The sequence below is a fragment of the Sphingobium sp. TomTYG72 genome, from assembly GCF_055394715.1.
Genome location: NZ_AP027336.1, coordinates 891,105 through 1,114,553, shown reverse-complemented (window position 1 = coordinate 1,114,553; position 223,449 = coordinate 891,105). Strand labels below are relative to the sequence as shown.

Sequence of the window (223,449 nt, the reverse complement as noted above, 5' to 3'; positions counted from 1 at the left end):
CGAACCAGATCGTCGTCGCCATCACCGGCAGGATGATGAGTAGCATGAGCAGCGTCGAAATGATGATCAGATCGCGCTGTTGCACCGCGACATCACCCGCAGGGGACATGACCACCCAGTTGCATGCGCCGAGCGGCAACAGCAGCAAGGGCGCGATTCGGCGCAGAAAAGCTCGGGAAAAGGGGCGAGGGCGTGCGGTCATGAAGCCCGCATAAGGGGGTGGCGTGGCGATCGACATTGGACCTTTTGTCCTATCCCCTCGCAGGCGCAAAATAGGGCAATGGCCTTTCGACCACCGGGACGATTCGCTATGCTGCAACGATGTTGGGCATGGATCGTTCCCGCAGCATGAAGGCTTGGCCGAACAGATGAACGCCGCGACCACTACGCCATCCTCGACGCCGCTGGAGCGCGATGCACGCCTTGTCACTGCGCGTGACCATCGGGTTGCGCCGGGTGAGATCGCGATCGGCGTGATCATTGGGCGGACGTCGGAGTTTTTCGACTTCTTCGTCTATGCGATTGCTTCGTGCATCGTTTTTCCGTCGCACGTCTTTCCCTTTCTGAGCCCGCTGGCGGGGACGCTCTGGTCCTTCGCGATCTTTGCGCTGGCGTTCGTAACGCGGCCGATAGGGTCGTTCATCTTCATGGCGGTGGACCGGGCCTATGGGCGAGGCGTGAAGCTCACTATCGCGCTGTTCCTGCTGGGCGGATCGACGGCGTTTATCGCGTTTCTGCCGGGTTATGAGACGGTTGGCATCTGGTCGGCGGTGCTGCTGGCGGTGTTGCGGGCGGGGCAGGGGATTGCGCTGGGCGGGACGTGGGACGGGCTGGCGTCGCTGCTGTCGCTTAATGCGCCGCAGAACAAGCGCGGCTGGTATGCGATGATGCCGCAGCTGGGCGCGCCGTTGGCGCTGGTTGTGGCGAGTGGGTTGTTTGCTTTCTTCCTGTCGAACCTGTCGCGGGCCGATTTCCTTGATTGGGGCTGGCGCTATCCCTTCTTCGTGGCGTTTGCGATCAATGTGGTGGCGCTGTTCGCGCGGCTGCGGATCGTGGTGACGCATGAGTTTGAGCGGCTGTTCGAGGCGCGGGAGTTGCAGCCTTCGCCGGTCATCGAGACGGTGCGGACGGAGGGGCGGAACATCGTTATCGGCGCCTTTGCCCCGCTGGCGAGCTTCGCGCTGTTTCACATGGTATCGGTGTTTCCGCTGTCTTGGATCGCGCTTTATACGAAACAGCCGCTGGAGCGCTTCCTGGTGATCGAGGCGATTGGGGCGAGCGTGGGCGTGTTGGCGATCGTCGTGTCGGGATTTGTCGCGGACATGGTGGGGCGGCGTAAGCTGCTGGCTTGGTCGGCGCTGGGGATCGGGATATTCAGCATTGCTGCGCCGCTGCTGCTCAATGGTGGCGAGCTGGCTGAAATCGCGTTCATGATCCTGGGGTTCATGCTGCTGGGATTGAGCTTTGGGCAGTCTTCGGGCGTGGTGGCGTCCAACTTCTCGACGGCGACGCGCTATACCGGGTCTGCGTTGACGTCGGACCTTGCCTGGCTGGTGGGGGCGGGGTTTGCACCGCTGGTGGCGCTGTCGCTGTCGGTCACATTTGGGCTGGCGGCTTCGGGCGCTTATCTTTTTTCCGGCGCGGTCGTGACGGGGCTGGCTCTGTTCATCAACAAGGAGTTGGCGGGCAAGGACCGCTAAGCGGCTGCTTGCCGCATTCGCTCCAGTGCTTTCCGGTCGAAAAACCCGGTGGGGCCGGAGCGAGGCGCTAAGCGGGGGAGCCATGCGGCGTAGAGGCTGCGCAGTTCGCGCGGCAGGCCGTCGGGTCCTTGCCTACCCATGATGTCGGACACGATGCGGTTCTGGAAGAAGCGCAGCGAATAATTGGTCATCCGCCGATATTGCATGCGCCAGCTTGCGGGGCTGGTGAGGCGGACGGGTTCGCAGAGGAAGCCAGCTTCTTCGCAAGCGATGACACGCTGACGCAGCCATGCGGCATCGGTTTGCAGGTCGGTATGAGCCCATGCCGCGACGAGGCCATCGTCTCCGATCAGATCATCGGGAAGGCGCAACCGGCGCGCGCGGACGCGGTTCACGAAATGGCCGGACAGTGCGTAAAGATCGCCAAAGAGGCCGCCGTCTGTTGACAGCAGGTGGCGGTAATGCGCGGCCATTCGCCCGTTGAGTGGCATGCCCGCCGCTGCATTGATTCCGTTGCATCCTACCGCTGCCACCAGCGCGTCGAGGGAGCCGGGTGCGATCTGGGCGTCGCCATCGAGGAGGATGACGGCTTCGTCGGTTCCGTCCAGCAGATCATGGATCAGATGGTTCCACGTTCGCGACTTGCCGCCTTGGGCGATGTCATGCACGCGGACATTGGCTCGCCCGGCTGTGATGTCGTGGGCGCGGGCTGCGGTGGCGTCGGTCGAGCCGTTGACGAGGACATGATAGACGGTGTCCGCCCGATCCAGCGGGAGCGAGGCGAGGCAGGTGCCAATCCGCCGCTCCTCCTGATGGGCGAAGATGCCGACGGCGATGCCCATGATGTTAGCGGAAGTCCCAGCCTTGTTGGCCATGGTCGACCTGATCAAGGCCCTCTGCGGCTTCCTCTGCCGTTAGACGCATGGGCAGTACGACCGATAGCAGCAGCGCGACGATGGAGGTTCCCGCCATGGACCAGAGGGCGACGGCGATGACACCGGCCAATTGGCTCAGCATGGCTGCCGCGAGGCTGATGTCGCCTTCGAAACCGACGCCGCCGAGGAGCGGTTGAACAAATAGCGGCAACAGCAGGGCGCCGATCAGGCCGCCTACCCCATGCAGCAGGAAGACCGACGCCGGATCATCGACGCCGCGCCCGAATGTTGCCTTTGCGATGCGGCAGAGAAGCGCGGCGCCAAGGCCGATCAGCATGGCGCCTCCGGGACCCGAAAGGGCGGCCGAGGCAGATATGGCGGCGAGACCAGCGACAGCGCCCGACATGATGCCGGTGGCGCTTATGCGACCGGTCGCGGCGCGATCCGACAGCGCCCATGCGAGGGCGCCCGCGCAGGCCGCGAAATGCGTGTTGAGGATCGCCGTGGCGGCATTGTCTGTGGCGCCAAGAGCCCAGCCGCCGGAAATGCCCGCCCAGCCTATCCAGATCAATGCGCCACCCGCGAGACTAAGCACAGGTGCGTGGCTCGCGGTGGCTTGCCGGGGGCGGCGGCCGAGGATCAGGGAAAGTGCGAGGGCTGAAAAGCCTGCGCTCATGTGCATGACGAGGCCGCCGGAAAAGTCGATGACGCCGAGCGCTGCAAGCCAGCCGCCGCCCCAGATGCCATGAACCAGCGGGGCATAGACGATCAGCAGCCAGAGCGGGGCAAGGGCCGCCATCCAGCCGAAGCGCGCGCGTCCCGCCGTGGCGCCAGGGAGGAGGCAGACGGCAAAGAGTGCCAAGGCCATCTGGAACAGGACGAATGCTGATTCGGGAACGGTCAGCCCGGCCTTCAGGGAGCCGAGGTTGGCGAGTAGGAGGTTCGCTCCGCCACCCAGCCATGCACTGCCCGGTGCGAAGCTGAGGCTGTATCCGGCGACGGCCCAGGCGAGCGATGCCCCCGCCGCGACGACGAGAAGCTGGGTGCTTGCCGAAAGCGCGCTTCGTACATTGACGAGGCCCGCGTGGCGCAGAAGCAGGCCAGGAAGTCCGGCGAGCAGTACCAGGAGGGCGCAGAGGATCATCCAGGCCGTGTCTCCGCTGTCCGCGACGGCCACCGCACCCTGCGCTTCTGCCGTTTGAGGGGAGGCCATGAAGAGGAAGAGGAGGAGGGCACGAGCGAACATGGGACGATCCGGCAATGGCTGGTGCCCTATGGTCTATGGGGTCGCGGTAAACACTTTGATAAGGTTAGTGGGGGGGTGGGTTTGTGGGGGGTGACAGGTCTAGCGTTCTGCGTTGCTGGAATCACTCAGTCCCGTTCGGGCTGTCCGAAAGAGTCACTCGCCTCATTCGAATGTCGAAGCCCTCTCCTTTCTAAAAGGAAGTAGAGCCCTTCGACAGGCTCAGGGCGAACGGTGAGAGATGCAGTGCGGTAGAAGGTTCGGCGCGCTAATAGGCTTCGCCGCCGCAGGAGACGCGGCCGGTGCCGCGATTTTCGACCTGGCAGGCGGCCTTGCCGACGATGGTGACGTCACCCGAGCCTGATGCTGATATCTTGGCGGTCACGTCGGCGGTCAGGGCGACATTGCCGGGGCCGTCATTGCTGACCGTCGCCTGGCGGACGCGCAGGCCATCGGCAGCTACCGCGCCCGGGCCGTTCACGCGCACTGTCGCGATTGCGGCTCGCCCCGCCAATGTTGCGCGGCCTGCGCCTGCGACGCCGAGGCTAAGCTGGTCGAGGTCAACCGCCGCGACGCTGACATCGCCATTGCCGCCAAGCACAATCTCTCCCCGCAAACCCTTCATCCGGCTGACCGAGATGGAGCCGCCGCCCGTCAGCACCAGCCTTTCGAGCGTACCAGTCGAAAGGCGGACGGTGGCACGGCCGCCGCTTTTCTCGCCGGATTGGGCGCGGTCCATCCTGATCGTCAGCAGACGCCCGGATACATCGATGTGCAGTCGTTCGATTAGCGATTGATCGCCATCGACTTTGGCGGAAGCGCCAGCACCGGTGGTGATGATCACCTCCACAGGTGCGTCGACCCGGATCGCGTCGAAACTGGTGATGGTATAGCCCCGCGTTGCCGATGCGGCGGGCATCGGCAGCAGCGCGGTGCCTGCGATCAGGGGCCAGAGGAGCTGTCGCAATCGACCTGTCATGGCCCTACCTTCCGTCACAAAGCGCGTTGCTTCAAGGTGATAGCAACGCTTTGCGCGGGGGCAAGTACCGATCGCGGGGGCTCAGGCCAGGCCGACTTCCTTTAGCGGGACCGAAGAATCGGCCAGCTGCGCTTGGTCGAGAAGGGCACCCGACAGGACGTGGGCGCGGCCCTGCACATAGTCCTTCACTGCATTGACGCAGTCGAGCGCGATGAGCTTTCCGGCCTTCAGATACAGGACCGAAAAGCTGCGGGTCGCCGGATCGCCGCGCAGGATGGTGTGGTCATGGCCGATCGAAAGGCCCACGGTCTGGAGCTTCAGATCATATTGGTTGGACCAGAACCAGGGCACGGCGTCATAGGCTTCTTCCTTGCCCATGATGTGCGCGACGGCCGTTTTTGCCTGATCATTGGCATTCTGCACCGACTCAAGGCGAAGCTGGGCGCCGCGCGCGAAGCGGTTGGCGTGGGATGCGCAGTCGCCGACGGCGTAGATGTTGGGCAGGCTGGTGCGGCAATATTCATCGACATCGACGCCATTGCCGCCAGTAGCGCCCGCAGCGATCAGCGGGCCGGTTTCGGGGATGATGCCGATACCGACGATCACCATGTCGGTTTCGATCCGTTCGCCATCCTGCATCAGCACGGCGGTCGCCTTGCCATCCTGCACCTCGATGCAGTCCATCTTGGCACCCGTGCGCAGATCGACGCCATGGGCGCGATGTTCAGCTTCATAGAAGCGGGAGAGTTCTTCACCGGCGACGCGGGCGAGGACGCGGTCGAGCGCTTCGAGCAGCACGACCTTCTTGCCGAACTTCGTCAGCACGGCGGCTGCTTCCAGCCCGATATAGCCGCCACCGATCACGACGACATGATTGATCTGGTCCATCTTCGCCATCATGGCGTCGACATCGTCGCGGCGGCGGACGGCATGGACGTTGGGCGCGTCGGCGCCGTCGCAGGTCAGCATGCGCGGGCTGCCGCCCGTGCACCAGATGAGCTTGCCGTAGGAAATCTGCTCATTTCCGATGGTGACGGTCTGGTTTTCCGGATCGACGGCCTTCACCCGGTGGCCGAGCAGCATGTCGATCTTGCGCTCTTCCCAGAAGGCGGCGGGGCGGATGAGGATGCGGTCGAAGACCTTGTCGCCCGCGAAATATTCCTTCGACAGCGGCGGGCGTTCATAGGGCGGGTATTTTTCGTCACCGATCATGGCGACAGACCCTTCAAAGCCGAGTTGACGAAGCGAAATGGCCGCCTGCGCGCCTGCATGGCCCGCGCCTACGATCAGAACGTCATAATGGCTCATCGGCCAGCATCCCCTCAGTCCAAGTTGCTGCCGTCCTTGGCGCGCTTTCCCCGGACTGACAAGGGGTAGGTGGGACTTTTGGAGTTGGCGGGTCGAAATATAAAATAGCGGATGGCCGCCTGTCCCCATGGCGCTGCCATCCCGGATTGTGGCATAGCCGCTCGCTAAAGTTGGGGGTTTTCTGCCTTATGGCTGACAAGGACTTGCCGGTTAGCGGGGGGCATGCGGCGCATGGTCCGCTTCACGGACTCGCACTCGGCGCGTTGGGGGTGGTGTTTGGGGACATCGGAACCTCTCCACTCTATGCGCTGAAGGAAAGCTTTGTCGGTCACCATCCGCTCGCGGTCGATCCGGTCCATATTTATGGCGTGCTGTCGCTGATCTTCTGGACGATGACCATGGTCGTCACGGTCAAATATGTGTTCATCATCCTGCGAGCCGACAATAATGGCGAGGGCGGCAGCATGGCGCTGCTGGCGCTGATCGGGCGGCGGATGGGCGAGACGCGCTGGACGCCCACGATCGCGGCGCTGGGCGTGCTTGCCACCGCGCTCTTTTACGGGGATGCGATCATCACTCCGGCGGTCTCTGTCCTCTCGGCGGTAGAGGGGCTGACGGTGGTGCAGGCGGGGCTGACGCCGCTGGTGCTGCCGATCGCGATCGTCATCCTGATCGCCCTGTTCGTTATCCAGAGCATCGGCACGGCCCGAGTCGGTGCGCTGTTCGGGCCGATCATGGTGGTCTATTTCCTGGTGCTCGCGATCCTGGGTATCGCCAACATAGTGCGGCACCCGGAGATCTTCGCCATCGTCAATCCTTGGTGGGCGCTGCACTTCTTCCTGATCGATCCGAAACTGGCATTTCTGGCTTTGGGATCGGTGGTCCTCGCGGTGACGGGGGCGGAGGCGCTCTATGCCGATATGGGGCATTTCGGGCGCAAGGCGATTAGCATCGCTTGGCTTTACGCGGCGCTGCCGTGCCTGATGCTCAACTATCTGGGGCAGGGAGCGTTGCTGCTGGATGAGCCTGCGGCGGCGAAGAATCCGTTCTTCCTGCTGGCTCCCGAATGGGCGAGGCTGCCGCTGGTGATCCTGGCGACATTGGCGACGGTGATCGCGAGCCAGGCGGTCATATCCGGCGCCTTTTCCGTGACGCGGCAGGCGGTGCAGCTGGGTTTCCTGCCGCGCCTGCGCATCCTGCATACCAGCGCGTCGGCGGCGGGGCAGATATATGTGCCGCTGATCAACTGGACGCTTCTGGTGCTGGTTATCATGCTGGTGCTGGGCTTTGGCAGTTCGAGCAATTTGGCGGCGGCCTATGGCATCGCGGTCACGGGGACGATGGTTATCACCACCTGCCTGATGGGGGCGTTGATGTTCAGCGTCTGGCGCTGGAACCCGTTCGTCGCGGGCATGGTGACGGGCCTGTTCCTGATCATCGATGGCGCATATTTCCTGTCGAACGCGACCAAGATTCCGGATGGCGGATGGTTCCCGCTGCTGGTGGCGGCCATATCCTTCCTGGTGCTGACGACCTGGGCTTCGGGGCGGCGGATCATGCGCAATCGTCTGCGCGAAGATGCGATGGACCTGGACGTGTTCATCAAGTCAGCTGGAGCGTCATTGAAACGGGTGCCGGGCACGGCGATCTTCCTATCCTCAACGACGGAGGGTGTTCCGCCGGCCCTGCTCCACAACGTCAAGCACAACCGCATCCTGCATGAGCGCAACATCATCCTGACCGTGCGGGCGGAGGAAGTGCCGCATTTGCCCTATTACGGCCGTACCAGCGTCGAAGATCATGGCGCGGGTTTCTATCGCCTGATGCTGCGCCACGGCTTCATGGAAAATGTCGATGTGCCCGCCGCGATGAAGGCGGTGCGCGACTGCGGCGGACCGATCGGCGTTGCCGACACCAGCTATTTCCTCAGCCGCGAGACGCTGGTGCCGTCATCCCGCCCCGGCATGGCCATATGGCGCGAGCGGCTTTTCGCGTGGATGGTGCGGAATGCGGAAAGTCCGATGGCGTTTTTCAAGCTGCCGACCAATCGGGTAGTGGAACTGGGATCGCAGCTGGAAATCTGATCCAGCGATCAGGCCGGTTGCCGATGGCGGGTAGGCCATCGGCTGGCGGGCATGAGTCAGCCGATGTCTTTCTGACGCGCGATTAGCACACTAATCGGCGAATTGCGGACGATCGCGGCGGCGTTGGAGCCCAGCACGCGGGATGAGAGCGACGGTTGGTGCGAGCCGATGATGATGAGGTCGGCGCCCACGCGCTGCGCTTCATCCAGAACTTCATCGCGAACCCGACCGCGATGGGACGCGAAAGTGGCATGGGTCAGGCCGAACTCGGCTTTCCATTCGTCGACTTGTCGATGAGCCTCTGTGATCTCCTGCGTGTCGAAATCGACGGTGATCGCGCCCTCATAGTTCACCGGAAGGAAATATCGCACATAAAGAATATGTACTTTCGCACCGCCCGTGGAAAGCGCCGCCGCCGCCTCCAGTGCGGACTTTGCATGATCATGATCATGGATGTCGATAGCGACCAATATAGATGAAAAAGCCATGGTCTCTCCTCTCTTGATCAGAAGTGTCTATCAGGAGGGCCGGGCCGATAGGTGTAGCATCTGTAACAAAGCGTTTCAGCCGGGATGGCAGCGCGCAGACGTCCCGGCGTCAGACGCGAAAGAGCGTCAGGATGACCCCGACTGCTGATTTTCATGTGGATTATAGGTGGTAGCGGAGGAGGGACTTGAACCCCCGACACGCGGATTATGATTCCGCTGCTCTAACCAGCTGAGCTACTCCGCCCCATGGGCTGCGCCGGGCAGTCGCCCTGCGGTGCGCGCGCTATAGGCAGAGCGACTTGTGGGGTCAACGGGGTTTGGTGCCGCCTATGTAAATTCTCTGAGCCAGGGAATGCGAGCCGCGAAATATAGCCTTGCGACTTTTTGCGCTTGCAATCGTTCGGGCACGTTGCACTAATGTTGCAATGCACAACCGGGCTATGCCCGAGGGAGGATCGACGCTTTGCCCTTCCACGAAATGTTTGAGCCGGATGGTTCGATACGGCCTTGCTATGCCGAGGTGCAGAATTGGGTGGAACGGACGGGCATCGCCGGGCTCAACCGCAGGTTGGATGAGGCGGAAGCGATCTTCAGGCGGATCGGCATTACCTTTGCGGTCTATGGCGAGGGCGGAGACCCGGAACGGCTGATCCCGTTCGACCTATTGCCGCGTATCTTCACCGCGCAGGAATGGCGGGTGCTGGACCGGGGCATCAGGCAGCGGGCGCGGGCGCTCAATGCGTTCCTGCACGACGTCTATCATCGGGGAGAGATTGTGAAGGCGGGGATCATGCCTGCTGACATCATCTACCAGAACAGCGCCTATCTTGCCGAGATGGCGGATTTTACCCCGCCGGGGAAGGTGTACAGCCATATCGTCGGGATCGACATTGTCCGCACCGGGCCAGCGCGGTTCGAGGTGCTGGAGGATAATTGCCGTACGCCGTCGGGCGTGTCCTACATGCTGGAAAATCGCGAGATCATGACGCGCATGTTCCCGGAGCTGTTCGCGCAGGGGCTGGTGGCGCCGGTCGATGATTATCCCGCTGAACTGCTCAAGAGCCTGAAGGAAGTCGCGCCGCCCGCGTGCAAGGGTGATCCCGTGGTCGTGCTGCTGACGCCGGGATCGCTCAACAGCGCCTATTATGAACATAGCTTCCTGGCCGATCTGATGGGCGTGGAACTGGTGGAGCCCGCAGACCTGTTCGTCGATGAGGATCGGGTGTGGATGAAGACGACGCTTGGCCCCAGGCAGGTCGATGTCATCTATCGCCGGATCGATGACGAATATCTCGATCCGCTGGTGTTTCGGCCCGATAGCATGCTGGGCATTCCCGGCATCTTCAACGTGTATCGCAATGGCGGGGTGACGCTGGCGTCGGCGCCGGGGGCGGGGATCGCGGATGACAAGGCGGTCTATATCTACGTCCCGGAGATGATCCGGTTTTACCTGGGCGAGCAGCCGATCCTGGACAATATCCAGACATGGCAGTGCGGGAAGCCGGATGAATGCGCCTATGTGCTGGAGCATCTGCACGAATTGGTGGCGAAGGAGGTTCATGGGTCGGGCGGCTATGGGATGTTGATCGGCCCCAAGTCGACCAGCGCGGAGATCGCCGCCTATGCGGAGCGGATCAGGGCCAATCCGGGCGAGTTCATCGCGCAGCCGACGCTGGACCTTTCGACCGTGCCTACCCTTGGCCCGGCTTCGGTGGTCGGGCGGCACGCGGATTTCCGGCCCTATTGTCTGGTCGGCAAGCAGATCAGGCTGGTGCCCGGCGGGCTGACGCGCGTTGCGTTGACGGAAGGGTCGCTAGTGGTGAACTCCAGTCAGGGGGGTGGGGTGAAGGATACATGGGTGTTGCAGGATTGATGGTGGGTGTCAGCACCTCTCGCAGTCATCGTCATCCCAGCGGAGGCTGGGATCTCGTGAGGTTATGTCGTGCCGTTTGGCCTGAGATCCCAGCTTTCGCTGGGATGACGGAACGAGGCGGGATGACGGGCGGAAAGGCGGGCTTGGGATGCTGAGCCGGACTGCCGAAAATCTCTATTGGATGGCACGTTATATGGAGCGGGCGGAGGCTACGGCTCGTCTGCTTACCATGGGACAGCGCATGGCGATCCTGCCGGGGGCACATCATCGCGATGAGTGGCGGTCGGTTGTGCGGGCGACCGGGGTCGATGGCCCATTTCCCGAAGGCATACAGGTGGCCGAAAGGGACGCCATATCCTATCTGATGCTGGACCTGGATAACCCCAGTTCCATCCGGTCCTGCCTGCTGAAGGCGCGGGCCAATGCCAAGTCGGCGCGCACGATGCTGACCCAGGATATGTGGGAGGCGCTGAACGAAGGGTGGCGTAAGCTGGACAGCTATGATGTGGGGGAAGCGCGGCAGCAGCTTCCCGCGCTGATCGATTGGGTCAAGACGCGGGTCATGACGTTTCGGGGTGCGGCGCATTCCGGGCAGTTGCGCAATGAAGGGCATGATTTCCTGCGTGCCGGGTCCGCGCTGGAGCGGGCGCAGATGACGTTGCGGCTGCTGGACGTCAAATATTATGTGCTGTTGCCAGAGACGGAGGTGATCGGGGGCAATCGCGATCATTATCAATGGACCTCGGTGCTCTACGCTTTGTCGGGCGCGCGGGCCTATCACCATGTCTATGGCGGCACCTATACGCCCTGGCAGATCACCGATTTCCTGATGCTGAACCGTCTTTTCCCGCGCAGTGTTGCCTATTGCTATGAACAGCTTGCCTATCGGCTCAACCGGCTGGCGGGTTGGCACAATGGGCGGGGCACGTGCCACGAGACAGTGCGGCAGATGGTGAACGATCTGGAGGAGTTGGACAGCGGAGAGATTTTTCGCGTCGGTCTGCATGAAACCGTACTGGGCGGATTGAAGATGACCAATCAATTGGGCGCGGAGATCGCCCAAACCTATCATTTCGGATGAAGGAGCGTCGTACGCCTTGAAACTGCTGGTCCGCCATCAGACGACTTATCGTTATGCCGCGACGGCAGGCCGGGTGGCGATGCGCCTGAAGCTGATGCCGATCGATACGGCGTCGCAAAGGGTGCTGGAATGGCAGGTCAGCGTGAATGGCGAGCCGGTCGAAGGGTTCCGGCGCAACAGCTTTGGCGAAATGGAGGCTGTCTGGATACGACATGACCGGCTGGACAATGCGGTGATCGTTGCCGAGGGGTTGGCGGAGACGAGCGAGACGAGCGGCGTTCTGGGACATGGAAACGGCCGGGTGCCTTCGGTCTATTTTCTGCGCGAAACGCAGCTGACCCGAGCTTCCAACGCCATTCGGGACATGGCGCTTTCCTTGCCGGATGGTGAGGGGACGCTGGCGCGGCTGCATGCCTTGTCGGCGGCGGTCAGCGATGCTGTGGCCTATCGGGGTGGCGTTACGTCGTCGGATACCACGGCGGCAGAGGCCTTCGCGCTGGGGGCGGGAGTTTGTCAGGACCATGCGCAGATATTCATCGCGGGGGCACGCGCCCTTGGCATCCCGGCGCGATATGTGACGGGCTATCTGCTGGCGGAGGGCGGGGTTGCCCTGCATGAAACCCACGCCTGGGTTGAGGCGTGTGTACCGGATCTGGGCTGGGTCGGGTTCGATCCGTCGAACCGGGTTTGTGTGACGGAACGTTACCTGCGACTGGCGTCGGGGCTGGATGCCAATGCGGCGGCGCCCATCCGGGGGTCAGTGACGGCGACGGGCGATATCTGGATTGACGCCGACGTCCGGATCGCGCAGGCGGAGGACGGGGTGGAAGAAAGGCAGCTGCAACGCCAGCAGCAACAAAGCCTTCAGACAGCCATCCCGCAGGGTTGAACGAATATAGGAGCCCGATGGGCAATGACCTATTGTGTGGCGGTACGCGTGGACCAGGGATTGGTCATGCTGTCGGACACCCGCACCAATGCGGGGATGGACAATATCGCCCGCTTTCGGAAAAGCTTTACCTATAGCGTGCCGGGCGAGCGTGCGCTGGTGCTCCTATGCTCCGGCAACCTGTCCATCACGCAGGGCGTCAAGACGATGCTGGGCCGTGCGATCAAGGATTCGCAGGTCGATCCGGACGTTGAAAGCATCCTGAACTGCGCCACGATGCACCGCGCGGCGCAACTGGTGGGGGATGCGATGTGCGAGATGCAGCAGCATTATCGCAGCACGATCGAAATGCAGGGATCGGGCGCCGATGCCTCCATCCTGCTCGCGGGGGAACGGCGGGGGGGCAAGCCGCGCCTCTATCTTATCTATTCAGCGGGCAACTTCATCGAAGCGACGGAGGACACGCCCTTCTTCCAGATTGGTGAGCATAAATATGGCAAGCCGATCCTGGACCGGATCATCAAGCGCGAGACGAGCCTAGAGGATGCAACCAAGGCGGTGCTGGTGTCGATGGATTCGACGTTGCGGTCGAACCTGTCGGTCGGCATGCCGCTTGACCTGACGGTGATCGAGCGCGGCCAGTTTGATTTCCGCGTCCGCACCCGGATCGAGGCCGATAACGAGGAATTTCAGCTGCTTTCGCTCAGCTGGTCGGCAGCGCTGCGCAAGGGGTTTGAGGACCTGCCTAACGTCATTGACTGACGGTTGGAGTGGCAGGGGGAGGCGGAGCTTGCCCGCGCCCAAGCAATTCCATGCGATAGTCAGGCTTGCGCGCCCGGCGCTGCTGCCTATTTCATCCCGACAAACGAATCCAAAGAGCTGGGGAATTTGATGACCGCTACCCATTCCACTCGCATGCTGATCCTCGGTTCGGGGCCGGCCGGGCTTTCGGCCGCCATTTATGGGGCGCGCGCGGGGCTGGCTCCGATCGTGGTGCAGGGCATGCAGCCGGGCGGGCAGCTGACCATCACGACCGACGTCGAGAATTATCCTGGCTTTCGCGACGTGATCCAGGGGCCGTGGTTGATGGAGCAGATGCAGGCGCAGGCCGAGCATGTCGGCGCGCAGATGATGTATGATCAGATCGTCGATGTCGATTTGTCGGAGCGGCCTTTTCGCCTGACGGGCGATAGCGGGACGCGCTATTTTGCCGACTCTCTGGTGATCGCGACGGGCGCGCAGGCGAAATGGCTGGGTACGGAAGGCGAGCAGCTGTTGCAGGGCAAGGGCGTTTCCGCCTGTGCAACCTGCGATGGCTTTTTCTATCGTGGCAAGAAGGTGGTGGTGATCGGTGGCGGGAATACCGCTGTCGAGGAGGCGCTGTACCTCACCAACCATAGCCATGACGTCACGCTGATCCATCGCCGCGATTCGCTGCGGGCGGAGAAGATCTTGCAGCAGCGGCTGTTTGCGCATCCGAACATCAAGGTGCTGTGGAACCAGAAGATCGAGCGGTTTGTGGGCGGCGGCAATCCCGAAGGGCTGGTTGGCGTCGATCTGGTCGATACGGTGACGGGCAAGGCTTCGCATATCGAGACTGATGGGGCGTTCGTGGCAATCGGGCATCAGCCCGCGACCGAGCTGTTCGCGGGCAAGCTGCCGATGGATGAGGGCTATTTGATCGTGGAACCGGGTACGACGCGGACCTCTATTCCGGGCGTGTTCGCGGCGGGTGACGTCAGCGACAAGATTTATCGGCAGGCGGTGACGGCGGCGGGTATGGGCTGCATGGCGGCGCTGGACGTGGAGAAGTTCTTGGCCGAGGCGGACTTCGAGGCGATGGCGGCTGAGTGAGAAAGCGTGGAGCGGGGTGCGCGTTGCGTGCCTCGCTTTGCTGGGTGAGCGGGGAGTTTCGCTACCCTCCGTTCGCCCTGAGCTTGTCGAGCCGAAGGCCGGCTTTTCTTTCTTTTAAGTAAAGTGAAGGGCTTCGACAGGCTCAGCCTGAACGGGGATTAGGTGGTTGATGGACTGAGGAGCGTTCAGGCCTCTAGCTTCGTCCGCACGAAGGCGACCAGCGTGCCAAAGGTCTCGAAGGTTTCGCCGTCAATGTCGTCATCCTCGATCAGGATGTCGAGGCGGTCCTCCATTTCCGTCAGCAGCGTGGCGACGGCCATGGAGTCCAGTTCAGGCAGAGCGCCGAACAGGGGCGTGTCGGCGTCGAACGCATCGACGCGTTCCTGCGACAGGGCCAGCACATCGCGAAGCAGATCGCGCATTGCGTTTGACATGTCGCTTGTCCGGTCGACCGGCATAGAGGTTTTCGCCCGCATGATGGGGGGCTTACCTAATCGTTCCGCCTTCAGCCCACAAGGGCGGAAATCGCGGTTCGCGCGGCGGGAATCCATGTCGAGGCAAATCGCGGATTGAAGAAGTCGAGACGGTAGAGCGTCTGGCGCTGTTCCATCCATTCCGCCTTGTAGGGATTGTCGCCGGTGCCATAGTCGATCACGCTGACCCTGTCGGTATCTATGGCGTGGGCGAACATCGCGTGGCTGAGCAATGTGCCTGGAGAAGCGCCGTCGAAAGCGCGATCATGTGCGAGCTTGTGGATGAGGGCGACGTCATTTTCGACGGTCCAAAACTGGGTCGCCACTGGCTGGCCGTTGAGGCGCGCGAAGCCGAGCCGTAGGGTTCCGGCGGCACCCTCACGTTCGGCCAGGGCGCGCAGGAAGGAGAGGCCGGGCTCGGGCTGCTTCCAACTGCTCGCATGTACCGTCACATAGTCGTGCCACAGCGCGTCATCGACCTGATCGCGAATCTCGATGGTGAAACGGCTGGATCGGGCCTTGCGCTGCACCTGATTGCGCAGGCGGCTTGGCCGATCCGCCCAATAAGCGGCGAAGTCACGGCCGTGCAGGGCGAGCATATGGCGTCCACCCATGGGCCGGCGTACGCCGAACCAGCCGCTACGCCGGAAGGCATCGAGGAGCATTTCCGCCGTATCGCCGACCGGATAAAAGTCGATGTGGCGGCCGGTCTTGAACAGTTCGGCGGCGAGTATCTCTGCCAGACGGCGGCGCATTGGTTCATCAGGATCGCCGAGATATATCGGCGACCAGGCGAAGCTGTACCAGTTGGCAAGCGCGCTCTGCCGCTCGGGAGAGGGCGATAGCAGGAATAGCCATGCCTCGACCTGTCCCTCGATCGCCTGAAGGACGCGGATGGGCTGATGCGCGAAGCAATGTTCGTGCAGCGATTCGAACCAGTCGATGCGGTCGAACAAGCAAGCCGTCGCGGCGCGATCCATCCGTCCGCCCAGCGCCTGCCGGGCATCTGCGATCGTGCTGTATTCCCTTGTGACCAGCAAACCATTATCTCCCCGGCACTGTCCCAATGCCTTAGGTGAAAAGTCTGGAAATGGAGTTAAGCAGCGCCGCCCTGATCGATGGCGAGGAAATTCGCCCGATCGACCACCTGTTGTTGCGGGGTGAGGCGGCGCGTCCGGCGCTGGATGGCCGTTCGGGATTGCAGGATTATGCCGAACTGGAGACGACGCTTGGTCGGTTGGCGGGGTGGCTGGCGGGATTCGGGCTGGAAAAGGGCGCGCGGGTTGCAAGTTGGATTGCCAAGGGGCCGGTCGCGGCGCTGATGCCATTGGCGGCCCCGCGCGCGGGACTGGTGCATGTGCCGGTCAATCCGCTGCTGAAGCATGCGCAGGTCGCGCATATCCTCGCCGATAGTGGCGCGCTGTTGCTGATCGGTACTGCGGCGCGGCTCGATACATTGAAGTCCGATGATGTGCCGGGCGACTGCCGTTTGTTGCGGGAGGAGGATGCTGCGGCGGCCATGAGCGGTGGGGATGGAATGCCGCCCTCCGAGGCCGGGCCGCATGATCTGGCGGCGATCCTCTATACCAGCGGTTCGACCGGGCGGCCCAAGGGGGTGATGCTCAGCCACGCCAATCTATGGCTTGGTGCGGCGAGTGTGGCTCGTTATCTTGGCTTGAGTGCCGAGGACAGGACCTTGTGCGTGCTGCCCTTCAGTTTCGATTATGGGCAGAATCAGTTGTTTTCGACATGGTATGCGGGCGGGTGCGTCTATCCGCTCGACTATCTGACGGCGCGTGACGTCATGAAGTCGGTGGACAAGCGTGACATCACGACATTGGCCGGGGTGCCGCCGCTTTGGGTGCAGTTGACCGAGCTTGAGTGGAAGCCGGAAGTGGCGGGGAAGCTGAAGCGCCTGACGAATAGCGGTGGCGCGCTCACCCGGCCGTTGGTGGCGAAATTGCGCGGTCTTTTCCCCAAGGCTGACCTTTATCCCATGTATGGCCTGACCGAGGCTTTTCGATCGACCTATCTGCCGCCTGCCTTGGTGGACAGCTATCCAGACTCGATGGGGTCGGCGATACCGCATGCGGAGATATTGGTTGTGCGGCCCGACGGCAGCCTGACGGACGATGATGAAGCGGGTGAGCTGGTTCATTGCGGGCCGCTTGTAGCGCAAGGCTATTGGCGGGATGAGGTACGTACGGCAGAGCGGTTCAAGCCTGCGCCGTCATCCTCTCGCTATGGCGGCATGGCGGTCTGGTCGGGGGATAGCGTCAGGCGGGATGCGCGAGGGCTGCTCTATTTCGTTGGGCGCGATGACGCGATGATCAAATCCTCGGGCAATCGCATCAGTCCGACAGAGATTGAGGAAGCAGCGGTAGCGGTGCCTGGGGTGGCGGAGGCCGTCGCGCTGGGTATCAAGGATGAACGGTTGGGGCAGGCGGTGCTGCTGCTTATCCGATCTGGCGACGTTGATGCCGAGGCGACGGTCGAGGCGAGGTTGAAGACCGAATTGCCGAACTTCATGCAGCCCCGGACGATCATCAGGCTGGTGGATTTTCCCCGGACGCCTAATGGCAAGATCGACCGAGTGGCACTGGCCAAGGAATATGACAGATGAAGCCGATGGGACCTGTTCCGCCTTTTTTCGAGGGCGAGGAAGGCATGTTGCTGGTCGGCGGATGCGGTGCGGCGAGTCTGGTTGACGAAGCGGGCGACACGCCGCTGTTTGTTTACGACATGGGGATCGTCGAGCGGCAGGTGCGCGATTTTCGGGAGGCTATGCCGCCGCAATTGTCGATCCATTATGCGGTGAAGGCTAACCCCTATCCGGCGCTGCTGGAACGCATGGCGCGGCTGGTTGACGGCTTCGATGTGGCTTCGGGCGGGGAAATGGCGCGAGCGCTGGAAGCCGGGATGGACGCCGCGCATGTGAGCTTTGCCGGGCCGGGCAAGCGTGACGATGAGATAGCGGCTGCGATCGACGCTGGGGTTACGTTGAACCTTGAGTCGGAAGGGGAAGCGCGGCGAGCGCTTGCCATTGCCGAGAAGCGGGGGCGGACCCCACGGCTCGCCGTGCGGGTCAATCCCGACTTTGACCTCAAAGGGTCGGGTATGCGCATGGGCGGCGGGGCTAAGCCCTTTGGCGTCGATGCGGATCGGGCGGCGGGGCTTGCCCGATCGTTGATCGATGCGGGAGCTGACTGGCGGGGCTGGCATATCTTTGCCGGATCGCAGGCGCTGGATGCAGACGCGCTGATCGACACGCAGGCGGCAACAGTGGGTTTGGCGGCGCGGCTTTCGGATGCGGTGGGTGCTGCGCCGCCGCTCGTCAATCTGGGTGGAGGATTCGGCATTCCCTATTTCCCGGGCGATCAGCGGTTGGACATTGCGCCGATCGGTGAGGCGCTGGGCCAGACGCTGAACGCCCGCCCGGACATATTGGCGGAGAGCGAGTTCGCGATGGAGCTTGGCCGCTGGCTGGTCGGTGAGGCTGGCGTCTATCTGACCCGTGTGGTCGATGTGAAGCAGAGCCAGGGCGAGACGTTCGTCGTGGTAGATGGTGGATTGCACCATCAACTGGCGGCGAGCGGCAATTTCGGAACGGTGGTGCGGCGCAACTATCCGATGGCGGTGGCGAACCGTTATGGCGCGCCGCCTGCGGAGGAGGCCGTCACGGTCGTAGGGTGTCTTTGCACGCCGATCGACAAGCTGGGCGACAAGGTTGCTTTGCCGCCGGTGGTGGAAGGGGACCTGATCGCAATTTTTGCGGCGGGGGCCTATGGCGCTTCGGCTAGTCCCGCCGCCTTTTTGGGGCACCCGCCCGCGCTCGAACTATTACTTGGCTGATATACCAATAGTTTGACGCCTAACCGTATCTTTACCCTTTAGCGGCAAGAAGAGGCCCAAAGCCCATCGCTTTGCGGCCGCTTCACTTGCTTGGCGGCTGTGCTGGCGTGCGGCCCTGTCATGAGGTGAAGATATGCGTTTCCTGTCGGTTTCCCGGGCTCTGATCGGCGCATCGTTGCCTGCTTTGGTGCTGTCGGGCTGCGCTTCGGGAGGCGGTGGTCCCCAGTTGCCCTCTGCGTCCTTTGTGGCGCAGCAGGAAGGGCCGGGCGAGGAATATGTGATCGGGCCGCTTGATGACCTGACCGTCTTCGTGTGGCGCAATCCGGAACTGGGTGCGAAGGTTCAGGTGCGGCCCGATGGGCGAATCACGACGCCGCTGATCGCCGACATGCCAGCCGTGGGCAAGACGCCCAAGCAGTTGGCCGACGACATGAAGGTCGCGCTCACCAAATATATCGAAAATCCGCTGGTTTCGGTGATCGTCAATAATTTCTCCGGCACGTTCAGCCAGCAGGTGCGGATCGTCGGCGCGACGGAAAAGCCTGCTTCCATTCCCTATCGTGCGAACATGACGCTGCTTGACGCTATGATTTCTGTCGGGGGCCTCAGCGAATATGCGGCGGGTAACCGGGCGCGGCTGGTTCGCTTCAACAAGGAACAGGGCAAGCAGCAGGAATTCAACGTTCGTATCGGCGACCTGCTGAAGCGCGGCGACAGCAAGGCAAATGTCATGCTGGCGCCGGGCGACGTCATCATCATTCCGGAAAGCATGTTCTGATATGGCCGGTCTTTACGACGAATTGCTGATCGCCCTTCACGGCATCTGGACCCGGCGCTGGCTGGCGCTGGGCGTGGCGTGGGGCGTGTGCATGCTGGGGTGGCTGGGCGTGGCCCTGGTGCCCAACAGCTATGAGAGCAAGGCGCGCGTTTATGTGAACACGCAGTCGCTGTTGCAGGACAAGGTCGGCATCACGCAGGTCCAGTCGCAGCAGGATCTTGATCGCGTGCGCCAGACGCTCGCGAGCACCGCCAATCTGGAGCGGGTGGTCAAGGAGACCGACCTTAACCAGACGGTGAGCGGCCCGCACGACATGGCGGCCAAGATCACGGCGCTGCGCGAAGGCATCACCGTGATGGCGCAGGCTGATCCGAGCATGATCGACATTAGCGCCAAGTCGGCCGACTCCAGCCTGTCGGACGGCGCCAATGCGCGGATCGCCCAGCAGGCGGTGCAGAAGCTGATCGAGATTTTCCAGGAAACCAATCTGTCGTCCGACCGGGTCGAGACCAAGCAGAGCCTTGCCTTCCTTGACCAGCAGATCGCGGCGCGCGGTCGTCAATTGGCCGCCGCCGAACAGCGTCGTGTCGAGTTCGAGCAGCGCTATGCCGGGATGCTGCCGGGCGCGGGGTCCATCGGCCAGCGCATGGATGCGGCGCGGATGGAGATCAACAATATCGAATCGCAGCTGGTGCAGGCTTCGAGCGCGCTCAGTGCCATGAACGGCCAGCTTGCCGGTACGCCGCAGACGTTGCCGGGGGTTGGCGCGTCGGGCGGTCCTTCTGCATTGGCGCAGGCGCAGGCGGACCTTGCCGGAATGCGCGCGCGGGGCTGGACAGCCGACCATCCGGACGTGATCGCGGCCCAGCGGCAGGTCGATGCGCTGCGCCGTCAGGGTGGTGGCGGTGGCGGGGCGGCTGGTTCGCCCAACCCTGCTTATCTGTCGATTAAGTCGATGCAGGCCGAGCGCGCGGCGACGGTTCAGGCACTGCAAACGCGTAAGGCGCAGCTTCAGGCTGACCTTAACGCCATGTCCTCGCGCCAGACAGATGAGCCGGGCCTCGCCGCCGAGCAGGAAAAGCTCGATCGGGATTATGAGGTGCTGAAGACCCAATATGACAAGCTGCTGGCCGACCGTGAGGATGTGCGCCTGCGCGGCGATGTGAAGACCGAGACGGGCTCCGTCCAGTTCCGGGTGATCAATCCGCCGAGTGCGCCCACCGCGCCGTCTGCGCCCAACCGGCCGTTGTTGCTGCTGGGTGTGCTGATCGTAGGGATGGGCGCGGGTGTTGGTAGCGCCTTTGCCATGGGGCAGCTCAAGGGCAGCTTCCCGACGGCGGCACGGCTGGAGCGGGCGGTTGGCCTGCCGGTCATTGGTTCCATTACGCAGACGGTCAGCGCCGCGCAGAGGGTGGTCGAAAAGCAACGGCTGAAATGGTTTGCCGGTGCGAGCGGGGGGCTGGCGGCGCTGTGCGTGCTGCTGATCCTCGTAGAATTCATCCAGCGTGGCATGGCCTGAGGAGCGGCAAGATGAACAAGCATAGCTCCCTTTCCAAAGGTTCGCTGATCGAGCGGGCGACGGAAATCTACGATTTCAGCGCGGCCTTGCAGGGGCGTGCCGCTCCTGCGGTCGAGGTGCCTGCCGATGAGCCCTTGCCGCCAGTGGTGGAGATCGCTCGGCCGGTGGCAGTGGAGTCGGGATATCGCGCGCCTGACTGGCGTGGGCCGGTGCAGAGCATCGATCGGATCGCTCTGGCCGAGAATAGCTGGCTGTCGCCCGATAGTCCTGCGACGGCGATCAGCGAGGAGTTTCGGCTGCTGAAGCGCGATTTGCTGGCGCAGCTTGGCGATGATCCGCGCGGCAATCGTGTGCTGGTATGCTCGGCGCATAGCGGGGAGGGGAAGAGCTTCTGCGCGATCAACCTCGCGCTAAGCCTCGCGGCGGAGAAGGATCGGGAGATCCTGCTGGTCGATGCCGACTTCGGCAAGCCGGGCATTCCGGAGGCGCTGGGGCTGACCAGCGGGCCGGGGCTGATGGACGCCATTGCCGATCCGTCAGTCGCGATAGAGGATTGCGTGATCCGGACGGACATTCCGTCTTTTGCCGTGCTGCCTGCGGGCCAGCGCAGCAACAATGATACTGAATATCTGGCTTCGGCGCGGACAGAAACGCTGTTGCGCCGCCTGACCGAGGGGCGGCCTGACCGCGTCATCCTGTTCGATTCCCCGCCTTTGCTCGCTGCTTCGGCGGGTGCCGTGCTGGCGAGCCATGCGGCCATCGCATTGCTTGTGGTGCGTGCCGACCAGACCAGCGAAAGCGCTTTGCGCGATGCGGCGGGTATGTTGAAGGCGGCGGGGCAGGTGCAGTTGCTGCTGAACGGCGTCACCTTCTCCACCAGTGGCCGACGCTTTGGCAGCTATTATGGCGAGGGGAGCGACGACGCATGATGCTGCGTACTTCCCTGGGGTTGCTGGGCGCGCTGGCACTCGCCGCTTCGCCCGCCGTGGCGCAGGAGCGGAAGGTCGAAGTTACGCCCTATCTGGGCGTTGATCAGACTGTACTCGTGCCGCTGAAAGGCGGTGGCGATGTCCTGACCTATACCAATGTGACGGCGGGACTGACGGCGCAGTTGCAGACGCGCCGCGTTGAGGCCGTTGCCGACGTTCAATATAATCACAGCTTCGGCTGGGGGCGCGAAGCGACCGATCAGGATGTGATCAGCGGTATCGTGTCGGGCCAGTATCTGGTGTCGCATGGGCTGACGCTCAACGCCGGGGCGCTTGCGACGCGTATACGTACGGATGGGTTGTCGGGCGCGGCGACGCTGAACGATAGCCAGACGAGCCAGGTTTATGCCGGTTATGTGGGGCCGTCCTACGCCTCGTCATTCGGCGACATCGACGTCACCGCTTCCTATCGCCTTGGCTATGCTCGGGTTGAGGAGGATGTGGACGCCGACTTTGCTGGAGCGCCCAATGTCGGCTCCTTCGCTGACTCCGTTTCGCATAGCCTGGCCGGGTCGGTCGGCGTCGCGCCGGGTGTCTGGCTGCCGCTCGGCATCGTGGCTAGCGCGGGGTATGACCGGGAAGACGCGAGCGAGCTTGATCAGCGGTTCGAGGATGCATGGGGCCGCGTGGACGCGACGCTGCCGGTGTCGCCGACCGTCGCCCTTGCCGGGGGCGTAGGCTATGAACGGATCAAGATCAGCCAGCGCTCGCCGGAACTTGACGGGAACGGCGTGCCGGTCGTTCGCAACGGCCGTTATGTTACTGACGATAGTTCGCCGCGGGCGCTGATTTATGATTTCGATGACATCATCTGGGACGTAGGCGTGCTCTGGCGTCCCAACCGCCGCACCTCACTGGAGGCGCGGGTCGGGGAACGCTATGGCGGCATGAGCTATACCGGTAGCTTCGTGTGGCAGGGGCGGGGCCAGTCCTTCGCGCTGATGGTGTTCGACGGCATCGACAGCTTCGGGCGGATCATCACGTCCAATGTCGCGGCGGTTTCGGGCAGCAGCCTGAATGTCGTGCGCAATCCGTTCACGGGCGATTTCACCGGCTGCGCCTTCTCGCAAAGCGGCGGGGGGCAGTGCTTCAACGACGCGCTTACCGGAGTCACTGACGCAAACTTCCGCTATCGGGGCGTTGCCGCCCAATATGCGGCGCAGCGGGGTCCGTGGGGCCTTGGCATCGGCCTTGGCTATTCGCAGCGCAAGTTCGTGACGCCTTCGGGCCAGACGGTGTTCGTGCGCGGGACTCGGGACCAGAATTGGTATGGCACCGCCTCGCTAAGCTATGTGATCGACAGCCGGTCCAGCCTGGATAGCGCCGTTTATGCCAATTATTTCGATGCGAGCGGCGCGCGGCTCGACGTGCTGAACCTGGGCGCGTTCACCAGCTATAACCGCCTCATCAACCGCAATCTTCAGGCATCCGCTTCGCTTGGGCTCGACAGTGCCAAGGCGGACGATCTGGATGCCGTCATCAACGCCATGGGCCAGGTCGGCCTGCGGTACAGCTTCTAATCGCGTCCGGAGACGAGAGATGTACGACCAGTTCTACGGATTTGAGGGCCGCCCTTTCCAGCTGACCCCCGATCCGCATTTCTACTTCGAAAGCGCGACGCACAGGAAGGCGCTGTCCTATCTGGGCTATGGGCTGGCGCAGGGCGAGGGCTTCATCGTCATCACCGGCGACATCGGCGCGGGCAAGACGACGCTGGTCGGGCATTTGATGGCGACGATCGATCCGGCGCGGCTGACCGCCGTCAAGATCGTGTCAACGCAGGTCGGCGGCGACGACATGCTGCGGCTGACCGCGCAAAGCTTTGGCCTGCCGACCGACGACATGCCCAAGGCACAGATTTTGCGGCAGATCGAAGCGTTCCTGCACGGCCAGGCGCGGGCGGGGCGGCGGTCGTTGCTGATTGTGGATGAAGCGCAGAACCTATCTGTTTCGGCGATTGAAGAGCTGCGCATGCTTTCCAACTTCCAGCTAGGCGGGCAGTCGCTGTTGCAGATATTCCTGCTGGGCCAGCCGGAGTTTCGCGATCTGCTGAAATCGGCGCAGTTGGAGCAGTTGCGGCAGCGCGTGATCGCGACCCATCATCTCGATCCAATGCAGCCCGAAGAAATCGAACCCTATATCCTGCATCGCCTGTCGATCGTCGGGTGGAATGGTGATCCGCAATTCACGCCGGATGCCTTCGACGCCATCTACGCCGCGACGGGGGGCGTGCCGCGCCGGGTCAATGTGCTGGCCAGCCGCGTGCTGCTGCTGGGTGCGCTGGATCAGCTGTCGGAGATCGACGCGGCTGCGGTGCAGGCCGTGATCGAGGATATGGGCGCGGACAGCGATGTTGCCGTGCAGCCGATGCAGTCATCCGTGCTGGATCGCGCGGAGGAAGCGCCTGTTGCGGCTCCGGTTGCGGCGCAGGCGGAACCTGCGCGCGAGACGTTGCGCGCTGAACTCAATGCGCTGCGCTCGCGCCAGCCCGAGCCATCGCCCGCGCTGATGGACGAGATTGCCACACTGCGCGCGGAGGTCGATTCGCTGCGGATCGAACAGGTCGCCATGCAGGCGGTGGACCCGGAGGCGTTGAAGGACTGTTTCACTCTAATCGAGGAGCGGCTCTCCTCGCTCGAGTTTCGCGTGGGCGAACAGGACACGGCGCTGCGTCGGGTGCTGACGTTGCTGGTGGACTGGGTGGAGCGTGAACAGCGGATGGGCGCCGCGCCGCACAGCGCCGCCGCCTGAACCCGATCATGGTGCTGAATGCCCTGTCGGTCGATGTGGAGGACTGGTTTCATGTCGGCGCCTTTGAGCGCACGATCAGCCGGTCTTCGTGGGACGAGCTGACGCATCGGGTGGAGCGCAATACGGATGCCGTGCTGGCCCTGTTTGCCGACGCGGGGGTCAGCGCGACATTCTTTACGCTGGGGTGGGTTGCGGAGCGTTACCCTGCGCTCATGCGGCGGATTGTTGAGGCCGGGCATGAGGTGGCAAGCCATGGCTATGATCATGCACGCGTCTTTACGCTGAGTCCGGAGGCGTTTCGTGCAGATCTGCGCCGGTCGCGCGCCTTGCTGGAGGATGCCAGCGGGCGATGCGTCATTGGTTATCGCGCGCCGAGCTTTTCTATCGATCACCGCACGCCTTGGGCTCATGCCATATTGGCGGAAGAGGGCTATCGCTATTCCAGCAGCGTCGCGCCGATCCGCCATGATCATTATGGCTGGCCTGAATCGCCGCGCTTTGCCTGGCAGCCGGTCGGTGGGAGTGATTTGCTGGAGCTGCCGGTGACCACGGCGGAATTTGGCGGGCGCAGGCTGGCGGCTGGGGGTGGGGGATTTTTCCGGTTGCTGCCCTACGGCTTTTCCCGCTGGGCTATTCGGCAAGTGAATGGGCGGGAGAGGCAGCCCGCCATCATCTATTTCCATCCCTGGGAGATCGATCCGGATCAGCCACGGGTGGCGGGAGCGCCGCTTCGATCGCGCCTGCGCCATTACAGCAATCTGTCGGTCATGGCGGACAAGCTGCGGCGGCTGACCGCTGATTTTTCCTGGACGCGGGTGGATGCGCTGGTCGCTCGCGAGGCGGAGTTGGCGGCATGAGGCCGGACGGCGGAGCGGGTGTCGGCGTGGTCACGCTTGATTTGGATGATCCCGCGCAGGTGGCTGCGGCAGATGCCTACATTCAGGGCAAGGAAGAAGGCACGCCTTTTCACCGGCCCGCGTGGATCAAGGCGATTGAGCGGGGCACTGGCAACCGCGCATATATGTTGGCGGCAGTGGCTTCGTCGGGCCAGATCGCGGGTATTCTCCCGCTGACGCACATGAAAAGTCGCCTGTTTGGTGAAGCGTTCGTGTCTTCGGGCTTTGCCGTCGATGGCGGCATATTGGCGAGCGATCCCGCCACCCATTGCGCACTCGCCTGCGCGGCTGAAGGATTTGCGCGTGATCGTGGTGTAGCTTCGGTCGAACTGCGCGGCGGGCCGTCGCCTCGCGAAGGCTGGACCGTCCATGAGGACAGCCATCTTGGCTTTGTCCGGCCGATTGCGGCGGATGATGAGGCGGAGTTGCTCGCTGTCCCGCGTAAGCATCGGGCTGAACTGCGTAAGGCGCTTGCCAATCCCGCGCTGCGGGTGGAGGTTGGGCGGGACGAACGGTTCCTGCGCGCGCATTATGATGTTTATGCGCAGAGCGTGCGTAACCTCGGGACGCCGGTTTTTCCGAGGCGCCTGTTTCGCGAAGTGCTGGCGGCGTTCGGTGAGGATGCTGACATATTGATCGTCTATGAAGGTGACCGGCCGGTTTCGGGGGTGCTGACGCTCTACCATCAGGGGCGGGTCATGCCTTTTTGGGGCGGGGGTGTCGCCGATGCGCGGCGGCTGCGTTCCAACGAACTCATGTATTACCGGCTGATGGGCCATGGGCGGACGCGGGGCATGCGGCTGTTCGACTTTGGCCGATCCAAGACGGGAAGCGGGCAGGCGGCGTGGAAGAAGAGCTTTGGCTTTGATCCAGTGCCGCTGGCCTATCATAGCTGGTCGGCGACGGGCGAGCGGCGCGACATCAATCCAAACAGCGCGCAATATCAGCGCCGCGTGGAGATGTGGAAGAAGCTGCCGCTGCCGATCGCCAACCTGATCGGCCCGCTGATTTCGCGGGGGCTGGGATGAAGGGCGAGATAGTTTTCCTCTGCCACCGCATCCCTTTTCCACCGGATCGCGGGGACAAGATCCGGTCCTACCACATATTGAAGCGGCTGGCGGAGATCGCGCCGGTGCATGTCGGCTGCTTCGCCGATGATGATCGCGATCTGAGCTTCGCCCCGGCCATGGGAGAGTTGACGGCGAGCCAGTGCGTGCTGAAGCGCAACCGTTCGCATGTGGCGGCGGGTCTCGCTGGGCTTGCGAAGCGGCAGCCGATGCTGGTGTCCCTCTTTGATGATCCGCGCATGCATCAATGGGTGCGGAAGATTTTGGCGGAGCGTCCGATCGCGGCGGTGATGGGCTATTCGGTGCAGATGGCGCATTTCGTGCCGGTGCTTCCCGATGGCGTTCGCTTCGTGATGGATTTCGTTGATTTCGATTCGGCCAAATATGCGAGCTATGGTGCGGCAGGCGGCGGCCCTATGGGATGGATTAATCGGCGCGAAGGGCGGGTTCTGCTCGATTTTGAGCGTGCCACTGCCGAGCGCGCCGACGTCAGCGCTTTCGTTAGTGAGGCCGAGGCCGCGCTGTTCCGGAAGGCGGCGGGGCTGGACGCGAAGCGGGTCGTCGGCATGGATAATGGTGTGGCGCTGGATTATTTCGATCCGGGGGCCGAATTTGATGGGGTTGCGCGACCGGCGGGGCCGCTCATCGTGTTCACCGGGCAGATGGACTATCGGCCTAATGTCGAGGCGGTGGAAAGCTTCGCGCGCGATAGCTTGCCAGCGCTGCGGGTCCGGCATCCCGAGGCTTGCTTTGCCATTGTCGGGCGCAATCCTTCGCCGCAGGTTAGTGCGCTGTCGCAGTTGCCCGGCGTCGTTGTGACTGGCGCGGTGCCTGATGTTCGCGGCTGGCTGGCGGCGGCGGATATTGTGGTTGCGCCGCTTCGGATCGCCCGCGGAATACAGAATAAGGTGCTGGAGGCGATGGCCATGGCGCGGCCGATCGTTGCATCGCCGCAAGCGGCCGAGGGCATCGATGCGCAGGATGGAGTGCATTTCCTCATCGCGGCTGATCCTGCCGAAGAGGTCGAGAAGATATGCGCGCTGCTGGCCGATCCTGATCGGGCGCGGCGTCTGGGGGAGGCTGGCCGCTCGCGGGTGGAGCAACGTTATCGCTGGTCGGAAACGCTTAAGGACTTGCCGGAAATGCTGTTCGGTCCTGTGCCCGCTTTAGGCAGTCGGGCCGCATGACTGACAGGACGCTGCCTTTGTCTCGAGCGCGCAGCGTTGGCGTGGAAGGCTGGCGCGGGCATCTCGCCGCGCTTGGCGTTCTGGCGTTCCTGATCCTCACGCTGTTCCATCGCGATGCAGCGGGGATGGTATCGATATGGTGGAACGCGTCCACCTTTGGTCATTGCCTCTTCATCCCGTTCCTGATCGCCTGGCTGGTGCAGCAGAGACTTCCCGGTTTGCGCCAGCTTGAGCCCGTAGCCTGGGCTCCCGGATTGATTTGGATGGCCCTGGGTGCTTTCGCCTGGCTCCTTGGAGCGGCGGCGGGTGTCGCGGTGTTCCGCCATGCTGCGATCATCTTGATGTTGCAGGGTAGCGTCGTCACGCTGCTCGGGCCTGTTGTGGCGAGGGCGCTGCTGTTCCCGCTCTTTTACGCCTTCTTCATGGTGCCGGTGGGGGAGGAACTGGTCGCGCCGTTGCAGTTGATCACGGCGCGGCTGTGCATGGTCTTTCTCGATATTGTGGGGGTTCCTGCGCATCTCGACGGCATCTTCATAACGACGCCGACCGGCTATTTTCGCGTGGCGGAGGCGTGTTCGGGCGCGAAGTTCGTGATTGCGATGACGGCCTATGGCGCGCTGGTCTGCAATGTCTGCTTTGCAAGCTGGCTGCGCCGCATCCTCTTCATGGTGGGCGCGCTGCTATTGGCGGTGCTGGCCAATGGCTTGCGCGCATTCGGGACCATATGGATCGCGCATCTGACCAATATCGAGGCCGCTGTCGGCTTTGACCATGTCATGTATGGCTGGGTCTTTTTCGCTATCATCATGACGGTGGTGATGGCGGCGGCGTGGCCCTTTTTCGACCGTCGGCCGGGTGATCCATGGTTCGATCCCGCCAAGATTGGAAGTCTCGTTCGTGGTCGCCTCCCGCTTGTCGTCGCAGTTGGTGCAGCGAGCGTGTTGGTGCTGGCCGCGCCCGTCTGGTTGATCGTGAGCGCGGCGGCTAGCAAGCCGCTGCCCGGTGCGCCGATCCTCCCTGCGGTCAAGGGCTGGGCACTGACTTCGGCGCCACCCCGCTATCCATGGAGGCCGCGATTCGACGGCGCGGATTATCTTGTCCTTGGGCGCTACCGGAATGGGACGGGAGATGTGGTTGACCTCGCCATCGCCAGCTTTGATCGGCAGGATGAGGGGCGTGAGCTTGTGGGTTTTGCTCAGGGTGCCGCCAATCCTTACCAGCGCTGGTCATGGTCATCCCCTGCGCCCGCTCCTGCGGACGGGCTAGGCGAGCAGATTACCGCCCCCGGTCCGGTGGTTCGCCATGCCGCCAGCTTCTACAAGGTCGGAGACGGCCCCGTTACCGGCAGCGCGCCGCGTGTGAAGATCGACACGATGCTCGCTCGGTTGCTCGGCCGCGACCAGCGCGCCGGTGCGATCATCGTCTCGGCCGAAGAGAGGCAGGGCAAGCCCGCCGATGCCGCCATCGCCCTGTTCCTGCAAGATATTGGCGATGTGAAGGATTTGGCTGACCGCAGCCTCGGCATCCGCTAAAGCCCGTTCGCATGTGCGGAATAGCGGGCATCTTCCATCTTGAAACGGCCAAGCCGGTCGATCCGGGGCGGGTTCGCGCGATGCTGGACGTGATGCCGCATCGCGGACCCGATGGCAGCGGCGTATGGACGGCGCCGGGTGTTGGCCTTGGCCATGTGCGCCTTTCCATCATCGACCTTGGCGGCGGGGCGCAGCCCATGCTGACCGAGGATGAGAGCCTGGCCGTCACCTTCAATGGCGAAATCTATAATTTCGCCGAAGTTCGCGCGGAGTTGGAGGCCAAGGGCCATGTGTTTCGCACGGACAGCGATACGGAGGTCATTCTTCACGGCTACCGCCAGTGGGGCGAGGCCTGTGTGGAGCGGTTTCATGGCATGTTCGCCTTTGCCCTGTTCGACGCGCGGGCGCAGTCGCTGTGGCTGGTGCGTGACCGGCTGGGGGTGAAGCCACTATATTATGCGCAGCTTTCGGATGGCAGTTTGATCTTTGGGTCCGAACTGAAGAGCCTGCTTGCTCACCCGCTGTTGCGCCGCGCGCCTGATCTGGCGGCGGTCGAAGATTTCATGGCCTATGGCTATGTGCCTGATGACGCCTGCATCGTTGCGGGCGTGCGCAAGCTCAAGGCGGGGCACACGCTGCGGCTGGTGCGTGGGCGGCCCGTGCCTCAGCCGCAACGCTATTGGGATGTTAGCTTCGCTGAACGCAGCAAGGCAAAGCCGGAGGCGCTGGAAGAGGAATTGGTCGCCCTGATGCGGCAGGCGGTTCGGTCACGCATGGTTTCCGATGTGCCGCTGGGCGCGTTTCTGTCCGGCGGGGTGGATAGTAGCAGCGTCGTTGCCCTGATGGCGGAGGCGTCCAATCAGGCGGTCAAAACTTGCACCATCGGCTTCGATGTCGCGAGTCTGGACGAGAGTGCCTATGCCGACCGGATCGCGCGACGCTTTGCGACTGACCACCGTATGCGGATCGTGTCGCCCGATGACTATGGGCTGATCGATACGCTCGCCTATCATTTTGACGAGCCATTCGCCGATGCCTCCGCGCTGCCCACCTATCGGGTGTGCGAACTGGCGCGGGAGAAGGTGACGGTCGCCTTGTCGGGCGACGGCGCCGACGAAGCCTTTGCCGGCTATCGTCGCCATCGTTTCCAGATGCAGGGGGAGCGGGTGCGCAGCCTCATCCCGGCGTCGGTTCGCGAGCCGCTTTTCGGCACATTGGGCCGCTGGTATCCCAAGGCCGACTGGGCGCCCCGGCCGCTGCGGGCAAAGTCGACCTTTCTCGAACTGGCGGGCGAGGGAAGCGAGGCTTATGCGGCGTCCGTCAGCGTGACACCTCATGCCCTGCGCCAAAGGCTGTTCAGTCAGGACATGCGCAGTCGGCTGGGCGCCTATCGGGCCGAGGACCGCTATATCCGTACCATGGCGGAAGCGCCCGCGCGCGATCCGTTGGACCGAGCGCAATATGCCGATATTCATATCTGGTTGCCCGGCGACATCCTGACCAAGACCGACCGGATGAGCATGGCTGTGGGTCTGGAGGCGCGCGAGCCGTTGCTCGATCATCGGCTGGTGGAGTTTGCCGCCCGTTTGCCCGTTGCGCAACGTATCCGGGGGAATAGCGGCAAATATCTGATGAAGAAGGCGATGGAGCCATATCTGCCCCACGACATCCTCTATCGTCAGAAAATGGGCTTCGTGACGCCGATCAGTAGCTGGTTTCGCGGGCCGCTGGCAGGGGAGGCGAGCGCCATTGCGGGTGGGTCGGCGCTTGCCAGGACTGGCTGGTTCGATGCCAAGGCGCTGGGGCGCATCGCGGCCGATCACAAGTCCGGTATGGCCGATCATGGCCGCTTGCTCTGGCAACTGCTGATGCTGGACAAGTCGCTGACCCGCTTGTTCGGCCTTTGATCGGCTGGCAGAGAAGCTCTTTCACGCAAAGCCTTGCATGGCAGTCCCGCCGGTGCCAACGGAGCGGGCGGGTTAAGGACAAGCAGGACGCAAGTGACAGTTTCGAAGGAAATAGTTCGAGCGCGACTATATCTGCTGTGCCTCCTAGGGGACCTGGCGGGGCTGTTCCTGTCATTTCTGCTGGCGAACTGGTTCGTGCTGGGCGCGCTGCTGGGCGAGCCGGGGAAGCCGCATGGCCTCGTCATGTTCGCCATGGTCGCGCCGCTTTATATCTTGCTGGCGGTGCAGGGCGGGGCTTACGGCATCCACATGCTGGACGACATCCGGCGGGGCATCTTCCGCGGGCTGCTGGCGCTGGCGCAGGCGGCGTTGCTGATGCTGCTGGTGGTCTATTTGGGCAAGATTGCCGAGCAACTGTCCCGCTTGACCTTTGTCGTTGGCCTTGGCTTTTCGGCGGTCAGCGTCGCGCTGGTACGGCTGGCGATAGCCCGGCTGGGCGCTCGCTTGCTGGGCGAGGTGCCGCACCTTACCGCCGTCATCATGGATGGCGTGGAGATAGAGACTGGCGCGCATATGGAAGTGATCGATGCGGCCGCCGCGAACTTGCGGCCTGCCAGCCACGATGCGGACATGGCGGCGCGGCTGGCGGCGGCGGTGGGAATGGCCGAGCGTGTGATCGTCGCATGCCCGATGGAGCGGATGAGCGACTGGTCGGTGGCGCTTAAGTCATTGTCCGCGCGCGGTGAGATCGTTGTGCCCGAATTGCTGCGTTTCGCGCCTGCTCGCGTCGATGAGTTCGATGGGCAACCGACCATCATCGTGGCGGGCGGGCCGTTTCAGTTCCGGGACCGGATCATCAAGCGGATTTTCGACATCATCGTAGCGACCGCTGCGACCATTGCCATTTCGCCAGTACTGATAGCCGCCGCGCTGGCGGTGAAGCTGACCAGCCCCGGACCCGTCATCTTCAAGCAGCCCCGGATCGGGCGCGATGCGCGGCCCTTCAATATCTACAAGTTCCGGTCGATGCGGATCGAGGCGGCCGACCACAAGGCGGACAAGCTGACGGCGCGTGACGATGATCGGGTGACGCCTGTCGGACGCTTCCTGCGCCGCACCAGCATCGATGAACTGCCGCAGCTTTTCAACGTGCTGCGCGGCGACATGAGCATTGTCGGCCCGCGTCCCCATGCCGCAGCGGCCAAGGCGGGCGACAGCCTCTATTGGGAAGTCGATGAGCGCTATTGGGAGCGGCATTGCATCAAGCCCGGCATGACCGGCCTTGCGCAGGTCCGTGGTCATCGCGGATCGACCGACCATCATCAGGATTTGATCGACCGGCTCCAGTCGGACCTTGAATATGTGACGAAATGGTCGATCTGGCGTGACCTGCGCATCATTATGGCGACCATCGGGGTGCTGGTGCATCATAAGGCCTATTGATGCGCGGCGTGGACCTTATCCTTTTGCTTGTCCTTGTTGGATCGGTCGTGGCGTTGCTCTGGCCGTTCCTCTTCTACCCGCTGATCCTGCGCGCCCTTCCGACGAAGCCCGAAGCGCCGCGCGGGGGTGAGGTGCCCTCGGCTTCGCTGCTCTTCTGCGCTTATAACGAGGCGGCGGCGATGCCGGAGAAGCTGGCCAATCTGGCGATGTTGAAGCGCCGCCATCCCGCCCTTGAGATTCTGGCCTTCGATGATGGGTCGTCCGATGAGACTGCGTCGCTGATAGCCGCACAGAGCGATCTGGTGACCTTGATCAGGGGTCCGGGTCGCAGCGGCAAGGCGCATGGCATGAAGCAGCTTGCGGCGCGCGCGCGTGGCGATGTGCTGATCTTCACCGACGCCAATGTGATGCTGGATGAAGACGCGATCGGCAATCTTCTCGCCCGCTATGCTGATCCTGATGTGGGCGGCGTCCTCGGCTCCCTGCATTATGTGGGTGAAGGGGAAAGCGCGACGGCGTCGGTCGGTTCGCTCTACTGGCGGATGGAGGAGCGATTGAAGGACGAGGAATCGCGCACTGGCAATGTGTTGGGGGCGGACGGTTCGATCTTTTCCATCCGTCGCGCGCTCTATCCTGTCTTTCCTGACAGTGTGCTTGACGACCTGACGGTGTCGATGGCGGTGGTGTTCGCGGGATCGCGGCTGGTCAAGGCGAAGGATGTCATCGCCAGGGAAAGACTGGTTGCGGGCAGGGGCGATGAATATCGGCGGAAGGTTCGAATCGCCGCTCGCGCATGGCACACGCATCTGCACCTTCGGCCTCAGCTTCGGCGTATGAAGGCGCTCGACCGTTTCAAATATGCGTCTCGCAAGATCATCAGGTGGTTTGGGGGAGTCTTTATCCTGACCGGTGGGATTGCGGCCCTGTTGCTGGCTGTTCGCATCTCGCCTCTGGTGGCTCTGGGTGCGACGGCGCTCGCGCTACTTCTGCTGACGATGGGCTTGCGGGCGAAGTCGGGGCCTTTGGCGGCGGTGACCGACATCCTCATCGCCTATGTCGCGACGCTTCAGGGGGTCATGAGAGCGATGTCGGGCCGCACGGTCACTGTCTGGAATCCCGCAAAGTCACGTTGATCCCTCTCGCCAAAGGCGGGGCATCATGTATAGGCCCTCCCCAATGCTGATCGGAGCCAAGGCGTGATTACTTTCCAGCGGGTGGCGAAAGCTGTCGGCAAGCACCTGACCCGGACCATGCTTGTCCTGCGCAAGGCGATGGGCGCGCGCGCAAACCGGGCGTGCCCGGCATGTGGGCAGTCAGTCGTCGGCTTCTTCCGCTATGGCGACAATGCGGAATGGGGTTGCCCCAATTGCGGAGCCTCGCCGCGCGAACGGCTGATGAACCATTTGATCGCGGAAAAGACGCTGACGATTCCGGAAAATGGGGCCATCCTGCACATGGCGCCGAATGAAGGTAGCCTTGTCCGCCGCTTTTCTTCCGCCGCCGATTATGTACCCGCCGATCTTGATCCGGCGCGCTATTCGGTTCCCGGCATGCGCCGCGTCGACCTGATGGCGTTGGAGGAGGCTGAACAATATGACCTCTTCTACGCCAGCCATGTCATGGAGCATGTGCCGGACGACCATGCCGTCCTGCGCAATATCTATCGCGCCCTCAAGCCTGGCGGCGAAGCGTGGCTGATCGTGCCGCTGTGGGACAAGCCGACCGAGGATGGCAGCTTCGACATTCCGCCCCGCGAACGGGAACGGCGATTTGGCCAGTGGGACCATGTGCGCCAATATGGTCTGGATTTCGCCGATCGCATTCGGGCGGCTGGCTTCATATTGGAGGAGATCGACGCGAGCGGCATTGATGCCGATACGCGCCATTTCTTTGCGCTGGATGATCGTTTGTTCCGCGCCCGCAAGCCTGTAGGAAGCGCCGCCCGGTGAGCGCGCTGGTCGGCAGGACCATCGCCAGGATGGAGGGGTCTGCCCGGTTCATCGCCCTCATCAAGCTCGCCAATGTCGGGCTGACGTTGATCTGGGGCTTTGCGGTTACTTATGTGTTCGTGCGCGTCCTGCCGCTGCGCGAGTTTCAGGCGTTCCTGCTGCTCGTCGCGTTCGGTAACTTCACCATTTCGGCCGAGTTCGGCCTGACCAGCATTATCTATGCCCGGCTGCGACGTCATTGGCTTGGCCATGGCGGAGACAGCGGCGACGGCTTCCGTCTGGAGGAAATGGGCGTCCTTTTCCTGTTCCTGGGCATGCTGATCCTTGGCGGTGTGGTAATCCTGCTCGTCGCGCTGGTGGCGGGCGGGATCGGCACGACGATGCCGTTTCTCTTCATTCTTTTCTTCCTGTCCGCCTGCATTAACCTTCCGGCGCTGCTCGCGAAACGGGCGCTGGCGGCGGTCGATGGGAATTTCGTCTGGGAAATGCTGGATTGCTTGCGGCGGATGATGACCATCGCGCTGCTGCTCCTGATCCTCAAAGGATTGGACGCGCGTCTTTCAGTGGCGCTGCAACTGGTCATCAGCATGGCCGTAATCGGATATGCCATCAAGTTGGTGCATGGTCGGTTGGGGATGACGACGCGGCACTGGCTGGCTTTTCGCCGGGGCGGCGCATATGTGCGCACCCATTATTTGCGGGATATAAGTGCGTCGGCACTGTTCACCGTGTCTGAGATCGTCGCCTATAATGCGCCCTATTTCACCATAGCGATCGCCACGCAGGACGCGCGGCCGATGCTGCTCTTCGATTTCCTGTTCAAGATGTCGCGAGCGCTTTCCATGGCCATCCGCGCGATGGTGGAGGCCGCGCTTCCTCGCATCACCCGCGCTTTTCACGGTGGAGACCGGACCCGCCTGCGCCAGTTGCTGACCCGTGCACTTGCGGCCGGGTTTATCTTTGCCCTTGCCGCGTCGGCTGCGTTGCTGATGCTTGGCCAGTGGGTCTTCGCAAAGCTGTTCGCCGGACGAGCCGCCATTGGCTTGACCGACCTGCTGCTGATTGACGGCGCTTTGCTGGCGCTGACGCTGATTTGCGTGTCGGTCTATGTTCAGGCGGCGCTTGGGCGCTTTTCTCATTTGCTCAAGCGATCGCTCCCGTTCCTTGCCGGATCGCTGCTCAGCGTGCCGCTCGCCATGATGCTGGGTGACGGGTTCGATCGAGGCTTCCTCGCAATTTATGCGCTGACGATGATCATGGTTGGGGCGCTCCATGCCCTGTCGTTGCGCCGACTGCTGCAAGGTTCGGCCGCGCAATGAAGATTGTAATGGTCGATCCGTCGCTTTTCACCGGGCGATATGATGACAGCCTGTGCAGCGGTCTTGCCGCACAGGGCGCGGATGTGACTTTGTTCGGCCGCCCGATGCGATCGACCGACGCCATCGCGCCGGAGAATTATCGGTACGAACCGCGCTTCTTCCGTCGGAGCGAAGCGCTGCGAGCGCGATTGGGGGAGGGCAAGGCCTTTCGTCTGATCAAGGCCGCCGAGTATGGCGCCGCCTGTGCCCTCGGCCGGGTCAGTGCGCTGACAGCGGCGGATGTTGCGCATTTCCAATGGTTGCCCCTCGCGCCCGCCGACCGGATGCTGTTGCGCCGATTGAAGGGGCGGGTGCCGATGATCCATACCGTTCATAACGCCGATGCCTATCATGCCGATGCAGGCGTGCAGGGCAGGGGATATCGCGCTTTGCTCGACCTGTTCGATGCGCTGATCGTGCATGGCGATACGACCCGTCAGGCGTTGGCGGCGCAGGGGATCGCATCGGCCCGCATTCATGTGACGCCCCACCCCCCAATGCGTCTGGCACCGGCAACAACGGCTGATCTGGCCGCTATTCCCGATCCCTCGGTTCCGCGCCTGCTCTTCTTCGGCACGATCAGGCCTTATAAGGGCGTCGATATATTGATCGAGGCTTGCAAGTTTCTCTGGCGGGCGGGGCATGCTTTTGAACTGGTGGTGGCGGGCAAGCCCTTTATGGACGTAGCGCCATTGCTGGAAGGAGTCCGGGCTGAGGGCTTTGCCGACCGGCTGATTGCCGACCTTGGCTTCCTCACGGAAGGGCGGCTCGACGCGCATATGGCGAAGGCCGACGCCATCATCTTCCCCTATCGCCATATCGATTCAAGCGGCGCATTCCTGTCTGCCCTGCACCATGGCAAGGCGATGGTAACATCGGACGTGGGTATGTTCGCCGCCTTGCCGGAGGGAGCGGCGATCCGCACGGCCGCCGGAAATCCGGACGATCTTGCTCAAGCCCTCTTGCGGCTCATCCAAAGCCCCGCCATCAGGCAGACGGCTGGCGCGGCGGCACGCGCCTATGGTGAGACTATGGGCAGTTGGAAGGACATGGCCTTGGCAACGATCGGCATTTACCGCTCTGTTATGGCCCTGCGCGCATGAGCCGATATGTCCGCGAACTGGCCGACCGCGCGCTGGCGATCCGCCTCGCTATCGCCGGGCGGGTGCATCAATATCCAGAGATCCAGGCGCTTCGTCGGTTCCTCTCTGCCTTTGCAGTCGATTGCGTGTTCGATGTCGGGGCTAATCGCGGGCAATATGCGGTCATGTTGCGAAAAGACGTCGGCTTTTCCGGCACGATCCTGTCCTTTGAACCCAATCCCGATATCTTTGCGGAGCTATCCCGCCGGGCGGCATCCGATGCCAAATGGCATGTGTTCAACCTCGCCTTGTCGGACTTTGAGGGAACCGCCAGTTTCAACATCATGGCGGCCGATCAGTTCAGCTCGCTCAAAAAGCCGTCCGATCGGCAGGATGCGATCTTCGCAGAGCGCAACAAGGTCACCCGGACGGTCGAGATGCAATGCAGGCGGATCGATACGCTTCTGCCGGAACTTCGGGCGGAGCATGGATTTTCCCGCCCATTCCTGAAGATGGACACGCAGGGTCATGACCTTTCCGTCTGCGAAGGCGCGGGGAACGCAATCGCGGCCATGGCAGGCGTTCAGACCGAACTTGGCGTGCGCCCCATATACGAAAATGGCGCCGGCTATCAGGCGATGATCGATTGGCTGGGGCAGCGGGATTTCATCCCTTCGGCTTTCTTCGCCAACAACAAGGGGCATTTTCCGCTGCTCGTCGAAATGGATGGCATTTTCGTCAACCGGGCGCTGCTGCCGCAGGAAAGCTGAATGTACGTTCCGCCCGCCCGGCCTATCAATGCCCGCCGCCTTTTCCTGGCGGGTGCCATCGGCCTGACCCTTTGGCTGGGCGCCACCTTCCTGTGGCATGTGACGTACCGGCAGGGTGTCAGCCTGGCCGTCATCCTGTTTCTGGATCAGGATTTTCCCGCGCTGCTGGGCGGGCTGTTACTGCTGACATTGGCGGTGCTTTTTGCCGAGGGGATGGGGTTCCGCCTGCCCAAGCCCCGCGCGCGGATGATCGTACCGCTGATCGTCTTCTTCGGCCTCGTCGCCTGGGCGGGCCATTACTGGCTGTTCCAGAACTATGCGATTTCGCGGGATGAGGAAGTCGCGCGCTTTGCCGCCGCCTATATGCGCGAAGGATTGTTCGCCCGGCCAATCCCCGCCGAATGGGAAGCCTATCGGCGCGCGATCATGCCGGAATTCTTCTCCCCCTTCGGCGCCGCCGATTATTGGACTGCCGCTTATCTGCCGGTGAACAGCGCGATCCAGGCCCTGTTCTGGCAATTGGGGGACCCGAACCTGGCTGGTCCCGCACTGCTGATTGCCGGGCTTTTTGCCCTGTGGCGCGTGGCGCTCCATCTCTTTCCGACGCGGGACGATGCTGTTTGGGTGACGATGCTGCTTGGGTTGTCGTCCACGCAGCTATGGGTCACGGCGATGACCCCCTATGCGATGACGGGTCATTTCGCGCTCAACATGATCTGGCTCGCACTTGTCCTGCGGGGTGGCGTGATCGGCCATGTCAGCGCTGGTGCGGTGGCGCTGGTGGCGGCTGGCCTCCATCAATGGCATTTCCCGCCCATCTTCATCGCGCCCTTCATATTGTGGATGCTCCTGTCGCGCCGCTGGGCCGTGGCCGCATTTCACGTCCTGATCCTGATCGTCATCGTTGTGGTGTGGGCAAAGCTTTGGCCCGGTTTTCTCGTCCAGTCGTTGGGACCTGCCGCCGATGTCCGGCCTTCCGCAGGGGTGGCGGACAAGGTCGGCAGCCTGTTCGAACGTCTGGGGGACCGCTGGCAACCGCTGGTCAACCTCAGCCGCTTTGCCGCATGGAACAACATATTGATGGTGCCGCTGGCGGCGCTGGGCGTAATGGCGATGCAATGGCGCAAGGCGTTGCGGGGGCAGGAAATCGCGTTGCCGCTGGCGCTTGGCTGCTTTGCCGGTTGCGCGCTGGCGCTGGCGCAGGGCTATGGCTGGGGCTTTCGCTATGCCCACGGTTTCATCGGGCCGTTCTGCCTTTTGGCGGGACTCGGCTGGGCGCGTTTCCGTCCGGCGGCGATGCGGCCGATCTATCTGGCCGTCGCTATTACGGTGGCAATGAGCGCCTTTCTGGTCTGGCGCACGCATGTTTTCGTCGCGCCCTATGCCGCAAGCCATCGCATGATCGATGCGTCGAAGGCCGATGTCGTGCTGGTCGATCCGCGCGGCGGATTATATGTGACCGATCTCGTGCGGGGCCGCGACGGGGTGCCGGGGCGACCGATGGTGATGAACCTTGGGATGTTGACGCTGGAGCAGGTGGACGAGCTTTGCCAGCATTATGTCGTCGAACTGTTCGACCGCGCCGAGTTCCGCCCGTTGGGCATACCGCTTGCTCGCTGGAATCTCGGGCGCATGGACGCGCTCCGCGCGCATATGAAGGCTGCTGGATGCGACAAGCCGGTGTTGCCGCCGCTGCCTGAAACCATCGATGATGCGATGAACGCGTCGGGCGACGTGCTGTAATCTAGGGCTTGGCGCTCTTCATGAAGACCCGCTTGCCGCCGATCCATGTTTCCAGAACCTGCGTCGCCCGTATGTCCACGGGCCGAGCGATCGAGATGTCCCGGTCGATGAGGATGAAATCCGCTCGCTGGCCGGGGATTAGGCTACCGAAGCGTTTTTCCGCGAAACCCGCGAAGGCCGCCTGCCGTGTGTAGCCGTCAATCGCTGCCTCAAAGCTCACCCGCTGCTCCGGCATCCATCCGCCTGCCGGTTCGCCGGTTGAATCCTCGCGGCTCATGGCGATGGCCATGCAGATAAAGGGGTTTGGACTTGTCACGGGTGCGCCGGAGCCGAACGCCAATGGCGCGCGATTGTCGAGCATCGCTTTCCACGCATAGCCGCCCTTCAACCGGTTCTCGCCCATGCGCGCGATCGCCATGCGCCAGTTTGCGGCCTGAAGCGCGGGCTGCATCGACGCTATGACGCCATTTTGCCCAAAGCGGGGCAGGTCCACAGGATCAACGACGTCTGCTCCTTCGATCCGCCAACGCCTGTCGCCCTTATAGGTCTGGCCCAGTTCCGTGATCGCATCCAGCAGTTCGCTGTTGGCCGCGTCTCCGGTCGCATCCACCGCGATCTGGAAATTATCCATCGCCGCGCGGCTCATCATGTTGCGCAGCTGCGTGGATGGGATCAGCGAATATCCGCGCTGTCCCGGTGCGTCTGCATAATCGGCCTTGAGCCATGCCCCGCGTGACGAGAGCGATCCGTCCAACGCCAGTTTCAGCCCACCCATGCGCAGCCGGTCATCATAGAGCCACGGCGTCGGTTCAGGTCCTGCAATCAGCACCATATTGTCGAGGCCCTGCGAATAGGAGATGATCCGCACACGCAGCGCGCCCCGATCGGCCGAACGGCGGTATGCCTGCCAATCCTCGATCGTGGTGCCCATATCGGCTATGCCGGTGACGCCGTTCGCCAGCAATAGCTGCTGAGCCTTTTCCAGCGCGATGTCCCTGTCCTTTGGGGCGGGAGGAGGGACGGCCCGCTGGATCATGTCCATCGCCTTGCCAACGAACACGCCGGATGGCCTGCCCCCGGTCATTTCGATTCGGCCACCGGCAGGCGCCTTGCTGGTGGCGCCGATGTTGGCGGCTTTCATTGCCGCTGAATTGGCCCAGCCCGCTTGGCCGTCCGCGCTTTCCAGCCATATTGGGACATCGGCGGAGGCGGCGTCGAGATCGGCAGCGGTGGGCGCCCGATTAAGGCCCCAAAGCTGGGCATTCCATCCCCGGCCGATGATCCATTTCCGTCCGGGATTGGCGGCGACATATTCCCGTACCTTGCCCTGCGCGTCAGCCAGTGAGCGCGTGCCGGACAGGTCGAGCGTGATCTGCGTCAGGCCCAACGCCATGACATGGCCATGCGCGTCGATCAGGCCGGGAATCAATGTCTTGCCCCCGCCGTCCAGTTGGAAGTCCAGACCCTTCGGCCAGCTCTCGCCTTTTTTCAGCTTCTTCTTGCGGGGCGGCGCTTCATAGCGTCCAGGCAGCAGCTTTTCGACCTTGCCCTCGTCGTCGATCAGCAGAGCGCGAAAGCGCACGGTGCGGCCATTGGCGTCGACCGCGATGCCGTTCACATTGTCGATGACCCCAGACGCCAGAGCGGGAAAGGGCAGGGCGAGCGCGGTGATAGCCGCCATAAGGGCGCGCTTCATGCCTTCGTGATCCGCCTCACCAGCGCGCTCGTATCCTGTCGGCTTCCGCCCATCGCCTGCACATCGGCGTAGAATTGATCGACCAGCGCTGTGACGGGAAGCGTCGCACCATTGGCGCGGGCCTCCTCAAGGGCGAGGCCAAGATCCTTGCGCATCCAATCAACTGCGAAGCCGAAATCGAAACTGTCCTGTGCCATAGTCTTCCAGCGGTTATCCATCTGCCAGCTTTGCGCGGCGCCGCCGGACACAGCCTCGAACACCTTGTCCAGATCCAGCTCGGCCGCTTGCGCAAAGCGTAGCGCTTCGGAAAGCCCCTGAAGAACGCCCGCGATGCAAATCTGGTTCACCATCTTGGTCGTCTGCCCGGCCCCCGCGCCGCCGACATGTACGATCCGCGCGGCATAGCTTTGCATGACGATCCGCGCGGCCTCGACCGCCGGTCCCGTGCCGCCGCACATGATGGACAGGCGGCCGTTTTCCGCGCCTGCCTGACCGCCCGATACGGGGGCATCGACGCAATGAAGTCCCCGGCTTTCTCCTTCGACGAACAGTTGCCGCGCGATCCGGGCCGATACCGTCGTATGGTCGATGAACAGGCTGCCCGGCCTCATCGTCCGGAACGCGCCTTCCTTGCCAACGGTTACCTGCGAAAGATCATCGTCGGTGCCAACGCAGCTGATGACGATTTCGGCATCTTCCGCCGCCTTGGCCGGGGTGACCGCCACGGCGCCGCCATAGGCCTCGGCCCACTTCTTCGCCTTTCCGATGGATCGGTTATAGACGGTCAGTTCGTGTCCGGCCTTCGCCAGATGCCCGGCGATCGGGCCGCCCATGACGCCCAGACCGATAAACGCGATATTAGCCATATGCCTCGTACAGTTAGCCGCGTGGCCTTTTGCCATAGGACGAGATTTCGCCAAGGGCCAGTTCCTTCCGAGGTAAATTTCCGCTAGGGGCGAGCGCATGAACACGTTGAGCAAGATCGAAAGCGCAATGCCGCTGCCCGTTACCGTCGATGACATATTGGCGGCGCGCGTGCGGATTTCGGGCGCGGTCGTGCATACGCCGACGCTGATCAGCCAGACTTTGTCCGACATGCTCGGCTGTAAGGTCTATCTGAAGTTCGAAAATCTCCAGTTTACCGCTGCCTACAAGGAACGCGGCGCGCTCAATCGCCTGCTTCAGCTGGACGCGGCGTCAAAGGAAAAGGGCGTGATCGCCGCTTCCGCTGGCAATCACGCGCAGGGGCTTGCCTATCACGGCCGCCGTTTGGGCGTGCCCGTGACCATCGTCATGCCCGTGACCACGCCGACGGTTAAGGTGACGCAGACGCAAGGGCATGGCGCGACGGTCGTACTGCATGGCGAGAAGTTCGACGACGCCAGCACCTATGCACGCCAACTGGCCAAGGAAAATGGCCTGACCTTCGTCCACCCGTTCGATGAACCCGACATCATGGCCGGGCAGGGTACTGTCGCGCTGGAAATGCTGGAGGACGCGCCGGAGATCGACACGCTGGTCATCCCGATCGGCGGTGGCGGCTTGTTTTCCGGCATGGCCACTGCGGCCAAGGCGATGAAGCCCGACATCCGCATCTATGGCGTGCAGGCGGAGCTTTATCCGTCGATGTACAGCCATATCAAGCAGGCGAACCTGGCCTGCGATGGCGATACGCTGGCGGAAGGCATCGCGGTGAAGGAGCCGGGGGAACTGACCCGCCGCTTTGTCGAGCGCCTGGCCGATGACATCCTGCTGGTCGATGAACGGCATCTGGAGGAGGCGTTGAGCCTGCTGCTCCAGATCGAAAAGACGGTGGTCGAGGGCGCGGGCGCAGCCGGGCTTGCCGCGCTGTTGATGCACAAGGACATGTTCGCGGGCCGCAATGTCGGGCTCGTCCTGACGGGCGGCAATATCGACACGCGCCTGCTGGCGAACGTGTTGCTGCGCGACCTAGCGCGGTCGGGTCGTCTGGCGCGCCTGCGCATCATCTTGCAAGATCGCCCCGGCGCGCTGTTCCATGTCGCCCGTATCTTCGATCAGGAAGCGGTCAACATTCTGGAGTTGTCGCATCAGCGCATCTTCACCAATCTTCCCGCCAAGGGCCTTAGCCTCGACGTCGAATGCGAAACCCGCGACGGGGAGCATCTTGATCGCTTGATCACAGCCCTGCGCGCCGCCGGATATGAGGTCGCGCCGATCGAGGTTGCCTGATCGGCCTCCCGGCGTAGGGAGCACGCATTTTTTTCGTGGTAAATGACCTTTTCACGGAAGGCTGCGGGCGTCATAGTCTGTCCATGACTCAAGTTTCTCGCAGCGTTTTGACGGAGACCGTGGGGTGAGCGCACCATTTCGTTTTCCGCGCTTCTTTGTGACGAACCCCAGCCCGTGCCCCTATATCCCGGGCCGGAGCGAGCGGAAGGTCTTTACCGAACTTAACGGCGACAATGCGTCGGAACTTAACGATGCGCTTGGCCGCATCGGCTTTCGCCGCAGCCAGAATGTCGCGTACCGGCCAAGTTGCGCCGACTGCTCCGCCTGCGTATCGGTTCGTGTGGTGGCAGGAGAGTTCACGGCCAACGCCACGCAACGCAAGCTCATTCGCCGCAACAGCGACTTGATCGTCACGGCATGTAAGCCATGGTCGACGGAGGAGCAATTCGAACTGCTCCAGCGCTATCTCAAGGCGCGTCATCCGGGCGGCGGCATGACCGAGATGGACGAGATGGATTTCGCCGACATGGTCGAGCAGACCCCGGTCGAAAGCCACGTCGTCGAATATCGCGAGCCCGGCAAGAATGGCCGCCCCGGCAAGTTGATCGGTGCATGCCTGACCGACCGGCAGGGCGATGGCCTGTCGATGATCTACAGCTTCTTCGACACGGAGTTGGAGCACCGCAAGGGCCTGGGCAATTTCATCATCATGGATCACATCCTGCGCGCCGCGAAGGCGGGCCTGCCCTATGTGTATCTCGGCTATTGGGTCGAAGGGTCGCAGCGGATGCAGTATAAGGTCCGCTACCGCCCGTTGGAAAAGCTGAGCCGCAGCGGTTGGGTTCGTTTCGACCCGCAGGAGCAGGCGCAGGCCATCCGGGGCGTAGTTCCTCGCGACGAACCGCCGTTGCCGATCGAACTGGCGGGCATCTTCCGGAAATAGCCTCCTCGGCCTCGACCGCCACAAGGCTGCATGCGTCTATCTCGCGGCAAAGGTCACAGCCTCGATCTTGTTTCCATCCGGATCGCGCACGAACGCCCCGTAATAATGGGCGTCGTAATTGGGGCGAACGCCCGGCGTGCCCTCGTCCGTTCCGCCAAGTTCCAGCGCCAGTCGATAGAACTCGCGGACGGCTTCGCGATCGGCCGCTTCGAAACAGATATGAATGCCGTTGCCGGGCGACGCTCGATCCCCATTCACGGGCGTTTCGACGCTGAACGCCACGTCCGTCACGCCATAATCCAGTGAATGCGGATAATCGCGTATGTTGCGATAGCCGAGCAGCGTCATCAGCGGGTTGTAAAACGCCCGCGCGCGTTCGACGTCATTTGTCCCAACCGACACATGATGGATCATGCCGTCTCTCCTGTCCTTGCCCACTGGGTCTTCAGACAGGCTAAACCCCTGATCCTATTTGCAGTTGCACCTGCGTTTGACGCCATGGCGACGCGTCGTCGTTTCGGTCACATAGCTGGTGGTAGTGACCGTCGGCGTGATGACCACTGTCGTTGTCGTGGCACCCGGATAATAATAGCCGCCCGCGATGTAGCCGGGGGCCTGCGTCGTCGTCACCACCGGGGCGCCGGGGCCATCATGCCGAACGATCGGCGGTGGTGCGCCATAGGGCGGAGCGTCATAATCCACTCCATAGTTACTGCGCGCCTCGCCTTCGAAACGGCCTTCATATTCGCCGCTCACCGTGCGGCCGTTTTCGTCACGCCAGGTGCCGGTCCAGCGCCCTTCATATTCATGGGGTGGGGGCGGAGGCCCGTCATGCGCGGTCACATCATCATCATAGGGGACGCCGGGCCGGTCCGGTTCATGATCGGGCGCATCCCAATCGACGTCGCTGCGATGATCCCGGACGCGGCCGTGCCGATCGACCATCACGGCGTCGTCATAATAGCGGGACCAACCATAGCCATCGGCGGGCGCGGGCAGGCCATAGCGTCCATAATTGCCGATCCGGTAGGTGGGGCTCACCCAATAGGATGGCAGGACATAGCCCATGACCGGCCGCCGGTAAGCGCCCCAACCGCCCGGCGCATACCAGCCCGCGAACCAGCGACCCTGAACGCGCGGTCCCCAGCGGTGGACCATCGTTCCGCGGTGCATTCCGGCATGGACCGGCCGCATGCCGGAAAAGCTTTTGCCCAAAACGGGGAGCATCGCGCCAGTCCCGGCGGCATCACCTGCTAAAGCCGGTGTTGCGAGGCCGAGGGCAAGGCTCGTGCCCACCAGCATGATGCTCCAGATCCGCATGCAAAACTCCCCGTTGTTCATGGCTGCCTTGGGCATGGCCGTGACGTTAACGTCTGGTTTAGCATGATGATCCGCCTCGATCCACGCGAGGGGAACGCCCCGCCTGTCCCGAAACGGAGCAGCGCGGTTAAGCGAGCCGAGGGCCAATCCGTTCGATCAGCATCTCAAGCCCATTCTGGTCGGCGATATCGAAACGCGCCGGGGCAGGGCTATCGAGGTCAAGCACAGCAACGACGCGGCCATCGACCGTCACGGGCACGACGATCTCCGACGCGCTGGCCGCATCACAGGCGATGTGGCCGGGGAAAGCGTGGACATCCTCGACCAGCTGCGTCTCTCCCTTAGCCGCTGCCACGCCGCAGACGCCCCGGCCTAGAGGTATGCGGATGCAGGCTGGCTTCCCCTGAAACGGGCCAAGCACCAGTTCACCTTCTACCATGCGATAGAAGCCTGCCCAGTTAAGGTCCGGAAGAAATTGCCAAATTAGCGCCGCGGCATTGGCCATGTTGGCGACAGCATCCGGCTCGCCGTCCGTCACTGCATCGACGGCCGACAGGAGGTCCGCATAGAGCGTGGACTTGTCGCCATCAGTTGGTGTCTTGAAATCAAACATCGGCAGTCCTCAATCCATCCGCACCTTGCCACGCCCCTGCTTCACTGAACTGCGCGCCATCTTGGCGTCCACGCGGCGTGCCTTTGCCGCCTTGCCCGGCTTCGTGGCGATGCGCCGGGGATCGCGTTTGTAAGCCTCGGCTATCATCTCGGCCAGCCGGTCGCGGGCATCCTGGCGATTGGCCTCCTGCGTGCGGAAGCGGGACGCCTGAATTACGATCTCCCCGCCAGAGGTCAGGCGTGATCCCGCCAGTTCCTTTATTTTTCGGAAGGCATGAACTGGCAATCCCAGGCGATAGAGGGCCACCCTTAGCTGAACGGCAGTGGCGACCTTGTTGACATTTTGCCCGCCGGGGCCACCGGCGGTTATGAAGCGCTCCTCCAGCGCATCTTCCGGAATGTCAAAGTCCGGCATCGTCCAGATACTCTGGCCCGAAGCCCGCTGCCGTAAAGGTGGCGGGCAGGGGAGCTGTCGCCTCTGCTGGAGACTTGCTCCCGCGCGGGACGCTGAGGAAACGGCTGTGCAGCAGCATCGGCCCTTCGCCTGCGCCATAGACGGGGTCGCCAGCGATGCCGAAGCCCAGCCCATATAATGTATGCGCGCGAATCTGATGGGTTCGTCCGGTGCGCGGTGTGAAGACCATCAGCGAGCGGCCGTCCTTTACAGCCAGCTTTCGCCATTCGGTCACGGCGGACTTCCCCTCTTTGGCCGCGATAATGCGCCAGCCCTTGGCCGCGCTGCTGACTTTCTTCAGCGACAGTTCGATGACGCCGCTTTCCGCGTCCGGCACGCCGTCCACGACCGCGACATAGCGCTTGCTGACCGTTCCTGCCTCAAACTCGGCGGCATAGCGCTTGTGCGCCTTGGGATTGCGCGCCAGTAGCAGGCAACCGCTGGTGTCCCGATCCAGCCGATGCACCGGCAGGGGCCAGCGTTGAAAACCGAAGGTCAGGGACGAAAGGTGGTTCTCCAGGCTCAGCGAACCGTCGCGCGGCGCATCGACCGGCAAGCCGGCGGGCTTGTCGAGAATGATGGCTTCACCATCGATGAAGAGAACTCGGTCATGCAATAGGGTCAAGGAGTGGTTCCGGGAGCAGTTGGAAATATTGACGGGCGCGCGCTGTCCTATAGGGCGTGGAAGCCATGGAGAACAGGGGGAACGAGGTCCAGCACAAGTCGGCGCCATCGGAACGGGTGCAGGGTGGCGGGCGGCTGGAATGGATCGACGTGGCGCGCGGCATTGGTATCATCGCTGTGGTGGCCGGACATGTGTGGAGGAGCGGCCCCGTCCGAGATGCGCTCTACAGCTTCCACATGCCGTTGTTCTTCCTGCTGTCGGGCCTGCTTTCGCGTCCTCAGCCGCCCAAAGGATTCGCCCTGCGGCAATTGGCGTCGCAGATGCGTCCCTATGCGGCCTTCCTGGCATTACTGATCATTGCGGATCAGATTATTGAGCCGATGAAGGGGCAGCGGCCTATCTTCAACCAATGGCCGGACGACATATTGCCGAGCCTTCTTGGCGGATCATGGCTGCGCGGTCCCTATACCATATTCTGGTTCGTGCCCTGCCTGATGGCCGCGCGCATCCTGTTCAATGCGCTGCTGTCCCGTTGGCCCGATCCTCTCGACCGGCGCTGGCTTATCGCGATCATAGCTGTCTTAGTTGTAGCCTATGGAGCAGGGGAGGTTACCCAGACGTCCGTGCTGGGGTTGCTGACCGTGCCCATGGCCATTGTGCTGCTCTGGATCGGAGCCGTGTGGCAGCAGGTGCCGTGGAGGCATTGGATGTGGCTCCCATTGGGCGCGCTGGCTCTGGCGGGACTATCCGGTCTGCTTTCCACGCTCAACATGAAGGCCGCGGATTATGGGTTGCCGATCCTGTCGGTGGGTTCAGCAGTCGCGACGTCGTTGCTGATCTTCCGCATTTCAATCCATGTCGCGCCTTTTGGCGGATGGCTGGCGACAGTGGGCAGGGCCTCACTTGTCATCATGTATTTGCACGTCGCGGTCATCCACTACCTTTCGCCCTATTTGGACAAGCCCTGGTTGCTGCTCCATGCGCTGCTGTTGCCCATCGCGGTCTATTATCTTTTGCGCGCCAGCCCGGTCGGCGGTCGCCTGTTCCTTTGAAAAAAAGAGGCCGGTGCATCCATCCTATGCACCGGCCCCTATCGTTGTGCCTTGCGACCCAAGGCTCAACCGCTGCACCGAGAGGGGAAGAGTGCAGCCAAATTTCTACCCGTGCAGCTTGATCGCGGTCTCCGCGATCCGCCGCCCCTGATACCGGGCGCCTTCCAGTTCATCCTCGTCAGGCTGACGGCTGCCATCGCTATGCGCGATAGTCGTGGCGCCATAAGGGGCCCCGCCCCGCACCTTGTCGACGCCCATCTGCCCGGTGTGACCATAATCAAGTCCCACGATCACCATGCCGAAATGCAGCAGATTGGTGATGATCGAGAATAAGGTCGTTTCCTGGCCGCCATGCTGGCTGGCAGTAGACGTGAAGGCGCCACCCACTTTTCCGTTAAGCGCACCACGCGCCCAAAGGCCGCCTGCCTGATCAAGGAAAGCCGCCATCTGGCTGGACATACGGCCGAAGCGGGTGCCGGTGCCGATGATGATTGCATCATAGTCGGCAAGGTCCGACACGGTCGCGATCGGCGCATCCTGCTCCAGCTTGAAACCCGCATTGCGGGCAACCTCCAAGGGCGCGGTTTCGGGCACTCGCTTGATATCAACCTGAGCGCCAGCGCCGATCGCGCCTTCCGCAACAGCCTTCGCCATCGTTTCGATGTGTCCGTAGGACGAATAATAGAGAACGAGCACCTTAGCCATGAAGTGTCTCCAGTCTTGGTAATGCATTGATCGGAAAAAGGTTTCTTGAATAATGCGACCGCTCGCCCCCTCAGGGGGGCAAGGCGAGCGAGCGGCCGATAGGCCTTGCGGGCCTATTCGCTATCGACCAACACGATTTCGCTATCCTCGATCGCGGTGATCGTGATGGGCTGTCCGCCCAGGATCGCGGCCCCGTCGCGCGCTTCAAAGGTCAGACCATCAATCTCGATCCGCCCTGTCGCGGGCACGAAATACAGGTGCCGTCCCTCGGCGCTTTCATAGGTCACGCTGGTGCCAGCCTTTATGGTGCCGCCCAGCAAGCGGGCATCGGCGCGGATACGCAGCGCATCTTGATCCTCCGCATAGCCGCTGGCGAGTACCACCAGCTTCCCGGCACGATCGCCTTTCGGAAAGGGCTTGGCGCCCCAGCTTGGCGCGCCGCCCTGCGCCTTGGGTATGATCCAGATCTGAAACAGCGTGCTTGTTTCATCCTCCAGATTATATTCGGAGTGACGGATGCCCGTCCCTGCGCTCATCACCTGAACGTCGCCTGCCCCAGTCCGGCCCTTGTTGCCCAGACTGTCCTGATGCGTGATCGCGCCTTTGCGAACATAGGTGACGATTTCCATGTCGCGGTGCGGATGCGGAGGGAAGCCGGTGTTCGCGGCGATTTCATCGTCATTCCACACGCGGATCGCGCCCCAGCCCATGCGATCGGGGTCGTGATAGTCGGCGAAGGAGAAATGATGGCGGGCGTTGAGCCAACCATGGTCGGCATGACCCAGCGTCTCGAAGGGACGACGCTCGATGCGGTTTCCTGCGGCGGTGATCATATTTGTGCCTTTCCTTGCGGCGAGAAAAAGTATTCCCGCTTGCTTCCGACTGATTTAGCGATCAGGATCGTTTCTTAAACCAGCAGCATTGAAACGGATTGTTTCCCATATGCGTCTTCCCGATCTTGAAGCATGGGCCATGTTCGCCGCCGTCGTGGAGCATCGCAGCTTCACCGATGCCGCCAAGGCGCTCAGTGTATCGAAAGCGACGGTCTCAAAGGCCGTCACACGCCTTGAGCAGCATCTTGAGACCAGCCTGTTCAACCGCACCAGTCGGCGCCTTGCCCTCACGGAAAGCGGCAAGCGTCTCGCCAGTCATGCAGCCCGGATCTTCGAGGAAGGGCAGGCGGCGGAGGAAGCCGCTCGCCAGGATACGGACGAGTTGTCCGGAACCATCCGGCTGGGCGCGCCGATGACATTCGGATTGCTCCGCGTCGCGCCGCTGGTCGCGCAGTTCGCCAAGATTCATCCTGCCATCGACATCAATCTTCACCTGTCTGACGCGCGGATAGACATGATCGAGATGGGGCTTGATGCCACCCTCCGCATCGCCGACATGCCGGACAGTTCGCTGCGGGCCAGGCGGCTGGGTGACGTCAAGCTGCACGTCATTGCTTCTCCGGCCTATCTGGCGGAGCGAGGACGTCCCGCGCACCCGTCCGACCTCGGCACCCATGACTGTCTTTGCTATTCAAACGCCCCCACGCCCGATGTTTGGCGTTTCGCTGGCCCAGGTCAGCAGAATGTCGTGATACAGGTGAGGGCGCGTCTCACCGTCAACAGCGGCGACGCCATGCTGCCCGCGCTCCGGGCGGGCATAGGTGTCGCCCGGCTCCCCGATTTTATTGTGGGTGAAGCGCTCGCTTCAGGTGAGTTGGAAGAGGTTCTGCTGGATTGGAGGCCGCCGCCACTCGGCCTGCATCTGGTCACGCCGCCCTCCCGCTTGCGGCCTGCGCGGGTCGAAGCCTTGCTCGACTTCATCGCTCGCAACCACGGCTGCTAAAGCTTCGTTGCGTAGGTGAATCTATCTTGACTCAAAATGAATCACTTCGACAGAAAATCCTTGCAAACAGATTCAAATTCCCGCGACTCGCGCATTTCTGCGGGTTAGCGAAAAATTAACCTTTGTCCTTCAGAAGTTTTTTGGTTAATGAATTGGAGCAGACGCCGTTCTTAGGGGTTGACGGGATCTGCAAGGACAGGGGCTTCAATATGCGCGTTCTGCTAATAGAAGATGAACCGACAACGGCCAAGGCGATCGAGCTTATGCTCACGACCGAAGGCTTCAATGTCTACACCACTGACCTTGGCGAGGAAGGGCTCGATCTCGGAAAGCTGTATGACTACGACATCATCTGTCTTGATTTGAACCTGCCGGACATGCACGGCTATGACGTGCTGAAGAAGCTCCGCGCCGCCAAGGTGCAGACGCCGGTGCTCATCCTTTCCGGCATTGCTGAGATGGACAGCAAGGTTCGCTCCTTCGGCTTTGGCGCCGACGATTATGTGACCAAGCCTTTCCACCGCGAAGAGCTGATCGCGCGCATCCATGCTGTGGTTCGCCGGTCTAAGGGTCATTCGCAATCGGTCATCCGCACGGGCAAGTTGGCCGTCAATCTGGACGCCAAGACCGTGGAAGTGGACGGCAACCGCGTTCACCTGACCGGCAAGGAATATGCCATGCTGGAGCTGCTTTCGCTCCGCAAGGGCACGACGCTGACCAAGGAGATGTTCCTTAACCATCTCTATGGCGGCATGGACGAGCCTGAACTCAAGATCATCGACGTGTTCATCTGCAAGCTGCGCAAGAAACTGGCTCTGGCGTGCAGTGGCGACAATTATATCGAAACCGTGTGGGGCCGTGGTTATGTGCTGCGCGATCCTGATGAAGCGGAAGAGGTCGCGACCAAGGTCGCCTGACCTCGCAACCTTGCGCGGGTGCCAAAAGGCCGGTGATCCTATGGGATCATCGGCCTTTGTCGTTGATCGGGCCGCGCTGTGATTTGTGCCGATATGAAAAGGGCCGGTGACCTTTTGGATCACCGGCCCTGTCTTGTCAGGCGGACGGGCGGAAAGGGAGCGGGCTTAAAGCCCGAAGTGGGGAATCCGCCCGAGTGGGGTCAATTGTCCGCCTGACTGGACGACGTGCTTTCGCTGGAGCCTGATGCCTGGCCGCTTCCCGATAGCGCGCCGGTTGCATTAAGCGCCGCGCCTCCATTGAGAGCGTTGCTGGCGCTATCGGCTGAGTTTGCCGTGCCGGACTGGGCCGCACCCGCCGCGTTACCCGCCGCCGATCCAGCACCGCTCACTGCGCCACCAGCCCGGTTGCGTGCCGCTTGAGCCGTTGCGCTGGCCTGTCCTTGCGCTGCGGCACCAGCAGTGACCGCGCGATCTCGCGCTGCGCCCGCCGTCTGGCTGGCCTGATCCCGAACGCCGCCTACTGCATTGGCGACATCATTGGTGCCCAGCGTGTCGGCGGTCAGGCCACCGCTTGCCGATCCGCTGGCGGACCCCGAAGCATTTGCGCCATGGTTCTTGCCCTTGTGGGTCACGGAACCAGTCGCCGCGCCATCAGCCCGGCCCGAACCAGTACCATTCGCCGCAACCCGGCCATTGCTGAGGTCGATGCTGCGGTCGAGGCCGATACCGCCCGAACCGCTCAATGTGCCGCCGAGCGATCCACCAGCGCCGCCCAGAGCGCCGCCCAGGCCACCGCCCAAGCCGCCGCCGCCACCTAGAAGCTGGGCAGACGCAGGAACCGCAGTCAGGGCGGCAAGGCAGGCAGTGGCAAGAATGATTGTCTTCTTCATCGATCGTCTCCTTGTTCGTTGTCGATCCGATGCAAGGACAACGGGATGGCGATGCGACTTCATCCCTGACGTCGAAATATTTCTAACAACTAACTGATATTCAATTGATATTTCTGCAATCGCTACAGATGATACCATGCCCGAACGCTTTGCTGTTTCCCGGTTTGGCTTCCGCGATCAAGCCGTTCAGGCTGCCGCTCAGGAACAACCGCCCCGCGACCAGCGGCGCGGCGAAGGAGGTGCCCCGCACGCGCACCTTGCCACCTCCGGCGCGAGCTGCATTCATGTCCGCACCTGGCGCCGCGAAATCCACATGCCGCGCACGCCCCGCTTCGGGCAGCAAACGTCCGCCGCCGTCTACGCCCGTCACCGCCACAACATCAGGATAGGAGGCGGGATAGGCGGGAGGGGCGGCGGGGCCATCATTGCCGACCGCCGCCACCACCGTAACGCCCTTTTCCCGCGCCAATCGGACTGCTCCCGCCAGCAGGGGATTATCGGGTCCGACCAGGCTCACGGTGACGACTTTGACCCCGCGCGCCGCCATCCATCCCAGCGCCCGCACGATCGCGAAGGCGCTGCCGCCCGCCGGATCATCGCCATACACGTCCGCCACGAGTAGGGGCGTCCCCGGCGCGGCGCCCCGGATGGGTCCGGTCCCACTGATCAAGGACGCCACCGCCGTGCCATGCGAACTGGCGCGAGGTGCGCCGCGAACGAAGCCGCGCTGCTCGACGGCGCCAGTGAGTGACGCGTGGCGGGCGACACCACCATCGATCAATCCTGCCGCTGGGGACCGGACAGTCCCTGTTCCAGCCAAGGCAGCACTCGCCGACTTGGGTGCTTTGCCGCCAGGGAAATAGAGATTATCCGCGCTTGCCTCCGCCTCTGGTGCGATCGAGCGCACCTGCTTCAATGCACGGGCGAGGCTTCGGCCGGGCGGTACAGTCAGGCGTGTCAGCGGCAGGTCGATCCCCTCAACGGCCTCGCTTGCCACCACATAGCCCGCGCCCCGCAACACTTCGATGCTGGCCTGCTTCGCACCCGTCAGCAGGATGACGCCACGCCGCGCCGCCTCTTTCCGATCGTCCAGTTCCACGCTGTCGCCATGCCGTCTCAGCAGATCACCGATCCGCGCGGTCCTGGCCGCCACGAGGCGCTCGGCGAAGCGGGCAGGGGGAACGCGATCCAGCGCGCTGTCCGCCTCGTTGAGCAGGTCCGGAACCACCCTGCCGACCTGACCCAAGGCTCCGTTGGGGGAGGGCAGCAACTGCGCTTGCGCCGCTGGCCCTGTCAGCAGCAGCCCCGCAACGATCCAGGAACATAGGGCCTTCATATCTGTCTCTTCATCCTCGACTGGCGCGGAGGCGAATTTTCCGCTCCTTTCGCATCCATAATGAGTCATCGCGAATTTATTTCCGGTAGATATACGGCTTCAAGGATGAAACGAATGGGCACGGCCGTTTCATCCTTGAACAAGTGATGGAGACCGGATGTCGTTCGAAAACGATCTGTTGGCGATCCTTCCCCGGCTGCGTCGTTTCGCCGTCAGCTTGTCGAGGGATCGGGCCGATGCGGACGACCTTTGCCAGGCAGCGCTGGAGCGGGGGCTGCGGGCGCGCGCACAATGGCGGCCGGGGACAAGGTTGGACAGCTGGATGTATCGTATCATGCGCAATCTCTGGATCGATGAAGGCCGTTCGCGACAGCGCGCCGTGCGAACCTTCGCGCCCGAAGAAGCGGGCGAGCATGTCGGCTATGCAGGTGACCAGCATGTGGAGGCGCACGTCATGCTTTCCGACGTCGATCGCGCGATGCAGGCTCTGCCGGACGATCAGCGCGAAGCCATCGCCCTCGTTCTGGTAGAGGGGCTGTCTTACAAGGAAGCCGCCGAAATTCTGGGCGTGCCCATGGGCACATTGACCTCCCGATTGGTCCGTGGACGCGGCGCCCTTATCGAATTGCTGGGAGAAGCAGCATGACCGACATTGACGAAGCCATGCTGATCGCTTGGGTCGATGGCGAACTGGACGAGATCACCCGCCGCCGCGTCGATCGTGCCGTTGCGGACGATCCTGCCTTGGCGGAGCGCCTCGAAATGCACCGGCATTTGCGGCAGCGTCTGTCTGGCCACTATGCTCCGGTGGAAGCTGAACCTGTGCCACAGGCTATGCGTGCGCTGCTGGAGGAACGGCCGAAGGTCACGTCCATCACCCGTCCTGCGGCTCCCAAATGGCGCAGTTGGGGCATTGGCGGCGCGATCGCTGCTAGCCTTGTCCTGGGTCTTGGCGTCGGCCGTTTGTCGAGTGGTCCCGCTGGCCCGATTGCGCTCAAGGATGGCGTCATGACGGCAAGGGGTGAACTCGCCTCCGCTCTCGAAAACCAACTTGCTTCGGCCCAACAGGACAGATCGATCCGCATCGGCCTGAGTTTTCAGCGCAAAGACGGAGGCTGGTGCCGCAGCTTCGAAGGTAGCGCCCTGTCGGGAGTGGCCTGCCGCGAAGGAGAAGGCTGGCAGGTTCAGCAACTGATCCCCGGAACCTCGCAATCAACGGATTATCGTCAGGCATCCTCCACCGACGCCCGCATCATGGCGACGGTCGGCGCCCTGATCGAAGGCTCCCCCGCCAACGCGACCCAGGAGGCCGCTGCGAAGGAGAAGGGCTGGCGTTGAACTTGGGGCGTCTTTCTGTTCTGGCTAAGTCTGCAAATACCAGCGTTCCGTGCCCTCAAGGCCGATCGCCGTCAATTTGCCGCTGTTCCAGGCACCCGTGTCTATCCCAATTCGGTTGACCTGCTCATCGACTTCGCTGGTTATGCTGTGCCCATGGACCACCATATAGGGATGGGCTTCCCGGTCATGCAGGAATTCGCCCCTGATCCAGCGCAAGTCCGCCGCGTCCTGCTTCTCCAACGGCAGGCCGGGCCTGATCCCGGCATGAACGAACAGATAGTCGCCCATCACAAGGCTGTCCGCAAAATCGTTCAGGAAATCGACATGCCCCCGGGGCACATTTTCCAGCATCCATGACGCGATGTCTTTGTCCGTCATCGCTATGCTGACGCCGGATTCCAGTCCATAGCTGGCAAGGGTGGTATCGCCTCCGATGCGTCGGCAATAGCCCGCATACTGCGCATCGCCCTTCGCGGCTCCGACAAAGACCTCCTCATGATTGCCTTTGATCAGGTGCACATTCGGGGATCCCTGCCACAAGGACATCGCATGCTCTATGACGGCGGCCGATTGCGGCCCGCGATCCATCAGGTCGCCCAGCAGGACGAGATGGCAGGGCAGGGGATCGCGCGCGGCATCATCCTCATCGATCAAACGCAGAAGCTGTTCGAAAAGGTCGAGCCGCCCGTGAATGTCCCCGATGGCATAGACCCGCCGATTTCCCCCTATATCGGGCATGAAGGAGGGCGCTGGCGATGCACCGCGACGGAAAAACTTCAGCATGACTGGCGCCGATCGAAATTCATCCTCAGCCTTGTGGCACGGCCTTTAGAGTCGAGGCAATGTAACGCCTTGCTGCCCCATATATTTCCCCGCCCGGTCGGCATAGCTGACCTCGCACGGCTCATTGCCCTTGAGGAACAGGAACTGGCAGGCCCCTTCATTGGCGTAGATCTTGGCGGGGAGGGGCGTCGTGTTGGAAAACTCCAACGTCACATGGCCCTCCCAGCCCGGTTCCAGCGGCGTCACATTCACGATGATGCCGCACCGCGCATAGGTGGATTTACCGAGGCAGATCACCAGCACATCGCGTGGCACCCGGAAATATTCGACCGTCCGGGCCAGCGCAAAGCTGTTGGGCGGGATGATGCAGCAGTCGGTCTTGCGATCAACAAAGCTGTTCGCGGCGAAATCCTTCGGGTCGACCACCGCGCTGTCGACGTTGGTGAATATCTTGAACTCGTCGGCCACGCGCGCGTCATAGCCATAGGAGGACAGCCCATAGCTGATGCAGCCGTCCCGCCGCTGATTTTCGACGAATGGCTCGATCATCCCTTGGGACATGGCCTGTTCGCGAATCCACTTATCCGACAAAATCGACATGGCTATTCTTAACTCTTACTGGAAGGATAGTGACCCAAGTCATTGGGTCCGAACGAAAAAGGCAAAAGTTCGGTAACGCTGTGTTGGACCACGGACTCGCCGTCGCCCGCCGCACAATAAATGGCGATCGGTCTGCCCGCCACCTGCTCTGCTTCGTTCAGTATCTGGCGACATCTTCCGCAGGGCGTTACCGGGTCAGCACGCCCCCCAACGACCGCAATTGCCCGCACGTCGCCGAGCCGTCCCTGCGCATTCGCCGCCGCCAGCGCCACTGTCTCAGCACAGAGCGACAGGCCAAAGCTCGCATTTTCGAAGTTGGCGCCGGCGACCACTTCGCCATCGGACAAGCGCACGGCTGCCCCGACAGCAAATCGGCTGTACGGCGCATAGGCATTTGCCCTCGCCGCGCGCGCTGCCTCGATCAGGCTTTCGACATCCGCATCAATATTCATGGCGCAACCACACCCCACCTGACCGGGCCATCGATGCCATCGATATGACGCATGTCATTCGCCGTCCACATGACCCATCGGCGGGTGGCATAATCAGGCGGAAAGAAATTTCCATCCAGCCAGAGCGTCCGGTTTATGCCTGACGCGATGTCATATTCCTCCTCGAAAGCCTCCGAGATGTTGAGGAGCACCGGCTTGCCTGCATTGCTTTCGACCAGGTTCACCAGCGTATTGAGTTCCGACAGCACCGCGTCCCGCCCCGGCCGCGCAGTGCAGCCAGGATCGAAGTCGAGCCGGATCACCGGGGGCAGGGCGGCATTATCCCGTGGCACTGTCGTGACGAAGCGTGTCGCCTGACCGGCGGCCCGGCCGCACAGGCTGAAATCCAGCACCGCGCCATAACGCAAACCTGACGATCGCGCCGCAGACCAGTTCCGCGCAAAGGCAGGGTCGCGGCCCTCTGTGCCCTTGGCCGCTCTTATATAGGCGAAATCGACGCCATTGGCGGCCAGCGTGCCCCAATCGATGGTGCCTCCGTCGGCGGAAACGGCCACCCCCTGAACCGGATAAACGTCCCGTCCCGGTGCCCAGCGGCAGGCATAAGCCCACAGCCCAAGCGCCAGCAAGGCAATGACGGCCGCGCCCGCAACAATGCGGACCAGAAACCGGCCGGAAGAATGCTGGCGAATGTTCTCTTACCCCTTGATATGCAGCACGCAGATGAGCGTGAACAGGCGTCGTGCCGTGTCGAAATCGACCTTGATCTTGCCCTCCAGCCGCTCGATCAGCATTTCCGCCGCGTCATTGTGGATGGCCCTCCGCGCCATGTCCACCGTTTCAATCTGTTGCGGGGAGGCGTTGCTGATTGCCTGATAATAGCTGTCGCAGATCGCGAAATATTCCCGGATCGGGCGCCGGAACCGGCCGAGGCCGAGGATGATCGCCTCCAGCGGCTCGCCATCCTCCCGCTTGATCTCGATCACCAGCCGCCCATCCTCGACGCGCAGCAGCACGCGGTAGGGACCTGCATAATCATCGGCATGGGTACGCTGGGGCGCGAAATAATTATCTTCCAGCAGGTCGAATATGGCGATCCGCCGTTCCTGCTCGACGTCTGCGTTGCGCCAAAGGATCGTCCGCTCGTCAAGCGTGATGTCGATGATGCGCGGGTCAGTCATGGGTCCATAGTCCCTGCTTCTGCCGACGAGGAAAAGCAAGGGGGAGTTCTCCACAGCTTTGCCGGTTGCGACACAGCTTGCCCCTTGCGCAGAACCCCGGCGAGCGCGATGAGGGGCGCATGGTCGAACTGGTGCAGATTAACCCCGCCGCTGAAGCAGGCACCCCCGAACTCCCGCGCAATGTGGAGGCGGAAGCCGCGCTGCTGGGTGCGCTGATGATCGACAATCGCATTGCCGAGGATGTTCAGCTCAAGCTCAAGGCGGAGCATTTCTTCGAGCCCCTGCATGGCCGCATCTATGAAGCCGTGATGAAGCTGGTTGAGCGCGACATGGTTGCCAATCCGGTCACGCTCAAGCCGATGCTGGAGCAGGACCCGGCGCTCAAGGAGTTGGGCGGTGTCGGCTATCTCGCGCAGCTTACAGGCAACGGTGCCGCGCTGCTCGGCGCGCGCGATTTCGCCAGCCAGATTTATGACCTTGCGCTCCTGCGTCAGCTTGTGAATGTTGGCCGTGAACTCGTTGAAAATGCTCTCGATACGAGCGAAGATGTCAACCCGCGCGAACAGATAGAGATGGCCGAAGTCGCGCTCTACAAAGTATCGGAAGGCGAGGGTGAAACCGGCTCGGTCAAGAGCTTCGCCACCGCCACCACCATGGCCGTGCAGGTGGCCGAACGCGCGCTCAACAGTGGGGGCCATGTCTCGGGCATCACCACCGGCCTCAACAGTCTCAACGAAAAGATCGGCGGCCTCCATAATTCGGACCTCATGATCCTTGCGGGCCGTCCGGGCATGGGCAAGACCTCGCTCGCGACCAACATCGCCTATAACGCCGCGTCCCGCTGGATGCGCGACCATGTCGATGGCATCCCGCCTGAAAAGAATATGGGCGCCAAGACGGCCTTCTTCTCCCTCGAAATGTCCGCCGATCAGCTTGCCACTCGCGTGCTCGCCGAACAGTCGGGCATCAGTGGGGAGGCGCTGCGCATGGGCAAGATCAGCCGCGCGGACTTCCAGAACCTGTCTCGCGCGGCGCGTGACCTTCAGGAACTGCCGCTGTTCATTGACGACACGCCGGGTTTGACCATCGCGGCGCTGCGCACCCGCGCTCGCCGATTGAAGCGGCGCCATGACATTGGCCTCGTGATCGTCGACTATCTTCAACTGCTACAGGGCAGCGGCCGGGGCAGCGATAATCGCGTGCAGGAAATTTCCGAAATTTCCCGTGGTCTCAAGACTTTGGCGAAGGAACTTAATGTACCGGTTCTGGCGCTTTCCCAGCTTAGCCGTGCGGTTGAGCAGCGCGAGGACAAGCGCCCACAGCTGTCCGACCTTCGTGAATCCGGCTCGATCGAGCAGGACGCCGACATGGTCTGGTTCGTCTTCCGCGAGGATTATTATGTCGCCGCGAAGGAGCCGGGCAACAAGGAGAGTAGCGAGCATCTTGAATGGGCGCAGGAGATGGAGCGGATCTACGGCCTTGCCGAACTCATCGTCGCCAAGCAGCGTCACGGTTCGACCGGCCGTATCCGTATGAAGTTCGACGCGAAAATCACCCGCTTCTCCGACCTCGCGGACGGCGGTTATATGGGCGATTATGAGTGATCGACCGAATTCGGCTCTGCTCGAACTAAGGGGCGAGGGCGCTCAACCCGTAATGAGCGCCTGCAACACCAATATAATGCCAATCAGCCCAACCATATAGACGAGCGTCCGCACCACCGGCACGCCCATCGCGTAAAGCGGAAGATAGACGATACGCGCGCCCAGCCATAGCAATGCGCCGATCGCCGTCAGGTCACTCGTCCGTCCCGCAATCACCACGCCGAGCAGCGCGACGATGGCGATCGGGTAGGTCTCAAGGAAATTTGCCTGCGCGCGCACCAGCCGTCCGGCGATCGGCTCCAGCGGCGGCAAGGCCTCATCCCGCGCGCCCATGTTCCACTTCGACCCATATTGCTTCGTCTTGAAATGCGCCGCCGCAAAAATATGCACCAACAGGAGCGCACAACTCCACGCCAATATCTTGAGCTCGATCGCCATGCGGTGTCCCCTTTCCACAGGTAAGAGTGCTACGTTATCGCCATTCCTGCGCTCGCGCCATGAGGCTTGCTCGACAGAACGATACCGTTTGATTATGCGTGGCCAATACTGACGTCCCCTATCTGCGCGACGGCAGGATCGCGCCACTCAAGCTGACGGCGAACGACTTTATTTCCTCACGCTAGTGGAGGTGAGGCGGCCGAGTTCCTCCGGTCCGAATGCGACTGATTTTGCGGGAATGAAAGGGGCGGGTGTCGGACCTGGACACCCCATCCCCCAAATTTTCCTTCGCCATAGGCAAAGCATTCTGAATTGAAACGGTGGAGCGCTTCCGCCATCTGGCCAGCATGGCCGAACAACTCCCTGCTACCGTCTTTCTCGTCGGCGCGGGTCCGGGTGATCCGGAACTGCTGACGTTGCGCGCTGCGCGCCTGATCGCGCAGGCGGATGTCATCGTGCATGACGGATTGGTTTCGGCCGAGATATTGGCCATGGCTTCGGTCGACGCTGAATTGATTTCCGTAGCCAAGCAGCGCAGCCGCCATTCGATGCCGCAAGAGGGGATCAACGCTCTGCTTGTGGAACTGGCGCTTGCCGGACGCAATGTCGTGCGGCTGAAGGGCGGCGATCCTTTCGTCTTCGGGCGCGGGGGCGAGGAAATGGAAGCATGCCGCGCCGCTGGCGTGCCGGTCGAGATCGTGCCGGGCATCAGCGCGGCGATCGGCTGCGCGGCGCAGGCCCAGCTTCCCCTTACCCATCGCGATGCGGCAAGTGCGGTGACCTTCGTCGCGGGCCAGTGCAAGGGGCTGACGGATCAGGACTGGTCCGGGCTTGCTGGCCATGGCCGCACGCTGGTGATCTATATGGGCGTGGCGACGGCGGCGGATATCGCCGACAAGCTTATCGCCGATGGGGTGTCGCCTGCCATTCCGGTTGCGGTGCTGGAAAATGGCACGCGCACTGATATGCGCACGTTGCGCACCCTGCTCGCCGATCTAGGCGACATGGTGGTTCGCGAAAAAGTAAAAAGTCCGGCCCTGGTTGTGGTCGGTGAAGTGGCGGCTTATGCGCTGGCGCAGGACGTGCTGGCTGGCTGGGCCGCACAGGTGAATAATGGGGCGGAGATGCATTCGTGAAGATTTTGACCGGCAATGACCTTGGCACCGGGGACGTGATCTGGTGGGCGGGCGACGGCTGGTCGCGGCAGGTCGGCGAATCCGTCGATGTGGGCGACAAGGGCGACGAGCTTGCCCGTGCCGAGGAAGCCGCGCTGCGGGTTGTCGCGCCTTATGTGATCGACGCCACCCTGACCGACGAAGGCGTGCGCCCGGCCCATATCAAGGACCGCATCCGCGCTCTGGGACCAACCGTGCGCCCCGACCTGACGCTTAAACCGAATGACGCCGATGCCGGCAACTGGGTGATCTGACCATGTATCGTTATGACAGCTATGACCAGTCCATCGTGGACGCCCGCGTCGAGGAATTCCGCGATCAGGTGCAACGTCGCCTGGCCGGGCAATTGACCGAGGACCAGTTCAAGCCGTTGCGCTTGATGAACGGCCTCTATCTCCAGCTTCACGCCTATATGCTGCGCGTCGCCATCCCCTATGGCACGCTGAACGCGCCGCAGATGCGCAAGCTGGGCGAGATCGCGCGCAAATATGACAAGGGCTATGGCCACTTCACGACGCGCACGAACCTGCAATATAATTGGATCAAGCTGGCCGACGCGCCCGACATCCTCGCCGAACTGGCGACGGTCGAGATGCATGCCATTCAGACCAGCGGCAATTGCATCCGCAACATCTCGTCGGACCAATATGCTGGCGTCGCCGCCGATGAGGTGACGGACCCCCGCCCTTGGGCCGAGCTGCTGCGCCAGTGGTCAACCTTCCATCCCGAATTCACCTATCTGCCGCGAAAGTTCAAGATCGCGGTGATCGCGGCGGAAGAGGATCGCGCGGCGATGCGGCTGCACGATATCGGCCTGAAGCTGGTGTCGCGCGATGGGCAGATCGGGGCGGAAGTCTATGCCGGTGGCGGCATGGGCCGCACGCCGATGGTTGGGCCTCTTATCAAGGACTTCGTGACCGAAGATGAGATCGTGCCTTATCTCGAAGCATGCCTGCGCGTCTACAATCGCTACGGCCGCCGCGACAACAAGTACAAGGCGCGGATCAAGATCCTGGTCCACGAGCTGGGCGTCGAGGAATATAAGCGTCAGGTCGAGGAAGAGTTCGCGCATATGCGGGAGCTTGGCCTCAACCCGCCGACCGAGGAACTGGATCGCATCCGGCCCTTCTTCGCCAATCCGACTTATGATCAGGGTCTGAGCGACGAGATCGATCGCAGCGACCCCGCCTTCGCCCTGTGGGTGGACCGGCAGGTCGCGGCGCACAAGCAGCCGGGCTATGCGATCGTCAACATCAGCCTTAAGCCGCGCGGCGGTATTCCGGGCGATGCTTCGGCCGAGCAGATCGAGTTGGTGGCGGACCTGGCGGAACACTATTCGCTGGACGAACTGCGCGTGACCCATGCGCAGAACCTTGTCCTGCCGCATGTGAAGAAGGCGGACCTTTACGCCATCTGGCAGAAGCTGGACGAGGCCGGGCTGGCGGAGGCCAATCTGGACTTGATCGGCGACATCATCGCTTGCCCGGGGCTCGACTATTGCAGCCTTGCCAATGCGCGGTCGATACCGCTGGCGCAGAAGCTTTCGGAACGGTTTGCGGACGCTGGCCGCCAAAAGGATCTGGGCGAGCTTAAGGTCAAGATCTCCGGCTGCATCAACGCATGTGGGCATCATCATGCCGGACATATCGGCGTGCTGGGCGTGGACCGTAAGGGCGTGGAGAATTTCCAGCTGTCGCTCGGCGGATCGGGCGCGCAGGACGCTGCCGTCGGCCAGATTACGGGGCCGGGCTTTTCCGAAGATGGCGTCGTGGATGCCATTGAAAAGGTCACCGACCTCTATCTCGCTCAGCGTCAGGAAGGCGAGCGCTTCCTCGACACCTATCGCCGTCTTGGCATGAAGCCCTTCAAGGAGGCGATCTATGGTTGAGTTCCTGACTTTCCGCGACGGTGAAGCCGCGCAGGAACCCGCCGTCACGGTCGAATCCTTCACCGGCCAGTCCAATTCGACCGCCGTGCGGATCGAAGCGGGCGAGGACGCGCGCGAGTTGCTGCCCTATCTCGACCGGCTATCGCTGGTTGAGGTGAACTTCCCCGCCTATGGCGACGGACGCGGCTATTCGGCCGCCCGTATCCTGCGCGAGGCTGGATATTCGGGTGAACTGCGCGCGGTGGGCGATGTGCTGGTTGATCAGATCAACGCCATGCGCCGCTGCGGCTTCGACAGCTTCCGCCCCGACAAGGCGCTGGACGATGCCGCCGTCGATCGCGCCCTAAATCGTTATGCCGACGTCTATCAAAAGACCGTCGATGGCCGCAGCCCGGTTTGGGCGAAGCGGCACCCGGAGAGTATAGATGGCTGAACCTGCCCGCCAGCTTGACGTAATCGACGCCCGGCCTGCCTTTACGGAGGCTGACGCGGACGCGCTGAACGCGCGTTTCGAGGGGGTGGATGCATTGACGATGCTCAAGACCGTCTTTGCCGAAGGTCTGGCAGGCAAGGTGGCGGTTGTGTCTTCCTTCGGCACGGAAAGCGCCGTGCTGCTGGATCTCGTGGCGCGGGCGGACAAGAGTGTGCCGGTAATCTTCGTCGATACGCTCAAGATGTTCGCGGAAACGCTGAACTATCGCGATACGCTTATCAGCCGGATGGGTTTTTCCGACAGCCGGTCGGTCGTGCCCAATGCCGATGTGCTAGCGAAGAAGGACGAGACGGGCCTGCGCTGGTCCTATGATCCTGATGGATGCTGCGACATCCGCAAGGTCGAGCCGATGCAGCGCGCCAAGGACGGGCTGGACGCGTGGATTTCCGGGCGCAAGGCGTTTCAGTCCACCACGCGCCAGAACATGCCGCGTTTCGAAGTGGAAGACGGCCGCCTGAAGATCAATCCGCTCGGCGATTGGACGAAGGACGATCTGGAAGCCTATTTTGCGGAGCATGATCTGCCGCGTCATCCGCTGGAGGCGCAGGGCTATCTGTCGGTAGGCTGCGAGCCGTGCACGTCGAAGGTGCTGCCCGGCGAAGATCCCCGCGCAGGACGCTGGCGCGGTTGGGATAAGGTGGAATGCGGCATCCACTCGCCCGTGACGCCTATTCCTGCGCCCGTAGTTGATCCGGAAGACCCGGCTAATCAGCCTGTGTTCTGATAGAATAAGCCGACTTCGGTTGGGCGGAATGAACAGCGGCATCGCGTCATCTCGGCGGAAGCTGGGATTGCGTGATGCTCGTTCAATATCTTGCGCCTGAAATGTAAGCTTACAGCTTTCGCTGGCACGACGTCAGAAAATGGTGGGGATGCCGCCTGGAGGACTCCCCTCAATCCCCCATCCCACTGACATCCACTTCCTTCAGCCCAATCCCGATCGAAGCGCGTGGCTGCTCGATTTCCGCCGATGAAACCGGATAGGCGCAATAATCCGCCGCATAAAAAGCGCTCGGCCGATGATTGCCCGAAATGCCTAGACCTCCGAACGGCGCGGAGGACGAAGCGCCATTGGTCGGCCGGTTCCAGTTGACAATGCCTGCCCGGATATTCGCCCAGAACTGATTATATTGCTCGGGCGACCCGCCGATCAGCGAAGCCGACAGGCCATAACGGCTATTGTTCGCCTCCGCGATCGCCGCTGGGAAATCGGGAACGCGGATTACCTGTAGCAGTGGCCCGAACAGCTCAACGTCGGGCCGTTCCGTCATCGCAGTCACATCGATGATGGCGGGGCTTAACAACGGCCTGTCTTCCGACAGGCGCACGAGATGCTTTATCGGCCGCCCGCCATGGCTCATCAGATAAAGGAAGCTTTCGGTCAGCTGGTCCGCCGCATGATTGTCGATGACCGGTCCCATGAAGGGCGCAGGGTCGGCATGCGGATGATCGACGATCAGCCGGTCGGCGATCTTCTTGACCTCGCCGATCAAAAGGTCGGCCAACTCTTCCTTGACGATCAGCCGGCTCGCCGCCGTGCAGCGCTGGCCGCTCGACAGAAAAGCCGATTGCGCCACCAGGACGGCGGCGCTGGCGATATCGCCGGTATCCCATACGACGATTGGATTATTGCCACCCATTTCCAGCGCCAATATCTTGGCCGGATTGCTGGCAAACTGCCGATTGATCGCCAGCCCCGTCGATGCCGATCCGGTGAACAAAATGCCGTTCACGTCGGCATGGGCCGCAAGCGCCTTGCCCTCATCCGGCCCGCCCAGCACCAACCGCACCACATCCTGCGGCACGCCCGCCTCATGGTAGAAACGCACCAGCATCTCTCCCACCGCTGGCGTTTTTTCGGACGGTTTGAACAACACGCCGTTCCCGGCGAGCAGGGCAGGAATGATATGGCCATTGGGCAGATGAGCGGGGAAATTATAGGGGCCTAACACCGCCATGACGCCATGCGGTTTGTGCCGCACCCACTGGCGGGCACCCATGGCAGATTCCAGTCGCCGTTGCCCCGTCCGCTCCGAATAGGCAGCCACCGAAATGTCTACCTTGTTCATCACGGCCGTGACTTCGGTTCGCGCGTCCCAAAGCGGCTTTCCCGTCTCCCGCGCGATCAGGTCGGCCAACGCCTCATCATTGGCGCGCACGACATTGACGAAGCGACGAAGCGTCTCGATGCGGTAGGAGATGGGTTGGGCAGCCCAGGAGGGCCAAGCCGCCCTGACCCTTGCGACCTCCGCCTCTACATCGCTGGCAGTTCCCTGCCACAACAGTGCGCCAGTGGCGGGTTCAATCGAAGTCAGCGTCGCGGACATACAGCCGATATGGCGGATAACAGCCCATTAGGGAAGCGCCGCAAAGCACCAAAGGCTCCCTCTCCCCTTCAGGGGTCGATGAGAGGCACGTGACTCTCATCGAGGCGGGGGGAGAGGGGGCGAGCGCAGCGAGCGTCCCAGCGTCGCGTCCCCATAACCCGAATTGCCTCAAGGCACCTCCGGCCCATCCCCCATAGCCTCACCCATCCGCCGAACCGCCGCCACTTTCTTATGCAACAGCGACCAGTCATCCCGTTCGGCAATGGCGCTCCAAATCACCTCAACCTCGTCGATATGCATCGAACAGGGCGTCGCGTCGCTCCAATAGCCATGCTCCCTATCGCCACTTGCCTCCATCCCGGCAACAGCTTCACGGAACGCCCCCCAAGCCTCACCCGAATAGTCCGCCCCGCCACGCGGCTCTCCACCGCGCCAGTCATGGAAGAAGCGATCGATCGGCGTTTCACTCGCGGCCATGCCATTGACGGCCGCCTGGATCATGGCGTTTGCCTCTCCTGAAGGGACCACGCCCAGCCGCCAGCAAAAGCGCCGAACCATTGCCTGCCCGAACAACTCGGGAAACCGCTCCAACTGCTCGATCAAAGGCTCGGCCTCGACCAATGGGCGCAAGGAAACAGCCAGCTGCGCCACGTCCCAATGGATCGCTTCCGCTTGCCGTCCGAAGGCATAAAGCCCAGCATGATCGAAATAGGCCGCCGTGAAACCCGGCTCCCATAAAGGCGTGAAGCGCCAAGGCCCATAATCGAAGCTCTCGCCCGTCACATTGATATTGTCGCTGTTCAGCACGCCATGCACAAACCCCGCGACCATATAGCTCGCCGCCAGATCGGCCGTCCGTTCGACCACACGGCCCAGCAATTGCGCGGGCGCGTTATTCCCCGGCTTCTCGTCATAAAGCGTCCGCAGCGAATAATCGGTCAGCCGCTCCAACAGGGGCTTGTCGTCGAAATAGGCGGCGCGCTGGAACGATCCAACGCGGATGTGCGAATGGCTGAGGCGCACTATGACCGCAGCGCGGGTGGGGGAGGGTTCGTCATTCCGCTCCAGCGCCTCGCCCGTCTCGATCAGTGAGAAGGTCTTCGATGTGTTGACGCCCAGAGCCTCCAGCATCTCGGTCGCCAATATCTCGCGAACCCCGCCTTTCAGCGTCAGGCGGCCATCGCCGAAGCGGCTGTATGGCGTCTGGCCCGAACCCTTGGTGCCCAGGTCCAGCAGCCGTCCCGCATCGTCGCGCAACTGCGCAAACAGGAAACCACGCCCGTCGCCTATGTCGGGATTGTAGGTCCGGAACTGATGTCCATGATAACGCAGCGCCAAGGGCTGGGGCAGGTTGCCGGGCAGGGCGTCGAATCGCCCGAAATGACGAATCCACTCGTCACCGCTCAGCGTTTCCAACCCCACGCTGGCTGCGGCCCGGTCGTTCCGGTAGCGTAAAATCGTCTGTGGGAAGTCGGCGGGGGCGACCTCATCGGCGAAATCCGGCTGTAATCCGAAGATTTCCTTTGCCGGATTGTATCTGTTTGCTTGCGAGGATTTGTCCATGCGGCGATATGGGGGAGCGGGGCAGGAAGTTGCAACCGCTGGACATTTATTTGAGGGCGCACGACCGTTGACCAGCTTCACCGACGGCTATTGGTGGTCTCCCGACGGCCTCAGGCTTCATTATCGCGATTATGGCGGCGGTGAAGACGGTCGCCCGCCGCTGCTGTGCCTTCCCGGCCTGACCCGCAACGCCCGCGACTTTGAGCCCTTGGCCGATCGTCTGGCGGGCGAGTGGCGCCTCATCTGCCCCGACATGCGCGGCCGGGCCGAAAGCGCGCAGGCCAAGGACCCCATGACCTATGTCCCGCTGACCTATTTGCAGGACATCAGCCGCCTGTTGGCCGACCTCGCCATCACCCGCTTCGTCGCGATCGGTACTTCGCTCGGCGGCCTTATCACCATGTTGATCGCCGCGACTCACCGCGAATGGCTGGCCGGTGCGCTCTTGAACGACGTGGGGCCGAAGCTCGAACAGGCGGGGCTCGACCGCATCCGTACCTATGTGGGCGTTGGCCAATCACATCAAAGCTGGGTCCAGGCCGCCCGCGCCCTCGAAGAGGCGAACCGAGATATCTACCCCCGCTATGGCCTCGAGCAATGGCTAGCCATGGCCAAGCGTCTGTACCGACTCAACAGCGGAGGCCGCGTCGTGCTGGACTACGACATGCGCATCGCCGAACCCCTCCGCCTGGCCGGAGGTGAGGCCGGGGTCGACCTGTGGCCCGTAATGTCTTCCTTTAATGGCATTCCTTCATTGATCCTGCGCGGCGAACACTCCGACGTTATCAGCGCCTCAACAGCCGAACGCATGTTGTCAGATATGGGCTCGAGCGCTGAACTAGTGACCGTTCCCGACGTCGGCCACGCGCCGATTTTGGACGAGCCGGTAGCCGCCGCCGCCATCGACCGCCTACTCGCTCGAGTCCTGCATGGCTGACACTCATCGGCGGCCGCCTCGCCTTCTTCATGTTCACGGCAGCTTCTCCCTCGGCGGCAAGGAAGCGCGCGCCGTCCGCCTGATGAACCTGTGGGGCAACCGCGCTAGCCACACGATCGTCAGCGCAGCGCCCGAAGCAATGGGCGCCCGATCGGCGATCGCGCCGGAAATCGATGTGAGCTTCCCCGATCCTCCGCTGCTCACCGGCCGCCCTAGCCCACGGCGCTTCCGGGCACTGGGGCGCTTCATGTCCAGCTTTGACCTCGTCCTCACCTATAATTGGGGCGCGATGGATGCCGTCATGGCCCATCGTTTCTGCTCATCCTTTCTCCCGATGCCACCGCTCATCCATCATGAGGATGGCTTCAATATCGAGGAGGCCGAGCGCCTCAAGACAGGGCGCAACCTCTACCGTCGGCTGGCGCTCCAGCGCGCCCAAGCCGTCGTCGTGCCGTCCATCCGGCTCAATCAGATTGCCCGCGCGATGTGGCATCAGCCCGCGCGGAAAGTTCATTTGATCCGCAACGGGATCGACGTCGCACAATATCTTCAACCCGTTCCCGGCGCTATTCCAGGGCTGGTGCGCTCACCGGGCAAGTTGCTTGTCGGCACGCTGGCCGGTTTGCGCCCGGTGAAGAATATCCCCCGGCTGGTCCGGGCCGTCGCGCCGCACCGTGATAAGCTGCAACTGGTGGTCATCGGAGAAGGGCCTGAGCGTGACCCGATCATGGCGGAAGCGGCGCGGCATGGGCTCGATGACATCTGCATGCCCGGTTTCCTGCCCAATCCTTCGCGTTTCATGGGCTTGCTCGACATCTTCGCGCTGTCCTCGGACAGTGAACAATTCCCCATCTCGCTGGTGGAGGCGATGGCCGCGCGCCTGCCGGTGGCGTCAACCGACGTGGGAGATGTCGCTCAGATGGTCGCCCCGGAAAACCAGCCGTTCATAGCCTCTGATGAGGCGGCACTGTCCGACGCGCTAGGGCGGCTGGCCGCAAGTTCCGAGCTTCGCAACCGTCTGGGTGACGCGAACCTGCACCGGGCTCAACGCGATTTCGAAGAGGCCGCAATGGTGGACGCTTATGCGTCGCTTTATGGACAGGTACTATCCAGCCCCCATATTTTGCGGTAGGGCGCGGCCGTAAATTCGTCATCAGTCGTGAAAGCTGCTATAGAGCGGCCCTTAGTCGGCGGGTGACCCAGCAGCTGTTGCGCGGGAGATTAGGTTGTTCAAGGGTTTGAAGCCCATCATCTATGGTGGTCGTGAAGTCTGGCCGCTGGTCGAAGGCGGAAAGGGCGTGGCAGTCTCCAATCACGCCAGTTCCGGAGCATGGGCTGCGGCTGGTGGCATCGGCACTGTGTCAGCCGTCAATGCCGACAGCTACGACAGCATGGGCAATGTCATTCCCCAACTCTACCACGGCCGTACTCGCCGCGATCGTCATGAAGAATTGGTCGCCTATGCTATTGACGGCGCGGTCGAACAGGTGAAGCGCGCCTTCGAAATCGCTGGTGGTAAAGGCGCGATCAACATCAACGTCCTCTGGGAAATGGGCGGTGCGCAGCGCGTGCTGCACGGCGTTCTGGAAAAGACCAGGGGCATGGTGGCGGGCGTCACTTGCGGCGCGGGCATGCCCTACAAGCTCAGCGAAATCGCGGCCTCTTATGGCGTGAGCTACCTCCCGATCGTCAGTTCCGGCCGTGCTTTTCGCGCCCTGTGGAAGCGGGCCTATTCAAAGGCTTCCGAGTGGCTGGCGGCCGTGGTGTATGAGGATCCGTGGCTGGCGGGCGGTCATAATGGCCTTTCAAATGCCGAAGACCCACGGGCGCCTCAGGACCCCTATCCGCGCGTCAAGGCGCTCCGGGAAACAATGCGCGAAGGCGGCATATCCGACGAAGTGCCCATCGTCATGGCGGGCGGGGTCTGGCACCTTAAGGATTGGAACGACTGGATCGACAATCCGGAACTGGGCACCATTGCGTTTCAGTTCGGCACGCGTCCGCTGCTGACGCAGGAAAGCCCTATTCCTCAGCTGTGGAAGGAACGCCTGACCCAGCTGGAACCGGGCGATGTGCTGCTTCATCGCTTCTCGCCGACCGGCTTCTATAGCTCGGCGATCCGTAATCCCTTCCTGCGTCAGCTCGAGGCGCGGTCGGAACGTCAAATCCCGTTCAGCACGGAACAGGCGGGCGATCACACGCACCAGCTTGATGCAGGCGTGAAGGGCAAGAATTTCTGGGTAACGCGCGGCGATCTGTTGCGGGCGCGCGAGTGGGTGGGGCAGGGACTGACTTCCGCTCTCAAGACACCCGACAACACGCTGGTATTCGTCACCGAAGAGGAGAGGGCGGAGATCCGCAAGGATCAGACCGACTGCATGGGCTGTCTCAGCCAGTGCGCATTCTCAAGCTGGATGGACAGTGAGACGAACTCCACCGGCCGTCTCGCCGATCCCAGGAGCTTCTGCATCCAGAAATCCTTGCAAGAGGCGGTGCATGGCGGGGACCTGGACAAGAACCTTCTGTTTGCCGGACACGGTGCTTACAAGTTCAAGCAGGATCCTTTCTATTCCAACGGTTTCGTGCCGACGGTGAAGCAGCTCGTAGACCGTATTTTGACGGGCGACTGATGGCGGAGATTCAGGGATTGGCGGTGCTGGAATATCACACGCCACATTTTGACATAGTGCGCCCGGGCCAGTTCGTCCTTTGTGCGGTTTCGGGCGCACGTATCGATCTTGACGACCTTAAATATTGGAGCGCCGAATTTCAGGAGGCCTATCGGGGTCCCGCTGAGGCGACGGAGTCCTTCCTGCGTCATCGCGGTTTGGTCACGGCCTGACCGGCGCGCCACTTTTTGTTCCTTTTCCTGGTTTGATGCGTTATCCTGTCCACGCAGGCGACAAAGATCGCCGCGTGCGGAAGGATGTCGGCGATGTCGCGAATTGATGTCTATGGCGATCGGATATGTGTCGTCACCAGCTTCCTCATTGTGGGCTGGTTTATTTACGACATTCTATTTTGACCGGGCCTCGGCAACGTCGGCAAGCGTAAGTCGCTGCCATTAAAGCAAAGCTATGTTTCCTTTCGAAAGCGGCACAGTATAAAAGGCTCGAGCTTAAGGCTCCGCGGCTTTTGAAGGATGACAGCTTGCTCCGCGTCAACAACGGCTAAAGCGCACGGCCCCCATGCGACCACGCAAGGTTTCGTGTTCCTCCGCATAAGGAGAAGACGATGAGCCCTCGACCCATTCTTGCACGCCGCAAATGCCCTCGCGACACGCGGCGCGACATTTACATTCCGCACTCATCCTGGTCTCGGAAGCCTGGTGCCACTGCTGATGCCGTGATCGCGCCCGAAGATTTTTGGGCGAAACTCGGCATCTGATCAGCGGAAAACGACGGTCTTGCCACCGTTCAGGAGCACCCGGCGGTCAGCGATCCAGCCGACTGCCCGCGCCAGAACCTGCGCCTCGATGTCGCGGCCGATGCGGATCATGTCTTCGGCCGTGGCACGATGGTCGACGCGCTCTACCGCTTGTTCGATGATCGGCCCTTCATCGAGGTCGGCGGTCACGAAATGCGCCGTCGCGCCGATCAGTTTGACGCCGCGCTCATGCGCCCGGTGATAGGGGCGCGCACCCTTGAATCCGGGAAGGAAGCTGTGATGGATATTGACGCAACGTCCTTCCAGCTGTTCGACAAGCTTTTCGGACAACACCTGCATGTAGCGTGCGAGGATCAGATAATCCGATCGGGATCGGCTGAAAACGTCCAGCAAAGCGGCTTCCTGCGTTGCCTTGTCCCCATTCGGCGGAAGCTCATGATAGGGGATGCCATGCCATTCGGTAATCCGGCGCATGTCGGGATGGTTCGACACGACCCCCATGATATCGATGGCCAACGTCCCTGTCTGCCATCGGTGCAAAAGATCGGCCAGGCAGTGCGAGCCCTTGGAAACGGCGAGCAGCATCCGCGGCTTTTCCTGTGCGGCGGTGATACGCCAGTCCATGCCGAAGCGCGCGCCTACAGGATCGAACTCGCCTTGCAGTTGCTCGGTATCCGCGATCCGGTCATCAGTTGCCTCAAAGGCCACCCGCATGAAAAAGCGCTCCGCTTCCCTGTCGGCATATTGCTGGCTGTCGGTGATGAAGCATCCGCGTTCCGCCAGGAACTGGCTAACCGCTGCAACGATTCCCACACGGTCGGAGCAGACAAGCGTCAGCACCCATGATGGGATAATCGGATTGTTCAAAGGGAGCCTCCGCTAATGATCGGGAAAGCCGTTGCCTTATGCCGCTCCCATGATCAAGCCGTTAAAGGAACTCAGCCATTGGCGCTCGTCATCGCGAAAATTCCGGTCGCGTTCCCCGCGTCGAATGACAGGTCCAGCAACCCGCTTGCGGGATCGACGTCCCGACTGATGAATTCGTAGAAAGAGCCGGGTACTTGCCTCACCTTGTTTCCGGCAAATAGCCGTTCGACCGGGTCTGCTCGAAGGGCGGTCTGCTTCACGCGGCCATTGCGGGAGATTTCGACCTCATCCTTGATCGGCCATCCTTCAGCTTTCAGTCGCTGGGCCAAGGCCGCGACATCGGCCACCCGGTCGGTGGCATGGTTGAAGGCGTTGCCCTCCGTCGCGATCCACGCGGCTTCAGGCGACCGCGATAGCAACAGTTCATAGTCCTCCAACGTGGCAGGATCATGCTGCCGATCGAAGGCAGACACCAAGACCGGCAAGGCCGTCCGCGCATGCTCGAATGGGACAAGCTGTCCAGCTTCATAGGCGCGCAATATTGCCAGCGTTTCGGCATCGAGGGGATCGCGCGAGGTGTCAAAAACGCGCGCCGCGACTACGCCAAACTCGGCATCAAACCGATCGACATGCAGTTCCGAAACGAAGAATTGAGGAATGTCCTGAGGCGCATCGGAATGGGCATAGGCGCGCCCTGTCATTTTCAACCGGTCCAGAGGATAAACGCCAGCCAGCGTGTAGCCCAGTGGCTTTAGGATACGGGTGAAGGCGTCCTCTCCGGCGGGCAAAGCTCCCGTGGGACCTTGGGGCAGGCGGATCGTCCTCAACGCCCCATGATCGAACACCACCTTGCCACCGCTGGCCAGCCTGTCAGCCACATAAGCAGCGCCGCTCGGAACCCGTTGCAGTAGGCCGTGAAACAAAATGACGTTCAAGGCCATGGCAAGTGCTGCCCGAGAGACATAGGGGCCAGTCTCCACGAGCAAAGCCGGTGCGATCGAAAGCGCAGCAAGCACTTGCTCCGCAGCACTATCGCCCAGCGTGGCCCTGACCAACGCTTCTACATTTCCCTGCTCGCTATCGACGGCCATGGCGCGCTCCATATCGGATATGGCCGTTATCGCGCGCCGATCCCCGACTTCCAAGAGCCAGTATTACGCCTCGTCACATTTTCCGGGGCATGCAATCGGCACCAGCAGCTTTGATGGCACTGCAAAGCCGTGACGCTTCCGCGCTGTTCGCCAACGGCCCAGCCTGCAACCTGGTCATGGCGCCGCCCTTCACCAGAAAAAGCTGATAGGCCGACAGGCCAGCCACTTTGCCGCGCAGACTGGTCCAAAGCGCGCGCGCGCGGGCTTCTTCGCTAAATGCCCCTAGCTGTACGCGCCAGGGTCCGCTGGCAGCTACCTTGGGCTCTGGCGTCTTGCTGGCCTTCGCCTTTTCAACGACTGGCTTCGGCGTTTGCGCGGCGGCCACGGCGGCCTTGGGCGCATCAGATTTCGGCTTCGGTAATGGCTTGGCGGGCGCAGGCTTTTCCGGAGTGCGCGCAGGTCGCAGATCGGCGCTCGCCATTGACGGCGTTTCTTCGCGCAGAATAGGCATGGTGGACAGGTGGTCATTGGCTTCCGCCAGCGCCGCTACCTCGTTCTGGCCCATCTCCCGCGCCAGCGCGAGCCCCTGCTGACGTTGATCATCAGGGATATATTTATCCATCTGCTTCAGACTGGCCGTCGCCTGCGCCAGTCCCGCAGCCGACGCGCGGCTCATCAGGGCATAGGCGCGGGGCCAGTTCTTGGCCGCCAGATCTCCGTTAAAAAGGGCGGTGCCGACGATATATTGAGCGCGCGGTTCGCCGCGGGCCGCCGATCGCTGAAGATAGGGGAGGGCGCTCGCCCGCTCGCCCTGCTGAAACATCAGCAGCCCAAGATTGTCCTCGGCGCGAACATGGCCTTGCGCGGCGGCCTTTCGATACCAATCAAGTGCGACGGCCATGTCGGCTTTGACACCGCGTCCAAGCTTGTTCGCCTGACCCATGTTGAATTGCGCATCAGGATCGCCTGCCTGCGCAAGCGGCCGCCAGACACTGACGGCTTTTTCATAATCACCCTGCTGCCAGGCATCGACCCCGGCTTTGACATCGGCAAGGGCAGGCGGCGCCAGACTCATCATCGTTGCGGCGGCCAAGATGCCCCAGATGTACTTCATGTGCATGTGCTCCTGAAAGAACAGCGTAGCCCCAGCCTATGAGCGAACAAGGTTAACGCTCGCTTAGCATTAGAAGGCGCATTCTTGATACCATGCTTCCTTTCGTAGGATGCGCCGAAGTTAACCAATTTTTAGGTGCCGCCGTGGCAGTCCAATAGGCAATTGGATTTTCTGGGGGAAACGCGCGTGCGCATACTCGCATTGGCATCGCAAAAAGGCGGATCGGGGAAGACCACCTTGTCTGGTCACTTGGCCGTTCAGGCGCAAAGGGCAGGCGCTGGCCCCGTGGTCCTGATCGACATCGATCCTCAGGGGTCCCTCGCCGACTGGTGGAATGAACGTGAGGCTGAATTTCCCGCCTTCGCCCAGACGACGGTTGCGCGTCTTGCGGCCGATCTTGAAATCCTCCGTCAGCAGGGCTTCAAACTTGCCGTGATCGATACACCCCCGGCGATCACCATGGCCATTCAAAGCGTCATATCCGTGGCCGAACTGATCGTGGTGCCCACCCGCCCCAGCCCTCATGACCTGCGCGCCGTTGGTGCGACGGTGGACCTGTGCGAACGGGCGGGCAAGCCGCTGATCTTCGTGGTCAACGCCGCCACGCCCAAGGCGCGGATCACATCGGAAGCTGCGGTAGCGCTTTCCCAGCATGGCACAGTTGCGCCGGTAACACTGCATCACCGCACCGATTTCGCCGCATCGATGATCGACGGCCGCACGGTGATGGAGGTTGATCCCAACGGCCGTTCGGCGGGCGAGGTCACCCAATTGTGGACCTATGTCTCCGACCGTCTGGAAAAGAATTTCCGTCGCACGGTCTTCTCGGTGCCCAACGGCACGGCGGGCACCAGCGGTGCGGTTCGTCCGGCGACAGGTGGCTTCGGCCGCCGCGTCGTAGGTCAGTAAAGGGAGGGAAGACATCATGGCCGAACCCAAGCCACTCGCTTCGCTGACCTCCGGACTTCTCGCCCGCAAGGGCGCTGCTCAGCCCGCCATGCGCCGCCCCATAATGGGCTTTGGCCATCAGGCAACGGCGGCGCTGCTGCAGGATGATCTGGGCTGGAACGACATGGGCTTCGACGTGAACGAGCCTGAGCCCGTGCCTGCCGAGCCTCGCGCCGTTATCGGGCTTACTCCGATGACGCTGCCGCCGGTAGCCGCGCCCATCCCTTCCGTCGTTGTAGAGCGAGAAGAATTGACCGAGCGCATGGAAGAAGCGGTCAAGACGATCGCTCCCGCCATCCGTTCCGGAACCAAAGGCCGCAAGGCCGCCTTCACGCTGCGGCTGGACGCGGATCGGCATCTGAAGCTTCGCCTTGCGAGCGCCGTCGCGGGCCGTTCTGCCCAACAGATGGTGACCGAAGCACTCGATATTTTCCTCGCCAGCCTGCCGGAAATCGACCGGCTCGCGCAGCAACTGCCGCGCGACGAAGCAGAGTAAGAAGGATCAAGCCATGAAGCGCAGCGCTCTTTCCAAGGCGGCACTTTCGTCGCTGATTGTCGGGACCACGATGGTCGGCTGCACCGGCGCGGCATTCCGTCCGTCTGCCATCGCAGCGGCCAAGGAGGATCCCAGCCGTGCGACAGCAGCGATCGATAAGGCTCTGCTTAGCCGGGATGGCGTTCGCGCAGTCGCGGCGGCTGAGGCGGCGGTCCAAGCTGCTCCGCAAGACGCCAATTATCGGCAGTTGCTGGGTCGCGCCTATATTGCGAGTGGCCGTCTCATCTCCGCCGAAACCGCGCTCAGCGACGCAATGACTCTTGGCAATCGCGATCCCCGCACCATCGTCAGCCTCGCCTTGGTGAAGGTGGCGCTAGGCAAAAATGACGCGGCCCGCGAGTTGCTCGCGACCAATTCAGACGTCGTTCCCGCGAGCGACTATGGACTCGCCATGGCAATGGCTGGCGACGCGGCAGAGGGTGTCCGCATCCTGTCCGAAGCCATCCATGATCCCTCGGCCACTGCTCGCACGCGCCAAAATCTCGCCTATGCCTATGCGCTGGCGGGACGTTGGAAGGACGCGCGCGTGATGGCGGGCCTCGACCTTGAACCGCTCGCCGCCAACCAGCGCATCGCGCAATGGGCACAAACCGCTGCTCCCGATTTCGCGCAGCAGCGCATTGCCGGTCTGATGGGCATAGCGGTTGATGGCAGCGACGCGGGCCAACCCGTCGCGCTCGCCCTCGCGACCGAGGCCGCGCCGGTCCAGATGGCAGCGGCAAACGTGCCCGAAGCACCTGCCGCTTCTGGTGCGGAAGAGGTTGTCCCCGAAGCGACGCAGCAGGAACCAGTCCAGCAGGCAGTCGCCTTTACGCCTTATGTCGCTCCGGCGATGCCCATGAAAATCCCCCATGCTCCCGCAAAGGCCGCAGGGCTCCGTCAGCAGGCCGTCGCTCGCGCTCCGCTCGCGGCTCGCCCAGCGCTTCGTTTCGATGGCAATGGGAACAGCCCGTGGGTCGTTCAACTTGGCGCCTATTCAAACGCTGCGATCGCCAAGGAGAAATGGTACGATATCGCTCGCCGGAACAGCGCGATAGCCGCGTTGCCGGTCCTCACCAGCCAAATTACCGTGAACGGCGTCAGCTATGCCCGCCTTGCCGTCAGCGGTTTTGACGATCGCGCGGAAGCAATGGCGCTATGCCACGCAATCCGTGCTCGCCGTGGCCAATGCTTCGTTCGGGAAAAGGCCCCCGGCGCCGCGTCGCAGCGGTGGGCGCTGGCATCCAAACCACGCCAGTTCGCTTCGCGCTAACCTAAAGTTTTTCAGATCGATGACCTCATCCCCTCATGGGGATGGGGTTTGTCGTGTTTATGCTCTCTCGAGACGGTGAAGGGCGTCGCTTCGGCGGCGAGCAGTTCATCTCTACAGTCTCAACATAAGAAGCGACGCAGCGATATTCCGGCAAGCGAATATGCGAGCGCCTTGGCCGCCTGCTCGGACGAATTCCGATATTTTCGCAAATTTCTGGAGCCGCCCAAGTGGGCGAAAGTGGCTCCCCGAGTAGGATTCGAACCTACGGCCATTCGATTAACAGTCGAATGCTCTACCGCTGAGCTATCGGGGAGCAGCCCGGCTCTCGCTGGGCAGGCCGCGCCTATAGCAGCGAGATTCTTCGGATGGCAAGGACAGAATTGCGAATTTTTTCAGGCGATGAATTGTTCCGCTGCGATCCGGTCATCCAACGTATGTTCAGGGTCGAAAAGGAGGGTGAGCGGCGTCCCTCGATCAATCTGCACCTCGACCTCGGCGACGTCACGAACTTCGCGTTGGTCCGCCACGGCGCTGACCGGGCGCTTTACCGGATCAAGCACCGTGAAACGGATCGCCGTGCTTTCGGGCAGGATCGCCCCACGCCAGCGGCGGGGACGAAAGGGGCTGATCGGCGTCAACGCGACCAGACCCGAACCCAGTGGCAGGATAGGACCGTGCGCCGAAAGATTATAGGCCGTCGATCCGGCAGGGGTCGCGACCAGCACGCCGTCGCATACCAGTTCAGCGAGCGCTGTTCGGCCGTCTACATGGACTTCCAGCTTCGCGGTCTGGCGGGTCTCGCGTAGCAGCGACACCTCGTTGATCGCGGGGATCGAAAAGCGTTCCCCATCGACGGTGTCGACTGTCATGCGCAGCGGGTTGACCTTGAAAAGCTTGGCCGCCTCGATCCGCTGTTCCAGCCGTTCCAAGCGCCATTCGTTCATGAGGAAGCCGACCGTGCCCAGGTTCATTCCGAACACAGGCATGATCCGGCGGCCCTCCAGCATGGAGTGCAGCGTTTGCAGCATGAACCCGTCGCCACCCAGCGCAATGATCATGTTCGCCTGTTCCACAGGGACGAACTCATAGGCGGCCCGAAGCCGTTCTTCGGCGGCCTTCGCAGCTTGGGTGGGGGAGGCGAGCAGAGCGCGCCGCGGTTCCTCGGTCATCCGCCCGTCACGCTCATATGGCGGCTAACCGCTGCGGTCGGCGCATCGCCGCCGATGCGAAAATCATGCTTGGCGGGCTTCAACCGCAGCGCACGATCGATCAGCGGCTCGACCGCCCCGATGCCGCCTTCACGGAAGGCGGTCTTGAGGTCGACATGATCCTCATGTCCCAGGCACATGAATATCTTCCCTTCGCAGGTCATGCGCATACGGTTGCAATCTGAACAGAAATTGTTGGTCAGGGGCGTGATAAGCCCCAATTTCACACGCATCCCGTCAATCGCATGATAGCGCGAAGGCCCGCCCGTGCGATGCGCGATCGATCGCAGTTCATGCTGCCGCCGCAGTTGTTCCACTACTTCCGTCAGCGGCAGATAATGATCAGTGCGATCCTCGCCAGTCTCGCCCAGCGGCATCGTCTCGATCAATGTCAGGTCAAATCCCTGCTGATCGCACCATTGGAGCATGGGCAGGATTTCATCATCATTGACGCCCTTCACCGCCACCATGTTGATCTTGACCGCGAGACCCGCCGCCTTCGCCGCCGCCAGCCCCTCAAGCACCGGCCGGATGTCCCCATTGCGCGTTACATGGGCGAACCGTTGGGGGTCCCGGCTGTCGAGGCTGACATTGATCCGCCTTACGCCCGCGTCAAAAAGTGCCTCGGCATGCTGGGCCAGCCGCGTGCCGTTGGTGGTCAACGTCAGTTCGTCGAGCCCCTCGCCCAAATGGCGTCCAATGCGCCGCACCAGGTCGATAATGTCCCGCCTGACCAGCGGTTCGCCACCAGTCAGCCGGATCTTGCGAACGCCACGAGCGATGAAGAGGTCGGCGAGCAGCGCGATCTCCTCCAGCGTCAGCACCTGATCCTTGGGCAGGAAGGTCATGCGCTCCGCCATGCAATAGCGGCAACGCAGGTCGCACCGATCCGTGACCGAAATCCGCAAATAGCTGATCCGGCGGCCCAACGCATCGGTCATGGCCGTGCGCCCAAGATCGGGCTTGTTCATGCTCGACTAGCTAGGCCATGGCAAAGTCCGGTGCAAGCACTGCCGGTTGCAGGAGCGTGAACGGGTCGCTAACGCCTGTCTGCTATATGCCCGCCATGCGCTGTACCCCGGGAGTTTTGATGTGAGCGGTGAATCCGCACTGCATGGACAGCGCAGCCTTTTCATTCTGTCGCCTGGTGACAGGGATGGCTTGTCGCGCGCGGCTGGTCTGGCTGGCTGGCGTGCCATCGCGGCCCGACGCACGAAGGATGCGCCGCAACGGTTCCTGCATAGCGATGCGCAGATCGCCCTTGTCGACATGCGCGATGCGGCGGACGGAGCCAGCGGCCTCGTCGATGCCTTTTCCCCGGCCGTAGAGGCGGGCGGTGGAGCGCTCATTGCCTTGATCGACGCGCAGGCGCTGGGGTCTGTCACGGGGCTGCTGGAAGCGGGGGCGACCCATTTTCTCGCCGCTCCCTTTTCAACCGATCAGTTGCGGGCGACGCTCGCTTCGGCCCAGCGCCTCGTGGACCGTCTGGGCGGCGGCACGGTGCCTAGCCAGCGAGCCCAGCGTATACGCCGTGGCGACGCGCTATTCTGGGAATTGGAGCGGGGAGGGCGATCCCTGCGTCTCAGCGACAATCTCGCCCGGCACCTCAACTTGGATCGCCAGACGATCAGCCCTGCGCAGTTTGCTCGCTGTCTGCCCCGCGCGGAGCGGCGTTCTGTCATTGCGGGCTTGCGCGGCATGATGCGTTCGGGCCGACCAGAATCCTTTGCTCATGCGGCACCGGGGCGACCGGGCGATCGACTCGTTCATCATCTCCGCCTGATCGATGGCGTCGTGGCAGCCGATGTCGAGTGGTTGTCCGATACGCATGGGGACGACGCGACGGGCCGGGACGACCTGACCGGCCTTCGTTCGCGGCAGGCAGCGCTTGAGTGGTTGGAAAAGCGTTCCGGTCTTGCCACCACCATCCTCCTGCTCTCCATCAGCCAGTTCGACCGCATGAACGCCGCCTATGGTCAGGTGGTCGGTGACGCTCTGCTTGGCCGGATTGCGAGGAGGATCGAGCGAATGGCGGCAGATGCCGCACCTGGCGCGATCGTGGCCCGCATCGCCGGGACCGAATTTCTCGTGGGCCTAACAGGCGAGGCAGCTGCGAGCGACCGCGCAACCTTCCTCGCGCGTCAGTTGATCGGCGTCATCGTCCGGCCCTTCAGCGCGGGCGACCACCTAATCCGCCTGACGGCCCGCTGCGGCATCGCTCAGTCGCGAGCAGACGATGATGCAACCCGGCTGCTGCGGCGGGCGGGAACCGCTCTGGCGGACGCGCGGGCAGGGGGCGGAGAGGGAATCCGCATCTTCTCGGCCGAAAAGCGCAGCCGTCAGGTCGATGCCGACCAGTTGGAAACCGACCTGCGCCTTGCGCTGCACAGGGGAGAAATCGGCATCGTCTTCCAGCCGCAATATCCGGTAGGGGGCGATCACATGACGGGGGTGGAGGCGCTCGCCCGTTGGAACCATCCTCAATATGGTCCCCTCGGCGCGGGCATGCTTTTCGCGACCGCCGAACGCTCCGATTATATGCTTCCGCTTTCGGCCCACATTCAGGCCGAAGCGCTGCGTCAGGCGGCCGCCTGGCCCCGGACACTCTCGCACCTGCGCCTGTCGATTAACGTGACCGCCGCCGACATCGCGCAGCCGGGCTTCATGTCGCAGTTCCTTGCCCTTGTTGACGAGAGCGGCTTTCCCCGTTCGCGCCTGACGGTTGAGATCACCGAAAGCGGCCTTATCGAAAATATCGCTGGGGCCACCGCGCTCCTCACTGCTCTTCGTGCGGAGGGTCTGGCGGTGGCGGTCGATGATTTCGGCACCGGCTATTCCAGCCTTGCCTACCTAAAGAGCCTCCCGCTCGACTATCTCAAGATCGACAGCGGCCTGGCCCAGGACATCGCGGGCACGGCCCGCGACCGGATCGTGGTCCGGGGCGTCATTCACATGGCCAAGTCCCTCGGTATGAGCGTCATTGCCGAGGGCGTGGAGACGCAGCAGCAACTCGATCTGCTGGCGCGTGAAGGTTGCGACTATTATCAGGGCTTTCTGCGATCCGCCGGAATATCCTCCGCCGAGCTGGCCGCGATGGCGCTAAAGGGCTGAGGCACCCTAAAAGACAATTCCCGCCCGGCCGATCAAGGTTGCTCCTGAGTGACGCGCCTCGCCATCGATGCTGCTGTTCGCATAACGGACGCCCGCAAACCATTGCCGCTTCAGATAATCGATGCTGATCCCATGGTCCCAATATGTGCCATCAGGCCGCAGGCGGGCTGCATCGCCCACATCTCCGGTCCGGCCGCTCGAACGACCGACATGCGCCGAAACGGTGAACGGCGTGCCGGGGATACCAGCCGCCGCCGAAGCCGAGAGGTAAAGATTGTCTCCACCAATCGAACCTTGCCGGGGTGCATAGCTGGCGTTGATGTCGATATTTGCCGGGCCGATCAGAAAGCCCGCCCCAGCTCCAACCTCGCCATATCCCTGTTCCGACGCGCCCGGAAACAGGTGATAGACTCCCCTCGCAGTAAGTCGCCATGCGCCCATTTGCCGGGTATAGGATGTGCCAAGGTCCATCACGGCATCGGCTCCACGGTGACGGCTGCTGTCCCACAAGGACGTCGCCGCGGCATCGAAGCTCAATCCGTCCGTCGCCTGTATGGCGATTGTTCCCCGCACGACCGGGTCGCCGTCGCTCCAGCTCAACCCCCGCCTGCGTTCATCGCTTGCCATCTCGGCGGTTGCTGAAAACCGGTCAGCATATTGCGCCAAGGCGGGGGAAGAGGTGGCGGCCAGCAGGATTGCCGCCGCCACCATCAAGCGTGCGTCAGTTTGAGGCAAGATTGCGAACCGCATCCAGCTCGGCCACCAAAGGCGCGCGATCCTTCTCGGCCACCGCCACCAGATGTTCACGGATCGCCGCGTCATGCTGTGCCATATTGCGTTCACCCGATTTGCGGCCGGGGGTGCATGCCCCATGTTCGCTGCCGGAAAAGCGCTTGTCATGGGAAACCGTGCGCGCCAGCGCCGGGCTGTGGTTAAGAGCACGGTCCACGATGACCGTCGCGGTCCAATGGCACCGTTGCATATCCATGCGGTTGGGGGTTTTCGCACCGACCGTCCTGGTGGCGAACTCTACGCGAGCCGAATAATTGGCTTGCACCGGCGTTCCGCCATGGTCGATCTGCACGCTGTGCGTGGCGGCGACAGCTGCCATCGCTACGAAGGTCGAAATCATGTCAATCTCCTGCTCGATGCCGGACTTTGCTGTCCAGTCATCGACGGAGCATTTAGATGGCCGATGTTGCTGCTACTTTGCTGACGCACGACAAAGGGGTGCTGGCGAGGCGCGATCTTAGGGCCATCCACTGTCAGCTCGCCGACTTCGCCAGCCCCTTCGACAATTGCAGCGCTCCGTTGAGCCGCGCCGCTGGGTCAGCCCAGGCGCGATTGACGACCACCTTGCTGTCCGGCCGCAACCGCGCCACGCCATTTAGGCGCTGGATATAGGCAACCAGTCCCTCCGGCTTGGGGAATCGATCTTCGAAGAAGCTGACCAGCGCGCCCTTTGGCCCCACATCGATCTTCGAGATATTGGCCGTGACGCAGTTCTGCTTGATCTCGATGATCTTGAACAGATTCTGCGTCGGCGTCGGCAGCTTGCCGAAGCGGTCGATGAGTTCCGCAGCAAAAGCCTCCAGCCCCTGCCGGTCCTCAACCTCGTTCAGGCGGCGATACAGCCCCATGCGCAGGTCAAGATCGGGTACATAATCCTCCGGAATGAGGATCGGCGCATCGACGGTAATCTGCGGCGAGAAGCTCTCCCGTTTCTCGATCCCCGCGCCACCTGCCTTGGCCTCAAGGATCGCGTCCTCCAGCATCGATTGGTACAGCTCGAACCCGACTTCCTTGATATGGCCCGATTGCTCGTCACCCACCAGATTGCCCGCGCCGCGAATGTCGAGGTCATGGCTCGCCAGCTGGAACCCGGCGCCCAGCGTGTCCAGATCGGACAGCACCTTCAGTCGCTTCTCCGCCGTCTCGGTAATCACCTTGTTAGCAGGCGTCGTGAAATAGGCATAGGCCCGCGTCTTCGACCGCCCCACGCGCCCACGAAGCTGGTACAATTGCGCCAACCCAAACCGATCCGCGCGATGAATGATCAACGTATTGGCCGAGGGAATATCAAGCCCACTCTCAACGATCGTCGTCGACAGCAGCACGTCATAACGCTTGTCGTAGAAGGCCGACATGCGCTCCTCGACTTCGGTAGCGCTCATCTGCCCATGGGCGACGATGGGCTTCACCTCGGGCACTTCTGTCCGCAGGAACTCCTCCACCTCGGTAAGGTCGGCAATGCGCGGCACGACGAAGAAGCTCTGCCCCCCGCGATAATGTTCGCGCAGCAGTGCCTCGCGGATGACGACCCCGTCCCAGGGCATGATGTAGGTCCGAACCGCCAGACGATCGACCGGCGGCGTCTGGATCACCGAAAGTTCTCGCAAGCCGGACATTGCCATCTGGAGCGTGCGAGGAATGGGTGTCGCGGTCAGCGTCAGCACATGGACGTCGGTCTTGAGGCTCTTCAGCCGCTCCTTGTGCGTGACGCCAAACCGCTGTTCCTCGTCCACAATGACAAGCCCCAGCCGCTTGAACTCCAGCCCCTTCGCCAACAGCGCATGGGTGCCTACGACAATATCGATCGTCCCATCGGCCAGCCCGGCCTTCACCGCCTTGGCCTCCTTGTCCGGCACCAGCCGCGAAAGCCGTCCGATATTCACCGGAAAGCCTCGGAACCGCTCCTCGAAATTCATATGATGCTGCCGGGCGAGCAGGGTGGTGGGGCAGATCACCACCACCTGCATCCCCGCCATCGCCGCGACGAAAGCGGCGCGCAAAGCCACCTCGGTCTTGCCGAAGCCCACATCGCCGCACACCAGACGATCCATCGGCCGCCCCGCACCCAGATCCTCGACCACGTCCATGATGGCGCGGTCCTGATCCTCGGTTTCCTGATAGGGGAAGCGATCGACGAACGCCGGATATCCCGCGCTGTCCGGCTCCGCCACGGTCGCCGCGCGCAACGCCCGCTCCGCCGCCGTCTTGAGCAATTCACCCGCGATCTCGCGGATGCGCTCCTTCATCTTGGCCTTGCGCCGCTGCCACGCTTCGCCGCCCAACCTGTCGAGGCTCACGCCCTCGCTGTCCGAGCCGTAGCGCGAGAGAACCTCCAGATTCTCCACCGGCACATACAGCTTGTCGCCGCCCGCATATTCCAGCGCCACGCAGTCATGCGCGGCCTTGGCTACCGGTATCTGCGTCAGCCCCTCATAACGCCCGATCCCATGGTCCATATGCACCACCAGATCGCCCGGCGAGAGCGTCGCCAATTCCTGTAAAAAGGCGTCGGCATTCTTCTTCCGCTTGGCCCGCCGCACCAGCCGGTCACCCAGCATGTCCTGCTCGGTCAGCACCGCCACATCGGGCGCGGTAAAGCCATGATCCAGCGGCAGGACGATTAGAGCAACATTATAGCCCCTCCCCTTCAGGGGAGGGGTTGGGGTGGGGGCTGTAGGGTCGGGAGAGCTATCCGAATAGCCCCCACCCCCAACCCCTCCCCTGAAGGGGAGGGGAGCGGCTAGGCCCAATGCTTCCTGCCAATCGTCGGCCGCGCTCAAGCCTGTGACGCCGTGATCCGCGAGCAGCCCAGAAAGCCGCTCCCGCGCCCCCACGGAATAGCTGGCGATGACGACCTTCTTCTTCGCCCGCTGGAGGGAGGCGATATGCTTGCCGACAGCCTCATAGACATTGGCGTTCTGCGCCCGCTCCGGCGCAAAATCGCGCGGCCCATCAACCGCAAAGTCCAGAACGGTCGCGCTTTCCGGCTCATGGAAAGGCGTCGTCGCATGCATCGGCCATGCCCGCGCCACTTCGGCCCACTCGTCTGCGCCGAGATACAGCGCCTTCGGCGCCAAAGGCCGATAAGCCCCCGGGTCGGAAGACTTCGCCTGCACCCGATTGGCGTGATAGTCCCGGATCGCCTCGAACCGGGCTTCGGCCGCGCCCGCCACACCATGATCCAGCACAACCAGCGTATCGTCGCCCAAATGTTCGGTCATCGGCACCAGCCGTTCCTCGAACAGCGGCAGCCAATGCTCCATCCCTGCCAAGCGCCGCCCGTCACTCACCGCCTGATAGAGCGGATCGCCGGTCGCCGTGGCCCCGAACGTCTCGCGATAGCGCCCGCGAAACCGCTTGATCGTCTCCTCATCCAGCAGCGCCTCGGAAGCCGGGAGGAGGGTGAAGCCCTCGACACTCCCGCTGGTCCGCTGATCGGCGGGATCAAAACGCCGCACCGTCTCGATCTCATCCCCGAAGAAATCGAGCCGCAGGGGCTGTTCCTCGCCTCCGGGGAACAGATCGACAATGCCCCCGCGAATGGCGAACTCGCCCCGATCGTGCACAGTGTCCGTCCGCACATAACCGTTCGCCTGCAACATCTCGGCCAGTCGCGAAATCGCGATCCGTTCCTTGGGCGCGAGCTTCGCCACCAACTGCCGCACACGAAACGGCGTCAACGTCCGCTGCGTCAATGCATTGAGCGTCGTCAGGACAAGCTGCGGCCCCTTGGGTTCGCCTTGAAGCGCATAAAGCCCCGCCAGCCGCGCCGAAGCCGTGCGCAGAGAAGGACTGGCCCGGTCATAGGGCAGGCAGTCCCAAGCCGGAATCTCGACAATCTCGATCTCCGGCGCAAAATAATGCGCCGTGTCGGCCACCGCCCGCATGAGTTGCTCGTCGGGCGCCACGAACAACGTCCGCGAAGGCGCTGCTCGCGCAATGTCCGCCAGCAACCACGGCTGAAACCCCGCCGGAACGCCGGACAGGGTCATGGGAGAGGAGGCTTTGAGGATCTTCAGAAGGTCGGTCATCTAATTCTCAGTTTCCCTCCCGCAAGCGGGAGGGGGTAGGGGTGGGCAATCCAACGCAGGTGGTGCAGGCCCACCCCGCTGCGACTAGCCGAGCCTGAGGCCCGGCAAGTCTCGCTGCCCCTCCCGCTTGCGGGAGGGGAAGGCGGTCACTTCTTCCCAATCTCCACAAAATCCATCTTCACGAACTTGTCCCACATCGGCCCGCGCCATTGCTCCGGCAACGGCAACGTCCCCAAGGCCCAAGCCATGATGTCGGCATCCTGTTCCTCGATAAACCGCTCGAACCAGTCGATCTCCTCCACGCCCCACTCGGCATGGTAGCGATCGAAAAATCCACCCACCGCCAGGTCCGCTTCCTTGATGCCGCGATGCCAGGCACGGAATTGCAGGCGGCGGATGCGGGGATCTTCGTTCACAATTTGTTCCTTACGCGGACATGCCGAATACACCGATCAGATGTTTGCGCATCGTCCCGGCTGGGCTAGATGCGTCAGATAGCCATGCGACCCGATATCCTCAACCCACTCTTCACCGAAATCGAAGCCCTGAAGGGCGTCGGTCCTGCGCTGGCCAAGCCGCTTGAGCGCCTTGGTCTTGCCCGCGCCGTCGATGTCCTATTCCACCTGCCGGTCAGCTTTGTCGATCGCCGCATGGTGGACGAGTTGATCCTCTCCGACTCAGGTCGCGTCATCGGGATAGAACTCACCCCCACCGATTATCGGGCATCCGGCAGCGCCCGCGCGCCTTTTCGTGTCATCGCGCAGGACAAGCATGGCAACACAGTCGCGCTGGTCTATTTCGGCCGCAACAGCGCCTGGCCCCGCAAGCTGCTGCCTCTGGGCGAACCCAAATTCATCTCCGGCAAGCTGGAGGCCTATGGCGAAAATCTCCAGATCGTCCATCCCGACTATGTCCTCCCGCCGGAGGAAGCCGCCACCATCCCGGCGCGAGAGCCAGTCTACGGCCTTTCCGAAGGTCTCACCAATAACCGCCTGCGCGATCTCGTCGCCCAGGCGCTGAGCCGCGCCCCAGATCTCCCCGAATGGATCGAACCCAGTCTGCTTGCCCGCAAGGGCTGGCCGACATGGCGCGAGGCGCTCACCCGCGTCCACGCCGACCCCAGCGATGCCAATGCGCGCGAACGCCTGGCCTATGATGAAATCTTCGCAGGCCAACTCGCGCTGATGCTGGTGCGCCAATCCTCCCGCAAGCGCCGGGGCATCCCCATTGAGGGAGACGGCCGCCTGCGCGCCATGCTCGAACTCCCCTTCGCCCCCACCGGCGCGCAACGCCGCGCCTTCGGAGAGATTGAAGGCGACATGGCCCAGCCCGTCCCCATGCTCCGCCTCCTGCAAGGCGACGTCGGCTCGGGTAAAACCCTCGTCGCGCTCATGGCCCTCCTCAACACGGTGGAGGCAGGCGCTCAAGGCGCACTCCTTGCCCCGACGGAAATCCTCGCGCGCCAACATTATGAAACGCTGCGCAAGATGGCGTCGGGTTTGCCCGTCACCATCGCCATCCTCACCGGCCGCGAAAAGGGGAGGGTGCGCGAGTCCACCCTGATGGGTCTCGCCGATGGCAGCATCGACATCCTGGTTGGCACCCATGCCATCTTCCAGGAAGCCGTCCGCTACAAGAATCTCGCCCTGGCGGTGATCGATGAGCAGCACCGCTTCGGCGTCGCGCAGCGCATGATGCTCGCCGCCAAGGCCGAGCGCACGCCGCACTTGTTGGTGATGACCGCCACCCCGATCCCGCGCACCCTGACGCTCACCTATTATGGGGAGATGGACGTCTCCCGCCTGGACGAAATGCCGCCGGGCCGCCAGCCGATCCAGACCGTCGTTATGTCCGCCAACCGTCTCGATGAAGTGGTCGAAGCACTCGCCCGCCACATCGAAACCGGCGGCCAGGCCTATTGGGTCTGCCCCTTGGTCGAGGAAAGCGAAACCAGCGACCAGGCCGCCGCCGAAGCCCGCGCGGAATTACTACGAATTCGCTTCGGCGAACTCGTCGGTATTGTCCACGGCCGCATGAAAGGCCCGGATAAGGACGCCGCGATGGAGGCCTTCGCCTCCGCCCGCACAAAAATCCTCGTCGCCACCACCGTCATCGAAGTCGGCGTCGACGTCCCCAATTCCAATCTCATCATTATCGAAGGCGCCGACCGCTTCGGTCTCGCCCAGCTCCACCAGCTGCGCGGCCGGGTAGGGCGCGGTCAGAACCACAGCGTCTGCATCCTCCTGCGAGGCGGAGCCTTGAGCGAAACCAGCCGCGCTCGACTGGCGCTCATGCGCGAAACCAATGACGGCTTCCGCATCGCCGAAGAAGACCTCCGCCTCCGTGGCGCAGGCGAAATCCTCGGCACGCGCCAGTCGGGCGAAGCGCAGCTGAAGATCGCCACGCCTGAACATCTGTCCGCCCTGCTTGATTGCGCGCGCGACGACGCGCACCTCCTGATCGATCGCGATGGCGGCCTTACCGACGCGAGGGGCGAAGCAGCCCGCACCTGTCTCTACCTGTTCGAACGTGACGCGGCGGTCGGGCTGCTGCGAAGCGGTTAGCCCAGTATTTTTCGCGCAGAGGCGCAGAGTTCGCAGAGACTTTTATTGGGGCGATCGAAAGGCGCTCAAAAAAATCCTCCGCGAACTCTGCGCCTCTGCGCGAACCATTACCTACTCATCTCATAGGCGCTACGTCGGTGAAACCATCCCGAACCCAAGCCGATCAGAGCTTCGAACAGCTCTTTACCAAGCGGTCTGCCGTGGTGGGATGAGCGCCAGCATGGCCTCATAGACTTGCGGATCAATGGGCTGGCAAAACTCCACCCCGACCCGGCCATCCTCTGACCATCGAACGTCGGCCTGAACGTCCTTGACGACGGGCAGCCATATGGCGACCCGTTCGCCAATCGTGATCTCCGCATCGGTGCGGCACATCAAACCGAGTTCAGAGATGTTGATGACCCGAACGCCGTGGGTTCGGCCTCGGGCAGAGATATGGCTGACCATATCCACCAGCACGCGGGGCGTGCGGCGCTGATTGATGGAAGGGTCCCGTGAACGGGCGACCTGGGCGAGGCTTGCGAGCACCGAAGACATGATCGGAGCTTAAGGTGAGGAAGGTGGCGCCTTCCTTACCAGCTTTACTTAATCAGCCTTTAACTCTCTAAAGTTTCAAGCAGTTACCAGCCCATGTTTCTTAGCGCCGAAGCTCACCTTGTCGCCGGGCTTCAGCGCCAGCATGGGGTCGCTCACGACCTCGCCATTCACGCGAATGGCGCCTTCGGCCAGCTTGCGCCGGACCTCCTTGTTGGAGCTGGCAAATCCAAGCGCTGAGGTGCCCTGAACAATGGTCAGCCCTTCGGCCCCCACACTGATCGTCGGCAGATTGGCGTCCGAAGCGCCCTCTTCAAAGGTCTTGCGCGACGTTTCTGCGGCAGCAAGCGCGGCATCGGTTCCCCGGCACAGCGCCGTCGCCTCATTGGCCAGAACCTTCTTCGCCTCATTGATCTCCGCGCCCTGAAGAGCCGCGAGCCGTGCAACCTCGTCCATCGGCAGGTCGGTGAACAGCCGCAACCGGTTGGCGACGTCCGCGTCTGCCGTGTTCCGCCAGAACTGCCAATAATCATAGGTGGAAAGCTGGTCTTCGTTCAGCCAGACCGCACCACCCACCGTCTTGCCCATCTTCGTGCCATCGGCATTGGTCAGCAGGGGCGTGGTCAGCCCGAATACCTGCGTCCCATCCACCCGGCGCGCCAGTTCGACGCCGTTGACGATATTCCCCCACTGGTCCGATCCGCCCATCTGCAACCGGCAGGCCGACCGCCGGGACAGCTCCAGAAAGTCATAGGCCTGGAGGATCATATAGTTGAATTCAAGGAAGGACAGCGACTGCTCACGATCCAGCCGCAGCTTCACCGAATCAAAGCTCAGCATGCGATTGATCGAGAAATGCTGGCCGATCTCGCGCAGGAATGGGATATATTCCAGCCGGTCGAGCCATTCGGCATTGTCCAGCATGATCGCGTCGGTCGGCCCGTCGCCGAAGGTCAGGAACCGTTCGAACACGCGCTTGATGCTGGCGACATTCTCCGCGATCGTGTCCGTGGTCAGCAGCTTGCGCGCCTCGTCCTTGAAGCTCGGATCGCCGATCTTTCCAGTGCCGCCGCCCATCAGGACGATCGGTTTATGCCCCGCCTTCTGCAACTGCCGCAGCATCATGATCGAGACGAGATGCCCGACATGCAAAGACGGTGCCGTCGGATCAAAGCCGATATAGCCCGGCACGATCTGCTTGGCGGCAAGGCCGTCGAGCCCCTCCGCATCGGTCAGTTGATGAATGTAGCCACGTGCCTCCAGGAGGCGGAGCAGATCGGACGAGTAGCTGGTCATAATGCGGCGCCCTCTAGCATCACGACACAACAACGTCACTCCCCGTCATCCTGAACTTGTGTCTCGATCCATTCCGCTACACAGAATGAAGGAGAGCAAAAGGATCGAAGCGGTGACACACAGCCAACCCATGCTGGCGATCGGCCTCATGTCGGGCACTTCGCGCGACGGCATCGACGCCGCGCTCATCGAAACCGACGGAGAGGCCGTCAGCAATCCCGTCACCTTCCATGCCATGCCCTATCGGGAGGGCTTTCGCATTCGCCTGGCCGAAGCGTGCCAGCGCGCCATGGCGATGGACAAGCCGGGCTTCGAGCCTCTCATTCAATCCGTGGAAGCCGAACTTACCGAGCTTCATGTCGAGGCCGTCACCGATCTCCTCGCGCGCAGCGGGCATATAGCGCAGGATATCGCCGTTATCGGTTTCCACGGTCACACGGTCGCCCATCGGCCGGAATGGCGCTGGACCTGGCAGATCGGCGATGGTGTCGCATTGGCGGGGGCGTTCGGAATTCCCGTGGTCGGTGACCTGCGCAGCGCCGATGTTGCCGCAGGAGGGCAGGGGGCTCCGCTGATGCCTATCTATCACCGGGCCTTGGCGAACGACTTGCGCAAGCCGACCGCCATATTGAACCTGGGCGGCGTGGCCAACATCACCGCCATCGGAAATGATGGCGAACTCCTCGCCTTCGACACCGGCATGGCGAGCGGCCTGATCGACAATTGGATGCAGACGCATAGCGATCGGCCCTTTGATGAAAATGGCGCCACTGCTGCTCGCGGCAAAATCGATGAAGCGCGGCTCGACAGTTTGATGGCAGACCCCTGGTTCGATACGCTGCCTCCCAAGAGCATCGACCGTGAAGCCTTCACCCTCGATGCGATGCATGGCCTGTCGCTTGAGGATGGCGCAGCGACGTTGACGGCGTTCACCGCCAGGGCGGTTGCGCGCGCGCTTGACCATCTCCCGTCCCGGCCTTCCGCCATCTATGTCGGCGGTGGCGGTCGCCACAACGCGACCCTGATGGGGATGCTGGCTGCTTTCACCAGCGCAGAGGTACGCCCGGTGGACGATCTCGGCTGGGATGGCGACGCCCTTGAGGCGCAGGGCTTCGCCTATATGGCGGTCCGCCACCTCAAATCCTTGCCGATCAGCTTTCCCGGCACCACCGGCGTTCCCGCCCCAATGACGGGCGGCGTCCTTTTCGATCCGGCCTGACGCCGCTTAGCGCTTTCGTGTCAGTTCCCGCATCCCGTCATCGATGCCCTCAAGCGTCAGCGGATACATGCGCTGGCTCATGATCTCCCGGATCATTCGCGTCGATTGGCTATAGTCCCAATGCTCGCGCGGCGTGGGGTTCAGCCACACGGCAGCCGGATAGGTATGCAGCAACCGGCTCATCCACACCGCGCCGGGTTCTTCGTTCATATGTTCGACCGAGCCGCCGGGATAGCTGATCTCATAAGGACTCATCGCCGCGTCGCCGACGAAGATTACCTTATAGTCATGCCCATATTTATGCAGGATATCCCATGTCGGAATACGCTCTGAAAAGCGGCGCCGATTGTCCTTCCACACGCCTTCATAGAGGCAGTTGTGGAAGTAGAAGAACTCCATGTTCTTGAACTCGGTCGTCGCGGCGGAAAACAGTTCCTCGCAAAGCCGGATGAACGGGTCCATCGACCCGCCAACGTCCAGGAACAGCAATAGCTTGACCGCATTATGCCGTTCGGGCCGCATCCGTATGTCGAGCCAACCTTGCCGAGCTGTGCCCCGGATAGTCCCCTCTAGGTCCAGCTCATCCGCTGCCCCCTCGCGCGCAAAGCGCCGCAGTCGCCGCAACGCAACCTTGATGTTGCGCGTGCCCAGTTCCTTGTTGCTGTCGAGGTTCTGGAACTCTCGTTTTTCCCAAACCTTGATGGCGCGCTTGTGCCTGCTCTCCCCGCCGATCCGCACGCCTTCGGGGTTATAGCCGCCATGGCCGAAGGGCGAAGTTCCGCCCGTGCCGATCCACTTGTTGCCCCCCTGATGGCGCCCCTTCTGCTCCTCCAGCCGCTTTTTCAGTGTCTCCATGATCTCGTCCCAGCTGCCGAGAGACTTGATCTTCTCCATCTCCTCAGCGCTCAGATATTTCTCCGCGACCAGGCGCAGCCACTCCTCGGGAATCTCCGCCTCGACCCCGCTCGCATCCAGCACGCCCTTGAAGACTTTGGCGAAGACCTGATCGAACCGATCGATCAGCCCCTCGTCCTTCACATAGGTTGCCCGCGCGAGATAATAGAATTCCTCGGGCCGCTGCCCGATCACGTCACGGTCCAGCGCCTCCAGCAGAAGCAGATGCTCCTTGATGCCAGCGGGAATGCCCGCAGCCCTGAGCGCGTCGAGAAAGTTCAGCATCATGATGACCGCCTTGTCTGACAGCCCTGCCATGGATGCAAGGGCTGCGCATGGTTGATCAAATGTTAAGTGTTGCATCGCATCGTTAATAAGGCACTATTCATAAGCGGGCGGTTCGGGGTGGCACTCCTTGGAAAATGAGCATTTATTGACAGATCTGGGCGAACGCTCCGGCGACGTTGCGCTGCAATGCAGCGAGACGGCGGGCTTCCTTGGCGAACTTACCCGGCGCATCCAATCCGACTCGCTCCGCCTCTCACAGTTGCAAACCAATATGGAGGCTCTGGCCGTCAGCCAGAATGAAAGCGTGGTGGCGGCTCAGGAACTCAGCCTCACGTCCCGGCGCGCTGCCCGCATCATTGCCGAAGGGCATGAAGCGATTACCCAGTCTCTCGCCCAGGTTGCGGGGCTGGTCGACCATGTCACGGGGCTGGAGGGAAGGCTTCGTCAGTTTCTCGGAATCATCGAAGCAGTCGGCGGCATTTCCGATCAACTCGGCGCGATCGCTCGTCAGACCCGGCTGCTGGGCGTCAACGCCGCGATCGAAGCCGCGCGCGGTGGAGAGGCGACGCAGGGCTTTGCCGTCGTGGCCGACGAAATCCGCCGCCTCGCCGGGCAAGCTGGCGAGTCCGCCGCCTCGGTCGGTGACAAGCTCGGCCAGCTCGACCGCGACGCGCGCCATCTGATCAGCGGCGTGGAAGCCAATATCGGTCGAGGCCGGGACGTCAGCGCTCATATCGACACGTTGAGCGTCACCATGGCGGAAATCGCCTCGCTCGTGACGCAATTTGGCGAGCGTTCCCACGCCATCGTCACCTGCACCGATGAAGCCGACGCCGACGTAGGTGCGTTGCGAGAAGGCCTTACAAATTTCAGCGACTCCGCTGCCAAAAGTACCCAGCGCGTCGAAATGGCCAAGGCCCAGCTTGAGCAGCTTGAGGGCATGGCGAACGACATGCTCAACACCGCCGCTCATGGCGGGCATCAGACCCGCAACAGCCGCTACATTGCCTATGCCGAAGATGGCGCGGCAGAAATTTTCCGCCTGATCAATGACGCTCTGGCTTCGGGTGAACTGACGCCATCGGCGCTATTCGACAGCCATTACCGCTTGATCCAAGGCTCCCACCCGCCACAATATGAAAATGGCTTCATGGTCTTTGCCGACCGCCTGATCCGTCCGATTCTGGACCGCCAGACGGGGCAGGATAATGCCATCGTCGGCTGCTGCCTGATCGATATGAACGGCTATCTGCCGACGCATATCACGTCGCGAAGCCAGCCTCAGCGGCTGGGCATGCCGGAATGGAACATGGAATATGCCCGGAACCGGCAGATTTTCATGGACAGCCAAACCCGCCGCGCGCTCGACGGCGACGGAGACTTTTTTCTTTTCACCTACCGTCAGGACCTTGGCGAAGGCCGCTATCGCGCACTTCGCAGCGTGTTCGTTCCGCTGATCTTCGAAGGCCGTCGCTGGGGCCTGTATGAGGTCGGCTACCTCATCTGATCCTGTCAGTTCGCCGCGCCCTTGCGCACTATGACCTCCCCATTGGCCGCATAGGCAGCAGTCGTCCGCGCCTGCGCCGTCTCGGGGTCCTTGCCATCGAGAATCTTCGCGATCTGCCGGGAACTCGGCACGCGGTCATAAACGCCATAGAGCTTCGTCTCGCCGACCGAATGTATCGACAGCTGATAGCCCTTGCCGTCAACAGCTGGATCGAAGGCAAGCACCGTGCCCGCATCGTCGATCGGCACGATGACCGATCCGCCAGCCGCACCCTGCTGCGCCAGAACGTCATAGCCGCCTTCGCCGGTCTGCACCTGTCCCCGGATGCAGAAAGACCCGGCCATTTCCCCAATGCGCCGGATATCGGTCCCCTCAGCAGGGATTGAAGCGGTAAGTTGCGCATCCCGGTCATCACCCGCCGGGCAGTCCGCGAACCGCACTGGAGAGACTGGCCGTACCGCAGCGGGATCATCAAAACGCAAGCTGCCGAGCATGCCGTCCAGCCCTGCCAATACCTCCTTACGCCGTTCACTCGGACCTGTGACGCGTAGCTTCACGAGCCAGCGTCCGGCCTGCGCAAAAGCTGCTGCCGTGGTCAGCGCCCCGTCGGCCGCGTTATCATAAACCGCACGGATCGCGCGGCCACCTTTGCCCTGCAACGAAATGCTTTCATAAGCGGTGCGGCGTGTCTTTGGTCCAAAACGATCCGTCACCGCGCGGTCGGTCATGTAAGCGGCGATCGACGCGTCCGCATAGCTGGGCAGATAGACGTACAAAGTCGCCTGCACGGCCCCGTCCTCCGACAGATATTGGGCATAATTGTCGATGCCTTTTCCGCCGTTCGTGACCTCTCCACTCTTGGACAGTGAGAGCCCCGCGATCGTCTGGGGCAGGCTGATCCCCGAAGCGCGCGCGCGAAGGCTTCCATCGCTCGCTACCCACGCTTCCTGCACATCGGCATCCTGCGACAGTGCGGGCACCGGCAAAGCCAAGAGGATCGGCAACAGCGACAAGGCGAGCTTCGGCATAGGCATCCTTCCCATTCCACGCCGTCTTGTCGCGGCTCTGAAATTTATGGGGGAAGGTTGAGCGAATCCGCAAGGCTAAGGCAAGCGGCCTTTTACGCCACGGGCGGAATCTGCGCCGGATAATGGGGCAGTTCCGGGTCCAGATGCGCCCAATGCGGCGCCGCACCCGTCCAGATCACCGCCTGAGGTCCCAACAGGCCCGGATCATCCAGCGCGCCAGCCCTGATGAAGGTCAGATGCGGCCGCGATTCGGCGATGCTGAACAAGGGCGTGCCGCACTGCGGGCAAAAGCCACGACGCATCCTGTTTCCACTATCGGCGATGCTTTCATGCCAACGGACCTCGCCTTCGCTCTGCACCTTCTCCGTCGGAAAGCAGACATTGACCGTGCCTGATCCTCCGCCCAGATATTGGCACAGCCTGCACCAGCACATGCGCGCCGCCATCGGCTCCGCATCGATCTTGATGCGCACCGCTCCGCACAGACATCCCGCTTCATGCGTCATGCACGCCTCCATCATTGCGCCGGGCAGGGCAATCCCCGCCTTTACCGCCCCTGCCGTCGTGCCATGAATGCCAGACGTTCGAACATCATGATATCCTGCTCATTCTTCAGCAGCGCGCCATGAAGTGGCGGAATGGCCTTGGTCGGGTCGCGATCCTGCAACACGTCCAGCGGCATGTCTTCATTGAGTAGCAGCTTCAACCAGTCGAGCAACTCGCTGGTCGACGGCTTCTTCTTCAGCCCCGGCACATCGCGTATCTCGTAGAAAAGGTCGAGCGCTCGGCTGACCAATATCTTCTGAATGCCGGGAAAATGAACATCGACAATGGCCTGCATCGTCTCCCGGTCGGGGAACTTGATATAGTGGAAGAAACAGCGCCGCAGGAAAGCGTCGGGCAATTCCTTTTCATTGTTGGACGTGATGACCACCACCGGCCGTTCCTGCGCCGCGACCGTCTCACCCGTTTCGTAAACGTGAAACGCCATGCGATCGAGTTCCTGCAACAGGTCGTTGGGAAATTCGATGTCGGCCTTGTCGATCTCGTCGATCAGCAGCACGGGCAGGGCAGGGGAAGTAAACGCCTCCCACAGCTTGCCCTTGCGGATATAGTTGCTGATGTCATGGACGCGCGGATCGCCCAGCTGGCCATCGCGCAGCCGTGCCACCGCATCATATTCATACAGGCCCTGATGCGCCTTGGTCGTCGATTTGACGTTCCATTCGATCAGCGGGGCATCCAGCGCCTTGGCGATTTCCTGCGCCAGCACGGTCTTGCCCGTGCCCGGCTCACCCTTCACCAGCAGGGGGCGGCGCAGCAGCACCGCAGCGTTCACCGCGACCTTCAGGTCGTCGGTGGCGACATAATCTTCCGTACCTTCAAACCGCATGAATCTTCGCTTTCCTCTACTGCCACCCGAGTAGGGAAAGCGATCCAGCGCCGCAATCGGTTATTCCTACGGTTTCTGCCGCCGAACCTCGGCACGCGCCTTCAGCAGGTCCCAAAGGCCACGCTGCTGGCTGAGCAACTGCCGCGCGCCAAATTGTATGGCCCGATCGGCCGCGCCGTCGCTGCCGATTGCTCGCGCTACGGCAAAGGTCTGCGCCCGGTCGGAAAGATCGGATGGATAGGGTTCAAGCCCCACGCGAATCGCCGCCATGTCGAGCACGTCGCGTACCGCCTGCCAGTCCAGCACCAGCGCCATGGCTGCCCCCATGGCACATCCGCGCCTGTCCGATTGAGCCAGCATATCCAGCGCATGACGTTGCTGGCTGACGATCGTCTCACAGTCGCTCTGCCCTGCTGTGCTGGGTATCGGGCCTAGCGCCACCGCAACTTGGGTCAGATAGGCTCGCTCCCGCGCAAACGCTTGCCCCGCCTGGACTAGCCAGCCCCGAGCCGCGATGTCTGCCGATCGGTTTGCCGCGTGATCAATGACGCCTGGGTGACGTCCGTGCAGCAGGCATAGATAATGCGCGGCATCGGCGAGGTCGGGCAATGTCAGGACAGCGTCACGGCTCATGATCGTCCTTGCGCTGCTCGCATGAGCATGAGCGGCCGTTCCATCAGCCGCCACCAGCGCCTCGATCACCTGAGATATGTCGCCTGTCGCCAAGCGTGTAGCTGCTTCGTTCATGATAACCCCTGCGGCCGCCGCGCCAGTGTGTCTGTTGCCACGACCATAGGAAGTTGAGGTAAAAGAGGGGTTTATGAGACGAAAAAAAGGGCGGCCCTAAAAGCCGCCCTTCTTGTTCGTTTCGCCGATTTCCAACCTTTAGATCGCGGTCGTCCTACACAGGAGCCCGCGCATTAAGGTGTTCTTTTTCCGTCACCCCGGTCGACCCAGGGTCCCGCTACGTTGCCATCGCCAGAAGAAGGGGGGACCCCGGAGCAAGTCCGGGGTGTCTCTCACCCAACTAAGATCATGCTTTACTGGTCGAGGAAGCTCCGCATCTTGCGGCTGCGGCTCGGGTGCTTCAGCTTGCGGAGCGCCTTCGCCTCGATCTGGCGGATACGTTCGCGGGTTACGCTGAACTGCTGGCCCACTTCTTCCAGCGTGTGATCAGTGTTCATGCCGATGCCGAAACGCATGCGCAGCACGCGTTCCTCGCGCGGCGTCAGCGACGCCAGAACCCGCGTGACGGTTTCCTTCAGATTCGCTTGGATCGCAGCATCCACCGGGATGACCGCATTCTTGTCCTCGATAAAATCGCCGAGGTGCGAATCCTCCTCGTCGCCGATCGGCGTCTCGAGGGAGATCGGCTCCTTGGCGATCTTCATCACCTTGCGCACCTTCTCCAGCGGCATGGAAAGGCGTTCGGCCATTTCCTCCGGAGTCGGCTCGCGTCCCTGCTCATGCAGGAATTGGCGGGACGTGCGCACCAGCTTGTTGATCGTCTCGATCATGTGGACCGGAATACGGATGGTCCGCGCCTGATCCGCGATCGAGCGGGTGATCGCCTGACGAATCCACCAGGTCGCATAGGTGCTGAACTTGTAGCCGCGGCGATATTCGAATTTGTCGACGGCCTTCATCAGGCCGATATTGCCTTCCTGAATAAGATCAAGGAATTGCAGGCCACGGTTCGTATATTTTTTAGCGATGGAGATGACGAGGCGCAGGTTCGCCTCGACCATTTCCTTCTTGGCGATCCGCGCCTCGCGTTCGCCCTTCTGCACCATGTTGACGATACGCCGGAACTCGCCCAGCGACATGCCGGTCGCCTGCGCGATTTCGCTCACCTCGGTACGGATGCGCTCGACGGCGCGCGCTTCGGCTGCCGCAAAAGCCGCCCATTTCTTGTCGAGGCCCTGAACCTTGTCGAGCCAGGCGTCGTCCAGTTCATGGTTCACATAGCGGTCGAGGAAGTCCTTGCGGCTGACCTTATGCCGTTCCGCCAAACGCAGCATCTGCCCGCCCAGTGCCGTCAGACGACGGTTATAGGCATAGAGCTGATCGACCAGATATTCGATCTTCTGCTGGTGGAACTGGACGCTTTCGACCTCGGCGGTCAGCCGCTCGCGCAGCTCCTGATAATCGTCCTCGGCCTTCTGGCTCAGCGCCTCGCTATTGGCCATCGCGGCCATGCGTGATTCCTGCGCCCGTGAGAAGGCGCGGAAAATCTCCGTGATGGTCGCGAATTTCTCAAGCGCCATCGGCTTGAGCGTCTCTTCCATCTGGGCGAGGGAAAGGGTGTTGTCTTCCTCTTCTTCCTCTTCCACGCGCCGGGCACGGCGTTCGGTCAGGCCGTCCTCATCCTCGTCGGAATCGGCTGCCTCTTCCTCCGGCTCCTCCTCTTCCTTGAAGCTGGGGCCAGCGGTTTTCTCGCTGATCTCGCCGTCATCATCCTCGGCGCCTTCCTCCAGATTCTCCGGAGCAGGGTCCTTCGAGAGCATCGCGTCGAGGTCCAGGATCTCGCGCAGCTGCATCTCGCCATTGTTGAGGGCGGTCGACCATTCGATGATCGCGTTGAAGGTCGTCGGGCTTTCACACAGCCCCAGGATCATCGTGTCGCGGCCAGCCTCGATACGCTTGGCGATGGCGATTTCGCCCTCGCGGCTGAGCAGTTCCACCGCGCCCATTTCGCGCAGATACATGCGCACGGGATCGTCGGTGCGATCGACCGTTTCCTTCTTCTTCTCGGTGACGAGCTTGGGCGCGCCTTCTTCATCGCCCGAATCATCTTCGGCGTCCTCGGCATCTTCGCGCTCGCGCTGCTCGTCGCCGTCCTCGCTGGCTTCCTCATTCTCGACGATGTTCACGCCCATTTCGTTGAGCGCGGCCATGATGTCCTCGATCTGCTCGGAGGACATCTGGTCCTGGGGCAGGGCGTCGTTCAACTCGTCATAGGTGATGTAGCCGCGCTTCTTGGCGCGCGCGATCAGCTTCTTGACCGAAGCCTCATTCAGATCGAGCAGCGGTGCATCGCCGCTATCCACATCCTCGCCCGCACCCTTGCCTGTCGCCTTGCTCGCCATTTATTCGCCTTAGCTCCATCATCCCGCCGGGGGACGATCTATCAAACAATATCTTCGGACTGCGCCAGTTCCGCCAGGCGCTGGTCATGATCCATTTTTAACCGCTGGATCCGCTGCTGCTCGGCAAAGGTTTCCTCGTTAAGGTCTTCCCTCGCCCGCCTCGTCGCCTCCGCCAGCGCCGTCTCCAACTCCGGTCCTTGTGCCATCACCCGGATAGCCTCCTCCAGATCGCGCTGAACGCGACCGGGATCGGTCTTCATCCTGCTGGGGGTGAATGTGAACGTGTCGGCCCGGAGCATCCCCTTCGCCATATTATACACTTCACCTTGGCCCAATATGGTAAGGAGGCCCTCTGTTTCAACTGTTTCTTGTCGGAACGATGCGGCAATCATCGCGCGCATCAGCTCGGCCAGCGCCGAATCGCCGATATGCAGCGCCGAAAGCATCTCCCGGTGCATCATTATCTGCTCGGGATGCCGCAACAAACTCGCCAGAACCGCGCGCAGCAGCCGCTGCTCCATGCCGCTGACGCCGATCGCCCGCGCCTCGTTCCCGACGGGGGGCAGGGGAGGCTTCCAGTTCCCGCGCCGATCGCGCTGCCACCCTTGCCGGGCGCCCGTCCCACGCTGATGCCGGGGGGCGTTCGCCTGCGTCTGCCGCGCAAAAAACAGCGCATCGTAGCGCTCCCGGAAGATCTGCACATAATGCGCCCGCACATCGGGATGCGCGATCGCGTCGGTAATCGTACGCAGCCGCTGCTTCAGCGCCGCCCGCTGCTCAGGCGTATCCAATGGCGCCGCCTTCTGCTCATAAGCCCACAGCCGCTCCACCAGCGGTTCCGCCGCATCCAGCACCCGCTCCATCGCTCCCGGCCCCTCTGCCCGGATCAGATCGTCCGGGTCCTGCCCCGCAGGCAGCGTCGCAAACGCCAAACTCATTCCCGGCCGCAGCAGCGGCAGCGCCCGGATCGCCGCCCGGATCGCCGCCTTCTGCCCCGCCGCATCGCCATCGAAGCACAGCAGTGGCACGTCCACCATCTTCCACAGCCGCTCGATCTGATGCTCGGTCAGCGCCGTGCCCAGCGGCGCCACCGCCTCGCCAAAGCCCGCCTGCGCCAGCGCGATCACGTCCATATAGCCTTCGACGACGATCACCCGCCCGCTCTGGCGGCTCGCTGGGGACGCGCGATCGATATTGTAGAGCGTCCGCCCCTTGTCGAAGAGCGGCGTATCCGGAGAGTTCAGATATTTAGGCTCGCCAGCCCCAAGTATCCGCCCCCCAAAAGCGATTGCCCGCCCGCGAATATCCCGGATCGGCAGCATCAGCCGCCCCCGGAAGCGATCATAGCTCTCCCGCTTCCGCCCCTTGCCGCCGTCGCCTTCGCTTGCCTCGGGATCGATCAGCAACCCCGCCTCGATCAGCATCGGCTCGCCAAACTCCGCCAGCGCGCCCTTCAGCTTCCCCTTCGAGTTCGCCGAATATCCAAAGCCAAAAGCCCGCCGCGTCGCCTCGCTGATCCCGCGCCGGACAAGATAATCCCGAGCCTCCGCACCCTCGATCCCGCCAAGCTGCGCCTCGAACAAAGCCTGCGCCGCCGCCATGACGTCATGCAGCCCCTTGGCCTTCTCCGCCCGCTGCGCCAACCGTGGATCGGGCGCTGGCACATCCATGCCCGCCGTCGCCGCCAGTTCCTTCACCGCCTCCATGAAGGGCAGCCCACGCTGGTCCGTCATCCACCGGATCGCATCCCCATGCGCCCCACACCCGAAGCAGTGGTAGAAGCCCTTCTCATCATTGATGGTGAAGCTGGGCGTCTTCTCATTATGAAATGGACAGCACGCCTTATATTCGCGCCCAGCCTTCTGCACCTTCACCGTCCGCCCGATCAGCGTAGACAGCGAAGTCCGCATGCGCAGTTCGTCAAGAAAGGCGGGGGAGAGGCTCATAGCCTCTTCTTGTCAGCTAAGCGCCGCCTTAACCAGCCCACTGGCCTTGCTCATATCGATCACCGCCCCATGCCGTTCCTTCAGCACAGCCATGACCTTCCCCATATCCTTGACGCTCGCCGCGCCAACCTCCGCCTTGATCCCCTCGATCGCAGCCCGCGTCTCATCTTCGCTCAACTGCTGCGGCAAAAAGCTCTCGATCACGCCCAGCTCGGCTTCTTCCTTCGCCGCCAGCTCTTCGCGCCCGCCATTGCGAAACATCTCGATCGATTCGCGGCGCTGCTTCACCATCTTTTGCAGCACCTCGACAACGACCGTATCGTCATCCGGCACGTTCGAAGCCGTGCGCAATTCGATATCGCGATCCTTCAGCTTCGCCATGATCAAACGCACCGCAGCCAGGCGTTCCTTGTCCCCCGCCTTCATGGCTTCGACCTGGGCGCTCTTAACCTGCTCGCGAATCATGGCGATACGAATCCTGTTCTGCCGGAAAAGACCAGATATAACGCCAAAAGAGATTTTTTACAGTGGTTGACCGCGGGGCCTCACAGGCATAGGTGACCGGCCGTTTAACCCGCTGCAGACGGGTTCCCGCTAAAAGTATAAAGGACGCTACGACCATGGCTGATGCCAAGACCCTCACCGTGCCCAAAGGAGCGACAGGGGTATTGGTTTTCGCCGATGGCAGCGCAGTGTTCGGACGGGGCTTCGGCGCGGTCGGCGAAGCGGTGGGCGAACTCTGCTTCAACACCGCCATGACCGGCTATCAGGAAGTGATGACCGACCCCAGCTATGCCGGGCAGATCGTTACCTTCACCTTCCCGCATATCGGCAATGTCGGCACCAACCTCGATGACGTCGAAGCGGACAACCCATTCGCATTGGGCTGCGTCGTGCGTCAGGACGTCACGGAGCCCAGCAATTTCCGCAACGTCGAACCCTTCGACCAGTGGATGAAGGAAAATGGCCGCATTGGCCTGTCCGGCGTAGACACCCGCGCGCTCACCCGCATGATCCGCCTCAAGGGCGCGCCCAACGTCGTCATCGCCCATGATCCGGAAGGCAATTTCGACCTCGCCGCCCTCGCGAAAAAGGCCGCCAACTGGCCCGGCCTCGAAGGCATGGACCTCGCCATCGAAGTCACCGGCAAGGAAAGCCGCCTCTGGAAAGACGGCGTGTGGAAACTGGGCTTCGGCTACGGCAAGGATGAAGCCGCCGACGACCGCCCCCATGTCGTCGCCATCGACTACGGCGCAAAGAACAACATCTTCCGCAACCTCGTAAAGGCTGGCGCTCGCGTCACCGTACTCCCCGCCACCGCCACCTATGAACAGGTGATGGAGCAGAATCCGGACGGCGTCTTCCTCTCCAACGGCCCCGGCGATCCGGCCGCGACCGGCGAATATGCCGTGCCCGTGATCCGCCAAGTGCTGGAAGCCGACAAGCCCGTCTTCGGCATTTGCCTCGGCCACCAGATGCTGGCGCTCGCCGCCGGTGCCAAGACCGTCAAGATGCACCAGGGGCATCGCGGCGCCAACCACCCGGTCAAGCGCCTGTCGGACGGTCTGGTCGAGATCACCTCGATGAACCACGGCTTCGCGGTCGACAGCGACACGCTGCCTGCCAATGTGAAGCCCACCCATGTGTCGCTCTTCGACGGCAGCAACTGCGGCATCGAACTGACCGACAAAAAGGCCTTCTCGGTCCAGTACCACCCCGAAGCCTCACCCGGCCCGCAGGACAGCTTCTACCTGTTCCAGCGCTTCGTTGAGGGGCTTAAGTGAGCCTCAACCTGCCCCCGGTTGACGAAGCCCGCCTTGCGCAGGAGTGGGAGGCGGACAGGGAAGTCCTCGCCAATCTCGCCGCCAATGGCGACGTGGCGCGTTTGGCGCGCCCGGTCGATGTCAGCTTCAAGGGCAGCGAAAAGGATTTCGAGCGCGTCCTTACTATCGCCAGCCAGTTCGGCTTCGTCGAACTGGACCGCGAGGAGGATGAGGATGGCGACCTGTTCCTCTTTCTCGAATGCGAGCAGCCGGTCGATGAACAGTCGATCCGCGCGCTGACGAAGAAATGCCTCCAGATCGAAATCCTGTGCGGCGTCGAATATGACGGCTGGGGTTGCGAGGCCCGGACGGGGGGTGTGCATTGAGCGGAGCCTTGGTCAGCTTTCTCGCGTCCCGATCGAAACGCACGAATTTCTTGTCAGTCGGCGTAACTTTGTGTGCGCTGATTGCTGCTATATGCGCCGCCCCGCTCGCGTTCGTGGGGGTTTGGATCGCGGTCTGGCTGCTTGCACTCATGACCATCCTCATTCTCGGAACTTTCGGAATATGGGCGTTTCATGCGGTAAATAACCCTCGGCTTTTGGACACCGAACAGCATTTGGAGCAAATGGCTGCAATACCGCTGTTAGGTAGTAATCAAATCAATGGCCCCCCAATTGTGAAGGCCATAGTTGGGGAGCCGCCTGTCCAAAATCCGAACCTCATGGAGAACAACGGAGATGCATGAGTATACTTATGTTCTTTCGTTTGATCCCTTGAACCAAAATCCGAACGGGTCTCAGGTAGAGATTTTTGTCAAATATCATCGTGACGTGAAGGGCTGGTATTTCCCCTTTTTAGGGACCTACCTAATCAAGAGCGACAAGAAACTGGCAGAAATTGTTCCGGGATTTCGTCAGTTTTTCGGCGAATCTCAATTCACTCTTACTTATGTCGTGTCCAATCTTATCGGCGGTTCTCTGCCAGAAAGCATTTGGACTTGGATCAACAGCGGAACCGCTGCAAAACTCGGTGATAATCGGTAATGCCTAAGCGCACAGACATCTCCTCCATCCTCATCATCGGCGCTGGCCCGATCATCATCGGCCAGGCTTGCGAGTTCGACTATTCGGGCACGCAGGCGGTGAAGGCGCTCAAGGAAGAGGGCTATCGCATCATCCTGGTGAATTCCAACCCGGCCACCATCATGACCGATCCGGAATTTGCCGACGCGACCTATGTCGAGCCGATCACGCCCGAAATCGTGGCGAAGATCATTGAGAAGGAACGCCCCGACGCGGTGCTGCCGACCATGGGCGGCCAAACCGCGCTCAACACCGCGCTTGCCCTGTTCAATGACGGCACGCTGGAGAAGTTCGGCGTCCAGATGATCGGCGCGGATGCAGAAGCCATCGACAAGGCGGAGGACCGGATCAAGTTCCGCGACGCCATGGACAAGATCGGGTTGGAATCGGCCCGCTCGCGCATCGCTCACACGATGGAAGAGGCGATGGAGGCGCTGGAGTTCACCGGCTTGCCCGCGATCATCCGCCCCAGCTTCACCATGGGCGGCACCGGCGGCGGCATCGCCTATAATCGCGACGAGTTCATGAACATCGTGCGCGGCGGCCTCGACGCCTCGCCCACCACCGAAGTCCTGATCGAGGAATCGCTCCTCGGCTGGAAAGAATATGAGATGGAGGTCGTCCGCGACCGGAACGACAACGCCATCATCATCTGCTCGATCGAAAATGTCGATCCCATGGGCGTCCACACCGGCGACTCCATCACCGTCGCGCCTGCGCTGACTCTGACCGACAAGGAATATCAGATCATGCGCAACGCGAGCATCGCGGTGCTGCGTGAAATCGGCGTGGAAACAGGCGGTTCGAACGTACAGTTCGCGGTCAATCCGAAGGACGGCCGCCTGATCGTCATCGAGATGAACCCGCGCGTCTCGCGCTCCTCGGCGCTGGCATCGAAGGCGACCGGCTTCCCGATCGCCAAGGTCGCGGCAAAGCTCGCCGTCGGCTACACGCTGGACGAGATCGAGAATGACATCACCGGCGCGACCCCGGCCTCGTTCGAGCCGACCATCGACTATGTCGTGACCAAGATCCCGCGCTTTGCCTTTGAAAAGTTCAAGGGAAGCGAACCGCTGCTCGGCACCGCGATGAAGTCGGTGGGTGAGGTGATGGCGATCGGCCGCAACATCCATGAATCGATGCAGAAGGCGCTGCGTGGTCTGGAAACCGGCCTCTGCGGTTTCAACGAGGTCCAGCACCTCGTAGGCGCGCCCAAGGACGACATCGTCGCCGCGCTCGCCCAGCCGACGCCCGACCGCCTGCTCGTCGCCGCCCAGGCCCTGCGCGAAGGCCTGACCGTCGCGGAAATCCACAACATCGCCAAGTTCGACCCCTGGTTCCTGGAGCGGATCAAGGAAATCATCGACGCGGAAGCCGAAGTGCTGGCCAACGGCCTGCCGCAGGACGCGGACGGCATGCGCCGCCTGAAGTCCATGGGCTTTTCCGACCAGCGCCTTGCCCATCTGGCGCTCAAGTCCGCCAATCTGCGCGGCATGGAACGCGGCATCGCGCGCGGCTCCGGCCTGATCCACGAAGCGGTCAAGGCGATGACCGGCGGCGTCACCGAAGCGGAAGTACGCAGCCTGCGCCACAAGCTAGGCGTGCGCCCGGTCTTCAAGCGCATCGACACCTGCGCCGCCGAGTTCGAGGCCAAGACGCCCTACATGTATTCGACCTACGAAGCGCCGCTCTTCGGCGAGGCGGAGAATGAGGCGCAGCCCAGCGACCGCAAGAAGGTCGTGATCCTTGGCGGCGGTCCCAACCGGATCGGGCAGGGGATCGAGTTCGACTATTGCTGCGTCCACGCCTGCTTCGCGCTGTCGGACGCGGGCTTTGAGACGATCATGATCAACTGCAACCCGGAAACGGTTTCGACCGATTATGACACGTCCGACCGCCTCTATTTCGAGCCGCTGACCGCCGAGGACGTCCTCGAAATCATGAGCGTCGAAATGTCGAACGGGACGCTTGCAGGCGTCATCGTCCAGTTCGGCGGCCAAACCCCGCTCAAGCTCGCGCAGGCGCTGGAGGATGCGGGCGTACCCATCCTCGGCACCTCGCCCGACGCGATCGACCTTGCCGAAGATCGCGAGCGTTTCGCGGCGCTCATCGACAAGCTGAAGCTCAAGCAGCCTGCCAACGGCATCGCCCGCAGCCGCGAGGAAGCGATCGCGGTCGCCAACCGTATCGGCTATCCGGTCCTCATGCGCCCGTCCTACGTCCTCGGCGGTCGCGCCATGGAAATCGTCGACGGTCAGGCGCAACTGGAGGAATATATCGCCACCGCCGTTCAGGTGTCGGGCGACTCCCCGGTCCTCATCGACCAGTACCTCCGCGACGCGACCGAGGTGGACGTCGATGCGCTCTGCGACGGCGAAGATGTGGTCGTGGCAGGCGTCCTACAGCATATCGAGGAAGCGGGCGTCCACTCCGGCGATTCCGCCTGTTCCTTGCCGCCTTACAGCTTATCAGATGATGTGATCGCGGAGATCGATCGTCAGACCGACGTTTTGGCCCGTGCGCTTTCGGTGCGCGGCCTGATGAACATCCAGTTCGCGGTCAAGGACGGGGTCGTTTACCTGATTGAGGTCAATCCACGGGCAAGCCGCACAGTCCCCTTTGTCGCCAAGGCCATCGGCTCACCCGTCGCTAAGATCGCCGCGCGCGTCATGGCCGGAGAGAAGCTCAAGGCCCTGCCGAAAATTGACCGCCACGCGATTTCGCACGTCGCAGTCAAGGAAGCGGTTTTCCCCTTCGCCCGTTTCCCCGGCGTCGATCCGGTCCTATCGCCCGAGATGAAAAGCACCGGCGAAGTCATGGGCATCGACAGCAATTTCGCGACTGCCTTCGCGAAAGCGCAGATCGGCGCCGGCACCGTTCTCCCCAAGAGTGGCACCGCCTTCGTATCCGTCAAGGACAGCGATAAGCCTGTCATCCTGCCTGCGGTGCAGAAGCTGGCAGGGCTGGGCTTCACCATCGTCGCCACTGGCGGAACTGCGCGCTATCTGGAAGAACAGGGCATCGCGGTCCAGTCGGTGAACAAGGTGGCGGAAGGCCGTCCGCACATCGTGGACAAGATCACCGATGGCGACGTCGACCTGATCTTTAACACCACCGAAGGTTGGCAGTCGCTAAAGGACAGCAAGGCGATCCGCACCAGCGCGCTGCGTGCCAAGGTGGCCAGCTTCACCACGGCGGCAGCGTCAGTCGCTGCGGCCGACGCGATCGAGGCTCTTCGAGGCCATGCCCTTGAAGTGCGCTCGCTCCAGTCCTATTATCCCGTGTCGCAAGCCTGATCCCCTGCACAAGGAAGCACGCTGCGGGTGGCTCCAAGTTGGAGCCGCCAAAGGGAAGTTTTGACGAAGGATTTGCAATAATGGCGACCGTCGAAAAGATGCCGATGCTGCAAATGGGCTATGACAAGCTCAATACGCAGCTCCGCGAATTGAAGGCCGAACGGCCTTTGATCGTGGACGCCATCGAGGAAGCTCGTGCCCACGGCGACTTGTCCGAAAATGCGGAATATCACGCGGCTAAGGAACGGCAGGGGCAGGTTGAGGCCACCATCGCCGATCTCGAGGACAAGCTCTCACGCGCCCAAATCATCGACCCCAAATCACTGTCGGGTGACAAGGTCGTGTTTGGTGCGACCGTTACCTTGCTGGATGAAGATGAAAAGCCGGTTCGCTACCAGATCGTGGGGCAGGCTGAAGCCGACGCGAAGCTTGGCATGATCAGCTACAACAGCCCATTGGGACGCGCCCTTATCAGCCGTCAGGTCGGGGAAGAAATTGAGGTGTCGGTTCCGGCAGGCGACAAATTTTACCTGATCGACAAGATCGAATTCATCTAAGGCGGTGAAACTGCCATCGGGCCGAATGACAAATGGGATCGCGGTGATCACTTTCGCCGCCTTCCTGATATTGTCTCTGACTGGCCAGGTGGACACCGCAGCGATCCTCGGTGGCTTTATTCCGGCCCGGATTGACGATCCTCAGCTGTTCGCGGGCGTAGTTGCGGTGCCTGTGTGGCTGACACCACTCAGCTGCACGCTGATCCATGCGGGCTGGCTGCACATTGGTTTCAACCTGCTGATGCTGGTCTTTTGCGGGCGGCAGGTCGAGCAGGTGCTGCAAATGCGTGCGGTCCTGATCCTCTATATCGCCGGAGCTTATGGCGCGGCTTTATTGCAATGGGTGGCAGGACCCGCTTCGCCTAGCCCCATGGTTGGCGCGAGTGGCGCCATATCGGCCGTTCTCGCGACCTATGCTCTACTCTATGGCCAGCGTACGGTACGGCGGATCGGCCCGTTTTCCGCCAACTTTCTGCGCGTGATCTGGCTGGCCGCTGGATGGATCATCCTTCAGCTCATGATCGGCGTCGCGTCGTCGCGTGGCGGTTTTGGCGATCTTGGTCAAATCGCCATAGCCGCTCACATAGGAGGATTCCTTGTAGGCTTGGTGCTGACCCGTCCCCTGCTGCTCTGGCGATTTCGCAAAGGACCCCGGCCAATCGTGTGATTGTTCAGGCTGGTGGCAAATCCGGTTCCAGCAGGCGATGCAGATGAACGATCACATAACGCATTTCTGCGTCATCAACGGTTCGCTGTGCTGCACCTCGCCATGCATTCTCAGCGGATGCATAGTCAGGAAAGACGCCGACCACATCGATTGAGTTCAAATCTTCAAATTCCAGCGTCTGAGGATCCTTGACGCGTCCGCCCATAACGAGGTGGAGTTTGCTCATAATATAATCTGTCTCCCTTAGAAGGAGTGGTCACCTTAGCAACGGCTCCACTCCTGTCCAAGGCTTCGTCACAAAAGCTACAGCTTTCGAAAGTTCCGGCGGTCAGCGTTTCGGCAATCGGGCCTTGAGCGCCTCGCTGACAGTGTCAATTTTGCTGGCGACGAGTGACACAAGGTCATCGGCCATGCGCGAGGCAGTTCCCGTGATATCGGCAGAAGCGGCAGCATCGCGAGCGGAAGCGGCGGTCTTGGCGGCGCTATCTTGCGCATTGTGCAGGGCGTCCGTTGCACCGGCCTTGATATTCTCCGCGCCTTGGGCGGCGGCCGCGCTCGCTGCCATGGCCGCCTCCACGACACGGCTCCCCGCAGTCATGGCAATAGCAGGAAGAGCCTTCATTGCCTTACGGCTCTTGGGGAACAGCCATGCCACAACGGCTCCAGCAGCCACTGCGCCTGCGACGGCGGCGACAGGATGCTCCTGAACGATTTCATTGGCTCGAGCAGCAACCCGCTGACTGCGATCGCGCATATCGCTATAGGCGTCACCGGCCCGTTCACGGCCGGTCTGGATCAGCTCAGCGGCATTTTCCCGGGCCTTTTCGGTAGAATCCCGGAACTTGCCTGTAGCAGTTCCGGCAATGTCGTTCGCTGCGTCGCGCACGCGAGTGATCTGGGCATGAATATCAGCCATGGTCAGTCTCCGCTCTTTCCGGGTTACGGTTGGTAATCCGAACGTATGTCCGTTTGAAAAGTGCCGAAATCGGGTTTCGGAAAAGATAGATCAGCAGAGCCGCCCCTGTCGCTCCAACGGCAATCGGCTGCTCTTGAACCTTGGTCGACACATAGGTGCGACCATTGGTGATCCCTCTTGCCGCCTTCTCCTTGACGTCCTGCTTCAGCCGTCCAGGCGCTATGCGAGCCTTCGCCGCCGACACGCTGGAGAGGAAACGCGCCTTCCGCTCCTCGGCATCAATCGCGGCTTGCCGGTATTTTTCGGTTCGACTCATGCCTTGATGGCCCTCCGCATGCGCGAGATCCTGGCCTTTGCGAGTAACAGCAATATGGCGGTAACCAGCAACATGGCGCCAAACACCGCCAGCGCCGACCAGCCTGCTCCCAGATGGGGGCTCAGCGCCATCACCATACCCACCAGAAATGCGATCAGGCCCGCGAAGCTGAGCATGAAGCCAATAGTCGCGAAAATGGCAGCATCTCGGACGCCAGCACCAGCTATGCCGACGCGCAGCTTCTGCCGCTCAATCTCCGCATCGGCATAGGCCCGTCCGTCCGTGTACAGCTTGGCGAACGTCGCGCGGACGCCGTCCTCCTGCTCATGCCCGGCTTCGTGGGGCTCTGCGATCAGACTAGGTTCGTCGGTCAAAAACCCCTCCGCCCCAGCGTCGGGGCTTTTGCGTGATTGATGGTACGTCGGGTTCAAGCCTTGTCGTCTGAACCCTTGGCCAACCGCATCAGGACGAAGCCGACCACCGCTGCCGCGCCGATTGCCACAGCAGGGCTTTTGCGCACGAAATCGCGCGCTTCGGTCATCAATTGATCAACGTCCTTGCTGTCCAACGTGTCGGCGGCTCCGGCCACTGCTTCGGCTGCCTGCCGTGCATAGTCGCCATATTGCGGACCCAGCTTCGCATCGACAGTTCCGGCCGTGTCCGTAATCAGCTTGGCAAGGCTCTGCATCGCGGTGCCAGTCTTGTCCTTGGCAACGACCGCTGCGGACATGGCGGTCTTCGTCGCCTGATCCTTCAACGGGTCGATATGCGTCTTCCAGTCAACGGTGTTGAATTTGTCAGCTGCCGTCCGAGCGGCCTTTTCCGCCTGTGCTTTCAGCGGTGCGATCTGTGCTGCCCAGCCATGTGAAGCGGCGCCGTTACCTGACTTTGTGGTCGGTGCTGGCCGTGTCGCCGCTGTCTTGGCGGGAGCGGGCGCGGCGGGGGTCGCTTCGCCGGTCGCAACGGGCTTGCCCTTGGCGGGCTTTGCCGGTGTAGCCTTCTTGGCGCGCTTGACGGGCGGGGTTTCCGGGGTGTCGGCCATCGTCCTATGTCTCCTCAGATTTTGTGGGGTCGCGATGCGGGCGAATGGATATCCGTCCTCAATGCTCGCGGCGGGCCACAGTTCCGTTGCCGTTACTAATTTGAGCATCGGCATTTTTCGAGTCCATGCAAGCCCTGCATTGCTAATCCTGAAGGCGCTGTCTAAGCGGGGCGCGATTTCAAGGCGCATTGCAGCATTCAGGGAGCGACCATGACCGCCATTCTCGATATCCACGCTCGTCAGATTCTTGATAGCCGGGGCAATCCCACTGTCGAAGTCGATGTCATGCTGGAAGATGGCAGCTTTGGTCGCGCGGCGGTTCCCTCCGGTGCATCGACGGGCGCCTATGAGGCGGTCGAAAAGCGGGACGGGGACAAGAGCAAATATCTCGGCAAGGGCGTGCTGGCAGCGGTGGCCGCCGTTAATGATGAGATTGCCGAACAACTGATCGGCCTCGATGCGGAAGACCAGGCAGAGGTCGACGCGGCGATGATCGCGCTCGACGGTACTGAAAATAAGGGTCGTCTGGGCGCGAACGCCATTCTGGGTGTCAGCTTGGCCACAGCGAAGGCCGCCGCTGATGCTCGGGGCCTGCCGCTCTACCGTTATGTTGGCGGCGTTTCGGCTCATGTCCTCCCTGTGCCGATGATGAACATAATCAACGGCGGCGAACATGCCGACAACCCGATCGACTTCCAGGAATTCATGATCATGCCCGTCGGCGCGGAAAGCATCGCCGATGCGGTTCGCATTGGTGCGGAGATATTCCACACGCTCAAGAAGGGGCTTCATGACAAGGGCCTCGCCACTTCGGTAGGTGACGAAGGCGGCTTTGCACCCAACATCGCCTCCACGCGTGACGCGCTCGACTTCATCATGCTTTCTGTTGAAAAGGCAGGGTACAAGCCCGGCGATGACGTGGTGCTGGCGCTGGACTGCGCCGCAACGGAGTTCTTCAAGAACGGCAAATATGAAATCTCCGGCGAGGGTTTGTCGCTGAACCCGGTCGAAATGGCCGATTATCTGGCTGCGCTCTGTGCTGACTATCCGATCAAGTCGATCGAGGACGGCATGAGCGAGGATGATTTCGAAGGCTGGAAGGCGCTGACCGACAAGATCGGCGGCAAGGTTCAGCTGGTTGGCGACGATTTGTTCGTTACCAATCCCAAGCGTCTGGAGATGGGGATCGGCAAGGGGCTTGCCAACTCGCTGCTGGTGAAGGTGAACCAGATCGGTTCGCTCACCGAAACGTTGGCGGCAGTCGATATGGCCCACCGCGCGCGCTACACCGCTGTCATGTCGCACCGCTCCGGCGAAACCGAGGACGCGACTATTGCCGACCTCGCGGTGGCTACCAATTGCGGTCAGATCAAGACAGGGTCGCTGGCGCGGTCGGATCGGCTTGCCAAATATAATCAGTTGATCCGCATCGAAGAGGAACTGGGTGACGTCGCGGTCTACGCCGGACGTTCCATCTTCCGCTAAATTCATTTCAACAACCGGCCGCAAGTTAACCAGTTTTTGCTTGCGGCCGGCTCCGGCCTGTGATTCAACTGTTCCATGGCGCACATCGCGAAGCTCCGCATGTTGTTATTTTCGGCGTTCGGGCCTGCTATTGCGGTTCTGCTGTTGCTGTTCTTTGCCGGATATGTCGTGCTCGGTTCAAACGGCGTTCTTGCGTGGGGCGATTATACCCGCCAGCTACACCGCGCGCAGGGCGAGCTTAAGTCGGTTGAGGCGCAACGGAACGAGCTTCATAACCGTGTTGACCTGCTCAACCCGCGCCGCGTCGACCCAGACCTGAGTGACGAATTGATCCGTCGCCAACTTGGCGTGATCCACCACGACGAAGTAATCGTCCCGCTCAACTGAGCCACAACGTCGCATGGCGTTATTAGGCGGGCTGTGGCGTTGCAATCCGGCCCGGTCTGCCGCTATATCGGGCTTCCTTCCATCCATCACCAGGCAAAAGGATAAGAGCCTTGGCGAAACCAACGACGCCGCGTCCTTCGCGTGCAAAGGCAAAGGCACAAAGCCCTGCCAGCGCGGATCACAACCGGCCTCGCCCCGAAACTCCTTCGGATTACAAGGCCACGAAGGAAGAGTTGCTGGAATTCTATCGGCAGATGGTCCTCATCCGCCGCTTCGAAGAAAAGGCGGGCCAGCTTTACGGCCTCGGCCTGATCGGCGGCTTTTGTCACCTCTATATCGGCCAGGAAGCTGTAGCCGTCGGCATCCAATCCGCGCTCAAGCCTGGCAAAGACAGCGTTATCACCGGCTATCGCGACCATGGCCACATGCTCGCCTATGGGATTGATCCCAATGTTATCATGGCTGAACTGACGGGCCGTGAAGCCGGCATTTCGCGCGGCAAGGGCGGTTCGATGCACATGTTCAGCGTCGAGCATAAATTTTTCGGCGGACATGGCATCGTTGGCGCTCAGGTCTCGCTGGGCGCGGGCCTCGGATTTGCGCACAAATATAATGGTGATGGCGGCGTCTGCGTGGCCTATTTCGGCGACGGTGCTGCCAACCAGGGGCAGGTCTACGAGAGCTTCAACATGGCCGAGCTGTGGAAGCTGCCGATCATCTTCGTGATCGAGAACAACCAGTACGCCATGGGCACGAGCGTCAATCGCTCCTCGGCGGAAGATCAACTCTATCGCCGTGGCGAAAGCTTCCGCATTCCGGGTATCCAGGTCAACGGCATGGATGTGCTCGCTGTGCGCGGCGCCACGGAAGAAGCGCTCAAATGGGTGCAGGGGGGCAATGGCCCGATCCTGCTGGAGATGAAGACCTATCGCTATCGCGGCCACTCCATGTCCGACCCCGCCAAATATCGCTCGCGCGAGGAAGTGCAGGCGATGCGGGACAAATCTGACCCGATCGAGGGCGCAAAGAAATATCTGACCGACGCCGGGGTGAGTGAAGACGAACTCAAGAAGATCGATCAGGACATTCGCAAGGTTGTGAGCGACGCGGCGGACTTCGCCGAAACGTCGCCCGAACCGGATATGTCCGAACTCTATACCGACGTGCTGGTGGAGCAATATTAATGGGTATCGAAATCAAGATGCCGGCGCTCTCTCCCACGATGGAGGAAGGCACGCTGGCCAAGTGGCTTGTGAAAGAAGGCGACGAAGTCCGTTCTGGCGACATTCTTGCCGAAATCGAAACGGACAAGGCGACCATGGAATTTGAAGCGGTCGATGAAGGAAAGATCGGCGCGATCGTCATTCCTGAAGGCACCGAAGGCGTGAAGGTGGGCACTGTCATCGCCACGATGGCGGGCGAGGGCGGTGAAGTTGCTGCTCCCAAGGCTGAGGCGAGTACGCCCCCGGCAAAGGCCGAAGCTGCTCCCGAAGCACCGAAGAAGGCGGAAAGCGGTACAGCCAAGCTTGCCTCGGAAGCGAAGGCCAGCGTTGCCGACCCCGCTCTTCCGGAAGGCACCGAATATGTGAAAACCACGGTTCGCGAAGCTCTCCGCGACGCCATGGCGGAGGAAATGCGCCGCGATGAGCGCGTTTTCGTGATGGGCGAAGAAGTCGCCGAATATCAGGGCGCCTATAAGGTCACGCAGGGCCTTCTTGGCGAATTTGGCGACCGACGGGTTATCGATACCCCGATCACCGAATATGGCTTTGCAGGCATTGGTGCTGGCGCGGCGATGGGCGGCCTCCGCCCCGTGATCGAGTTCATGACGTTCAACTTCGCCATGCAGGCGATCGACCACATCATCAACTCGGCGGCCAAGACCAATTATATGTCCGGTGGGCAGATGCGCTGTCCGATCGTGTTCCGTGGCCCCAATGGCGCCGCGAGCCGTGTGGGCGCCCAGCACAGCCAGAATTATGGCCCCTGGTATGCGGCTGTCCCTGGCCTGATCGTCATCGCTCCCTATGACGCTGCCGATGCCAAGGGCTTGTTGAAAGCAGCGATCCGATCAGAAGATCCGGTCGTCTTCCTTGAAAACGAGCTCGTTTACGGCCGCAGCTTCGATGTGCCCAAGGTCGATGATTATGTTTTGCCGATCGGCAAGGCCCGCATCATGCGCGCCGGCAAGGACGTGACGTTGGTCAGCTACTCGATCGGCGTGGGCATCGCGCTGGAAGCTGCCGAACAACTGGCGGCGGAAGGTGTCGATGCCGAAGTCATCGACCTGCGTACCCTGCGCCCGCTTGATACGGCAACGGTGCTGGAAAGCCTGAAGAAGACCAACCGTCTGGTCGTGGTCGAGGAAGGCTGGCCGGTCTGTTCGATCGCCTCCGAAATCGCGGCAGTGGTGATGGAGCAGGGCTTCGACGACCTCGACGCGCCGGTGCTGCGCGTGACAAATGAAGACGTGCCGCTGCCCTACGCCGCGAACCTCGAAAAGGCCGCGCTGATCGACGCGGCTCGGGTTGTCGCTGCGGTTAAGAAGGTGTGTTATCGATGAAGGGCGAGAGGAGCGGCATCGTGTCGCTCCTCTCCTTTCTCCAGAAAATCGGTCCCTTACGAATATTGATTAGGCCGATAGTCAGTCGCACATAATAGCCTAGGGTCAGGACCTATTAAATCTCTTGCCGAGCGGAAGATTGGTTGATTCAATGGCTGCATGAGGAGACGTTGCCATGAGTGATCTGATTTGGCTGTCGGAGGCGCAGATGCGCCGGATCGAGCCCTATTTCCCTCTTTCTCACGGCGTGCCACGGGTGGATGATCGTCGGATCATCAGCGGTATCATCTTCGTGATCAGGAACGGCTTGCGATGGCGCGATGCGCCCGCCTGTCAACGGCACAGTAATTTTCCCCAGAACGGGCAAAGTAAAATTCCCCACTTCGCGGTTTGAGGTTTCCGCGATCGAGGCGAGAGACGCAGGTGTCGACGACCTCGATAGCCCGCAGCATTTTGAGGCCGATCATACTGGTCTTGATACGATCAAGCAGCGACGCTGTCGGATCGGGAAGAAGCGAGCTCATGCTGTTGCTCCTGACGCCGCCAGTTGCCGACCGATGGGCGTAAAAGTCGAGCGACCGGCGCGTAACCTGTTCGCCGGTAAAGCCATGCGGTATCGGGTTTTCTTCTTTGGGGCGGTATTGGCGCCGATGGCCTTCCAGAAGCGATCGCTGTCGACGTCCCTCGAGCAAGGGATGTTGTGCGATCAGTCGATCATCCTCAAAGATTTGGATTTCGTCCGCTAGACTGTGCACCTCGACCACCCGCCGTCGCGTTGCGTCGGGCACCGAGTAATAATTGCCGCCGACGCTCACCATGCCTTCATGACTGATCCTGCGTTCAAGCTTGAGAACCGCGCCAAAGGGTATCAGCGGCAAGGTTTGCAGCGTCGGCCGCTCCTCGGCGAACGCCTCATTGACAACACGATCGGTGGAGGCGTGAACACGCGGACTGGCGACGTTGCCAAGCCAGTTGCCGAACTGGAGGTTGAGATCATCGAGATCGCGGAACGTGCCGCCCAGGAAGAAGTCTTCACGGATGTAGCGGAACGGCCGCTCAACCTTACCCTTGGTTTCGGGACGATAGGCGCGGCAGGCCTTTGGCAGGTAGCCGTAATGACGAGCGAATTCGCCGAGCGTCCGGTTGTAAACGACGCGACCATCTTTGTCCTGGCCGAGAACGGCGGTCTTCATACGATAATAAAGGATTTCGCGTGGCACGCCGCCGATCGCCTCGAACGCAGCTCTGTGGCACGCCAATACCGTCTGCATCGTTTGGCGCCGGGCGAAGCGCCCCCAGATCAGGCGGGAGAAGCCCAGCACCATCGAGAACAACCATATGATCTGGACGCTGTCCGGCGCGCTGGTAAATCGCACCCGGAACTGGGCAAAATCGACCTGCGCCTGTTGACCCGGCGGCGTCTCGAAGCGCACGGCAAAGGGGCTACCGCCGCCTGCTGGCCGCAAGGTGCGCACCGTATCGCGTACGGTGCTGTAGCCGCCGGTGTAACCACGTTCGCAAATCTCGCGCAAAAGGCGCCGTGCGCTCAGACCAGGATAGGCCTCAAGTCTCGCCCTCAGATAATCCATCCAAGGGTCAAGCAAGCGGTCGCGTGGTTGGCGCGGGCGGTAGGTGGGCACCTCGATGCCACGGGCAATGTATTTCCGGACGGTCTTCCGGTCGATGCCGACCTGGCGGGCGATAGCCGTCACCTTGAGGCCTTGGCGATGTAAATCCAGGATCATTATCAGATCTCCAAGCTTCTTCATCGTAGCGTGCCTCCCGTCAGGAGGATCATGCCGGATTTTTTGCTTTGGCCCTTGTCCGGGGCTCGCCCCGGACAAGGGCCAATCAGAAGAAGTGGGGAATTTTCAAATGTCCGTTCCGGGGCATTTACTCCGCCATCAACACCGCCATCGGCATCGCTGCAACCGTCATCTTCTGGATTAGAGCGGTTTTCGATCAGTCTGGATCATAGCCGCACGAGCTGAAGTAGTTGGCACATTCGGCGGGCTGGAAGATGTCCACGAGCCTGCCGATGAGGCCCCACAGGCCGCTGACGGTGCGCTCACCTGCTTTTCGGAGCATGGCCTTGAGGCGAGAGAAGGCCTTCTCGATCGGGTTGAAGTCGGGGCTGTAGGGCGGCAGGAAGCGCAGCGCTGCCCCTGCCGCCTCGATCCGGTCGCGGACAGCGGGGCGCTTATGGCTCGACAGATTGTCCATGATGACGACGTCGCCAGGCCGCAGCTCCGGTACGAGAACCTGCGCGACATAGGCTTCGAACCAGTCACCGTTGATCGGACCGTCCAGCACCATCGGTGCGACCATGCCGCTCATGCGGAGGCCCGCGACCAGCGTGGTGGTCTTGCGATGGCCATGCGGGTATCCCATCCGCAACCGCTCGCCTCTGGCACAACGGCCGTGACTGCGGGCCATGTTGGTGGCGGTCCACGTCTCGTCGATAAACACCAAGCGTTCCGGCTCCAGATCGACCTGGTTCTCGAACCAGTCGTGGCGCTGCCTCAGGACGTCGGGGCGGTCTTGCTCGATGGCATGCCCAGTCTTTTTTTGCGCGTCATGCCTCGTCGGGCGAAGAAGCGGTGCAGCCCGGCAACCGACACCGTCAGGCCCGCTTCGGCCAAGGCAATGCGCAGTTCTTCGAGCGAGATGTCCTTGCGCGCCTCCCACAAGGCCAGGATATCGGCGGCTCGCTCCTCCACTCGGCGGGATCGCATGTCGCCGCCTTGCGGCTTGGGAGCGAAGGCGCCGGTTTCCAGACGCTGCGCCTGCCAGCGAATGGCTGTCGATGGCGCAACCCCAAAGCGCGCCGCCGCTCCTCGGCAACTCAGCCCGCCATCAATCGCCGCCAGAAGCCGCGTGCGCAAATCCATCGACAGAGGGTGACCCATCCATGCCGGCCTCCTTCACCAGCACAGATTCTGAATCACAAATCAGACCGGAGGGAAATCCCTCATCGATTCAAAACGGTCGAAAACCGCTCTAATCAATGAGTCCTGATCTTAGATAACCCCGGCTGAGATCATCAGGATGCCAGTCATCGCCCCAAGCGGTATCGTTGCAGCCGCCGCAATCGGCAGCGCGTTACCCGCTTGGTTGTGATAGAGCCGCATTAAAATAAACAATGCGCGCTTGATCCTGTCTCTCATACTAGCTCTCACCCGTGCTCATCGCCCCGCCCGACCGGGTGACGTGCTGATTGAAACGATGAAGTATCAATATCCGAGAACGGATTAAAATGCCGATAAACTCTAGCGGCCGGTATACGCTTCATGAATGACCAGGCAGAAGATCGACCCTCGATATTAGCTACGTTACTTAGCGCCTATGCGGGGCGCGACATTTCGCGCCACCGCTTGCTGTGGACTTTGGACGCACGTCTTGGTCGTGTCGTGGCCACCACGACAGAATCCATGATCGGCCAGCTACGGCTCGCCTGGTGGCAGGAAGCATTGACCGATGCATCGGGCGTGAACGGCAGGGGTGATCCGCTCGTAGATGCGTTACGCGCGGCTGGCGAAGCTCCACCGACGGGCCTGACAGCATGGCTTGATGGCTGGGAAGCGCTCATCGCCGACGATGATCTGGATGCTTATGCGATCGGAAGAGGGGGAGGGTTGTTCCAATCGCTCACGGGTGAAGCAGAGGTCCCGGATTGGCTGATCCAGGCAGGGGCCGCATGGGCGCTTTGGGATTTTTCAGGTCATGTCAGCAGCCCTAATCTCGCCGCGAAGGCGATCGATCTTGCCCGGCACAAGCTTTTTTCAGTCGATCCGGTCTGGCCTGCATCATGGCGGCCAATGCGGATTGCCTATGGCTTGGCGCAAGGGGATATCACGCGTGGGAAGGCCGCTCCTAACCGGTTGACTCCCGGCCTATATCTTCGGCTATTGCGTGTCGCGTTCAGTGCGCGTTGAGGGGAAATTTCTTGGGACGTATCATGGCTGGCGCCGGGGCTGCTCTGCTTCTTGTGGCGGCAGGACTTTTCTGGTGGCAAGGGCGCGCAGCCAGCAGCGCGGTGCCTGAGGCCATAGTTGGTCCACCGCCGCCGCCTGCAATAGAAGAATTGCCAGAGGGTAATCCCGACGCCGTTGGCAAAGCACCTCCCACGCCCGGAGAAGCCAGTCCGCAAAGCCGCGAGCAAAAGCGTTTCGGCCGCTATGATCGGAACCGGGATGGCTTTATCACCCGGGTCGAGATGCTGGGCAGCCGGGTCAAGGCGTTCAAGGCGCTCGACAAGGACAAGGACAACCTCCTTTCCTTCGAGGAATGGGCCGTCGCCACATCGGATCGGTTTGCCAACGCGGATGCTAATGCGGACGGAAAGCTGACCCCTGCCGAATTTGCAACCACCGCACCCAAGCGAACGGCGAAACCGAAATGCCGCTGCTGAGCAGGAGGGCGCTCAGCTCATTTCAAACTGACTAAACCATTGCGCCAAGGAAGCGCGGGCGCGAGCAGTATAGGCCTCCTTGCGCTGCTTCTTCTTTACATCGTCCAGGGTCGGGAAAAGCCCAAAATTCACGTTCATCGGCTGATAGTCCGCCGTCGCTATATTGCCCGTGACGTGACCCAACAATGCGCCAAGGGCCGTATCGCCAGGCGGCGGGGGCATGTGCTGGCCAAGCAGTTCGGCGGCGGCAAAACGCCCGGCCAGCAGGCCTATGGCCGCACTTTCCACATATCCTTCGCATCCGGTCATCTGACCAGCGAAGCGGATATGCGGCGCGCTCTTCAGGCGCAGGGTCGCGTCCAGAAGTTTGGGGCTTTGGATGAAGGTGTTGCGGTGTAGCCCGCCCAGCCGCGCAAACTCAGCCTTCTCTAGTCCGGGAATGGTGCGGAACAGGTCAACCTGCGCACCATGCTTGAGCTTTGTCTGGAACCCAACCATGTTCCACAGCGTACCCGACGCATTGTCCTGCCTCAGCTGGACGACGGCATAGGGCCAGCGGCCCGTGCGCGGATCGTCGAGCCCCATTGGCTTCATCGGGCCGTGCCGCAACGTTTCCGGGCCTCGGGACGCCATCACCTCGATCGGCATGCAGCCTTCGAAATAAGGCGTGTTCGTTTCCCACTCCTTGAATTCGGTCTTCTCGCCGTCGATCAGTCCCTGCACAAATGCCTGATATTGGTCCTTGGTCATCGGGCAGTTGATATAATCCTTGCCTTCGCCACCGCCGGGGCCGATCTTGTCCCAGCGGTTGGCCATCCAGCATTTGTCCATCTCGATGCTGTCGAAGTGCACAACGGGCGCGATGGCGTCGAAGAATGCGAGATGATCCATGCCCGCAGCGGAGCCGATACTCTCCGCGAGCGCTGGTGCGGTCAGCGGCCCGGTGGCGACGATGGTCATCCCTGCGCGCGGCAACTGATCGATGCGCTCCCGCACGATCTCGACATTAGGATGATCGGACAGGGCGCGGGTGACGCCATCGGAAAACAGGTTTCGGTCGACGGCCAGGGCTGATCCAGCGGGGACCTTTGCGGGTTCGGCCTGCGCCATGATGAGCGAGTCCAGTCGTCGCATTTCCTGATGCAGCAGGCCAACGGCATTTTTGTCCGCATCGTCCGACCGGAAACTGTTGGAGCAGACGAGTTCGGCAAGGCCGTCAGTCTGGTGCGCCGGGGTCATGTCGCCGCCACCCCGCATTTCCGACAGGCGCACCTTCACACCAGCCTGCGCCAACTGCCAGGCGGCTTCCGACCCGGCCAGCCCGCCACCGATAATATGCACCTGATGATCTGTCGTTTCGCCCATTTGTCCGTCCATGCGTTGGTGGCTGGCGTTTAGGTCAATTGGCGGCAAAAGGAGAGCGCAAAATGATCGACCATATCGGCATCGCCGTGAGTGACGCGGGACGGTCGCGCGACTTTTACGACGAACTGCTGGGCGCGATTGGGCTGCGGCGTTTGGTGACCATCCCGGCGGCGGATAAGGAGAGCGGCGGTGAGACGCACGGCTATGGCCAGCCCGACGACGCCTTTTTCTGGATCGGCGACAATGAGAGGGTGGGTGAGGGCACTCACGTCGCCTTTCGCGTCGAAAACCGCGCGCAGGTTCATGCCTTTCACGCAGCGGGCCTGCGTGCCGGTGGGCGGGACCATGGCGCGCCCGGCCTCAGGCCGCATTACGGGCTAAACTACTACTCTGCCTTCATCCTGGACCCTGACGGCATCAACGTGGAAGCCGTTTGTCACGCGGAGGTCGATTTGAACGCGGCAGAGAATATCTCTTAAACTTGTTGCAGGCAGCGCTCACGGCGGCGAGCCGCTGCCTGCATTCTATCTATCAGCTGACTGCAACACTGTTCGCAGCCGACAATACAGCCTGCACTGAGGCGGTCGCGATGTCCGTATCGGTGCCGATACCGAAGACCGTGCGGCCATCGGGCGTGTGGCATTCGACATAGGCGGCAGCGGAGACGTCGGTCCCAGCCCCGATCGCATGTTCGCTATAGTCCGCAACCTCCAGATCGACACCGAGGTCGTCGCGCAGCGCTGCTAGCACCGAGGAAATGAGGCCGTTGCCGCGCCCGGAAATGGATCGCTCGCCGCCCTTATGCGCGATCTTGCCGGTGAAGATGCGGTCGCCCGCATGGCCGCTCTCATTATAATCGATCAGCGTGTAGGGCTGGTCGCCGGAGAGGCGGTAATGATCCTCGAACGCGGTCCAGATATCGGCGGCGTTCAGCTCCCTACTGGTCTGGTCGGCCAGCGCCTGAACGACGCGGGAGAAGTCGGCCTGCATGCGCTTGGGCAGCTTCAGTCCCTTGTCCTGTTGCAGCACCCAGGCGACGCCGCCCTTGCCGGACTGCGAATTGACGCGGATCACGGCTTCATAGTCGCGGCCCAGATCCTTGGGATCGATTGGCAGGTAAGGCACGTCCCAAATCCGGTCGTTGCGCGTTTCCTGAACGGCGAAACCCTTCTTGATCGCGTCCTGATGTGAGCCGGAGAAGGCGGTGAACACCAGCTCGCCTGCATAGGGATGACGCGGGTGGACCGGCAACTGGTTGCAATATTCGACGGTCTGGATGACCTCGTCGATGTCGGAGAAATCCAGCCCCGGATTGACGCCCTGCGTGTACATGTTGAGCGCGACGGTCACCAGATCGCAATTGCCGGTGCGCTCGCCATTGCCGAACAGACAGCCTTCGACACGATCCGCGCCCGCCATCAAGCCCAGCTCGGCCGCGGCTACGCCTGTGCCGCGGTCATTATGGGTGTGTAGCGAGATCACCACGCTGTCGCGCTTCGAAATGTTGCGGCACATCCATTCGATCTGGTCGGCATAGATGTTGGGCGTCGCGGCCTCGACCGTGGCGGGCAGGTTCAGGATCAGCGGCCGTTCGGGCGTGGGCTGGAGAATCTCCATCACCGCCTCACAGCATTCCAGGCTGAAATCCAGCTCGGCGGTCGAGAAGGTTTCGGGCGAATATTCGAAATGCCAGTCGGTGTCCGGCTGTTTGGCCGCGTTGTCGCGCAGCAGCTTCGCGGCGTTGATCGCGATTTCCTTGATCTGTGGCCGGTCCATCTGGAACACGATGTTGCGCCATGCTGGCGACACGGCGTTATAGACGTGGACGATCGCCTTTTTCGCGCCGCGCAGGCTTTCGAAGGTGGTGGCGATCAGGTCCTCGCGAGCTTGCGTGAGCACCTGCGGGAACACATCGTCGGGGATCGCGCCTTCGCGGACCAGGCCGGAGATGAAGTCGAACTCAGTCGCGCCCGCGCTGGGGAAACCGACCTCGATCTCCTTGACGCCGACCTTGATCAGCAGGTCAAAGAAGCGGCGCTTCTTTTCCGCGTTCATCGGGTCGATCAGCGACTGGTTGCCGTCGCGCATGTCGGTCGACAGCCAGCGCGGCGGCGAGGTGATGACGGCGCCGGGCCACTGGCGGTTGGGCAGGTCCACCTGAGGGAAGGGGCGGTATTTCTGCGAAGGGTCGGTCAGCATCATGGGAAGCTACTTCTTTGCAAACGGGCGGCCCCTATTTGAAACAAAGGCGCGGCCTGCCCGGTGGAACGACTATCTGTTTGGATATGCCCTTAGGCGGATTGCTGCGTCATTCAAGCGAAGAGCAGCAGAAATGCCACGCCTAAGGGCGTGTAAGTCGTAGCAGGGGAAGACGCGCGCGCTGCATGATGTGGACGCCTTAACCTTTTTTGGGGGTGGGCGTCCAGCTTTTGTTGTGGAAGGGGTTGGGGAGACGGTTCATTTACCTCGACACAATGATCCATCCCATCGCGAGGCCCCTCATGTCCCTGACCAACCTCCTTATACCGACCTACAGCCAGATGCTGAAAAACCCTCTCTGGCTGGCTTGACAAGGCTGAGGGGCAAATGGGCGCAGATGCAGCTAACGCGCTTCTGTCCGTGCGGCTTGCTCCCGACATGTTTCCAGATCCGGTTCGCTTGTGTGCAGGCTTGGGAAGGCGTGTTTCGGCTAAAGGGAGAAGAGTTTCCCATATCTGTTCAAGCTCTTCTGGACGAGGGCCGGAACGCGGAGGAAAATCCCGGTTCCATGGCCAGCGCAAAGGCCAGAATTGATGAGACGCTCGTTCTGCTGGGCGATCTTGCTCCGGACGCGCTTGATGCCGACCCGCAAAGCCCGATCGAGCATGCATTGCCGATGGGCATCGTTTTTGACTTCACGGCTGAACAATATGCTCGCGACTGGACGTTGCCCCAATTCTACTTCCACGTCATGACCGCCTACGCAATCTTGCGCAACCAGGGGGTGGAGTTGGGCAAGGCGGATTACATCGCGCACATGTTCCCATATTTGCGCCCGGGCACAATGCCGACCGGCTAAAGCCCGTAGCTACGTCGGTCCCAAGTCGGACGACGTTTATTCAGGGAACGGCCGGGTGATGACGACGCATCACCCGGACCGGGCAGGTCACTTCTGGAAGGCAGCGACGATCTTCAGTTCGATATTATCGCCGACCATGGGCACGCCGTAGCCCATGTTAAAATCGCTGCGCTTCACCGTTGCGGTTGCGACGAAGCCGACATTTTCCTTGCCGCCTGCCATCGCCGGAGCTTTGCCCGCGCCGTAGAAATCGGCGTCGAGCGTTACAGGTTTCGTTACGCCCTTGATGGTCAGGTTGCCGGTGATTTCGGCGCTGGTGTGGCCGTCGGCCTTCACGCCGGTGGAGACGAAGGTGGCTTTCGGAAATTTGGTGGCGTCGAAGAAGTCGGCCTTCATCAGATGTTCGTCGAGCGCCGCGATGCCGGTGCGGACGTTGGCGATGGGGACTTCGATCGAGACTTTCGAGGCGGCGACATTTTTCGGGTCGAGCGTCAATGTGCCGGTCGGGCCGGAGATGAGGCCGAAATTGTTGGAAAAGCCCATATGGTCGTAGGCAAAGGCGACTTGGGTGTGGCCGGGATCGACCTGATACGTGCCGCCGGTTACGCGCGACGCGTCCTTTGCGCCGGGCGCGGGGGGCATCTGGGCGATGACGACGGTGCCGCCAGCGAGGGCCGTGAGGGCAGCGGCGGAAATCAGGAACTTGCGCATGGATGGGTTCTCCAGAAGCAATCAAGGGACGGCGCACAATAGCGTGGGTGATTGATTGTTCCAGAGGCGTAATCGGAAACGGAGAGTTACTGGATTGAAATTGTGGGGAAGCGGGGTGGGTGGGGATTTTGACTGCTCACGTGGAGATGCGGAGTTTTTGGGGCCGTCCCCAACGAGGTCCGAAAGGCGGCGATCGCTGACGGCTTCACTTCATTTTGAAGAAGGGGCTTCGACAGGCTCAGCCCGAACGAGGGAGGGGTGGTGCGGGTTCGAGCGGGCTGCCGTAAGTCCTCCCCGTCTTCGAGGCTTCGCGTGAACCTCATTCGCGAAGAGGCGCAGAGATCGCGGAGAGTGTGACCTCTTTGCGTCCTCTGCGCCTCTTCGCGATTAGTTTGGAAAGCGATTGCTTATCGCAATCGCACCCACCCCAACCCCTCCCTTAAAAGGGAGGGGCTAAGTTTGGCGGCTTAGTTCTTTTCCTGATCCACCAGCTTGTTGGCGGCGATCCAGGGCATCATGGCACGCAGCTTTGCGCCGGTTTCTTCGATCGGGTGACGCTGGGCGGCGAGGCGGCTGGCCTTCAGTTCGGGCTGGCCGGCGCGGTTGTCGAGCACGAAATCCTTGACGAAGCGGCCCGACTGAATGTCGGCGAGGACGCGCTTCATTTCCTTCTTCGTTTCTTCGGTGATGATGCGCGGGCCGGTCTTGATATCGCCATATTCGGCGGTGTTCGAGATCGAATAGCGCATGTTGGCGATGCCGCCTTCATACATCAGGTCGACGATCAGCTTCAGTTCGTGCAGGCACTCGAAATAGGCCATTTCCGGGGCATAGCCAGCCTCGACCAGCGTTTCGAAGCCCGCCTGCACCAGCGCGGTCGCGCCGCCGCACAGCACGGCCTGCTCGCCGAACAGGTCGGTTTCGCATTCCTCGCGGAAGTTGGTTTCGATGATGCCCGAACGGCCGCCGCCGACGCCCGAAGCGTAGGACAGGGCGATGTCATGGGCGTTGCCGGTCGCGTCCTGCGCGATGGCGATCAGGCAGGGCACGCCGCCGCCGCGCTGATATTCGCCGCGCACGGTATGGCCGGGGCCCTTGGGCGCGATCATGATGACGTCCACGTCCTTGCGCGGCTCGATCAGGCCGAAATGGACGTTCAGCCCGTGGGCGAAGGCCAGCGCCGCGCCGGGGCGCAGGTTGGCGTGAATGTCGTCGGCGTAGATGGCTGCCTGGTTCTCGTCAGGGGCGAGGATCATGAGGACATCGGCCCAAGCGGCGGCTTCGGCGTTCGGCAGCACCTTGAAGCCTGCGCCTTCCGCCTTCTTGGCGCTGGCCGAACCGGGGCGGAGCGCAATGGCGACTTCGGCAACGCCGCTGTCGCGCAGGTTCTGGGCGTGGGCGTGACCCTGCGAGCCGTAGCCGAGGATGGCGACCTTCTTGCCCTTGATGAGGCCGATGTCGGCGTCGCGATCGTAATAAACCTTCATGTCCGTTCTTCCTTCAGACCGTGCCTTTTCCTCACCCCTTCAGGGGAGAGGATACGAAATCTCGGTTCGGCGGAAGCCGGACCTAGATGAAGTTGGAGAGGGGCTTTTCGCCACAGTGAGGGCGCTGCCCCTCTCCAGCTGCGACTAGGCGGCATAGCCGCCAAGTCTCGCTTCCTCTCCCCCTGAAGGAGAGAGGATGTTCAGTTCAGTTCGGCTCCTTGCCGCGGATCAGGCCGACGACGCCGGTGCGGCCGACTTCGACCAGGCCGATCTGGCGCATCAGGCCGACGAAATTGTCGATCTTGTCAGTCGTGCCGGTGATTTCGAAGATGAAGCTTTCGATCGTCGTATCCACCACCTTGGCGCGGAACACGTCGGCAAGGCGCAGCGCCTCGATCCGGTCCTCACCAGTGCCTGAAACCTTGACCAGCGCGAGTTCGCGCTCGACGAAGGGACCGTTGGCGGTCAGGTCCGTCACCTTGTGGACGGGCACCAGCCGATCGAGCTGTGCGATGATCTGGTCGATCACCTTGGGCGGGCCGTTCGTGACGATGGTGATGCGGCTGATCGCATGATCATGCGTGATGTCCGCCACCGTCAAGCTGTCGATATTATATCCGCGCGCGGTGAAAAGCCCCGCGATGCGAGCAAGGATACCCGCCTCGTTGGTGACCGTCAGCGACAGGACGTGCCGCTCGCTATATTCTTCCTGAATGTGCATCAGATGTTCGTTCCGTTGTCCGGTTCTTTTTCGCGCTCATGGCGCTCGGAAATCATGCCCGTAAAGGCGTAGTGCCAGCTGCCATCATCGCGATGAGCGATGCGAACCGGAAATCCGGCAATCGCATCGAACATGCGGCTCAGATGTTCGCCCACATAGCGCGGGCTGATCAACAGGCGGCCTATCCGACGTTCGTGAAAATCGAAGCCCTCATCCAGGTGAACTTCCCAATCTTCATTCTCTGGATCGCTATGGTCCACGGTCCAGCCTTTCAGCTCAGCCGTGCCGCTCATCCGTTCGAAGTCAAAGGGTTCGCTCACATGGATGCGGAGCTTCAGATGCCCAGTCACGCCATAACCCTCACACCAAAGCCTTTGCCTCGTCCGACATGATACCAGCGACCTGGCTGGGGTCGAGCAGCATGTCGGTATGCGCCGCGCCCGACGGGATCATCGGGAAGCAGTTGGAAAGCTTCGCCACGCGGCAGTCCACGATCACCGGGCCGGGCGTGTCGATCATCTGACGAATGCCCGCCGCCAGTTCCTGCGGCCCTTCGATGCGGATGCCGGTCCAGCCATAAGCCTCCGCCAGCTTCACGAAGTCCGGCAGGCTGTCGGAATAGCTGTTGGAATAACGGCTTTCATAGGTCAATTCCTGCCACTGGCGGACCATGCCCATATATTCGTTATTTAGGATCAGCACCTTGACGGGCAGCCGGTATTGGCTCGCGGTTCCCATCTCCTGAATGTTCATCTGGATAGATGCGTCACCCGCGACACAGACGACCAAGCTGTCGGGATTGCCGACCTGCGCGCCGATTGCGGCAGGGAAGCCATAGCCCATGGTGCCGAGGCCGCCCGAGGTCAGCCACTTGTTAGGCTCTTCAAAACCGAAATGCTGCGCAGCCCACATCTGGTGCTGCCCCACTTCGGTCGTGATGATGACGTCATCGGCCGACTTGGAAGCGCGATAGAGCTCCGCGATCGCCTCCTGCGGCATGATCTCTTCGCGGCTTTCCGGATAGGCTAAGCTGTTGCGCGCGCGCCAGCCTTCAATCCTTGCCCACCATTCGCTGAGGTCCGCAGCCTTGTGGCCCTGCGTTTTCCACGCCGCGATCATGTCAGTCAGCGCGTTGCCGACGTCAGCAATGACCGGTAGATCGATCTCGACCGTCTTGTTGATCGAGCTGCGGTCGATGTCGATGTGGATTTTCTTGCTGTTCGGCGCAAATGCGTCGAGGCGGCCGGTGACGCGATCGTCAAATCGCGCACCGATGCAGACGATCAGGTCCGCCTTGTTCATCGCCCAATTGGCTTCATAAGTACCATGCATGCCCAGCATGCCCAGCCATTGCGGCGAGGAAGCGGGGAAGGCGCCCAGACCCATCAAGGTCGAGGTGACAGGCGCACCAGTCAGCTCCGCCAGCTCACGCAGCAGGATCGACGCCTTGGGACCCGAATTGATGACCCCGCCGCCAGTGTAGAAGACCGGCCGCTCTGCCTTGGCCAGCATTTCGACGGCCTGAGCGATTGCAGACGCATCCGCCTTGGTTTGTGGCTTGTAACTGGCATGCTCAAAGCCAAGCGGACGGGAATAGGGTGCAGTGGCGACCTGCACGTCCTTGGGAATATCGACGACAACCGGACCGGGACGGCCCGTGGTGGCGATATGGAAGGCTTCGTGGATGACGCTCGCCAGCTTGGCGGGCTTCTTCACCAGATAATTATGCTTTGAACAATGGCGCGTGATGCCGACCGTGTCAGCTTCCTGGAACGCGTCAGTGCCGATCAGTGGCGTGCCGACCTGCCCGGTGATGACGACCATCGGGATGGAATCCATCAGCGCATCGGTGATGCCGGTGACGGCATTGGTCGCGCCGGGGCCGGAGGTGACGAGAACGACGCCGGGCTTCCCGGTCGAACGTGCATAGCCTTCCGCCATATGGGTCGCGCCCTGTTCGTGGCGGACGAGGACGTGGCGGATCTTCGGATGATCGAAAAGTGCGTCATAAATGGGCAGCACCGCGCCGCCCGGATAACCGAACACGACCTCGACCCCCAGGTCGATCAGGCACTCAACCAAAATGTCCGCGCCGCTCTTTTCGGCCACGATGAAATCCTTCCACTGGATGCAGGTTGCGCCCTCTGCTCCAGATAAGGAGCGAAGGCAAGGTGGGTGCCTCTATTAGACACAAAATGGCTAGTCAATAGCTATTCACGTAATTTAATTACGATTTCAGATGCTGAATTGTCATCAATGGGGTGTGTTTCCCTAGGCCAACTGGCCGGGGGCTGGCGCGAAAACCAGGTGTACTGGCGTTTGGCATATTGCCGGGTCGCAATCCGGCCGCGCTCCAGCATCATCTCGCGGTCAATATCACCGGCAAGCCAGCTCGCAATTTCAGGCACGCCAATAGCACGCATGACGGGAAGATCGGGCGAGAGATTGCGCGCGAGCAGGGCCTCTACTTCGGCCACCGCGCCACCCTCGACCATCTGTTCGAAGCGTTGGTCGCAACGCGCGATTAACCAGTCGCGTGGGGGCAGCAGGATAAGCGGCGAAAGCCGGATATGTTCGCCGATGCCTCCAACCTTTCGTTGCTGCCAATAGGCGAGCGGCTGGCTTGTCGAGCGGACCACTTCCAATGCGCGCGCGACCCTTGTGCTATCGGCAGGCGCCAGCCGCGCGGCAGCTGCCGGGTCTTCGATTGACAATGCGGCATGGGCCTCCACGACGGGCATGGCGCGGACGGCGTGACGGATCGCGGGATCGATGTCCGGTACTGGAGCGATGCCATCAAGCAGCGTGCGCAGGTAAAGCCCCGTGCCGCCGACTAGAATAGGCAGGCGTCCTTCCGCATGCGCCTTGCCGATCTCCTCGCGCGCTTCTGCCGCCCAGCGCGCAGCCGTACAGGCCTCCGCCCCGTCGATATGGCCGAAAAGGCGGTGCGGGATGTCGCCCATCTCCTCCCGGCTTGGGCGCGCGGAAAGGATCTGGAGATCGGCATATACCTGGCTGGCGTCGGCATTGATGACGGTGCCGTTGGCCGCTTGAGCCAGCCGGAATGCCAGCGCACTCTTGCCGCTGGCGGTAGGCCCGGCAATAAGCGCGACGCGGGGGCGGGATTCGCCCATAGATGTTTCAGGAGTGTCCATGTTCGTCGCAACCTTAGTGGCAAGTGCGGCCTTGAGTCAGCGGGATATTGAAGATGCCGTGGCTCGGCTGGCGACGGCTGGCTGCGCGCCGGTGGATAGCAAGTGGCTGGACGAGGGCAAGGCTGCCGATATTTTCTTCGGCGGTGATCCTGTGTTGGCCCGCGCGGCGCTAACCGGGATCGGCGACAGGATCGATGTCATCGTTCAACTTGCCGAGGGTCGCGAAAAGAAGCTGCTGATCGCGGACATGGACTCCACGATGATCACGGTCGAGTGCATCGACGAACTCGCCGATTATGCGGGGATCAAGCCGCAGATCGCCGACATCACCGAGCGGGCGATGCGCGGCGAGCTGGACTTTGCAGGGGCGCTGCATGAGCGTGTCGCTTTACTCAAGGGCCTCGCCGATGAAGCGATCGACCGATGCCGGGCAGAGCGCGTGAAGATCATGCCGGGCGCGGGGGCACTTGTGCGCACCATGAAGGCGAGGGGGGCTGAAACCCTCCTAGTGTCCGGCGGCTTCACCCGCTTCACCGGACCCGTGGCCGAGGAAATCGGGTTTGATCGTGCGGTGGCGAATGTTCTGGAGATTGCGGATGGGGCGCTGGTGGGCACGGTAACGCTGCCGATCGTTGATGCGTCCCGCAAACGTGCCGAACTGGAAGCCGCGATCGAAGCAGGCATTGATCGGGCATTGACGCTCGCGGTGGGTGACGGCGCCAACGACATACCTATGATCCAGGGCGCGGGGCTTGGCGTTGCCTATCATGCCAAGCCCAAAACGCGGGAAGCAGCCGCTGCGGAGATCGTCCATGGCGACCTCTCGGTACTTCTATATGCGCAGGGCATCTCTTCGGCAGAATGGGTCCAGGCGTAGTCGCTCTCCGACAGCGGTTGGGATGGCATCTGAGGTCAGATACGAACAAGCATCCACAGCGCCATCGCAACCATCATGATGTTTTCCGTCAGGGAGACGAACCCCAACGGTACGTTGCTGCCGCCACCGACGCAGGCGCATTTCAGTTCTCGCTTGTCGACATAGACGGCCTTGAACACTGATACCGCGCCGATGCCGCCAATGAACAGCGCGACGGGGATGGAAAGCCAAGGCAGAATGCCGGTCAACATCAGCACGCCCGCGCCAAGTTCAAGAAACGGATATGCTTTCGCATAAGGCACGTACCGGCGGGCAAGCAGGTCGTAGTTCAGGAACATGGTGGCGAACCGGTCCACATCCTGTAGCTTGAGCATGGCGAGCAGCATCATCGTGACAGCGATGAAACTTTCGACGGTCATGATGCTGACCAGCCGCATCGCGGTCAGCCAGCTGATCGTGAGTGCCAACAGCGCACCGACCCCAAAGACAGCGAGGACCGGGATATAGCTGGTCGCTGACGGATCGGTGACGGTCAGGCCGAAGAAGCGGCGCAGATCATCATGGCCGCCGATCCGTGCGCCATCGATGAAGATTTGCGGCGTCGTCTTGACGTCATGCGCCTGTTTGAACGCGTCCGTTTCTTCGCGGCTGGTGAGCCAGTGGTCCTCCACATCATAACCCTTGTGGCGCAATAGCGAGCGGGCCTTGAGGCCATAGGGGCAAACATGGCCGGGCATCACCATCCGATAGAGGACAGCCGTTTGGGGCAGGGCGGTCGTTGCTGTTGCGCTCGTCATGTCATCGCTTTCTCTTGGACATTATCGCTCTGCGCCCCATATGGGTTCCGTACCATGGTCCGGAGTCAAGCATGGCAATGACGATTTCTGGTCTGGCGCGCGCTGGTGGCGTGGGCGTGGAGACAGTGCGCTTCTATCAGCGTCGCGGATTACTGGAGACGCCGGATCGGGGCGGCAGCGGACTGACGCGCGGCGTCCGTCGATATGATGATCAGGATGTGCGACGTTTGAAATTCGTCCGCTCGGCGCAGGCGGCGGGGTTCACGCTGGACCAGATTGGCGAGCTTCTGCGACTGGACGCCGGGCAGGACAGGGCGCGTGCCAGGGAACTGGCAGCCGGGCGATTGGCTGCGCTGGACATGAAGATCGCCGAACTCCAGGCGGCACGCGATTCGCTAAGGCGGCTCGCCAGTGCATGTCATGCATCCGATGAAGGGCCTTGCCCCATCATCTCGGCTTTCGAGGGATAGCTGCTCCCTCGGACGGCGATCAAAATCCCGCCATCAATCCGTCTATCGCCCCTTGCAGGATGTAACTCGCGGCCAGCTTGTCGACCAGCTCGCCCCGCCGCGCACGGCTGGCATCTGCCTCCAGCAAGGTGCGCGTAACCGCCTGCGTAGACCAGCGCTCGTCCCACAATAGGATTGGCAAGCCCAGATCCGCAATGTTGCGGCCGAAGGCACGGCTCGCCTGGCTGCGCGGACTTTCGCTGCCATCGAGATTGAGTGGGAGGCCGATGACGACGCCCTTCACCTGCTGCTGCTCCATGAAAGCGGCGAGCGCGATCTTGTCCTTGCTGAACTTCCCGCGGGCCACCGTGTGCGCAGGGCTCGCGATGGACCAACCCGCGTCACACAAAGCCAGCCCGATCGTTTTCGTGCCGACGTCCATGCCGAGCAGGCGGCCACCATAGGGCAGCGCCTCGCGGAAGGCCGCACGGTCGGTGGTGAGCAGCGTGCTCATTTCTTCAGCAAACTCGCCAGCCGCTGGCGCGCATCTTCCCGAACGTCACCCCAGAACAGGCCATAGTCATAGACGTGATAATTATTGCCCGGCAGCGTGAACGGCCCCATGTCCACCGGCTCCCCGATCATCAATATGCCGCTGCCATCGCACCGGGCTGGAACTACGCCCTTCAGAAGGCGCGGCGGCTTGCCTTCATCCCGGCCGTCGATCGTACCCAGATTGGCGCTCGCCGGAGCGGCTCCGTTGAGGGTGCCGGTGATGGGATTGGTGCAGAGCATGTGCGTGCCCTTGCGAGGGCGGCCGGTAAAACCGGGCATGCGTTCGAAACTTTCCACCATCGAAGCCGGATCAGCAGGCTCGGCATAGCTTTGCCAGCTGACAATGCACCGCGCCTGATCGCGCCGGGCGCAGGCGGGCAGCCCGAGGGCGGGCAAATCCGCCTCCACGGATACCGGCCAGCCAACGGCATAAACGGCGACGATACGGGAAGCGACAGGCGTCCCCGCAACCTGATCGCGCAGTAACTGGAGCAGGTGGCGGGACCCTTGGCTGTGCCCTGCAAGGATCAGCGGACCCTTGGGATTGGCTTTGAGAAACGCCGCAAAGGCCAAGCGCACATCGCGATAGGCCGCCGCCAATGCCTGTTCGCCAGCAGGCTTGTCGATGAGGAATGCGCCATAATTGGCCTGCCGATAGCGGGGCACCCAAACATCGCCGACCGCGTTGAAGACGCTCGCCTGCCCCTGCACGAAACGCCGCGCAGTTGTCAGCGCGTCCTTGTCGTCCAGTCGCATGTTCCAATGCGCGCCGCCAAAAGCGGTGATGTAGGAAGTCGGATGGATGAAGAAGACAGCCGCCTTCTGGGTGACCGCTTCATCCTTCTGTCCGGCGGGTTTCCACAAAGCCGGATTGTCGTGCGCGATGCCTGGCCGGGCGATCCACATCCTGGGATCATCATAGGCATTGGCCGGAAGCGGAGCGATCGGGGTGAAGGCTTCTCGCGGCACCATGACGGCGCGGATCAGCTGCATCCCCCAGATGCGGTAAACCAGCAATGCCGCAAGAACCAGCACGATAAGGCTGGCGACGACATAGAGGAACTTGCGGGCCAATGCTTTGCTCTCCGCCGATCGTCAGAACCCCCATGGCCTGCGTCGAACGGCGCCTGTCTGGCGCAGGCACCCCTCATGCGCAAGTGCGGACTTGAAGCGGACGTGAGCGGGTGGTAGCGGCGGCCCATGTCGATAGACCTTCAGACCGTAAAGAAGATCGCCAGCCTTTCGCGCATTTCGGTGACCGAAGCCGAAGCCGAGGCGATGGTGCCTGAACTCAACAACATCCTCGGCTGGGTGGAGCAGTTGGGCGAGGTGGATGTGACCGGCGTAGAGCCGATGACCGCCGTCATACCCAACCAGCTGCGCCTGCGTGAGGACGCCGTGACCGACGGCAATGTTCGGGACAAGGTGCTGGCGAACGCTCCGCAAGCCGAACATGGCTTCTTCGCTGTGCCCAAGGTGATTGAGTGAATCTTTATATCCCCGTTCGGGCTGAGCTTGTCGAAGCCCAGTCCTTTCTTGAAGAAAAGTGCAGCCCTTCGACAGGCTCAGGGCGAACGGAAGTTGGCGCATGACCGATTTAACTGATCTTACAGTAGCCGAAATCCGCGACGGTTTCCGCGCAGGCAACTTCTCTGCGCGCGAAGTGGCCGAAGCCTTCAACGCCAATGTCGCTGCGGCCAAGGCGCTGAACGCATTCATTGTGGAAACGCCGGAAAAGGCATTGAAATCCGCCGATGCCGCTGACAAGGCAAAGGCCGCGGGCGAAGCGCTCAAGCCGCTGTCGGGCGTGCCGATCGGCATGAAGGACCTGTTCTGCACCGAAGGCGTACAGACGACCGCCGCCAGCCATATGCTGGAAGGGTTCAAGCCGACCTATGAATCCACCGTCTCCAAAAAGCTGTGGGACGCGGGCGCGGGGATGCTGGGCAAGCTCAACCTTGACCAGTTCGCCATGGGCTCATCCAACGAGACCAGCTATTTCGGCAACGTGATCTCGCCCTGGCGGCGGGGCGGTGGCGACAATGCCGCGCTGGCGCCGGGTGGTTCCTCGGGCGGTTCTTCGGCGGCGATCTCCGCCCGGCTGTGTCCGGCGGCGACCGGCACCGATACCGGCGGTTCCATCCGTCAGCCTGCCGCCTTCACAGGCATAAGTGGTATCAAGCCAACCTATGGCCGATGCTCGCGCTGGGGCATCGTGGCCTTCGCCTCGTCGCTCGATCAGGCCGGGCCGATGGCGCGGACGGTGCGCGACAACGCGATCCTGCTGGAAACGATGGCGGGCTTCGATCCCAAGGATTCAACCTCGCTCGATCTGGCCGTGCCGCAGTGGGAAGCCAACCTGACGAGCAGCCTCAAGGGCAAGAAGGTCGGTATTCCCAAAGAATATCGTCCCGATGGCCTGAACGCGGAAATCTCCGCCATGTGGGATCGCGGCATAGAATGGCTGAAGGACGCAGGCGCCGAGGTCGTGGAGGTGTCGCTGCCGCATACAAAATATGCGCTGCCCACCTATTATATCATCGCACCTGCCGAGGCTTCCTCGAACCTCGCCCGCTATGACGGCGTACGCTACGGCCAACGGGACCTGCCCGATGGCGCGGGCCTCCAGGACATGTATGCCGCGACCCGCGCCCTGGGGTTCGGGCCAGAGGTCAAGCGCCGCATCATGATCGGCACCTATGTGCTGTCGGCGGGTTTCTACGACGCCTATTATACGCAGGCGCAGAAGGTGCGGGCGCTGATCGCGCGCGACTTCGAACAGGCGTTTGAGAAGTGTGACCTGCTGCTGACGCCGACCGCGCCGAGCGCCTCCTTCGCGCTGGGCGAGAAGCAGGCCGATCCGCTCGCCATGTATCTGAATGATGTCTTCACCGTGCCTGCCTCGCTGGCTGGTCTGCCCGCCATGGCTGTGCCGGGCGGACTGGACTCGCAGGGCTTGCCGCTGGGCTTGCAGATCATCGGCAAGGCACTGGACGAGCAGACCGTGCTGAATGCAGGCCTCGCCATCGAGGAACGCGCGGGCTTCACGGCGCGGCCGGAGAAGTGGTGGTAAGATGGGGATGAGGTCAGCAGTTGACTGGCTGACTTGGGCGGCAATCGTCTTGCCGCTTTGCGCTTTGGCGTGGTCGGCTTGGCAATATGTGGCCAATCAGCGTCGTGAGCAACGATTTCGGGAATTTCAAAAATTCCACGATCTTATGAAAGAGCTTGGGACCGCCGGAACTACTGTTTTGGGTAATGTTGCCGTGGCGTATGAGCTTCGAGAATTTCCTCAATATCGTGAGCCAATTATTCGCGCTTTGACTGAAATTGACGTCCGGGGAAGCCGGGCTGACATTCTTGAGCGTGAGTTTGCGCTGACGATAGAATATTTGGAACGCGTGAAATGACTGAATCAACCTATCGCATTCAGGGCGCAACCGGCGAGTGGGAGGTCGTGATCGGCCTCGAAGTCCATGCGCAGGTGACGAGCCAGGCGAAGCTCTTTTCCGGCGCTGCGACGGCGTTCGGCGCGGAACCCAACACGCAGGTGTCGCTGGTTGACGCAGCCATGCCCGGCATGCTGCCCGTGCCCAACCGTGAATGCATCCGTCAGGCGGTGCGCACCGGCATGGCGATAAATGCGAAGATCAACAAATGGTCGCGCTTCGATCGCAAGAATTACTTCTACGCCGATTTGCCGCAGGGTTATCAGATCAGCCAGCTCTACCATCCGCTGGTCGGCGAAGGCGAGATCGAGATTAATCTCGATGAAAAGAACCCCGACGTCACGACCAAGCGGATCGGGATCGAGCGTATCCATGTCGAACAGGATGCGGGCAAGCTGATGCACGATCAGCATCCGACGCGCTCCTATGTCGACCTCAACCGCTCGGGCGTCGCGCTGATGGAGATCGTGTCGAAACCCGACATGCGCTCACCCGTAGAAGCTGGCGCCTATCTGTCGAAGCTCCGCACGATCCTGCGCTATGTCGGCTCATGCGACGGAAATATGGATCAGGGTTCGATGCGCGCCGACGTCAACGTGTCGGTCCGTAAGCCCGGCCATGAGTTCGGCACGCGAACCGAAACGAAGAACGTCAATTCCGTCCGCTTCGTCATGGCGGTGGTGGAATATGAGGCCAGCCGTCAGGTCGATGTGCTGGAAGCGGGCGGCAAGGTCGTTCAGGAAACGCGCCTCTACGATCCGGACAAGAATGAAACGCGGTCCATGCGATCCAAGGAAGATGCGCACGACTATCGCTACTTCCCGGACCCGGATCTGTTGCCGTTGGAACTGGAAGACGCCTTCCTGGAGGAATGCCGCCAGTCCTTGCCCGAGCTGCCGGACGCCAAGCGCCGCCGGTATGAAGAGCAACTGGGCCTTTCAGCCTATAACGCCGCCACGCTGACCGCCGACGCCGACACGGCCCGCTGGTTCGAGGCACTGCTGGCTGAAGCTGCGCGTATCCAGAAGAAGAGCGAGGGCGAGGTCGCCAAGGCTTCGGCCAACTGGCTGCTGTCCGAACTGTACGGCGCTCTCAACCGCCTCGGAAAAAGCCTTGAGGACAGCCCGGTCGGCCCCGAAGAGGGCGCGGAACTGCTCGCACTGGTCGCCGATGGCACGATCAGCGGCACCATCGCCAAGCAGGTATTCGAGATCATGCTCGAAACCGGCGATCGCGCGCCAAAGATCGTCGAGGAAAAGGGCCTGAAGCAGACCAGCGACACCGGCGCGATCGAAGATGCCGTGGCCAAGGTCCTTGCCGACAATGGCGACAAGGTTGAACAATATAAGGCGGGCAAGGAAGCTCTGTTCGGCTTCTTCGTCGGCCAGACAATGAAAGCCATGCAGGGCAAGGCCAATCCCCAGGTCGTCAATGACCTCGTCCGCAAGGCGCTTGCCTAAATCGAAGCCCGCTGTCTAAACCCCTGAATGGACGCGGAAGCGGGGGCGCTTCCGTCCACAGGGGGTAAGACATGAATTTACGCGGGCTGATCGCGGGACTTGCGCTATTGGCGGCCTGCGTGCCGCTGAATGTGCAGGCCGAAACGCTGACCAACGACATGGTCGTTTCACTTGTTCAGGCGGGGTTGGGCGATGACGCCGTGATCGCCAAGATCAGGGCATCCGCCGGTCATTACGCTCTGTCGACTGACGATCTGATCGCCCTGAAAAAGCGCGGTGTGTCCGGCCCGGTCATTGCAGCCATGATCCAATCCGGCGCTGAAGGCGCGGTATCGTCCAAGGCTGTATTCTCCGCTGACTCGCCTGACCCACTGGTCCCGCACCCATCCGGCGTCTATCTGGCGACCGACGCGCGCATGGTGCGGATCGATCCCACGACGTCGAACCAAAGCAAGACCGGCGGCATATTGGGCTATGCCTTTACGGGCGGCATCGCTTCGCTCAGCATCAAGGCGGTCATCCCGAACATCACCGCACGGGTGCGCACCGGCCGAACGCGCCCGGCATTCTATTTCTACTTCGATGAGGCGACGCGCGGTCTTTCCCAGTCCGGCGGTGGGTCATTGTGGCTGTCGGGTCCGGCAAGCGCCATCACTTCTCCCAATGAATTCAGCCTCATCCGATTCGAAGTTAAGAAGGATCGTCGCGAAACACGGGTGGGCAGCATGAACCTGGCAGGCGCGAAGGCAGGGGTGATGGACAAGGACCGCATCCCCTTCGACTATGAACAGGTGACGCCCGGAGTGTTCAAGGTCACCCCCTCATCGGACTTGCCCACAGGTGAATATGGCTTCCTCTATTCGGTAAGCGCGGGCGCTGGCCCGGGCATGTGGGGCAATGGCACAGGCTCTGCACGAATTTTCGATTTCGCCGTCCACCCTTGAACGAATGGGACGCCGCCTGAGGAGCAAGCGGCGTCCCGTCCACAAGGCTGTCCCGGGGGACGAGACGGCCTCATGGCAGGTCTGGCGGGCAAAGGAGGGGTGGGCGCCCGCCAGCGTTCATTGGCATGACGTCACCATAGGATCTTTGCCGTAACCGCTGGCGTCAAAAAGCGAAGTCCATTCCAATCCTTAGCGTTCGCGGACGCATCGGCGTCACATAATCGCCGCGCAGATTAAATGGCGTGCCCAGCGAAAAGCGATTGCTGCGGCTGTCCAACAGATTGCTGAGCGACAGCGAGAATTGCAGCGGCCCACGCGAAATGCTCGCGCTCACCGCCGTATCGACATAATCGCCCTGGTCGCGCCCAAGGACAGGACCAACGCCCAGCCGCGATTTGCCGATGTATCTGGCGGACCCATTCAGGTGCAGGGTCATGCTGCCGCTTAGCCGGGTTCGATAGTCGATCGCGATCCGCGCACCAAGGTTGGCGACATTGGGCAACGTCATCGATTCGTCTGCGGCCACCAGTGCCCGGACATAGGGCGCGGCCTTTTTGAGCCGACTGTCATTATAAATAAAACTGCCATCGATGCTCAACGTCGGGAGGGGCCGCACAACGATGCGGCCTTCGACGGTAAAGATGCGTCCGTCACCGATATTGGCCGTCGCGGGCAGACCGATCCTGTCGATCACATCGGCCTGGATATCCCGCCAGTCTGTATAGGCGAAATTCCCGCTGATCGCGACCAGATCGTCACCGGAAACGCGCTTGCGGAACCCGAACTCCAGCGTCGATGCCCGGTCGTTGCTGAACCGCATCACATGCTGGTCATCCACTGCCAGCCCGCCCGGTCGAAAGCCCTGCTGATAGCGGGCATAGAGCGTCAGGCCCGAAATCGCATCGCTCAGCAGGGAAAGGGACGGCAGGAAGATCGTCTCATGCCGCTTCGCCTCCGCTTCTGCTCGCGCTATATCGGCACGGGCCAGCAGGGCGACGGGATCGACTGCCTCGCCTGACAGGCTGCTGTTCGTCAATCGACCGCCCAGGGTGGCGACCAGCCCGACCACGGGCTCAAAGGACGTCTCGCCAAAGATCGTCGCTTCCCGGATGCGATTGCGAACCCCCGTCGCAATCGCTGGAGTGCCGCTGCCGTAAAGCGGGAGGCCGGGAATAATCTCATCCCCCACGAAGCCGGAGCCGAAGGAAGCCAGCGACCGGCTCAGCTGCGATATGCTTTCCAGATAAGAGAGGCCGACGATCCAGCCGAGACCATTTTCCCTGTCCCGCGTCAGGCGGTTTTCCGTCGAAAAGATGGAAACCCGATTGTGCTGGGTGAAGAGCGCAGGCGGCGTGTAGGGCTGCGTCGCGTCATAGCTTTCGGTCAGAATGTTGCGGACATAGCCGGTCGATGACACGAAGCGCAGGTCATCCCGTTGCCTTTCGACACGCACATTGCCGAGCGCATAGTCGGAGGACGATGGTTGCGCCAAGCTGGACCTCCGGTCGAGGGGACCCGCCGTCCGATCCGCATATTGCGCATCATCCCCGTCGATCCGCTGGTAGAGCCCCGTGAGATCAAGCACCCAATCCTCATTGGGCGCATAACGCAGGGCGGCGCGGCCACCATATATATCCGTCCGATTGACGTCATTGCGTCGGCGCTGGAGATCATCGATATAACCGCCCTCGCGAACGCCGTAGCCGACAAGGCGCAGCGCCAGCCGTTCCGGAACGACCGGAACGTTCAACATCGCGGAAACATCCCCACCCGGATCGCCGTGCTGAGTGATACTGAGGCCTGTGGATAGCTGCCCGCCGATCCGTGCGAGATTGGGGGGATTGGGCACCAGACGAATGATCCCGCCCAGCGACCCCGCGCCGTACAGCGTGCCCTGCGGCCCTTCCAACACTTCGACGCCCTGCATGTCGTAAAGGCGCAGGTCGGGATCAGGCGCTGCATAGTTGAGGCGCATGTCGCCAAGATATTGCCCTGTGGTCGCCTGCGTCGGACCAGCGACGGCAGAATCGGCGATAGCGCGCAGGAACAGCTTGTTCCGACCCGGACCTGCATGGGTGGAACTCAGGCTGGCGACACGGCTCAGCAGAGTTGAGGTGCCGGCCGCACCTTCTGCGCTGGTGAGCGAGGCATAATCCAAGGTTTCCACGACGCCGGGATAGCGCGGCAACGGGACGTCGCGCTTGGAGGCGGTGACGACGATCTCGGCGGGCGGTGGCGGCTCGGGAATTGCTGACTTGGCGCGATCGGCAGCCGCGCGCGCAGGCGTCAAAGGCAGACGGACGATGCGCCAAGTGCTGCCATTTATCCGCTCGGCACGAGCATTGGTCCCGCGCAGCAGTCGGCGCAGCGCCGTCTCAACCGACAAACGGCCTTCGATCGCAGGCGTGGCAAGCCCCGCAAGCGACTGGTCCGACATGCCGATGGAGGCGCCCGTCTGACGGCCAAGCGCAACGACAGCCTCACTCAGCCGCGACGGGGGGATGCTGATCATCTGCCTGTCCGCAGCGTTCGCCGGGGATGTGGCTGCAACGGCTAAGGCAGTGACGATAAGGACGTCAGCGGATCGAGCCATCCTTTTCCTTCAGCAGCCATCCGTCACCTTGCCGCACGGCCGAAAGACCCATCAGCGGGGCGGCGGCTGCGAAAAAGCGCGGCAGGTTTTTGTCCAGCCGGATCGTGCCCGTAAACCGCGTACCGCCTGCCGCAGGCGTCGTATCCAGCTTAACCCCTAGCGATCGAGCGATGTCCGCACTGATCTGCGCCACCGGTATATTGTCGTAACTCAGCCGCCCCTCGCGCCAGCTGGCCACGCTATCGGGCGCGATGGTCATCAGCCGGACGCCGGTTGCATCGCTCGACAGCCCTCGGCCCGCGGGAAGGGTGATGGCCTGTCCTTGCGGATCGAAGATGACCTTGCCCTCCGCAACGCCGATCCGTGTCGCATTGCCGCTATGGACGATGTTGAAGATGGTGCCCGCATCCTCGAACACGGCTTTGTCCACGGTTACCCGGAACGGATCACTGCTGTCATGGTGCACGGTGAAGGCCGCCTCGCCCCCATCGAGTGCGGCGAAGCGATCATTCTCGTGATCGAGGCGCAGCGTCGAACCACCGTTCAGGTCTATGCGCGTGCCGTCGTCCAGGACGATGTTGCGCACCTCACCCGGACGGGTGGTCACGGTATAGATGTCGCTCCTCGTCCAGTTGCCGATGGAGACGGCCGCCACGATTGCTGCGGCTATCGCGCCTCCCGCAATCCAGCGTCCCGGCCGCGATCCCGGCGTTCCCGGATCATTTGCGGCGGCAGGCTTGGCTTCGGGGGCCGACATGATGGCAGCCAGTCCGGCATCCGCCGCCATCACGGCATCATAGGCTGCTGCATGCGCCGGATCAGCCTCCAGCCAGATGGTGAAGGCGTCCCATTCAGCAAAATCGGGATCGCGCGTGCGGATGGCCCATCCGAGCGCCTCCTCATGAAGCATGGCATTCGCCCCGGTCATATATTGCCCCTTACCGGGCGAGACGCCGCAGTGCCGCTCATTCCGTATCCAGCCTCTGCTTGAGGACGGTCAGCGCGCGATAAGCCTTCTGCAAGTCCTTCTCCACCGTCGTCAGGCTGACCCCCAGTTCCTCGGCGATCACTCGCTGCCCGACTCCTTCGATCCTAAATCGACGGAACACCAGTTCGACACGTGGTCCCAGTTCGCGTAGCACCTCCTGCGCGTTCTCCACGATCTCGGCCAGGATCAGCCGCTCATCAACGGCCATGTCCTCGCCCGGATCGGCCATGACGCCGCCAGCGCTCTCCGCCCAATCATGCTCCCGCTTTCCCCGGCGCGTGCTGGAACGATAACGGTCCAGCATCAGATTGTTGGCCGCGCGATACAGATAGGGCAGGGGGTCAGCGACCGGACCAACATCCCTCGCTTCCAGCTTCATCCACATGTCCTGAAGCAGGTCTTCTGCATCATCCCCCGCGCCACGCGCGCGCAGGAAGCGCAGCAGCGCTCCCCGGTTCGTCAGAAATATCGCAGATAGGCCGCTGGCCATGCCGTTGTAGGTCCAGTGCAGGTGAGGGCGCCTGAAATAGAGGGCTCAACAGGTCTTTGGCAATGGACAAGCGAACTGCCCCCGTCGGCATTGTCCTCGACGCGCCACTACTCTAGCACAAATCGGGTGAGTAACCGGAGGCAGGATGCAGGCGACCACGCAGGTTGACGTAGGGGCAGCTACAGCGACGGACATGAACCCGCAAAAATTGGAGCTGCTTGCCACATCGCTGCACGAAAAATATGTGGCGACAGGCAAGCTGCCTCATTTGCGTCTGCTTGTGTCACGCGATGAGCGGGTTCTGCTGTCGCATATCAGCGGCTTCGCGCGCGCCAGCCATGAACCCCTTGAAGGAGACTCCCTGTTCCGGATCGCGTCGATGACGAAGCCGGTCACATCGGTCGCTTTCATGATGCTGGTCGAACAGGGACTGGTCGCGCTGGACGATCCCGTGACGGATGTCCTGCCGGAATTTGCAAAGCTCTCCGTGGGACGAGATCGGGCGCCCTTAAGGCAGCCGATGCGAATGATCGATCTGCTGCGCCATACATCTGGGCTGACCTACGGCCTCCAGCGGCAGACGATGATCGACGCCGAATATCGTCGGCTCGGACTGGACGAGTTTCAGCAGAAGCGCAGTTCCGAAGAGTTCATCGCGGCATTGTCCCAACTGCCTCTGGAATTTTCGCCCGGAGAACGCTGGAATTACTCGGTCGCAACCGATGTTCTGGGCGTGGTGGTCGAACGGTTGAGCGGCCTTGATCTGGACAGCTTCTTCACTCAGCGCATCTTCCGTCCACTCGGGATGACCGACACGTTCTTCGAGTTGCCCCGCGACAAGGTGGGACGAATGACCGACGCATGGCAGCTGCGCGCCGACGGCGACCTGTCGCTCTACGATCGTGGCGCCCGCAGCGGTTGGCGACGAAGTTTGAAGCTGCGCTCCGGCGGAGGCGGGCTCATATCGACCGTGAACGACTATCATCGCTTTGCCCGGATGCTGTTGCGGGGCGGTGAACTGGACGGAACGCGCTTGCTCGAACCGCAGACCGTAGCCGCCATGTATGCAAATCACCTTCCAGGCGGGGGCGATCTTGCCCGCCATTCCTTGTCCTTGTTCAGCGAGGCGGATTATGCGGGGGTAGGCTTCGGGCTGGGCCTGGCCACTGACCTTGCGACCGGAGAATATTTTTGGGGAGGCCTATTCTCCACCTTCTTCTTCATCGACCCCATGGAAAAAATCATCGGGCTGCTAATGACCCAGCATCTGCCGTCGACCAGCTATCCGATCCGCTGGGAACTGCGCGATGGCGTGCGGGCAGCGATTGCGGCACGCAAGGCCTGAGCAGATGAGATCGGCTTCGTGTGGCATTCGGGCCGAAAGCCAAATTTGCACCTTCATGCATTGCCGCTATGCTGGTGAGCGGGGGTGAAATGCACATAATGAGGCACGAGATTGACCGCCAAGGGTAAGCCGATGCTGAAGGATGTAGGCGATCGCCCGCAAACCTATTCCAGCCCCGCCATCATCGAACGGCGCAAGCGCATTCTGCAAGAAACGCGAAAACTAATCGCTGAACAGGGCATCGCCGCCTTCAGCATGAATGAGATCGGGCACCGCGCGGGCGTTGCAAAGCGGACGCTCTATAATGCGTTCCAGACGCGGGAACGGATGATCGCGGCGGCGATCCAGGAATATTTCGACGAATATGTGAGCAATCTCTCCTATGTCAGCGCCCCTGGCACGATGGAGCATAATATCGAACGCATGATTTCCGTCCTTCAACGTAACGCAAAGCTGCGGAATTACGTGAAGGCGGTCATGTCCCTCTATTTCAGCTCCGATGTCGACCAGGATATCTGGACCGCCATCCACGCGCCCGCCGTCCACCATAATCGCAGCTGGATCGCAGCGCTCGAAGCAAAAAAGCAGCTTCAGCCATGGGTCGATGTCGATAAGCTTGTCGATGATCTGGTGCGGTTCGAATTCGCGACGATCAACGAATGGGCGCAGGGCCGCATCGGTGACGATGAAGTCATCGTCCGGCTCGTCAGCAGCTATCTGGGCTGCCTCTCAGGCGCACTGAAGGGCAATGCCCGCAAGGATGTAGAGACGCTTCTCAAGGACATCGCTGAACGGGGCGCGGACGCGATCCCCGTGCCCCATAGCGCAAAGGCGATAGCCGCTTAAACTTCTGCTTTCGGTTCACGAGGCAGAGACGGCCACCATCGACCAAGCATTTCCCCTTGGGTCTGGGGGAGAGGGGGATGGCGGAAAATGGTGAGCCCTGCTGGATTCGAACCAGCGACCTACTGATTAAAAGTCAGTTGCTCTACCGACTGAGCTAAGGGCCCTCTCGTGCGAGGTCCGCACGCACTAGAGGCCGTTATGCGACTGGTCAACCTCTAGGACGCAGCAAAACTTGTGCTTTTCGCAACCTTGCCCGCAGCTGCCGGATGGACAGGCCGGAAACCGGATCGCGCCACCCCGGTGCGATCGCGCAAAGCGGTGACAGCACGAAATCGCGCGCCCGAAATGCGGGGTGCGGAATGTCCAACGTCCTGCATTCCCAGCGCCCGCCGGACCAGAGGATGATATCGATATCGATGCTGCGCGCTCCCCATCGGCGATGGCGGCGCCGACCGAGTCCCGCTTCAATCATCTTGAGCGCGCTCAACATTGCCTTCGGTGGCAGATCGCTCTCGATCAACAAGGCGCTGTTCGCATATTCCCGCAACGAAGGCCCGATCGGCGATGACGTCAATGTCGGCGCCATCGCAAGCACCCGGCCAACCCGCTGCAAGCGGGCCGCAGCTTCCTGCACCAGTATCTTCGGCGTCCGCTTCCCCGACAGCGGCCGGTTTGACCCGAGTGCGAGCGCGTAAAGATGAAGAGTGCTTGTCTTGACCATCGCACTGCGCCTAACCGCTACGCATGACGCTGCAAAGCCCCATAGCTCATGCGGAAGCTCCGCGCGATTGCCCGCTCTGTCCGCGCCTCGTCGCTTTGCGCGAAGAATGCCGGACCCAGCATCCAGACTGGTGGAACGCCCCGGTGCCTGCCTTTGGCGATCCGCTCGGCCGCATCGTCATCGTCGGCCTGGCTCCGGGCAAGCAGGGGGCCAATCGCACCGGCCGGGCCTTCACGGGCGATTTCGCTGGCGATCTTCTCTTCGCGACGCTGCTGAATGTCGGTCTGGCCCAAGGCGTCTATGAGGCACGGCCCGATGATCAGCTCGTCCTGAACGACGCCATCATCCTCAATGCCGTGAAATGCCTCCCGCCCCAGAATAAGCCCGTGCCGCAGGAAGCACATAATTGCCGCATATTCCTGAAGTCCGCCGTGGAAGCACTGCCCAACGCACGGATATTCATCGCGCTTGGCGAAATCGCGCATCAATCGGTCGTGAAGGTGCTGGGCGGCAAGCTCCCAAAGGCGCGCTTCGCCCATATGGCGGAACATCGCATGCCCAGCGGCAAGATCGTCCTCGACAGCTATCACTGTTCCCAAAGAAACATAATGACCGGCCGCCTGACGAATGAGATGTTTGCGGCCGTTTTCGAAAGGGCAGTGGCGCTGCTCTGACGCCGACCGTTCAGCTTATCAGATAGTCGAGATAGGCGCCTTCCGGCGGCCCATCCAACGCGGCCATCATCGGCCCGAACAGCCCCTTGTCCAGCATCGGTCCCGCCGCCTTGTGCGCTTCGACATCAGCCCAGCGCTCGATAAAAACGAAGCGGCGTTCATTCCCCAGGTCGCGCAGCATCTCGACACCCTCGCAACCCGGCAGCGGCCGGACGGCGGCGGCAAGCGCGCGAAGGGCAGTTTCCAGCGCCGCGTCCGATCCTTCTTTTGCGTGCATCACATAATGGCGTGCGACCGTCATGGCGTCATTCTCCCAATCAAATGTCTTGTGCGATCCGGGAATAAAGCTCCGGTCGCCGGTCGCGGAAGAACCCCATGCCGGCCCGATGCTTGCGCGCCTGGGCGAGATCGATCGTAGCGACCAGAGCGCCATGATCCTTGGCATCGGCTTCCGCCGCGAAATCGCCCCACTCATCGCTGATGAAACTGTGGCCGTAGAATTTCTGACCTTCCTCGTCGCCAATCCGGTTCGCCGCGATGACCGGCATGCAATTGCTGACGGCATGGCCGATCATGGCCCGGCGCCACATGCGGCTAGTGTCCAGATCCGCATCATAGGGTTCAGATCCGATCGCGGTAGGGTAGAAGAGCAGTTCGGCCCCCATCAACGCCATGACCCGCGCCGCTTCCGGATACCATTGGTCCCAGCAGATGCCGACGCCGATCGTGCCGTAGCGCGTCTCCCAAACCTTGAACCCGCTGTTGCCGGGACGGAAATAATATTTTTCCTCATAACCCGGGCCGTCCGGAATATGGCTCTTGCGATAGACGCCCATAATCTCGCCTTCATCGTCGATCATCGCGAGCGAATTATAATGATGCTGGCCGTCGCGTTCGAAAAAGCTGGTGGGAATGTAGACGCGCTCCGCCTTTGCCACCTTGCGCATCTCGGCCACGGCGGGATGTTCGCCGATCGGCTTGGCATTGGCGAACAGGGCCTCATCCTCAACCTTGCAGAAATAATGCCCTTCGAACAGTTCGGGCGGTAGGACGATCTTCGCACCTCGTGCCGCTGCCTTCACCACATGGTCGGACACCATGGCGACATTGTCGACCAGATCCTCTGAAAAGGCGAGTTGAAGGGCGGCAACGGTGACTTTGGTCATATCCTCGATGGTCCTAGAGGCGAATGCCCAACCGGGCGGTGACGGCGACGGTTGCGAGATAGAGAAGGATCGTCATTGCGCAACCGGCGATCAATGCTGGGGGAAAGGAAATGCCCCGCCGCAGCAGCGCGGGGATCATCAGGAACATGGGCAGGGACGACAGGACATAGTAAAAGGTCGCCTCCGCATGCCGCGCCATATTCTCTGCATCTGGCTTGTCATTCCACAGCCATATCATCCCCAGAACCGAAATCAGGGGCAGGGACGCGATCAACGCGCCAAGCGCCGGGTAGCGCCGGGATACGACAGACACGATGGCGATGATGACGCCCGACAAAAGCGCGCGTATCGCCAGCATCCCGCTCATCACGCGGACGGCATCTGCTGGCTGCAACAATGGAAACTGCCGCCGCCCGACAGGATGGCGTCGCTGCGGAGCCCGATGATCTCGCGATCGGGGAAGAACGACTTGATCGTGGCCAGCGCCGCCTGATCATTGGGCTGGCCATAGACGGGCACGATGACGGCAGCGTTGCCGATGTAGAAATTCATGTAACTGGCGGGGATCGCTTCGCCATCCACCAGCACGCGGCCGGGGGAGGGGATGGACGCCACCTCGATGCCGAACGCCTTTGCGCGGGCGCGGGCATCGGCATAGATGGCGGCGTTCGGATCATCATCCGTGCTTGCTTCGGGCAGCGCGAGCACACCCGGCGCGACAAAGCGCGCCAGATTATCCACATGGCCGTCCGTATGGTCGTTCAGCAACCCGTCGCCCAGCCACAGCATGTCGGATAGCCCCAGCGATCCCGCCAGCAGCGTTTCGATCTTTCCGCGATCCAGGTCAGGGTTGCGATTGGGATTGAGCAGGCATTGCTCGGTCGTCACGAACAGGCCAGTGCCATCCGTGTCGATGGCGCCACCTTCGAATATCCAATGCTGCGAGGATGTCGCCAACCCGGTGGTCGCGGCCAGACGCGCACCGATATCTTCATCGCCCGACATCTGATATTTGCCGCCCCAGCCATTGAAGCCGAAATCGACCAGAGCCCGCTCGCTTCCGCGCATCACCGCGATCGGCGCTGTGTCTCGCAGCCATACGTCGCCCAGCTTCTGGACGACGATCGTCACATCCGGTCCAGCCAGCGATCGCGCCACTTCCGCGTCGCCCTCGTTGGCGCAGACCAGCCGCACTTCTTCGCCCTTGCCATCGGCATGAAGCGCCCGGGCAAAGGCAGCGATCTGCACCCGCGCATCTTCGAACGCGTCCGGCCATTCCTCCGGATAAGTGGGAAAGCCGATCCAGGTCCATTCATGCGGCGCCCATTCGGCAGGCATACGGAATGTCATCGGCTTTCTCCTGCTGAGATGGCGTTGTCCCCTGCGCTCTACAGGATTGAGGTCGGTGTGACAGCGCCAAATTCAACGGCGTCAGCCCATTATCTGCGCGGTCCACTGATCGAGCAACTTGAATCCCAAGGCTACCTCGAAACTCAGTCCCACATAATCATCCTCACGCCAGCGGACTGTGGCGTCCCGTTTTCCGAGCCCTTCGACGATCACCTGCACCTTCATGTTTTCTCGCAGCTGATCCGCTTCGTCGAGAAGCTTGATCCCAAATAGCGAAATGTCCTGCATAGTGCAGGAATGCATGCCGGTGATCGTCGCCACGGTGACCGGCATGACAATGTTCAGCCGGACTGCTTCCCGCTCGCTGCGGCCCTGCCTTTGTTCCGCGATGATGGTCGATATGGCGATATGCTCTTCGAACAGCAACGACACATGATCGCCCATGTTCATGCCGACGACCGCCGAAACGGAAAACCCGTTGCGCAGGCCCAGGTTGACGCTCTCGCCCGCCTTCATTGGCAGACTTGTTCGCACGAGCGCTTCACGCGGTGACAGTGAATGGACGACGCACAGGCATTCCTTGTGCGCCGTCACCAACTTGCCCACATGCAAGATTGTGACTGACTTATTGACTTCCACGACCCATCCCCATTTTTTTATCGTTACGTTTCCGATTCTTCGGACCCTTTGGTCATAGGGATCAAGTTTCCGTAAGGGAAACAATTAACTGGCTGGCCTAATTTGATAATGGGGCGAGCGCGCGCAGATCGATATTCTGCGTCGGATCGGACAGAAAATAGCGCGTCGGTCGCGCTCAATGATGCTGATGGCTGGCTCGACTTTCGTCCCGGATAGCGCGGAATTCGTCCCCTGCCATCCAGTTCGGCCACTCGGTGGTGTTCGCCAATGCCCTGCCAACCTCGTAATAAAGTTTTAGGTCAGCCTTCACGCCGCTCCAGTCCCATTTTGGATCATATTCGTCCTTTGGGCTGTGGTAACGATGGTCCTCATAATCCTTGGCCGCTGCGGCGCCCGCTTCAATCCCGCCCTTCGCCAGGTCTTGCCCACCTTCGAAATAGAGCATCGGCACGCCATGTTTGGCGAAACTGAAATGGTCGGATCGGTAGTAGAATCCTTTTTCCGGCGTAGGCTCCAGGCTGGCTACACGCTTCTGCGCGGCCAGGGCACGATCCAGATAGGCGTCCAACTGCGATTTGCCCTTGCCGATCACCACGACGTTTTTCGCCAGCCCTGCCATGCTGAGCGCGTCCATGTTGACGCCGCCCACTGTCTGCTTCAGCGGAAAGACGGGGTGGTCCCCATAATAGGCTGATCCCAGAAGCCCGGACTCCTCCGCAGTCACCGCCAGGAAAACCTGACTACGCGCGCTCGGCCCCGCTTTCACATTCGCCTCCGCCAGCGCAACCAGCGCTGCGGTCCCGGTCGCATTGTCGATGGCGCCGTTGCAGATGTCGTCGCCATCGGGCGCGGCTTCGCAGCGGCCAAGATGGTCCCAATGCGCCGCATAGAGCACATATTCATCAGGCCGGGTCTTGCCCGGCAGCAGAGCCACGAGATTCTTGGACATGTGCTTGCGGATGGCATTGTCAAAGGAAACGTTCGCCTTGATGCCTTTCAGTGGCACCGCCTTGAACCCGCGCTTCTTCGCCGCCGCGCTCAATCTATTCAGATTAAGACCCGCACTCGCCATCAGCGCCGCAGCCTTGTCCTTCTGCATCCACCCAATAGCCGCCGATTGTTTCGCATTGCCATCTGCGCTGTCCGCGACATGCTGCGCCCCGGTCCAGCTCGATTGAACGACGTTCCAGCCATAGGCGGCGGGCATAGTGTCATGAACGATGATCGCGGCCGCCGCGCCCTGCCGCGCGGCCTCTTCGAACTTATAGGTCCAACGGCCATAATAGGTCATGGCGCGGCCGTTGAACGGCCCGCTCAGGCTCGGGCTCTGATAATCCGGATCGTTGACCAGAATGATGACCGTCTTGCCTCGGACATCCGCCCCGGCATAGTCGTTCCACTTCTTTTCGGGCGCTTTGATGCCATAGCCGACGAATACGACCGGGCTATCCTTGACCTCGATATGCGGCGCAGCCGTGCGGTATGTGGCGATCACCATCTGTGATCCATAATCGGCCGAAACCGGCCCCTTGCCGCCAGTGAAACGCAGCGGCGAAACATTCTTCGCCGCGATCTCGACCAGCGGGACATCCTGGAACCAGCTTCCCTTGTTGCCCGGCTTCAGCCCGATCGCCTCGAACCGCCGCACCAAATAGGAAAGCGTCTTCTCCTCCCCCGCAGTCCCCGGCGCCCGCCCTTCATAGGCATCCGACGAAATTTCTTTCACCACTTCCTTCATGGTATCGATCGACGGACTTATGTCCGATGGGGCAGCCGCCGCGGCACTGCCAGCAACTACGGCCATCAGCGAAATTGAAATAAACAGACGCATCGCAACAGCCTTGAAAAGGGAAGGGCGCAGCATTTCTGCCAGCAGCCCTCCCACGGGACAAGGTTTGTTGAACAAACAAAAAAGGCGGCCCCAAAGGACCGCCTTTCCGTACATTATGACCCTGATGGATCAGCGCGAATAGAATTCGACGACCAGATTGGGTTCCATCTTCACCGGGTAGGGCACTTCGTCCAGCGACGGGACGCGGACATAGGTGACCTTGGCAGCGCCATCGGGCGACACATAATCAGGGATGTCGCGCTCAGGCAGGCTCTGTGCTTCCAGAACCAGCGCCATTTCCTGCGCCTTCTTGCCCAGGGTGATTTCGTCGCCCGGCTTAACCAGACGGCTTGCGATGTTGCACTTCACACCGTTCACATAGACGTGACCGTGCGAAACCAGCTGACGCGCCGACCAGATGGTGGGCGTGAACTTGGCGCGATAGACGACGGCGTCCAGGCGGCGCTCCAGCAGACCGATCAGGTTCTGGCCGGTGTCACCCTTCATGCGGGCGGCTTCGGTGTAGTTCTTCTTGAACTGCTTTTCGGTGATGTCGCCGTAGTAGCCCTTCAGCTTCTGCTTAGCCTTGAGCTGGATGCCGTAGTCGGACATCTTGCCCTTGCGTCGCTGGCCGTGCTGGCCGGGGCCATATTCACGCTTGTTGACCGGGCTCTTCGGGCGACCCCAGATGTTCTCGCCCATGCGACGGTCGAGTTTGTACTTCGCGCTGGAACGCTTCGACATGATAATTCCTTACAATCGCTAACAACGTCATTCCCGGTCCTCGCCTGCTTGCCATAAAGGGGCAGGGCCGCCGCTTCACCGGGGTGCGGGGCCAATCACGAAGGCGCGCCTATGGAGAAGGCAAAGTGGCATGTCAACCCTCGACAGCCGCCCTCGGCGCGCCTAGTCAGCGTCGCCATGGACCCCGAAACCTACACCAGCATGGCGCAAGTCCGGACCGGCGTGGATGAAATCGACCGTCAGCTAGTTGCGCTGCTGGCTCGACGCTTCGCCCACATGCGCGCGGCAGCCCGTATCAAGCCAGACAGAAGCGCCGTCCGCGACGAGGCTCGTAAGGCGGAGGTCATCGACAATGTTCGCGCTGAAGCTGCTCGTCTAGGCGTTCCCGCTGACATTCTCGCCGCTTTGTGGGACCAGTTGGTTGAAGCTTCGATCGCCTATGAAATGAAGGAATTCGATCGCCTCAAGGCTTAGCGTGATCGCGGATTGCTCAAGGCGGAAAGTACGCCGCGCAGCGTCCGCACCTCCAGATGGTTCCAGCCGGGCTTCGTCAGCAGGTTCCGCAACGTTCGCTTGGTCGCGGGTGCCCGATCGGGCGGGAAGAAATAGCCCGCTCCTTCCAGCAAAGTTTCGAACTGGTTTATCATCCCTTCCAGTTCCGCCTGTGGCGCCGGTTTGCCAAGGTCGACGACCGTCGGCTGTTCCAACTGAGCCGGTTTCGACCATTCATAGGCGCACAGGATGACCGCCTGCGCCAGGTTCAATGATCCGAATTCCGGATTGATCGGCACGGTCACGATCTTGCGCGCGAGCGCCACATCCTCCGTTTCAAGCCCTGACCGCTCCGGCCCGAAAACATAGGCCGCCTTTCCCGTAGCCTCGTGAATTTCGCGTGCCGCTTCTTCCGGCGTCACTACCGGCTTGGTCACGCCCCGCTTGCGTACCGTGGTCGCATAAACGTGCGAACAATCCGCGACGGCGTCGGCAAGGCTTTCAAAAACCTCCGCCTTGTCGAGCACGACATCGGCTCCCGCCGCCGACGGACCAGCATCAGGATTTGGCCACCCATCGCGCGGGCTGACCAGCCGCATGTCGGTCAGCCCGAAGTTCAGCATAGCCCGCGCGGCCTTGCCAATATTCTCGCCGAGTTGCGGGCGCACGAGGACGATGACGGGGCGGGGTGCTGAAGGCTCTGACATTATCCCGTTTGCTCTGAAAAATGGCCGAGCTTATCGCAGCTCGATATCGAAGGACTTTTGCGAAGTGGCGAATGGGAAGTTGGGCTGACTGCCCTCACTCACTCCCAACCTCTTTCACCGAGCCCGCGAAATCCTCGAAGTCCTGAGCATCGGTGAAGTCCTTATACACGCTGGCGAAGCGAATATAGGCGACGCTGTCGAGCCGTTTGAGGCCTTCCATCACCATCTCGCCGATCGCGCGCGCTGGCACTTCGCCGTCGCCGCTGGTTTCCAGCTGCCGCTGAATACCGGAGATGAGCTTTTCCAGCCTGCTGGGATCGATCTGCCGCTTCCGACAGGCGATGTCGATCGAACGAGCCAGCTTGTCGCGATCGAACGCTTCCTTACGTCCCTCGCTTTTCACCACCCAGATGTCGCGCAACTGGATGCGCTCGAAAGTGGTGAAACGGGCTCCACAAGCTTCGCACTGTCGTCTGCGGCGAATGGCGGCACCATCTTCGGTGGGGCGGCTGTCCTTTACCTGACTGTCGTCATGAGCACAGAAGGGGCAACGCATTCAGCAATAAGCTCCGTTCATTTTCCGGATGAGTCGAGACACGAAATGGCACAGCCGCCGCGCCTCGACCACCCCTGACAGAAGGAAGCTATCAGCCTTCGTAGATCGGGAAGCGGGCGCAGAGTGCCGAGACGCGATCGCGCACATTGGCTTCGACCGAGGCGTCGCCATGCTCGCCATGATCGCGGAGCCCTTCCAGAACGTCAGCGATCATGTCGCCGATCGCTTCGAACTCGGCGACGCCGAAACCGCGCGTCGTACCGGCGGGCGAACCCACGCGGATGCCGCTGGTCTTGGTCGGGGGCAGGGGGTCACCCGGCACGCCATTTTTGTTGCAGGTGATGAAGCTGCGCTCCAGCGCCTCGTCGGCATCCTTGCCCGAAATGCCGTAGGGACGCAGATCGATCAGCGCCAGATGCGTGTCCGTGCCGCCCGAAACGACGGCAAGGCCGCGCTGCTCCAGCTTGCCCGCCAGCGCCTTGGCATTAGTGACGATCGCCTGCGCATAGGTCCTGAACTCGGGCCGCAGCGCTTCGCCGAAAGCGACCGCCTTGGCCGCGATAACGTGCATCAGCGGGCCACCCTGAAGGCCGGGGAACACTGCCGAATTGATCTTTTTCGCAATGGCTTCGTCATTGGTCAGGATCATGCCGCCGCGCGGGCCGCGAAGGGTCTTGTGCGTGGTCGTGGTGACGACATCGGCAAAACCGAACGGCGTCGGGTGCGCGCCACCGGCGACGAGGCCAGCGAAGTGCGCCATATCGACCATCAGCAACGCGCCCACCTTGTCCGCGATCGCGCGGAACCGGGCGAAGTCGAGGTGACGGGGATAAGCCGATCCGCCCGCGATGATGAGCGTTGGCTTGGCTTCGATCGCCTGGGCTTCGAGGGCGTCATAGTCGATGACGTGCGTATCCTCGCGTACGCCATACTGCACGGCGTTATACCATTTGCCCGACAGCGCGGGCTTTGCGCCATGCGTCAGGTGGCCGCCAGCGTCGAGCGACAGGCCCATGATGGTGTCGCCCGGCTTGGTCAGCGCGAGCATCACCGCGCCATTCGCCTGCGCGCCCGAATGGGGCTGCACATTGACGAAACCACAGCTGAAGATCTGCTTGGCGCGGTCGATCGCCAGCTGCTCGACCTCATCCGAAGGCGCGCAGCCCTGATAGTAGCGCTTGCCCGGATAGCCCTCTGCATATTTGTTGGTGAAGACGCTGCCCTGTGCCTCCAGCACTGCTTTCGAGACGATATTCTCGGATGCGATCAGCTCAATCTGGTTCTGTTCGCGCTTCAGTTCCTTGGTGATGCCAGCGAAGACCGCCGGATCTGCATCGGCCAGGTTGCGCGTGAAATAGCCTTCGGCGCGGATATCGGAGAGGTCGGGCTGGGCGAGGGTGGCGGTGCTCATAGGGCTGGCTCCTTAAAGCGCGGGCTGGGAGAGTTTTTCGACACGGCCATAATGGCGGCCACCGCCGAATTCGGTGGAAAGAAAGGCGGTGACGCAGGCCTTGGCCATGTCCACCCCGGTCAAGCGCGCGCCCAGGGCAAGGACGTTCGCGTCATTATGTTCGCGGGATAGCGCCGCCGACAATGGTTCCGACACTAGCGCACAGCGGCACGCGGGATTGCGGTTGACCGCGATGGAAATGCCGATGCCAGAACCGCACAGCGCTATGCCACGCTCGGCCGCGCCGGATGCGACGGCGCTGGCGAGCTTGTACCCGAAATCGGGATAATCCACGCGGTCGGCGGTAGCGGGGCCAAGATCATGAACCTCATGACCTTCATCACGCAACCAATCGGCGAGTTCGGCCTTCAGATCAACGGCGGCATGATCGGAAGCAAGGGCGATTTTCACGGCGAAATTGTCCTGTCACGCAAAAGGTGATTCGTTTCCCGCGCCTCTTAGGGGCAGAGGCTGCCAATTGCCACAGTCCAGCTGGCCGCTTATGGCCTGCTTCATGGCATCGACAATATTATCCATTCTCATGCTCGCGGGACTGTTTCTCACGGGCGGCGGCATCTACGCGATCGTGAAGAAGGGCGATCGCAAGCGTGGCGTCCTGATGATCATAGCCGGACTGGTCATGTTCGCCAATGTCGCGATTTCCGCTATCCCCGGCCCTGATGTGCCTATGCTGGAACGCCAAAACCACTGATCAGGCGCGCAGCGCCATCGCCGCCAAAAGATCGGTTTGAGTCACCATCCCACGCAGCTGTCCCTCGCCATTCACGACAATGGCTTCATGCGTCAGTCCACTCGTCAGCGGCCGGAGCAACTGCGAGACTGGTGTATGTTCCGACACGAGCAGCGGCTCCGACGCAATGTCGCGGGCCGTCTCACCTGCCCGCGAAAGATCGAGTGGACCGACCAGACCTTGAACGCGCCCAGCATCATCCAGCACCGGCAGCGACAATAGGCGCCGGTCATGCAGCATTTCGGCCGCCTCGGCCACGGACTGGCTTTCATGAATGGACAGGATGTCGCGTGACATGATCTCGCCGCACGTCAGCGTGGCATGGCTGCGCTCGGCCGCGCGAACCTCCGCATCATGCAGCACGACCTGCAAGTCGGCGGCGTTGACGTCGAGAACATCGCCATAGGCCTGCAATGCTTCCTCGACATCCTGTTCGGACGGCGGCGTTCGCAGCAAAGGCGCCGGATCATTCGTCCCATGTGCGCTCGGAGCTTTGGGCGCGACATGGGGATAGCTGTGCCCCGCAATCCGGTGAAAGATTATCGCCACCGTCACCAGCAGCGCGGTGTTCAGCCCTACCGGGATAAAAGCGAACATATAGCTCGGCGCACCGTTAGCCGCGCCCAACACGACCGAAAGTGCGACTGCGCCGCCCGGCGGGTGTAGGCAGCGCAGCAGGGACATGCCCCCAATGGCGCAACCTACCGCCAAGGCAGCAGCCACCGTAGGATCAGGGATCAGTCGCGCGACAGTAATCCCGATCAGTGCCGATATGACGTTACCGCCGAAAACGGACCATGGCTGCGCAAGCGGGCTTGCCGGCACGGCGAACAACAGCACCGCCGAAGCGCCCATCGGGGCAACCAGCAACGGATGCGCTATGCCGTTCCCCAGCATCAGGCCGCAAAGCAATCCGGTGATCGCGATCCCGCCGATCGCACCGCTTGCCGCTTTCAACCGGTCGAAAAATCCCGGCCCGGGCGGCGCAGGTATGAAGGCGCTGTAATAGCGGCTCCATATCAGGCGAACGTCGTTGTTCTTCTCGTCACTCATGGCCCGCCGCCGCTAGTCGCGGCGACCGCGCAGGCCAAGATATATTTTCTTGATAGCTGATTTGGCCGGAAACAAAGAAGGGCCGCGTTGCGAGCGGCCCTTCTTCACAATCGGTAAAGCGTCTCAGCGGATCGGCGAGTCAGGCGACAGGCGCATGTCGAGATAATTGTCGACCGACTTCATCAGCTGATCCAGCTCATGTTCGAAAAAGTGGTTCGCGCCACGGATTTCGTCATGATGGATGGTGATGCCCTTCTGCGTGCGCAGCTTGTCGACCAGCTTCTGCACGGCGTTGGCGGTCACGACCTCATCCGCTGTTCCCTGCACGATGATGCCGGAAGCAGGGCAGGGCGCTAGGAACGAGAAGTCATACATGTTCGCGGGCGGCGCGACCGAGATGAAGCCGCGTATTTCCGGACGGCGCATCAGCAGTTGCATGCCGATCCATGCGCCGAACGAGAATCCTGCGATCCAGGTGGTTTGCGCCTCGGGGTGGAAGCTCTGAACCCAGTCCAACGCCGCAGCGGCATCGCTCAGTTCGCCGATGCCATTGTCGAAAGTACCCTGGCTGCGGCCAACGCCCCGGAAGTTGAAACGCAAAACGGCAAAGCCGCGCTTCACAAAGGTCTTGTAGAGCGCTTGCGTGATGCGGTCGTTCATCGTGCCGCCACCCTGCGGATGGGGATGCAGGATCATCGCGACCGGTGCGCGGGGACGGGGCGGAGGGCTGAAACGGCCTTCGAGGCGGCCTTCGGGTCCGGGGAAAATAACGTCGGGCATGGCACCTGTTATGGTTCTGGCCGCCACCCGGAGAAAGGAGGTCGGCGGTTGGATGCGGGCGCGCGAAAGCCAGTGCTGGCGTTGCGCGGCAGACCGCCTATATAGAAGCCACCGCCATTTTCGCAATCAATGAGTAACATCGCCTCGTGGCCCTTGATCGCCTTTATCTGGACCACGCTGCGACAACCCCCATGCTGCCGCAGGCGAAAGCGGCCATGCGGGAGGCCATGGACCTGTGGGCAAATCCATCCAGCCCGCATGCGGAGGGACGGGCGGCCCGTGCTGCCCTGGAGGATGCCCGATCGCGGATCGCTGCTGCCTTGGGATGGAAGGGGCATGTTCTGTTCACATCGGGCGCGAGCGAGGCGATCGTCATTGGCCTGACGCGAGCAAAGGCCGCCCATATTTTAACGTCTCCGGTAGAACATGATTCGGTTCTCCGCGTGACGCCTGAGGCCGCACGGCTGAAAGTCACCGCAGAAGGCGCCGTGGCGCTTGCTTCAACTACATTTGGTCCCGGTACGCTCCTTGCCATCCAGCATGTGAATAATGAAACCGGCGTCATTCAGCCGCTCGAAGCATTGGACCGTCAGGGGTCGATCCTCTTTGCCGACTGCGCCCAGAGTGCAGGCAAGCTCCCCCTGCCTGACGCGGACATGATCGCGATCAGTGCCCATAAATTCGGAGGGCCGCCCGGAGTGGGCGCGCTTCTCGTCCGGGATTTGGCGCTACTACAACCCAGTGGTGGTCAGGAACAGGGCTATCGGTCCGGCACTGAAAACCTCCCCGGCGTTCTTGCCATGGCTGCTGCTCTGGAAGATCGCCCTGACTGGTTGCCGGAAGCTGCGCGGCTGCGGGAGCGGCTAGACCAAGCCATCGAGGAAACGGGCGGCGAAATCGTTGCACGCGCCGCACCTCGTAGCCCTGCGATTGCCAGCTACCGCATGCCCGGTGTTTCAGCCCGCGCCCAACTCATTCAGTTCGACCTGGCCGGAATTTCCGTTTCGGCGGGCAGCGCATGCTCATCCGGATCGCTCAAGACCAGCCATGTCCTGCACGCCATGGGCTGGGCCGAGACGGCGGCGGGGGAAGTCATACGGGTCAGCTTCGGTCCTTCGACCAGCGACGCCGACATCGACCGCTTCCTGGACCAATGGACAAGGATGGCGAGCAGGCGGCCATGACCATCTATCTGGACTATCAGGCCACGACGCCGCTCGCGCCAGAGGCCTTTGACGTCATGGTCCCCCTTCTGCGCGACCAGTTTGCTAACCCCCACAGCGCCCACCGCTTGGGGCGAGCCGCTGCGGCGCAAGTCGAGCTGGCGCGGGAAGAAATCATCAGGCTGTTGCCCGAGGGAGGGCGGCTGATCTTCACATCGGGCGCGACCGAAGCGCTGAACCTCGCCATTCTCGGGGCGCCCGTCGGCGACATAGTGACGCTGGCGACCGAGCATGCCGCCGTTCTTGATACGGTGTCCGCGCTCGGAACCAAGGGACGACGTGTCACGATCCTGCCAGTCGGCTGCGACGGCCTGATCGACCTGGATGCAGCGGAAGCCGCGATCAAGCCCGGCGTGGGACTCGTCGCTGCGATGCTGGTGAACAATGAGATCGGCGTCATTCAGCCCGTGGACAAGATTGCCGCCCTTGCTCACCGCGCGGGGGCGCTGTTCCTCTGCGATGCGGTGCAAGGCTATGGCCGCGTCCCGATCCCCGACAGCTGCGACATGATCGCCATAAGCGCCCACAAGATCCATGGGCCGAAGGGCGTGGGCGCCCTCTGGATACGAGACGAGGTGAAGTTGGAGCCCGTTATGTACGGCGGCGGGCAAGAGGCGGGCCTGCGATCAGGCACGCTATCGCCTGCCTTGTGCGCCGGTTTCGGCGTCGCCGCTCGGTTGATGCGGGAAATGGCGGAGCAGGACAAAGCCCATGTAGAGGCGCTATGGCGACAGGCGCGCGAACTGTTCGACGCATGGACCCTGAATGGCAGGGCGGAGGTGCGCTACCACGGCAATCTCAATCTTCGCCGCGACGGGATCGATGGCGCCCGGCTGTTGTCGGAATGCCGTGAAGTCGCATTTTCGCTGGGAAGTGCTTGCGCGAGCGGCTCCGGGCGGCCAAGCCATGTCTTGCGCGCTATCGGATTGTCGGACCGCGAGGCGCGTGGATCGGTGCGGATCGGCTTTGGCCGCTACACGACACCGGCCGAACTGGAGAGCGCCGCAAAGATAATGAACGACGCGGCAGCCGTACAAGCGGCGCCGTAGCCAAGGGAGTCGCAATCATGATCAGGGTCACGTTCGTCAGCGCGGATGGCGAAAATCGTCACGAGGTCGATGCCGCCGCAGGCTCGGTGCTTCTGGAGGTAGCTCAGGCGGCAGGCCAGCCGCTGGAGGGAACGTGCGAGGGACAGATGGCCTGTTCCACCTGCCATGTGATTGTTGAAGCAGAAGATTTTTCCAAGCTGCCGCCCGCCAGCGAGGCGGAAGAGGATATGCTGGACCTAGCCGCAGCAGCCACCCGGACTAGCCGCCTGTCATGCCAGATCATATTGGAGGACAAGCTCGACGGCCTCACCGTCCGCATCCCCGGCGAATCCTACAATATGCAGGGCATGTAGTTCATGCGCCTTCGCATCGGTATCGCGGCGGGGATGATGTTGTCGCTCTCTGGCCCTGTCATGGCGCAACAGGACGGCGCGCGTCAGTCGCTCCTGCCACCCGCGCCGCGTTACATGGTTAGCGAATCGGCGATGAAATCCGTGCGAAACCCGCGCGAGATCGAAAAGGAGACCGGCGGTCGCCTCGGCGTCGCGCTGGTCGACCGCAAGGGCGGGCTGCTCCTTGGCTTCAACCGGGATGAACGCTTTGCCATGTGCTCGACCTTCAAGGCACCTCTCGCAGCGGCGGTGCTCATGGGCGCCGACGCAGGGCGGTTCGGGTTGGAAGGACAGGTGGCGTTCACCGACGCAGACATTCTCGACTATGCGCCGGTGGTGAAGGCAAACCGCAAACGCGGCCGCCTGTCCATGGCGGAACTCGCCGAGGCGGCAGTGGAGGTTAGCGACAATAGTGCCGCAAACCTGCTTCTACCGATGATCGGCGGCCCCGAAGGCTTGACCGCTTTTGCTCGCGCACACGGCGATACGGTGACGAGGTTGGACAGGACCGAACCGGCGCTCAACGAAAATGTTGAAGGTGATCCTCGTGACACCACCAGTCCTGCCGCCATGGCAACACTCATGGCTCGTCTGATCTTCCGTGACATGAAGAGCGAGAGCGCCGATCGTCTGAGAACATGGCTCAACGCCAGTATAACGGGCGATAAGCGGATCAAGGCGGGCCTGCCCAAAGGTTGGACCTCGGGCAGCAAGACCGGCAGCTGCGGCACCGCCTATAACGATGTGGCGTTGGTGAAGGCGCCATCAGGTGAGGAATATGTCCTGGCCGTCTATCTCGATCGGCCGACCACTGATGCCAAGACGGCCGAAGCAGCCATAGCCGAAGCTGCCCGCGCCGCACTTGATTTCGTCGCAAAGGCGCAGCGAACGGGGCTTGAGTAACCCGGCCCTTGCCATCGCCACAGCCTTTCGCCATATGCCGCGCCGGGAGTCGGGCGGACGTGGTCGTCGCCAACCTGGTCAGGTCCTGACGGAAGCAGCCACAACGATTTCGCCGCGGGTCGTTCCGGCTCCCACCTTTATTCGGCTTTCCGGCTTCGACAGCCGCTCCTCAAGCCGCTAGATTGTTACCATGTCCGATTCATCTCAGCCCTATCGCGTGCTTGCGCGCAAATACCGGCCGCGCAGCTTTCGCGAACTGATCGGGCAGGATGCCATGGTCCAGACGCTGGGTAACGCCATCCGTCGGGGCAGGTTGGCCCATGCATTCCTGATGACAGGGGTGCGAGGTGTCGGGAAAACATCAACAGCCCGCCTGATCGCCAAGGCATTGAATTGCGTAGGGCCGGACGGGCAGGGCGGCCCCACCATCGACCCCTGCGGCGTGTGCGAACCCTGCCAGGCAATTGCCGAGGGCCGCCACATCGACGTGGTCGAAATGGACGCCGCCAGCCACACCGGCGTCGACGATGTGCGCGAGATTATCGAGGCCGTGCGCTATGCGGCAGTCTCCGCCCGCTACAAGATCTACATCATCGACGAAGTCCACATGCTTTCGAAGAACGCGTTCAACGCGCTTCTCAAGACGCTCGAAGAGCCGCCCGCGCATGTGAAATTCCTGTTCGCCACGACCGAAGTGAACAAGGTTCCCGTCACCGTCCTTTCCCGTTGCCAGCGTTTCGACCTGCGCCGCATTCCCGCTGAACTGCTCGCTGCCCATTTTGCCCATGTGGTCGAGACGGAACAGGTTGCCGCCGAAGACGATGCCCTCGCACTGATCGCCCAGGCAGCAGAAGGCTCTGCGCGCGACGGCCTCTCCATCCTCGACCAAGCGATCGCCCATGCGGAAATGGGGGAGGGCGCCCCGCTCGTCACAGCCGCTCAGGTCCGCGATATGCTCGGCCTTTCGGATCGTGGCGCCGTTCGCCGCCTGCTCGGCCTGCTGTTGGAGGGCGATACCGCCGCGCTGCTGACTGCGGTGCGCGAGCAGTATGCGCTCGGTGTGGAGCCCCTGTCGCTGGTCCGTGGCCTGCTTGAACTGGTGCATGCCGTGACGCTGGCGAAGGCGGGGCGGGATATCGCCAACCCCGGCCAGTCTGCGGAGGAACGGGAGGCGCTCTCAACCTGGGCCTCGCAAATCGGTTTCGCGCCGCTTCATCGGCTCTGGCAACTGCTCCTAAAGGGCCATGACGAGGTTGCGGGCGCCGCGTTCCCCATCGAATCCTGCGAGATGGCCCTGCTACGCGTCATGCACGCCGCGACCATGCCCGACCCCGGCGAGATCGCGCGTCTGCTGCGGGAAGGCTCCGTTCCGGCTGCGCAGACAGCTTCGGCTCCTGCTTCATCCGCCGCTGCTCCTGCCGCATCACTGCCCAGGGATGCGAAGGCCCTCGTCGATTTGCTTTGGGAACAAAAGAAGGGCCGGCTCGCTGACTTCCTTCATGATTGCGTGCGCGTCGTCCGGTTCGATCCACCTGAATTGGAATTACAACTAACGCAGGAGTGGGCCGACGGCGATTTCTGCCGTACGCTCGCAGTGGAATTGCAAAAGGCGACGGGTTCCTCGTGGCAAATAAGGCGCAGTGAAGGCAGTGCCGTTCCGTCATTGCTGGAGCAGCAACAGGCAAGTCAGGCGCAAGAGCGCGCCGAAATATTCGATACCCCGGTGGTGAAGGCCGTGCTTGCAGCCTTCCCCGAAGCCGATCTTGATCGGACCGAAGCATGGAGCGCAGAGCGATGAAGGATTTGAACGAAATATTGGGCATGGCCAGCCGCGTGCAGGAAGAACTGCAACGCGCGCAGGACAATCTCGACAAGATCGAGGTTGAGGGAGCCGCAGGCGGCGGTCTGGTAAAGGTCCGCGCTTCGGCCAAGGGGCGTATCGTCGGCGTGTCGATCGACGATAGCCTGCTCGCTCCTAGCGAAAAGCAGATGCTTGAGGACCTGGTAGCCGCGGCTTTCAACGACGCTCGCAAAAAAGCGGACGAGGTAAGTTCTGCCGAAATGTCGAAGATGACGAGCGGCCTCCCGCTTCCGCCGGGGTTCAAGCTGCCTTTCTGATCGGCACTCGGATAACAGTCCGTTCAAAAGGACGGCACCAATTGAATGAGGCCCCGACTGTCCCCATAAAGCCATGAACCGCATGGCAGAGCAAATAATCGTGCGGCCCGCCGGAGATTGAATGACTACGCAATATCCCCTCCTTCCGTTGCGCGACATCGTGGTTTTCCCGCAGATGATCGTCCCGCTTTTCGTCGGCCGCGACAAGAGCGTCTCTGCCCTTGAGTCGGCGATGGAAGGAAATAAGGAAATCTTCCTCGTGTCGCAGCTTGATCCTGCCGAGGATGATCCGAACCGTGACTCGCTGTACGACACTGGGGTCGTTGCCATCGTGCTGCAGCTGTTGAAGCTGCCGGACGGCACCGTCCGCGTGTTGGTCGAAGGAAAGCATCGCGCGCAACTGCAGTCGATCAGTTCGGCCGACAACCATCTGATCGCCGAAGTCGATCCGGTCGATGAGGTCGCGGCCGAGGGGCCTGAGGCCGAGGCGCTGATGCGCTCCGTCGCCGAGCAATTTGAAAACTACGCGAAGCTCAACAAGAAGCTGCCCGCCGAAACGCCGGTTCAGCTTCGTGAGATCGACGATGCAGGCCGTCTCGCCGACGCCGTTGCCGCCAACATCAACGTGAAGGTCGCCGATAAGCAGTCGCTGCTGGTGGAGGCTGATCCCGTAAAGCGCCTCGAGATGGTGTTTGCCTTCATGGAAGGCGAGCTTGGCGTGCTTCAGGTCGAAAAGAAGATTCGCGGCCGCGTGAAGCGGCAGATGGAAAAGACCCAGCGCGAATATTATCTGAACGAGCAGCTCAAGGCGATCCAGCGCGAACTGGGTAATGGCGAGGGCGAAGAGGGCGACGAACTCGCCGAACTGGCCGAGAAGATCGCCAAGACAAAGCTCAGCAAGGAAGCGCGGGCGAAGGCGACGGCCGAGTTCAAGAAGCTCAAGGGCATGCAGCCCATGTCCGCCGAAGCCACGGTCGTGCGTAATTATCTCGACGTGCTGCTAGGCCTGCCATGGGGCAAGAAGGGCAAGGTCAAGACCGACCTCAAACGCGCGCAGGCGATCCTGGATGAGGATCATTTCGCGCTGGAGAAGGTCAAGGACCGGATCATCGAATATCTCGCCGTGCAGGCCCGGACCAACAAGCTGAAGGGTCCGATACTGTGCCTCGTCGGCCCTCCGGGCGTCGGTAAGACCTCGCTCGGCCGATCAATCGCCAAGGCGACGGGTCGCGAGTTCGTGCGCCAGTCGCTTGGCGGCGTGCGCGACGAAGCCGAAATCCGCGGCCATCGCCGCACCTATATCGGGTCTCTGCCGGGCAAGATCGTGACTAACCTCAAGAAAGCGGGAACGATGAACCCGCTCTTCCTGCTGGATGAGATCGACAAGCTGGGCCAGGATTTCCGGGGCGATCCGGCTTCGGCGCTGCTGGAGGTGCTGGATCCGGAGCAGAACAGCAAGTTCCAGGACCATTATCTGGAGATCGATGTAGATCTGTCGGACGTGATGTTCGTCACGACCGCCAACTCGCTGAACCTGCCGCAGCCACTGCTGGACCGCATGGAAATCATCCGGCTGGAAGGCTATACTGAGGATGAGAAGGTCGAGATTGCGCAGCGCCACTTGCTGCAAAAGCAGATCGACGCTCACGGCCTTAGGGAAGGCGAGGTGGAAGTCACCGAAGCCGCGATCCGTGATCTTATCCGCTACTATACGCGTGAGGCCGGCGTCCGCACGCTTGAACGTGAAGTGGCGCGGATTGCCCGCAAGGCGCTCCGCAAGATTCTGGAAGGCGTTTTCGAGAAGGTCACGATCACGCCGGAAAATCTTGCCGAATATGCCGGGGTGCGGAAGTTCCGCCACGGCGTCGGTGAGGAAGAGAACCAGATCGGCGCCGTCACTGGGCTCGCCTGGACCGAAGTTGGTGGCGAGCTACTGACCATCGAAGCTGTCACCGTCCCTGGAAAGGGCGCCATCCGGACCACCGGCAAGCTTGGCGAGGTGATGAACGAATCCGTGCAGGCGGCCTTCTCCTATGTGAAGGCGCGTTCGCCCGGCTACGGTATCAAGCCCAGCATCTTCACCCGCAAGGACATCCACATCCACCTTCCCGAAGGTGCGGTGCCAAAGGATGGACCGTCCGCAGGCATCGGCATGGTGACGAGCATCGTCTCGACATTGACCGGCATCCCTGTTCACAAGGATGTCGCCATGACGGGCGAGGTGACGCTGCGTGGCCGGGTGCTTCCGATCGGCGGCCTCAAGGAAAAGCTCCTCGCAGCCTTGCGAGGCGGCATCAAAACGGTGCTGATCCCGGCGGAGAATGAAAAGGATTTGGCGGAAATTCCGGCAAATATTAGGGAAGGGCTGGAAATCGTACCCGTTTCCCATGTGGATGAAGTGCTTGCCCGCGCGTTGATTTCAGTGCCTGAAGCGATCGCCTGGACCGAAGAAGATGACCTGGCCGCCCAGCCGAGTCCGGCTACAGGGCGGGATGGGGACGCGACGCTTCGCCACTGATTGCAGGCGCAACGGTAATTAGCCGCCACTTTCAGTAAGATTTAGGCCTATGGTTGAAAATCTCATTGGAGGTGGTGGCTTTGTCGCTTTCCCTTTGACAGCCGATCAAAGCTGGGCCTTATTGCGCCGCCGACGCCGCGATTCCTTAGCTATTCACACAATTAGAAGGGGGTTCCCAAGGTATGAACAAGCAGGATTTGATCAGTGCTGTTGCCGAAAGCAGCGGCCTTAGCAAAAGCGACGCCAGCAAGGCGGTCGAAGGCGTATTCGATTCCATCTCGTCTGCACTTAAGAAGGGCGACGAAGTCCGACTCGTGGGCTTCGGCACCTTTTCCGTTTCGCAGCGCAAGGCGTCCACCGGCCGCAATCCGCGTACTGGCGAAACTATGACGATCAAAGCGTCGGCCCAGCCCAAGTTCAAGGCGGGCAAGGGTCTGAAGGACTCGGTCAACTAACAAGCAGGATGGCGCCTTCCAGGGCGCCTTATCCAGAAACCAAGATGTTGGGCATCGCGGCCTGATTGGTTTAGGAGAGTAGCGTCGCCGAAGGTGAGAAAGCCTCGTTGCGACCATGTACTGAACAGAGGAAAGAGGGGCGCGGACCAGTCGGTCGGCGCCCCGTTTCTTTTTCCATCGTGCGCACGCATTTGCCAGCTTGACGACTATCCAATCGCCGCATATGTGCCGCATCTCTCTTGGGCCGAACGGCCCTGTGGCGATCGTAGCTCAGTTGGTTAGAGCGCTGGTTTGTGGTACCAGAGGTCGGGGGTTCGGATCCCCTCGATCGCCCCATTTTCCTCCTTTCTCTGACGCGATGGGCTTCGCATGAGCCTTCCACCGGACTATAGCCCGACTATGGACGACGCGCGTGACAAGGGCCTGACCCTCAATCCCAAATATGATCGTGACGGACTGATCACAGCGGTCGTGACCGACGCTGGCGGCGGCGATGTGCTTATGGTCGCCCATATGAATGCGGAAGCGCTGGCCCTGACCGTGGAAACCGGATTGGCGCATTTCTGGTCGCGCAGCCGCCAGTCGCTCTGGAAAAAGGGCGAGACGTCGGGTCACATGCTGGAGGTACGCGACATCCGGATCGATTGCGACCAGGACGCGGTTTGGGTGAAGGCGGTTCCGGCAGGCCCCACCTGTCACACAGGCGCGCGCTCCTGCTTCTTTCGCCGCGTAGGCCCGGAAGGACTGACTGCTGTCGATACGGTGGAATAGCCTAGCCCTCCTGCCGCTGCTAGTTGCGTGCCAGGGGGACGGCGGGCGCTCTGCAACCTCGACAGGCAATACGGCTTCGGCGGCGGGGCTGGAACGTGCGGCGATTGAAAGCGGCGTCATTGCGGACACCTCCAGATCGACTCCCGTCGGACTTTTCCAGCGGCATCATGAGGCGGGCAGTGACAGCCTGTGCATCATCCCCGGTCGATCCGGCGACTTTCGCTTCGGCGTCGAAGCCATTTTCGGCGAGGATCAACGCTGTCGTGGGCGGGGCTCGGCAAAGCGAGCCGGAGACAAGCTGATACTCAGCTTCTATCGCGCCAGGGGCTGCATTATCGTCGCTCAATATGATGGCGATCAGATCGCCGTCCCCGGTGTTCTCGACCTGAAGTGCGCTGATCTTTGCGAAGGCCGGGCCTCACTCGAAGGCGTTAGCTTCCCCCGCGCATCGAGCGACGCCAGCTCTGCGCTGCGCGCCACCGGGCACGATGGCAATCCGCTTTGTGAACAGGATTGACGCGGTTCAGCCCGCGTCTCGAACCTGGCTGGTGTCCAGCATTTTGCCCTGCGTGATGATCACCAGGTCCCCCAGCTTGACCGCCGCGAACAGCTTGCGCGCGAAGGCAGTCGGCACCCCGATGCAGCCATGGGTTGCATTCCCCCATTTGACGTCGCTGCCATGGATCGCCACGCCATCATTCGTCAGTCGCAGCATATAAGGCATCGGCGCATCATAAAGGTTGGACACATGGTCTGCGTCCTTCTGCGTAATGGGGAAGGCGCCCAAGGGGCTAGGCTTGTCATCCGCGCCATAGAGGATCACTGCCGCGCCAATTTCATGGCCAGCGCGAAATGCTGACAGCGTCTGAGCCTTTAGATCCACCGTGATGATGACCGGCCCCGTCGCAGGAGCATGGCTCTCATCCCAGACATAGTCGCCATGACGGAACGGCCCCTCGATCGGCAGCACGCTTTTGACCACCAGCGCGTGCGGATCGACGGGCAGCGGCTGTGACCGGCTTCGCTCGATCGGTGCTTTGACAGGGGCGCTTTCAGGTGAGGCGGCCTCCTGCGGCGAGGACTCAAGATCGCGCCCGCGATCCATATACATACTCACCAGCAAACCGGCAGCGCCAAGCACGCCGCCTATGATCAGCTTCGGCCCCGCCGCTTTCGCTATATTCTGGATCAGTCGCGCCATGCCCGTTCTATTGCATGCAAAAGGTTAAGCTCAGCCTTCCCGATCCACCTCGGCCGCCGCGATTGCGGTCAGGTTCAGGACGCCGCGAGCGGTGACACCCGGCGTCAATACATGAACGGGTTGCGCCAGCCCCATGAGCATCGGCCCCACGGTCGGTGAACTGGACGAGGCGGACAGTGCCGTAAGGGTGATATTCGCCGAATCGAGGTTCGGCATCACCAGCAGATTGGCAGGCCCTTCAAAGCGTGTATCAGGCACCAACCGTTCCCGCAGCGATTGGCTGAGGGCGGCGTCAGCATGCATTTCACCATCGACGAGCAAATCGGGCGCCTGCGCGCGTACCAGTTGCAACGCCGTTCGCATCTTTCGTGCGCTGGGGCTATGCGACGCTCCGAAGTTCGAATGCGAAAGAAGCGCCACGCGCGGCGAAAGCCCGAAGTGCCGAAGCTCGGTCGCACCCGCTATAGCCATCTCGGCCACCTGCTCGGGTGTCGGATCGGGGACCATATGCGTATCGGCGATGAATAGCGCACCTGCGTCCAGGATCAGTCCCGACAGCGCATAGACGCGGCTATGTCCCGGCCGACGCTCGATGATCCGCAGGACATGTTCCACCTGACCCCAATATTCGCTGTTGCCGCCGACCAGCGCCGCATCGACGCGTCCGGTGCGCAGCAGCATCGCTGCTGTGACCGTCGGGCGCCGGTATACGTGACGCAACAACTCGGCTGTAGGGACGCCCTTGCGCGCTGCGATGGCGCGATAGGCATCCACCAGCTGTCCGAGCAGTTCGTGATCGGTTTCCGGATCGACCACCTCCACATCGCGGTCCAGTTCGAAACGCAGACCAAGACTTGGCAGTTTATCCTTCAATATCCGCCGCCGGGCGACGATGACGGGGCGAACGATCCCCTCGTCCAGACCGTCCTGGATCGCGCGCAGCACGCGCTCATCCTCGCCTTCGCCATAAGCGATGCGGCGGCAGGTGCCCCGTGCGGCCTCGAACACCGGCAGCATCAGCTGCGCCGATCGCGTGTTCTGTTGGGCCAGTGAACGGCGATAGGCTTCGATATCCAGCGAACGCTTCGCCACGCCGCTGTCCATTGCCGCCTTGGCCACCGCTGGCGCAATCTCGGCTATCAGGCGCGGGTCGAAGGGCGTTGGAATGATATAGTCCGGCCCGAACGCCAGCCGCCGCCCGCCATAGGCCTGCGCAACGCTGTCATGCGCAGGCAACCGGGCGAGCGCAGCGATCGCTTCCGCCGCTGCGGCCTTCATGGCCTCGTTAATCTCGGTCGCGCGGGCATCCAGCGCCCCCCGGAACATATAGGGGAAGCACAGGACGTTATTGACCTGATTGGGATAGTCGGAGCGCCCGGTTGCAACGATGGCATCGGGCCGCGCCTCACGCGCGACCTCGGGCCGGATCTCCGGCTCCGGATTCGCCAAGGCAAAGATCAGTGGATTGGGCGCCAGCAAGGGCAACCACTCCGGCTTCAATACCCCCGGCGCCGACAGGCCCAGGAAAATATTGGCCCCCGGCAGCACTTCAGGCAAAGTCCGCGCATTGGTCTCGCGCGCGTAACGGGCCATGTTGGGCAACATGCCCTCACGGCCAGAATGGATGACACCATCCTTGTCGGTCAGCGTCACATGCTCTTGCCGAAGCCCCATGGACACTAGCAGGTCAACACAGGCCAGCGCCGCAGCTCCGGCCCCGGATGTAACCAACCGCGCTTCTGCCAATGTCTTGCCTTGCAGCACCAGCGCGTTTCGCACTGCGGCCGCCACGACGATCGCCGTCCCATGTTGATCGTCGTGGAAGACCGGAATCTTCATCCGCTTCTTCAGTTCCGCCTCGATGGCGAAACATTCCGGCGCCTTGATATCTTCCAGATTGATGCCGCCGAATGTCGGCTCCAGCAGTGCCACGGCCTCGATGAATTTTTCCGGATCGGTCGTGTCCACCTCGATATCGAACACATCGATGTCGGCGAACTTCTTGAAAAGGACAGCCTTGCCCTCCATCACCGGCTTGGAGGCAAGCGCACCGATGGCACCCAGCCCCAGCACGGCCGTGCCGTTGGAGATCACCGCGACCAGATTTCCGCGCGCCGTATAGTCCATCGCCTTGTCGGGATCTTCGGCGATGTCGAGGCAGGGAGCGGCCACGCCGGGCGAATAAGCCAGCGCCAGGTCGCGCTGGTTCACCATGCGCTTGGTAGGTTCTATCCGTAGCTTCCCCGGCTGCGGAAAGCGGTGATAATCCAGGGCTGCGCGGCGGGTGTTGTCGTCCATGACCCGGCCTTATTATTGATTTGGGATAGGGGCAATGCCGACACGCCCGTAAATGGCCGATTTACGTGTCTTGTCGGATAAGAGAACCCACTTGACCGCTGCGATGAAAAGCCCCGCTTGTGCGCCGGGGCGCTTCCCACTAAATCGCGCGCATGACATCGACCAACGACATTCGCCGCTCCTTCCTCGACTATTTCGGGGCGAACGGCCACACCATCGTTCCTTCAGCGCCTCTGGTGCCGCATAACGACCCGACGCTGATGTTCGTCAACGCGGGCATGGTGCCGTTCAAGAATGTCTTTACGGGCCTGGAATCGCGGCCCTACACGACCGCGACCAGCAGCCAGAAGTCGGTTCGTGCAGGCGGTAAGCACAACGATCTCGACAATGTCGGCTATACCGCGCGCCACCATACCTTCTTTGAAATGCTCGGCAATTTCAGCTTCGGCGACTATTTCAAGGAACAGGCGATCACTCATGCCTGGACCCTGTTGACCAAGGAATGGGGCATCCCGGCGGAAAAGCTGACCGCGACCGTCTATCATACCGACGACGAAGCCTTCGACCTGTGGAAGAAGATCGCTGGGCTTCCTGAGCATAAGATCATCCGCATTCCGACCAAGGATAATTTCTGGGCCATGGGCGACAGCGGCCCCTGCGGTCCCTGTTCGGAAATTTTCTATGATCATGGCGATCATATCTGGGGCGGCCCTCCGGGATCGCCGGAAGAGGATGGCGATCGGTTCGTCGAGATCTGGAACCTCGTCTTCATGCAATATGAGCAGGAAGCGAACGAGATCGTCGGCGAACTGCCCAAGCCCAGCATCGACACCGGCATGGGGCTGGAACGCGTCGCGGCTGTGCTGCAAGGCGTTCACGACAATTACGACACCGACACTTTCAAGGCGCTGATCGAGGAATCCGGCGCGCTGACCAAGACCGCGATTGATGGCGAGTTCAAGGCTAGCCACCGGGTCATCGCGGATCACCTCCGCTCGACCAGCTTCCTGATTGCGGACGGGGTGCTGCCCGCCAATGAAGGTCGTGGCTACGTCCTGCGCCGCATCATGCGCCGCGCCATGCGTCACGCGCATATCATCGGCGCGAAGGAACCGTTGATGCACCGCTTGGTGAGCAGCCTCGTCTCTGAAATGGGCGGCGCCTATCAGGAACTGGTCCGCGCCCAGCCGTTGATCGAGGAAACGCTGCTACGAGAAGAGACTCGTTTCCGCCAGACCTTGGAAAAGGGCCTCAAGCTGCTCGACGAAGCGACAGTCGATCTTTCCGAAGGCGGCACGTTGCCGGGCGAAACCGCGTTCAAGCTCTACGACACCTTTGGCTTCCCCTATGACCTGACTGAAGACGCGCTGCGCTCCCGCGGCCTAGGCGTTGATCGCGAAGGTTTCGACGCTGCAATGGCCGAGCAGAAGGCCGCCGCCCGCGCTGCATGGAAGGGCTCCGGTGAAAAGGCATCGGACGAAATCTGGTTCGATATCGCCGAAAAGGCGGGCAATACCGAGTTCATCGGCTACAGCTCGACCGAGGGCGAGGGCGAGGTGCTCGCGATCGTCAAGGACGGTGTGAACTTCGACAGCGCATCGGCCGGCGATACGGTCACGATCATCACAAATCAGACGCCATTCTACGGCGAAAGCGGCGGCCAGATGGGGGACGCGGGCACGATCACGTCGCTGTCCGGCCTTTTGGCTGATGTAGAAGATACCTCAAAGCCACTTGGTCGCCTGCACGCGCATCGGGTAAGAATCGGGACGGGCAGCATCAAGGTAGGCGATACGGTGCATCTCACCGTCGACACCGACCGCCGCGATCGCATCCGGGCGAATCATAGCGCCACCCACCTGCTCCATGCCGCGCTCCGGAATACTTTGGGCGCGCATGTAACGCAGAAGGGGAGCCTCGTGGCGCCAGATCGCCTGCGCTTCGACTTCTCGCATCCCGAAGCGTTGACCCACAGTCAGATCGCCTCGATTGAAAGCCTGGTCAACGAACAGGTCCGCCACAATGAGAGCGTCACGACGCGCCTCATGACACCCGATGACGCTATCGCGGCGGGCGCTATGGCTCTGTTCGGCGAAAAATATGGCGACGAGGTCCGCGTTCTTTCTATGGGTAAGGGCGACGCGAACAGCTATTCGGTCGAACTGTGCGGCGGCACCCACGTCCGCGCGACGGGCGACATCGCGATTTTCAAGATCATCTCCGAAAGCGCGGTATCTTCGGGCGTCCGCCGCATTGAGGCGTTGACCGGGGAAGCGGCGCGCCTGTGGTTGACCGACCGCGAAGATCGTCTGCGCCAATCGGCCGCCGCGCTCAAGACCACACCGGAAGAGGTGCCCGCGCGCATCGCCGCTCTGGTGGAACAGAGCCGCAAACTCGAACGTGAATTGGCTGAAGCGAAGAAGGCCCTGGCCCTCGGCGGGGGCAGCGGCGCTCAGGCAGTTGGCCCTGAGAAGGTTGGCCAGATCGACTTCATCGGCCAGGTCATTGAAGGGCTTGATCCCAAGGAACTGCGCGGGATCGTTGACCAGAACAAGGCCGCGCTGGGCAGCGGCGTGTCGGCCGTGCTCGCCCTGGTGGACGGCCGCGCCAGCATCGCGGTAGGCGTGACGGATGACCTCACCGGAACGATCAGCGCCGTCGATCTTGTCCGTGCGGGTGTCGAAGCGCTAGGCGGGAAGGGCGGCGGCGGTCGTCCGGACATGGCTCAGGGCGGTGGACCGGAAGCAGATAAAGCAGGCGCCGCGATTGATGCGGTCAAGGCGGCCTTGGCCAGCGTTCCGGCATAAAAATTCCGGGTTTCGAAGGCTGTCGACAAGGAGGCGATGCTTAAGCTGCGTTATCGCCACCTTGTTTCTGCTGTCATCACCGCTAATCTGGCGAGAGACAATGATCGGGGGGATCATGCGGTTTCTTGTTGCTATCTGTTTACTGCTGGTGCCCACTGCAGCGCGTGCCGAATGGCTGGAAGCTTCGAGCGACCATTTCGTCGTCTATGCCGAAGCTCGGGCAACCGACGCTCGTCTCTTCTCGCAGCAGCTTGAAAGCTATCATGCGGCCATGGCGGCGGTCACGGGAACGCCGAACCTCCGTCCTAGCCCCTCCAATCGACTGACTATCTATGTAGTGAGCAGTGAAGCCCAGGTCCGAAAGCTGTATGGGGCCAATTCGCAATATATAGGCGGATTTTACATACCTCGTGCTGGAGGATCGGTCGCTATCGTTCCCCGGGTCAGAGCGACGCGCGGTCAAATCGACACGTCGATGATCACGCTGCTCCATGAATATGCACATTATTTTCTGATCGGATCGAGCAACTTCCCGATGCCGCGCTGGATGTCGGAAGGTGCGGCGGAGTTCTTTTCGTCAGCCGCTTTTCCCAATGATGGCGGAGTTGAACTCGGGCGGCCCGCGCAGCATCGCGCCTATGAGCTTTATATGGCGATCGACGTGACCGCGAACGATCTGCTTGATCCTGCCGCCTATGAAAAGCGCCGAGGCAAGGGGTATGATGCGTTCTATGGCAAGAGCTGGCTGCTTTATCATTACCTGACTTTCAGCTCCGACAGGAAAGGCCAGCTTTCGCGCTACCTCACCCTTATGTCCCAGGGTAAGGACCCACGGTCTGCTGCGATCGAAGCGTTTGGAGATTTCGGCCAGCTCGAACATGAGTTAGACCGCTATTTGCTCAAATCCCGCATTGCCATGCTCAAGCTGCCAGCCAGCATGATCAAAACCGGCCCCGTTGTCGTGCAAGGGGTGAGTGCAGGAGCAAACGCAATGATGCCGGTCATCATTCGTTCCAGGCGCGGCGTCGACGATGAAGGGGCCAAGGCCGTTCTGACGGACGCGCGCGCCATAGCTTCGCGCTTCCCGAAAGATCCAGCGGTCCTATCCGCGTTGGCGGAGGCCGAACACGACGCTGGGAACGACAAGGAAGCGATCGCCGCAGCAGATGCTGCCCTGGCTAACGACCCGAAGCAGGTCAACGCCTATGTCCAGAAGGGGCTGTCCCTTTATCGCATGGCGCCAGATGCCCCGGATCAGGACGAGGGCTATAAGCAAGCGCGCGCCACTTTCATTGCACTCAATCGCATAGAGAATGACCATCCGCTGCCGCTCTTCTATTATTATGACAGCTTCGCCCGGCAGGGGAAAACGCCATCTTCACTCGCGCTTCAAGGACTGGAGCGCGCGTCGGAACTGGCGCCCTTTGATCTCGCCCTGCGTATGACTCTGGCGATGCAGCAATTGCGTATCGGTGACCGCAAGGAGGCGCGACGCAATTTACTGCCCATGGCCTATAACCCCCATGGCGGCAACCTTGCCGAGACCGCAAGCACAGTATTGGAACGGATGGACAAGGAACCGAACTGGGATGGGACCGGCATGTCCGGCACGGGGCCTGACAATGCTGTAGCTATTGGACCTTAGGCACCTCGTCAGGGCGGAGACGCCTCAGTTTCGGAGCGGTATCCATCTGCGCCGCATCTTTAATGCCCATGCGCAAGTCCTCACGCGTTTGATGGATCGAGGCAATAACCGGCCCCATCGCCACGCCTAGGTCGATGAGCGCGGTTTCTGCGAGTTGCAGCGAGCTTTCAAGCGTCTCGGGAACCGCATCGCTTGCGCCCGCCTGGTAGAGCTGTGCCGCATGATCAGTATCGCGCGCACGGGCGATGATCGGCAAATCCGGGACCCATCCACGCACCCGTTTCGTGACACGCACCGAAAGCACGGGATCGTCCATGGTAAGGATCAACGCTCGCGCATGGCCCAAACGGAGCTTGTCGAGCATTTCCACGCGGGCTACGTCCCCGAAGAGGATCGGGTAGCCGCCACGACGCCCCTCCGCCACTACGTCCGGATCCGACTCGACAACGGTGAAACGCTGGTTGTGGAGGCGAAGCAGGTCGCACACCATTCGCCCGACGCGCCCGAACCCGATTACGACCGCCGCCGCCTCGGTGCTTTCCTGCTGTAGGTCTGGCGCTTCCTCGCCCAACGCCATTTCCAGCCTGCGCGCAATGTCGTGACCGATACGTGCGAGAAGTGGCGTGATCGTCAGGCCGATGGCTGTGACGATCTGCCAAAAGGCGGCGGTCGACGGGAGGATGAGCTTGGCTGCTGCTGCTGTCGAAAGCACGATGAGGGTGGTTTCAGAAGGACTTGCCATCAGCACGCCAACTTCTAGAGCCACACCCTTTCGCGCGCCCGAAAAATAAAGGAGCGCGGCGGTGACCAGTGTTTTGACCAGGACAACTCCAACGACCGCAAGAACAAGGCTAGGCCAGTTCGCCAGGATCACCCGGACATCCAGGCTCATGCCCACAGTGATAAGGAACACACCAAGCGCCAGCCCCTTGAAGGGCGCTGTCATCACTTCCACCTCACCATGATATTCGGTCTCTGCGATGAGTAGCCCTGCCAGCAGTGCGCCGACGATTGGCGAAAGGCCTGCGAGCGAAGTCGCGATGCTCGAAACGATGACCACCAGCAGACTGGCTGCAAGAAAAACTTCAGGGCTTTTGGTCCGCGCGGCCTGGCTGAAGATATGTGACAGGAAAATGCGGCCAAGAACGAGCATCACCGCGATCGTGATGCCGCCTTTTAGCAGCGTATTGGCCAGTTCGCCCCAGGCACCCTCAGGACTAGAGGCTACTGACGGCGCGAGCGCGCCGAGCATGAATATTATGGGGACCAGCGCCAGATCCTCGAACAATAGCATCGCGAACGCGGCCCGGCCCACCGCGCTTTGCGTGCCCACCATAGGGAGCACCACGGCCGTCGAGGAAAGGGCCAGGGCAAGACCCAATCCGACCGCTCCTGCAGTTGGCTGTCCCAGAAAGTAGAGCCCCAAAGCGATCAGCGATGCGCCGCCGATTAGTTCGGCAGCGCCGACACCAAACACTTGGGCGCGCATTGTCCAGAGGCGACGAAAGCTGAGCTCAAGTCCGATCGAAAAGAGAAGTAATATGACACCAAGCTCAGCGAATGGTTCAATCGCTCCTCTGTTTGAGATGGTGACATGATAAAGCCACGGATATTCGGCGACCAACGCGCCAAGGCCCGATGGGCCGACGGCTAGTCCCACCAGAATGAAACCAATGACGGGGCTGATCCTCAAGCGTGCAAAGCCGGGGATCACCAACCCGGCGGCACCCAGAATGACGAGGGAATCGCTGAAGCTTTGTGGATTGATTGCACCGGCCATGCGCCATCATTGCGGTAAGCGCGGCAGAATATCCAGCCTTGCGGCAAATTCACGTGCCTATGCGTGATACCCCTGGTGCGGACGGCGGGACTTGAACCCGCATTCCCAGGGGGAGGCGGATTTTAAGTCCGCTGCGTCTACCGATTTCGCCACGTCCGCGTGGCGCTCCCCTGACCCTTCCGAACGCGCAGGTCAAGATGCGCTGGCGTTCACTGCGCTTTACTGTTCAGCCGTTCGCGCATTTCCTTGCCAGGCTTGAAGTAGGGCACCCGCTTGGCTGAAACAGGAACTTGCTCGCCGGTGCGTGGATTGCGTCCAGTCCGTGCATCCCGCGCACGAGTGGTAAACGCGCCGAAACCGCGCAATTCTACCCGGCCGCCACCCGACAGGCGGTCAACAATCTCTTTGAAGAAGAGGTCTACAATCCTCTCGACCTCTTGAAGGCCAAGGTCCGGATTTTCCTCTGCCAGAGTCTGAATTAATTCCGAGCGTATCATTGGTGCTCCAGCTCCCCCTTCTGGTTCCCAGTTTTGTCATAGTGAGTCCCTACCCACATGACAATTATCCAATGTCGGTAGTTGTTTTCTCATTTTGGGATAGAAAAAGCCCGCCGGAAGAAGTTCCGACGGGCCTATTACTTTAGTTGTATCCGAAGGGATTAGCCTTCGTTCTTGGCCTTCAGCGCTTCGCCCAAGATGTCGCCCAGCGACGCGCCGCTGTCGGACGAGCCATATTGAGCGACTGCCTGCTTCTCTTCTGCAATCTGCAGAGCCTTGATCGAGAAGGTCGGCTTCTTGGCCCGATCGAAGCCGGTAACCAGTGCGTCGAACTTCTGACCGATCTGGAAGCGCTCTGAACGCTGTTCGTCGCGGTCGCGGCCAAGGTCGCTGCGCTTGATGAAGCCGGTTGCGCCGTCGTCGCCAGCCTGGACTTCCAGACCACCGTCGCGAACTTCCAGAACCGTGACGGTGATCGTCTGGTTCTTGTTCAGACCAGCTGCAGCGGCGGTGGTGCCGCCAGCGGCCGGGCCGCCACGCTCAAGCTGCTTCATGCCAAGGCTGATGCGCTCCTTCTCGACGTCGATGTCGAGAACAACGGCCTGAACCGACTCGCCCTTGCGGTGCAGAGCCAGCGCGTCTTCGCCCGAAATGCCCCATGCGATGTCCGACATGTGGACCATGCCGTCCACGTCGCCGTCCAGGCCGATGAATAGACCGAATTCGGTCGCGTTCTTGACTTCGCCCTCGACGGTCGAACCGATCGGGTGACGTTCGGCAAAGCTGTCCCAGGGGTTGTTCTGGGCCTGCTTGAGGCCGAGCGAGATACGACGCTTTTCGGGATCGACTTCCAGAACCAGAACTTCGACTTCCTGGCTGGTCGAAACGATCTTGCCGGGGTGGACGTTCTTCTTGGTCCAGGACATTTCCGAAACGTGGACCAGACCTTCGATGCCCGGCTCCAGTTCGACGAACGCACCATATTCGGTGATGTTCGTGACGCGGCCCGACAGCTTGGCGCCGACGGGATACTTGGCGCTGGCGCCTTCCCACGGATCGCTTTCCAGCTGCTTCATGCCAAGGCTGATGCGCTGGGTGTCGCGGTTGATGCGGATGATCTGAACGCGGACGGTGTCGCCGATGTTGATCATCTCGTTCGGGTGGTTGATGCGCTTGTACGACAGGTCGGTGACGTGCAGCAGGCCATCGATGCCGCCCAGATCAACGAACGCACCGTAATCGGTGATGTTCTTGACGACGCCCTCGATGATCTGACCTTCAGCCAGCGTCTGGATGAGGCCCGAGCGCTGTTCGGCGCGGGTTTCTTCCAGAATGGCGCGGCGCGACACGACGATGTTGCCACGGCGGCGATCCATCTTGAGGATCTGGAAAGGCTGCGGAATGTCCATCAGCGGGGTCACGTCGCGCACGGGGCGGATGTCGACCTGGCTGCCGGGGAGGAACGCCACGGCGCCGTCGAGGTCGACGGTGAAGCCGCCCTTGACGCGGCCGAAGATGACGCCTTCGACGCGAGCATTTTCGGTGAACTCGGATTCCAGCTTGTCCCAAGCGGCTTCGCGGCGAGCGCGGTCGCGCGACAGCATGGCTTCGCCATGGGCGTTTTCGACGCGGTCGACATAGACTTCGACTTCGTCGCCGACCTTCAGGTCAGCCTTCTGGCCCGGCGCGGCGAATTCGCGCAGCGGCACGCGGCCTTCCGACTTCAAGCCGACGTCGATCAGCGCCATGTCGTTTTCGATGCCGGTAACGGTGCCCTTTACGACGCGGCCTTCAAAGCCGCCGTCTTCGCCACCGAGAGAATCATTGAGAAGCGCGGCGAAATCGTCGCGCGAGGGGAATGCCGTAGAGGCCATGGTAGTTCCTTCACTCGTCATTGCTGGCCTACCGGTTGTATCCGGTGGTCTTTCAGGCCAAACCGTCCGCACGGCCGGATTGCCGGGCGAACATCCGTTCGGCCATGTCGGGTGAGACGCTCTTTGGATAAGCGAAAAGGGCGCCCGGGATTCCCAAGCGCCGTCATCGCGTCAGGCCTGTCGCCGACGTTCCAACTGGGCGTCCACCAGTATAATGGCCTGCTGGACGGCGGCGTCTATAGTCAAATTGCTGGTGTCGAGCAAGTCCGCGCCATCAGCCATTCGCAGCGGCGCATGATCCCGGCTCATGTCGCGAGTGTCGCGTGCCTGAATATCTGCGATCAAGCTATCCATGTCTGGGTGTCCGCCATGGGAAAGCGCATCATCATAGCGACGCTTGGCGCGCACGTGAACGCTCGCCGTGACAAAGACCTTCGCATCCGCATCCGGTGCGATCACCGTCCCGATATCGCGGCCGTCAAGTATCGCGCCACCCGGTCGGGTCGCAAAATCGCGCTGTCGCTGGACGAGTGCCTGGCGAACGCTCGGGTGGATGGAAACGCGGGAAGCGAGCGAGCCGACGGCCTCGCTCCGCAGCGCAGGGTCGCAGAGGACTGCATCGTCAAAATCGCAAGCGGAAACCGCATCGGCTTCGTGGTCCGGATCGCCCCCGGCTTTCAGCACAGCAAGCCCGACCGCACGATAGAGCAGGCCAGTGTCGAGGACGGGCAACCCATAATGGCGTCCGAGCGCCTTGGCGATCGTACCTTTACCCGATGCTGCGGGACCGTCCACGGCTATGATCATTGTGCTTTGCCTTTCCGCAACGTCTTGGCGAGACCAATGACGGCTATCACGGCCCAGACGACCTCCAGCGCCATCGATGCGACGTTGAAATGAACCGTCAGTGAGTAGATCAGCAGCAACGAACCGATCAGATTGAGAAAATTGAAGAGCCTGAAGTTCAGCACCTTCGCCACATTGCTGTAGGCGTAAGCAATAACCATGAGGCCGCTGCCAACAAGGCCAACCACGTTGGGAAAATCGAAATTCACGCCATCGCGCCGAGCGTTTGTAAGAGCGCGGTAAAGCCGGGGAAGCTGGTCGCGACCGGGCGCATGTCATCGATGGTGACGCCGTTTTTGGACACAAGACCGGCAACCGCAAAGCTCATGGCGATACGATGATCCAGCTTCGTCGCGATGGGGCCGCCGCCGGGCAGGAGCGTACCTCCGCTTCCCTCGATGACGATGCCGTCCTCCAGTTCCTCCACTCTAACGCCGATGGCGCGAAGGCCCGCCGCCATGGTCGCGATACGATCAGATTCCTTGACCCGCAATTCTTCAAGGCCTCGGAAGGTGCTGCGCCCTTCGGCAAGGGCAGCCGCGATGAAGGCGACCGGATATTCATCGATCATGGAGGGCGCGCGGGCGGGGTCTGGTTCGACGCCCGTCAGGCGGGACGCAGTGACGACGATGTCTCCCACCGGTTCCCCGCCGACTTCGCGCGGGTTCTCGATGACGATGTCGCCGCCCATCTCGCGCAGCAGATCGATCAATCCTGCTCGGGTGGTATTCAGGCCGACATTTTCAATGGTAATCTTCGAGCCGGGGACAAGCAGCGCGGCGACCGTGGGGAAGGCTGCCGACGAGGGGTCGCCGGGTACGGTGATGGCTTGGGGACGAAGTTCGGCCTCGCCTTTTAATGTGATGATCCGTGTTCCATCCGCATCGACTTCTACGTCGAGGTCAGCGCCAAAGCCCTTGAGCATCCGCTCGCTGTGATCGCGAGTCGGAACCGGCTCGACGACGCGCGTGACCCCGGGGGTGTTCAAACCCGCCAGCAAGATGGCAGATTTTACCTGCGCTGATGCGACCGGAAGGCGATAATCAAGCGCCACGGCCGGACAGGCGCCCCGCATGGTGAGCGGTAGCCGTTGTCCAGGGCTGGTGGTGAAGCTGGCGCCCATATGGGACAGCGGCTCGGTGACGCGTTGCATCGGGCGCTTGCTCAGCGATGCATCTCCGATGAAAGTCGCAGTGATGCCATGGCTTGCGATCAGGCCCATGAGGAGGCGGGTCGATGTGCCGCTGTTGCCCATGTCCAAAGCTGTTTGGGGTTGCAGCAATCCGCCCACGCCCACGCCCCGAATGTGCCAGATGCCATCATCGTCTCGTTGGATCTCCGCGCCCATCGCACGCATCGCCGCGGCAGTGGCCAACACATCCTCTCCTTCCAACAGGCCTTCGACGCGGCTTTCCCCAACGGCCAGTGCAGAGAGCATGAGTGAACGATGCGAAATGCTTTTGTCTCCCGGCACCCTTACACTGCCCGCAAGCGGAGGAGAGCTGGAGAAGGTCATGGGAACAGGCTGATCGGAAGAAGTGGTCACGGGTCAATCCGTTTGTCAGGAAACTGAAAAATTGCGCCCGGCTTTTGACAGCGCGGTTCCGCTATGGCAAGGCGCCCGTCGCTTCGCGGGCGACATGGTCGCGCCGCGTGATATTCGTTGAAGCACTCGTAAGAAGGACAAGGCCGGACATGGTCAAGGCTGAATGGGGCACGAAGCGTACCTGCCCGAAATGCGCCACGCGCTTCTATGACCTGGGCAAGGACGACCCGGTCACCTGCATCAACTGCAACACCGCCTGGGAACCCGAACCGGTCCTGAAGTCGAAGCAGCCGCTGCCGTACGAGGAAGCGCCGAAGAAGGTTATCGAAACCGCCGACGGGGAGCTGGAGACGGCAGATGATGATCTGGACCTTGATCTGGACGTTGATGATGATGGCGATTCGCCGGACAATGACGTTGACCTGGGCGGTGACGATGACCTCGGCGTGGATGCCGCCGCCGACGACGGCGACGACGACAATTAAGTAATTTTGTGCTTGCCAAGGAAGTTGCTGCCTCCTAATGGCAGCGACCTCCGAAGCGCCGGTCCCAAGCGGCGCTGACACTGGTAACGGGGCCTTAGCTCAGCTGGGAGAGCGCCTGCATGGCATGCAGGAGGTCAGCGGTTCGATCCCGCTAGGCTCCACCAGTTTTCCGGACGGCCCAAGCCTCACCTGTATAGCCCGGAAGCTATCAAGCGGGTGCTTGCCATCCTATATCGGCCGACGGCTCCATGCCGGACATGGCCTAATCCATTGGGATGCGATATGATGTCGCGCAACGATGGGGCCTTAGCTCAGCTGGGAGAGCGCCTGCATGGCATGCAGGAGGTCAGCGGTTCGATCCCGCTAGGCTCCACCATCTTCCTTCGCGATAGGCTGGCACTAGTCATCAGCGAATGGCAGCTACGCTCGCCAGATCGTGCCTCAGGGCGTGGTGTAGCGTTTGATCGCCATCGCGCTTCAGCAGGTGGTGAGAGGGAGCGCTGGAATAGTGACCCTCCTCCGGCAAACGACGAGATACTTTAGGAACGCTGACCAAGCTGATAGTTGACGCGCATGAGCCGCACGAGAACTGACTTGGTCAAGTTCAAGCTGGCTGCACGAAGCTGTCCATCACACGCTTACGGCCAGCAGTTTCAAAATCTATCTCGAGTTTGTTGCCTTCGATCTCCGCAATCGTGCCGTAACCAAATTTCTGGTGAAATACGCGCAACCCCAGATGCATGTCATCTCGCCCCTTATTGCCGAGGGACACAGCCGACGCGCGCGCTTCAACGATCCGTACGGGTTCGCGGGAGAACTGGCCATTTTGTTGCGCCCGCTGCCAGCCTGGGCCGCGCCCGCTGCCTCGTTGCACGTTGGAGAAGGGATCAGCGCGCTCGGACCAGTTGGCACGCCATAGGGATGCGCCGCCCGCCATGCTGCTTTCCTCCTCGACATGTTCCGGAGGTAACTCGCCTACGAACCGTGACGGGATGGAACTGGTCCACTGGCCATATATTCTCCGGTTTGCGGCATGAAGGATGACGCACAGCTTCCTGGCGCGGGTAATCGCCACATAGGCGAGCCGACGTTCTTCCTCCAGACTGTTGAGACCGCCTTCGTCCAACGCCCGTTGCGAAGGAAAAATACCCTCTTCCCAGCCCGCCAGAAAAACGGTGTCGAATTCGAGCCCTTTGGCCGCATGGATGGTCATGATCGTGACCTTCCGTTCCTCGGCTTGCGCATCATTGTCCATGACTAGCGACACATGTTCGAGGAACGCGCCCAGCGTTTCATATTCCTCCATCGCGCGGGTAAGTTCATTCAGGTTTTCGAGGCGACCTGCGCTTTCGGCTGTGCGTTCTGCCTGAAGCATTGCCGTGTAGCCGCTTTCGTCCAGTATCTGGCGCGCGAGTTCGGCATGGGGAAGTTGGGTCGCACGGTCGCGCCAGCGGGCCAAATCCCCGACAAAGGCGCCAAGGCTGCGGCGCGCCTGCGGAGTCATTTCGTCGGTATCGAGAATTCGTGCAGCCGCGAGCGCTAAGGGTATGGCCTCGGCCCGAGCAAGGCGGTGAAGTTTCTCCACGGCTTTGTCACCTAAGCCGCGCTTGGGAACATTGACGATCCTTTCAAACGCCAGGTCGTCGGCCGGTTGGTTGACGAGACGAAGATAGGCAAGCGCGTCGCGTATTTCGGCCCGCTCATAGAAGCGAAAGCCGCCCACAATCCGATACGCGAGACCGATCTGAATGAACCGATCTTCAAATTCGCGGGTCTGGTGCTGTGCCCGGACAAGGATGGCCACATCTTCCAATGATCGCCCCGAGCGCTCGATCGCCTCGATTTCGTCGCCGACGCGGCGAGCCTCTTCTGGCCCGTCCCAAACGCCGATGACGCGGACTTTCTCCCCGATGTCGATGTCGGTCCAGAGCGTCTTGCCTAGCCTGTTGCCGTTTTCGGCGATCACACCGGACGCGGCGCCCAGGATATGGGGCGTGGATCGGTAATTCTGCTCCAGGCGGACAATCTTGGCGCCCGGGAAGTCCTTTTCAAATCGCAGGATGTTGGCGACTTCCGCGCCCCGCCACGAATAGATGGACTGATCGTCATCACCCACGCAGCAAATATTCTTGCGCTGCTGAGCGAGTAGACGGAGCCAGAGATACTGGCTGCTGTTCGTGTCCTGATACTCGTCCACCATGATATAGCGGAACCGCTGCTGATAGCTTTCGAGCACATCCCGGTGACGCTTCAATATGGTGAGTACATGGAGCAGCAAGTCGCCGAAGTCGCAGGCGTTTACATCACGAAGGCGGGCCTGATAGGCAGCATATAATTTCTGCCCGCGCCCATTTCCGTAAGATTCGCTATCTCCCGCGCTGATTTCGTCAGGCGTCAGCCCCTTATTCTTCCATTGATCGATCAAGCCACCCAGCTGCCGCGCTGGCCAGCGCTTTTCATCAATCCCTTCAGCCTGGATCAGTTGCTTCATCAGCCGAAGCTGATCGTCGGTATCAAGAATGGTGAAGTTCGATTGCAGCCCGACCAATTCGGCATGTCTGCGAAGCATTTTGGCAGCGATGGCATGAAATGTGCCGAGCCATGGCATGCCTTCCACCGCCGGACCGATCATACGTCCGACACGCTCGCGCATCTCGCGCGCGGCCTTGTTGGTGAAGGTGACCGCCAGGATTTCCGACGGATAGGCACGGCGCGTAGCTATAAGATGCGCCAGTCTTGCGGTCAGCGCAGCCGTCTTGCCGGTTCCGGCGCCCGCCAGAACAAGAACCGGACCTTCGACAGTGAGGACGGCTTCCCGTTGCGGCTCATTGAGGCCCTGAAGATAGGGCGGATCATCAGGCGAGGGAGCGGGAAGGGTCATGGTCAACAACTAGGGAGCATGGATAGAGGGAGCAAGGGCCAGTCCCCCCTTGCGACTGAAGACGATCCATGAGAACAAAAGGCGAATCATGCAAGGGGAAAGGCTATGGCCACTGGACGGTGCCAATGTGGTGCGATTCATTATGAGGCTTTGGGCGAACCTGTTTACAGCGCTCTTTGCCACTGCAATGACTGCCGCCGCAGCGCTGGAGCGCCAATGGTTGCGTGGACGCTGTTCGCCGAGGACGACGTCAAGGTGACCGGGGAGCCGACCCTTTATCAATCCTCGAAGGAAGCCACGCGGCACTTCTGCGCCAGATGTGGAACAGGTCTTTTTTATCGCAATGCCACGTCCTTTCCGGGGATGGTCGATATTCAGGCATCAACTTTCGACAACCCCTCGGCCTTTCCTCCCGTCATTCATGTCCAATGGGCCGAAGCTGTACCATGGATGGAGAGGGTCCACGCAATGCCGCATGTCGAACGCTATCCCGACGGGTAGGCGTCATTCGTTTGGTGGCGGCATAGCAACAACTCGTCGTCCATATCGGAACGCGTGCGTCACTTATCCGGTTGTTCCCCCGCCAAAAGGCAGAACGGGTTGATGGAACAGGAAAGGATGACCCATGAAATCGATCATGCTTGCGGGTGCCGCTATGCTGGCTTTTACCAACGGCGCTACTGGCATTGCGATCGCTCAGGGTGCGCCGGAAAGCACGGCTCAGCCCCCAGCCACTGATAGCATGCCGACGGATCCGGCGGTTCCAGCTACGCCTGCGAGCCCTGCAACTGCGGCAGATCCCAATGCTGGTCAGCCGACGGGAGAGGTTCCAGCCGACACTGGCATGATACCCGCAACGCCGGGTATGCCCAAGGACCCCGCCGCGCCTGTGGGCAGTTCGGCCAATCCGGTGACCGTTGGCGGTAACATGACCCCTCCGCCTGCGGGCGGTAAAGACTATCCGCTATGCAGTCGTACGGTACAGGATAGCTGCATCAATCCAGGCGAGGCGCCGCGTTCGAAGAAGATGGCGCGCAGGCATCGCTGACCGGAGAAACGGTGCCGGGCAGGGCAGCGATCAGCGCTGCCAGCCCGGTCCTGTCTTTGGCGGCGTCCGCCAGGCTGTGCTGGTCGAGTACCGCCAGAAAAGCTGTAGTTGCGGCCTTCAAAATGCCCGATAGGCCACAAGCGGCGCGGAGGCCGCAGCCTGCGCAGTCTGCCAGGTTCATGTCCGTTTCGGTGTGACGGACAACATCCCCCAGCCTGATTGCTTCAGGAGCGCGGGCAAGGGTGAAGCCGCCGCCTCTGCCGCGCCGGGTCAGGATGAACCCGCCTTGGCCGAGGTGGTGGACGACTTTCATCAAATGATTGCGCGAAAGAGCGTAGGCGTCGGCGACCTCGGGGATGGTTGCGCGACCTGTTGGCGTGACGGCCAGATGGATGAGGACGCGCAGGGCGTAGTCGGTGTGGCGGGTCAATTGCATGAGGGAATGCGTTAATTGAACGGGGTTTGCAGATCAAACATGTAGCTTGTTTACATGTTTAAAGATGTACCGTAAAGGCGTCTTTACCGAGTCTCTAGTTCAAAGGGGTGCATATATGAGCCAGCTCAGCGCTGAAACCATCGCGATCGTCAAGGCAACCGCTCCCGCGCTGCGGAGCCATGGGGTGGAGATCACGACCGCCATGTATGCGCGCCTGTTCCAGGATGCGTCGATCAGGGACATGTTCGATCAGGCGGCACAGGACAGCGGCGAGCAGCCCAAGCGGCTGGCCGCGGCGATCCTGGGCTATGCCGAGAATATCGACAAGTTGCAGGCGCTCACCGGCGCGGTCGAGCGCATGGTGCAGCGGCATGTCGAAACCGGCGTGAAGGCCGAGCATTATCCCAAGGTTGCCGAAGCACTGCTGCCCGCGATCCGCGATGTGCTGGGCGCGGAAGTTGCCACGGACGCTGTGCTGGAAGCGTGGGGCAAGGCCTATTGGTTCCTCGCCGAGATATTAATTGGCAAGGAAGCGCAGGCTTATGAGGATGCTGAGGCTGCTTGATTGATGGGTGGATGGGGATGCCTCCTGGGGCGTTCCCCTCTCCCTAGCCCTCTCCCCTAAAGGGGAGAGGGAATCGCTCTTAACAGGGTCAGGCGGGCTTTGCCGACGTCGCGGGTTGCGTCGATGGTGAAGCCCTTGACCGCCACATCTTCGCGGCGATCGGTTTCGATGCTGATCCAGGTCGCGGGGCCGGTCCAACCCAGACGGCTTAACTTGTCGAGAGCGACGACGCCTGCGCCGCTGTTATAAGGCGGGTCCATGAAAATGAGGTCCAGCGGTTTCAACGCGGGGCCGAGCGACAGGACGCTGCTCTGGCGGATGTCCGGCCGGATGCCGAGCTTGTCGCCATTGGCGCGGATCACATTCAGAGCCGCCTGATCCTGTTCAACGAAAAGGCAGCTAGCCGCACCACGGGACAGGGCTTCAAAGCCCAAGGCGCCCGATCCTGCAAAGAAATCGCCGACGGCCAGCCCTTCAAATGATCCGATGCGGCTCACGAGCATGGAAAAAAGCGTTTCGCGCGTACGGTCGGCCGTGGGGCGAGTGGCGTCGCCCTTGGGAGCTGCCAGCGGGCGGCCGCGCCATTGGCCTGCGATGATTCTCATGATTGGCGTCCATGCAGAAGGAAAGCCCTGAGACAAGCGCAGGGCGAACGGGTTGAGCTTCAGGATTTGGGCGTCTTCAAGCTCTTGCGGAAGACGATGAGGTCGTGCTGGCGCACTTCCTCCACCGCGCCCGACGCGAGCTCGCCGAGGTGGAAAGGGCCATAGCTGGTGCGGATGAGGCGGCTCACCTGTAGGCCCAGATGCTCCAGAACGCGCCGCACTTCGCGGTTCTTGCCCTCCGTGAGGGTCATTTCGATCCACTGGTTGCGGCCGGTGCGGCGTTCCAGATTGGCTTCGATCTGGCCATAGCGAATGCCGTCAATCTCTATGCCCATAAACAGGTCTTCAAGCTGGGCTTGGCTGATTTCGCCAAAGGCGCGGGCGCGATAGGTGCGCGGCACGCCGGTCGCGGGCAATTCCATCTGCCGCTTGAATTCGCCATCGGTGGTAAGGAGCAGCAGCCCCTCCGTGGTCATATCCAGACGGCCGATGGGCATGAGGCGGGGCAGGTCGGCGGGCAAGCGGTCGTAGATGGTGGGACGGCCGCGCGGATCGCGCTCGGTCGTCAAATAGCCCGACGGCTTGTGAAAGAGGAAGAGACGGGCGGGAGCGGGTTGCGCCACCGGGTTGCCATCCACCGCCACGCCATTGAGCGAGGTCAGCAGGGTCGCCGGGGTCGAGATCAATTGGCCATCGAGAGTGACCCGGCCTTCCTCGATCATCCGTTCTACTTCCCGGCGCGAGGCGACCCCGGCGCGGGCGAGCAGCTTTGCGATGCGTTGCGGTTCGTTCGTGCCGCTGGCGGCAGCGGCCATGCGCGCCGGATGGGGATTTGCTGGCTTGGCCGGAGCAGCGCTTCTTTTCTTGAAAGGCGGACGGGCAGGGCGCGACGAACCGGCGGGCTTGCCGTCCGTGGGGCGCCGGGGGCCGCCCGGTCCTGTCCTGCGCGGCGGTGCTGATTTTTTCGGCGGCTCCACGCTCGGTTCCTTTTAACGAAGCGACGGCATTCCCATATCGGAGATGCCGGGAAAATGACGAATAGTGCCGTCCTGTCGCCGAGTGCGCAGGATCGGCCGCAACTCCCTTAAGGGGTCGCGCGTTTGATCGGGTGCATGGCGCATATGGGGCGGATCGGCAAATGTTTTTCGGGCTAGTCAAAGGGGACTCGAAGCCACGGCAGCAGGCACAGGCCATCATCAGCGTGCTGGTGGTGGAAGATGAGCCTTTGGTCGCCTTCGACAATGAGCATGTGCTGGAGCAGGCCGGCTACCGCGTTGCCGCGACGGTCGAGGATTATGACCATGCAATCAGCGTCATTGAGCAGGACGAGGTCGATCTGGTGATCGCCGACATCACGCTGCATGGCGACAAGACGGGCATTGATGTGGCGCGACATGCCTATGCAAAGGGGCTGGCGGTGCTGTTCGTGAGCGGGACCTGCCCGGTGGATGCGCATGAGATGGCGGTCGGGTGCCTGGCCAAGCCCTATTTGCCGCGGGATCTGCTGGCTTCGATTGGGGTGATTGAGGCGGTGCTGCGTGGTGGGGACCTGCCGCGCGTGCCGCGTGGGTTGCATTTGTTTGATCGGGTGGGGTGAGGGTGGCGAGGCGCGGATGCGCTTTTGGTTGATGACAGGTTCAACTGGGGAACAGGTCACTAACGACCAGTTGTTGCCGTTTGGATTAATCTCTAACTTGTTCAGAAGCGGAAATTCGTTCAGCCCGAGTGCGGCCTGAGGAGTAGTGTGAATGAGTGTTGGCTGGCAGGACATCGCGTTCCAAATTGAAGCTCCACTCGCTCAGGAAGTTGCGGCGGCGTGGTCATGGCTATTTCCCGAGCAATGGACAACTTTGGTTTGCTCGACGGTGGGCGGCATCTTCTTTCAAACGGCAAACGGATTGGTTCACTGGCTAGACACTGGGACAGGTCTGGTTGAGCAGGTATCGACCAGCAAAGATCAGTTTGAAACCATCCTGCGCTCAAATTTGCAGTTGGTCGAAGAATGGTTTCTACCGGGCTTGATTGAACAACTCCACGATGCAGGAAAGCGTGCTGGCGTGGGGCAATGCTATGCCTTCACTATCTTACCTATTTTCGCGGAAGGTAAGTATGTGCCCGATAATATGTTTGTCGTGCCGGTGAGAGAGCAACTTTTAGGCATGGCAAATATCCATCAGCAGCTAAGCACTGTCCCAGATGGTTCAACCGTTCGCGTCAAGGTCACAGATTGAAAGCTACGTCTACTATGCGCGTTTGTCGTCCTTAAGCCGACAGTCCCCTAACCACCCCATCCAAGGCATTCCCCTCCCGCAGGCGGGAGGGGTTAGGGGTGGGCGCGAGCGTAGCGAGCCTTGCGTGAGCCCATTTGATGAGGCCGGTGTTGCGCTAGCCCACCCCCGACCCCTCCCGCCTGCGGGAGGGGAGATGATAGGAAGGCTCCCAAAGCATCATTTCGGGGAAAGTCGGTGTCTGTGGGTTGCATGGCCTGAGCCGGTCATATGGTCGGGGCGAGTTCTGCTTGTTTCTCCGATGATTGGCCATATGGTGGCGCGATAAGCATTTTGGGGGCGCGCCTTTTTTCATGACTGATATTGCCCGGGGCACCGGAAGCTGGCTGGATGCGGTGAAGCCCTATGTGGAGAAGGCGCCGCTGGCCGCGCTGTTCCTGGGGATTTCATCGGGCTTTCCCTTTACCATGATCGGTGCGAACCTGGCGTCGCGGCTGGCGCAGGATGGGATCGACAAGAAGAGCGTTACGGCATTCAGCCTGGTGCTGCTGGCCTATAATCTCAAATGGTTGTGGGCCTGGGTGATCGAGGGGGTGAAGTTGCCCCTGCTGCATCGATTGGGCCAGCGCGTGTCGTGGATGCTGGTGGCGGGACTGCTGGTGATGGCGGCGGTGGTCAATCTGGCGGTTGTCGATCCGGCTAACGACCTGATGGGGACGGTGCGGGCGGCGATCCTGCTGGGGATTGCGGGGGCGACATTCGACATCATCATCGACGGGTATCGGATCGAGATATTGCGCCCTGAACAATTGGGCGTTGGCGCGGGCATGTCGCAATATGGGTGGCGGATCGGCGCGGCGGCGGCGGGTGCGCTGGCGCTGGTGGTGGCGCAATATTGGGATTGGACGCTGGCCTATCTGGTTTGCGCGCTCTTTGCGCTGCCTGCCATGCTGGCGGCGTTGATCGTTGGCGAGCCTGAACGGCATCGCGAGATTGCTTCCCGGAAGACGGGCGGGGAATTGGTGCAGGCGATCATTGGGCCGTTCGTGGATTTCTTCAAGCGCAAGGGCGCGCTGCTCGTCCTGCTGTTCATCATCGTCCACAAGATTGGCGATACGCTGGCCAACCTGACGTTCCGGCTGCTGTTCAACGATCTGGGGTACAGCAATGAGGAGATCGCGATCTACGATGTGGGCGTGGGTTTCTGGGCATTGCTGGCCGGGATTTTCGTGGGCGGCGTGTTGTATGCGCGGTTGGGATTGAAGCGGTCGGTGCTGATCAGCCTGGTGCTGATGGCGGTGTCGAACTTCAGCTTTGCCCTGCTGGCGGCGACCGGCAAGAGCAATGTGGGCATGGCGGGGGCTATCGGGTTCGAGAATTTTGCTAGCGGGATCGGTGGCGTAGCGGTGGTCGCCTATTTCTCCGCGCTGTGCGACCTGCGTTTCACCGCCGCGCAATATGCGATGATTTCGGCGGCGGCGAGCATTGTCGGGCGGTTTCTCACAGGAACGTCGGCGGGGACCTTGATCGAGCGGTTCGGCTATGTCGATTTCTATCTGCTGACAACCGTGCTGGCGCTGCCGGGCATCATCCTGTTCTGGCTGATGATGCGCAGCGGGCTGGTGGATGCGAGTGTCGGCAGCGCCGCTACAGATGAAGGGATTCAGGCTCCGGCGTAAAGGTCCAGCGGGCGGCCTAGGTCGCTGTGGGCCTGGGAGACGGCTTGCAGGCAGGTGAGGGCGCCTAGCACATCGTCCGTGCCGAGCAGCGAGGCGAGTTGCTCATAGGATGAAGGCGGGTCCTGTAGCGCTGTGCTGATGGAGTGCATGAGCGATGCTTCGTCGGCGGTCATGCGCGCGCAGCAGCAAGGCGCGACGAGTATTCGGCGGGTTGCGCAGCGGGCAAGTTCGAGCATCATGGCGCGCATGAGGACTAGCGGGCGGCGGTAGCTGCGCCCGAACGCGCCGAGCATGGCGTTGGCTGCGTGGGCATCATCGACCCCGGCGCTGGCCATTCGTCGCATCGCGTAGAGGAACAGCCTGTTGCCGTAGCCGGCAGGCATTGCGCCGGGCAGGTCTAGGGGGGTGATCTCTCCACTGGGCATATGCGAGCACCTTTTATCCGTTGGGTTACGGAGGACAGGTTACGCTATTGCGAGTCAATCGCAAGTGTATTCAGTCGGGATATTGCTCGTTCAGGCGCAAAATTTCGCCTGCGAGATAGAGCGACCCGGCGATGAACAGGAGTGGGGCTTCGGTTTTGGATGACGCCGCGACGGCTTTGATAGCGGCGGCGGGATCTGCATGCGCTGTGCAGTCGATGCCCCAGCGCTCCGCGATGGCGGCGAAGCGGCTGGCGGGATGATGCTCGTGACCGGGGACGGGCAGCGCGTGAATGTGGGCTATGCGTCCGGCGAAGGGGGCGAGGAAGGCATCCACTTCCTTGTTGGCGAGCATGCCGATGATGAGGTGCAGTTTGCGTCCGGCGAGGCGATCTGAGGTGAAGAAGGCGCTGATGGCTTCTCCGGCTCCGGCGTTGTGGCCGCCGTCTAGCCAGGCTTCGCTTTCGGCGGCGAGGGGGGCGAGCAGGGGGCCGTGGTCCAGGCGTTGGAGCCGGGCGGGCCAGTGCGCCCAGAGGGGGGCCGCTTTGAGCGCGGCTTCACTGACGGGCAGGGCGGTTTGATGGCGCAGCATGGCGAAGGCCAGCGCGGCGTTCTGGACCTGATGCGCGCCGGGGAGGCGGGGGAGCGGGGTTTCGATGCGGCCTTGTTCGTCGCGATAGTGCAAGCGGTCACGGTAGCTGGCTGCGTCCCAGCTTTGGCCCATGGGGAGCCAATTGGTGCGGGCGCGGCTCGCGGCTTCGCGCATCGCGGGGGCGAGTGATTCGGGATAGCGCTGAGTTACCAGGGCAGCGCCGGGCTTGGCGATGCCCGCCTTCTCCGCCGCGATGTCGCGCAGCGTGTTGCCGAGGAAAGCCTGATGATCGATCCCGAGCTGGGCGATGCCGCAGACGGCGGGGTTTTCGATGATGTTGGTAGCGTCGAGACGGCCGCCCAGTCCTACTTCGAGGATACAGGCGTCTGCGGGATGCTCGGCGAAGGCCAGGAAGGCGGCGGCGGTGGTGACTTCGAAGAAGCTGGCGCCGATGCCTTCGGCCACGTCCAGGACGCGGGAGAGATAGTGGGCGAGCGCTTCGTCGCTGATCAGCTGGCCGTTGAGGCGGATGCGTTCGTTGAAGCGGACGAGGTGGGGCGAGGTGAAGACGTGGACGCTCCGGCCGTCCGCTTCAAGCGCGGCGCGCAGGAAGGCGCAGGTCGAGCCTTTGCCGTTGGTGCCTGCGACATGGAAGACGGGCGGCAGCGCGCGGTGCGGATTGCTCAAGCGGTCGAGCAGGCTGGTGATACGTTCGAGACCCAATATGTCCGCGCCCGGGGACAGCGTGGCGAGGCGGTCCAGCTGCGATTGGACCGCCGGGTCGTCCGAAATGGCGTGGTCGGGCATGGCCCTATGTTCCTCGCGCGATCGCGTCAGGCAGCGGCGCGAGGGGCTAGATAGCCGATCACCCGCGCCAGCGTGTCGCGCAGTTCGCTGCGGTGGACGACCATGTCGAGCATGCCATGTTCCAGCAGATATTCGGCGCGCTGGAATCCGTCAGGCAGCTTTTCGCGGATCGTGCTTTCGATGACGCGCTGGCCTGCAAAACCGATGAGAGCGTTGGGTTCGGCGATCTGGACGTCGCCCAGCATGGCGTAGCTTGCGGTGACGCCGCCGGTCGTCGGATCAGTGAGAACGACGATATAGGGTAGGCCCGCCGCGTGCAGCTTCTGGATCGCGACGGTCGAGCGCGGCATCTGCATGAGGGACAATATGCCCTCCTGCATGCGTGCGCCGCCTGCTGCGGTGAAGATGACATAGGGGCATTTGTGGCCGATGGCTTCGTTGATGCCTTGGATGAAGGCCGCGCCGACGCCCATGCCCATGGAACCACCCATGAAGGCAAAATTCTGCACGCCCATGACCAGCGGCACATCGTCGATCGCGCCGCGTGCGTTGATGAGGGCGTCTTGGTCTCCCGTCTGGGCGCGGGCAGCCTTGATGCGATCAGGATAGCGCTTGGAATCGCGGAATTTGAGGGGGTCTTCCTGCACCGGCGGGGTGGGTAGCAGGATGAAGCCTGCGTCGAGGATCTGCTCGAACCGTTCAGACGGGCCGATGCGGCCGTGATGGTCGCAGCGCGGGCAGACGGAGAGATTATCCTCCCACTCCTTGATGAAAATCATCTCGGTGCAGGACGGGCATTTGTGCCACAGCGTCTCGGCGGTGGTTTCCTTCTTTGCGAGGAAGGGAACGGCCTTGCGGACGCGATTGATCCAGCTCATGCGGCGGTCTCCCGGAAATGGGGGCTGTTGGCTTTGAGGGCGCCGCTCAATGTGGCGACGAACTCCTGAACGAAGGGCGCGGCGGCATCGCCGTGCGAGCCGACGATGTCGACAATGGCTGACCCGACGACGACGCCGTCAGCAACGCGGCCGATGGCGGCTGCCTGCTCGGCGGAGCGGACGCCAAAACCGACTGCGATGGGGAGGTCGGTTGCGGCTTTCAGCTTCTCGACGGCCTGCTCGACGGCTGTTTGGGCCGCTTGCTGCTTGCCGGTCACGCCTGCGACGGCGACATGGTAGAGGAAGCCGCTGGCGCCATCGAGCACGGCGGGCAGGCGGGCGGCGTCGGTGGTTGGCGTGGCAAGGCGGATCAGGTGAACGCCTGCCGCGCGCAGGGCCGGGCCGATCTCCGCGTCCTCTTCAGGCGGGACATCGACGCAGATCACGCCATCGACGCCTGCTTCGCGGCACTGCTGCGCAAACCATTCCGAGCCGCGGATCAGCATGGGATTGGCATAGCCCATGAGGATCAGCGGTATATGCGGGTGGCGGGCGCGGAAGGTGGTCGCGAGGTGGAAAATGTCCTTCGTCTTCGTGCCCGAGCCGAGGCTGCGCAGATTGGCGAGTTCGATCGCGGGACCGTCCGCCATCGGATCAGTGAAGGGCATGCCGAGTTCGATGATGTCCGCGCCGCCCGCAACGAGGGCATCGAGGATCACCGGGGTGGCGGCTACGGTCGGGTCGCCTGCGGTCACGAAGGTGATGAGGGCGGCGCGGCCTGCTTCCTTGCAGGCGGTGAAGCGGGTGGCGAGGCGGTCAGTCATTTCCAAAAACACCCGTTCGGGTTGTCCGAACGAGCCACTTGTCTCGTTCGAACGTCGAAGCCCGATCCTTCTTTGAAGAAAAGTGGAGCCCTTCGACAAGCTCAGGGCGAACGGAGGAGGGGATGGCTCGTTGGGAGAGGCTGCTCACATCTCCACTCCCAGCGCGTCGGCGACGGTGAAGATGTCTTTATCGCCCCGTCCTGAGAGGTTGACGATTATGATCTGGTCCGCGTCCATCGTGGGCGCGACCTTTTCTGCGCTGGCGATGGCGTGGGCGGACTCCAGTGCCGGGATGATGCCTTCGAGAGCGGCGAGCTTCTGGAAGCTGGCCAGCGCTTCGTCATCCGTGATCGGCATATACTGGACGCGGCCGATCTCGTGCAGCCAGCTATGTTCAGGGCCGATGCCCGGATAGTCGAGGCCTGCCGAAATGCTGTGCGCTTCGGTGATCTGGCCGTCTTCGTCCTGAAGCAGATAGGTGCGGTTGCCGTGCAGGATGCCCGAAGCGCCGCCTGCGAGGGACGCGGCATGTTTGCCGGTGAGGCCTTCGCCTGCTGCTTCCACGCCGATCATCTTGACTTCCACATCATCGAGCAAAGGATGGAAGAGGCCGATCGCGTTCGAGCCGCCGCCGACCGGAGCAATCAGCATGTCTGGCAGGCGGCCTTCGATTTCGAGAATCTGCTCGCGCGCTTCGCGGCCGATCACCGACTGGAAGTCGCGGACCAGTTCCGGATAGGGGTGCGGGCCTGCCGCCGTGCCGATGATATAGAAGGTGTCGTGAACGTTTGAGACCCAGTGGCGAAGGGCGTCGTTCATCGCGTCCTTGAGCGTCTGTGATCCGGAGACGACGGGGATGACTTCCGCGCCCAGCAGCTTCATGCGGAAGACGTTGGGCTTTTGCCGCTCGACATCCTTCGCGCCCATGAAAATCTTGCATTCCATGCCGAACAGCGCGGCAACGGTGGCGGTGGCAACGCCATGCTGGCCCGCGCCGGTTTCGGCGATGACCTTCTTCTTGCCCATGCGGCGGGCGAGCAGCGCCTGGCCGATGCAATTGTTTATCTTATGCGCGCCGGTGTGGTTGAGTTCCTCGCGCTTCAGATAGATTTTCGCGCCTTTACCCTCCGGGGCTTCCGCCCGCAGCGCTTCGGTCAGGCGGCTGGCATAGTAAAGCGGGTTGGGACGGCCGACATAGGAGCGCAGCAGTTCCTCAAACTCTTCCTCGAAAGCGGGGTCCTGCCTCGCTTCCTTATAGACCTTCTCCAGCTCCAGGATGAGCGGCATCAGCGTTTCCGCGACGTAGCGACCGCCAAAGGAGCCGAAATGGCCGGAGGCATCCGGTTGCGAGCGGAGGGAATTGTTGATGGTCATGATTGCTGTGCCGCTTTGCAGAAGGCCATGATCTTGTCCACACTCTTGATGCCCGGCGCGCTTTCTACGCCGGAAGAAACGTCAATCATCGGAGCGCCAGTGATGCGGATCGCTTCGGCGACATTGTCGATGCCGAGACCTCCGGAAAGGCCCCAGGGCATGGATATGGGGACGCCGCGCAGCAGGGTCCAGTCGAAGCGTAGGCCCATGCCGCCCGGGAGCGCTGCGCCGTCAGGCGTCTTCGCGTCGAAGAGGAGGAGGTCGGCCGCGCCGGTATAGGCTTTTGCAGCGTCGATGTCGGCGCGGGTTTTTACGGAAATGGCTTTCCAGACGGGAAGGTTGAAGCGCTTAGCGATAGCGGCGGTGCGCTCGGGGCTTTCCTTGCCATGAAGTTGCAGGGCGGTGAGGGCGTTTGTTGCCGTGAGTTCGGCTAGGGTTTCGTCGGTGGGGTCGACTAGGACGGCGACGCGCTCGATATGGGCGGGGACTGTTGCGGCGAGGGCGCGCAGTTGGTCCGCTTCGACATGGCGTGGGCTTTTAGCGAAATGGACGAAGCCGAGATGGGTCGCGCCTGCGCGGATAGCTGCGCCGACAGTGTCGGGTGTGGAAAGCCCGCAGATCTTGATGGCGAGTCGGGACATTTGGGGGCTTTAGCGGGTGAGGTCACCGAGAACCATATGCTCCGTGCTACTCAAGGCGTCGTCAAATCCATGTCATGCAGGGCGAGCCATTGGTCCGCATGGTCGATGCAGGCTTTGCCCAGGAAGGCGTCGACCTGATCCAGCAGATCGGTTTCGTCCATGACCAGCGGATCAAGTGGCGGGTGCCAATCGAGATGGAAATGAGCGCCCTTGGTCCTTGCCAAGGTGAAAGGCAGGAAGCGGGCGTTGCTGCGCCGGGCGAGGCGTAGGGCGATGGAAAGATTTCCCGACGGTTCCACATCTCTGCCGAAGCGCGGGAACCAGACCTGTCGATCCCTCCGTTCGTCCACCAGGATGTAGAGCATCGCCCTGTCCTTTTCCGCAAGGTGACGCAGGATCGATCGGGCGGCGCCGCTGCCGGTGATGGCTTCCCCCATATAGCTTTCCCGTGCCCGCTTCAGCATCTTGGCCTGAGCAAGGTCGGAAGGAGGGGCGTAGACGCCGAGGCCGGGGCGATCGGTTGACGCTTTCAAATGAGCGGCGAGCAAATCCCAGTTGCCGATATGGGTGGTCAGAAAGATCATGGGGCGGGGCGAGGCCAGCGCTTCCCGATAGGCTGGTTCGTTCGTGATGCTGACATGACGGTTGTTCACGAGGCGATCGACATTGGCGAGTTCGGCCATGGTGCGGCCGAGGTTGATCCAGCGGCGGGTGAGCATGGCCTCGCGAGTGGCTTCGTCCAGGTCCGGGCGCAGCATGGCGAGGTTGGCGCGGGCGCGCTGGTCCCGCAGCTTCATGGTCCTGCGTGCGACGTTCGCCGACAGCCAGCCACCCAGCCATGAGGCGGCGGATGCGGGGAGCAGGCGCAGGAGGGTGAAGAGAAAAGGGTTGGAGAGCATCTTGCCAAGCGTCATACAGCAGCGGTCGGGGCGGTAAAGGGCTTGGATTTACGATGGGTTGGGCCTTTTGGGCATGGGTGGTGCTGCAGGGGCTGACGCTGCTGGGGGTGCTGAACTATTGGCGGCATCTGCCCGTGGACCGGCAGGAGGAAGCGCCTGAGGGCGTGGTCGTGCTGTTGTCGGTGCGGAATGATTGGGATGGCGGGGCGGAATTGATCGCCCGGTTGAAGGCGCAGACGGCGCGGTTTCGATTGGTGATTGCTTCGAGTGGCGGGTCTGCGGCGGCTGAGGCTTTGGCGGCGCGCGAGGGGGATTGGGTGCAGATCGTCCGCGCGGGTGTCGCGGTGGATGAAGGGCAGAAGGTTCATAAATTGCGGGCGGCTTTGCGGGCTTTGCGGCCGGATGATCGCTATCTGGTGTTCGTGGACGCGGATATTGAGCCGCCGACGCGGCTGGTGGGGCGGTTGCTCTTTCCTCTGGTGCGGGGGAAGGCGGATATTGTGACTGGCTATCGGTTGCTGTTGCCCGAGCGGAGTGCGGTGGCCGCGCTGGTGGGGGCGGTGGAGATGCAGTTGGCGACTTTGCCTCGGGCGGCGAGTGCGACCATGCCCTGGGGCGGGGCGATGGCTTTGACGCGGGGGGTCGCGGAGCGGCTCGATCTCGATGCAGCGCTGGCGGGGCGGTTGTCGGATGACATGGCGATTGGGCTTGCCGGGTGGCGCGCGAAGCTGCGGTTGCGGCCGGTGCGGGATTTGTTGGTGGCTTCACCGTTGGAGGCGCGGGGTGCGATCGGTTTTGGGGTGCGGCAGTATCGACATATCGTGACGAACAGTGCGGGGATGTGGTGGGTCGCTGCGCTGGTGGTCGGGGTGCAGGCTTTAGGCTGGGTTTGGGCTTTGGGTTGGGGTGGTTTGGGAGCTGTGGCTGTGGGCTATGGCGCGGCTGTCGGGCGGGCGCTGGTGCGGCGGCGGATTTTGGGGCGCGTGCTGGAGCCGGGGCAGGTGCTTGCCGCGAGGCGGTCGCTCTGGTGGGATGTGCTGGCGCCGTTTGCGGTGTGCTGGGTGCATTGGGGCATGCAGACGGCAGCGGTTTGTTCGCGGCGGATCAGGTGGGGCGAGTTTGATTACTGGGTGAGAGGCGGGAAGGTCGTGCGGATGGGGAGGGCAGGATAAATGCGTCGAACGGCAAATATCACCCAACTCGAGAGTCCGGAGCTATGCAAAGTTTTTCATGATATTTTCATCTGTTTAGAAGCCATCAGCGGCTATGCGACTATGCTGATCGACGGTGCTGTCCGCTTTGCTCCCGGCGATTACGTTTGCGTCGAGAGCCGCCGTGGGCATTTCCAAATTCGATTGCCACTGCACGGCCCCGTCGCAGCAGCGTTAGCTGGCCAGCGCCCCCACTCGATGCAAATTGAAATCGAGCCTAGAATTGAAACGAGGCAATATGCTTGCACTACAGACGGACTGCAGCAGGCGATCGACGGCGTCTTGTTCGCTAATTTTCTACGCTACTACGTAACAGGGGCCACGGCATTAGCTGAAGCGCTGGGTTCCGATTGGCGATGGGGGAAACATTGGCGCTTCGCGTGGGTCTTAAGAAATGCGTTAGCGCATGATGGACGGCTTGCCTTTAGAAACGCTCAAAAGAATGCCGTTGAATGGGATGGCTTGCGCTATGACGCATCGGACAACGAGCTTCCCGTTTTTGAAAGGGATATCGGAGCCGCCGATCTCATTTTGCTCATGATCGACATGGATATCGAACTGCGGCGCAGCCAAATATAGTGTCCTAAATGGCTGATCGTGCATTTGCTTGTTGCGTCGGCCATCGGAGCTTAGTTGCGACTGGAATTAAAACCCCGCCGGAAATAAATGCTTCCCCTGTTCATCCAGCCGCAGCACGACCTTCCCCGCAACCGCACTCAGCGGCAGTTCGCCATAAAGGTGCGGAAACAGCGCGCCGCCGCGTGACTTTTCCCATTTCAGCGTCTCGCCGAAGGGAGCGAGGTCGATCATTAGCATTACCAGATTGTCCTGGCCTGCGAAATGTTTGGCGGCCGTCTCCGCCGCCTGTTCGCGGGTGGACATGTGGATGTAGCCGTCAGCAAGATCGACGGGCGCGCCTTTGAACACGCCGTCGGTCTTTAGCTGGTCATACTGATCCTTGGTCAGGATCTTGTAGGCGAAGAGGTCGGTCACTCCTCGGTGAGGTCCGGGTCGGATTCGGGGCTTACTTCGGGGGAGGTTTCGAGGCCTGCGGGGGTGCTGACTTCGGTTTCCTCGTCGCTTTCCTCTATCTTCGCGGCGCTGACGACATGTTCGTCATCCGACACGTTGAATAGGCGCACGCCTGCCGAGTTGCGGCCGATGACGCGCAGGGTGTCGAGGCCCATGCGGATCAGCTTTGCCTGATCGGTGACGAGCATCAGATGATCGCCGTGGCGCGCAGGGAAGCTGGCGACAACCGGGCCGTTGCGGCCGATATTGTCGATGTTGGTGATGCCCTGACCACCACGGCCGGTGCGGCGATAGTCGTAGGCCGAGGACAGCTTGCCATAGCCGTTGGAGCAGACGGTGAGGATGAACTGCTCCTTCGCCTGTAGATCGCCGAAGCGCTCCTCGCTCATCTGCGGCGAGCCTTCCTTTTCGGGCTTCCAGGGGGCGAAGCGGAGATAATCGTCGCGTTCCTCCTGATTGGCGCCGGAGCGGTGGAGGATGGAGAGCGAGATGACCTCGTCGTCCTTCTTGAGCGTCATGCCGCGCACGCCCGTTGACGTGCGGCTCTGGAATTCGCGCACGTCGGTCGCCTTGAAGCGGATCGCCTTGCCCTGACGGGTCGCGAGCAACACGTCATCTTCTTCGCTGAGCAGCGCGACGCCGATCAGGCAGTCTTCGCTGCCTTCATCGAAGCGCATCGCGATCTTGCCGTTGCTCGGCACGTTGGCGAAGGCGTCCATGCTGTTGCGGCGCACCGTGCCGTTCGCGGTCGCGAACATGACGTGCAGGTCCTTCCAGCTGTCCTCATCCTCGGGCAGCGGCAGGACGGTCTGGATCGTTTCGCCTGGACCGAGCGGCAGCAGGTTCACCATCGGGCGGCCGCGCGTGGCGGGACCGCCTTCGGGCAGGCGCCAGACCTTCATGCGATAGACCTTGCCGGCCGTGGAGAAGAAGAGGACCGGCGTGTGCGTGGAGGTCACGAACAGTTCGGTGATCGCGTCCTCATCCTTGGTCGCCATGCCGGAGCGGCCCTTGCCGCCGCGCGCCTGGGCACGGAAGCTTTCGAGCGGGGTGCGTTTGATATAGCCCTGCACGGTGACGGTGACGACCATCTCCTCGCGCTCGATCAGGTCTTCATCCTCGATACCGTCGGCGGCAGCGGTGATTTCCGAGATGCGCGGGGTGGCGAAGTCGCGTTCGATCGTCTCGAACTCTTCGCGCATGACGGCGTAGAGCTTCTGACGGTCGCCGAGGATGGCGAGATATTCGGCGATGGCTGCGGCCAGTTCGGCCAGTTCATTGCCGATTTCGTCGCGGCCGAGCGCGGTCAGGCGATGGAGGCGCAGGTCGAGGATGGCGCGGACCTGAATGTCCGACAGGCGATATGTTTCGCCGCCTGCTTCGGTTTCAATCGCTTCGACCAGCTTGAGGTATGGCGCGATTTCCGCCACCGGCCAGTCGCGGGCCAGCAGGGTTTCGCGTGCCTCGGCGGGACTGGCCGATCCACGGATGATGCGGACGACTTCGTCGAGGTTGGTGACCGCGATGACCAGGCCCAGCAAGATATGCGCGCGATCGCGAGCCTTGTTGAGTTCGTACTTGGTGCGGCGGGTGATGACCTCTTCGCGGAAGCGGACGAACGCCTCGATAATGTCGCGGATGTTGAGCAATTCCGGGCGGCCGCCGCGAATGGCGAGCATGTTGGCCGGGAAGCTCGACTGGGCGGGGGTGTTGCGCCAGAGCTGGTTCAGCACGACTTCGGGTGTGGCGTCGCGCTTCAGGTCCATGACGATGCGAACGCCCAGACGGTTCGATTCGTCGCGAATATCGCTGATGCCCTCGATCCGCTTGTCCTTGGCGGCTTCGGCGATCTTTTCAACGAGGCCGTTCTTGCCGACCTGATAGGGGATGGCGGTCAGCACGATGGAGCGGCGGTCGCCGCGACCTTCCTCGATCACATGGCGCGAGCGCATCATGATGGAACCACGGCCGGTATGATAGGCGTTGCGGGCGCCGGATTGACCAAGGATCAGTGGAGCGGTCGGGAAGTCAGGAGCGGGGACGATCTGGATCAGTTCATCGATCGTGATCGCCGGATTATCGATATAGGCAAGGCAGGCGCGGATGACTTCGCCCAGATTATGCGGCGGAATGTTGGTCGCCATGCCGACCGCGATGCCGCCCGCGCCGTTGACGAGCAGGTTCGGGAAGCGGGCGGGCAGCACCTGCGGCTCGCTCTCCGAAGCGTCGTAGTTCGGCTGGAAATCGACGGTGTCCTTGTCGAGATCCTCCAGCAGGGCGGTCGTGACCTTGGCAAGGCGCGCTTCGGTGTAACGCATGGCCGCTGGCGGATCGGGGTCCATGGAACCGAAGTTCCCCTGACCATCGATCAGCGGCACGCGCATGGACCAGTCCTGCGTCATGCGCGCCAAGGCGTCATAGATCGCGCTGTCGCCGTGCGGGTGATATTTACCGATCACGTCACCGACGATGCGCGCCGACTTGCGATAGGGCTTGTTATGCTGAAAGCCCGATTCATGGGCCGAGAAGAGAATGCGGCGGTGCACCGGCTTCAACCCGTCGCGCACGTCGGGCAGGGCGCGGGCGACGATGACCGACATGGCATAGTCGAGATAGCTGGCCTTCATCTCATCGACGATGGAGATGGGGCTGATGTCCGAAGGGTCGGCGAGGGCAGTCTCGTCGGTCAATGCGATTCTCTTTTTGGATGGAACTGTTTCGTTGCTCATGCACTAGCGGAGCGAAACAAATCTGTCACCCCTCGCGCGCACGCGCGCTCGCGTCAGATCAAGCTGTAAGAAAGGGCTGACAGGCGGAAAACTGCTGCATATACGATGTTCAAACGTCATTCACGCGCCGCCCCCTAAACGGCGCTTAATCAAGCGGCGCCTTTCCCCAAGGCGCAGAGGAGAAGATGATCATGCGTTTTGTATCCCCCGTGGCGCTTGCCTTGGCTCTTGCGGTCACCAGCGGCGCTGTTTGCACGCCCGCGATGGCGGCGAAGAAGGAGGACAAGAAGGGCGGAGCGCCCAAGCTCAATGTCTCGCCCGACGTGATCAAGGCTTTGCAGACGGCGCAGGCAGCGGCGCAGAAGAATGACTTTGCCGCAGCCAAGGCGGCGCTGGCCGATGCAGACAGCAAGGCCAAATCGAACGATGACAAATATCAGATTGGCGCCGTCAAGCTGAATGCCTCCATCGCCGCCAAGGACAGCGCGATGCAGAGCGAGGCGCTGACGCAGATGCTGGACAGCGGCCTTACCCCGGCGGATCAGGTCGGGCAATTCAACGCGGTTGCCGCCGATCAGGCGATGCAGGCGAAGAATTATGATCTGGCGATCCAGCGGGCGCAGGCGGCGGCTCAGGCGGGCTACAAGCCTGAAGCGGTCAACGCCACATTGGCGCAAGCCTATTTCGGGAAGGCAGGGACGGCCAATCCTTCCGCTGAACCCGCTCGCGGCCTCAACCAGAAGGGCCTTGCTTCTCTGAAGGCCGCAGCCGACGCCACCAAGGCGGCGGGCGGTCAGGTGCCAGCCCAATGGTATCAGATCGGCGTGATCCGGGCGGCGGCCGCGCGCCTGCCCGAAGTGACCGAATGGGCGACATTGGCTTATCAGGCGGCACCCAACGGCGAGAATCTTCGCACGCTCATCCGCCTGTTCCAGCAATCCAACCCCAATATCACGACGCGCGAGAATCTGGACGTTCTCCGCTTGATGGCGGCATCGGGCGGCCTGGTGGTGGCAGGCGACTTCCTTGAATATGGTGAAATGGCGTCAAAGACCGGCATCTATGGCGAGGTAAAGTCGGCGATCGATCAGGGCCGCGCCAAGGGAGTGCTGAAGGGTACGGCAGGTGCGGACCTGTACCAGACCACAACGCCGAAGATTGCGGGCGACAAGGCTTCCCTGGCTTCGGCGGAAGCTGATGCCCGCAAGGCTGCCACTGGCAAGATCGCGGCGGCCACTGCGGACGCCTACCTCGGCTATGGCGATTATGCCAAGGCGGCTGCGATGTTCGACCTCGCGAAGCAGAAGGGCGGCGTCGACGCGGACGAAATCAATACGCGCATGGGCATCGCCAAGGCATTGGGTGGCGATGTCGCTTCGGCCAAGGCGGCGTTCCAGTCGGTTCAGGCCGGGACGCGCAAGAAGATCGCCGATCTCTGGCTGGCCTATCTCGCCACCAAGGCTTGATTTGAAACAGGGTGCGCTGATCGGGTGATGGGCGCACCTTCTTTCCTATCATCGACATAACAGGGACCTGCGCCAGATGGCGCACGACAAAAAGGGGACGGCCGACATGATCGCGCTGCGACAATCCATGCTGAAATCAGGCCTTCTTGCGATCACCGCCGTTGCGGCTTTTTCAATACCGGCGGCGGCGAAAAAGGCTTCGGCCAGCGGGCCGGTCATCGTCATGAGCGAAGGGTTTCGTGCAGCGGCTCAAGCAGCCGACAGCGCGATCAAGGCAGGGGACGTCAATACGGCTCAGGCGCAGATCAGCGGCTTGACGCCGACGAGCGATTATGAGGCCTATGCAGCGGCAGGGCTGCGGTTCGAGCTGGCGGTGCTCAAGCAGAATTTCCAAGCGCAGCGGGTTGCGTTGACGGACATGTTCAAAACCAGTTCCGTGCCCAAGAAGGATGCTCCGCGATTACGCTATGTCGCTGGCTACCTGTCTTATGTGGTTGGCAATTATGACGATGCCTTCGCGCAGCTCGATTATGCCAAGACGCTGGGTTATGACGGGATCGACGCGACGATGCTGCGCGCCGACATCTACCTTCGGAAGAACAAAGCCAAGGAAGCGCGCCCCTTCGTGCAGGATGCGCTGGCCCGGCAGCGGGCTTCAGGGCAAGCCATTCCGGCGGCCTGGTATGATCGGGCGATTTCGCTTGCTTATGCGGCCGGGGATTGGGCGGAGGTTGGTTCTCTCTATCGCGAGCGGCTGACCCATTATGGTTCGGCCGGGGAATGGCGGTCGGCGCTTGCCAACTATCTCACGGCGCCCGGCACAGACGCGCAGCCGCAGTTGGACCTGTATCGCTTGCAGGCCGCGAACGGCGCAATGGCGAGTGAACGGGACTATCAGGCATATGCGCAGCTAGCAGAAAAGGCCGGGAACTATGCTGAGGCGAAAGCCATCATCGAAGCGGGACGTTCGGCGGGCAAGCTGACGATGACGCAGGCCGCGACCGCCAGCCTGATGAAGAGCGTTACGCCAAAGGCCGCGAAGCAAATCGCGGCGCTGCCCGCCGCAGCGAGGAAGGCCGCGAGCGCGAAGGATGGATCGGCGGCGTTGGCCGTGGCCGACAGCTATTTTTCGCTCAGCCAGTTCCCGCAGGCGGTCGAGATGTACCGGCTGGCCCTGTCGAAGGGTGGGATCGATCAGGGGCAGGCCAATGCGCGGCTTGGCATAGCTCTCGCGCGTTCGGGCGATCTGGCGGGTGCCAAGACGGCGCTTGCTCAGGTGACTGGCAATTGGGCCAACGTCGCTGGATTCTGGAGCGTTTGGGTTGATCAGCAGAGCCGCAAGACGGCGTTTCAACCAGTGGCGGTTCCGCCTGCGAGCTAAGTGATTGATCCAGGGGCCACCGCGCGACACAGAAGCGCTGCTGGCTTGGTGGCGGCGAGCGATCGCCGCCATTTTGCTGGTCAAAGGGGCAAGGGCACGCCCGGCAGGTTCTTCGCCATGCGGATGGTGAGCGAGGTCTTGACGCTCACCACATTTGGCGCGGGCGTGAGTTTCGAAGTGAGAAACTGCTGAAAGCTTTGGAGGTCTTTGGCCACGACCTTCAGGATGAAGTCGATCTCCCCATTGAGCATGTAGCATTCGCGCACCTCCGGCAGGGTCGCGACATGATCTTCAAAGGCTTTCAGGTCGGCTTCCGCCTGGCTCTTCAGGCTGACCATCGCGAAGACGGTGATGGTGTAGCCCAGCATGGCCGGGTTGACGACGGCGTGATAGGAATTGATGGCGCCGCTTTCCTCAAGCGCGCGGACGCGGCGCAGGCAGGGCGGGGCGGTCAATCCGACCTTTCGAGCCAGTTCCACATTGGTCATCCGGCCGTCCTGCTGCAGCTCGCCCAGGATGTGCATGTCGATGTCATCGATATTTGGGCCAGCCATCCGCTTGCTTATTTCCTTTCTCATTCCTTCCCAACATCATAATAATATTTCAGAGCAATGCAATTGTCCCACTATGCGACGATCCGAAATCGCCACGTCCGCCCCCTTTCCCTAACCGGCGGGAAGGCTTATTCCTGCGGCATGATTTCCTTCCACGATGAAGTTCTGCGCATCGCCGGAAGTCCTCAAGGGGAATAGAGTGCGCTTCAACGATCTGATGCAGACGGTTCTGGCCGCAGAGAATAGAAGCGGCCTGGGCGCGGTGACGCTGTGGCGTCAGTGCGTCGATCTGCTCGCGCAGAATGATCGTGCGGATCGCGGCACTTTGCCGGATGAGGAACGTGCCGCGCTGCTCGATCGGCTTGCGGCGCTGCAATCCCAATTGTCGGAAACGCAGCGGATCGCCACGGTGGTCGAACTGGGCGGGCGCCTTCGTTCGCCTGCGCTGGTGGAATTTTTCGCCAATGATCGTCCGGCGATCGCGGCGGCGGCCATGTCGCGCGCACGGCTGCCGGATGACGCATGGATCGCCCTGCTGCCCCGCCTTACCCCGACCGCGCGCGGCGTGCTGCGCGGGCGGCGAGATTTGGGAGCCGGGACGCAGCAAGCGCTGGAAGCGTTCGGCGCGACCGATCTGGTACTGACAAGCGACCTGGCGGCGGAGCCAAGCGGGCAGGCGGACGACATGCTGTTGACGCCCGCGATGATGGCGCCTGCCGAGCAGACGCCCCCATTGGCCGAGGCAGAGGAAGCGCCTGTCGAGGAAGCTGCCGATGTTGAGGCGGATGACGTTCCGGTGGGCGATGATCAGATCCGGAATCTTGTGGACCGGATCGAACGCTTCACCAGTGCGCGGCGGGTGCCCGACGTGGTCGTTCCGCGGGCTGACACCGGGCAGGCGGAGGCCGTCAACGCCTTCGCGTTCGAGACCGACGCCACGGGCATGATCATCTGGGTCGATCAGGGGCCGCGCGCGGCGCTGGTGGGGCTGTCGTTGGGTGAGGTCGCTGTTACTGGCGCGAGTGGGCCGGACGGCAGTGTCGCGGGCGCCTTCATGCGGCGGAGCGGGTTTCAGAATGGGCGCTATACCGTCGTCGGTGGCGCGATGGCCGGGGAATGGCGCCTTTCGGCTACGCCATTTTTTGACCCACGATCAGGCCGTTTCCAGGGCTATCGCGGTCAGGCGCGTCGCCCCTATCTGCATGAAGTCGCCGCCCCGCCACAGGCCGAGCCGGTGTCTGTCGCAGGGCTTTCGGCGGACTCGTTGCGCCAGTTGGTGCATGAGCTGCGTACGCCTTTGAACGCTATTCTGGGCTTTGCCGACATTATCGAGCAGGAGCTGTTCGGGCCGAGCGGGCCGGAATATCGCGAGATGGCAGGAAAGATCGCGCTGGACGCCCGGCATTTGCTGGCGGCGTTCGATGACCTTGACCTGGCCGCCCGCGTATCGCGAGGCGAAGGGGCGGAGGCGCCGAGCGCCGTCGATCCGGCGCTGTTGATCGCACAGGTTTCCGCCCGGTTCCGCGAGCAGGGCGAAGGCAATGGCGCGCAGATCGATATCAATCTGGCGCGGGCGCTGCCGATGGTGCGGATAGACCCGGTGCAGGGTGAACGCATGGTGCAGCATCTGATGCGGACGGTCGTTTCCGTTGCGGCGCCGGGTGAAGCGCTGAGCGGGGCCTGCTGGTTCCAGCCGGATGGCGGGCATGGCTGCGTCATGCTGGCGGTCGACAGGCCCGCAAGCCTGGACGGGATGGAGGATGAGCGCCTGCTTGATCCCGGCTATACGGCCGATGGCGACTGGGCCGACGGGCCGCTGCTGGGCCTTGGCTTTTCACTGCGGCTGATCCGCAGCCTGGCGGCAGGATGCGGCGGCGCGCTGCAGATCGAAGCTGACCGATTCCTGCTTTCTATGCCTGCCATAACTTCGGCCGAGGACGCGGCAGGGAGCCTCTGATCGCCGCGCGAAACCCTATCGCAACCATTGAGGGGCTAGGGGAAAGGGCATGAACGCTTTGCCCCATGACGGCAGTTTACTGCGCGCTCCGATGCCGGACGACATGATCACGCTATCCCCCGATTTCGGGACGCGCTTCATGCTGTTCGTGGATACCGAGGAGGAGTTTGACTGGAACGCGCCATTCAGCCGTGACGCTCATGCCGTAACCGCGCTGGCCGGGATGGCGCGCGGCCAAGCCTATTTTCAGGCGGCCGGAGTGAAACCGATCTACGTCGCCGATTATCCGGTGATCGATAGCGACGCCGCTGCCGGTATGATGGCGCAATGGGTCGCGGACGGGGCGGCCGATGTGGGCGCTCATCTGCATCCCTGGGTCAACCCGCCGCATGTGGAGGAGGTGACGGAGGCGAACAGCTATGTCGGTTTCCTTCCCGAGGTGTTGGAACGCGCCAAGCTGGAAACGCTGTGTCAGCGCATTGCCGAGCGTTTCGGACGGCGCCCCGTCGCCTACCGCGCGGGGCGTTATGGCGTGGGTCATAATAGCGCGCGATTGTTGGAGCAGGCTGGATTTCGTCTGGATAGCTCCGTGCGAAGCCGGTTTGACTATAGCGGCCAGCATGGACCCGATTTTCGCGGCCTGCCGATCAATCCCTATTGGGCCGGGCCGGAACGATCCCTGGTGGAACTGCCGCTTTCGACCGCCTTCACCGGGCTGCTGCGGCGTGGGGGCGGGCGGCTTTATGAGAATTTGCGGCAAGTCAGCCCCCTGGCATCGGGATTGGCGAGAACGGGCATGTTCAGCCGCATTCCATTGACGCCGGAAGGCGTGCCGGTGCGCGACGCGACAAGGGCGATCGACGCCTTGATCGAAGAAGGCGCGGCGGTGCTGAACTTCAGTTTTCATTCGCCGACGCTGGAGCCGGGCCACACGCCCTATGTCCGCGATGCGGCAGACCAGGCGGCTTTTTACAGATGGTGGGACACGGTTCTGGATCACCTTGCGCGGCGGAATGTCCGTGCCGCGTCGCTAGATCAATTATTGGCAGCAGTGCCGGTGCCGAGACAGGCTTGCCAAGCGGCGTGATGCTGCTTATCCGGTCGGGCAGGTGGGGCCTGTAGCTCAACGGTTAGAGCTGGCCGCTCATAACGGCTAGGTTGCGGGTTCGAGTCCTGCCGGGCCCACCATTACCTCCTTTCCCGCTATGCTGGTCCGAATGGGGCCGGAACATCGGCGCCCACTCATCCATTTTCAGCCCTTGGGGTAGAGGGAGGGAGGCGAATGATCATGGGCAAGGGTATATTGCTGTGGCTGATCGGCATTCCGATTCCGGTGATTATAATATTGTGGCTGCTGTTCCGGTGATGCCGATTGACGGGACGCGTTCTTCGCCGCTAAGGCGCCTTACGTCGGGGAGTAGCGCAGCCTGGTAGCGCATCTGCTTTGGGAGCAGAGGGTCGCAGGTTCGAATCCTGTCTCCCCGACCACTTTTATGAAATCGGCTATTTTCAAGGTTTGCAATCGGAACTTGATTGTAGGGCAGCTTTGTATGTCGGCGCCCCTATCCATGGAGCGCTCGACTTGCGTTAAGTCACCTTCTACTCACCCTCCCCATTTGAACTTCAGGTGTCTTTAAGTCGCCCTTTCCCCAGCGCCGTTTTTCCGTTCATCACGACGCCTCTGCGCGGCTTGTATCCGGGCGGGCAGCGTGAACAGCCGCTCAAGTAGAGCGAAGGCGAAATCGTAAATGTCTTCCGCATCATGTTCGTTGAGGATGCCCTCGTGAGCGCCATCATCGCCGTTGTCCTTCACGGCGCGGGAGAGGTCACGCATATCCTCAGGCAGCTTCGAGTTATCAAACAGCCATCTCAGACGCGGAGCGAGGTTGCGCCTCTCATGCCTAGAAGGCCCGTTTTCACTGTCAACTGCGGGCAATAAATTCTTTGTTGCGAGGTCCAGGCACAAGCGGAACATCGCCCCTGCGGCGTTAGGGCAATGCACCGCTAAACATGCGGTGCCCTCCTTAAAAGCCGCTTCGATGTCAGCCGGGACATCATCGGGGCAGGGTTTCGCGTTCACCGATGCCCAGTTCAGGAAGCCCGCTGAGTTAAAACGAGGCTCCAAGTCCCCTGCGGTTTTTGTTATTGTGCCTGTCTCTCTGAAATAGGACTTATCGACAGGACTGGCCAGCTTGATGTGCAGCAAAGACGGGCGTTTGCACCGTCGACAAACAACACAAACCTCAAAATGGCTTAACCAATCATACTCGATGCCTATCAGTACATCCGCCACAGCATCGAACGTCATCGCGTTGGCTCCGCAGCGAGGGCAATCTTGGACGATAGTAGGCATATTTTACCGGCTCCTGATTTGATCTTCCGATAAACCGGATTTTTGACCAGTCCAATCTTTCTGAGCAGCTCGATAGCCCTGTAGCTTCTAGAGGAAGCTGCGCATTTACATATTAATCTATCTGCTTCGCCCATAGAAAAAGGGCGGACCGTTAGACGGCCCGCCCTCTTAAAAATCTTGCTGACGCGAAGATTATTCGGCGTTTGCAGCGTTCGAAGCAGCGTTCGCAGCGTTGTCAGCGGCATTCGCAGCGTTGTCGGCTGCGTTAGCAGCGTTCTCGACAACGTTTTCGACGACAGCGTTCGAAGCGTTCGCGGTCTCGTTGGCCGGCTTCTCACCGCAAGCGGCGAGGGCCATCAGGCCGGCCGAAGCGAAAACAACAGCGATCTTCTTCATTGTGTACGGCTCCCATAGCATATTGCCGCGTCGGCATATTTGTAACACGCCCGACGCGAGCGACCCGCATTAACGTGTGCGCTGCACAAATCAATGCTTTTCTGCGTCGGTGAAGCGACGGAATCACGCGACGGAGTGTTGTCTACTACAAAAGTTCACTTAACCGCCAGTGATTCTGCCGCATCGGCGATTGCAAAAAGCGTAACCGCCCAGGCGCTGACATTTTGTTGCAGTTGAGCGCGATCGACCTTGTCTAACGTGTCGTCGGCGGTGTGGTGAATGTCGAAATAGCGGGTGCCGTCCTGCTGCAAATCGATGACCGGGACGCCTGCTGTGACCAGCGGTTCAATGTCCGATCCGCCGCCTGCCGCCAGACGACTGGGCGCGATCCCGAGGAGGGAGAGCATGCTGGCAATTCGATCCGAAAGCGCCTCATGTCCTGCGGGTAGTTTGAAATCGACGCGCCAGACCCGGTCTGCGCCGAAGTCGGACTCCATGACCACGGCGTGCCGTTCTCCGCCATGTGCCGTGAAATAAGCGCGGCCGCCGTCGCCGCCCACTTCCTCTGCCCCCGCCATCAATATGCGGATCGTTCGACGGAGCGGGCCAGCCTTTGCGGCATGAAGCGCAGCGGCGGTGATGATCCCGCACCCGGAGGCGTCGTCTATCGCTCCCGTGCCCTGATCCCAGCTGTCGATATGACAGGCAGCAAGGATGATCCCGGCCGCCGGGTCCGTGCCCGGCAGTTCGGCAATGACATTGCCCGATGGCTGGCCCTTCAGCATTTTGGATGTGAGGGTGAGGCGCAGGCGAACCGGCCGCCCTCTGGCGAGGATGCGCGTCAGTTGGTCGGCGTCCACGGTGCTGAGCGCGGCTGCGGGGATCGGCTTCACGCCATCGGCCCACATCTGGACGCCGCTATGGGGCAGGCGGTGGTTGTCCGTGCCGATCGACCGTATCACGATGGCCGCTGCGCCCTTTTTCGCTGCAATGCTTGGCCCCTGACGCCGTGTGGCGCCGAAATGGCTGTAGGAACTGCCATCCTGCGTTGCCGCCATGGCGTGGCTGACGAAGGCAATCTTGCCTTTCAGACTGCCTTCGGGTGCTGCTTGCAGGTCTGAAAGGGTGGGGAAATATATGACTTCGCCTTCGATGCCATTGGCAGAAGTGGACGCGCTATTTCCCAGCGCCGCCAGCGCCAGGTTCTGCGGGAAGGGGGAGAGGATGCGCGCCTCGTCATGGCCGCGGACCCAGACTGGCATCTTATAGGGTTCGGATCGCACATTCGAGAAGCCGAGCGCCTTGAGCTTCGCCACGGCCCACTCGCGCGCTCGTGCTTCCTGAGATGTCCCGGCGGGGCGGGGGCCGACTTCCGTCGTCAGCCCTTCGGTGAAGTCCCAGGCTATGTTGTCCTGCAACGCTGCCTCTCGAATCGCCGTTGTGTCGGCAGGCGCGGCGGCGAGGGGAAGGGGGGAGGCGATGCTGCCGAGAAGGAGCGCGGCGAAGGTGCCCGATCGGATTTTCTGCATGGGTGAAGGCTTAGCCAGCCATCCCGCATTTGCCAATGGCGCCGGGCTTCGCTAACTCCGGCGCGATTTTACCTCATTTGTCCTTCGGAGCGTCCTCAAGCCATGTCCGCCTCCTCGCAATACGCCTTCGTCATGAAGAACATGACCAAGACCTTCCCCGGCGCGCCAAAGCCGGTGCTGAACGGTATCAACCTGCAATTTTATCGCGGCGCCAAGATCGGCATCGTGGGTCCCAACGGCGTCGGTAAATCGACCCTGATCAAGATCATGGCGGGCATCGATACCGATTACAGCGGTGAGGCATGGCCTGGCGAGAACATCACTGTGGGGTATCTGGCGCAGGAGCCGCAGCTCGATCCCGCCAAGAATGTGCTTGAGAATGTGAAGGACGGCGCGCGGGAAGTCGCGGACAAACTCGATCGCTTCAACGAGATCAGCATGATCATGGCCGATCCGCCGGAAGACGCCGATTTCGACGCTCTGATGGCCGAGATGGGCGAGTTGCAGGAGCAGATCGACGCGGTCGATGGCTGGACGCTCGACAATCAGCTTGAGATTGCGATGGAGGCCCTGCGCTGTCCGCCTTCCGACTGGTCGGTGGAAAGCCTGTCGGGCGGTGAAAAGCGCCGTATCGCGCTGACCCGCCTGCTGATCCAGAAGCCGGACATCCTGCTGCTCGACGAACCGACCAACCATCTTGACGCGGAGAGCGTGGAGTGGCTGGAAAATCACCTGAAGGAATATGCGGGTGCGGTGCTGATGATCACCCACGATCGCTACTTCCTCGACAATGTGGTGGGTTGGATCCTGGAGCTCGATCGCGGAAAATACTTCCCGTACGAAGGCAATTATTCGACCTATCTCGAGAAGAAGTCGAAGCGTCTGGAGCAGGAATCCCGTGAAGAATCGGGCCGCCAGAAGGCGATCAAGGACGAGCTGGAGTGGATCCGGCAGGGACCGAAGGGGCGCCAGACCAAGTCCAAGGCGCGTATCGCCAAGTTCGAACAGCTGGTCGCGAGCCAGGAAAGCCGCACGCCCGGCAAGGCGCAGATTGTTATTCAGGTGCCGGAGCGTCTGGGTGGCAAGGTCATCGAGGCGAAGAACATCTCGAAAGCCTATGGCGACAAACTGCTGTTCGAGGATTTGTCCTTCACTCTGCCGCCGGGCGGCATCGTTGGCGTGATCGGGCCGAACGGCGCGGGTAAATCCACGCTGTTCCGCATTATCACGGGTCAGGAGACGCCGGATTCGGGCGAGATCGACATCGGTTCGACCGTGCGCCTGGGCTATGTCGATCAAAGCCGTGACCATCTGGACCCGTCGAAGAACGTCTGGGAAGAGGTGTCGGACGGCCTCGATTATGTGAAGGTCAATGGCCACGACATGTCGACGCGGGCCTATGTCGGCGCTTTCAACTTCAAAGGGCAGGACCAGCAAAAGAATGTCGGCAAGCTGTCTGGCGGTGAGCGCAATCGCGTGCACATGGCCAAGATGCTGAAGAAGGGCGGCAACGTGCTGCTGCTCGACGAACCGACCAACGACCTTGACGTCGAAACGCTGGCGGCTCTGGAAGAGGCGATCGAAAACTTCGCGGGCTGCGCCGTGGTCATCAGCCACGATCGCTTCTTCCTCGATCGCCTTGCCACGCACATTCTTGCTTTCGAAGGCAACAGCCATGTTGAGTGGTTCGAGGGCAACTTCGAAATGTATGAAGAGGACAAGCGGCGGAGGTTGGGCGATGCCGCCGACCGGCCGACAAGCCTGGCTTACAAGAAACTCACGCGCTGATGGAAGTTGTGCGGCGCGTCGGGTGAGGATGATTGCAATTATAGCAACGATATCTTCGCCTTTCGCACTTGCACAATGAAGGTGCGAACCACATATCGGAGAGGCCTTTCAGGCATCCTCTCCTAAAACTTTCAGGCCGGCCCGATTGGGTCGGCCATTTTTTTGGTCGAGGGGCGAGTGAATGGCTCCGTGAATTTATTTGGGCCACTCAATCGGTTCACATTTGGAAAGCGAGGCCAACTCACCTGAGCGTTTGTTGCAAACAGCCGAAGGGTCGCGCTTTAAAAGGAAGTAGAGCCCTTCGACAAGCTCAGGGCGAACGGTTTGAGAGGGTAGATCGGCTCTCTAGCAGGTCGGCTTCTTCTCGAAAGACTTCAAGCCTTCGAGGGGCATGTCAGCTGCCTCGACGCGGGACACTTGCGCCGCTGGCGGGCCTTCAGCCGCCAAGGCCGTGAACCGTTCCACGGCTTCATCGGCGCCTTCGATTACCGCTTCGACGCTGCCGTCCAGGCGATTGCGGACCCATCCCGCCAAGCCCAACTCGGTAGCGGTCTGTTTTGCCCAGTTGCGGTAAAACACCCCCTGCACCCGGCCCAGGATCATGAGATGCCGGGCGACGACCATCAGTGAACCCGTTTGATCCAGGTCTGGCCGTTTTCCCGCGTTTCCGTGATGAAATTGGGGATCGCCTGCACCAGATCCGACAGGCGCTTGAAACCGTAATTGCGCACGTCGAAGCTGGAGCGATTGCCAACGCGTTGCCCGACTGGACCCAGGGCGGCATAGCCTTTCTCATCGCGCTTGGCCGCATCATAGGCTTCTATCAGGAGACGGATGACTTCATCATCCACCTTCTTGTCTTCATTCCTGGCTGGCGCAGCGGCTTTGGTCGAGACATCGAGCGGCATCGGCTCCGGCATTGCTTCGGACGCCGGTTCCGCCAGAGAGCGGGCGAGCGCGGCTACGTCGATGAAGCGGGTACAGGCCCGGCGGAAGCCTTCGGGTGTCTTGTCCGAACCGAAGCCATAGACGTCGATCCCCTCCTGACGGATACGCGTCACCAAAGGCGTGAAATCGCTGTCGCTCGACATGAGGCCAAAGCCCGTGACCCGGCCGCCCGCCATCAGGTCCATGGCGTCGATCGTCATCTTCATGTCGGTGGCATTCTTCCCCTTGGTGAGGTCGAATTGCTGCTGCGTTTCGATGGCCTGCGTCACGGCCTGCCGCGCCCAGCCCTTGAGCGACGGTTTGCTCCAATTGCCATAGGCGCGGCGGATGTTGACGGTTCCGAGCTCTGCGAGAACGGTCAGCACCGGGTCGAAATGGTCGGCGGAAGCGTTGTCAGCGTCGATCAACAGGGCGACATTGCCGCTGGGGATCGCCGAGGGCATCAGGCCGATTCCAGCGCCGCCGGATGGAATTCTCCGGTCGCTTCATCCAGCAGATGCAGCTGCCCGTCTGCAATCGCGAAGAATGCGCCGACCAACTTCAATTCGCCGTTGCGTTCTTTGGTGCGGACGCAGGGGAAAGTGCGCAGGTTGGCAAGGCTGACCTTGACCCCTTCCTGCTCCATGGCGCGATGCGCGTCGCGGCCGTGATCATCGCCGAAGCGTTCGACGACCTTTTCCCGCGCGCTATCAAGCATGTCTATCCAGTTATGGATGAAGCCGCCTTCTCCGGGAGGGGCGTCCTTCAATTCCTGGCTGAGGGCCGCCTTGCAGCCGCCGCACTTGCCATGGCCCATGACGACGATCTCGCCGACCTTGAGTACCTGAACGGCAAACTCCAGCGCCGCCGAAACGCCGTGATGGCCGGGGTTGGTTTCGAACGGCGGAACCAGCGCCGCCACATTGCGGACCACGAATATCTCGCCGGGGCTGGTGTCGAAGATCTGCGCGGGATCGACTCGGCTGTCGGAGCAGGCGATGACCATGACGCGCGGGCTCTGCCCTTCGCTCAACTCATCCCATCGGCCACGCTGTTGAGTCCAGCCGGTGTTGCGGAAGCGGCGATAGCCTTCGAGCATGTCTGAAAAGTCGGTCATGGCCAAGTCTCTGCCCAACAATCTGGGGGCTGGCAAGAGTGGGCATGCATCGCTATTTGATGGCGCATGACAGACACCGCTCCGCTACCTGTGCAAGCCACTCCGCAACGTGCGCGCAAGCCCGATTGGATCAGGGTGAAGGCGCCGACGAGTCCGGGCTATAACGAAACCCGAAAGCTGATGCGGGAAAAGGGGCTGGCCACGGTCTGCGAAGAGGCGGCTTGCCCGAATATCGGGGAATGCTGGACCAAGAAGCATGCGACCGTGATGATCCTGGGCGACGTGTGCACGCGGGCCTGCACCTTCTGCAACGTCAAGACCGGCATGCCGCGCAAGGTCGATCCGAACGAGCCGCAGAATCTGGCCGATGCCTGCGCGGAGATGGGGTTGGAGCATATCGTCATCACCTCGGTCGACCGCGATGACTTGCCCGATGGCGGGGCGTCGCAGTTCGTGAAGGTGATCGAAGCGTTGCGGCGGACGACTCCGGACACGACCATCGAGATTTTGACCCCGGATTTCCGGAACAAGCATGAACGCGCAGTCGAGATGATCGTGGCTGCGCGGCCGGACGTCTACAACCATAACCTTGAGACGGTGCCGCGTCTGTATCCGACGATTCGCCCCGGCGCCCGCTACTATGCGTCGCTGCGGTTGCTGGAGACGGTGAAGAGGCTGGACCCGTCGATCTTCACCAAGTCGGGGATCATGCTGGGCCTGGGCGAAGAGCGTCTGGAGGTCCATCAGGTGATGGACGACATGCGATCGGCCGACATCGATTTCCTGACCATGGGGCAATATCTGCAGCCCACGCCGAAGCATGCCAAGGTGATGGAGTTCGTGACGCCTGCGGCGTTCAATGCCTATGCAGGGATCGCGCGCGCCAAGGGATTTTTACAGGTGGCATCCAGCCCGCTGACCCGTTCCAGCTATCATGCGGGTAAGGACTTCGCCGAGATGCGGGCGGCGCGTGAGGCTCAGTTGGCACGGGCAGCGCGCTGAAAACATGCCGAAGCATCACGAAACAAGGCCACTTCCCTACACGCCTGACCAGATGTTCGACCTTGTTTCGAACGTGGCGGCCTATCCCGAATTCCTGCCTTGGATCAGCGCCATCCGCGTTCGCCAGGACAGTGATTCGGAGATGGTCGCCGACATGATCGTCGGCTTCAAAGGCATCAAGGAAAGCTTCACGTCGCGCGTGCACAAGCACCGGCCTGATTTCGTGCGCGTGGATTATCTGGAAGGCCCGCTCAAGCACCTGCACAACCAGTGGCGGTTCCGCGATGACGGGAAGGGTGGCGTGCTTGTCGATTTCGAGGTTGAATTTGAGTTCAAGAATCGGCTGTTCGAGATGATCGCCGGGCAGATGTTCGACAAGGCGCTGCGCAAGATGATCGGCGCGTTCGAAATGCGCGCGGCGGAACTTTACGGCGACTCGGGCAGCAGAAGCTCAAGCGCGCAAAGCGCCGCCTGAAGGCGCACGCCGCCCCGGCCGCTATCCTCAAAATGGCGCATGTCAGCGACGACCTTGTCCGGGTTGCCGCCTCGTTCGGCGCGGGCGAAAACGACGGTGCCGACCGGCTTTTGCTCTGATCCGCCGCCGGGGCCAGCGATGCCCGTAATGGCAACGGCGACATTGGCGTGGCTTTTGGTGAGGGCGCCCTGCGCCATTGCCCAGGCGGTCGCGATGGAAACGGCCCCGAAGGTTTCCAGCACATCCTGAGAAACCTTCAGCAGCTCATTCTTCATATCATTGGAATAGGTGATGAATCCCGCTTCAAAAACCTCCGAAGAGCCGGCGATTTCGGTGAGGGCAGCGGACACAAGGCCGCCGGTGCAGCTTTCCGCAACGGCGATGGTGCGGCCAGCGCGGCGATTGGCGATGATGACCCGCTCGGCGAGGTCCACCAACGGGGCAGGGAGGATGCGATCTGGCATGGGGTTAGAATAGCGCGGGGAGGGAGATGGTTGCAACGGCTTGTGCAGCGATGCCTTCGCGGCGTCCGGCAAAGCCCAGGCGTTCGGTGGTGGTGGCCTTCACGCTGACCCGGTCGAGGGGGATGCCGAGGAGATCGCTGATCCGCTGGCGCATTGCATCGCGATGGGGGCCGATCTTCGGCGCCTCACAAATGATCGTGATGTCGATATGGTCGATGCGGCCGTCCCGTGATGCTACACGTTCTCCGGCATATTCGAGGAATCGGGAGGATGCCGCGCCGCGCCATTGCGGGTCGGATGGAGGGAAGTGGCTGCCGATGTCCCCTTCGGCAAGAGCGCCGAGCATGGCGTCCACGATCGCGTGGATCGCAACATCCGCATCGCTGTGCCCCGCGAGTCCCTTTTCATGGGGAACCTGAATGCCGCAAAGCCAAAGCTCCTCGTCCGCAGCGAGCCGGTGCACATCATAGCCCATGCCGACGCGGGTCGTTCGTTGCGATGCCAGCAGGGTTTCGGCCCGGATAAAATCCTGGGGATAGGTCAATTTTTCCAACCTTTCGTCGCCGGGAACCAGCGTGACGTCATGACCCGCGTGACGCAGCATCTGGGCATCATCGGTGGCTTCGCGGCCATTGTCCCAGTTGCGATGCGCGGTGAGGATGGCGTCGAAGTGAAATGCTTGCGGGGTTTGCACCCGGAAGAGCGCCGATCGATCGACAATGTCGCCTGCCAGATCGCCCGCCGACCTTACCAACGTGTCGGCGACGGGGAGGGCGGGGATGGCACCCGGCGCAGAATCGAGCGCGGCCAGGAGTTGATCGATCATGGAAGCGGACAGGAAAGGACGGGCAGCATCGTGGATCAGCACCCTATCGGCACCACCGGCGGCGGCGATAGCCTCAAGTCCCGCGCGAACCGATCCGCGGCGGCTGTCTGCACCCTGTACGATGGACGTGATCTGATCCTCTTCAATCAGGGACCGGACTGTTTCCTCCTGCCCGGCGCCGATGACCAGGTAGACCGCACCTAACAACGGATGAGCCGCGAGTGCCTGAACGGAGTGGGCGATGACGGCCTTGCCCCCGATGTGACGGAATTGCTTGGGTGTACCGCCCCCGGCGCGACTGCCCTGTCCGGCGGCGAGCACCAGCGCGGCGACCCTGTGATTGCTCCCTGTCATCGCAGCGCGTGTAGCGAACGGCGGGCCGCTCCGCCAGACGGCTTGCTTGCCGCATCGCCGCTTTTCCGCTAAGGGCTGCCTGTTTTTTAGGCAAAGCTGGTGATGCGCATAATTTCCCCCATCTCCGTTGGTCCGGTGACGATCGACATGCCCGTGATCCTGGCGCCGATGACTGGCGTCACGGATATGCCGTTCCGCACGCTGGTACGCCGTTACGGATCGGGTCTGAACGTGACGGAGATGATCGCGAGCGCGGCGATGATCCGCGAGACGCGGCAGTCTTTGCAGAAGGCGGCCTGGCATCCGGTGGAGGAGCCGGTGTCGATGCAACTTGCGGGCTGCTCTCCACAGGAAATGGCCGAAGCCGCGAAGCTGAATGCGGATCGCGGCGCGGCGATCATCGACATCAATATGGGTTGCCCGGTCAAGAAGGTCGTGAACGGCGATGCCGGTAGCGCGCTGATGCGCGACCTGCCTCTGGCCGCTGCGCTGATCGAGGCGACGGTGAAAGCCGTCGATGTGCCGGTGACCGTCAAGATGCGCATGGGGTGGGATCATGCCAGCCTCAATGCCCCTGAACTGGCGCGGATTGCGCAGGATCTGGGGGCGAAGATGATCACTGTGCATGGGCGGACGCGCTGCCAGATGTACAAGGGTAGCGCCGATTGGGCGTTCGTGCGGAATGTGAAGGATGCAGTGTCGCTGCCCGTGATCGTCAATGGGGATATCTGCTCGATCGAAGATGCGGAAACAGCGCTGGAGCAGAGTGGCGCGGACGGCGTCATGATCGGTCGGGGCGCCTATGGTCGGCCTTGGCTGATCGGACAGGTGATGCACTGGTTCCGCACGGGCCAGCGTCTTCCCGATCCTTCGCTAGCCGAACAATATCATCTGATAACAGAGCATTATCGTGCGATGATCGAGCATTATGACGGCCTGACGGGCGTCAACATGGCTCGCAAGCATATCGGTTGGTATACAAAGGGGCTCACCGGATCGGCGGAGTTTCGTAACGCTGTCAATCAGGAGCCGGATGGCGACGTGGTGCTGGATATGCTGGCGCGCTTTTACGAGCCGCTGATTACGCAGGACGGAGCGATCGAGACGCGCAAGGCGGCATGACCATGCCACTGACGACTGTCCCGCCGCCCCAGATGCAGCAGGACGGGCCATCGCCGTCGGAATTGATGATCGCACTCCCCGTGGCGACATTGATCGTGGCGCCGGACAACAGCATTGCCGATGCGAATGTCCGGGCGGAAACTTTGCTCAACATGGCCCGATCCGCGATCGTGGGAAGTGATGTCACGCGCACGGTTCGCATGGCGGATGCGAGCTCTCGCTTCGACATTTGGCATAGCAGCAAGCCAATCGCCGCTTATGACGTCAAGGTGCATGCGGGGCGAACGGCGGAGATGGAAGTCGATCTGATGATCGCGCCGATTGTCGATCATGAAGGGTGGCGCGTGGTGTCAATCCACGCTCAAAGCCACGCGCGGCAAATTGGTCATCGTGGCACCCCGGGCGGCGCGCGATCGGCCATGGGCGCCGCAGCCATATTGGCCCATGAGATCAAGAACCCGCTGTCGGGCATCCGTGGCGCCGCGCAGCTTTTGGAGTCCGGCAACGATGGACGCGACGCCGTGCTGACCCAGTTGATCTGCAATGAGGTCGATCGGATCGCCGCCCTGATCGACCGCATGCAGGACTTCACGACCGATCACAGGCTGGAATGCCGACCGGGCAACATC

At 61.8% G+C, this 223,449-nt stretch carries 213 protein-coding genes, 9 tRNA genes, 1 other RNA gene and 5 pseudogenes (2 of these 228 running past the window's edge); 112 read left to right on the top strand and 116 right to left on the bottom strand.

What is annotated here, in order from left to right; genetic code table 11:
- Nucleotides 1-202, bottom strand: the 5' end (the start) of a protein-coding gene (gene cyoA, locus ACZ5U1_RS05685; RefSeq protein ID WP_464779974.1) for a ubiquinol oxidase subunit II. It extends 944 nt beyond the left edge of the window; the window shows 202 of its 1,146 coding nt (coding positions 1-202); the start codon lies at nt 200-202; its stop codon lies beyond the left edge, outside the window.
- Between the two features lie 166 nt (nt 203-368).
- On the opposite strand from cyoA, the gene ACZ5U1_RS05680 reads away from it, so the two are divergent.
- Nucleotides 369-1,700, top strand: coding sequence for an MFS transporter (locus ACZ5U1_RS05680; protein ID WP_464779973.1), 1,332 nt, complete (start codon nt 369-371; stop codon nt 1,698-1,700).
- Here ACZ5U1_RS05680 and ACZ5U1_RS05675 read toward each other — a convergent pair.
- From ACZ5U1_RS05675 to ACZ5U1_RS05660, 4 genes are all read right to left on the bottom strand, one after another.
- Nucleotides 1,697-2,542: a glycosyltransferase family 2 protein gene (locus ACZ5U1_RS05675; RefSeq protein WP_464779972.1), complete on the bottom strand. Its 846-nt coding sequence runs from the start codon at nt 2,540-2,542 to the stop codon at nt 1,697-1,699. The two genes, ACZ5U1_RS05680 and ACZ5U1_RS05675, sit on opposite strands and share 4 nt — an antisense overlap.
- Before the next feature lie 4 nt (nt 2,543-2,546).
- Entirely contained in the window at nt 2,547-3,821 is a 1,275-nt protein-coding gene (locus tag ACZ5U1_RS05670; RefSeq protein ID WP_464779741.1) for an ammonium transporter, read from the bottom strand.
- A gap of 265 nt (nt 3,822-4,086) precedes the next feature.
- Complete coding sequence (locus tag ACZ5U1_RS05665; protein ID WP_464779740.1) at nt 4,087-4,797, bottom strand: head GIN domain-containing protein; 711 nt, start codon at nt 4,795-4,797, stop codon at nt 4,087-4,089.
- An 81-nt stretch (nt 4,798-4,878) separates the two neighbouring features.
- Complete coding sequence (locus tag ACZ5U1_RS05660) at nt 4,879-6,105, bottom strand: NAD(P)/FAD-dependent oxidoreductase (protein WP_464779739.1); 1,227 nt, start codon at nt 6,103-6,105, stop codon at nt 4,879-4,881.
- Nucleotides 6,106-6,293: 188 nt separating this feature from the next.
- On the opposite strand from ACZ5U1_RS05660, the gene ACZ5U1_RS05655 reads away from it, so the two are divergent.
- Nucleotides 6,294-8,189 carry a potassium transporter Kup gene (locus tag ACZ5U1_RS05655; protein ID WP_464779738.1) on the top strand — a complete coding sequence of 632 codons (1,896 nt, stop codon included), beginning with the start codon at nt 6,294-6,296 and terminating at the stop codon, nt 8,187-8,189.
- Between the two features lie 56 nt (nt 8,190-8,245).
- Here ACZ5U1_RS05655 and ACZ5U1_RS05650 read toward each other — a convergent pair whose 3' ends face one another.
- Both ACZ5U1_RS05650 and ACZ5U1_RS05645 read right to left on the bottom strand, forming a co-directional pair.
- Complete coding sequence (locus ACZ5U1_RS05650; RefSeq protein ID WP_464779737.1) at nt 8,246-8,677, bottom strand: universal stress protein; 432 nt, start codon at nt 8,675-8,677, stop codon at nt 8,246-8,248.
- A gap of 167 nt (nt 8,678-8,844) precedes the next feature.
- Nucleotides 8,845-8,921 (bottom strand) — tRNA-Met (locus ACZ5U1_RS05645).
- 219 nt (nt 8,922-9,140) lie between these two features.
- Between ACZ5U1_RS05645 and ACZ5U1_RS05640 the strand changes: the two genes are divergently transcribed.
- From ACZ5U1_RS05640 to trxB, 5 genes are all read left to right on the top strand, one after another.
- Nucleotides 9,141-10,550, top strand: a complete 1,410-nt coding sequence (locus ACZ5U1_RS05640; RefSeq protein ID WP_464779736.1) for a circularly permuted type 2 ATP-grasp protein — start codon at nt 9,141-9,143, stop codon at nt 10,548-10,550.
- A gap of 148 nt (nt 10,551-10,698) precedes the next feature.
- Nucleotides 10,699-11,631, top strand: a complete 933-nt coding sequence (locus ACZ5U1_RS05635; protein WP_464779735.1) for an alpha-E domain-containing protein — start codon at nt 10,699-10,701, stop codon at nt 11,629-11,631.
- Nucleotides 11,632-11,647: 16 nt separating this feature from the next.
- On the top strand, nt 11,648-12,520 hold the full coding sequence (locus tag ACZ5U1_RS05630) for a transglutaminase family protein (RefSeq protein ID WP_464779734.1): 873 nt from the start codon (nt 11,648-11,650) through the stop codon (nt 12,518-12,520).
- 24 nt (nt 12,521-12,544) lie between these two features.
- Nucleotides 12,545-13,282, top strand: a complete 738-nt coding sequence (locus ACZ5U1_RS05625) for a proteasome-type protease (protein WP_464779733.1) — start codon at nt 12,545-12,547, stop codon at nt 13,280-13,282.
- A gap of 129 nt (nt 13,283-13,411) precedes the next feature.
- Nucleotides 13,412-14,374 carry a thioredoxin-disulfide reductase gene (gene trxB, locus ACZ5U1_RS05620; RefSeq protein WP_464779732.1) on the top strand — a complete coding sequence of 321 codons (963 nt, stop codon included), beginning with the start codon at nt 13,412-13,414 and terminating at the stop codon, nt 14,372-14,374.
- 185 nt (nt 14,375-14,559) lie between these two features.
- Here trxB and ACZ5U1_RS05615 read toward each other — a convergent pair whose 3' ends face one another.
- Nucleotides 14,560-14,850 (bottom strand): phosphopantetheine-binding protein, encoded by a 291-nt coding sequence (locus tag ACZ5U1_RS05615; RefSeq protein ID WP_464779731.1) that lies wholly within the window; start codon nt 14,848-14,850, stop codon nt 14,560-14,562.
- Nucleotides 14,851-14,879: 29 nt separating this feature from the next.
- Entirely contained in the window at nt 14,880-15,887 is a 1,008-nt protein-coding gene (locus ACZ5U1_RS05610; RefSeq protein WP_464779730.1) for a GNAT family N-acetyltransferase, read from the bottom strand.
- 50 nt (nt 15,888-15,937) lie between these two features.
- Between ACZ5U1_RS05610 and ACZ5U1_RS05605 the strand changes: the two genes are divergently transcribed.
- The 19 genes from ACZ5U1_RS05605 (at nt 15,938) to ACZ5U1_RS05515 (ending at nt 39,670) form a co-directional block, all read left to right on the top strand.
- Nucleotides 15,938-17,470 carry an acyl-CoA ligase (AMP-forming), exosortase A system-associated gene (locus ACZ5U1_RS05605; RefSeq protein ID WP_464779729.1) on the top strand — a complete coding sequence of 511 codons (1,533 nt, stop codon included), beginning with the start codon at nt 15,938-15,940 and terminating at the stop codon, nt 17,468-17,470.
- Nucleotides 17,467-18,699, top strand: a complete 1,233-nt coding sequence (locus ACZ5U1_RS05600; RefSeq protein ID WP_464779728.1) for a pyridoxal-dependent decarboxylase, exosortase A system-associated — start codon at nt 17,467-17,469, stop codon at nt 18,697-18,699. The genes ACZ5U1_RS05605 and ACZ5U1_RS05600 overlap by 4 nt, the downstream gene beginning before the upstream one ends.
- Before the next feature lie 133 nt (nt 18,700-18,832).
- The gene (locus ACZ5U1_RS05595) at nt 18,833-19,477 is read left to right on the top strand and encodes an XrtA/PEP-CTERM system exopolysaccharide export protein (protein ID WP_464779727.1); all 645 of its coding nucleotides are present in this window, start codon (nt 18,833-18,835) and stop codon (nt 19,475-19,477) included.
- A gap of 1 nt (nt 19,478) precedes the next feature.
- Nucleotides 19,479-20,996 (top strand): XrtA system polysaccharide chain length determinant, encoded by a 1,518-nt coding sequence (locus tag ACZ5U1_RS05590; protein WP_464779726.1) that lies wholly within the window; start codon nt 19,479-19,481, stop codon nt 20,994-20,996.
- Between the two features lie 11 nt (nt 20,997-21,007).
- Entirely contained in the window at nt 21,008-21,925 is a 918-nt protein-coding gene (locus ACZ5U1_RS05585; RefSeq protein WP_464779725.1) for a P-loop NTPase, read from the top strand.
- Complete coding sequence (locus tag ACZ5U1_RS05580; protein WP_464779724.1) at nt 21,922-23,505, top strand: hypothetical protein; 1,584 nt, start codon at nt 21,922-21,924, stop codon at nt 23,503-23,505. The genes ACZ5U1_RS05585 and ACZ5U1_RS05580 overlap by 4 nt, the downstream gene beginning before the upstream one ends.
- A 19-nt stretch (nt 23,506-23,524) precedes the next feature.
- Nucleotides 23,525-24,736, top strand: coding sequence for an XrtA/PEP-CTERM system-associated ATPase (locus ACZ5U1_RS05575; protein ID WP_464779723.1), 1,212 nt, complete (start codon nt 23,525-23,527; stop codon nt 24,734-24,736).
- An 8-nt stretch (nt 24,737-24,744) separates the two neighbouring features.
- Nucleotides 24,745-25,593, top strand: a complete 849-nt coding sequence (locus ACZ5U1_RS05570; RefSeq protein WP_464779722.1) for an XrtA system polysaccharide deacetylase — start codon at nt 24,745-24,747, stop codon at nt 25,591-25,593.
- On the top strand, nt 25,590-26,660 hold the full coding sequence (locus ACZ5U1_RS05565; protein WP_464779721.1) for a FemAB family XrtA/PEP-CTERM system-associated protein: 1,071 nt from the start codon (nt 25,590-25,592) through the stop codon (nt 26,658-26,660). Before ACZ5U1_RS05570 ends, ACZ5U1_RS05565 begins: the two co-directional genes overlap by 4 nt.
- The gene (locus ACZ5U1_RS05560) at nt 26,657-27,886 is read left to right on the top strand and encodes a TIGR03087 family PEP-CTERM/XrtA system glycosyltransferase (RefSeq protein WP_464779720.1); all 1,230 of its coding nucleotides are present in this window, start codon (nt 26,657-26,659) and stop codon (nt 27,884-27,886) included. Before ACZ5U1_RS05565 ends, ACZ5U1_RS05560 begins: the two co-directional genes overlap by 4 nt.
- A complete protein-coding gene (gene xrtA / locus ACZ5U1_RS05555; RefSeq protein WP_464779719.1) occupies nt 27,883-29,418 on the top strand; it encodes an exosortase A in 1,536 nt (511 codons plus the stop codon). Before ACZ5U1_RS05560 ends, xrtA begins: the two co-directional genes overlap by 4 nt.
- Nucleotides 29,419-29,429: 11 nt before the next feature.
- Nucleotides 29,430-31,325, top strand: a complete 1,896-nt coding sequence (locus tag ACZ5U1_RS05550; protein ID WP_464779718.1) for an XrtA/PEP-CTERM system amidotransferase — start codon at nt 29,430-29,432, stop codon at nt 31,323-31,325.
- 93 nt (nt 31,326-31,418) lie between these two features.
- Nucleotides 31,419-32,768, top strand: coding sequence for a sugar transferase (locus tag ACZ5U1_RS05545; RefSeq protein WP_464779717.1), 1,350 nt, complete (start codon nt 31,419-31,421; stop codon nt 32,766-32,768).
- Complete coding sequence (locus ACZ5U1_RS05540; RefSeq protein WP_464779716.1) at nt 32,768-33,901, top strand: glycosyltransferase; 1,134 nt, start codon at nt 32,768-32,770, stop codon at nt 33,899-33,901. Before ACZ5U1_RS05545 ends, ACZ5U1_RS05540 begins: the two co-directional genes overlap by 1 nt.
- A 63-nt stretch (nt 33,902-33,964) precedes the next feature.
- Complete coding sequence (locus ACZ5U1_RS05535) at nt 33,965-34,717, top strand: class I SAM-dependent methyltransferase (RefSeq protein ID WP_464779715.1); 753 nt, start codon at nt 33,965-33,967, stop codon at nt 34,715-34,717.
- 29 nt (nt 34,718-34,746) lie between these two features.
- The gene (locus tag ACZ5U1_RS05530) at nt 34,747-36,036 is read left to right on the top strand and encodes a hypothetical protein (protein ID WP_464779971.1); all 1,290 of its coding nucleotides are present in this window, start codon (nt 34,747-34,749) and stop codon (nt 36,034-36,036) included.
- Nucleotides 36,033-37,178, top strand: a complete 1,146-nt coding sequence (locus ACZ5U1_RS05525) for a glycosyltransferase family 4 protein (RefSeq protein ID WP_464779714.1) — start codon at nt 36,033-36,035, stop codon at nt 37,176-37,178. The genes ACZ5U1_RS05530 and ACZ5U1_RS05525 overlap by 4 nt, the downstream gene beginning before the upstream one ends.
- Nucleotides 37,175-37,927 (top strand): FkbM family methyltransferase, encoded by a 753-nt coding sequence (locus ACZ5U1_RS05520; protein WP_464779713.1) that lies wholly within the window; start codon nt 37,175-37,177, stop codon nt 37,925-37,927. Before ACZ5U1_RS05525 ends, ACZ5U1_RS05520 begins: the two co-directional genes overlap by 4 nt.
- Nucleotides 37,928-39,670, top strand: a complete 1,743-nt coding sequence (locus ACZ5U1_RS05515; RefSeq protein WP_464779712.1) for an MFS transporter — start codon at nt 37,928-37,930, stop codon at nt 39,668-39,670. It begins immediately after the preceding gene.
- Nucleotide 39,671: 1 nt separating this feature from the next.
- Here ACZ5U1_RS05515 and ACZ5U1_RS05510 read toward each other — a convergent pair whose 3' ends face one another.
- The gene (locus ACZ5U1_RS05510) at nt 39,672-41,366 is read right to left on the bottom strand and encodes an amidohydrolase (protein WP_464779711.1); all 1,695 of its coding nucleotides are present in this window, start codon (nt 41,364-41,366) and stop codon (nt 39,672-39,674) included.
- Nucleotides 41,363-42,232: an NAD(P)-dependent oxidoreductase gene (locus tag ACZ5U1_RS05505; RefSeq protein ID WP_464779710.1), complete on the bottom strand. Its 870-nt coding sequence runs from the start codon at nt 42,230-42,232 to the stop codon at nt 41,363-41,365. Before ACZ5U1_RS05505 ends, ACZ5U1_RS05510 begins: the two co-directional genes overlap by 4 nt.
- Before the next feature lie 97 nt (nt 42,233-42,329).
- Here ACZ5U1_RS05505 and ACZ5U1_RS05500 point away from each other — a divergent pair, with 97 nt between their 5' ends.
- Both ACZ5U1_RS05500 and ACZ5U1_RS05495 read left to right on the top strand, forming a co-directional pair.
- Complete coding sequence (locus ACZ5U1_RS05500; protein WP_464779709.1) at nt 42,330-43,577, top strand: threonine ammonia-lyase; 1,248 nt, start codon at nt 42,330-42,332, stop codon at nt 43,575-43,577.
- Nucleotides 43,578-43,701: 124 nt separating this feature from the next.
- A complete protein-coding gene (locus ACZ5U1_RS05495; RefSeq protein WP_464779708.1) occupies nt 43,702-44,520 on the top strand; it encodes an arginyltransferase in 819 nt (272 codons plus the stop codon).
- Between the two features lie 36 nt (nt 44,521-44,556).
- On the opposite strand, the gene ACZ5U1_RS05490 is transcribed toward ACZ5U1_RS05495, so the two are convergent.
- The 5 genes from ACZ5U1_RS05490 to ACZ5U1_RS05470 all read right to left on the bottom strand — a co-directional run bounded on the left by ACZ5U1_RS05490 (nt 44,557) and on the right by ACZ5U1_RS05470 (nt 47,531).
- Nucleotides 44,557-44,934 (bottom strand): VOC family protein, encoded by a 378-nt coding sequence (locus tag ACZ5U1_RS05490; RefSeq protein WP_460987919.1) that lies wholly within the window; start codon nt 44,932-44,934, stop codon nt 44,557-44,559.
- A gap of 54 nt (nt 44,935-44,988) precedes the next feature.
- The gene (locus ACZ5U1_RS05485; RefSeq protein ID WP_464779707.1) at nt 44,989-45,840 is read right to left on the bottom strand and encodes an RcnB family protein; all 852 of its coding nucleotides are present in this window, start codon (nt 45,838-45,840) and stop codon (nt 44,989-44,991) included.
- A gap of 127 nt (nt 45,841-45,967) precedes the next feature.
- Complete coding sequence (locus ACZ5U1_RS05480) at nt 45,968-46,453, bottom strand: GAF domain-containing protein (RefSeq protein WP_464779706.1); 486 nt, start codon at nt 46,451-46,453, stop codon at nt 45,968-45,970.
- A 9-nt stretch (nt 46,454-46,462) separates the two neighbouring features.
- The gene (gene arfB, locus ACZ5U1_RS05475; protein ID WP_464779705.1) at nt 46,463-46,867 is read right to left on the bottom strand and encodes an alternative ribosome rescue aminoacyl-tRNA hydrolase ArfB; all 405 of its coding nucleotides are present in this window, start codon (nt 46,865-46,867) and stop codon (nt 46,463-46,465) included.
- Nucleotides 46,854-47,531 (bottom strand): RluA family pseudouridine synthase, encoded by a 678-nt coding sequence (locus tag ACZ5U1_RS05470; protein WP_464779704.1) that lies wholly within the window; start codon nt 47,529-47,531, stop codon nt 46,854-46,856. The genes arfB and ACZ5U1_RS05470 overlap by 14 nt, the downstream gene beginning before the upstream one ends.
- Nucleotides 47,532-47,596: 65 nt before the next feature.
- On the opposite strand from ACZ5U1_RS05470, the gene ACZ5U1_RS05465 reads away from it, so the two are divergent.
- On the top strand, nt 47,597-48,583 hold the full coding sequence (locus ACZ5U1_RS05465; RefSeq protein WP_464779703.1) for an acyltransferase family protein: 987 nt from the start codon (nt 47,597-47,599) through the stop codon (nt 48,581-48,583).
- 105 nt (nt 48,584-48,688) lie between these two features.
- On the opposite strand, the gene wrbA is transcribed toward ACZ5U1_RS05465, so the two are convergent.
- Nucleotides 48,689-49,288: an NAD(P)H:quinone oxidoreductase gene (gene wrbA, locus ACZ5U1_RS05460; protein WP_464779702.1), complete on the bottom strand. Its 600-nt coding sequence runs from the start codon at nt 49,286-49,288 to the stop codon at nt 48,689-48,691.
- 113 nt (nt 49,289-49,401) lie between these two features.
- The gene (locus tag ACZ5U1_RS05455) at nt 49,402-50,121 is read right to left on the bottom strand and encodes a pirin family protein (protein WP_464779701.1); all 720 of its coding nucleotides are present in this window, start codon (nt 50,119-50,121) and stop codon (nt 49,402-49,404) included.
- 109 nt (nt 50,122-50,230) lie between these two features.
- On the opposite strand from ACZ5U1_RS05455, the gene ACZ5U1_RS05450 reads away from it, so the two are divergent.
- Complete coding sequence (locus tag ACZ5U1_RS05450; RefSeq protein WP_464779700.1) at nt 50,231-51,124, top strand: LysR family transcriptional regulator; 894 nt, start codon at nt 50,231-50,233, stop codon at nt 51,122-51,124.
- A gap of 209 nt (nt 51,125-51,333) precedes the next feature.
- Nucleotides 51,334-52,041: a response regulator transcription factor CtrA gene (ctrA, locus tag ACZ5U1_RS05445; protein ID WP_196226306.1), complete on the top strand. Its 708-nt coding sequence runs from the start codon at nt 51,334-51,336 to the stop codon at nt 52,039-52,041.
- A gap of 200 nt (nt 52,042-52,241) precedes the next feature.
- On the opposite strand, the gene ACZ5U1_RS05440 is transcribed toward ctrA, so the two are convergent.
- Complete coding sequence (locus tag ACZ5U1_RS05440; RefSeq protein WP_464779699.1) at nt 52,242-52,931, bottom strand: hypothetical protein; 690 nt, start codon at nt 52,929-52,931, stop codon at nt 52,242-52,244.
- A 100-nt stretch (nt 52,932-53,031) separates the two neighbouring features.
- Nucleotides 53,032-54,267, bottom strand: coding sequence for a S8 family serine peptidase (locus ACZ5U1_RS05435; protein ID WP_464779698.1), 1,236 nt, complete (start codon nt 54,265-54,267; stop codon nt 53,032-53,034).
- A 157-nt stretch (nt 54,268-54,424) separates the two neighbouring features.
- Here ACZ5U1_RS05435 and ACZ5U1_RS05430 point away from each other — a divergent pair, with 157 nt between their 5' ends.
- Together ACZ5U1_RS05430 and ACZ5U1_RS05425 are read left to right on the top strand one after the other, a co-directional pair.
- Complete coding sequence (locus ACZ5U1_RS05430; RefSeq protein ID WP_464779697.1) at nt 54,425-54,913, top strand: RNA polymerase sigma factor; 489 nt, start codon at nt 54,425-54,427, stop codon at nt 54,911-54,913.
- Nucleotides 54,910-55,605, top strand: coding sequence for an anti-sigma factor family protein (locus tag ACZ5U1_RS05425; RefSeq protein ID WP_464779696.1), 696 nt, complete (start codon nt 54,910-54,912; stop codon nt 55,603-55,605). The genes ACZ5U1_RS05430 and ACZ5U1_RS05425 overlap by 4 nt, the downstream gene beginning before the upstream one ends.
- A 24-nt stretch (nt 55,606-55,629) precedes the next feature.
- Here ACZ5U1_RS05425 and ACZ5U1_RS05420 read toward each other — a convergent pair whose 3' ends face one another.
- The 5 genes from ACZ5U1_RS05420 to ACZ5U1_RS05400 all read right to left on the bottom strand — a co-directional run bounded on the left by ACZ5U1_RS05420 (nt 55,630) and on the right by ACZ5U1_RS05400 (nt 58,618).
- Nucleotides 55,630-56,388 carry a metallophosphoesterase gene (locus ACZ5U1_RS05420; RefSeq protein WP_464779695.1) on the bottom strand — a complete coding sequence of 253 codons (759 nt, stop codon included), beginning with the start codon at nt 56,386-56,388 and terminating at the stop codon, nt 55,630-55,632.
- 45 nt (nt 56,389-56,433) lie between these two features.
- Entirely contained in the window at nt 56,434-56,988 is a 555-nt protein-coding gene (dcd, locus tag ACZ5U1_RS05415) for a dCTP deaminase (protein ID WP_464779694.1), read from the bottom strand.
- An 8-nt stretch (nt 56,989-56,996) separates the two neighbouring features.
- Complete coding sequence (locus ACZ5U1_RS05410) at nt 56,997-57,440, bottom strand: cytidine deaminase (protein ID WP_464779693.1); 444 nt, start codon at nt 57,438-57,440, stop codon at nt 56,997-56,999.
- Entirely contained in the window at nt 57,437-58,072 is a 636-nt protein-coding gene (locus ACZ5U1_RS05405) for a glycoside hydrolase family 25 protein (RefSeq protein ID WP_464779970.1), read from the bottom strand. Before ACZ5U1_RS05405 ends, ACZ5U1_RS05410 begins: the two co-directional genes overlap by 4 nt.
- A gap of 63 nt (nt 58,073-58,135) precedes the next feature.
- Nucleotides 58,136-58,618 (bottom strand): UPF0262 family protein, encoded by a 483-nt coding sequence (locus ACZ5U1_RS05400; RefSeq protein WP_460987934.1) that lies wholly within the window; start codon nt 58,616-58,618, stop codon nt 58,136-58,138.
- 119 nt (nt 58,619-58,737) lie between these two features.
- Between ACZ5U1_RS05400 and ACZ5U1_RS05395 the strand changes: the two genes are divergently transcribed.
- Nucleotides 58,738-60,222 carry a replicative DNA helicase gene (locus tag ACZ5U1_RS05395; RefSeq protein ID WP_464779969.1) on the top strand — a complete coding sequence of 495 codons (1,485 nt, stop codon included), beginning with the start codon at nt 58,738-58,740 and terminating at the stop codon, nt 60,220-60,222.
- Between the two features lie 42 nt (nt 60,223-60,264).
- Here the strand turns inward: ACZ5U1_RS05395 and ACZ5U1_RS05390 are convergent, their stop codons facing one another.
- A complete protein-coding gene (locus ACZ5U1_RS05390) occupies nt 60,265-60,660 on the bottom strand; it encodes an MAPEG family protein (RefSeq protein WP_464779692.1) in 396 nt (131 codons plus the stop codon).
- 347 nt (nt 60,661-61,007) lie between these two features.
- Between ACZ5U1_RS05390 and cobA the strand changes: the two genes are divergently transcribed.
- Genes cobA through ACZ5U1_RS05365 form a run of 5 tightly spaced genes read left to right on the top strand, consistent with a single transcriptional unit; the run spans nt 61,008 to nt 64,940 of the window.
- Entirely contained in the window at nt 61,008-61,796 is a 789-nt protein-coding gene (cobA, locus tag ACZ5U1_RS05385) for a uroporphyrinogen-III C-methyltransferase (RefSeq protein WP_464779691.1), read from the top strand.
- Nucleotides 61,793-62,089 (top strand): DUF2849 domain-containing protein, encoded by a 297-nt coding sequence (locus ACZ5U1_RS05380; protein WP_449472101.1) that lies wholly within the window; start codon nt 61,793-61,795, stop codon nt 62,087-62,089. Before cobA ends, ACZ5U1_RS05380 begins: the two co-directional genes overlap by 4 nt.
- A 2-nt stretch (nt 62,090-62,091) precedes the next feature.
- Entirely contained in the window at nt 62,092-63,723 is a 1,632-nt protein-coding gene (locus ACZ5U1_RS05375; protein WP_464779690.1) for a nitrite/sulfite reductase, read from the top strand.
- Entirely contained in the window at nt 63,716-64,156 is a 441-nt protein-coding gene (locus tag ACZ5U1_RS05370; protein ID WP_464772232.1) for a DUF934 domain-containing protein, read from the top strand. The genes ACZ5U1_RS05375 and ACZ5U1_RS05370 overlap by 8 nt, the downstream gene beginning before the upstream one ends.
- A complete protein-coding gene (locus tag ACZ5U1_RS05365; protein WP_464779689.1) occupies nt 64,149-64,940 on the top strand; it encodes a phosphoadenylyl-sulfate reductase in 792 nt (263 codons plus the stop codon). The genes ACZ5U1_RS05370 and ACZ5U1_RS05365 overlap by 8 nt, the downstream gene beginning before the upstream one ends.
- A gap of 169 nt (nt 64,941-65,109) precedes the next feature.
- Here the strand turns inward: ACZ5U1_RS05365 and astD are convergent, their stop codons facing one another.
- Both astD and ACZ5U1_RS05355 read right to left on the bottom strand, forming a co-directional pair.
- On the bottom strand, nt 65,110-66,543 hold the full coding sequence (astD, locus tag ACZ5U1_RS05360; RefSeq protein ID WP_464779688.1) for a succinylglutamate-semialdehyde dehydrogenase: 1,434 nt from the start codon (nt 66,541-66,543) through the stop codon (nt 65,110-65,112).
- A gap of 168 nt (nt 66,544-66,711) precedes the next feature.
- Entirely contained in the window at nt 66,712-68,106 is a 1,395-nt protein-coding gene (locus tag ACZ5U1_RS05355; RefSeq protein WP_464779687.1) for a protein adenylyltransferase SelO, read from the bottom strand.
- Between the two features lie 67 nt (nt 68,107-68,173).
- Between ACZ5U1_RS05355 and ACZ5U1_RS05350 the strand changes: the two genes are divergently transcribed.
- The 4 genes from ACZ5U1_RS05350 to ACZ5U1_RS05335 all read left to right on the top strand — a co-directional run bounded on the left by ACZ5U1_RS05350 (nt 68,174) and on the right by ACZ5U1_RS05335 (nt 71,885).
- Nucleotides 68,174-69,043 (top strand): alpha/beta fold hydrolase, encoded by an 870-nt coding sequence (locus ACZ5U1_RS05350; RefSeq protein ID WP_464779686.1) that lies wholly within the window; start codon nt 68,174-68,176, stop codon nt 69,041-69,043.
- Entirely contained in the window at nt 69,036-70,175 is a 1,140-nt protein-coding gene (locus tag ACZ5U1_RS05345; protein ID WP_464779685.1) for a glycosyltransferase family 4 protein, read from the top strand. The genes ACZ5U1_RS05350 and ACZ5U1_RS05345 overlap by 8 nt, the downstream gene beginning before the upstream one ends.
- Nucleotides 70,176-70,269: 94 nt before the next feature.
- Nucleotides 70,270-71,673: an NAD(P)H-dependent flavin oxidoreductase gene (locus ACZ5U1_RS05340; protein ID WP_464779684.1), complete on the top strand. Its 1,404-nt coding sequence runs from the start codon at nt 70,270-70,272 to the stop codon at nt 71,671-71,673.
- Nucleotides 71,673-71,885, top strand: a complete 213-nt coding sequence (locus ACZ5U1_RS05335; RefSeq protein WP_464779683.1) for a DUF2093 domain-containing protein — start codon at nt 71,673-71,675, stop codon at nt 71,883-71,885. The genes ACZ5U1_RS05340 and ACZ5U1_RS05335 overlap by 1 nt, the downstream gene beginning before the upstream one ends.
- Before the next feature lie 545 nt (nt 71,886-72,430).
- On the opposite strand, the gene purU is transcribed toward ACZ5U1_RS05335, so the two are convergent.
- The 3 genes from purU to ACZ5U1_RS05320 form a co-directional block, all read right to left on the bottom strand.
- Nucleotides 72,431-73,297, bottom strand: coding sequence for a formyltetrahydrofolate deformylase (gene purU / locus ACZ5U1_RS05330; protein WP_464779682.1), 867 nt, complete (start codon nt 73,295-73,297; stop codon nt 72,431-72,433).
- Between the two features lie 71 nt (nt 73,298-73,368).
- The gene (locus ACZ5U1_RS05325; RefSeq protein WP_464779681.1) at nt 73,369-74,388 is read right to left on the bottom strand and encodes a 2-oxoadipate dioxygenase/decarboxylase family protein; all 1,020 of its coding nucleotides are present in this window, start codon (nt 74,386-74,388) and stop codon (nt 73,369-73,371) included.
- A 73-nt stretch (nt 74,389-74,461) separates the two neighbouring features.
- A complete protein-coding gene (locus ACZ5U1_RS05320) occupies nt 74,462-75,508 on the bottom strand; it encodes an SPOR domain-containing protein (RefSeq protein ID WP_464779680.1) in 1,047 nt (348 codons plus the stop codon).
- Nucleotides 75,509-75,688: 180 nt separating this feature from the next.
- On the opposite strand from ACZ5U1_RS05320, the gene ACZ5U1_RS05315 reads away from it, so the two are divergent.
- From ACZ5U1_RS05315 to ACZ5U1_RS05305, 3 genes are read left to right on the top strand one after another with little or no spacing between them, the layout of a single operon-like run.
- A complete protein-coding gene (locus tag ACZ5U1_RS05315) occupies nt 75,689-76,411 on the top strand; it encodes an AAA family ATPase (RefSeq protein WP_449472118.1) in 723 nt (240 codons plus the stop codon).
- Nucleotides 76,412-76,427: 16 nt separating this feature from the next.
- Nucleotides 76,428-76,946 carry a hypothetical protein gene (locus ACZ5U1_RS05310; protein WP_464779679.1) on the top strand — a complete coding sequence of 173 codons (519 nt, stop codon included), beginning with the start codon at nt 76,428-76,430 and terminating at the stop codon, nt 76,944-76,946.
- Nucleotides 76,947-76,959: 13 nt separating this feature from the next.
- Nucleotides 76,960-78,258 carry an SPOR domain-containing protein gene (locus ACZ5U1_RS05305; protein ID WP_464779678.1) on the top strand — a complete coding sequence of 433 codons (1,299 nt, stop codon included), beginning with the start codon at nt 76,960-76,962 and terminating at the stop codon, nt 78,256-78,258.
- 238 nt (nt 78,259-78,496) lie between these two features.
- Here the strand turns inward: ACZ5U1_RS05305 and ACZ5U1_RS05300 are convergent.
- The 3 genes from ACZ5U1_RS05300 to moaA form a co-directional block, all read right to left on the bottom strand.
- Nucleotides 78,497-78,571, bottom strand: a tRNA-Asn gene (locus ACZ5U1_RS05300).
- 79 nt (nt 78,572-78,650) lie between these two features.
- Nucleotides 78,651-79,427 (bottom strand): NAD kinase, encoded by a 777-nt coding sequence (locus ACZ5U1_RS05295; protein ID WP_464779677.1) that lies wholly within the window; start codon nt 79,425-79,427, stop codon nt 78,651-78,653.
- Nucleotides 79,424-80,437 carry a GTP 3',8-cyclase MoaA gene (gene moaA / locus ACZ5U1_RS05290; RefSeq protein WP_464779676.1) on the bottom strand — a complete coding sequence of 338 codons (1,014 nt, stop codon included), beginning with the start codon at nt 80,435-80,437 and terminating at the stop codon, nt 79,424-79,426. The genes ACZ5U1_RS05295 and moaA overlap by 4 nt, the downstream gene beginning before the upstream one ends.
- A gap of 121 nt (nt 80,438-80,558) precedes the next feature.
- Here moaA and ACZ5U1_RS05285 point away from each other — a divergent pair, with 121 nt between their 5' ends.
- Entirely contained in the window at nt 80,559-82,577 is a 2,019-nt protein-coding gene (locus ACZ5U1_RS05285) for a putative bifunctional diguanylate cyclase/phosphodiesterase (RefSeq protein ID WP_464779675.1), read from the top strand.
- 6 nt (nt 82,578-82,583) lie between these two features.
- On the opposite strand, the gene ACZ5U1_RS05280 is transcribed toward ACZ5U1_RS05285, so the two are convergent.
- The 4 genes from ACZ5U1_RS05280 to ACZ5U1_RS05265 form a co-directional block, all read right to left on the bottom strand.
- Nucleotides 82,584-83,327, bottom strand: a complete 744-nt coding sequence (locus tag ACZ5U1_RS05280; protein ID WP_464779674.1) for a TorF family putative porin — start codon at nt 83,325-83,327, stop codon at nt 82,584-82,586.
- A complete protein-coding gene (locus ACZ5U1_RS05275; protein ID WP_464779673.1) occupies nt 83,299-83,709 on the bottom strand; it encodes a hypothetical protein in 411 nt (136 codons plus the stop codon). Before ACZ5U1_RS05275 ends, ACZ5U1_RS05280 begins: the two co-directional genes overlap by 29 nt.
- Before the next feature lie 133 nt (nt 83,710-83,842).
- Nucleotides 83,843-87,400 carry a transcription-repair coupling factor gene (gene mfd, locus ACZ5U1_RS05270; protein ID WP_464779672.1) on the bottom strand — a complete coding sequence of 1,186 codons (3,558 nt, stop codon included), beginning with the start codon at nt 87,398-87,400 and terminating at the stop codon, nt 83,843-83,845.
- A 146-nt stretch (nt 87,401-87,546) separates the two neighbouring features.
- A complete protein-coding gene (locus ACZ5U1_RS05265; protein ID WP_464779671.1) occupies nt 87,547-87,816 on the bottom strand; it encodes an FAD assembly factor SdhE in 270 nt (89 codons plus the stop codon).
- Between the two features lie 84 nt (nt 87,817-87,900).
- On the opposite strand from ACZ5U1_RS05265, the gene recG reads away from it, so the two are divergent.
- Entirely contained in the window at nt 87,901-89,964 is a 2,064-nt protein-coding gene (recG, locus tag ACZ5U1_RS05260; RefSeq protein ID WP_464779968.1) for an ATP-dependent DNA helicase RecG, read from the top strand.
- Nucleotides 89,965-90,147: 183 nt separating this feature from the next.
- Here the strand turns inward: recG and ACZ5U1_RS05255 are convergent, their stop codons facing one another.
- On the bottom strand, nt 90,148-90,501 hold the full coding sequence (locus ACZ5U1_RS05255; RefSeq protein ID WP_464779670.1) for a PilZ domain-containing protein: 354 nt from the start codon (nt 90,499-90,501) through the stop codon (nt 90,148-90,150).
- 75 nt (nt 90,502-90,576) lie between these two features.
- Complete coding sequence (gene tyrS, locus ACZ5U1_RS05250; RefSeq protein WP_464779669.1) at nt 90,577-91,794, bottom strand: tyrosine--tRNA ligase; 1,218 nt, start codon at nt 91,792-91,794, stop codon at nt 90,577-90,579.
- Between the two features lie 130 nt (nt 91,795-91,924).
- Between tyrS and ACZ5U1_RS05245 the strand changes: the two genes are divergently transcribed.
- A complete protein-coding gene (locus ACZ5U1_RS05245) occupies nt 91,925-93,013 on the top strand; it encodes an anhydro-N-acetylmuramic acid kinase (RefSeq protein WP_464779967.1) in 1,089 nt (362 codons plus the stop codon).
- Nucleotides 93,014-93,019: 6 nt separating this feature from the next.
- Here the strand turns inward: ACZ5U1_RS05245 and ACZ5U1_RS05240 are convergent, their stop codons facing one another.
- Nucleotides 93,020-94,195, bottom strand: coding sequence for a vWA domain-containing protein (locus tag ACZ5U1_RS05240; RefSeq protein WP_464779668.1), 1,176 nt, complete (start codon nt 94,193-94,195; stop codon nt 93,020-93,022).
- A 127-nt stretch (nt 94,196-94,322) separates the two neighbouring features.
- On the opposite strand from ACZ5U1_RS05240, the gene ACZ5U1_RS05235 reads away from it, so the two are divergent.
- A complete protein-coding gene (locus tag ACZ5U1_RS05235; protein ID WP_464779667.1) occupies nt 94,323-95,702 on the top strand; it encodes a methyl-accepting chemotaxis protein in 1,380 nt (459 codons plus the stop codon).
- A gap of 5 nt (nt 95,703-95,707) precedes the next feature.
- Here ACZ5U1_RS05235 and ACZ5U1_RS05230 read toward each other — a convergent pair whose 3' ends face one another.
- The 7 genes from ACZ5U1_RS05230 to ACZ5U1_RS05200 form a co-directional block, all read right to left on the bottom strand.
- Entirely contained in the window at nt 95,708-96,730 is a 1,023-nt protein-coding gene (locus ACZ5U1_RS05230) for a hypothetical protein (protein ID WP_464779666.1), read from the bottom strand.
- A gap of 92 nt (nt 96,731-96,822) precedes the next feature.
- Nucleotides 96,823-97,236: a GFA family protein gene (locus ACZ5U1_RS05225; protein ID WP_464779665.1), complete on the bottom strand. Its 414-nt coding sequence runs from the start codon at nt 97,234-97,236 to the stop codon at nt 96,823-96,825.
- 41 nt (nt 97,237-97,277) lie between these two features.
- Complete coding sequence (locus ACZ5U1_RS05220) at nt 97,278-98,123, bottom strand: AAA family ATPase (protein ID WP_464779664.1); 846 nt, start codon at nt 98,121-98,123, stop codon at nt 97,278-97,280.
- Between the two features lie 66 nt (nt 98,124-98,189).
- Nucleotides 98,190-98,870, bottom strand: a complete 681-nt coding sequence (locus tag ACZ5U1_RS05215) for a DUF6975 family protein (RefSeq protein WP_464779663.1) — start codon at nt 98,868-98,870, stop codon at nt 98,190-98,192.
- Nucleotides 98,871-99,163: 293 nt separating this feature from the next.
- Nucleotides 99,164-101,212: an RNA polymerase sigma factor RpoD gene (gene rpoD / locus ACZ5U1_RS05210; RefSeq protein ID WP_464779662.1), complete on the bottom strand. Its 2,049-nt coding sequence runs from the start codon at nt 101,210-101,212 to the stop codon at nt 99,164-99,166.
- 41 nt (nt 101,213-101,253) lie between these two features.
- Nucleotides 101,254-103,158 carry a DNA primase gene (gene dnaG, locus ACZ5U1_RS05205; RefSeq protein WP_464779661.1) on the bottom strand — a complete coding sequence of 635 codons (1,905 nt, stop codon included), beginning with the start codon at nt 103,156-103,158 and terminating at the stop codon, nt 101,254-101,256.
- A gap of 12 nt (nt 103,159-103,170) precedes the next feature.
- Nucleotides 103,171-103,623 (bottom strand): GatB/YqeY domain-containing protein, encoded by a 453-nt coding sequence (locus ACZ5U1_RS05200; protein ID WP_464779660.1) that lies wholly within the window; start codon nt 103,621-103,623, stop codon nt 103,171-103,173.
- Nucleotides 103,624-103,778: 155 nt separating this feature from the next.
- Between ACZ5U1_RS05200 and carA the strand changes: the two genes are divergently transcribed.
- The 6 genes from carA to ACZ5U1_RS05170 all read left to right on the top strand — a co-directional run bounded on the left by carA (nt 103,779) and on the right by ACZ5U1_RS05170 (nt 110,526).
- Complete coding sequence (gene carA, locus ACZ5U1_RS05195; protein ID WP_464779659.1) at nt 103,779-104,942, top strand: glutamine-hydrolyzing carbamoyl-phosphate synthase small subunit; 1,164 nt, start codon at nt 103,779-103,781, stop codon at nt 104,940-104,942.
- Complete coding sequence (locus tag ACZ5U1_RS05190) at nt 104,939-105,307, top strand: ribonuclease E inhibitor RraB (RefSeq protein ID WP_464779658.1); 369 nt, start codon at nt 104,939-104,941, stop codon at nt 105,305-105,307. The genes carA and ACZ5U1_RS05190 overlap by 4 nt, the downstream gene beginning before the upstream one ends.
- 354 nt (nt 105,308-105,661) lie before the next feature.
- On the top strand, nt 105,662-105,967 hold the full coding sequence (locus ACZ5U1_RS05185) for a hypothetical protein (RefSeq protein WP_464779657.1): 306 nt from the start codon (nt 105,662-105,664) through the stop codon (nt 105,965-105,967).
- Nucleotides 105,967-109,302, top strand: coding sequence for a carbamoyl-phosphate synthase large subunit (gene carB, locus ACZ5U1_RS05180; protein ID WP_464779656.1), 3,336 nt, complete (start codon nt 105,967-105,969; stop codon nt 109,300-109,302). Before ACZ5U1_RS05185 ends, carB begins: the two co-directional genes overlap by 1 nt.
- Before the next feature lie 80 nt (nt 109,303-109,382).
- Nucleotides 109,383-109,859: a transcription elongation factor GreA gene (gene greA, locus ACZ5U1_RS05175; protein WP_449472156.1), complete on the top strand. Its 477-nt coding sequence runs from the start codon at nt 109,383-109,385 to the stop codon at nt 109,857-109,859.
- A 25-nt stretch (nt 109,860-109,884) separates the two neighbouring features.
- On the top strand, nt 109,885-110,526 hold the full coding sequence (locus ACZ5U1_RS05170; protein WP_464779655.1) for a rhomboid family intramembrane serine protease: 642 nt from the start codon (nt 109,885-109,887) through the stop codon (nt 110,524-110,526).
- 4 nt (nt 110,527-110,530) lie between these two features.
- Here ACZ5U1_RS05170 and ACZ5U1_RS05165 read toward each other — a convergent pair whose 3' ends face one another.
- From ACZ5U1_RS05165 to ACZ5U1_RS05145, 5 genes are all read right to left on the bottom strand, one after another.
- The gene (locus ACZ5U1_RS05165) at nt 110,531-110,752 is read right to left on the bottom strand and encodes a DUF4170 domain-containing protein (protein WP_449472159.1); all 222 of its coding nucleotides are present in this window, start codon (nt 110,750-110,752) and stop codon (nt 110,531-110,533) included.
- 102 nt (nt 110,753-110,854) lie between these two features.
- Nucleotides 110,855-111,442 carry a hypothetical protein gene (locus ACZ5U1_RS05160; protein WP_464779654.1) on the bottom strand — a complete coding sequence of 196 codons (588 nt, stop codon included), beginning with the start codon at nt 111,440-111,442 and terminating at the stop codon, nt 110,855-110,857.
- Nucleotides 111,435-111,758: a hypothetical protein gene (locus tag ACZ5U1_RS05155; RefSeq protein WP_464779653.1), complete on the bottom strand. Its 324-nt coding sequence runs from the start codon at nt 111,756-111,758 to the stop codon at nt 111,435-111,437. The genes ACZ5U1_RS05160 and ACZ5U1_RS05155 overlap by 8 nt, the downstream gene beginning before the upstream one ends.
- Nucleotides 111,755-112,132 carry a phage holin family protein gene (locus ACZ5U1_RS05150; RefSeq protein WP_464779652.1) on the bottom strand — a complete coding sequence of 126 codons (378 nt, stop codon included), beginning with the start codon at nt 112,130-112,132 and terminating at the stop codon, nt 111,755-111,757. The genes ACZ5U1_RS05155 and ACZ5U1_RS05150 overlap by 4 nt, the downstream gene beginning before the upstream one ends.
- Nucleotides 112,133-112,185: 53 nt before the next feature.
- On the bottom strand, nt 112,186-112,800 hold the full coding sequence (locus ACZ5U1_RS05145; RefSeq protein ID WP_464779651.1) for a hypothetical protein: 615 nt from the start codon (nt 112,798-112,800) through the stop codon (nt 112,186-112,188).
- A 210-nt stretch (nt 112,801-113,010) separates the two neighbouring features.
- Between ACZ5U1_RS05145 and eno the strand changes: the two genes are divergently transcribed.
- The 5 genes and pseudogenes from eno to ACZ5U1_RS05120 form a co-directional block, all read left to right on the top strand.
- On the top strand, nt 113,011-114,285 hold the full coding sequence (eno, locus tag ACZ5U1_RS05140) for a phosphopyruvate hydratase (RefSeq protein WP_464779650.1): 1,275 nt from the start codon (nt 113,011-113,013) through the stop codon (nt 114,283-114,285).
- A 75-nt stretch (nt 114,286-114,360) separates the two neighbouring features.
- Nucleotides 114,361-114,672 (top strand): FtsB family cell division protein, encoded by a 312-nt coding sequence (locus ACZ5U1_RS05135; protein ID WP_464779649.1) that lies wholly within the window; start codon nt 114,361-114,363, stop codon nt 114,670-114,672.
- Between the two features lie 110 nt (nt 114,673-114,782).
- Nucleotides 114,783-115,856, top strand: a complete 1,074-nt coding sequence (gene pdhA, locus ACZ5U1_RS05130; protein WP_460987975.1) for a pyruvate dehydrogenase (acetyl-transferring) E1 component subunit alpha — start codon at nt 114,783-114,785, stop codon at nt 115,854-115,856.
- Nucleotides 115,856-117,235 (top strand): pyruvate dehydrogenase complex E1 component subunit beta, encoded by a 1,380-nt coding sequence (locus tag ACZ5U1_RS05125; RefSeq protein ID WP_464779648.1) that lies wholly within the window; start codon nt 115,856-115,858, stop codon nt 117,233-117,235. The genes pdhA and ACZ5U1_RS05125 overlap by 1 nt, the downstream gene beginning before the upstream one ends.
- 175 nt (nt 117,236-117,410) lie before the next feature.
- A pseudogene (locus ACZ5U1_RS05120) lies at nt 117,411-117,563 on the top strand (transposase); the annotation flags it as partial.
- Nucleotides 117,564-117,755: 192 nt separating this feature from the next.
- Here the strand turns inward: ACZ5U1_RS05120 and istA are convergent.
- From istA to ACZ5U1_RS05105, 3 genes and pseudogenes are all read right to left on the bottom strand, one after another.
- Nucleotides 117,756-119,004: pseudogene (istA, locus tag ACZ5U1_RS05115) on the bottom strand (IS21 family transposase).
- A 193-nt stretch (nt 119,005-119,197) separates the two neighbouring features.
- Nucleotides 119,198-120,144 (bottom strand): IS630 family transposase gene (locus ACZ5U1_RS05110; protein ID WP_464777875.1). Its coding sequence is split into 2 segments (ribosomal slippage): nt 119,198-119,808 and nt 119,808-120,144, totalling 948 coding nucleotides; the frame shifts between segments, so codons are not numbered across the junction.
- Nucleotides 120,145-120,255: 111 nt separating this feature from the next.
- Complete coding sequence (locus tag ACZ5U1_RS05105; RefSeq protein WP_464779647.1) at nt 120,256-120,402, bottom strand: hypothetical protein; 147 nt, start codon at nt 120,400-120,402, stop codon at nt 120,256-120,258.
- 123 nt (nt 120,403-120,525) lie between these two features.
- On the opposite strand from ACZ5U1_RS05105, the gene ACZ5U1_RS05100 reads away from it, so the two are divergent.
- Both ACZ5U1_RS05100 and ACZ5U1_RS05095 read left to right on the top strand, forming a co-directional pair.
- On the top strand, nt 120,526-121,170 hold the full coding sequence (locus ACZ5U1_RS05100; RefSeq protein ID WP_464779646.1) for a hypothetical protein: 645 nt from the start codon (nt 120,526-120,528) through the stop codon (nt 121,168-121,170).
- Between the two features lie 11 nt (nt 121,171-121,181).
- The gene (locus tag ACZ5U1_RS05095) at nt 121,182-121,646 is read left to right on the top strand and encodes an EF-hand domain-containing protein (RefSeq protein WP_464779645.1); all 465 of its coding nucleotides are present in this window, start codon (nt 121,182-121,184) and stop codon (nt 121,644-121,646) included.
- 12 nt (nt 121,647-121,658) lie between these two features.
- Here ACZ5U1_RS05095 and trmFO read toward each other — a convergent pair whose 3' ends face one another.
- Nucleotides 121,659-123,011, bottom strand: coding sequence for a methylenetetrahydrofolate--tRNA-(uracil(54)-C(5))-methyltransferase (FADH(2)-oxidizing) TrmFO (gene trmFO / locus ACZ5U1_RS05090; protein WP_464779644.1), 1,353 nt, complete (start codon nt 123,009-123,011; stop codon nt 121,659-121,661).
- A 62-nt stretch (nt 123,012-123,073) separates the two neighbouring features.
- Between trmFO and ACZ5U1_RS05085 the strand changes: the two genes are divergently transcribed.
- Nucleotides 123,074-123,490, top strand: a complete 417-nt coding sequence (locus tag ACZ5U1_RS05085; RefSeq protein WP_464779643.1) for a VOC family protein — start codon at nt 123,074-123,076, stop codon at nt 123,488-123,490.
- A 52-nt stretch (nt 123,491-123,542) separates the two neighbouring features.
- Here the strand turns inward: ACZ5U1_RS05085 and leuA are convergent, their stop codons facing one another.
- Nucleotides 123,543-125,213: a 2-isopropylmalate synthase gene (gene leuA, locus ACZ5U1_RS05080; RefSeq protein ID WP_464779642.1), complete on the bottom strand. Its 1,671-nt coding sequence runs from the start codon at nt 125,211-125,213 to the stop codon at nt 123,543-123,545.
- 299 nt (nt 125,214-125,512) lie between these two features.
- Between leuA and ACZ5U1_RS05075 the strand changes: the two are divergent.
- Nucleotides 125,513-126,069, top strand: a pseudogene (locus ACZ5U1_RS05075) (DUF1993 domain-containing protein).
- 87 nt (nt 126,070-126,156) lie between these two features.
- Here ACZ5U1_RS05075 and ACZ5U1_RS05070 read toward each other — a convergent pair.
- From ACZ5U1_RS05070 to miaA, 6 genes are all read right to left on the bottom strand, one after another.
- Nucleotides 126,157-126,780: a YceI family protein gene (locus ACZ5U1_RS05070; protein WP_464779641.1), complete on the bottom strand. Its 624-nt coding sequence runs from the start codon at nt 126,778-126,780 to the stop codon at nt 126,157-126,159.
- Nucleotides 126,781-127,247: 467 nt separating this feature from the next.
- The gene (ilvC, locus tag ACZ5U1_RS05065; RefSeq protein ID WP_464779640.1) at nt 127,248-128,267 is read right to left on the bottom strand and encodes a ketol-acid reductoisomerase; all 1,020 of its coding nucleotides are present in this window, start codon (nt 128,265-128,267) and stop codon (nt 127,248-127,250) included.
- Nucleotides 128,268-128,472: 205 nt separating this feature from the next.
- Nucleotides 128,473-128,988 (bottom strand): acetolactate synthase small subunit, encoded by a 516-nt coding sequence (gene ilvN / locus ACZ5U1_RS05060; RefSeq protein WP_464779639.1) that lies wholly within the window; start codon nt 128,986-128,988, stop codon nt 128,473-128,475.
- Nucleotides 128,988-129,338, bottom strand: a complete 351-nt coding sequence (locus tag ACZ5U1_RS05055; RefSeq protein WP_464779638.1) for a hypothetical protein — start codon at nt 129,336-129,338, stop codon at nt 128,988-128,990. Before ACZ5U1_RS05055 ends, ilvN begins: the two co-directional genes overlap by 1 nt.
- 10 nt (nt 129,339-129,348) lie before the next feature.
- Nucleotides 129,349-131,097: an acetolactate synthase 3 large subunit gene (locus ACZ5U1_RS05050; RefSeq protein ID WP_464779637.1), complete on the bottom strand. Its 1,749-nt coding sequence runs from the start codon at nt 131,095-131,097 to the stop codon at nt 129,349-129,351.
- Nucleotides 131,098-131,198: 101 nt separating this feature from the next.
- Nucleotides 131,199-132,143, bottom strand: a complete 945-nt coding sequence (gene miaA / locus ACZ5U1_RS05045) for a tRNA (adenosine(37)-N6)-dimethylallyltransferase MiaA (protein ID WP_464779636.1) — start codon at nt 132,141-132,143, stop codon at nt 131,199-131,201.
- Here miaA and serB point away from each other — a divergent pair.
- Entirely contained in the window at nt 132,142-133,020 is an 879-nt protein-coding gene (gene serB / locus ACZ5U1_RS05040) for a phosphoserine phosphatase SerB (protein ID WP_464779635.1), read from the top strand. The genes miaA and serB overlap by 2 nt on opposite strands.
- Before the next feature lie 35 nt (nt 133,021-133,055).
- Here the strand turns inward: serB and ACZ5U1_RS05035 are convergent, their stop codons facing one another.
- Nucleotides 133,056-133,817 (bottom strand): MauE/DoxX family redox-associated membrane protein, encoded by a 762-nt coding sequence (locus tag ACZ5U1_RS05035; RefSeq protein WP_464779634.1) that lies wholly within the window; start codon nt 133,815-133,817, stop codon nt 133,056-133,058.
- Between the two features lie 71 nt (nt 133,818-133,888).
- Here ACZ5U1_RS05035 and ACZ5U1_RS05030 point away from each other — a divergent pair, with 71 nt between their 5' ends.
- Nucleotides 133,889-134,287 (top strand): MerR family transcriptional regulator, encoded by a 399-nt coding sequence (locus ACZ5U1_RS05030; RefSeq protein WP_464779633.1) that lies wholly within the window; start codon nt 133,889-133,891, stop codon nt 134,285-134,287.
- A 19-nt stretch (nt 134,288-134,306) separates the two neighbouring features.
- Here the strand turns inward: ACZ5U1_RS05030 and ruvX are convergent, their stop codons facing one another.
- Together ruvX and ACZ5U1_RS05020 are read right to left on the bottom strand one after the other, a co-directional pair.
- Nucleotides 134,307-134,780 carry a Holliday junction resolvase RuvX gene (gene ruvX / locus ACZ5U1_RS05025; RefSeq protein WP_464779632.1) on the bottom strand — a complete coding sequence of 158 codons (474 nt, stop codon included), beginning with the start codon at nt 134,778-134,780 and terminating at the stop codon, nt 134,307-134,309.
- Nucleotides 134,777-135,895, bottom strand: coding sequence for a DUF3089 domain-containing protein (locus ACZ5U1_RS05020; RefSeq protein ID WP_464779631.1), 1,119 nt, complete (start codon nt 135,893-135,895; stop codon nt 134,777-134,779). Before ACZ5U1_RS05020 ends, ruvX begins: the two co-directional genes overlap by 4 nt.
- Nucleotides 135,896-136,021: 126 nt before the next feature.
- Between ACZ5U1_RS05020 and gatC the strand changes: the two genes are divergently transcribed.
- From gatC to ACZ5U1_RS04995, 5 genes are all read left to right on the top strand, one after another.
- On the top strand, nt 136,022-136,309 hold the full coding sequence (gene gatC, locus ACZ5U1_RS05015) for an Asp-tRNA(Asn)/Glu-tRNA(Gln) amidotransferase subunit GatC (RefSeq protein WP_464779630.1): 288 nt from the start codon (nt 136,022-136,024) through the stop codon (nt 136,307-136,309).
- Between the two features lie 100 nt (nt 136,310-136,409).
- Nucleotides 136,410-137,894, top strand: coding sequence for an Asp-tRNA(Asn)/Glu-tRNA(Gln) amidotransferase subunit GatA (gene gatA, locus ACZ5U1_RS05010; RefSeq protein ID WP_464779629.1), 1,485 nt, complete (start codon nt 136,410-136,412; stop codon nt 137,892-137,894).
- Between the two features lie 7 nt (nt 137,895-137,901).
- The gene (locus tag ACZ5U1_RS05005) at nt 137,902-138,231 is read left to right on the top strand and encodes a hypothetical protein (RefSeq protein WP_464779628.1); all 330 of its coding nucleotides are present in this window, start codon (nt 137,902-137,904) and stop codon (nt 138,229-138,231) included.
- On the top strand, nt 138,228-139,730 hold the full coding sequence (gene gatB, locus ACZ5U1_RS05000; RefSeq protein WP_464779627.1) for an Asp-tRNA(Asn)/Glu-tRNA(Gln) amidotransferase subunit GatB: 1,503 nt from the start codon (nt 138,228-138,230) through the stop codon (nt 139,728-139,730). The genes ACZ5U1_RS05005 and gatB overlap by 4 nt, the downstream gene beginning before the upstream one ends.
- Nucleotides 139,731-139,801: 71 nt before the next feature.
- Nucleotides 139,802-140,674: a hypothetical protein gene (locus ACZ5U1_RS04995; protein WP_464779626.1), complete on the top strand. Its 873-nt coding sequence runs from the start codon at nt 139,802-139,804 to the stop codon at nt 140,672-140,674.
- Between the two features lie 163 nt (nt 140,675-140,837).
- Here ACZ5U1_RS04995 and ACZ5U1_RS04990 read toward each other — a convergent pair whose 3' ends face one another.
- From ACZ5U1_RS04990 to ACZ5U1_RS04980, 3 genes are read right to left on the bottom strand one after another with little or no spacing between them, the layout of a single operon-like run.
- The gene (locus ACZ5U1_RS04990; RefSeq protein ID WP_464779625.1) at nt 140,838-143,267 is read right to left on the bottom strand and encodes a TonB-dependent receptor; all 2,430 of its coding nucleotides are present in this window, start codon (nt 143,265-143,267) and stop codon (nt 140,838-140,840) included.
- A complete protein-coding gene (locus ACZ5U1_RS04985) occupies nt 143,251-144,177 on the bottom strand; it encodes a FecR family protein (protein ID WP_464779966.1) in 927 nt (308 codons plus the stop codon). The genes ACZ5U1_RS04990 and ACZ5U1_RS04985 overlap by 17 nt, the downstream gene beginning before the upstream one ends.
- A gap of 55 nt (nt 144,178-144,232) precedes the next feature.
- On the bottom strand, nt 144,233-144,745 hold the full coding sequence (locus ACZ5U1_RS04980) for an RNA polymerase sigma factor (RefSeq protein WP_464779624.1): 513 nt from the start codon (nt 144,743-144,745) through the stop codon (nt 144,233-144,235).
- Nucleotides 144,746-144,890: 145 nt separating this feature from the next.
- On the opposite strand from ACZ5U1_RS04980, the gene ACZ5U1_RS04975 reads away from it, so the two are divergent.
- Together ACZ5U1_RS04975 and ACZ5U1_RS04970 are read left to right on the top strand one after the other, a co-directional pair.
- Nucleotides 144,891-146,090 carry a serine hydrolase domain-containing protein gene (locus ACZ5U1_RS04975; RefSeq protein WP_464779623.1) on the top strand — a complete coding sequence of 400 codons (1,200 nt, stop codon included), beginning with the start codon at nt 144,891-144,893 and terminating at the stop codon, nt 146,088-146,090.
- A gap of 111 nt (nt 146,091-146,201) precedes the next feature.
- Nucleotides 146,202-146,936 carry a TetR/AcrR family transcriptional regulator gene (locus ACZ5U1_RS04970; protein ID WP_464779622.1) on the top strand — a complete coding sequence of 245 codons (735 nt, stop codon included), beginning with the start codon at nt 146,202-146,204 and terminating at the stop codon, nt 146,934-146,936.
- Nucleotides 146,937-147,024: 88 nt separating this feature from the next.
- Here ACZ5U1_RS04970 and ACZ5U1_RS04965 read toward each other — a convergent pair.
- Nucleotides 147,025-147,100: transfer RNA gene (locus ACZ5U1_RS04965), tRNA-Lys, on the bottom strand.
- 44 nt (nt 147,101-147,144) lie between these two features.
- Nucleotides 147,145-147,657: a 2-amino-4-hydroxy-6-hydroxymethyldihydropteridine diphosphokinase gene (gene folK / locus ACZ5U1_RS04960; RefSeq protein WP_464779621.1), complete on the bottom strand. Its 513-nt coding sequence runs from the start codon at nt 147,655-147,657 to the stop codon at nt 147,145-147,147.
- 23 nt (nt 147,658-147,680) lie between these two features.
- Here folK and ACZ5U1_RS04955 point away from each other — a divergent pair, with 23 nt between their 5' ends.
- Nucleotides 147,681-148,331, top strand: a complete 651-nt coding sequence (locus tag ACZ5U1_RS04955; protein WP_464779620.1) for a uracil-DNA glycosylase — start codon at nt 147,681-147,683, stop codon at nt 148,329-148,331.
- A 10-nt stretch (nt 148,332-148,341) separates the two neighbouring features.
- On the opposite strand, the gene ACZ5U1_RS04950 is transcribed toward ACZ5U1_RS04955, so the two are convergent.
- The 7 genes from ACZ5U1_RS04950 to rpsD all read right to left on the bottom strand — a co-directional run bounded on the left by ACZ5U1_RS04950 (nt 148,342) and on the right by rpsD (nt 154,061).
- The gene (locus tag ACZ5U1_RS04950; protein ID WP_464779619.1) at nt 148,342-148,632 is read right to left on the bottom strand and encodes a putative quinol monooxygenase; all 291 of its coding nucleotides are present in this window, start codon (nt 148,630-148,632) and stop codon (nt 148,342-148,344) included.
- 16 nt (nt 148,633-148,648) lie between these two features.
- Nucleotides 148,649-149,497, bottom strand: a complete 849-nt coding sequence (gene aguB, locus ACZ5U1_RS04945) for an N-carbamoylputrescine amidase (protein WP_464779618.1) — start codon at nt 149,495-149,497, stop codon at nt 148,649-148,651.
- Between the two features lie 13 nt (nt 149,498-149,510).
- Nucleotides 149,511-149,864 carry a DUF3147 family protein gene (locus tag ACZ5U1_RS04940; RefSeq protein WP_464779617.1) on the bottom strand — a complete coding sequence of 118 codons (354 nt, stop codon included), beginning with the start codon at nt 149,862-149,864 and terminating at the stop codon, nt 149,511-149,513.
- Nucleotides 149,864-150,847 (bottom strand): agmatine deiminase family protein, encoded by a 984-nt coding sequence (locus tag ACZ5U1_RS04935; protein ID WP_464779616.1) that lies wholly within the window; start codon nt 150,845-150,847, stop codon nt 149,864-149,866. Before ACZ5U1_RS04935 ends, ACZ5U1_RS04940 begins: the two co-directional genes overlap by 1 nt.
- A gap of 81 nt (nt 150,848-150,928) precedes the next feature.
- Complete coding sequence (locus ACZ5U1_RS04930) at nt 150,929-151,486, bottom strand: PilZ domain-containing protein (protein WP_464779615.1); 558 nt, start codon at nt 151,484-151,486, stop codon at nt 150,929-150,931.
- A 175-nt stretch (nt 151,487-151,661) separates the two neighbouring features.
- Nucleotides 151,662-153,317 (bottom strand): M28 family peptidase, encoded by a 1,656-nt coding sequence (locus ACZ5U1_RS04925; protein WP_464779614.1) that lies wholly within the window; start codon nt 153,315-153,317, stop codon nt 151,662-151,664.
- Between the two features lie 129 nt (nt 153,318-153,446).
- The gene (rpsD, locus tag ACZ5U1_RS04920; protein WP_449472226.1) at nt 153,447-154,061 is read right to left on the bottom strand and encodes a 30S ribosomal protein S4; all 615 of its coding nucleotides are present in this window, start codon (nt 154,059-154,061) and stop codon (nt 153,447-153,449) included.
- A gap of 177 nt (nt 154,062-154,238) precedes the next feature.
- Between rpsD and ACZ5U1_RS04915 the strand changes: the two genes are divergently transcribed.
- Nucleotides 154,239-154,535: a chorismate mutase gene (locus tag ACZ5U1_RS04915; RefSeq protein WP_464779965.1), complete on the top strand. Its 297-nt coding sequence runs from the start codon at nt 154,239-154,241 to the stop codon at nt 154,533-154,535.
- On the opposite strand, the pseudogene ACZ5U1_RS04910 reads toward ACZ5U1_RS04915, so the two are convergent.
- From ACZ5U1_RS04910 to rpiB, 4 genes and pseudogenes are all read right to left on the bottom strand, one after another.
- Nucleotides 154,532-155,323: pseudogene (locus ACZ5U1_RS04910) on the bottom strand (RNA methyltransferase); the annotation flags it as partial. The gene ACZ5U1_RS04915 and the pseudogene ACZ5U1_RS04910 sit on opposite strands and share 4 nt — an antisense overlap.
- 31 nt (nt 155,324-155,354) lie before the next feature.
- Nucleotides 155,355-155,816 carry a transcriptional regulator NrdR gene (nrdR, locus tag ACZ5U1_RS04905; RefSeq protein ID WP_196226215.1) on the bottom strand — a complete coding sequence of 154 codons (462 nt, stop codon included), beginning with the start codon at nt 155,814-155,816 and terminating at the stop codon, nt 155,355-155,357.
- A 91-nt stretch (nt 155,817-155,907) separates the two neighbouring features.
- Entirely contained in the window at nt 155,908-157,227 is a 1,320-nt protein-coding gene (glyA, locus tag ACZ5U1_RS04900) for a serine hydroxymethyltransferase (protein ID WP_464779613.1), read from the bottom strand.
- A gap of 12 nt (nt 157,228-157,239) precedes the next feature.
- A complete protein-coding gene (gene rpiB / locus ACZ5U1_RS04895) occupies nt 157,240-157,677 on the bottom strand; it encodes a ribose 5-phosphate isomerase B (RefSeq protein ID WP_196226213.1) in 438 nt (145 codons plus the stop codon).
- Nucleotides 157,678-157,780: 103 nt separating this feature from the next.
- Between rpiB and ACZ5U1_RS04890 the strand changes: the two genes are divergently transcribed.
- A complete protein-coding gene (locus tag ACZ5U1_RS04890; protein WP_196226212.1) occupies nt 157,781-157,978 on the top strand; it encodes a hypothetical protein in 198 nt (65 codons plus the stop codon).
- On the opposite strand, the gene ACZ5U1_RS04885 is transcribed toward ACZ5U1_RS04890, so the two are convergent.
- The gene (locus ACZ5U1_RS04885; protein ID WP_464779612.1) at nt 157,979-159,070 is read right to left on the bottom strand and encodes an HPP family protein; all 1,092 of its coding nucleotides are present in this window, start codon (nt 159,068-159,070) and stop codon (nt 157,979-157,981) included.
- 123 nt (nt 159,071-159,193) lie between these two features.
- Nucleotides 159,194-159,850: an alpha/beta hydrolase gene (locus ACZ5U1_RS04880; RefSeq protein ID WP_196226211.1), complete on the bottom strand. Its 657-nt coding sequence runs from the start codon at nt 159,848-159,850 to the stop codon at nt 159,194-159,196.
- Between the two features lie 146 nt (nt 159,851-159,996).
- Between ACZ5U1_RS04880 and ACZ5U1_RS04875 the strand changes: the two genes are divergently transcribed.
- The 11 genes from ACZ5U1_RS04875 to hisI all read left to right on the top strand — a co-directional run bounded on the left by ACZ5U1_RS04875 (nt 159,997) and on the right by hisI (nt 169,279).
- Nucleotides 159,997-161,034 carry a cysteine desulfurase family protein gene (locus tag ACZ5U1_RS04875; RefSeq protein WP_464779611.1) on the top strand — a complete coding sequence of 346 codons (1,038 nt, stop codon included), beginning with the start codon at nt 159,997-159,999 and terminating at the stop codon, nt 161,032-161,034.
- Complete coding sequence (locus tag ACZ5U1_RS04870; RefSeq protein ID WP_464779610.1) at nt 161,031-162,122, top strand: cysteine desulfurase family protein; 1,092 nt, start codon at nt 161,031-161,033, stop codon at nt 162,120-162,122. Before ACZ5U1_RS04875 ends, ACZ5U1_RS04870 begins: the two co-directional genes overlap by 4 nt.
- 17 nt (nt 162,123-162,139) lie before the next feature.
- Complete coding sequence (locus ACZ5U1_RS04865) at nt 162,140-162,475, top strand: 2Fe-2S iron-sulfur cluster-binding protein (protein ID WP_464779609.1); 336 nt, start codon at nt 162,140-162,142, stop codon at nt 162,473-162,475.
- A 33-nt stretch (nt 162,476-162,508) separates the two neighbouring features.
- Entirely contained in the window at nt 162,509-163,417 is a 909-nt protein-coding gene (gene blaSGM, locus ACZ5U1_RS04860; protein ID WP_464779964.1) for an SGM family class A beta-lactamase, read from the top strand.
- A 41-nt stretch (nt 163,418-163,458) separates the two neighbouring features.
- An RNA gene (gene ffs / locus ACZ5U1_RS04855) (signal recognition particle sRNA small type) lies at nt 163,459-163,556 on the top strand.
- A gap of 51 nt (nt 163,557-163,607) precedes the next feature.
- Nucleotides 163,608-165,215, top strand: a complete 1,608-nt coding sequence (locus ACZ5U1_RS04850; RefSeq protein WP_464779608.1) for a DNA polymerase III subunit gamma/tau — start codon at nt 163,608-163,610, stop codon at nt 165,213-165,215.
- Entirely contained in the window at nt 165,212-165,535 is a 324-nt protein-coding gene (locus ACZ5U1_RS04845; protein WP_196226206.1) for a YbaB/EbfC family nucleoid-associated protein, read from the top strand. The genes ACZ5U1_RS04850 and ACZ5U1_RS04845 overlap by 4 nt, the downstream gene beginning before the upstream one ends.
- 121 nt (nt 165,536-165,656) lie before the next feature.
- Nucleotides 165,657-168,053, top strand: coding sequence for an endopeptidase La (lon, locus tag ACZ5U1_RS04840; RefSeq protein WP_464779607.1), 2,397 nt, complete (start codon nt 165,657-165,659; stop codon nt 168,051-168,053).
- Between the two features lie 182 nt (nt 168,054-168,235).
- Nucleotides 168,236-168,508 carry an HU family DNA-binding protein gene (locus ACZ5U1_RS04835; protein WP_196226204.1) on the top strand — a complete coding sequence of 91 codons (273 nt, stop codon included), beginning with the start codon at nt 168,236-168,238 and terminating at the stop codon, nt 168,506-168,508.
- 259 nt (nt 168,509-168,767) lie between these two features.
- Nucleotides 168,768-168,844, top strand: a tRNA-His gene (locus ACZ5U1_RS04830).
- Between the two features lie 63 nt (nt 168,845-168,907).
- The gene (hisI, locus tag ACZ5U1_RS04825) at nt 168,908-169,279 is read left to right on the top strand and encodes a phosphoribosyl-AMP cyclohydrolase (RefSeq protein WP_464779963.1); all 372 of its coding nucleotides are present in this window, start codon (nt 168,908-168,910) and stop codon (nt 169,277-169,279) included.
- Nucleotides 169,280-169,802: 523 nt separating this feature from the next.
- On the opposite strand, the gene ACZ5U1_RS04820 is transcribed toward hisI, so the two are convergent.
- Complete coding sequence (locus ACZ5U1_RS04820; protein WP_464779606.1) at nt 169,803-170,480, bottom strand: L,D-transpeptidase family protein; 678 nt, start codon at nt 170,478-170,480, stop codon at nt 169,803-169,805.
- 30 nt (nt 170,481-170,510) lie between these two features.
- A complete protein-coding gene (locus ACZ5U1_RS04815; protein ID WP_464779605.1) occupies nt 170,511-172,778 on the bottom strand; it encodes an NADP-dependent malic enzyme in 2,268 nt (755 codons plus the stop codon).
- A gap of 152 nt (nt 172,779-172,930) precedes the next feature.
- On the opposite strand from ACZ5U1_RS04815, the gene alaS reads away from it, so the two are divergent.
- On the top strand, nt 172,931-175,585 hold the full coding sequence (gene alaS, locus ACZ5U1_RS04810; RefSeq protein ID WP_464779604.1) for an alanine--tRNA ligase: 2,655 nt from the start codon (nt 172,931-172,933) through the stop codon (nt 175,583-175,585).
- A 100-nt stretch (nt 175,586-175,685) separates the two neighbouring features.
- The gene (locus ACZ5U1_RS04805; RefSeq protein ID WP_464779603.1) at nt 175,686-177,230 is read left to right on the top strand and encodes a hypothetical protein; all 1,545 of its coding nucleotides are present in this window, start codon (nt 175,686-175,688) and stop codon (nt 177,228-177,230) included.
- Here the strand turns inward: ACZ5U1_RS04805 and ACZ5U1_RS04800 are convergent.
- From ACZ5U1_RS04800 to aroA, 7 genes are all read right to left on the bottom strand, one after another.
- On the bottom strand, nt 177,217-179,010 hold the full coding sequence (locus ACZ5U1_RS04800) for a cation:proton antiporter domain-containing protein (protein WP_464779602.1): 1,794 nt from the start codon (nt 179,008-179,010) through the stop codon (nt 177,217-177,219). The genes ACZ5U1_RS04805 and ACZ5U1_RS04800 overlap by 14 nt on opposite strands.
- A gap of 73 nt (nt 179,011-179,083) precedes the next feature.
- Nucleotides 179,084-179,169 (bottom strand) — tRNA-Leu (locus ACZ5U1_RS04795).
- A 50-nt stretch (nt 179,170-179,219) separates the two neighbouring features.
- Nucleotides 179,220-179,507, bottom strand: a complete 288-nt coding sequence (locus ACZ5U1_RS04790; RefSeq protein ID WP_196226199.1) for an integration host factor subunit beta — start codon at nt 179,505-179,507, stop codon at nt 179,220-179,222.
- Between the two features lie 161 nt (nt 179,508-179,668).
- A complete protein-coding gene (gene rpsA, locus ACZ5U1_RS04785; RefSeq protein ID WP_464779601.1) occupies nt 179,669-181,381 on the bottom strand; it encodes a 30S ribosomal protein S1 in 1,713 nt (570 codons plus the stop codon).
- Nucleotides 181,382-181,552: 171 nt separating this feature from the next.
- A complete protein-coding gene (cmk, locus tag ACZ5U1_RS04780; protein ID WP_464779600.1) occupies nt 181,553-182,188 on the bottom strand; it encodes a (d)CMP kinase in 636 nt (211 codons plus the stop codon).
- Complete coding sequence (locus ACZ5U1_RS04775) at nt 182,185-182,436, bottom strand: CBU_0592 family membrane protein (protein ID WP_464779599.1); 252 nt, start codon at nt 182,434-182,436, stop codon at nt 182,185-182,187. The genes cmk and ACZ5U1_RS04775 overlap by 4 nt, the downstream gene beginning before the upstream one ends.
- Nucleotides 182,433-183,773, bottom strand: a complete 1,341-nt coding sequence (aroA, locus tag ACZ5U1_RS04770; RefSeq protein ID WP_464779598.1) for a 3-phosphoshikimate 1-carboxyvinyltransferase — start codon at nt 183,771-183,773, stop codon at nt 182,433-182,435. The genes ACZ5U1_RS04775 and aroA overlap by 4 nt, the downstream gene beginning before the upstream one ends.
- Nucleotides 183,774-183,922: 149 nt before the next feature.
- On the opposite strand from aroA, the gene ACZ5U1_RS04765 reads away from it, so the two are divergent.
- The 3 genes from ACZ5U1_RS04765 (at nt 183,923) to ACZ5U1_RS04755 (ending at nt 184,634) form a co-directional block, all read left to right on the top strand.
- Complete coding sequence (locus ACZ5U1_RS04765) at nt 183,923-184,258, top strand: TIGR02300 family protein (RefSeq protein WP_196226195.1); 336 nt, start codon at nt 183,923-183,925, stop codon at nt 184,256-184,258.
- Nucleotides 184,259-184,346: 88 nt separating this feature from the next.
- Nucleotides 184,347-184,422, top strand: a tRNA-Ala gene (locus ACZ5U1_RS04760).
- A gap of 136 nt (nt 184,423-184,558) precedes the next feature.
- Nucleotides 184,559-184,634: transfer RNA gene (locus ACZ5U1_RS04755), tRNA-Ala, on the top strand.
- Nucleotides 184,635-184,862: 228 nt separating this feature from the next.
- On the opposite strand, the gene ACZ5U1_RS04750 is transcribed toward ACZ5U1_RS04755, so the two are convergent.
- Nucleotides 184,863-187,139, bottom strand: coding sequence for an ATP-dependent helicase (locus tag ACZ5U1_RS04750; protein WP_464779597.1), 2,277 nt, complete (start codon nt 187,137-187,139; stop codon nt 184,863-184,865).
- A gap of 105 nt (nt 187,140-187,244) precedes the next feature.
- Here ACZ5U1_RS04750 and ACZ5U1_RS04745 point away from each other — a divergent pair, with 105 nt between their 5' ends.
- Nucleotides 187,245-187,640 carry a GFA family protein gene (locus ACZ5U1_RS04745; protein WP_464779596.1) on the top strand — a complete coding sequence of 132 codons (396 nt, stop codon included), beginning with the start codon at nt 187,245-187,247 and terminating at the stop codon, nt 187,638-187,640.
- Nucleotides 187,641-187,764: 124 nt separating this feature from the next.
- Nucleotides 187,765-188,187, top strand: coding sequence for a Fe-S oxidoreductase (locus tag ACZ5U1_RS04740; protein ID WP_464779595.1), 423 nt, complete (start codon nt 187,765-187,767; stop codon nt 188,185-188,187).
- Here ACZ5U1_RS04740 and ACZ5U1_RS04735 read toward each other — a convergent pair.
- Nucleotides 188,135-188,623 (bottom strand): Rrf2 family transcriptional regulator, encoded by a 489-nt coding sequence (locus tag ACZ5U1_RS04735; protein ID WP_464779594.1) that lies wholly within the window; start codon nt 188,621-188,623, stop codon nt 188,135-188,137. The two genes, ACZ5U1_RS04740 and ACZ5U1_RS04735, sit on opposite strands and share 53 nt — an antisense overlap.
- A 115-nt stretch (nt 188,624-188,738) precedes the next feature.
- Between ACZ5U1_RS04735 and ACZ5U1_RS04730 the strand changes: the two genes are divergently transcribed.
- Nucleotides 188,739-189,188 (top strand): globin domain-containing protein, encoded by a 450-nt coding sequence (locus tag ACZ5U1_RS04730; protein ID WP_464779593.1) that lies wholly within the window; start codon nt 188,739-188,741, stop codon nt 189,186-189,188.
- 56 nt (nt 189,189-189,244) lie between these two features.
- Here ACZ5U1_RS04730 and rsmD read toward each other — a convergent pair whose 3' ends face one another.
- Entirely contained in the window at nt 189,245-189,793 is a 549-nt protein-coding gene (gene rsmD / locus ACZ5U1_RS04725; protein WP_464779592.1) for a 16S rRNA (guanine(966)-N(2))-methyltransferase RsmD, read from the bottom strand.
- Between the two features lie 59 nt (nt 189,794-189,852).
- The gene (locus ACZ5U1_RS04720) at nt 189,853-190,770 is read right to left on the bottom strand and encodes a pseudouridine synthase (protein ID WP_464779591.1); all 918 of its coding nucleotides are present in this window, start codon (nt 190,768-190,770) and stop codon (nt 189,853-189,855) included.
- Between the two features lie 161 nt (nt 190,771-190,931).
- Between ACZ5U1_RS04720 and ACZ5U1_RS04715 the strand changes: the two genes are divergently transcribed.
- From ACZ5U1_RS04715 to ACZ5U1_RS04705, 3 genes are all read left to right on the top strand, one after another.
- Entirely contained in the window at nt 190,932-191,390 is a 459-nt protein-coding gene (locus ACZ5U1_RS04715; protein WP_464779590.1) for a response regulator, read from the top strand.
- Between the two features lie 151 nt (nt 191,391-191,541).
- Nucleotides 191,542-192,024 carry a hypothetical protein gene (locus ACZ5U1_RS04710; protein WP_464779589.1) on the top strand — a complete coding sequence of 161 codons (483 nt, stop codon included), beginning with the start codon at nt 191,542-191,544 and terminating at the stop codon, nt 192,022-192,024.
- 350 nt (nt 192,025-192,374) lie between these two features.
- Nucleotides 192,375-193,700: an AmpG family muropeptide MFS transporter gene (locus ACZ5U1_RS04705; protein WP_464779588.1), complete on the top strand. Its 1,326-nt coding sequence runs from the start codon at nt 192,375-192,377 to the stop codon at nt 193,698-193,700.
- On the opposite strand, the gene ACZ5U1_RS04700 is transcribed toward ACZ5U1_RS04705, so the two are convergent.
- The 7 genes from ACZ5U1_RS04700 to ACZ5U1_RS04670 all read right to left on the bottom strand — a co-directional run bounded on the left by ACZ5U1_RS04700 (nt 193,685) and on the right by ACZ5U1_RS04670 (nt 200,137).
- Nucleotides 193,685-194,125, bottom strand: a complete 441-nt coding sequence (locus ACZ5U1_RS04700; RefSeq protein WP_464779587.1) for a DUF6628 family protein — start codon at nt 194,123-194,125, stop codon at nt 193,685-193,687. The two genes, ACZ5U1_RS04705 and ACZ5U1_RS04700, sit on opposite strands and share 16 nt — an antisense overlap.
- Nucleotides 194,126-194,195: 70 nt before the next feature.
- The gene (locus ACZ5U1_RS04695) at nt 194,196-195,521 is read right to left on the bottom strand and encodes a bifunctional folylpolyglutamate synthase/dihydrofolate synthase (RefSeq protein ID WP_464779586.1); all 1,326 of its coding nucleotides are present in this window, start codon (nt 195,519-195,521) and stop codon (nt 194,196-194,198) included.
- 26 nt (nt 195,522-195,547) lie between these two features.
- Nucleotides 195,548-196,399: an acetyl-CoA carboxylase, carboxyltransferase subunit beta gene (accD, locus tag ACZ5U1_RS04690; RefSeq protein WP_464779585.1), complete on the bottom strand. Its 852-nt coding sequence runs from the start codon at nt 196,397-196,399 to the stop codon at nt 195,548-195,550.
- Nucleotides 196,396-197,223 (bottom strand): tryptophan synthase subunit alpha, encoded by an 828-nt coding sequence (gene trpA / locus ACZ5U1_RS04685; RefSeq protein ID WP_464779584.1) that lies wholly within the window; start codon nt 197,221-197,223, stop codon nt 196,396-196,398. The genes accD and trpA overlap by 4 nt, the downstream gene beginning before the upstream one ends.
- Before the next feature lie 144 nt (nt 197,224-197,367).
- Entirely contained in the window at nt 197,368-198,597 is a 1,230-nt protein-coding gene (gene trpB / locus ACZ5U1_RS04680; RefSeq protein ID WP_464779583.1) for a tryptophan synthase subunit beta, read from the bottom strand.
- On the bottom strand, nt 198,594-199,238 hold the full coding sequence (locus ACZ5U1_RS04675; protein WP_464779582.1) for a phosphoribosylanthranilate isomerase: 645 nt from the start codon (nt 199,236-199,238) through the stop codon (nt 198,594-198,596). The genes trpB and ACZ5U1_RS04675 overlap by 4 nt, the downstream gene beginning before the upstream one ends.
- Before the next feature lie 50 nt (nt 199,239-199,288).
- The gene (locus ACZ5U1_RS04670) at nt 199,289-200,137 is read right to left on the bottom strand and encodes a lysophospholipid acyltransferase family protein (protein ID WP_464779962.1); all 849 of its coding nucleotides are present in this window, start codon (nt 200,135-200,137) and stop codon (nt 199,289-199,291) included.
- A 53-nt stretch (nt 200,138-200,190) separates the two neighbouring features.
- Between ACZ5U1_RS04670 and ACZ5U1_RS04665 the strand changes: the two genes are divergently transcribed.
- Nucleotides 200,191-201,309: a glycosyltransferase gene (locus ACZ5U1_RS04665; RefSeq protein WP_464779581.1), complete on the top strand. Its 1,119-nt coding sequence runs from the start codon at nt 200,191-200,193 to the stop codon at nt 201,307-201,309.
- Nucleotides 201,310-201,927, top strand: coding sequence for a hypothetical protein (locus ACZ5U1_RS04660; RefSeq protein ID WP_464779580.1), 618 nt, complete (start codon nt 201,310-201,312; stop codon nt 201,925-201,927). It abuts the gene before it with no gap.
- Between the two features lie 66 nt (nt 201,928-201,993).
- On the opposite strand, the gene ACZ5U1_RS04655 is transcribed toward ACZ5U1_RS04660, so the two are convergent.
- Both ACZ5U1_RS04655 and gyrA read right to left on the bottom strand, forming a co-directional pair.
- Nucleotides 201,994-202,341 (bottom strand): DUF952 domain-containing protein, encoded by a 348-nt coding sequence (locus ACZ5U1_RS04655; protein ID WP_464779579.1) that lies wholly within the window; start codon nt 202,339-202,341, stop codon nt 201,994-201,996.
- Nucleotides 202,338-205,070, bottom strand: coding sequence for a DNA gyrase subunit A (gyrA, locus tag ACZ5U1_RS04650; protein ID WP_464779578.1), 2,733 nt, complete (start codon nt 205,068-205,070; stop codon nt 202,338-202,340). The genes ACZ5U1_RS04655 and gyrA overlap by 4 nt, the downstream gene beginning before the upstream one ends.
- Before the next feature lie 224 nt (nt 205,071-205,294).
- Between gyrA and ACZ5U1_RS04645 the strand changes: the two genes are divergently transcribed.
- Together ACZ5U1_RS04645 and ACZ5U1_RS04640 are read left to right on the top strand one after the other, a co-directional pair.
- Nucleotides 205,295-206,575: a hypothetical protein gene (locus tag ACZ5U1_RS04645; RefSeq protein ID WP_464779577.1), complete on the top strand. Its 1,281-nt coding sequence runs from the start codon at nt 205,295-205,297 to the stop codon at nt 206,573-206,575.
- 127 nt (nt 206,576-206,702) lie between these two features.
- Complete coding sequence (locus tag ACZ5U1_RS04640; RefSeq protein ID WP_464779961.1) at nt 206,703-207,956, top strand: tetratricopeptide repeat protein; 1,254 nt, start codon at nt 206,703-206,705, stop codon at nt 207,954-207,956.
- Nucleotides 207,957-208,036: 80 nt separating this feature from the next.
- Here the strand turns inward: ACZ5U1_RS04640 and ACZ5U1_RS04635 are convergent, their stop codons facing one another.
- Nucleotides 208,037-208,510: an Lrp/AsnC family transcriptional regulator gene (locus ACZ5U1_RS04635; RefSeq protein ID WP_196226518.1), complete on the bottom strand. Its 474-nt coding sequence runs from the start codon at nt 208,508-208,510 to the stop codon at nt 208,037-208,039.
- A 199-nt stretch (nt 208,511-208,709) separates the two neighbouring features.
- On the opposite strand from ACZ5U1_RS04635, the gene ACZ5U1_RS04630 reads away from it, so the two are divergent.
- From ACZ5U1_RS04630 to ACZ5U1_RS04615, 4 genes are all read left to right on the top strand, one after another.
- Entirely contained in the window at nt 208,710-210,467 is a 1,758-nt protein-coding gene (locus ACZ5U1_RS04630; RefSeq protein ID WP_464779576.1) for a sensor histidine kinase, read from the top strand.
- Nucleotides 210,468-210,516: 49 nt separating this feature from the next.
- Nucleotides 210,517-211,554 (top strand): polysaccharide deacetylase family protein, encoded by a 1,038-nt coding sequence (locus ACZ5U1_RS04625; protein WP_464779575.1) that lies wholly within the window; start codon nt 210,517-210,519, stop codon nt 211,552-211,554.
- Between the two features lie 25 nt (nt 211,555-211,579).
- Nucleotides 211,580-211,655, top strand: a tRNA-Ile gene (locus tag ACZ5U1_RS04620).
- Nucleotides 211,656-211,878: 223 nt separating this feature from the next.
- A tRNA-Pro gene (locus ACZ5U1_RS04615) sits at nt 211,879-211,955 on the top strand.
- A 145-nt stretch (nt 211,956-212,100) separates the two neighbouring features.
- On the opposite strand, the gene ACZ5U1_RS04610 is transcribed toward ACZ5U1_RS04615, so the two are convergent.
- The 3 genes from ACZ5U1_RS04610 to ACZ5U1_RS04600 all read right to left on the bottom strand — a co-directional run bounded on the left by ACZ5U1_RS04610 (nt 212,101) and on the right by ACZ5U1_RS04600 (nt 214,745).
- Nucleotides 212,101-212,775 (bottom strand): DUF4145 domain-containing protein, encoded by a 675-nt coding sequence (locus tag ACZ5U1_RS04610; RefSeq protein WP_464779574.1) that lies wholly within the window; start codon nt 212,773-212,775, stop codon nt 212,101-212,103.
- A 237-nt stretch (nt 212,776-213,012) separates the two neighbouring features.
- Nucleotides 213,013-213,216: a hypothetical protein gene (locus ACZ5U1_RS04605; protein ID WP_464779573.1), complete on the bottom strand. Its 204-nt coding sequence runs from the start codon at nt 213,214-213,216 to the stop codon at nt 213,013-213,015.
- A 155-nt stretch (nt 213,217-213,371) separates the two neighbouring features.
- Nucleotides 213,372-214,745, bottom strand: a complete 1,374-nt coding sequence (locus tag ACZ5U1_RS04600; protein ID WP_464779572.1) for a M28 family peptidase — start codon at nt 214,743-214,745, stop codon at nt 213,372-213,374.
- Between the two features lie 102 nt (nt 214,746-214,847).
- Between ACZ5U1_RS04600 and ettA the strand changes: the two genes are divergently transcribed.
- On the top strand, nt 214,848-216,533 hold the full coding sequence (gene ettA / locus ACZ5U1_RS04595; protein ID WP_196226107.1) for an energy-dependent translational throttle protein EttA: 1,686 nt from the start codon (nt 214,848-214,850) through the stop codon (nt 216,531-216,533).
- Between the two features lie 345 nt (nt 216,534-216,878).
- Here the strand turns inward: ettA and ACZ5U1_RS04590 are convergent, their stop codons facing one another.
- From ACZ5U1_RS04590 to ACZ5U1_RS04580, 3 genes are read right to left on the bottom strand one after another with little or no spacing between them, the layout of a single operon-like run.
- Nucleotides 216,879-217,160, bottom strand: a complete 282-nt coding sequence (locus ACZ5U1_RS04590; RefSeq protein ID WP_464779960.1) for an acylphosphatase — start codon at nt 217,158-217,160, stop codon at nt 216,879-216,881.
- Nucleotides 217,157-217,924, bottom strand: coding sequence for an NYN domain-containing protein (locus tag ACZ5U1_RS04585; RefSeq protein WP_464779571.1), 768 nt, complete (start codon nt 217,922-217,924; stop codon nt 217,157-217,159). Before ACZ5U1_RS04585 ends, ACZ5U1_RS04590 begins: the two co-directional genes overlap by 4 nt.
- On the bottom strand, nt 217,924-218,577 hold the full coding sequence (locus ACZ5U1_RS04580; protein ID WP_464779570.1) for a carbonic anhydrase: 654 nt from the start codon (nt 218,575-218,577) through the stop codon (nt 217,924-217,926). The genes ACZ5U1_RS04585 and ACZ5U1_RS04580 overlap by 1 nt, the downstream gene beginning before the upstream one ends.
- A gap of 44 nt (nt 218,578-218,621) precedes the next feature.
- Between ACZ5U1_RS04580 and lipA the strand changes: the two are divergent.
- Both lipA and ACZ5U1_RS04570 read left to right on the top strand, forming a co-directional pair.
- Nucleotides 218,622-219,579 (top strand): annotated as a pseudogene (gene lipA / locus ACZ5U1_RS04575) (lipoyl synthase).
- Nucleotides 219,580-219,583: 4 nt separating this feature from the next.
- Entirely contained in the window at nt 219,584-220,054 is a 471-nt protein-coding gene (locus ACZ5U1_RS04570) for a type II toxin-antitoxin system RatA family toxin (protein WP_464779569.1), read from the top strand.
- On the opposite strand, the gene ACZ5U1_RS04565 is transcribed toward ACZ5U1_RS04570, so the two are convergent.
- Together ACZ5U1_RS04565 and ACZ5U1_RS04560 are read right to left on the bottom strand one after the other, a co-directional pair.
- The gene (locus ACZ5U1_RS04565; RefSeq protein WP_196226101.1) at nt 220,006-220,518 is read right to left on the bottom strand and encodes a CinA family protein; all 513 of its coding nucleotides are present in this window, start codon (nt 220,516-220,518) and stop codon (nt 220,006-220,008) included. The two genes, ACZ5U1_RS04570 and ACZ5U1_RS04565, sit on opposite strands and share 49 nt — an antisense overlap.
- Nucleotides 220,519-220,522: 4 nt before the next feature.
- The gene (locus tag ACZ5U1_RS04560) at nt 220,523-221,698 is read right to left on the bottom strand and encodes a bifunctional 2-C-methyl-D-erythritol 4-phosphate cytidylyltransferase/2-C-methyl-D-erythritol 2,4-cyclodiphosphate synthase (protein ID WP_464779568.1); all 1,176 of its coding nucleotides are present in this window, start codon (nt 221,696-221,698) and stop codon (nt 220,523-220,525) included.
- A 102-nt stretch (nt 221,699-221,800) separates the two neighbouring features.
- Here ACZ5U1_RS04560 and dusB point away from each other — a divergent pair, with 102 nt between their 5' ends.
- Both dusB and ACZ5U1_RS04550 read left to right on the top strand, forming a co-directional pair.
- Nucleotides 221,801-222,820 carry a tRNA dihydrouridine synthase DusB gene (dusB, locus tag ACZ5U1_RS04555; RefSeq protein WP_464779959.1) on the top strand — a complete coding sequence of 340 codons (1,020 nt, stop codon included), beginning with the start codon at nt 221,801-221,803 and terminating at the stop codon, nt 222,818-222,820.
- Nucleotides 222,817-223,449: the 5' portion of a two-component system sensor histidine kinase NtrB gene (locus tag ACZ5U1_RS04550; protein ID WP_464779567.1), read on the top strand. The gene runs 480 nt beyond the window's last position; only the first 633 of its 1,113 coding nucleotides appear in the window; its start codon is at nt 222,817-222,819; the stop codon falls past the right edge of the window. Before dusB ends, ACZ5U1_RS04550 begins: the two co-directional genes overlap by 4 nt.

Excerpts from the sequence above, each read along its gene's own strand:
- ACZ5U1_RS05680 (WP_464779973.1), top strand. The coding sequence starts at position 369 with ATGAACGCCGCGACCACTACGCCATCCTCGACGCCGCTGGAGCGCGAT.
- ACZ5U1_RS05675 (WP_464779972.1), bottom strand. The coding sequence starts at position 2,542 with ATGGGCATCGCCGTCGGCATCTTCGCCCATCAGGAGGAGCGGCGGATT.
- ACZ5U1_RS05670 (WP_464779741.1), bottom strand. The coding sequence starts at position 3,821 with ATGTTCGCTCGTGCCCTCCTCCTCTTCCTCTTCATGGCCTCCCCTCAA.
- ACZ5U1_RS05665 (WP_464779740.1), bottom strand. The coding sequence starts at position 4,797 with ATGACAGGTCGATTGCGACAGCTCCTCTGGCCCCTGATCGCAGGCACC.
- ACZ5U1_RS05660 (WP_464779739.1), bottom strand. The coding sequence starts at position 6,105 with ATGAGCCATTATGACGTTCTGATCGTAGGCGCGGGCCATGCAGGCGCG.
- ACZ5U1_RS05655 (WP_464779738.1), top strand. The coding sequence starts at position 6,294 with ATGGCTGACAAGGACTTGCCGGTTAGCGGGGGGCATGCGGCGCATGGT.
- ACZ5U1_RS05650 (WP_464779737.1), bottom strand. The coding sequence starts at position 8,677 with ATGGCTTTTTCATCTATATTGGTCGCTATCGACATCCATGATCATGAT.
- ACZ5U1_RS05635 (WP_464779735.1), top strand. The coding sequence starts at position 10,699 with ATGCTGAGCCGGACTGCCGAAAATCTCTATTGGATGGCACGTTATATG.
- ACZ5U1_RS05625 (WP_464779733.1), top strand. The coding sequence starts at position 12,545 with ATGACCTATTGTGTGGCGGTACGCGTGGACCAGGGATTGGTCATGCTG.
- trxB (WP_464779732.1), top strand. The coding sequence starts at position 13,412 with ATGACCGCTACCCATTCCACTCGCATGCTGATCCTCGGTTCGGGGCCG.
- ACZ5U1_RS05615 (WP_464779731.1), bottom strand. The coding sequence starts at position 14,850 with ATGCGGGCGAAAACCTCTATGCCGGTCGACCGGACAAGCGACATGTCA.
- ACZ5U1_RS05605 (WP_464779729.1), top strand. The coding sequence starts at position 15,938 with ATGGAGTTAAGCAGCGCCGCCCTGATCGATGGCGAGGAAATTCGCCCG.
- ACZ5U1_RS05600 (WP_464779728.1), top strand. The coding sequence starts at position 17,467 with ATGAAGCCGATGGGACCTGTTCCGCCTTTTTTCGAGGGCGAGGAAGGC.
- ACZ5U1_RS05595 (WP_464779727.1), top strand. The coding sequence starts at position 18,833 with ATGCGTTTCCTGTCGGTTTCCCGGGCTCTGATCGGCGCATCGTTGCCT.
- ACZ5U1_RS05590 (WP_464779726.1), top strand. The coding sequence starts at position 19,479 with ATGGCCGGTCTTTACGACGAATTGCTGATCGCCCTTCACGGCATCTGG.
- ACZ5U1_RS05585 (WP_464779725.1), top strand. The coding sequence starts at position 21,008 with ATGAACAAGCATAGCTCCCTTTCCAAAGGTTCGCTGATCGAGCGGGCG.
- ACZ5U1_RS05580 (WP_464779724.1), top strand. The coding sequence starts at position 21,922 with ATGATGCTGCGTACTTCCCTGGGGTTGCTGGGCGCGCTGGCACTCGCC.
- ACZ5U1_RS05575 (WP_464779723.1), top strand. The coding sequence starts at position 23,525 with ATGTACGACCAGTTCTACGGATTTGAGGGCCGCCCTTTCCAGCTGACC.
- ACZ5U1_RS05570 (WP_464779722.1), top strand. The coding sequence starts at position 24,745 with ATGGTGCTGAATGCCCTGTCGGTCGATGTGGAGGACTGGTTTCATGTC.
- ACZ5U1_RS05565 (WP_464779721.1), top strand. The coding sequence starts at position 25,590 with ATGAGGCCGGACGGCGGAGCGGGTGTCGGCGTGGTCACGCTTGATTTG.
- ACZ5U1_RS05560 (WP_464779720.1), top strand. The coding sequence starts at position 26,657 with ATGAAGGGCGAGATAGTTTTCCTCTGCCACCGCATCCCTTTTCCACCG.
- xrtA (WP_464779719.1), top strand. The coding sequence starts at position 27,883 with ATGACTGACAGGACGCTGCCTTTGTCTCGAGCGCGCAGCGTTGGCGTG.
- ACZ5U1_RS05550 (WP_464779718.1), top strand. The coding sequence starts at position 29,430 with ATGTGCGGAATAGCGGGCATCTTCCATCTTGAAACGGCCAAGCCGGTC.
- ACZ5U1_RS05540 (WP_464779716.1), top strand. The coding sequence starts at position 32,768 with ATGCGCGGCGTGGACCTTATCCTTTTGCTTGTCCTTGTTGGATCGGTC.
- ACZ5U1_RS05530 (WP_464779971.1), top strand. The coding sequence starts at position 34,747 with ATGGAGGGGTCTGCCCGGTTCATCGCCCTCATCAAGCTCGCCAATGTC.
- ACZ5U1_RS05525 (WP_464779714.1), top strand. The coding sequence starts at position 36,033 with ATGAAGATTGTAATGGTCGATCCGTCGCTTTTCACCGGGCGATATGAT.
- ACZ5U1_RS05520 (WP_464779713.1), top strand. The coding sequence starts at position 37,175 with ATGAGCCGATATGTCCGCGAACTGGCCGACCGCGCGCTGGCGATCCGC.
- ACZ5U1_RS05515 (WP_464779712.1), top strand. The coding sequence starts at position 37,928 with ATGTACGTTCCGCCCGCCCGGCCTATCAATGCCCGCCGCCTTTTCCTG.
- ACZ5U1_RS05510 (WP_464779711.1), bottom strand. The coding sequence starts at position 41,366 with ATGAAGCGCGCCCTTATGGCGGCTATCACCGCGCTCGCCCTGCCCTTT.
- ACZ5U1_RS05505 (WP_464779710.1), bottom strand. The coding sequence starts at position 42,232 with ATGGCTAATATCGCGTTTATCGGTCTGGGCGTCATGGGCGGCCCGATC.
- ACZ5U1_RS05500 (WP_464779709.1), top strand. The coding sequence starts at position 42,330 with ATGAACACGTTGAGCAAGATCGAAAGCGCAATGCCGCTGCCCGTTACC.
- ACZ5U1_RS05490 (WP_460987919.1), bottom strand. The coding sequence starts at position 44,934 with ATGATCCATCATGTGTCGGTTGGGACAAATGACGTCGAACGCGCGCGG.
- ACZ5U1_RS05485 (WP_464779707.1), bottom strand. The coding sequence starts at position 45,840 with ATGCGGATCTGGAGCATCATGCTGGTGGGCACGAGCCTTGCCCTCGGC.
- ACZ5U1_RS05480 (WP_464779706.1), bottom strand. The coding sequence starts at position 46,453 with ATGTTTGATTTCAAGACACCAACTGATGGCGACAAGTCCACGCTCTAT.
- arfB (WP_464779705.1), bottom strand. The coding sequence starts at position 46,867 with ATGCCGGACTTTGACATTCCGGAAGATGCGCTGGAGGAGCGCTTCATA.
- ACZ5U1_RS05465 (WP_464779703.1), top strand. The coding sequence starts at position 47,597 with ATGGAGAACAGGGGGAACGAGGTCCAGCACAAGTCGGCGCCATCGGAA.
- wrbA (WP_464779702.1), bottom strand. The coding sequence starts at position 49,288 with ATGGCTAAGGTGCTCGTTCTCTATTATTCGTCCTACGGACACATCGAA.
- ACZ5U1_RS05455 (WP_464779701.1), bottom strand. The coding sequence starts at position 50,121 with ATGATCACCGCCGCAGGAAACCGCATCGAGCGTCGTCCCTTCGAGACG.
- ACZ5U1_RS05450 (WP_464779700.1), top strand. The coding sequence starts at position 50,231 with ATGCGTCTTCCCGATCTTGAAGCATGGGCCATGTTCGCCGCCGTCGTG.
- ctrA (WP_196226306.1), top strand. The coding sequence starts at position 51,334 with ATGCGCGTTCTGCTAATAGAAGATGAACCGACAACGGCCAAGGCGATC.
- ACZ5U1_RS05440 (WP_464779699.1), bottom strand. The coding sequence starts at position 52,931 with ATGAAGAAGACAATCATTCTTGCCACTGCCTGCCTTGCCGCCCTGACT.
- ACZ5U1_RS05435 (WP_464779698.1), bottom strand. The coding sequence starts at position 54,267 with ATGAAGGCCCTATGTTCCTGGATCGTTGCGGGGCTGCTGCTGACAGGG.
- ACZ5U1_RS05430 (WP_464779697.1), top strand. The coding sequence starts at position 54,425 with ATGTCGTTCGAAAACGATCTGTTGGCGATCCTTCCCCGGCTGCGTCGT.
- ACZ5U1_RS05425 (WP_464779696.1), top strand. The coding sequence starts at position 54,910 with ATGACCGACATTGACGAAGCCATGCTGATCGCTTGGGTCGATGGCGAA.
- ACZ5U1_RS05420 (WP_464779695.1), bottom strand. The coding sequence starts at position 56,388 with ATGCTGAAGTTTTTCCGTCGCGGTGCATCGCCAGCGCCCTCCTTCATG.
- dcd (WP_464779694.1), bottom strand. The coding sequence starts at position 56,988 with ATGTCGATTTTGTCGGATAAGTGGATTCGCGAACAGGCCATGTCCCAA.
- ACZ5U1_RS05410 (WP_464779693.1), bottom strand. The coding sequence starts at position 57,440 with ATGAATATTGATGCGGATGTCGAAAGCCTGATCGAGGCAGCGCGCGCG.
- ACZ5U1_RS05400 (WP_460987934.1), bottom strand. The coding sequence starts at position 58,618 with ATGACTGACCCGCGCATCATCGACATCACGCTTGACGAGCGGACGATC.
- ACZ5U1_RS05395 (WP_464779969.1), top strand. The coding sequence starts at position 58,738 with ATGGTCGAACTGGTGCAGATTAACCCCGCCGCTGAAGCAGGCACCCCC.
- ACZ5U1_RS05390 (WP_464779692.1), bottom strand. The coding sequence starts at position 60,660 with ATGGCGATCGAGCTCAAGATATTGGCGTGGAGTTGTGCGCTCCTGTTG.
- cobA (WP_464779691.1), top strand. The coding sequence starts at position 61,008 with ATGGCCGAACAACTCCCTGCTACCGTCTTTCTCGTCGGCGCGGGTCCG.
- ACZ5U1_RS05375 (WP_464779690.1), top strand. The coding sequence starts at position 62,092 with ATGTATCGTTATGACAGCTATGACCAGTCCATCGTGGACGCCCGCGTC.
- ACZ5U1_RS05370 (WP_464772232.1), top strand. The coding sequence starts at position 63,716 with ATGGTTGAGTTCCTGACTTTCCGCGACGGTGAAGCCGCGCAGGAACCC.
- ACZ5U1_RS05365 (WP_464779689.1), top strand. The coding sequence starts at position 64,149 with ATGGCTGAACCTGCCCGCCAGCTTGACGTAATCGACGCCCGGCCTGCC.
- astD (WP_464779688.1), bottom strand. The coding sequence starts at position 66,543 with ATGTCCGCGACGCTGACTTCGATTGAACCCGCCACTGGCGCACTGTTG.
- ACZ5U1_RS05355 (WP_464779687.1), bottom strand. The coding sequence starts at position 68,106 with ATGGACAAATCCTCGCAAGCAAACAGATACAATCCGGCAAAGGAAATC.
- ACZ5U1_RS05345 (WP_464779685.1), top strand. The coding sequence starts at position 69,036 with ATGGCTGACACTCATCGGCGGCCGCCTCGCCTTCTTCATGTTCACGGC.
- ACZ5U1_RS05335 (WP_464779683.1), top strand. The coding sequence starts at position 71,673 with ATGGCGGAGATTCAGGGATTGGCGGTGCTGGAATATCACACGCCACAT.
- ACZ5U1_RS05325 (WP_464779681.1), bottom strand. The coding sequence starts at position 74,388 with ATGGCCGTCGATAGCGAGCAGGGAAATGTAGAAGCGTTGGTCAGGGCC.
- ACZ5U1_RS05320 (WP_464779680.1), bottom strand. The coding sequence starts at position 75,508 with ATGCACATGAAGTACATCTGGGGCATCTTGGCCGCCGCAACGATGATG.
- ACZ5U1_RS05310 (WP_464779679.1), top strand. The coding sequence starts at position 76,428 with ATGGCCGAACCCAAGCCACTCGCTTCGCTGACCTCCGGACTTCTCGCC.
- ACZ5U1_RS05305 (WP_464779678.1), top strand. The coding sequence starts at position 76,960 with ATGAAGCGCAGCGCTCTTTCCAAGGCGGCACTTTCGTCGCTGATTGTC.
- ACZ5U1_RS05295 (WP_464779677.1), bottom strand. The coding sequence starts at position 79,427 with ATGACCGAGGAACCGCGGCGCGCTCTGCTCGCCTCCCCCACCCAAGCT.
- moaA (WP_464779676.1), bottom strand. The coding sequence starts at position 80,437 with ATGAACAAGCCCGATCTTGGGCGCACGGCCATGACCGATGCGTTGGGC.
- ACZ5U1_RS05280 (WP_464779674.1), bottom strand. The coding sequence starts at position 83,327 with ATGCGGTTCGCAATCTTGCCTCAAACTGACGCACGCTTGATGGTGGCG.
- ACZ5U1_RS05275 (WP_464779673.1), bottom strand. The coding sequence starts at position 83,709 with ATGATTTCGACCTTCGTAGCGATGGCAGCTGTCGCCGCCACGCACAGC.
- mfd (WP_464779672.1), bottom strand. The coding sequence starts at position 87,400 with ATGACCGACCTTCTGAAGATCCTCAAAGCCTCCTCTCCCATGACCCTG.
- recG (WP_464779968.1), top strand. The coding sequence starts at position 87,901 with ATGCGACCCGATATCCTCAACCCACTCTTCACCGAAATCGAAGCCCTG.
- ACZ5U1_RS05255 (WP_464779670.1), bottom strand. The coding sequence starts at position 90,501 with ATGTCTTCGGTGCTCGCAAGCCTCGCCCAGGTCGCCCGTTCACGGGAC.
- tyrS (WP_464779669.1), bottom strand. The coding sequence starts at position 91,794 with ATGACCAGCTACTCGTCCGATCTGCTCCGCCTCCTGGAGGCACGTGGC.
- ACZ5U1_RS05245 (WP_464779967.1), top strand. The coding sequence starts at position 91,925 with ATGCTGGCGATCGGCCTCATGTCGGGCACTTCGCGCGACGGCATCGAC.
- ACZ5U1_RS05240 (WP_464779668.1), bottom strand. The coding sequence starts at position 94,195 with ATGATGCTGAACTTTCTCGACGCGCTCAGGGCTGCGGGCATTCCCGCT.
- ACZ5U1_RS05230 (WP_464779666.1), bottom strand. The coding sequence starts at position 96,730 with ATGCCGAAGCTCGCCTTGTCGCTGTTGCCGATCCTCTTGGCTTTGCCG.
- ACZ5U1_RS05225 (WP_464779665.1), bottom strand. The coding sequence starts at position 97,236 with ATGACGCATGAAGCGGGATGTCTGTGCGGAGCGGTGCGCATCAAGATC.
- ACZ5U1_RS05220 (WP_464779664.1), bottom strand. The coding sequence starts at position 98,123 with ATGCGGTTTGAAGGTACGGAAGATTATGTCGCCACCGACGACCTGAAG.
- ACZ5U1_RS05215 (WP_464779663.1), bottom strand. The coding sequence starts at position 98,870 with ATGAACGAAGCAGCTACACGCTTGGCGACAGGCGACATATCTCAGGTG.
- rpoD (WP_464779662.1), bottom strand. The coding sequence starts at position 101,212 with ATGGCGAGCAAGGCGACAGGCAAGGGTGCGGGCGAGGATGTGGATAGC.
- dnaG (WP_464779661.1), bottom strand. The coding sequence starts at position 103,158 with ATGAGCCTCTCCCCCGCCTTTCTTGACGAACTGCGCATGCGGACTTCG.
- ACZ5U1_RS05200 (WP_464779660.1), bottom strand. The coding sequence starts at position 103,623 with ATGATTCGCGAGCAGGTTAAGAGCGCCCAGGTCGAAGCCATGAAGGCG.
- carA (WP_464779659.1), top strand. The coding sequence starts at position 103,779 with ATGGCTGATGCCAAGACCCTCACCGTGCCCAAAGGAGCGACAGGGGTA.
- ACZ5U1_RS05185 (WP_464779657.1), top strand. The coding sequence starts at position 105,662 with ATGCATGAGTATACTTATGTTCTTTCGTTTGATCCCTTGAACCAAAAT.
- carB (WP_464779656.1), top strand. The coding sequence starts at position 105,967 with ATGCCTAAGCGCACAGACATCTCCTCCATCCTCATCATCGGCGCTGGC.
- greA (WP_449472156.1), top strand. The coding sequence starts at position 109,383 with ATGGCGACCGTCGAAAAGATGCCGATGCTGCAAATGGGCTATGACAAG.
- ACZ5U1_RS05170 (WP_464779655.1), top strand. The coding sequence starts at position 109,885 with ATGACAAATGGGATCGCGGTGATCACTTTCGCCGCCTTCCTGATATTG.
- ACZ5U1_RS05165 (WP_449472159.1), bottom strand. The coding sequence starts at position 110,752 with ATGAGCAAACTCCACCTCGTTATGGGCGGACGCGTCAAGGATCCTCAG.
- ACZ5U1_RS05160 (WP_464779654.1), bottom strand. The coding sequence starts at position 111,442 with ATGGCTGATATTCATGCCCAGATCACTCGCGTGCGCGACGCAGCGAAC.
- ACZ5U1_RS05155 (WP_464779653.1), bottom strand. The coding sequence starts at position 111,758 with ATGAGTCGAACCGAAAAATACCGGCAAGCCGCGATTGATGCCGAGGAG.
- ACZ5U1_RS05145 (WP_464779651.1), bottom strand. The coding sequence starts at position 112,800 with ATGGCCGACACCCCGGAAACCCCGCCCGTCAAGCGCGCCAAGAAGGCT.
- eno (WP_464779650.1), top strand. The coding sequence starts at position 113,011 with ATGACCGCCATTCTCGATATCCACGCTCGTCAGATTCTTGATAGCCGG.
- ACZ5U1_RS05135 (WP_464779649.1), top strand. The coding sequence starts at position 114,361 with ATGGCGCACATCGCGAAGCTCCGCATGTTGTTATTTTCGGCGTTCGGG.
- ACZ5U1_RS05125 (WP_464779648.1), top strand. The coding sequence starts at position 115,856 with ATGGGTATCGAAATCAAGATGCCGGCGCTCTCTCCCACGATGGAGGAA.
- ACZ5U1_RS05105 (WP_464779647.1), bottom strand. The coding sequence starts at position 120,402 with ATGAGAGACAGGATCAAGCGCGCATTGTTTATTTTAATGCGGCTCTAT.
- ACZ5U1_RS05100 (WP_464779646.1), top strand. The coding sequence starts at position 120,526 with ATGAATGACCAGGCAGAAGATCGACCCTCGATATTAGCTACGTTACTT.
- trmFO (WP_464779644.1), bottom strand. The coding sequence starts at position 123,011 with ATGGGCGAAACGACAGATCATCAGGTGCATATTATCGGTGGCGGGCTG.
- ACZ5U1_RS05085 (WP_464779643.1), top strand. The coding sequence starts at position 123,074 with ATGATCGACCATATCGGCATCGCCGTGAGTGACGCGGGACGGTCGCGC.
- leuA (WP_464779642.1), bottom strand. The coding sequence starts at position 125,213 with ATGATGCTGACCGACCCTTCGCAGAAATACCGCCCCTTCCCTCAGGTG.
- ACZ5U1_RS05070 (WP_464779641.1), bottom strand. The coding sequence starts at position 126,780 with ATGCGCAAGTTCCTGATTTCCGCCGCTGCCCTCACGGCCCTCGCTGGC.
- ilvC (WP_464779640.1), bottom strand. The coding sequence starts at position 128,267 with ATGAAGGTTTATTACGATCGCGACGCCGACATCGGCCTCATCAAGGGC.
- ilvN (WP_464779639.1), bottom strand. The coding sequence starts at position 128,988 with ATGCACATTCAGGAAGAATATAGCGAGCGGCACGTCCTGTCGCTGACG.
- serB (WP_464779635.1), top strand. The coding sequence starts at position 132,142 with ATGTTCGTCGCAACCTTAGTGGCAAGTGCGGCCTTGAGTCAGCGGGAT.
- miaA (WP_464779636.1), bottom strand. The coding sequence starts at position 132,143 with ATGGACACTCCTGAAACATCTATGGGCGAATCCCGCCCCCGCGTCGCG.
- ACZ5U1_RS05035 (WP_464779634.1), bottom strand. The coding sequence starts at position 133,817 with ATGACGAGCGCAACAGCAACGACCGCCCTGCCCCAAACGGCTGTCCTC.
- ACZ5U1_RS05030 (WP_464779633.1), top strand. The coding sequence starts at position 133,889 with ATGGCAATGACGATTTCTGGTCTGGCGCGCGCTGGTGGCGTGGGCGTG.
- ruvX (WP_464779632.1), bottom strand. The coding sequence starts at position 134,780 with ATGAGCACGCTGCTCACCACCGACCGTGCGGCCTTCCGCGAGGCGCTG.
- gatC (WP_464779630.1), top strand. The coding sequence starts at position 136,022 with ATGTCGATAGACCTTCAGACCGTAAAGAAGATCGCCAGCCTTTCGCGC.
- gatA (WP_464779629.1), top strand. The coding sequence starts at position 136,410 with ATGACCGATTTAACTGATCTTACAGTAGCCGAAATCCGCGACGGTTTC.
- ACZ5U1_RS05005 (WP_464779628.1), top strand. The coding sequence starts at position 137,902 with ATGAGGTCAGCAGTTGACTGGCTGACTTGGGCGGCAATCGTCTTGCCG.
- gatB (WP_464779627.1), top strand. The coding sequence starts at position 138,228 with ATGACTGAATCAACCTATCGCATTCAGGGCGCAACCGGCGAGTGGGAG.
- ACZ5U1_RS04995 (WP_464779626.1), top strand. The coding sequence starts at position 139,802 with ATGAATTTACGCGGGCTGATCGCGGGACTTGCGCTATTGGCGGCCTGC.
- ACZ5U1_RS04990 (WP_464779625.1), bottom strand. The coding sequence starts at position 143,267 with ATGGCTCGATCCGCTGACGTCCTTATCGTCACTGCCTTAGCCGTTGCA.
- ACZ5U1_RS04985 (WP_464779966.1), bottom strand. The coding sequence starts at position 144,177 with ATGCTTCATGAGGAGGCGCTCGGATGGGCCATCCGCACGCGCGATCCC.
- ACZ5U1_RS04980 (WP_464779624.1), bottom strand. The coding sequence starts at position 144,745 with ATGGCCAGCGGCCTATCTGCGATATTTCTGACGAACCGGGGAGCGCTG.
- ACZ5U1_RS04975 (WP_464779623.1), top strand. The coding sequence starts at position 144,891 with ATGCAGGCGACCACGCAGGTTGACGTAGGGGCAGCTACAGCGACGGAC.
- folK (WP_464779621.1), bottom strand. The coding sequence starts at position 147,657 with ATGGTCAAGACAAGCACTCTTCATCTTTACGCGCTCGCACTCGGGTCA.
- ACZ5U1_RS04955 (WP_464779620.1), top strand. The coding sequence starts at position 147,681 with ATGACGCTGCAAAGCCCCATAGCTCATGCGGAAGCTCCGCGCGATTGC.
- ACZ5U1_RS04950 (WP_464779619.1), bottom strand. The coding sequence starts at position 148,632 with ATGACGGTCGCACGCCATTATGTGATGCACGCAAAAGAAGGATCGGAC.
- aguB (WP_464779618.1), bottom strand. The coding sequence starts at position 149,497 with ATGACCAAAGTCACCGTTGCCGCCCTTCAACTCGCCTTTTCAGAGGAT.
- ACZ5U1_RS04940 (WP_464779617.1), bottom strand. The coding sequence starts at position 149,864 with ATGAGCGGGATGCTGGCGATACGCGCGCTTTTGTCGGGCGTCATCATC.
- ACZ5U1_RS04935 (WP_464779616.1), bottom strand. The coding sequence starts at position 150,847 with ATGACATTCCGTATGCCTGCCGAATGGGCGCCGCATGAATGGACCTGG.
- ACZ5U1_RS04925 (WP_464779614.1), bottom strand. The coding sequence starts at position 153,317 with ATGCGTCTGTTTATTTCAATTTCGCTGATGGCCGTAGTTGCTGGCAGT.
- rpsD (WP_449472226.1), bottom strand. The coding sequence starts at position 154,061 with ATGTCGAAGCGTTCCAGCGCGAAGTACAAACTCGACCGTCGCATGGGC.
- ACZ5U1_RS04915 (WP_464779965.1), top strand. The coding sequence starts at position 154,239 with ATGGACCCCGAAACCTACACCAGCATGGCGCAAGTCCGGACCGGCGTG.
- nrdR (WP_196226215.1), bottom strand. The coding sequence starts at position 155,816 with ATGCGTTGCCCCTTCTGTGCTCATGACGACAGTCAGGTAAAGGACAGC.
- glyA (WP_464779613.1), bottom strand. The coding sequence starts at position 157,227 with ATGAGCACCGCCACCCTCGCCCAGCCCGACCTCTCCGATATCCGCGCC.
- ACZ5U1_RS04890 (WP_196226212.1), top strand. The coding sequence starts at position 157,781 with ATGGCATCGACAATATTATCCATTCTCATGCTCGCGGGACTGTTTCTC.
- ACZ5U1_RS04885 (WP_464779612.1), bottom strand. The coding sequence starts at position 159,070 with ATGAGTGACGAGAAGAACAACGACGTTCGCCTGATATGGAGCCGCTAT.
- ACZ5U1_RS04880 (WP_196226211.1), bottom strand. The coding sequence starts at position 159,850 with ATGCCCGACGTTATTTTCCCCGGACCCGAAGGCCGCCTCGAAGGCCGT.
- ACZ5U1_RS04870 (WP_464779610.1), top strand. The coding sequence starts at position 161,031 with ATGACCATCTATCTGGACTATCAGGCCACGACGCCGCTCGCGCCAGAG.
- ACZ5U1_RS04865 (WP_464779609.1), top strand. The coding sequence starts at position 162,140 with ATGATCAGGGTCACGTTCGTCAGCGCGGATGGCGAAAATCGTCACGAG.
- blaSGM (WP_464779964.1), top strand. The coding sequence starts at position 162,509 with ATGATGTTGTCGCTCTCTGGCCCTGTCATGGCGCAACAGGACGGCGCG.
- ACZ5U1_RS04850 (WP_464779608.1), top strand. The coding sequence starts at position 163,608 with ATGTCCGATTCATCTCAGCCCTATCGCGTGCTTGCGCGCAAATACCGG.
- ACZ5U1_RS04845 (WP_196226206.1), top strand. The coding sequence starts at position 165,212 with ATGAAGGATTTGAACGAAATATTGGGCATGGCCAGCCGCGTGCAGGAA.
- lon (WP_464779607.1), top strand. The coding sequence starts at position 165,657 with ATGACTACGCAATATCCCCTCCTTCCGTTGCGCGACATCGTGGTTTTC.
- ACZ5U1_RS04835 (WP_196226204.1), top strand. The coding sequence starts at position 168,236 with ATGAACAAGCAGGATTTGATCAGTGCTGTTGCCGAAAGCAGCGGCCTT.
- hisI (WP_464779963.1), top strand. The coding sequence starts at position 168,908 with ATGGACGACGCGCGTGACAAGGGCCTGACCCTCAATCCCAAATATGAT.
- ACZ5U1_RS04820 (WP_464779606.1), bottom strand. The coding sequence starts at position 170,480 with ATGGCGCGACTGATCCAGAATATAGCGAAAGCGGCGGGGCCGAAGCTG.
- ACZ5U1_RS04815 (WP_464779605.1), bottom strand. The coding sequence starts at position 172,778 with ATGGACGACAACACCCGCCGCGCAGCCCTGGATTATCACCGCTTTCCG.
- alaS (WP_464779604.1), top strand. The coding sequence starts at position 172,931 with ATGACATCGACCAACGACATTCGCCGCTCCTTCCTCGACTATTTCGGG.
- ACZ5U1_RS04805 (WP_464779603.1), top strand. The coding sequence starts at position 175,686 with ATGATCGGGGGGATCATGCGGTTTCTTGTTGCTATCTGTTTACTGCTG.
- ACZ5U1_RS04800 (WP_464779602.1), bottom strand. The coding sequence starts at position 179,010 with ATGGCCGGTGCAATCAATCCACAAAGCTTCAGCGATTCCCTCGTCATT.
- ACZ5U1_RS04790 (WP_196226199.1), bottom strand. The coding sequence starts at position 179,507 with ATGATACGCTCGGAATTAATTCAGACTCTGGCAGAGGAAAATCCGGAC.
- rpsA (WP_464779601.1), bottom strand. The coding sequence starts at position 181,381 with ATGGCCTCTACGGCATTCCCCTCGCGCGACGATTTCGCCGCGCTTCTC.
- cmk (WP_464779600.1), bottom strand. The coding sequence starts at position 182,188 with ATGATCATAGCCGTGGACGGTCCCGCAGCATCGGGTAAAGGTACGATC.
- ACZ5U1_RS04765 (WP_196226195.1), top strand. The coding sequence starts at position 183,923 with ATGGTCAAGGCTGAATGGGGCACGAAGCGTACCTGCCCGAAATGCGCC.
- ACZ5U1_RS04750 (WP_464779597.1), bottom strand. The coding sequence starts at position 187,139 with ATGACCCTTCCCGCTCCCTCGCCTGATGATCCGCCCTATCTTCAGGGC.
- ACZ5U1_RS04745 (WP_464779596.1), top strand. The coding sequence starts at position 187,245 with ATGGCCACTGGACGGTGCCAATGTGGTGCGATTCATTATGAGGCTTTG.
- ACZ5U1_RS04740 (WP_464779595.1), top strand. The coding sequence starts at position 187,765 with ATGAAATCGATCATGCTTGCGGGTGCCGCTATGCTGGCTTTTACCAAC.
- ACZ5U1_RS04735 (WP_464779594.1), bottom strand. The coding sequence starts at position 188,623 with ATGCAATTGACCCGCCACACCGACTACGCCCTGCGCGTCCTCATCCAT.
- ACZ5U1_RS04730 (WP_464779593.1), top strand. The coding sequence starts at position 188,739 with ATGAGCCAGCTCAGCGCTGAAACCATCGCGATCGTCAAGGCAACCGCT.
- rsmD (WP_464779592.1), bottom strand. The coding sequence starts at position 189,793 with ATGAGAATCATCGCAGGCCAATGGCGCGGCCGCCCGCTGGCAGCTCCC.
- ACZ5U1_RS04715 (WP_464779590.1), top strand. The coding sequence starts at position 190,932 with ATGTTTTTCGGGCTAGTCAAAGGGGACTCGAAGCCACGGCAGCAGGCA.
- ACZ5U1_RS04710 (WP_464779589.1), top strand. The coding sequence starts at position 191,542 with ATGAGTGTTGGCTGGCAGGACATCGCGTTCCAAATTGAAGCTCCACTC.
- ACZ5U1_RS04705 (WP_464779588.1), top strand. The coding sequence starts at position 192,375 with ATGACTGATATTGCCCGGGGCACCGGAAGCTGGCTGGATGCGGTGAAG.
- ACZ5U1_RS04700 (WP_464779587.1), bottom strand. The coding sequence starts at position 194,125 with ATGCCCAGTGGAGAGATCACCCCCCTAGACCTGCCCGGCGCAATGCCT.
- ACZ5U1_RS04695 (WP_464779586.1), bottom strand. The coding sequence starts at position 195,521 with ATGCCCGACCACGCCATTTCGGACGACCCGGCGGTCCAATCGCAGCTG.
- accD (WP_464779585.1), bottom strand. The coding sequence starts at position 196,399 with ATGAGCTGGATCAATCGCGTCCGCAAGGCCGTTCCCTTCCTCGCAAAG.
- trpA (WP_464779584.1), bottom strand. The coding sequence starts at position 197,223 with ATGACTGACCGCCTCGCCACCCGCTTCACCGCCTGCAAGGAAGCAGGC.
- trpB (WP_464779583.1), bottom strand. The coding sequence starts at position 198,597 with ATGACCATCAACAATTCCCTCCGCTCGCAACCGGATGCCTCCGGCCAT.
- ACZ5U1_RS04675 (WP_464779582.1), bottom strand. The coding sequence starts at position 199,238 with ATGTCCCGACTCGCCATCAAGATCTGCGGGCTTTCCACACCCGACACT.
- ACZ5U1_RS04670 (WP_464779962.1), bottom strand. The coding sequence starts at position 200,137 with ATGCTCTCCAACCCTTTTCTCTTCACCCTCCTGCGCCTGCTCCCCGCA.
- ACZ5U1_RS04665 (WP_464779581.1), top strand. The coding sequence starts at position 200,191 with ATGGGTTGGGCCTTTTGGGCATGGGTGGTGCTGCAGGGGCTGACGCTG.
- ACZ5U1_RS04660 (WP_464779580.1), top strand. The coding sequence starts at position 201,310 with ATGCGTCGAACGGCAAATATCACCCAACTCGAGAGTCCGGAGCTATGC.
- ACZ5U1_RS04645 (WP_464779577.1), top strand. The coding sequence starts at position 205,295 with ATGATCATGCGTTTTGTATCCCCCGTGGCGCTTGCCTTGGCTCTTGCG.
- ACZ5U1_RS04640 (WP_464779961.1), top strand. The coding sequence starts at position 206,703 with ATGCTGAAATCAGGCCTTCTTGCGATCACCGCCGTTGCGGCTTTTTCA.
- ACZ5U1_RS04635 (WP_196226518.1), bottom strand. The coding sequence starts at position 208,510 with ATGGCTGGCCCAAATATCGATGACATCGACATGCACATCCTGGGCGAG.
- ACZ5U1_RS04625 (WP_464779575.1), top strand. The coding sequence starts at position 210,517 with ATGAACGCTTTGCCCCATGACGGCAGTTTACTGCGCGCTCCGATGCCG.
- ACZ5U1_RS04610 (WP_464779574.1), bottom strand. The coding sequence starts at position 212,775 with ATGACGTTCGATGCTGTGGCGGATGTACTGATAGGCATCGAGTATGAT.
- ACZ5U1_RS04605 (WP_464779573.1), bottom strand. The coding sequence starts at position 213,216 with ATGAAGAAGATCGCTGTTGTTTTCGCTTCGGCCGGCCTGATGGCCCTC.
- ACZ5U1_RS04600 (WP_464779572.1), bottom strand. The coding sequence starts at position 214,745 with ATGCAGAAAATCCGATCGGGCACCTTCGCCGCGCTCCTTCTCGGCAGC.
- ettA (WP_196226107.1), top strand. The coding sequence starts at position 214,848 with ATGTCCGCCTCCTCGCAATACGCCTTCGTCATGAAGAACATGACCAAG.
- ACZ5U1_RS04585 (WP_464779571.1), bottom strand. The coding sequence starts at position 217,924 with ATGCCCTCGGCGATCCCCAGCGGCAATGTCGCCCTGTTGATCGACGCT.
- ACZ5U1_RS04580 (WP_464779570.1), bottom strand. The coding sequence starts at position 218,577 with ATGACCGACTTTTCAGACATGCTCGAAGGCTATCGCCGCTTCCGCAAC.
- ACZ5U1_RS04570 (WP_464779569.1), top strand. The coding sequence starts at position 219,584 with ATGCCGAAGCATCACGAAACAAGGCCACTTCCCTACACGCCTGACCAG.
- ACZ5U1_RS04565 (WP_196226101.1), bottom strand. The coding sequence starts at position 220,518 with ATGCCAGATCGCATCCTCCCTGCCCCGTTGGTGGACCTCGCCGAGCGG.
- ACZ5U1_RS04560 (WP_464779568.1), bottom strand. The coding sequence starts at position 221,698 with ATGACAGGGAGCAATCACAGGGTCGCCGCGCTGGTGCTCGCCGCCGGA.
- dusB (WP_464779959.1), top strand. The coding sequence starts at position 221,801 with ATGCGCATAATTTCCCCCATCTCCGTTGGTCCGGTGACGATCGACATG.